This window comes from Haloarcula sp. MBLA0163 (assembly GCF_055632435.1).
Map to the genome: position 1 here is coordinate 1804374 of NZ_CM145745.1, position 214464 is coordinate 2018837.

Sequence of the window (214464 nt, forward strand, 5' to 3'; positions counted from 1 at the left end):
GGCCGTCAGGTGGCCGTCCTCCAGCAGGTTCGCCAGGCGGCCGAGTACCGCACCGAAGTCCGGCGTGTTGAACATCGAGACGTGGTGGACCGACACGTCCTTCGCGCGGCACTGCGGGACGCTCTCGAACGTCGCGTCCGGGTCGGAGTTCCCGATGGCGGCGATGCGGGCGCTTTGTGCGGCGACGTCGACGTCGAACGAGAGGTAGTCGTCGAGGCGGTGGTCCAGAACGACGTCGGGACGACCGGCCGCCACCACGGCGTCTTCCAGGTCGTCACGGCGGTAGTCCAGTACGTCGTCGGCACCCAGTTCCCGGAGGCGGTCGTGGTACGCCGGCGAGGCCGTCGTCGTCACCCGGGCGCCCGTCGCGGCGGCCAACTGGACGGCCACGTGGCCGACGCCGCCGCTCCCGCCGTGTATCAGGGCCCGCTCGCCGGGTTCGAGCGAGCAGGCGTCGACGAGCGTCTGCCACGCGGTGACGCCGACGAGCGTGACGGCCGCGCCCGTCTCGAAGTCGACGCTCTCGGGGAGGTGCGCGAGGTGTGACTCGGGGACGACGGCGTACTCCGCACAGGTCCCCTGGAGCCAGTTCCCCAGCCCCGTGGCGAACACCCGGTCGCCCTCGGCGTACCCCTCGACGTCGGCTCCGACCTCGGCGACCGTCCCGGCACAGTCCGAGCCCGGAATCCAGGGCAGTTCGCCGGGGGCGTACCCGCCCTCGCGGAAGTACGTGTCGACGGGGTTGACCGCGGCGGCGTCGACCGCGACCAGCACCTCGTCGGCGTCGGGTTCCGGACGGGGAATCTCCTCGACTGTGAGTACCTCTGGACCACCGTGTTCGTGGAATCTGACTGCGCGCATGCGCTGACGATGGCCGCCCGCGAGCAAAAGGGTGGGGTTAGAGGCTAGCGAGGTTCTGCCTGAGTTTGATGGTCGCCGTCATCAGCGTCGTCGCGGTCATGATGACGAACACCACCTGGATGTGGAGGACGACGACGCGGTCCAGTCCGGCCAGCACGGCGAGTTCGACGGCGGGGACCAGCGACGCGAACAGGAGGACCGGGAGGAGGTGCCGGAGGAGCGTGTCTACGACGGTCCCCTGCACGCGCGTCTCGGCGGCGCCGCGCCGACCGAAGGAGAAGCCGGCCACGGCGAAGGCCAGCGCGCTCCCGCCCAGCGCCGCCAGCAACGCCGGACGGCGGCCGACGAGGGCGAACCCGACGAAGACGACGGCGACGGCGAGGACCGCCGCCCGCGTCAGCGTGCGTTCGCTACTGGTCCCCCCGTCGGTCGCCGCGGGGACGACGCTCCGGTAGAGGATGCGCATCGTCACCGCGAGCAGGAACACGTGGGCGAGCAGCAGCGCGCTCTTGAACGGCAACACGTACGTCGTCAGTATCTCGACCAACCCGAGGACCGCGAACCCGACGGCGAGGAGGCCGACGAGCGCCAGATAGTCCCAGAGCCTGTGCTCGGCCACGAGGTCGCTCTCCCGGCGGTTGCGGTAGGCGTAGAAACTGAACCGGAACCCCAGCACCACCAGCAGGGTGAGCGCGATGAAGAAGATGAACGTCAGGTTCGGGTTGTTCGGCGCGAACGGCAACCCCACCTCGATGCTACCCACCATCGTCCTCCTCTGGGTCCCTGAGGGCACGTAGCTCTTGCGCAAGGTGCGATGCCGTCTCGTAGCGCGTGAGCTTCTTCCTCGCCATCGCCTTCGCGACGACGTCGTCGAGTTCCTCGGGGACGTCGGCCACCGCGGTCGGGGCCGGTGGCGGCCCGTGGAGCACTGCGTCCCGGACGGCCTCGAACTCGCCCCGATAGGGCGGTCGCCCGGTGAACAGGCGGTAACAGACCGCCCCGAGCTGGTAGACGTCGGTCGCGTGGTCGATGCGGCCGAACCGGCGCTCGTAGTACTCTGGGGCGGCGTAGCGGGGGTCCAGGAACTGCGACGGGTCGGCGTGGCGTCTGTACACCGAGAGGAGGCCGACGTCGTCGAGCAGCGGGGGCTGCCGGTCCTCTTCCCGGAGGACGTTGCCGTAGTAGGCGACGGCGTTCGGGTCGATGCCGGCGTGGACGATCCCTCGCTCGTGGAGCGTGGCGAGTGCACTCGCGAGCTGTTCGGCGTGCCAGACGGCCTCGGCCGGCGGGAGGCGGTCGCGGTCGGTCAGTCGCAGGTCCGTGTACTCGGTCGCCGCCCAGAAGCGCGGGTCCGCGTCCCAGTCGTACAGCGTCACGACGTTGGCCACGTCACCGACCGAGGCCCACTCCGACAGGCAGTCCCTGAGGCCGGCACGGTAGTCCGTGTCAGCGCTGTCGCCGCCACGCAGGAGGCGGAGGGCGACGGCGTACTCCTCGTCGTCGACGACCCCGAGCGTCCGGTACGTGTCCCCGTACTGTCGCCGGTCCCGAGGTGCCAGCACCGTGAGCGAGTCGAACCGGCTCTCGTACTCGACGAGCGAGAGCCACTCGGCATCGTTCGCTCGCGGACGCTGGGCGATGGTCTGTCCCGATTCCTCGGCCTGTTCGTCCGTCTCGTCGACGAGGCCGTCGGTCCCGTCCGCATCCTCCTCGTCGGTGTACACCCGGCGGGGTCCGGGAGCGGGGCCGGCCCCGGCGAGCGTCGTCCGTCCGAGGTCGCGGTTGCCGAGCCCGCCGCGCGTCGGGTTCGACCGCTCGACGTCGTGGGACGATTCCTCTGGCCCGACGAGTGCCTCCAGCTCTCGCTCGACGGTGTCGGGGTGGCGGGCGGTGAGGTAGTCGAGGGCGAGGGCGGCCGCGAGGTCGTCGTCGCTCTCGACTCGGTCGAGCAGGCGGCCGGCGAGGTACGCCACCGTGTCGGGATGCTCCTCAGTGAGGACACAGAGCGCCGTCGCCGCGCCGAGACGGACCTGTCGGTCGCCCACCTCGAGCAACGCCAGCAGCGTCGGCAGACGGTCCCGGTCGACGTCAGCCCCGGTCAGCACCTCCGCTACGACGGTGCTGGGTTCCCCTGTCCCACCTGACTCCGATGTCATCGGCCCGATACGAAGACAATCGAGTGTAGGAACGTATCACTGTTTTGGTGCGACGGGAGGACGGGCTCGGCTTATCACGTGTGAGAATGCCGGAGGAACGCTTTAACCGACGTTTCCTGTAGGTGTCCGGGATGCCAACAGACAGGGATTCGCCGCTACCCAGCGCCGTCGGCGATAGCTACGCTGCGCGACTGGGCGTCGCGCTCGCGTTCGCTATCGTCGTCATCGTCGCGTTCGGCGCCGTCGTCAGTTTGCAGGCCTCTGCGACGCTCGAGGACGACGTCGCCGGCGACATGACGGCGCTGTCGGATACGCAGGCCGGCCAACTGGACGCCTGGCTGGCGACGACACGGCGCGACGTGCGGACGACGTCTCGGTTGTCCGTCTTCACCGACGGTTCACAGACGGCCGTACAGGACAGGCTGACCGGCCTCGTCGAGAACGACGAAGTACCGCCCGACGTGGTCGCGGTCCACTACGTGAACACCGGCACCGGTGAAATCCTCGCCAGTTCGAACGAACAGTTCGTCGGCGTCAACGCCGCCGAACAGGGGGCGCCGTTCGCGACGGACCCGCCCTCGTTCAGCAGCCCGGACGATACCCACGTCACCGAACCGTTCACCGTCTCCGTCGTCGACCACCCGATAATCGCAGTGGTGTCGCCGGTTCCCGGTGCGGAGAACCGCGCCGTCGTCTACATGACGGACCTCGAATCGAAGGCACAGGACATCTCGAACCAGCGGACCGGGTCGTACACCACCGTCGTCAGCACCGACGGGGAGTTCGTCGCCCACCCGAACACGTCGAAGATAGGGACGACGGCGCCCGTCTCACGACTAGACGGTGCCCCGGTCGCCTCGCTGGCACCGGGCAACAGCACGTTCGTCGAGACGGGGGCGATGCTGATGGGACTCACCCGGCTGGACTCCCACGACTGGGTCGTGATGGTCCACGCGAACCCGGAGCAGGCCTACGCGCTGAGCGACCAGATAAACTCCGACCTCGTCGCGCTCATCCTGCTGGCCGTCATCAATCTCGGCCTGGTCGGCGTGACCATCGGCGGGAACACGATAGCCTCGCTCCGCCGCCTCTCCGCGAAGGCCGAGGCGATGGCCGAGGGCGACCTCGACGTGGAACTCAGGACGTCACGGACCGACGAGTTCGGGACGCTGTACGGCGCGTTCGACGACATGCGCGCCAGTCTCCGAGAGCAGATATCCGAGGCGGAGACCGCTCGTGAGGAGGCCGAGCAGGCCAAACAGGAGGCCCAGGCCGCGAAGGAAGACGTCGAACAGGAGCGAAACGAGATGCAGGCGCTCAGCGGCCACCTCGAACTCAAAGCCGACGAGTACAGCGACGCGCTGGAGGCCGCCGCGAACGGCGACCTCACGGCCCGCGTCGACGACGACAGCATGAGCGACGCGATGGCCGACGTCGGGACGGAGATAAACGCCACGCTCGACGCACTGGAAGGGACTATCGCGGACATGAAGACCTTCGCGGCGAACGTCCTCCAGTCGACCGAGCGCGTCGGGTCGAACGCCGAACGGGTCGACCAGGCCAGCCAACAGGTCTCGAAGTCGATTCAGGAAATCTTCGAGGGGACCACGGAACAGAGCGAACGCCTCCAGGAGGCCTCCAGCGAGATGGACAACCTCTCGGCGACGGCCGAGGAAGTCGCCGCCTCCGCCCAACAGGTGGCGGACACCTCACAGTCCGCCGCCGAGGTGGGCGAAGACGGCCGCGAGGCCGCACAGGATGCCATCGCGGAGATGAACGCCATCGAGGCCGAGACCGAGGCGACCGTCGACGAGATCACCGCGCTCGACGAGGAACTCGACGAGATCGGCGAAATCGTCGGCGTCATCACGAACATCGTCGAGCAGACGAACATGCTCGCGCTGAACGCCTCTATCGAGGCCGCACACGCAGACGGCGACGGGGCCGGGTTCGCCGTCGTCGCGGACGAAATCAAGGGCCTCGCCGAGGAGACCAAATCCGCCGCCGGCGACATCGAACAGCGCATCGAGCGCATCCAGACGCAGGCCGGCGACACCGTCGAGACGATGGAGTCGACGAGCGAGCGCATCACCGAGGGCGTCGAGACCGTCGAGGAGACGGTCGACGCACTGGAGACCATCGTCGAGTACACGGCGGAGGTCGACACGGGTATCCAGGAGATAGACCGGGCGACCGAGGAACAGGCCCGGACCGCACAGGAGGTCATGGGCACCATCGACGACCTCTCCACAATCTCACAGCAGACCGCGACCGAGGCCGACACCGTCGCCGGTGCGGCCGAGGACCAGTCCGCCTCCATCGCGGAGGTAGCCGACTCCGCCCGGGAACTCCGCGAGCGCGCGGCCGACCTCGAATCGCTACTCGACCGCTTCGACGTCGACACCACGGAGGCACCCGGTGTCGGCGGTGCGACGGCCACGACGGACGACTGACAATGGAAACGATAACACTCTGGTTCACGCTGGGACTGCTCGGAGAACTGCTCGGGACGGCCGTGCTGGCCTACGGCTACACGCTCGTCCCCGAAGCGACGCGGAAGCGCTACCTCCTGCTCGTGGCGATACCGGGCGTCGCCATCGTCGCGTACGTCCTGTTGACCCTCGGCGTGGGTCGGATACAGGTGGCCGGGCACGCGGTGTACGTCGTCCGCTACGCGGACTGGCTGGTGACGACGCCCATCAACGTCCTCTACCTCGGACTACTCGCACAGGCCGCCCGGGAAGATATCGTCAAACTCGTCGGGTTGCAGGCGCTGACCATCGTCTTCGGGTTCGCCGGGACCCTCGTCCCCGACCCGCTGAACTACGGCCTGTTCGCGCTCGGTGCCGTCTGCTTCGGCGGCGTCGTCTACCTCCTGTACGGCGCCGTCGCCGCCGCTGCCGAGGCGACGCTCTCGGACCTCGAAGCGAACCTCTACCGGACCCTGCGGAACTTCGTCGTCGTCCTCTGGCTCGTGTACCCCGTCGTCTGGTTACTGGGCGTGTCGGGCATCGGCCTGATGGACGTCGAGACGGCGTCGCTGGTCATCGTCTACCTCGACGTGGTGACGAAAGTCGGGTTCGGCGTCATCGCGCTGCAGGCGTGGACGACGATGCGGGAAGTCACCGTCGGCGACAGCGTCGTGACTGCCGACTAGAGGAGTTCGGCTCTCGAAGAAACGGCGACGGTGTGAGCGCGGCGGCGCGGGCGGTCAGTGGATGCCCATCGCTTCGATCTGTTCCTGATACCGGTTGCGGATGGTGACTTCCGTCACCTGTGCCACGTCGGCCACCTCGCGCTGTGTCTTCTTCTCGTTACACAGCAGCGAGGCGGCGTAGATGGCCGCGGCGGCGTAGCCCGTCGGGGACTTGCCCGAGAGCAGACCCTGCTCGGCCGTGGTGTCGATTATCTCGTTGGCCTTCGACTGGACCTCCTCGGAGAGGTCGAGCTCGGAGGCGAACCGGGGGACGTACTGCTTGGGGTCGACCGGTTCCATCTTGAGTTCGAGTTCCTGGGCGACGTAGCGGTACGTCCGCCCGATCTCCTTCTGCTCGACGCGGGAGACGTCGGACACCTCTTCGAGACTCCGCGGGATGCCCTCCTGGCGACAGGCGGCGTACAGACAGGCCGTGGCGACGCCCTCGATGGAGCGCCCGCGGATTAGGTCCTCGTTGAGCGCCCGGCGGTAGATGACCGAGGCCACCTCCCGCACGGAGCGCGGGACGCCGAGTGCGGAGGCCATCCGGTCGATTTCGGAGAGCGCGAACTGGAGGTTCCGCTCGCCGGCGTCCTTCGTCCGGATCCGCTCTTGCCACTTGCGGAGGCGGTGCATCTGGGAGCGCTTCTCCGACGACAGGGACCGACCGTAGGCGTCCTTGTCCTTCCAGTCTATCTGGGTGGTCAGCCCCTTGTCGTGCATCGTCTGTGTCGTCGGCGCTCCGACGCGTGACTTCGACTGGCGTTCCGAGTGGTTGAACGCGCGCCACTCGGGCCCGCGGTCGATGTTCTCGTCCTCGATGACCAGCCCACAGTCCTCGCAGACGAGTTCACCCCCGCCGTCACTGGAGATATTCTCCGACTCACATTCGGGACAGGTTTGCTGACCAGTGTCCTCGGACTCCTGCTCACGCTCCTTCTGGTCCGTATCCCGCTGGCGCGTCGGCCGTTCCATGTGTTCTTTTACGGAGAAAGGCCTATTACGTATAAATGTTTGGGTGGTTGGCACCACTTATCGGGGGTGAAACCCGGGGACCGGCGGTGCGTCGAGGCCGAATAAACGCTTAACCCGTGGGAGTGCGGTAGTCGGTGCATGAACGTGGCCGTACTGGGGGCCGGCCCGCGCGGGCGGGTGCTCACCCGACGATGCGCATGTGCGGGCCACGCGGTCCGTCTGTACGACGAAGACGCGAACACGGTGATGGACAGCGTCGACGCCGTCGCGCAGGCCGCCGACGACGACACCGTCGCGGACGCCGTGGACGGGACCACGGGGCTCCGGCGCGTCGTCGACGGGGCCGACGTGGTCCTCGACGCCACCGACGGCGAGACGGCGTCCCGCCGGGAGTTGCTCGCGGACGTCGAGACGACGGTCGCCGACGACGCCCTCGTCGCGACGGGCGATACGACCGTGTCGGTGACGGCCACCGCGGCGGGGTTACGAGCGCCCAACCGTGCGGTAGGACTCCACTTCCCCGACCCGACGGAGAGCGAGGTCGTCCTCGCGGACCAGACGACTGCGGCGACGCGTGACCGCGCGACGGCGTTCGTCCGCGGACTGGACGGCGTCGCTACCGTTCCCGACGTCGACCGGGCGGCCACGCGCACCTGCGACAGCCGCGGACCGCTCGCGCGCGCCGACGCGACGGGGCTCGACACCGTCCTCGCCGGACTGAGGGACCTGACGGAACGGCTCGGGGTCCGCTTCGAGCCCCCGTCCTTGCTCCGGGACGCCGTCGAGGACGGCCGACTCGGGCGGTCGACCGGGGAGGGGTTCTACGCGTGGACGGACGGTGAACCGACCCGGCCCGACGGACTGAACCCGACCGTCGAGGCCCGCGCAGACGGGGGCGAGGAGCGATGAGCGTCGACGACACGGCCGAGGCCGACGGCGACGGCATCAACGAGCTGTTCGACGAGCTGGAGGAGCTTGAGTCGCTCGTCGACTCGCCGGCCGAGCGCGAGCAGGTCCGGGAGGCGATGCGAGCGGCCACCGAGGCGCAGGACGCTGAGCCGGTCGTCTTCGGTCGGGTCGTCTACGGGTTCGACCGAGAGGACCTCGCGGAGGCCGTCCTCGGGTCGCTGCTGTTCGGGATTCCGATGGCCGTCGAGGGCGGGACCGTCGACGCCGGCCGCTACATCGCCCAGCACCCCCTGTACCTGGCAGGAACGCTCGTCTCGGCCATCGCGATGGTCGTCGGTATCCTCTACGTCGCCGACTTCCAGGACGTCCGGGTCGCCAACCGGATATTCGGCCTCGTCCCGCGCCGACTGGCCGGGGTCACCGTCACGGCGTTCGTCGTCGCCGTCGCCCTGTTGACGGGATGGGGCGTGGTCGAGTGGTCGACGACGGACCTCGCCGCCACGTGGACGGCGCTGTGCGTCTGTAGCGTCGCGTTCGTGCCGATGGCTATCGGGGCCGCGCTGGGCGACATCCTCCCCGGGAGCTGAGCGTGTCACTCTCTGCCGTGACGACGGCGACGTTTGGCAACCGTTAAAAGCCGCGGTCGGATACGGGGTGGTATGAGCGAGAGCCAGCAAAAGCGGACGCAAAAGTGCGTCTCGTGTGGCATCAACATCGCCGGCACGAACGCCGCCGCGTTCAAGTGCCCGGACTGCGGCCAGCAGATCTACCGCTGTTCGACCTGCCGCAAGCAGAGTAACCTCTACAAGTGCCCCGACTGCGGATTCACGGGACCGTAACAATGGGAAAGGTAGCCGCCAAGATCAAGATCATGCCGCAGAGCCCGGAAGTCGACCTCGACGACCTGCAGGAGCGTCTCGAGGGGTCGCTTCCCGAAGGAGCGAAGATCAAGGGCTTCGAGCGTGACGACGTCGCGTTCGGCCTCGTCGCACTCCTCCCGACGGTCATCGTCCCCGACGACGCCGGTGGGACCGAGGCCGTCGAGGAAGCGTTCAGCGGCGTCGACGGCGTCGAGTCCGTCGAGGTCGACAGCGTCGGTCGCCTGTAAGGACTGGCTCCCGTTTTCGCGTTCCCCGAGCGTGTAGCCGCGGCACCGCGAGAACGCGTCACGCCCGCGGCGGCGGAACGCACGTTTTATTAGGGCGACCGGACAAGCGATGAGCAAGAATGCCTAGTTCAAACGGCCCTCTCGAAGGAACTCGGAACAAGCTCAAGAACAAGCCCCGCGACGGCGGTACGTCGCCGCCCCAGCGCGCCGTCGAGCAGTTCGAGAACGGCGAGAAGGTCCACCTCAAGATCGACCCGTCGGTGCCCGACGGTCGCTTCCACCCGCGGTTCGACGGTCAGACCGGCACCGTCGCCGGCCAGCAGGGCCGTGCCTACAAGGTCGAGATCGTCGACGGCGGCAAGGAGAAGACGGTCGTCGTCAAGCCCGCACACCTGCGCCGGCAAGAGAACTGAGCGATGACCATCTTCAAAGAGAAGGTCGACGAGGAGTACCTGACCCTCGCCGAGACGAAAGCGGTCCTCGAAGACCTCGAGATGGAGCGCGCGGCCGACGAGGAGCGCGAGATGCGCTACGAACTCAAGCGTGCCATCGAGCACGTCAACCGCTTCGCCCTGCTCGACCCCGAGGAGTCCCTCGAGTTCGTCGAGCAACTGCAGGAACTGGAGAAGGTCGACGAGGCGACGGCCTACAAGATCGCGAACCTCCGTCCCCTCGACCGGGACGAACTCCGCGCGGTCTTCGCACAGGAGCGGTACACGCTCAGCGGCGACGAACTCGACGAGATTCTCGACATCGTCAAGCAGTACGCCTGAGCGGGTCGGTTTCGACTCACCGGCCGCAGTGTGTCTATCCATCGCCATTAAGTGCGTTCTCGTCGTACCGCAGTACATGAGCAGCACGGAGAGCGGTGGCGACGACATGGTCGCGGCAGTGCTCGACGTCCTCCCGCACGGCCGGAGCGACGACGACAGACCACAGCACCAGAAAGAGCCGCTCGCGTACGCCCTCGGTATCGAGGAGTTCTACATCTACGAACTCACGCTTTCCGACGACGCCGACATCGCGTTCGGGGACCGCATCGACCTGACCGAGTTCGGTCGCGTGCGGGAGCGGGAGTTCGACGACCTCCCCAGCGGCGCCCGCTCGGAGCTGGAGTACGCCGTCGAGGAGATCGTCGAGGCCGACGAGGGGCGGTTCGTCGACTTCTACAACGACGCCCAGCCGATCACGCTGCGACTCCACCAGTTGAACCTCCTGCCTGGCATCGGGAAGAAGCTCCGGAACACGATCCTCGACGAGCGAAAGCGCGAGCCCTTCGAGAGCTTCGAGGACCTCGGTGAGCGGGTCAGCGGCCTCCACAACCCGGAGGAGGTGCTGGTCGAGCGCATCCTCGAGGAACTGCGTGAAGACGACCTGAAGTACCGGCTGTTCGTGCGGCGGAGCGAACAGGGCGAGGGCGGCGAGTAAGCGGAGTGCGGTAGCCGCCCTCGTAGCGACACGGCTCGAGTAGTCGCCCTTTTCAACCGCCGACCGTCTACGGAGTCACGATGACCGACACGCCGACCGGCACCCGTGACCCCGACGCCCTCGTCCGCCGGGCGGGCAAGCGGGCCGACACCCGGCAGGACCAGCACTTCCTCGTCGACGACCGAGTCCTCGACCGCATCCCCGAGTACGCCGTCGAGGCGGAGATGGACCTCGCGCACGTCCTCGAAATCGGTGGCGGCCCCGGCGCGCTGACCGACCGCCTGCTGGCGGTCGCAGACCGCGTCACGGTCGTCGAACGCGACCGCGACTTCGCGGCCCACCTGCGCGAGGAGTTCGCCGACGAGATCGAGGCAGACCGGCTGACTGTCCTCGAAGGGGACGCCCTCGACGTCGACCTACCGGCGTTCACCGCGAGCGTCTCGAACCTGCCGTACGGGGCGTCGTCGGAGATTGCGTTCCGACTCCTGCCACGTGGTCGCCCGATGGTGCTGATGTTCCAAGAAGAGTTCGCCGACCGGATGGCCGCGGCCCCCGGGACGGACGACTACGGCCGGCTCTCCGTCACGGCCGGACACTACGCCGACGTCGATGTGGTCGAGACGGTCCCCAGAGGTGCGTTCGACCCCCAGCCCCGCGTCACGAGCGCGCTCGTTCGGACGACGCCCCGCGAACCCGACTACACCGTCCCCGACGACGAGTTCTTCATGGACTTCCTGAAGGCCGTGTTCACCCAGCGTCGCAAGACGATGCGCAACGCCGTCCGGAACACCGCCCACATCTCGGGACTGGGCGACCCCGACGCGGTGGTCGAAGCGGCCGACGAGGAGCTGCTGAGCGCCCGCGCGGGGAACCTCACCCCGGCCGACTTCGCCGACCTGGCGACGCTGGCCTACGACGTGGGCGACCCGGAGGCCTGACGGATGACCGGTGACGACGGGGACGCCGGGCGGCCGTCGCTCGCGGACCAGCGCGGTGTCGAGTCGGTGTACCAACCGGCAGAGGACTCGGCGCTGCTCGCCCGGGCGGCCAGTGAACGCGTCGGCGACGGCGACCGGACGCTCGACGTGGGGACCGGGTCGGGGTTCGTCGCCGCGGCGATGGCCGACGCCGGCGCCGACGCCGTCGGCGTGGACGTGAACCCGCTCGCCTGCCAGCAGGCCCGAGAGCGCGGCGTGACGGCAGTTCGAGGCGACCTCGTGGACCCGTTCCGCGACGGGGCGTTCGACCTCGTGGCGTTCAACCCGCCCTACCTCCCGACGCCGGCCGAGCAGGAGTGGGACGACTGGATGGAACACGCCCTCTCTGGGGGCGAGGACGGGCGCCGACTCGTCGACCCGTTCCTCGAATCCGTGGGCCGGGTGCTCGCCCCCGACGGCGAGGCGCTGCTGCTGGTCAGCAGTCTCACCGACCCCGACGCGGTCCGCGCGTACGCCGGTCGACACGGGCTCGTCGGGGAGCGGGTCGCGAGCGAGAAGCACCCCTACGAAGAGCTCGTCGTCCTGCGGTTCGTGCGAGGCTAATTACCGCTAAGCATTTTCTCGAATAGGAAATATTAAAGCCCGTCATTTCGTAGCCGCGTGCAATGACACAGATAGTCGCCACGACACCCGGTCTGTTCCCGTTACCGGACTGGGCCAAGGACGAACTGTCCGACCTGAAGGGCCACCAGAAGACGGACCTCATCAGCGGTGACGAAGGGGCGGAGATCGTCGACGCCTACGACCGTGCCCGCGAAGAAGTCGTCTCGCTCCAGCAGGACGCCGGCCTCGACCGCGTCGTCGAGGGGCAACTCCGCTGGGACGACATGCTCGCTCACCCGCTGGCAGTCCACGACAGCGTCGAGACCCGTGGCATCGTCCGCTACTACGACAACAACAACTTCTACCGAGAGCCGGTCGTGCAGGACGACCTGACGGCAGACGGCGACGTCGCCGCCGAACTCGACGCGGCCGCCGAGCTGGTCGACGACGGCCTGCAGGCGGTCCTGCCGGGCCCGTACTCGCTGTCGGACCTCGCGACCGACGAGCACTACGGCGACGAGGCCGCGTTCCTCGACGCCGTCGCCGAGTTCCTCGCCGGCGAGGTCGAGCAGTTCCCCGACGTCGAGACGCTGTTCCTGCTGGAGCCGTCGCTGGTCGAGAACGACCCGGCGGACGGCACCGACGAGCGGGTCAGCGAGGCCATCGACGCCGTCGCGAGCGCCACCGACGCCGACGTCGTCACCCACACCTACTGGGGCGCCATCGAGGAGAAGACCTACGCGCACCTGATGGACGCCGACGTCGACGCCATCGGCTTCGACCTCGTCGCCGACCACGACAGCAACGTCTACAACGTCCAGGAGTACGGGACGAAAGACGACGTCGCGCTGGGCGTCGTGGACGGCCAGAACACCCTGGTCGAGTCCCCCGAGACCATCCGCGACCGCATCGACTGGTTCGAACAGCAGACCAACACGGTGTACGACACCGTCTACGCCACCGCGAACACCGAGCTGTTCTATCTCCCAGTCAACAAGTTCGCGGACAAGCTGGAAGCGCTTGCGAACGCCGCCGACCTCGAAGAGGTGGAAGCATGACAGGCCCACGAGAGCAGTTCCGACCGGAGGATCACCCGAACGACCACTTCCTGCTGACGACCGTCGTCGGCTCCTACCCCAAGCCGAAGTGGCACGACCGCGCCCGCGAGATGTTCGAGGACGAGGACGCCGACTTCGGCGAGGAGGAGTGGGAGGAGTCGAAGGACGACGCCTCTCGCCTCATCACGCACGAGCACGAGCGCTGTGGCCTCGACGTCGTCTGCGACGGCGAGATGCGCCGCAACGAGATGGTCGAGTACTTCGCCCACCGCATCGACGGCTACGAGTTCAACGGCCGCGTGAAGGTGTGGGGCCACAACTACTTCGACAAGCCCAGCGTCGCCGACGAAGTCGAGTACGGCGAGCAGTGGCTGGTCGAGGAGTTCGAGTTCACCGACGAGGTGGCCGAACGCCCCGTGAAGGTCCCCATCACCGGGCCCTACACGCTCGCCAACTGGTCGTTCAACGAGGTGTACGACAGCGAGGAGCAACTGGCCTACGAACTGGCCGACCTCGTCAACGAGGAGATAGAGGCGCTGGTCGACGCCGGCGCGCGCTACATCCAGATAGACGAACCGGCGCTGGCGACGACGCCGGACGACCACGCCATCGTCGGCGAGTGTCTCGAACGCATCGTCGACGAGGTGCCCGAGGACGTCCGCCTCGGCCTGCACGTCTGTTACGGCGACTACTCGCGCATCTACCCCGAGATTCTGGACTACCCGGTCCACGAGTACGACCTGGAACTCGCCAACGGCGACTTCGACCAGCTCGACGTGTTCAAGGAACACGAGTTCACCAAGGACTTCGCGATGGGCGTCCTGGACGCTCACACCGCCGAGGTCGAGTCCGTCGAGGAGATCAAGGACAACATCAAGAAGGGCCTCGAGGTCGTCCCGCCCGAGCGCCTGACCGTCTCGCCGGACTGTGGCGTGAAGCTCCTGCCCCGCGAGGTCGCGCGTGGCAAGATGGAGAACATGGTGCAGGCCGCCCGCGAGATCGAACAGGAACTCGACGCCGGCGAGATAGACGTCGTCGCGAGCGGTGCGGAAGCGAGCGCGGACGACTAAACTCGATTCCAATCCTTCTGGAACCGACGCCCGATGGACCCGTCTCCGAGAGACGCCTGCTCCGGACAGCTACTGGTGTCGACGGTGGGTGCACAGCGGGACAGACGCAGACCGACCAGGCCACTCGAAGGCTCAATCACCGGCTGATACTCACCAGTGATACGACGTGGATTTCTTCGACGTCGGACGAAACGCCCATCGACCACCGCAGAAATGTAGTTATCTTCTATTGTCACTTTACGACAGTCTGAATATCGTCTCAATCGGTGTTTTGTCACTTTTTAGTTCCATATAAACGCAATTCCTTCGTGAATTCATATAGTTATACGAACACGAGAATCTGGGAAAGAGTTTAGTCGTCGTCCGGAGATGATTCGAACGAGAGGGCCATGACAGACGACACACATCTTCGGGCGGAACTGTATCTTCGGGGAGACACCTACGGCACGTTCGACGCCCAGCAGCAGGTGCTCAACAGGGTGAAACGACTCGAGGCCAACGGGGTCTTCACCGACTCGATGGTCGCGGGCGAGTGGCAGCGCATCCGGACGATGGCCGAGGACAAGCGCTCGGGGGCGCTGGCGACCTACGAGGAGTTCCGCGACTGGGCCGAGCGGAACGGCTCGTCGCTCGAACCGGCGTTCGAGCGCCGGACGCGGAGCTACGTCGGACTGGACCGGGTCGACGACGTCGTCGTGTTCCCCGTCGTCTCGCTGGCCGTCTACGACGACAAGCGGTTGCAGGCCGTCTTCCCCTGCACCGACGACGACATGACCTACACGGTGGGCGACGCGCTGGACGCGTTCGAACGCGGGGACGAAAACTGGCTCGTCCAGTTCGACTCGGTGACCGTGGGGCGGACCGAACCGTGGCTCGAACCCGGCGTCGAGACGACCCCCTGACGCCGTCCGGTACGACTGGTCCTTCGTTCTCCGCGCCGGACAGCGGCCGCTACCGTCAGGACGGTACCGAGTCGACGAGGCGTTCGAACTGCTGGCGGTACTGCGCCTCGGCACGGGCCTGTGCAAGGCCCGAGTCGTCGGCGAAGGCGGCCTCGAACCCCGCCATCCGCCACAGCAGCGTCGACAGCTGGTACAGCGGGCGTCGCTCCTCGTACCCGTCCTCGAAGGCCATCGAGCGCTGCGAGCGGTAGCCCTCGTGGAACGCCGACCGGAGGGTCTCGCGTATCTCCGGGTCGCGAAACGAGGAGTCGATGAAGAGGAACTCCGTCTGCGCGAGGTTGTACTCGGGGAGGGCCGCCAGCACGTCCTGCCAGTCGAGGACGGCCGTTATCGGGGCCTCGGCCTCGGGGTCGAACAGGAGGTTCGCGGGGCGGAAGTCGTCGTGGACGAGCCGCGGGACGCCGTCCTCTGGAACGACGTCAAGCGCCGGTTCGATGCGCGACGTCGCACGGTCCGTGACGTCGGCGAACCGTGTCTCGTCGAGCCGCGAGAGGTGCGTCCGGGTGAGTCGTTCGAAGTACTCGCGCCAGCTCCCCATCCAGTCGCGGACGATGAGGCGGCCGTCGTGGAGGTCGAGACGGCCGAACGCCTCGAACCCTATCTCGGAGTGCATGTCGCCCAGCACCTCGCCCGCCTGCCGGAGGACCCGTCGCCGGTGGTCCGTCGAGAGGCCCGCGAACTCCTCGGCGAGGTTCTCGCCGTGGACGCGCTCGGTGACGAAGTACGGCGGGACGTCGACGGCCGGGTCGCGTTCGAACACGAGGATACGCGGGACCGGCACGTCCGTCCGGTTCGCGACGTACTCGTGGAGCTTCGGTTCGACGTCGAACGGCACGTCGCCCGACGGTTTGAACTTCACCACCACCTCGTACTGCTCGCCACCGTGGTCGAGGGTCACCAGATAGACGTCGCTCTGGTGACCGCCGCCCGGCGTCTCGAACGAGAAGCCGTCGTAGTCCGGCCCCGACTCGTCGAGGACGGCCTCGATGTCGCGTTCCGGGGTCGACACACTGACCGGCTAAGCAGGAGGGCTAAATAAAACTGTCAGTCGCCACGTCGCGGCGACGACGGAGCCGAGCGGCAATCAGCGGTAGCCCAGTTGTTCGAGGTGCCGGGCCGTCTCGTCGTCGAGGGACGCCGCCGCGGTCCCCTCCACCGCCCCCCGTTTGGCCGCCTCGATGCCGGTCTCGAACGGCGGGTCGGTGTCCGCGGCCGGGACGCCGTCTCGCCGTCCAGCCTCGGACTGCCAGCTCGGCCGGCCGGTGACGAGGTCGTACCGTCGCGTCTCGCCGCTCGTGTCCCAGACCGTCTTCACGTCGCCGTCGTAGACACACCGCGTCGCCCGGTCCCACCGTGGGTCGTCCGGGGGGTCGTCCCACGTCGGCGTCCGTCCGACGACCTCTGCGGCGGCCCGGTCGGCCGTCACGTCCCGAAGTTCGTCGTGGACGAGACCGTCGACGAACGACCCCAACCGTCTGAGCGGGAGGTGGCGACCGTCGTTCAGCGACGGGACGGCGCCGTCGGTCGGGGGGTTCACCACGGCGAAGGGGACGTGCAACAGCCCCTCGGTGAGGCTGCTGGTGTGGTCCAGCAGCCCCCTGTCGGCCGGGTACGCGAGGTTGTGGCCGTGGTCGCTCGTGACGACGACGGTGGTCTCGCGGGCCGTGGCGGGGACGACCGAGTCGAGGAACGCCGCGACGATGCGGTCGAGATAGCGGACCCGGGCGTCGTAGAGGGCCCGCAGCGAGTCGACGTCGTCGGCGTACGGTCCCATGTCCTCGGCCGTGTTGACCGCCCACGTGTCGAGGCGACGGTCGGACCACCGTCTGGAGACCCCGTGGTCGGCCATCCCGAGCCAGTGCCAGTAGGGCGCGTGGGCGTCCATGAGGTTCGCGAAACAAACGACCGGGTCGTCGCGGTCGACGACCGCCCGGCGGGCCCGCTCGAGGACGGCGGTACCGCCGTTGTCCGTGGGCGCGGGCACCGGCAGCCCCTGGAGTCGTGGATGGTCGAGCATCGCCCCGCGGACCCGGTCGGCGGCGACGTTGGCCAGTGCGCCGAGCGGCCGGTCGCCCGTCAGCGCGTCGCGGACCGCCGACAGCGTCCCGTCGGCCGTCCACGCCGGGTTCGGTGCGTCGGGGACCACACTACCGCCGGGGACGAACGCCGTCTCGTCGAAGAGCCGGTCGATACCGAAGGCGTCGCTGACCCACCGATTCGCGCTGAGACAGGCGGTGTGGTAGGCGTCCGGGAGGTCGCCGAGGAACGTGTCGCTCTGCCCGAGGTCGTCGTAGTGTCGAGCGTGCGTGTGGACGCCGTGCTGGTGGGGTAACTCGCCGGTGAACAGGCTGGCGTGGCTCGGCACGCTCCACGCGCTGGGCGCCCGACAGCCACCGTGGACGAGGGCGGCCCTGTCGCGGATGCCGTCGGCGTGGCGGCGGAAACTGTCGGCACGGACCGTGTCGAGACAGAGGACGACGACGTTGCGCCGGGCCATCGTGAGGGGTGGGTTGCCGTCGGTTAGGACTGCCCACAAAAATACGTATCGAGCACCGCCGGAAGTGGAGGGTCTATGTAGGCGCAGTCCTCAGTGACGGCCATGCGCACGGTCGACATCGACGGCCTCCCGGTGGGGGACGGTCACCCGACACGAGTCATGAGCGTGTTGAACATGAGTTCGAACTCGGGGTACAAGCCGAGCGTCTACCTCGACCCCGCCGAGGCCGCCGACGCCATCGAGAACACCCTCGTCCCCGCGGGGGCCGACATCGTCGACATCGGCCTCCAGTCGGCCAACCCGAAGTACGAGTCCAAACCGGTCGAGAAAGAGCTCGACCGACTCGAGGAGGTCGCGCCGCTGGTCGACGAACTGGACGCCGACGTACCCCTCTCGCTGGAGACCCGCTACGCCGAGGTGGCCGAGGCGGCCATCGGATACGGGTTCGACCTCATCAACGACGTCTGTGGCTTCGCGGACCCGGAGATGAAGTCGGTCGTCGAGGCCCACGACATGCCGGTCGTGAAGATGGCGAGTCCGCCGGACCTCTCGGCGCCCGGGGCGCTGAAGACGATGGACGAGCTGTTCGAGGCCCTCCAGCGCGACGGCTTCACCGACCAGACCATCATCGACCCGGCCTTCGGCGGGTGGTACGACGGCAAGGAGTACGCGGACAACTGGGAGATGTTCCGCCGCCTGCGCGAGTTCCGCGCGTTCGGCCGGCCGATGCTCACCGCGACCAACCGCGAGGACTTCCTCGGCGACCTCGCCGGGCGCCCGGAGACGGAGGACCAGCTGGCCGTCAGCCTCGCCGCGGCGACGATGGAGGCCGAACGCGGCGCCCACATCATCCGCACGCACGACACGAAGGAGACCCACGACGTCGTGAAGGTCGCGGACGCGCTGGGCGACGAGCGGACCGTCCGCCCGGAGACCGAGCCGGGACCGACCGTCGCCGAACTGACCGACGTCACTGTCCGAGAGGTCGAGCGCAACCAGTCGCTGGGCGAGACGCTGTCCGGCGACACCGAGGACGGTGCGACGCTCACCTTCATGCTCGGGGACCTCGCGGAAGACGAGGCGGCGAGCGTCAGGGCCGTCGCGGACGTCGTTGACGTGGTGCTGGTCGAGAAGGCCGGCGGCGCGCTGTATCTGGGCGGGTCGGCGGCCGCCGTGAAGGTGGTCGCCGACAGCCTCGCGGAGGATGGCCACCGAGAACTGGCCGGCGAACTCCGCGAGTCGCTCTCGCGGCGGGTTTGAATCGGTGCGGGCCACCGAGCGTTATTGTATCGGGGGACGCACAGGGACGGTATGGACCGCCCTGCAGCGTGGGGACTGCGGATTCGGATGCTCGTGATACTGCTCGTCCTCGGGTGCGTGGTGCTCGCCCTGCCCGTCCTCGCTCTCCTCGGCGGGTTCTTCGTGACTGTCCCGGTGTTTCTCATGGTCGCGCTCGCCGTCGACACCGTGTCGTCACTCACCGCGATACCGAGCGAACTCTGGGTGGCTGGGTTCGTCCTCGGGACCGTCGTATCGACCGTCGTCATCCTCCGGGACGTGTGGCGACTGTCGGTGCGAGGCGGCGAATCCGTGCTCGCCGACGTCGAGACGGAGCCCGCGAGTCCGGAACTGGTCCGGACCGTCGCGCGACTCGCACAGCAGGTCGACTGCCGGCCCCCGACCGTTCGAGTGACCGACGCCGACATCGGCGGGGCCATGACCGTCGGCACCCGCCCCTCGTCGTCGACACTCGTCCTCTCTGCCAGGGCGGTCGACAGGTTAGGCGACAGGGAACTCCGGGCGGTCGTCGCCCACGAACTCGCGCACCTCTCGAACCGTGACGCCGCCGTGTTGACGCTCGCCTCGAAACCGCTGGTCGTGCAGTCGGCCGACGAGGGCGAGGAGTCGACGCGGCTCTGGGGCGCGACGGTCAGCGAGCTGCTGGTCGCGTGGCTCTCGCGGACCCGCGAACTCGCGGCCGACAGGGGCGCCGTCGCGGCGACCGGTGACCCGGCGGCGCTGGCCAGCGCACTGGAGGCGCTGGAGGGCGGGACCGGGACGCCGAACGAAGACCTGCGGACGACCACCCACGCGGCGTTCGGCATCGTCCCGCCGGACGACGAGCGGACGGTCGGCTACGACCCGTCTTGGCCCCGGGAACCGCTGTTCTGGTCGGTTCGAAAGCCGGTTCGGAAGGCGCGCGCCGCGCTCGGTGCGACCCACCCCCGCACCGAGGACCGCATCGAGCGCCTCCGGGGGATGGCCGCGTCCGCCGAGGCGTAGCCGAGTCCCGACGACGACGCGACGCTATGCCAGTTCGTCCAGGAGGTCGTGGAACGACCCGATGGTCAGGTCGGGGTCGCCGGCGAAGGCGTCCCACGGGCCGTCGTCGCGGTTCACCCACACGCCCTGCATCCCGGCGTGCATCGCGCCGTAGACGTCGAAGTAGCCCGCCGTGACGTGGGCTATCTCGTCGATCGGTGTGCCGGTCCGAGCGGCGGCGTGACGGTACAGTTCGGCGTCGGGCTTGAACGTCTGGACCTCGTCGGCGCTGACCGTGTCCTCGACGAGGCCGCCGATGCCGGCGTGGTCGACCATCGAGTCGAGCATCTCGGGGTTGCCGTTCGAGACCACGTAGAGGTCGTAGCCGGCGTCGTACAGCCGGTTCATCCCGTCGCGGACGTCGTCGAAGACGTCGAGTTCGTGGTAGACCGCCAGGATCTCGTCGCGCTCGTCGGTCGAGATGTCGACGCCGTGGACGTCCAGCGCGTACTGGAGGGCGTCGCGGTTCATCTCGTAGAACGGCTTGTAGGCGTCGACGGCGTTGGCGATGAACGTGTAGGCCAGCGAGCGCGAGCGCCAGAGCCGCGACACCGGCTGTGGGTCCGGGACCCGCTCGCGGAGGGCCTTCTCCGCGGCCTCGACGTCGACGATGGTGCTGTACGAGTCGAACGTTATCGTCGTGACGCGGTCGGGGTCGAACGTCATGGCTCCCCGTTCGTGGCCCGGACGGAAAAGAACAGGCGGGAGATTGAACTCCGTTTGAACACCGCGACCCGGACGCGCCTGTGGGTTTATGCCACACCCGGACGGAGTCGGGGCCATGTCGGACAGGTTCAGCGTCGACGGACCAGCAGTGGTCACCGGCGCCTCGAGGGGTATCGGGCGGGCCGTCGCCGCGACGTTCGCGGCCGATGGGGCGGACGTCGCCATCTGTTCGCGCGACGAGGACGAGATCACCGAGACGGCGGCGACCCTCTCGGCGGCGCATCCCGGCGAGGTCATCGGCGTCGAGTGCGACGTGCGCGACCGGGACAGCGTCGAGGCGCTCGTGGAGGCCGCCGTCGGGGAGTTCGGCGGCCTCGGCGCGCTCGTGAACAACGCCGGCGCCTCGTTCGTGGCCTCGTTCGACGACATCTCGCCGAACGGGTGGCAGTCCGTGGTCGACGTGAACCTCACCGGGACGGTCAACTGCGCGCAGGCGGCCAGCGACCACCTCGCCGGCGGCGGGAGCGTCGTCAACGTCGCCAGCGTCGCCGGTCAGGACGGCGCGCCCTATATGAGCCACTACGCCGCCTCGAAAGCCGCCATCATCAACCTCACGCGCTCGCTGGCCTACGAGTGGGCCGGCGACGACGTGCGCGTGAACTGCGTCGCGCCCGGCTACGTCGCCACGCCCGGCCTCGAATCCCAGATGGGCATCAGTGCAGACGCAATCGACCGCGACGACGTCGACCGCAACGTCGGCGTCAGCGAGGAGATAGCGGACGTGGTCCGGTTCCTCGCCAGCGACGCCGCGTCGTTCGTGACCGGACAGACGCTGACGCCACGCGGTGTGCCGCCGATAGAGGAGACCCCAGACCGATGACAGTCAGAGACATCTACCTGCCAGTCGCCGCACAGCCCTCCGTCGACACGCTCGTCGAGATGAGCCAGCAAGCCGAAGCCGCCGGCTACGAGCGCGTCTGGCTCCCGGAGACGTGGGGCCGTGACGCCGTCACGACGCTCACGAGCATCGCCGAGCGCACCGACGACGTGGGCATCGGGACGTCGGTGATGAACGTCTACTCCCGGTCGCCGGCGCTCATCGGACAGACCGCGGTGACGCTGCAGGAGGTCTCGGGTGGGCGCCTCCGGATGGGCGTCGGCCCGTCGGGCCCGATAGTCATCGAGGGGTGGCACGGCGTCGACTTCGAGCGACCGCTCCGGCGGACTCGCGAGACTATCGACGTCGTCAAGCAGGTGCTGTCCGGCGAGACGGTCGACTACGACGGCGACATCTTCCAGCTGTCGGGGTTCCGCCTGCGCTGTGACCCGCCGGACCCGGTCCCGCCGGTCGACGCCGGCGGCCTCGGCCCGAAGTCCGTCGAGCTCGCCGGCCGGTTCGCCGACGGATGGCACGCCCTCCTGATGACCAGAGCGGGGCTCGAGGACCGACTCGACGACTTCGAGCGGGGCGGCGACCTCGGGGACCGGGACCGCGAGGACCAGCGCGTGACGCTGTCGCTGCCCTGCTGTGCCCTCGAGGACCGGGAGCGGGCCCGCAACCTGACCCGTCAGCACGTCGCCTTCTACGTCGGCGGGATGGGCACCTACTACCGCGACGCGCTGGCGAGACAGGGGTACGAGGACACGGCCTACGAGGTGGCCGAGAAGTGGGCCTCCGGCGAGCAGGACGCGGCCACCGACGCCATCGGCGACGACCTGCTGGACGCCATCGCCGTCGCCGGGACGCCGTCGGAGTGCCGGGACCATATCGAGCGTTTCGAGTCCGTGGACGGCGTCGACGCGCTGAACGTCTCCTTCCCGCGGGCCGCCGAGCGAGCGGACATCGACGCCACCATCGACGTGCTGGCACCCTGACAGCCGCGGGCTCAGGGCGACCGTTAGACCGGTTCGATGCCGTCCCTGCGCCCGTCGAGGACGTCGAAGCGGTCGCCACGTCGGGACTCCAGCCAGAGCAACAGCCGCTCGGCCCACGCCAGTTTCCGCCGTTTCTCCGGGTCGACGTCGGGGTCGTCGAAGTCCCAGCCGACGAACCGCAGGCTCGCCGCGCCGAAGTGGTCCGCGAAGAAGGCCGCCCGGTCGCCGTCTGTGAACCCCCCGAAGTTGTGGACGGTGTCGGTGGGCGCCGCCTGTGTCGTCGGGACGACGAAGGCGGGGTCGTAGGTCGGGACGTACGCTTCGACGGCGGGGACGTTGTCGCCGTGGGCGTGGACGAGCACCGGCGTCCCCGACTCGGTGAGCGCCCGCGCCGTCTCGGGGTTCTTGTCGAGGTCGGTCACCATGCAGTCGACGGCGACGCCCACGTCCCGCAGTCGGTCGACGGCCGTCGAGGCGGCCAGCACCGCGTCGGCGTCGGCCGCCCGGTCGGCCTCGCTCTCCAGCGAGGGGCCCGCACCGGCGATGGCCACCGTCGCCGAGTCGAGGCCGAGGGCCGGCGGACTGTACGTCCCGCTGTCGGCGAGCAGGGCGCCGAGTCTGTCACGCGCCCGTTCGTCGCCGCCACGTCCGTAGCCGAAGTCCTCGAGGATGGCGGCGTACACGGGCTCCCATGTGTCGAACTCCATAGCTGTCGCTGGTAGGTCGGTGCCAGATAAACCGGGTTGAGCCGAAATGGCACGTCCGTGTACCCCTACCCGGGTGCCCTTTCGGCTTTCACCCAGTTCTTCTGACGCCTCCGGTATAAGCTTTCTCTTACTCCCACTTGTCTGACGGCAGCGTACCGGGTGCGTACCACGTCCGCGACAACCTCAAGGGCCGGAGGCACGAACGACACGAGAATGACAGCCTCGAATGCCGAGGCGGGCCACGACTCGCTGGTCGTCGTCTCCAACCGACAGCCCTACAGCCACGAGTGGGTGTCCGGTCCCGTCGAGGGCGACGTCGCGGACGCGGACGTGACCGTCTCGGAGGCGACCGGTGGGGTCACGAGCGCGCTCGACCCCCTGATGCGGGCCCGCGGCGGGACGTGGGTCGCGTGGGCCAGCGGTGGGGCCGACATGGCCGTCGCCGAGGACGGGGTCGTCGAAGTGCCCCCCGGCGAGGAGGCCTACCGCCTGAAACGCGTCCCGCTGTCGGACGAGGCCATCGACGGCTACTACCACGGCTACGCGAACCAGGTCCTCTGGCCGCTCTGCCACGAGGACACCGGCCGGATGTGGGGCGAACCCGCCTTCTGGGAGCAGTACCGGGCGGTCAACGATCGGTTCGCGGACGCCGTCGGGACGGTGACCGACGCCGACGACCTCGTCTGGTTCCAGGACTACCACCTCGCACTCGCTCCCCGGAAGGTGCGTGCCGCCCGCCCCGACGCGACGCTCCACCACTTCTGGCACATCCCGTGGCCCGCGCCGTCGGTGTTCGCCCACTGTCCGCACGCTCGGCAGCTGCTCGACGGCTTGCTGGCCTGCGACGTCGTCGGCTTCCACACGGAGGTGTTCGTCGACCGCTTCCTCCGGTGTGTCGAGTCGACACTCCCGGACGCGACGGTCGACGAGGACGCCGGCGTCGTCCACTACGACGGGACGACGACCCGCGCCGTCGCGAATCCGCTCGGCATCGACGTCGAGGGCGTCCGCCAGCGGGCGATGGCGGCTGACACCGACGCGGTCAGGCGCCGCGTCCTGGGTGAGACGGTCCCGGACCCGTCGATTCCGGTCGTACTGGGAGTCGAGCGCCTCGACTACTCGAAGGGGATTCCCGAACGCATCGCGGCGCTCGACCACCTCTGGGAGCGCCGGCCGGACCTCCGGGGCGAGTTCACGTACGTCCAGAAGGCCAGTCGGACCCGGGAGGGCATCGCCACGTACCGTCGCTACCGGCAGGACGTTGTCGCAGAGGTGCAGCGCGTCAACGACCGCTACGCCACCGACGACTGGCAGCCGATAGCGTACACGGAGCGGAAACTCAGCACGGAGACGCTGGACGGCCTCTACCGGGTCGCCGACGTGGCGCTCGTGACCCCACACCGGGACGGGATGAACCTCGTGGCACACGAGTACCCGACCGCCTGCGTCGACGGCGACGGCGTGCTGGTCCTGAGCGAACTCGCCGGTGCGGCGACCCAGCTCGACGGCGCGCTCACCGTCAACCCCCACGACATCGCCGGCATCGCCGACGCGCTCGAACGGGCGCTGGAACTGGACGGCGACGAACGCCGGGACCGACTCGAACGACTCCAGGAGAGCGTCGCGGCCCTCGACAGCCGGCACTGGGTCGAACGACAGTTCGCCGCCGGGACGGACCGATACGAGACTGGACGGCATCGATAGCGCAGTGATAGCGCGGTAGAGAGCCCCTAATCCGGATTAATCCGGGTATTCGATTCCCAAACTACGAGAATCACCCTATAGATATATCTCGTTTTACAGTCCACTATTAGACATGAGTACCAGACAGACACTCCAATCGGAGATACTCGGGCGGAACGTGACCTTCGACTACTCCGAGACCTGGGTCGGCTACTCGCTGTTCCTCCTCCGCGTCGTGATGGGCTGGACGCTGTTCCAGGGCGGGGTGACGAAACTCGTCACCTACCTCGACGGCAACCCGGAGAACAACTGGACGGCGGCGGGCTTCCTCGCGAACGCCATCCCCGAGGGGAACCCCTTCACCGGGATGTTCGCCGCGATGGCGGGCAACCCCCTCATCGACTGGCTCAACATGCTCGGCCTGACGCTGGCCGGGCTGGCGCTGCTGCTGGGCGTGCTGGTCCGCTTCGCCGCGTTCTGGGGCGCCGTGATGATGCTGTTCTACTGGCTCGCGGCGCTGCAGGGCGGCCTGCTCGCCGGCCTCCCGGTCGCCCACGGCTGGGTCGTCGACGACCACATCGTCTACGCCGCCCTGCTGTTCGGGCTCGGCGCGTTCGGTGCCGGTCGCATCCTCGGGCTGGACAGCTACCTCGAGGGCCTCTCGGTCGTCGAGAACAACCGCTGGCTCCGCCTCCTGCTCGGGTAGGACAGCCACATCGCGCTCTTTTAGTCTCGCTGCCGACTACGGCGGCGTATGGCCAAGGTCAACATCGGACTCCGCGGGTGGCGGTTCGACGAAGACGTACTGAACGACGAGGGGAGAGTGCGGCCCCTGAAGACGCTCGAGCCGGACGTGCGACAGCGCATCCTCGTGTTGGCCGACCGCGTCGTCGACCCCTGTGACGCCTGCTGGCTGATTCACGGCGAGGAGAACGTCGAGGCGTGCAACGTCGCCGAGGTCATCTACGGCGAGCCGCGCGGGTCGGTCGTCCTCTGCTCGGTCCACGAACCCGACTTCCTCTACTGGTTCCGCGAGGCCGGCGGCGACGCCTACGCCGGGGAGCTCGAACTCCGCGACGCCTTCTACGAGTGGTTCGACGACGGGAACCGCGCCCCCGACGACTACGAGGGGCTCGACCACGTCGAGGAGGACCCGACCGCCCTCCCCGAGGCCCCGGACGCGTCGGAGGCCGTCCCGGGCCTGCAGGAGGAGGTCGAGGAACTCGACGACGAGGACCTCGACGCCATCGAGATGGACCTCGGCGACCTGGACGTATGATATCCGTCGCCGTCGTCGACGCGGAGACGCCGGGCAACGTCGGCACCATCGCCCGGTCGATGAAGAACTTCGGCCTCTCGGAGCTGCTGCTCGTCGACCCGCCGGAGCTGGACCCCGACGGCGAGGCCTACGGGTTCGCCGGGCAGGCCCGCGAGGACATCCTCCCGGAGGCCCGCGAGGTGACGTTCGACCACCTCGTCGAGAACTACCACACGGTGGCCTGCACCGCGACGACGAACGAGGACGCCTCCAACCACGTCCGCTACCCCGCCAAGACGCCGGCGGAGCTCGCCGACTCACTGGCCGACGTCGACAGCGACACCTGCGTCGTCTTCGGCCGGGAGCGGGTCGGGCTGACCAACGACGAACTCGCCCGGTTGGACGAACTCTGTTCGATTCCGGCCAGCGCCGACTACCCCGTGTTGAACCTCGGACAGGCCGCCACCATCGTCCTGTACGAACTCCGGTCGGTGACCGTCGAGCGCGACCAGCACCCCGAGGAGCTACACGCTCGCGCCGACGAGCGGGCCGTCGAGGGCCTCCACGGCGAGTTCGAGACGTTCCTCGACGCCATCGGTCACCCGGCGGAGAAGCGAGCGAAGACCCGGCGGATGTTCCGCCGCCTGCTGGGACGGGCCCACCCGACGGGCCGGGAGACACGGACGCTCCGGGGCCTGTTCCGACGGGCCAGACAGCGCATCGACCGGGCCGCCGAGGAGTCCGACCCCGAGAGCGAGTGCTGAGTCAGTCGGTCGCCGGTTCGCGTTCCCGTCCCGCCGTGGCGCCGCCGTACGTCTCCGTGAGGTACGCGTCGACGCGCCCGACGATGTCGCTGTCGTAGGTCCAGAACCCCTCGTACTCCCCGCCAGCGGCCCCCTCGACGGCGACCAGCGCGGCCCGCTGGCTCGGGTCGCCGTCGCCGTCGAAGACGACGAACCACGACTCGGCGAGCTCGGGCGTCTCGCCGCCGTGGACGGTGACGCCGGGGAGCGACGAGTCGGTGTCGTCGGCGCCGTAGACGTGGACGTCGACGCCGGTGTCGGCCAGTCGCTCGTAGATGCGGCTGCTCCGGGGGTCCTCGACCAGCCGTGAGAGCTGCTGGAAGCCGGCGTGGAGCCGCCCGCTCCCGACCCGGTTGGCCAGCAGCTCGATGGTGTGGCTCACGTCGATGAGGAGGTTCTTGTCGGCCGCCGCGGCCCCGAACACCGAACGGTCGAGGTCGCGCAGCAGGTCGCTCGTCTGCCGGTCCGAGAACGCGTCGTCCCCGTCGGTCTGGATGTCGATGGCCGCGGCCAGCGCGGTCACGGACTCGCTGCCCAGCACGTCGTCGCCGTGGTGCAGGAGCGCCACGGAGCGGGGCTGTGCCACGTCGAGTGACGCCTCACGGACGGTGACCCCGTGCCTGTCGAAGTACCGCTCGACGGCGTCGAGGGCGTCCGACGGCCCCTCGTAGTTACAGACCGTCAGCGTCGGCGAGTCCGCCCGGACCGAGTCCAGCACCGACCGGAGCGACTCGGGGAGCGGTCCGTCGGGCTGCTCGGCCCGTGGCGGGCGGTCGGAGGGGTCGGGCGACTCGTCCGTTCGGTCGACCGGGGTCCACGGCGTGGGCTCCGACGCCACGCCGAGCACCCGGAGTTCGGTCCCGCCGTCGCCCTCCCTGACCTCGACGACGCCGTCGACGAACGAGCGGAGCCGCTGGAGGTGTTCGGGGTCCATCGTGTCCGAGTGGGCGACGACGAACCCGACGCCGTCGGCCTCGCTGATGCGGTTCGTGACGACGTGGAGGAACCGGACGACCTGTTCGGGTGACGCGTAGAGCGACATCGTCGTCAGCGAGAAGAGCCCGAACCGGATGCGTCTCGAGTGCTCCGTGTACAGGGCCTCCAGCATCTGCGTCAGTTCCATCCCGATGCCGGTCAGGTCGGCGGGCGACCCGACGCGGCCGTCGAGCGACGCGAGCCCGTTCGCGCCGTGGGAGTCGCTCACGCAGTCGACGACGCCGACGGGGAGCGTGTCGGCTGGTCGGCCGGCGGCGTCGCCGAGCGACTCCCGGACGTCCGCGGCGCTGGCGTCCGTCGAGAGGACGGCGACGGCCTCACCGTGGTCGAATCCGCGTGCGAGTAGTCGGGTTACGAGGGGGCGCTTGCCCGTCATCGGCGGCCCCACGACGAGCAGCGTCGAACCGGGTTCGAGACCCTCGACGGGGAGGTCGTCCCCGAGTGCGTACATACGGCCCGTACGGCCGGGTGGAATAGAAGTGTACCGGCCCAGATATCAACCGAGAAGCACGTCAGGCGCGTTTCTGTATCTCCTCGCGGAGCACGTCACTGACCGTGTCCCCGTCGGCCTTCCCGCGGAGCGCGCCCATGCACTCGCCCATGAGCGCCGAGAACGCGCCCATCCCCTCCTCGGCGACCTGTTCCTCGTGGCGCTCGACGACCTCTGCGACGGCCTCGCGGACCTCGTCCTCCCCGACCCCGCCGAGGTCCTCCTGTTCGACGGCCGCCTCGGCCGTGAGCGATGGGTCCTCGGCCAGCGCCGTCAGCAGGTCCTCGATACCCTCGCGTGGGACCTCGCCGCTGTCGACGAGCAGCAGCGTCTCCCGGAGGTGGTCGTCGGTGAGGCTCCCGACCGGCACGTCGTCGCGCCGGAGTTCGGTCAGCGTCGATTCGAGCGTCCCCGCGGCGAGCGTCGGGTCGACGCCGTCTGCGACGACGGCCTCGAACAGCGGCCAGCGCTGGCCGTAGGCCACCTGCTCGGCGAGGCCCGAGTCGAGGCCGAACTCGTCCTCGTAGCGCGCGACCTTCTCGGTGAGCAGTTCCGGCGTGTCGACCTCGGTAACGTCCGGTTCGACCGGCGGGACGTCCGTCTCGGGGTACATCCGCGCCGCACCGGGGAGCGGTCGCAGGTAGCGGGAGGTCCCGTCCTCGAGGGCGTCGCGCGTCTCCTCGGGGACGCCGTCGAGGGCCGTCTCAGCCCGTTCGACGACGGCCTCGATGGCGAGTTCGGCCGTCTCCGGGTCGTCGGCGACGAGGGCGACGGCGTCGTCGGGACCGGCACCGACCGCCTCGCGGAGCGCCTCGACTTCGGCCTCGGTGACGCCGTAGGCCGGGAGTTCGTCGGTATGGAAGATGCCGCCGGCACCGTGGCGTTTGGCGTGGTCGGAGAACTCCGTCCCGAGGCGGCGGTCCGGCTGAATCTCCCGGCCGACGAGGCCGTCGAAGCCCTCGAGCAGGACCGCCTGGACGCGCCCGCCGCTGTCGAGTGCGCCGCCGATGACCCCCGACTCCGTGCCCTCGAAGACGTCGGTCACGTCCTGCGGGTCGCCGACCGAGGCGTCTCGCTCGGTGAGCGCCGCGGCGATATCGACGAGTTCGACCTGTCGCCGGACCTCGTTCCGCACGAGGTCGTCGATGTCGTCGAGGCTCTGGACGCCCTTGAGTTCGATGCGGGCGCCCTCCTCGATGGAGACGTTCACGTCCTGTCGGATGGTGCCGAGGCCGCGCTTGACCTTCCCCGTCGACCGGAGCAACATCCCGATGCGCTCGGCGGCCTCGCGGGCCTGTTCGGGCGAGCTGATGTCGGGTTTCGTGCCGATCTCGACCAGCGGGATGCCGAGTCGGTCCAGCGAGAACCGGACGCCGTCGTCGGTCTCCGCGACGCGCTGGCAGGACTCCTCCTCCAGCAGCATGTCCTCGATACCGACGGCGCCCTCGCTCGTCTCTATGGCGCCGTCGTTGGCGACCAGCATCGACCGCTGGAACCCGGTGGTGTTCGACCCGTCGACGACGATCTTCCGCATCACGTTCACCTGGTCGACCACGTGCATGTCCATGAGCTGGCCGATCTCCATGGCCGTCTCCATGGCCTCGCGGTCGACGCGGTGTGGCGGTTCGTCGTCCTCCTCGACCAGACAGGTGGAGTCGTAGGCGAGGTACTCGAACTCCCGGTCGACCATGCTCTCCTCTAAGGCCGCGTCGTCTATCTCGCCGAGTTCGCTCTTCGTCGGGTGGAGGTACCGCGTGAACGAGCGGTCGGACGCCGCCGGTTTGCGCAGTTCCGTCGGGCAGTCACAGAACAGTTTCGTGGCCGTGTCGAGTTGCTGGTGGATCTCCAGCCCGGCCACGAGACCGAGGTCCTCGTAGTCGAAGTCGGCAGCAGTCATAGTCGACTGTCCGGAACCGGGGGGCAAAAAACGCACCCTTCCAGCCCTCGTGTTTTTGTCCGTCCCGGCTCTGTACCACGTGTGCGGTGGCGCCCCGTCCTGCTGGCCGGACTGCTCGTGCTGAGCGCGGGGTGTAGCGGTATCGCCGATTTCGGCAGTGAGCCCCCTGAGGCCGTCACGCCGGCACCGGTCCCCGAGGCGACGACCGAGAGCGAGCGGCGGCCGGCGGCCCCGCGGGGCATCGACGACGGTGGTATCGAGCAGGTGGCGACGCTCGCCGCGGGTCACCAGGCGGCGCTCTGGAACCGGTCGTACACCTTCCACGAACGGTACGAGCAGCGGCGGGAGACGCCGAACGGGACGGTGAGGCTCGTGCGGAGCGAGACGACGCTGGTCGCCGACCCCCAGCGGTACCTCCACCGGCTGCGCCGAGAGCGGTCCCGGGCCGGCGAGACGCTCGGCCGGTACGAGCAGACGGAGTTCGCCGACGGGACCCGCTGGTACGAGCGCCGGGACGACGGGACCGTCACCGAGCGGTCGGGGACGCTCCGGTTCAAGCGGGACAAGTTCGCCTCGGAGGCCGCGTTCTACGTGGAGCAGTACGTCACTGTCAGAGAGAGTCGGACCACCCGCACCCGGTGGAACGGCGCTGCGTACCTCCGCGTGACCGGGACGAACGGGACACCGCCGTCCGGCCGAGAGGTGGAGTCCTACAGCGTCTCGCTCCTCGTCGACAGGGACGGCTTGATCCACCGGCTCGACGTCCGGTATCGGACCGAGAGGAGGACGGTGCGGTACAGTTTCTGGTACGAGCGCGTCGGCCGGACCGACGTCCCCACGCCGGTCTGGGTCGGCGAGGACGGGGCGTGAGAACCCCCTCGCTATCGCCCGGTCGCCGCTACTCGTCGCCGAGTATCCCGCGCTCGGTCATCTTCGCCGGGTCCAGCACCTCGTCGACTTCGTCCTCGTCCAGGTACCCCTCTTCGAGGACGACCTCCCGTATCGTCTTGTCCTCGGCGAGGGCCTTCTTCGCGACCTTGCTGGCCTTGTCGTAGCCGATAGCGGGGTTGAGCGCCGTCGCCAGCGCCATGCTCTGCTCGACGCGCTCGGCGCAGTACTCCTCGTCGGCTTCCAGCTTGGCGACGAACTTCTCGGCGAACACCTCGCTCCCGTTGGCGATGAGCCGGGCCGACTGGAGGAAGTTCGAGGCCAGCACCGGCTTGTAGAGGTTGAGGTCTATCTGTCCCTCGGCGGCACCGGCCGAGACGGCCGCGTCGTTGCCGACGACCTGCTTGTGGAGCTGATTGACCGCTTCGGCCACGACGGGGTTGATCTTGCCGGGCATGATGGAGGAGCCGGGCTGGTTCTCCGGCTGGTCGATCTCGCCGAGGCCGTTGCGCGGCCCCGAGGCGAGGAGCCGCAGGTCGTTGGCGATCTTGTTCAGCGACCCCGCGACCGTCCGGAGTGCCCCGTGGGCCTCGCTCATCGCGTCGTGGGCGGCCTGGGCCTCGAAGTGGTTGTCGGCCTCGCGGAAGTCGACGCCGCTCTCCTCGCTGATGTACTCGGCGGCCTTCGCCGGGAACTCGGGGTGGGTGTTGAGGCCGGTGCCGACGGCCGTCCCACCGAGCGCGAGTTCCGAGAGCCGCCCCTCGACGTCCTGCACGCGGGCGATGCCCTTCTCGACCTGCGTGCGGTAGCCCGAGAACTCCTGGCCCAGCATGATGGGCGTCGCGTCCTGCAGGTGGGTTCGGCCGGTCTTGACGACGTGCTCGAACTCGGCCTCCTTCTCGGCGAGGGCGTCACGCAGCGTCTTCAGCGCCGGGAGGACGTCCTTCTCGACGGCCTCCAGCGAGGCGACGTGCATCGCCGTCGGGATGACGTCGTTCGAGGACTGGCCGAAGTTGACGTGGTCGTTCGGGTGAATCTCGCGGGTGCCGATGTCGCCGCCGTACAGCTCCGTCGCGCGGTTCGAGATGACCTCGTTCGCGTTCATGTTCGAGGAGGTCCCCGACCCGGTCTGGAACACGTCGACCGGGAACTGGTCGTCGTGGTCGCCGGCGATGACCTCGTCCGCGGCCTCGACGATGCAGTCGGCCTTGTCCTCGGGGATGGTTCCGAGGTCACGGTTGGCCTGTGCGGCGGCCTTCTTGACGATACCGAGCGCGCGGATGAAGCGGCGCCCGAAGGTGACGTCGCTGATGGGGAAGTTCTGGATCGCGCGCTGTGTCTGTGCGCCCCAGTACGCGTCGGCCGGAACCTCCATCTCACCGAGACTGTCCCGTTCGGTCCTGAACTCGTCACTCATACGTCCGAGGGGTCGACCGCCCACTCGTAAAACCCACCGGTACGCACCCGCACAGCCGTTCGGAGTCGAACTCGGGCCTGAAATGCGATGTACAGATACATAATAAATTTTGAAAACTCCAGTCGAAACAGAGGTCGTTCGGCGGCCGGCTGGAGGGGTGTATCGAGCGAGAGTTAAACTCGAGTTCGAGTAAATTATTCCAGTTAACTAAAACCCTGATATGTCCTCCTTCAGGGCCTGAAAGGCAGAATTCGCCCACCATGACATTCACCCTCATGCCGAAGAAAGTTACAGCCACAGTTCTGCACAATATAACTCCGAGACCGCCGATTTCGGGGGTCTGAGGGGCGAACGACATGCATGAATATTCGGAAGCATTAAGTGTCGCGTGTATCGACTTAGCATGAGTTCGACTCCACGGTGACACCCATGATCGACGACCCCGTCTCACACCCGTCACATTCGCGCTCGGGCGGTTCGAGCGCGTCCTCGGGTGCGTTTCGCGTCGTCGGTCGTGACGGCCGCAACGCCGGCGACCGACGCGGTGGAACGGCGACGGGCGACAGTGGTACACCAGCGGTTTCGACGGCAGGCAGACGCGTTCACTGGTGGGTGAACGCCTCGACAGCAGGCAGCGGCGGTCCCGCGACGGTGGCGTCCCGGCCGGACCGACCCCGGGACACCCGGCCCGCCGCAGTGGTGTACGACGAACTCACGTCCGCGTACGACTGACACAACTATGCGCGAGATACTCAACAGACTCAGAACTGCCGGGGACACACTCCGGTCGGTGGTATCGAGAGACGAATCGGACGAGCGACAGCTCGCGACAGACGGTGGGACCAAGACAGCGGTGGGCGACCGACGGCGCGACACCCTCAGGAACTCGCTGCCGGTCGAGTGGGAACTCATCGAGTCCGCCCCGTTCTGGCTCCCGCCAGTGCTGCTGGCGGCATTCTTCGTGTACGGGGCTATCGCGTGGAACGCCGTCCTCTCGCTGACGGACTTCCAGGGGCTGGGTGAGCCCAGTTACGGCCAACTGGACCTCAGCATGTACGCCCAGATGGCCAGCGACGGGGCGTTCTGGCAGGCCACACAGAACACGCTCGTGCTGCTGGTGGTGTTCACGATATTCTGTCTGGCGCTGGGCCTCCTCGTGGCCATCCTCATCGACCAGAACATCCGCTTCGAGAACACCTTCCGGACCATCTACCTGCTGCCGATGGCCCTGTCGTTCGTCGTGACGGCGACGATGTGGTCGTGGGTGTACAACGCGAAGAACGGCGTGTTCAATCAACTGCTCCGGCTGCTCAACCTCGAAGGGGTCGTCATCACCCTCCTGAAGCCCGCCGGGGTCAACGCCGAAGTGGTGCAGTGGCTGTCGTGGAACACGACGGCGCTGGCCGCCGTCATCTTCGCGCTCATCTGGCAGTTCAGCGGCTACGCGATGGTCGTGTTCCTCGCCGGACTACGTGCCATTCCGACCGAACACTACGAGGCCGCGCGGGTCGACGGCGCCAGTACCGTCCGGATGTACATGCGCGTCATCATCCCGCAGCTCCGGGCGTCGGCCGTCTCGGCGTCGGTCGTGCTGATGGTGTTCGCACTGAAGGCGTTCGACTTCATCTACTCGCTGCGCGGGTCCCAGCCGGGCGCGAACATGGACATCCTGGCGACGATGATGTACCGCGTGGCGTTCGACAGCCTCCGGTGGGCCTACGGGTCGGCCATCGCCATCGTGCTGTTCCTGCTGGCCTTGCTGGTCATCGGACCGTATCTCTACAGCGAATACCGACGAGGTGAACTATGAGTACCGAGCGTCGCAACCCCCTGTCGAGGATACAGGAGATGGAGAACAGTCGCATCGGGCTGTACGCCGTCCTCCTGTTCGGCCTCGTCTTCTACCTCTTCCCGGTGGAGACGGCCGTGATGACGATGTTCAAGACACAGCAGTCGTTCATCGAGACGGTGCCGTTCGCGCCCCCGGGCGCCGACGGGTTCACGCTCGACGCGCTCACGACGGCGTGGAACACGCTCCGTCCCGGCCTCGTCAACTCGATGCTCATGGCCATCCCGGCCACCATCCTCTCGGCGCTGTTCGGGAGCCTCACCGCGTACGGTCTGACGACGATCAGCTGGCGCGGGCAGGTCGGCGTCGTCGTGTTCATCATCGCCGGCATCTTCATCCCGTATCAGGCGGTGCTGGTGCCGCTCGCGCAGTTCTGGTACCAGATACTGCCGGACCTCCTCAACGGGTTCGTCAACACCGTCTTCGGCTTCGTCACGGGTGGCAACTGGACGTATCCGACCCGGAACGGCTACCTCCAGCTGTTCCAGCTCTCGGTGACCCACGCCGCCTACGGGATCCCCATCTGTACGCTGCTGTTCCGGTCGTACTACCAGAGCATCTCCGACGAGATGATAGAGGCCGCGCGCCTCGACGGCGCGACGGCGTTCAGCATCTACAAGAACATCATCCTGCCGCTGTCGCTCCCGATGTTCGCGGTGACGCTCATCTACCAGTTCACGCAGGTGTACAACGACCTGCTGTTCGCGCTGGTGCTGGTCAACGAGCCGTCCTCGCAGGTGGCGACCCAGCGCCTCGCCGCGCTGACCGGCGGCGTCGTCCAGTCGTTCAACACCACGATGGCTGGTGCCATCGTCGCAGCACTCCCGACGCTACTGGTGTACATCGTCTTCGGTGAACAGTTCGCGAAGGGTGTCGCGGGGGAGACCTGACGGAGGCCCAGACAATGGCACAACTCACACTCGACGACGTAACGAAGGTATTCCACGACGACGACGAGGGCGAAATCGTCGCCGTCGACGAGGTATCGGTCGACATCGAGGACGGCGAGTTCCTCTGTGTCGTCGGCCCCTCCGGCTGCGGGAAGTCCACGACGCTCCGGATGATAGCCGGGCTCGAGGACATCACGAGCGGCGAGATCCGGCTCGGCAGCGAGATAATCAACGACCAACCGCCGGCACAGCGAAACGTGGCGATGGTGTTCCAGTCCTACGCCCTCTACCCGCACATGACCGTGCGGGAGAACATGGCGTTCGGCCTGGAGCAGTCCACGGACATGTCCGACGACCAGATAGCACAGCAGGTCGAAGAGGCGACGGACCTGCTGGGTATCGACGACCTCATCGACCGCAAGCCCGGCGAGCTCTCCGGCGGGCAGCAACAGCGTGTCGCGCTGGGGCGGGCCATCGTCCGTGACCCCGAGGTGTTCCTGATGGACGAGCCCCTGGCGAACCTCGACGCCAAACTCCGGGCCGAGATGCGGACCGAGCTCCAGCACCTCCAGGAGCGACTCGGCGTGACCACCGTCTACGTCACCCACGACCAGACCGAGGCGATGACGATGTCCGACCGCATCGCCATCCTCAACGACGGGGAACTCCAGCAGGCCGCGACGCCGCTGGAGTGTTACCACGAGCCGAACAACATGTTCGTCGCGGGGTTCATCGGCGAACCCTCGATGAACTTCTTCGACGTCGACCGGCAGGGCTCGACGCTGGTCGCCGACGACTTCGAGTACGACCTCTCAGAGGAGACGGCCCGCGAACTCGGCGACCGCACCGACCTCACGCTGGGTATCCGCCCCGAGGACGTGGAGGTCGTCGACGGCGGGTCCGGCCCCCACGACTACGCCGCCGTCGTCGACGTCGTCGAACCCCGCGGGAGCGAGAACACCGTCCACATGGCGTTCGATTCGAGCGACAGCGCGACCTTCGTCGCCACCGTCGACGGGATGCGCGACGTCGACTGGGGCGAACACGTCGCCGTCCGGTTCCCGGAGGAGGCCATCCACGTCTTCGACTCGGCGACCGGCGAGGCGGTTCGGAACCGCAAACTCGACTCCGTCGAGAAGGTCGAATCCGTCGTCTGACTCGGCCGCACCTCGCGGTCCGGCCTCAGGTCCAGCGGTCCAGTCCCGTCTGGACGACCGACTCCTCGATGCGTTCGAACCCGCGAGCCACTTCTTCGGCGTCGACCCCCCACTCCTCGGTGACGAACCGGCGTGCAGCGTCGAGGTCGGGGTCGACCTCCGTCGGGATCTCGTACGCGTCGGTGACCGCCGGGTCGAGGAACAGCGAGCGGATACGGTCCGCGTGGTCGATGTGCTCGCCGCGCGCCTCGAGGACGCCGTAGAGGTCACCGTGTTCGTGGAGCTCCTTGACCGCCGTCTTGGGGCCGATGCCAGAGACGCCCTCGTTGAAGTCGGTGCCCATGAGGATGGCGGCGTCGACCAGTTGCTCCCACGTCAGGTCGTGTCTCTCCAGCGTCGCCTCGAAGGCCATCAGTTCCGGGTCGCCGCTTGAGGTGAGCTGTCGGAGCGTGTACGGCGCGCCGAACAGCAGCGCGTCGTAGTCCTCGGTCCCCACGTAGTCGACGTCACCCTGCCGCGCCATGTAGGCGGCCTGTCCCTCGCCCTCGGCCGGCGCGTCGACGACCGGGACGTCCAGTAACGCGAGCAGTTCCCGCGTCGTCTCGACGATGGTGTCGGTGAGCCGCTGGGTGCGGGAGTCGAGTTTCGCGACGCGCGTGGCGTCGCCCGCCTCCCGGGCCGCTTCGAGCTCCTCCTCGTACCGTTCGCGCTGTTCGCGCCGCTTTGCCACCTCGTCGTCTTTCAGGTCGGTGACGGCGCCGTCGAAGACGAACACGGGCGTCAGGTCGTGTTCGAAGAACTTCGGGAGGCCCTGCACGACGCCGATGAGGTTCGCCACCTCCTCGCCGTCGGCGGTCGTGTACTTCGCGTCGCTCGTGAACTTCACCGTCGTCGTCAGGTAGCGATAGAGCCAGTTGTGCGCGTCGACGGCGACGACGCTCCCGTCGAGGTCCTCGAACGACACGTCCTCGATGGCCGCCAGCGAGCGGAGGTCTGCGTTTCCCATTGGCGTGCGTTGGGCGGACAGCGGTTTGAATCTCCCGGGACGAGCAAGATTGAACTGGCCGTGGGACGCCGTCACACGGTATGTCAGTTGTCGACAAGGTCAGGCGGCCGGAGTACACCGGGGCCAACCGCTGTCTCCCGTGTACGGTCGTCAACAGTCTCGTCGCCGTGATCCTCTCGGCGCTCGCGGCCGGTGTCGCCGTCGCGGCCGGGGCGACGACGCTCGCGCCGGCGGCCGCGCTGGCAGTCGCGCTCCCGTCGGCGGCCGCTATCTATCTGCGGGGGTATCTCGTCCCCGGGACGCCGACGCTGACGAGGCGGTACCTCCCCGAGCGGGTCCGTCGGTCGTTCGGGAAAACCGCGACGAGCGGGTCCGGGCGTCGCGACCCGCCGGCCGACCTCGACGTCGAGGCCGTGCTCCTCGAGGTGGGTGCCCTCGAACCCTGTGGCGACGACCTGTGTCTCACCGAGTGGTACGGCGAGGCGTGGCGGGAGGCGCTCGAGAGCCTGGACCCGGACCGGGCGACGTTGCTGGACCACCTGGGCGTCGACGCGTCGGCGGTCGAATTCGAGGACCACGGTGACGCCTTCCGGGCCCACGTCGACGGCCGGTGCGTCGGGACGTGGGAGTCCCCGGCGGCGTTCGAAGCCGACGTCGCCGCCGCGGCGGTCCTGCGTGGAACCTACGACGACTGGGACCGCCTCTCGGTCGGACAGCGCGGCCAGGTCCTGAACGGCCTCCGCCTGTTCGTCGACACCTGCCCGCGCTGTGGCGGGACGCCCACGTTCGACACCGAGACGGTGCAGTCGTGCTGTAGCGAACACGACGTCGCGGTGGTCACCTGCGAGAACTGTGCGGCGCGTCTGTTCGAATCGAACCCGGTCTAGGCGGGGCTGGCGACCACGTCGGGCGGGCCGGCGTCGCGTTTCTCGGCCAGGAACGACACCTCGGCGTCGGAGAGGTCGCGGTCACGGAACACGTCGAGGCCGGCCTGATACCGGGCGACGTCGCGCGTCCCCGGCCATTCCAGCGTGAGTTCGCCGAGGCCGCGTTCCTCGCCAGTGAACGCGAACCCCGCGCGGTACGCCGCCTGATACGAGAACGGGTTGTTGACGCCGATAGTGACCCGGTCGTACCCCCGTTCGACGGCCCGGTCGCGGACGAACCGGAGGAGTCGGGCGCCGAGTCGGTCGCCCTGCCGGTCCCGCCGGACGGTGACGTACCGGATACACAGCGTGTCGGGGTCGGTGCGGTCCGCGTCGAACGCCGCCGCCGCGACGACCCCGTCGTCCCCGACGACGGCCTTCCCCGTCGACGTCATCACGAACTTCCCGGCGTAGGCGAACCGCTCGTGGTCGAGGCGGAGCCGATGCCCGTCCTCGGGCCACCCGAGCAACGCGAACTCCATACCGGACCTGCCGGGTCCCAGCGTGTAGTACCCTGCGACCGGCGGAGCGGTTTAGTGACCGCTAGGTGAACGCCACCGTATGCACGGTGACGTCGGCCCGTTCGACCGGTTCGCACCGGTGTACGACCTCCTGATGCCGCCGGCCCGAGCGAGCAAGTTACGGCGCGGACTCGCGCTGGCGACCCGCGAGGTCGAGCGTGTCGTCGACGTGGGCGGTGGTCCGGGTCGGGCCATCCGACGGCTGGACCTGCCGGAGCGGCTCGTCGTCGACGCGGCCCCCGGGATGCTCCGGCGAGCACGCGGTCACGGGCTCGCCGCCATCGCAGGTGACGCCGGTCGGCTCCCGCTCGCGGCCGAGAGCGTCGACGCGGTGCTGATAGTCGACGCGCTGCACCACATGCCGGAGGTCGACGCGGTGTTCGCGGAGGCCGCGCGGGTCCTCAGACCAGGCGGGGTCCTCGTCGTCCGGGAGTTCGACCCCACGACGCTCCGCGGGCGGGGTCTCGTCGCGGCGGAACGTCTCGTCGGGTTCGACTCGTCGTTCTTCACGCCCGACGAACTGGTGTCGCGACTGACGTCGGCCGGACTGGCCCCGGAAGTAGTCGAACGTGGCTTCGGGTACACGCTCGTCGGTGTCGAGGAAAGCGAGAGAGCAAAGTGACCCGGGGCCGAAGACCGCCCATGAGCGTCTCGACGGTCGGTCGGGGTCGCATCGAACTGTCGGCCGCGTCGGCGACACTGGCGGCCGGCGACGTCGCCGCGATACTCCTGTTCGTCGCCGTCGGCGAGTACACGCACGGCTACAACCCGTTCGTCGACGTGGGTCGCGTCGCGGGGACGCTGGCACCGTTTCTCGTCGGGTGGGTCCTCGTGGCCGGGCTCACAGGGCTGTACGCCAGCGACGCCACCGTTGGCCTCAAGCGGGCTCTGAGCGTCACGCTCGTGAGCTGGGTCCTCGCCGTCGTCGTCGCTCAGGCCCTGCGTGCGACGGCGTACTTCCACGGCGACGCGGCGCTCACCTTCGCCGTCGTCTCCGTCGTCGTCGGCGGCACGCTCCTCTGTCTCTGGCGAGCGGTGGCGACGGTGCTCCTCTCGGAGTGAAAATAGCGTATTAAGTCAAGCGGCGTCGGGTTCTCCCCGCCCTCGGCCGACACACCGTCGGCAAGCCGAGTGTCGGGCCGCGGTTACCTGAGTTGGTCTACGTCGAGCGAGAGTGTGGACTGAATCCACGCCTGATGGTTCTCTCGGTCGTAGATGACGAACTCCTCGTCACCGATGTTCAGCTCGGCGTATCGCCGTGCCGATTCGTCCGTCCCGGCCTCGCTCGTGTTGTCCGTGGCGTTCGTGCTCATGGTCCTGATGGCAGTCGGCGCCGCCCGCCTCACTGCTGTCAAAACGGGATATTTCGTCGTTGTTAATAAGGACTATCCCCCAGTTATCACTCAGTAAAACTAGGCGGCTCGGCGGTTAATCACGGGCAAAACCAGTTCTCAGAGACTGAAAATCGCACGCAGAGGATGGTGTCGAACGAGTCGGTCCGACGAACTCGCTCAGTCTGGCACCGTATCCGCCACACTATGGGGAAGGGTAGTATGCTCGCTAGATGTCACGGTGCGTCCTCGCTGATGTGGCGGAAGTAAATTCTCACCGACACTTCGGCTGACGGCCCACACGGCACCTACTGTGTGAGCCTAAACCCTCGGTAGACAACCTCTAACAGCAAAATTCGTCGGTATGTATTCTCATAAGTTACAAGTGTTATCTCTAAACTTACTGTGCAATCTACCAGATGCCTATATAGAATACTATGCAGTGTTTACGGGAAACACTTATGTACCCATAGCGCAAAGTATAATTCACACTTATGACGGGTTACTACGACGTCGTTCTGGGGCTCATCCCGCTCGCTATGGCTGGAATCACCGGTGTCCTCTCGGTCGCCGGCTTCGCTCTGACGACGGCGATTCCGATGGCATCGGTCGTGGCCGTCGGCCTCATCGGCCACGCGATGTTCGTCCGCGCGCCGGTCGACCCGGTTCCGACCGACGCCCCCGCACAGTCGGACCCCGTCCAGACGGCGGACTGAGACCACGTACCCGTCACCGTTTCTCCTGCTGTCTCCGCGACTCGCCACCGAGGTTAAGGACCGGTCGGCCGAAGACGCACCCATGTCGACCGACGCGACAGCGCTGTTCCTCACGAGCGACGAGATAGCCGACCTCGCGGACCCGGACGCGTACGTCCAGCCCGTCCGGGAGGGGTACAGAGAACGGGGCCACGGCGCCCCGGCGAAACCGCGGACGACGCTGTTCAGCGACGCCCCGGCGGGGATGCTCACGGGGTATCTCGCCATCCTCCCGGAGATCGGTGCCATGGGTGGCTACACCTACGCCGCCGGGTTCGAGGGCCAGGACGCCCACTTCGCACTCCCGCTGTTCGACGCCGCGTCCGGCGAACCGCTGGCACTGCTCGACGGCGCGAGCATGAACCCACTGAAGACCGGCGCGGCGGGTGCCGTCGGTCTGGACGCCCTCGCGCGGGCCGACGCCACCGACCTCGCGGTCATCGGGAGCGGAACGCAGGCCAAGGGACAGGTCAGAGCGGCCGCGTGCGTCCGGGACCTGGAACGCGTCGAGGTCTACTCGCCGACACAGGAACACCGGGAGGCGTTCGCCGCCGAGATGAACGAGACGCTGGACGCCACCGTGGCGGCCGTCGCCTCCTCGGCCGCCGCCGTCGAGGGGGCCGACGTCGTCGTGACGGCGACGAACGCCAGCGAACCGGTGTTCGACGGCGAGGTCCTCGAACCCGGGACACACGTCACTGCGATGGGACAGTACAACCCCGCGAAGCGCGAACTCGACACGACGACGATCGAGCGTGCGACGTACGTGGCCGACCTACGCGCCCGCGTGACTCAGGACGCCGGCTCGTTCATCCACGCGATGGAGGAGGGCGTCGTCGACGAGGACGACGTCCACGCCGAACTGGGCGAGGTGCTCGTCGGCGAGGCGCCGGGCCGAGAGTCCCCGGAGGACATCACCGTCTTCGACTCGGGCGGGACGGCTATCGAGACGGTGGCCGCCGGGAAGATGCTGTACGACCGCGCCCGGGAGGCCGGCGTCGGCGAGGAGATCCCGTTCGCGCCCGCGAGCAGAGCGATGGACTAACCGAGGTACGGCGCGAGACCGAGCGTCTCGACGAGCGTGATGCCCGCGGCGAGCGACCCGATGACGTAGCCGGCGATCGTCCCGCCGTTGAGCAGCGGGAGGCCGGCGTGAGCCCTGCCTTTGAGGACCATCCAGAGGAGCACCACCAGTCCGGCGAACGTGCCGACCATCGCCGTCAGGGCCGGGAGTGGGACCCCCAGCACCGTCTCGACCGTCGCCGGTGCGAAGAAGGCGGCACTCGCCACCAGTACCGTCGGGATGACGGCGTCACCGAGGCCGATGAACAGCGCGTCGCGGTCCAGCGGGCCGGCGTCGGCCGCCCCGTCGGGTTCCTCGGTGTCGTCGCCGCCGGCACCGCCGTCGGCAGCCGCGTCCTCGCCCGTCGGGTCCGGCGTCGTCGCGTCGAGGAACGAGTACGAGAGCGAGAGCGGGATGACGAGGACGACCGGCACCTTGAGGTCCATCACACCGGACGCCAGCGTGAGCATGTGTTCGGTGCCGTAGACGCTGATGGCGTCGTAGACGGCCAGAACCGAGAGCAGGACCAGCGCCGGGAGGATTCCGAAGCTGATGCCGAACAACCCGGCGCCCGCGGCACCCATCACCGCCCCCGCTGCGTCGATGACGTACCACTCGGGGTGGACGAGCAGTCCGAGGCCGAGCAGCGCCGCCAGCCCGACCGCGAGGACGTTGACGCCCCCGGCGACGACGACCGGCGGAATCAGGACCCGGAAGACGTACAGCGAGAGCCAGGCTCCGGAGAACACGATGAGCCCGCGGATCAGGGTGTCGGCGTCGTAGCGAAACGCCAGCAACATCACGGCCGTCGCCACGAGGATACCGGCGATGTAGAGGAGACTGTTCGTCGGGTCGGAGGGGTCCTCGACCGCCTGGTATCCGGCGGACTTGAACGGGTCGACCAGTGCCAGGGCGCCCAACTGGACGAACAGGAAGATGAGTCCGATGAGCCCGCATCCAGCGACGACACGCCAGCGCCTATCCATGCGACAACCTCCGACAGGGCCGGGTTTGAGCGTTACGGAGACGCACGCCGGCCGGCCGGTCAGCGAGCGTACAGCGCCGCGCCGACGAGGGCAGGGAGGTGGACACCGTCTGCGGGCGAGACGGCCATGTAGGGTCTGTCTACGGGGCCGAACACGTCGACCACGTCGCCGACCGTCCGCAGCTCCTCGTCGACGAGCGCCGTCCCGAGGGCGGCGTGGCCGTCGTCGGGCGACCGGACGATGGCCAACCCCTGTGCAGTTCTGACGACGGACCCCACGCGCTTCATTCGCGGAGGGCCTGCATGTACGCGGCCACCGCGCCGAGGAGGTCCGTCTTCGTCGCGTCGTCCGCGTTCTTCACGACCACGCGCCCGCGCTGCTCGTACTCCCGCGGGTACGTCTTGTCGCGCTCTATGACCGCGTCGTAGCCGACCTGCTGGACGGCCTTGGCTATCTCGTCGACCGTGGGGTCCGTGATGGCGAGGTCACGGGGGACCCGACGCCCGTCGCTTCGGGAGCACTCCGCGTCGAACGCTGCCGGCCAGATGACGTTCTCGACCATACCGGGACTGGCCCCCGCGGGCTTATGTGCCTTTCCGACGGCCGCCCCGTGCAACGTCGGGGCGAACACCGCCCGGGAGCGGGACGACGGTGCGTTAGTGGGAAACTTACATTACCAACTGGAGTCTGAATGGATACCATGGTTAATAAATCACTCCTGGGTATCTCGGTCGTGGTGCTCGTCGCCGCGCTCAGCGTCGGCGTCGTCGTCGGGATGCAGATAGGCGGCCCGGCCGCCGCGCCAGAGGACCCCGGGGGGCAGACCGAGACGGCCGACGGGGGCGGTGGCGACGGCGGGGACGGGGACACCGGGACGTCGACGCCGACGACCGAGACGCCCGCGACCGGGACCGCGACGGTGACGGCGACGCCGGTCGAGACGGCCACAGCCCAACCGACCGAGCGCGAACCGTACGTCCCGGCACAGTACTACGACGAGGCGGAGATAGAGCGGTTCGTGGTCGAGTTCGTCAACGAGCGCCGCGCGAACCGGAAGCTCGACCCGATGTCAGCCAGCGGAACGACCGCGACCCAGCTCTCGTCGATGGCCCGCGGACACAGCGTCGCGATGGCACAGGAGGGACAGACGCTCCACGAGATAGACGGCGTCGACAGCGCCGACCGGTATCGCCGGAACGACCTCTACGAGTCCTGTAAGTTCCAGGCGGCGGGGAAGTCCTACATCCGGTATCCGGACGGCGCTAACTTCGAGGCCATCGGGAAGACCGTCGCCGGACACGTCTACACGGAGGACGGTCAGGAACGGTTCAACGGCGGCGAGCGCGAAGTCGCGAAGGCGATCGTCGATAACTGGTTCGAGACGCAACCGTACCGCGACCGCCTGACCTACCAGAACGCCCAGCGGATGGGCGTCGGTATCAACGTCACGGAACAGGGCGACGTCTACGCGACCGCGAACGTCTGCGGATAGTCGGGCGCCGTTCTTCTGCTTCGCCGGTACGTTTAAGTCGCCGGCGCCGATTTTGTGTGCTAGACGTTACCATGCAACAACCAACTGGAGACTCGTCGGCCCAGGTCGACCGGGTGCTGCTACGGACTCTCGAAGCGGTCGGACCGACCGCGCCGACCGTCGCCGCCACCCGGTGTCGGCTCTCGGTCGACGCCCCGCGGACCCGGTTCGAGGAGCTCGCAGAACGGGACCTCGTCGAACGCGTCTCGCCGGAGCCCGTCTACAGGGTCACGGGCGACGGCGAGCGACTGCTCGCCACCGGGAACGGGAGCACACAGTCGGTCACTGGCGACTAGCGGCGACGCCAGAGCACCTGTCCGACCATCGAGAGCACCGTCTCGTCCGCCTGCGTGGTCGTGGTCACCTCGGTTGCGACCCGTCCCCGGTCGTCGTCCAGCGGCTCCTTCTCGACGATCTCGGTCTCGACGGAGAGCGTATCGCCCGGGCGGACCGGCGTCGGCCAGCGCAGCGAGTCGACGCCGAGGGCGCCCATCGCACCGGACCCGGACAGCTGGTGGTCGACGAGGAGCCGCATCGTCATCGCGGCCGTGTGCCACCCGCTGGCGACGAGGCCACCGAACATGGAGTCCGCTGCGGCCGCCGCGTCCGTGTGGAACGGCTGCGGGTCGTACTTGCCGGCGAACGTCGTGATCTCCGCTCGCGTGACCTCGTAGGCGCCAAACTGGTCCGTCTCACCGACGGTCAGGTCCTCGAAGTAATCCATACCGGACACAGTCGCCATCACCGCCTAACAGTTGCGCCGAAGTACCGGCGCCGGGAGAATCAGTTACTGGTCTGGTTCTGCTGCCCGCCCGACTGCTGTTCGGCTATCCACTGGTCGTACTCGTCCTGTGGCATCACCTGCACGGTGCCGAGCATCTTCGAGTGGCCGGAGCCACAGTACTCCGCACAGTAGAGCTGGTAGGTGCCCGGTTCGGTCGGGACGGTCCGCAGGCGGTTGTACTGGCCGGGGAACGCGTCGGCCTTCAGGCCGAGGCTGGGCACGTGGAAGGCGTGGAGCCAGTCGCGCGACGTGACCCGTAACACCACCTCCCTGTCTGCCGGGAGCCGGAGCGTCCCGGTCGACGTCGCCTCCGCGGGCTGGCCGAAGCTCGAACCGTTGTAGTAGAACGACCAGCCGTACCGGTACGCCTGCACCTCGATGCGTTCCGGGTTCTCCTGTTGGAGCGCCGCCTGGTCGCCCGCCTCGGCTGTGACGTACGGGCTCGCCATCACCTGGTACGACGCGACGCCGACGAACAGGAGGATGATGGCCGTCGCGATCGTCCACGTGATCTCGAGGCGACGGTTCTCCATCGTCGGGAGCGGTTCCTCCTGGTTGCGGAACCGCCAGACGGTGTAGATGAGGATCCCCTCGACCAGTACCGTGATCGGGATGGCGACGTAGAGCAGGTTCAGGTTCAGGTCCCAAATCTGTCGTACCGTCGTCGAGGCGGACGGCTGTGCTGCGACCGGTTCGGCGGCGAGCGCGAGGAACGCGGCGCCGAACAGAGCGACCAGACCGGCGCGTCTCCGAGTCATGTGCGCGGCTTAGGATTTCGGGGATAAATAACTGCTGTCTTGCCCTGCCCCCGTCCCCGTCTCCGACTCACGGGTCAGTCGGCGGACGTCGCCGAAGCCGTCCGTCGCCCCTCTATATGTTGGGTCTGGTGGCGTGCGTGCGGGGCCGAAAGCGAGGACTCTAAGTGTCCGCCGCCGAAGGCTACACCAATGGCAGAGAGCAGGACGTTCTCGGGTCTGTTGGCCGCCACGGCCGTCGGCGTCTATCTGCTCGTCATCGCCGGCGCGACGGCCGCCATCACCGACGCGGTGGCCGCGTGTACCACGTGGCCGCTGTGTCAGGGGCCGGTCACGCTCTCGAACCCCGACCTGCTGATCGCCCGCGGCCACAGGCTGACCGCCGCCGTCGTCGGCGTGCTCACGCTGGTGACGGTCGGTCTCGGCCTCAGGACGGCGAAGCGCCGGCGCGTCAAGGCGGCGCTCCTGACGGGCCTCGGGCTCTACCCGGTACAGGTCGCGCTGGGCGCGTTCGTCGCGACGACCGGTGCCGCGGGCCAGCTCCCCAGCGCGCACCTCGCGACCGGGATGGCTATCTTCACCGCCTTCGTCCTCGCGCTCGCGTGGCACCTCGAGGCGGAGACGGGGAGCGACGACGAGGACCCGGTCGACGACCTCTCTCCGGCCCCGATGCCCGAGGACGGTGAGGAGCCGGCCCCGACGCCGGAGCTCTCGGCGCGGGACCGACTGGTCGGCACTGCGTTCGCGTACTTCCGGCTGATGAAACCGCGGCTGATGTGGCTCCTGTGTCTGGTCGCCGCCGCGGGGATGGCACTGGCGGCCGGCCCGTCTCTCACCGTCCGGACGGTGCTGCTGACGCTGGGCGGCGGCGTCCTCGCCATCGGCGCGTCGGGCACCTTCAACCACGTCCTCGAACGCGACATCGACAAGCGGATGGACCGGACCTCCGACCGTCCCATCGCGACCCACCAGATTCCGGTCCGGAACGCGCTGACGTTCGGCGGCGCGCTGACCGTGGCCGCGCTGGCGCTGTTCTGGCAGGTGAACGTCCTCGCGGCGGCGCTCGGTCTGACCGCCATCCTGTTCTACAGCGTCATCTACACGCTCGTCCTGAAGCCCAACACCGTCCAGAACACGGTCATCGGTGGGGCCGCGGGCGCGCTCCCCGCGCTCATCGGCTGGGCCGCCGTCGACGGGACCATCGGACTGCCCGGACTGGCGCTCGCCGGTGTCATCTTCCTGTGGACGCCCGCGCACTTCTACAACCTCGCGCTCGCGTACAAGGACGACTACGAGGCCGGCGGGTTCCCGATGATGCCCGTCGTCCGCGGCGAGACCGAGACGCGCAAGCACATCGTCTACTACCTCGGCGCGACGCTCGTCGCCTCGGGCGTGCTGGCGTCGCTGACCGCGCTCGGGTGGCTGTACGCGCTCACGTCGGCGGCGCTGGGCGCCGTCTTCCTCTGGGCCGTCGTGGCGCTCCACCGCGAACAGACCGAGGCGGCCGCGTTCCGCGCGTTCCACGCCTCGAACGCCTACCTCGGCACGCTCCTGCTGGCCATCGTCGTCGACGCCCTCGTCCTATGAGCACCATCACCCGCCGTCCGGACCTCTCCCTCGACCGCGAGACGATGGTGTACGCGGCGTTGGTCCTCAACACCGAACTCCTACTGGTCGCGCTCCACGTCTTCTTCGGCGGCACGAGCGCGACGTCGTGGCAGGGCGTGTTCCAGTACGTCTACCCGCTGGTCTGGATTAACGTCGCGCTGCTGGCCGTCCTGACGACGACGCCGCCACCGGTGCCGACGAAACAGCGCCGGCGGGCACTCGTCGTCGGCGTCCTGTACTTCCTCGTGCTGGCGGGCATCGGCGGCATCGTCCGGCCGGGGTCCCCCGAGATACAGTCGTACGTCCAGTTCAACCTCCTCTATCTCCCGCCGGGGTGGAACCCGATGGTCGCGTACTTCGGGAACGTCGTCTCGGTGACGCTCATCCCGTACAAACTGGCCGGCTACGGCGCGCTGTCCTATCTCGTCTACGTGATGGTCCTCGACACCGCCGGCATCTCGCTGGGGAGCCTCACGGGGCTGTTCTCCTGTGTCTCCTGTGTCCTCGGGATACTCGTGCCGACGTTGTCCAGCGTCCTCGGCGGGACGGCCGCCGCCGTCGGGCAGTTGATTCCCCAGTCCTACGGCGCGGCGACGGTGGTGTATCTCGTCTCCATCGCGCTGCTGTACTGGCGCCCAATCAGCCGGTAGGTGCCAGCAGTTTTACCCGGCGGGGCACAACCGTCGGGTATGCCAGCAGTCGAAATCGAGTACTGCGTCCCGTGTGGGTTCCGCGAGCGCGCGCTCGACGTGGAGCGAGCCATCCTGAACGGGGTCGAGGGTGAGTTGGACCGGCTGAGTCTCGTCATGGGCGACCACGGCGTGTTCCGCGTCGACGTCGACGGCGAGACGGTGTACGACAAGGACGAGGACGACTACGACGTCGACGACATCGTCCGGCGGGTGCGGGAGCGACTGTAACCGCGGCCAGAGCGGAACGGCTTTCGGCGGGGGTACCCGACGGGGAGACATGGACGAGGTACTGGTCGCCGAGGACGTCCGCCGGGCGTACGGCGACACCGTCGCACTCGACGGCGTGTCGCTCTCGGCGACGGCGGGGGAGGTGCTCGCACTGGTCGGGCCGAACGGCGCGGGGAAGACGACACTGGTCAGGGCGCTGACCGGGACGACGGACGCCGAGGGTCGCGTCGAGTTGTTCGGCGAGCCGCCGACTGCCGTCGAGCGGGACCGCATCGGGCTGTTGCCGCAGTCGTTCGCGCCGCACGAGCGCCTGACCGCCCGCGAGCTCGTCACCTACTACGCGGGCCTCTACGACGAGACGCGCGACGTCGAGCGCGTGCTCGCCGACGTGGGACTGGCGGAGACGGCCGACACCGCCTACGAGAACCTCTCCGGGGGCCAACAGCGCCGCACCTGCGTGGCGACGGCGCTCATCAACGACCCCGACCTGCTGTTCCTGGACGAACCGACGACGGGCATCGACCCCGCCGGCCGGCAGTCGCTGTGGGACCTGCTGGAGGGACTGGCCGACCGCGGCGTGACCATCGTCGTGACGACGCACTACATGGAGGAGGCACGGCGCCTCGCGGACCGGGTCGGCCTGCTCTCGGAGGGGCGACTCGTCGCGCTGGACGACCCGGAGACGCTCATCGCGGACCACGGCGGCGACAGCCAACTCCTCGTCGAGGGGACGTTCGACGAGGGGACGCTGGACGCCATCGACTACCCCGGCCGGACGGCACTCCGGAACGGCACGCTCGTCGTCTACGGCGTGCGCCCGGAGTCTATCGGCAACGTAGTGGACGAACTGGACGCCGCGGGCGTCGGCTACGACAGTCTGACGTGGACGGAGCCGGACCTCGAAGCCGTCTACCTCGAACTGACCGGCACGGGCGTCGGGAGCGGCGGGGAGCCGCGCGCCGACGAGGTAGCGGCGGGGGGTGCCCGATGAGCCGGCTCGGCCGACTCAGGTCGGAGTCCCGCGCGGCGGCGCTGGCGTTCCTGCGCCGGCGGACGGCGGTCTTCTTCACGTTCTTCTTCCCGCTCATCATCGTCGTCATCTTCGGCGTCCTCGTCCAGACGCGGCCCGGCGGCGGGGGCCTGTTCACCGAACCGCCGGCGTACTACGCGCCGGGCTACCTCGCCGTCGTCGTCCTGTTCACGCCGCTCTCGCGGGTGGGGAGCGAGGTCGCGCGACACCGCGACGGCAACCGGTTCGAGAAACTGGCGACGACGCCGCTGACCCGGCCGGAGTGGCTGCTCGCACAGACGCTCGTCAACGTCGTCATCATCGGCCTCGCGGGCATCGTCCTGCTGGGGCTGATGGTGGCGCTGACCGGAGCTCAGATCCGGCCGTCGCCGCTGTTGCTCCCGTTCGTGGTCCTCGGGGTGGCGCTGTTCTGCGGCGTCGGCGCGATGCTCGGGAGCCTGGCCGACTCTCAGGACGGCGTCATCTCGGCGAGCAACGGTATCGCGCTGCCCCTCCTGTTCCTCTCGGAGACGTTCGTCCCGCCGTCGCTGCTCCCCGGGTGGCTCCCGACGGGACTGTCGCCGCTGACGTACTTCTCGCGGGGCGTGCGCGCGGCGACGACCGGCACGGGCGACCCACTGCTCCCGCTGGCCGTCCTGACAGCGTGTGCGGTCGTCGGGTTCCTCGTCGGCGCCCGTCTCCTCCCGCGGACCGACTGAGTGGCCGTACTGGGCCGGCGGTCCAGCTATGGTCTCGTCTGTCGGGGCCGCGGTGACTACTCCGACGTCCCGAAGCGTATCGGCGACGAGTAGTTCGCCGGTGCGGCGACCACGGTAGCCCCGCGACCGCACCGTGGCGCTGGCCCTCCTCGCCGACCAGTTCAACAGGTGGGCCGTTACGGAGTGTTCCGACGTCAGTAGGGCCGCAGTCCTGCCACCAGTGGCGCGGAAACGGTGTCACGAGCATCGCTCTTGGCGTCGCTGGCGGGGTTTATTCGCTGTTTAACGCTGCTCTCGCGGAGGTAAATGGATTATTCAGGGATGTCAGATGGTGAACAGTCGTAGGATTTATGATGTACGTCTTCGCGTATAATTGTGGAATGGTTAGTAGACAATCTCAACAATCGCTTAACAAGCTGGGTCGTCGAGAGTTCCTGGGCGGGGTCGCGTCGCTGGTGGCGGCGGCCGCGTACACGCAGGACGTGCCGGCGGAGGCGGCGGCACAGGTCACGAACGGCGACGACAGCGACACACAGACGGTCACCTCACCCGACGGCAGCATCGGCGTACGGGTCGACGTGTCTGGTGGGACACCGACCTACAGCGTCGCGTTCGACGGGACGACCTACGTCGAACCGTCGGCGCTGGGTTTCGACTTCCAGAACCAGGCGACGTTCGGCGTCGGCGCCGACGGCAGCAGCGGTGCCGGCATCACGGTCACCGGCAGCGAGCGCGGTACCGAGACGGAGTCGTGGACCCCCGAGTGGGACCAGTACGACAGCGTCGCCGAGGAGTACAGCTATCTCCGCCTCGGCCTCGAGGAGACGGCCGACCCGGGCCGGTCGGCGAACCTCGAACTCCGGGTGTTCGACGACGGCCTCGGGTTCCGCGTGGTCTTCGACGAGTCCTTCCGAGCGAACAGCGAGAAACTCGTCCTCGCGTCGGAGAACACGCAGTACAACTTCGCCGACGACTACACGGCGTGGTGGATCCGCAACGAGTTCACCAACCCGCGCTTCGAACAGGAGTACCGGGAGTCGAGTCTGAGCGACGTCGACGCCGGCACGCGGAGCATCCGCCCGAACGGCAACACGGTTCGGACGGGCGCACACACGCCGCTGACCATCAAGGCCGGCGAGAACGCCTACATGAGCGTCCACGAGGCCGACCTGGACGACTACTCGACGGCCTCTATCGTCCCCCAGTCCGACAGTGGCGGGACGGCCTTCACCACGCAGCTGGCGCCGCTCCCGGACAACACCAAGGCGTCGCTGTCGGCGCCCAACGCGACGCCGTGGCGGACCATCCAGTTCGGCCGCAGCCCGGGTGATCTCGTGGAGTCGTCGCTGGTTCCGCTGTTGAACGAGGACCGGAACGACGAGGTACTGCCCAGCGACGGGTCGGGCGGCGTCGACACCAGTTGGCTGACTCCCCGGACGTACATCGGCATCTGGTGGACGATGATCGCGGGCAACGCCAACTGGGAGTACAAGACCGACGACGAAATCGCCAGCAACGGCAACAACCCGGCCGGGTACATCCACGGCGCACGCACCGAGCGGATGAAGCGGTACATGCACTTCGCCAGCCAGAACGGCATCGACAGCGTGCTGGTGGAGGGGTGGAACCAGGGCTGGGACACCTACCCCGGCGACGGGTCCGGACTGGAGATGGGCGTCGGCGACTCCTACCCCGACTTCGACGTGCCGGAGGTGACCGACTACGGCGCGATCCTCTCGTCGTCGGTGGAGATGACCATCCACAACGAGACGGCCGGCAACATCCCGAACTACGAGGACGAGATCCTGAACGAGGACGTCTTCGACGGCTACGAGGGGCAGGGCATCCGCTCTATCAAGAACGGCTACGTCTCCGACCCCGGGCTTGGATTCGAGGGTGACGGGACCACGGCGACGCACAACCAGCACTGCCAGCTGGCGGTCAACCACCACCGCACCGTCATCCGGGAGGCGGCGGGCGAACGCCAACTGCTGGAGATTCACGAGGGCATCAAGCCCACCGGCGAGCGCCGGACCTACCCCAACGTCGCCGCCCGTGAGGTCGTCAAAGCCCAGGAGTACGACGGGTTCGGAGCGCTCGGGTCGAGCGTCGGCCGCGACCATCACGTCACGCTCCCCTACACGCGGATGCTCGCGGGGCCGACCAGTTTCCAGCCCGGCATCTTCGACATCACGTTCAACGACGACACCGGCGGTCAGGTACAGACCACGCGAGCGAAGCAGCTCGCGATGTACCCCACGTACAACGCGGGCATCCAGATGGCCGCCGACCGGGTCGAGGCGTACATCAACGACGAACTCGGGGTCGGCGAGTTCGTCCAGGCGGCCGCCGGCACCCTGAGCGAGGGGGCCATCACGGCCGACGACTGGCGGGACGCGTTCGGGACGAACTACGTGCCGCTGGACCCCAACCGGGAGCCCTCGGGCGCGTCGGTGTCGTTCACTGTCACCGACGTTCCGAGCGCCGGCACCTACACGCTCCACGTCCGGTACGCCAGCGACGGCGAGGAGAACGCCGGGCGCGTCGTCGACAACGGCAACCCGCAGTTCACGCTCGACGTGAACGGGACGACACGGACGGTCGAACCCTCGTTCACGGAGTACTGGGACGACTGGCAGGTACACGCCGTCGACGTCGAGCTCGACGAAGGCGACAACACGGTCGGCCTCGGCATCGAGTACAGCGTCGACTCGGAGGGGAACTTCGAGAGCGGCGACGTCGGCGGGCTGAACGTCAACACCGTCGGCGTCACTGAACAGGGGGCGAGCGCCCCGTTCCCGGCCGAGTACACCGACCTCGACGAGAGCCACGTCGCGAACGAGAACGTCGCCGCCGAGCCCGAGTTCGGGTTCATCGAGGACGTGCCCGCGGGCGGCTGGGACGACACCGTCGCCGTCGACGGCGAGATCGGCGACTACTCCGTGACCGCCCGGCGGAAGGGCGACGTCTGGTACCTCGGCGCGATGTCCGACGAGGGCGGCCGCGCGGTCGACGTTCCCCTCGACTTCCTCAACGAAGGGAGCGGGGAGGGACGCGGGAACGCCGCCGGCAACGGCCCGCAGGGCCGGAAGTACGTCGCCGAGATCTACTCTGACGGAGCCCGTGCGGACGTCGACGCCGACCCGACGTACGTCCGCATCGACGAGGCCGTCGTCGACCCGAGTACGACCCTCCTCGCGTCGATGGCCCGCAGCGGCGGGACGGCGGTCAGGCTCCGCCCCGCCGAAGGGCGAGAGATCAACCGCCTCACCGAGTACGAACGCCCGGAACAGGACCTCACGTTCGCCATCGAGGAGAGCGCGTCGCTCGACGACCCGTTCATCACGGCCACCGGGTCGAACGACAGCGAGTTCGTCGGCGGGCGCACCGTGGAGATACTCGTCGACGGCGACGTGGTCTCGACGGAGAACGTCCGTCTCAGCCCCGGGGCGACCGACGAGACGTTCCGGTTCGGCTACACCATCTCCTCGCGAGGGACCTACGACGTGGCGCTCCGTGACCCCGACGACGGGACGATACTGGCCCGGCAGACCGTGGAGATTCGCCCCGGCGAGCTCGTCGCCACCTTCACCGACCCGAGCGGCGACGACTACGGCCCGGGCGGGTACGTCTACCCGACCAACGGCGCGTTCGAGGACGGCGCGTTCGACCTCCGGTCGTTCAGCGTCTACGAGGACGACTCGGCGTACCTGTTCTCGTTCGAGGTCGCGAACCTCTACGACGCCTTCGGCGGGGACTTCTCGCCGCACTACTTCGTCCTGTACCTCAGCGACCCGTCCCGCGAGGGCGGCCGGACGACCGAACTGGGCGACCTGAACGTCACCGCGAACTTCGGCAGCGAGTGGGACTACCGAGTCGCCGCCAGCGGGTTCGGTGGCGGCGTTGTCGACGCGACCGGCACCCAGACGGGGTCGCCCCGGAAGCTCGTCGACTTCGACCGCAACTCGGTCATCCTCTCGGTCGACAAGAGCGCGCTGGGCGGTATCGACATCTCGTCGGTGTCGGTCGCACCGGTCGTCGGCTCCGAGAACTTCGGTTCCTTCCGCAACGTGCAGGAAGGCGAGCCCGGTGACTACACCTTCGGCGGCGCCAAGAGCGGGGCCGGCGACAACGCGACCCGCATCATCGACTGCCTGACGCCGGCGGGCGTCGACCAGAGCGAGGCGCTCGACTACGACGCGGAGACGCTGGCCACGGTGCCGTTCACGCCGCTGGAGTAAGCGCGCGAACGGCCTGCGAACCGGCTTCGAGAACCCCTTCTTTCGCCTACTCGCGCAGTTCCGGGAGCGTCGGTCCCGCGACGGCCAACAGCAGTGCCGCTTCGCCGCCACGGGGCACCCAGCCGTAGACGTGGTTCAACATCACGTAGGTCACCAGACCGAGGAAGAGGCTCAGGCCCCACGCGGCGACGGCGACGCGACCGACCCGGGCGTGGGCCGACTCGCGCAGCTCGGCGACGGAATGCGAGAGGCCGAGGACGACGGCGTGGACCACGACGGGGACGGAGACGGCCGACAGGAGGATGTGGACGGCCAGCATCACGAGATAGGCCCAGTAGACCGGTCCCTCGACCTGGATCGACTTCTCGAAGCCGCCGCCGACCTTCAGCAGGTACATCGCGAGGAAGGCGAGGATGAGGCCGAAGGCCGTCAGCATCGCGGCCCGGTGCCTGCGAACCTGGTCGGTCTTGATGAAGTAGACGCCGGCGACGATGGCTGTCAACGCGGCGGCGTTGACGACGGCGATGGCGTCCGAGAGGAGGATGACGGTCTGGTCGCTGATACTGGGGAACGGCACCACTCCTCCGAAGGTCCCCAACACGAGCGCGTAGCCGACGACGGAGATGGCGGCGGTGACGCGTCTCGGGGACGTGCGGGCGCGCGACTGGAGTCTGTCTGCGACGGCCATACTGGTACGTGAGGAAGCGAGGGGTTTCTGTGTTCTGAAAGCCCGTGCGAACCGCCGTCTGTGGCCGGCGGGGTCAGGCGAAGGTCCGGGAGACGTCCTCGTCCTCGGTCTCCTCCTGCTGGATCTTCTCCCAGGCGTCGAGGAAGTCGTCCATCGTGACCTCGGTGCGGTCGTCGCGGATGGCGAACATCCCGGCCTCGGTGCAGATGGCCTTCACGTCGGCACCGGAGGCCTCTTCGACGTCCTCGGCGAGGGCCTCGAAGTCGACGTCGTCGGCGACGTTCATGCCGCGGGTGTGGATCTCGAATATCTGCTTGCGCCCCTCGAAGTCGGGCTTGGGCACCTCGATGAGGCGGTCGAACCGGCCGGGCCGGAGGATGGCGCGGTCGAGCATGTCGAAGCGGTTCGTGGCGGCGATGATGCGGATCTCGCCCCGGTCGTCGAACCCGTCCATCTCCGAGAGCAACTGCATCATCGTCCGCTGGACCTCGGCGTCCCCGCTGGTCTTCGACTCGGTCCGTTTGGCCGCGATGGCGTCTATCTCGTCGATGAACACCACGGCGGGCTCCTCCTGGCGGGCGAGTTCGAACAGGTCGCGGACGAGTTTCGCGCCCTCGCCGATGAACTTGTGGACCAGTTCGGAGCCGGCCATCTTGATGAACGTGGCGTCGGTCTCGTTGGCGACGGCCTTCGCCAGCATCGTCTTGCCCGTCCCGGGCGGCCCGTGCAGCAGGACGCCGCTCGGCGGGTCGATGCCCACGTCCTCGAACATCTCGGGACTGACGAGCGGCATCTCGACCGTCTCGCGGACCTCTTCCATCTGTTCCTGGATGCCGCCGATGTCGGCGAAGGTGACGTCGGGCGACTGGTCGACCTGCATCACGCGGGCACGCACGTCGGTCTCGTTGTCGAGCTGCTTGACGATAGAGAGAGAGTTGTTGACCGCGACGCGGTCGTCGGGTTCGAGGTCGTCGCGCATCTCGTCGGTGACCTCGGTGAGCGCCTCCTGGTTGTTGCCGTGCTGTTTGATGATGACGCCGTCGTCGCTGAGTTCCTGCACCGTGGCGACGAACAGTGGCGACTGCTTGAGCTTCTTGTTCTCGTGGGTCAGCCGTTCGAGCTTCTGCTGGTACTTGTTGTTCTCGGCGTTGGCGTCCAGCAGCTTGTCGCGCATCTCCTCGTTCTGTGCTTCGAGCACCTCGAGCCGCTCCTGCAACGCCTCTATCTTCTTCTGCTGTGAGGCGTCCTCGTCGTATGGCAGGTCGACCTCGTCGACGGTGTCGGTCATTACGCCCCCTCTAGTAGGTGAATCATTATGAGGCTTCGGGTAGTGCCAGCATTCGATTCGGGAGATAGAGGGGTCGTAGCGCCGATTTTCGGCACGCGAGCACAGCCACAGCGAACCGGCAGGTTTCTGTTGCGGGCCCGGCAACCGCCGCGTATGTCCGACGAACCTGAGTCCGTCGTCGTGGTCGGCGGCGGCGTCGCCGGCCTCTCGGCGGCGATATACACGGCACGCGCCGGTATCTCGACGCGTATCGTCTCGACGGGCGAGTCCATCCTGAACCGCAACGCCCATCTGGAGAACTACCCCGGCTTCCCGGCGGGCGTCAACCCGCGGCTCCTGCTGGAACTCATCCGCGCACAGACCCGGCGAGCGGGGGCGTGGTTCGTGGACGGGCGCGTCCAGCGCGTCACGGAGACCGACGACGGGTTCGAGACGACCGTCGAGAACGGGGAGACGTTCGAGTCCGACTACGTCGTCGCGGCCTCGTGGGCCGACGCCACGTACCTCGACGGCCTCGACGTCGACCTCGTGGACCGCGGGACCAAGGAGTTCGTCGGCGTCGACGACTGTGGCCGGACCGCCGTCGACGGCCTCTACGCGGCGGGCCGACTGGCCGAGCAACACCACCAGACCATCGTCGCCGCCGGACACGGCGCACAGGTCGGCCTCACCCTCATCGAGGACAGCGACGTGGACTTCTACCACGACTGGACCGCGCCGGAGGGCTACTTCACCGACCGGGACCGCGAGGTGCCACCGGGCTGTGAGGAGATAGACGAGGCGGAGCGCGAGCGCCGGGAACAGGAGTCCCTGGAGATGATGCAGCGGTACTTCGAGGAACCGATGCCCGGCGAACCCACGATGCACCCCAGCGTCGCGGACGACGAGTGAGTCAGCGGTCGCCGAGCAGGTCGCCGAGCCGTTCGATGCGCTCGGCCGTCGGCGGGTGCGAGCGCGTCTCGAGGTGGAACTCGTCGGCACCGGCGTCGTCGAACCCGTACGGGAGGAAACAGAGCCCCCTGACGCCGTCGTAGGCACGGCGCTTGTCCGTCTCGGGGGTCGGCGTCGCGTCGGCGTCGAGGGTCCGGAGTGCGCCGACCAGCGCCGACGGCTTCCCGGTGAGCCTCGCGGCGCTCCGGTCGGCGGTGTACTCTCGCGCACGCGAGAGCGAGCGTGCGAGCACGACCACGGGCGCGGTGAACACACCGAGCAGGATACCCCCGACGACGACCGTCAGACCGAACACGACCAGGAACCCGGCGGTGAAGGAGACGGACCCGAACGGCGCGGAGAGGAAGCGGGCACTGAGGACGTAGGCGAGGGCGACGCCGACCGCCCCGGCGAGGAGTCTGCTCCCCCGTGCCCCCGGCAGCAGGTCGTCGAGCGGGCCGTACTCCCCGTTGGTCAGCGCCGGCAGGAAGTTCGCCAGCGTCATCACGGTCGCGTCGCGGTTCGAGACGTGCATCAGCTCGTGGGCGAGAACGGCGTCGAGTTCGTCGCCGTCGAGGGTCGCGAGCAACCCCTCGCTGACGACGACGGTGGCGCTCCCGAGGGTCCCGACGGCAAAGCTGTTCGGGACGTCGCTGTCGGCCACGGCGAGCGTCGGCATCGTGACGTCGGCCTGCTGACAGAGCCGTTGGACCCGGTCGTGGAGGTCGGGGAACTCTTCGCTTGAGACCTCGCGCGCGTCGGCCGCGGAGAGGGACTGCGCGCGGGTGTACCGCAACTGCGCCCAGACGAACACGACGAGAGCGGGCGCGACGACGGCGACCCACCACGCGAGGTCGGCGCCGACCGGGAGTGCCGCCGCGACGGCGTCACGGACCGGCGAGAGCCACGGCGTCAGGAGGTACGCGCCCGTCGCGACGACGGCGACGTCGACGGCGAGCAGCAGCGCGAGGGTCAGGAGGATTCGGCGGGTGAGTCTCCGCATAGGGCGTGTGTGAGATTGCTGTCAACGCGTCAAAGTCCTTCTGGTGGCTCAAGAATCCGTCTGACCAAGGACAATACTTTAGATTGGTTGGCAAGAAACGAACGGTAGTGCCCTCCAGCCTCATCCGCGCCGCTCTGGCCCTCCTCTGTGCCGGTGCCGTCATCTACGCGACGGCGCTGTTCCCCGCCGCGCTGGACGTGGAACTCCAGCAACAGACCCCCGTCGAGGGGTCGACGCCGGCACCGACGCCGACACCGGCGCCAGACACACCGACGCCGACGCCGACACCCACGCCGACAGCGACGCAGACCGCAGCGCCGCCGCCCGACGCGGACGGCGGCGGGGGCGGCCTGCCGGACCTCTCTTTCCTCCCGACACTGCTCGGACTGCTCGGCGTGCTGGCCGTCGGGTACGTCGGCGTGGTGCTGGTCCGGTCGGGCGACGGCTACGGCGGGACGGACGTCAGGCTCCCGTGGCTGGGACGCGTCCCGCTCCCGTTCGCGGGCGTCGTCCAGCGGATTCCGCAGGTCACGGCCACCGTCCTGCTCACCGGTGGGGCCGCCCTCGCCCGGGTCGCGACCGGAGTCGGGACGGTGGTCCGGGGCGTCGGGAGCGGCGTCACGGCCGGGCTGGGCCCCGTCGGCAGGATAGTCGGGCGGTCGGTCACCGCCCTCCCCGGAGCGCTCGCGCTCCTGGCGACGGCCCCGTTCCGGTCGCTCGCCGGTCTGACCGGCGGCGGCCTGTTCGCGTCGCTCCGTGGCGGGTTCGAGCGCCCGGGGTTCATGGAACCCGACGACCCGACGACGGAGGACGCTCGGACCGCTACGTCGGTCCCGGCGGGTTCGGACTCGACGGCGGACGCCGGCCCACCCTCGATTCGCGAGGCGTGGGCGCGACTGACCGACGCCGTCCCGGTCGACTACCCGGCGGCGACGACTCCCGGCGAGTACGCGCGGGAGGCGATAGCGGCCGGCCTCCCGGCGGGACCGGTCTGGCGGCTGACCGAGGTGTTCCGGGCGGTCACCTACGGCGGCGAGTCGCCGTCGACCGGCCGGGCGGAGGCCGCGCGTGACGCGCTCGGCGACATCTTCGGCGGAGGTGACGACTCGTGAGCGAGGCGGCGACCACGGAGGAGCGAACCGCCGAGGGGGTGACGGTCCCGGTCCGGACCGCCGCGGCAGACCCCGACGAGGCATCCGCCGCGACGCGGTCGGCGCGGGCGAGAGTCGACGGTACGGTCGACCGAGACGACGCCGGTGGGCGGTGGCGACTGTTCGCCGCCGTCGGGGTCGTGTCGCTCGTCGCCGCAGTCGCCGTCGCGACGGCCCCCGGACTCGTCGGCTCGCTCGCCGATGCCGGGACGACGGCGACGCTCCGTGCCGCCGTCCCGGTGGCGGCCGGCCTCGTCGCGCTGCTCGGCCTCTACGGCGTCGTCACGCGCGACCACGTCGCGGACCGCGACGACCGGGCTCCCGTCGAACTCCCGACGGCGAACCCCGAGTCGATGGCGGAGGGGCCACAGACCGTCGTTGGCGCCGACGTCGACGACCTGCTGGACCGCATCGACGGGCGTGTCGACCCCTACGACGGGCTCGAAGCGAGCTACGCGGCCGACGTGCGCCGGCGGCTCCGGGGGACGGTCGAGCGGACGCTCGTCCGCCGCACGGGACTGGACGCCGAGGAGGCCCGCGAGGCCGTCGCGGCGGGGACGTGGACCGACGACCCCCGGGCCGCGTCGTTCCTCGGGGGCGACGGCGTCCCGGAGCCGCCGCTCGGGCGACAGGTCCGCGACTGGGCCAGCGGCGAGGGGTTCGACCGCAAGGTCGAGGCGACGCTGGACGAGCTCCGGCGCCTCCGAGGGGGTGACGCCCGGTGACAGCGCGGCGGCGGGGCCGCCGTGCCGTCGGCCTCTCGGTCGCTCTCGTGACCGGCGCCGCCGGCCTCGCGACCGGGAACGCGGCCATCTTCGTCGCCTCGACGGTGGGCCTCGTGTACGCCGCCTACGAGAGCGCGACCCGCCGCCCCGAACCCGAACTGACCGTCGAGCGGACGCTCGAACCGGCCGCACCGCTCCCCGGCGACGAGGTGACGGTGACCGTCACGGTCCGCAACGAGGGCCGCACGTTCCTCCCCGACGTGCGCGTCGTCGACGGCGTCCCCGACCGGCTCCGCGTCGTCGAAGGGTCGCCGCGGCTGGGGACGACGCTCGACGTCGACGACAGCGCCACCGTCACCTACACGGTGCGGGCCCGACGTGGCGAGCACCCGTTCGGCGAGACGACCGTCGTCTGCCGCGACCTCGCCGGGACCACGGAGTCCCGCGAGTCGGTGCGCGTCGAGACGACCATCGACTGCGGCGCGGACGTGGACTCGGTCCCGCTCTCGGCACGCAGCCTCACCCAGACCGGGCGGGTCCAGACGCGGGCGGGCGGCGACGGCGTCTCGTTCTACGGCATCCGCGAGTACCAGTCGTCGGACCCGATGCGACGCATCGACTGGAACCGCTTCGCCCGGACGAACGAACTGTCGACCGTCCAGTACCGGGAGACGGCCGCGGCGACCGTCGTCCTGCTCGTCGACACGCGGTACCCCATCGCGGCGCGGCCACGGGACCCGGACGCGGTCCAGTTCTGTACGTACGCCGCCGAGCAGCTGGCCGAGGCGCTGCTGGCCGAGAACGACCGGGTGGGCGCCGCCACCTTCGACGACTGCGCGTACCTCCGCCCGGCGGCCGACGGGAACCAGTACCGCCGCCTGCGGGCGTTCCTCGTCGCCGAGACGGGCGGCGAGGTCGTGACGGCGGGTGAGCGGTTCGACGACGGCGCGGCCGGCCGACTGTTCCCGCAGGTGGGCGGAGGGCAACCAGCCCCGCACTCGATGGGGTCGCAGCCGGACGGCGACGAACCGGTCGCGGACGGCGGCGACGCCGTCGCGACGCTCGACCGTCGTCTCCCCGACGAGGCACAGGTCGTCTTCTGTAGCCCGCTACTGGACGACCGGGCGGCCGACGCGGCCGGACGCCTCGCCGCGTACGGCCACTCGGTGACCGTCGTCAGTCCCGACGTGACGGGGTCGCAGACGCCCGGCGGCACCCTCGCCGGGTTCGACCGGGACGAGCGTATCGACGCCCTCCGCGGGACGGTCCGCGTGGCCGACTGGACGCCGACAGACCCGCTGGCGAAGACGCTCGCGCGGGCCACGGAACGGTGGTCGGCGTGACGGGTCTCGATACCCGCCCGGTCGAGTCGACGGCAGCGCTGGCGGGGACGCTGGCCGTCATCGTCGCACTGACGGTCGGCCTCGGCGTCGGGGCCCCGCTGCCCGTCGCGGCGAGCGTCGTCGGGGGGCTGACGGTCGCCGCCGGCGCCTGGGCTCTGGACCGGGAGACGAACGCGCGGACCGCCGCCGGGAGCGTCGCGCTCCTCGCGGGGTCGCTCTCGCTGGGCGCCGCGCTGTACCTCGGCCGCGCGAGCTACGCCCTCCCCGTGTACGCCGGCCTCGGCGTCGCGGTCGCGCTGGTCGCCGTCGACGCCACGACCGGGCTCGTCGAGAGCGAGTCGCTCGGGACGGCGCTGCGCGAGAGCGGGAACGCGCTGCTCGTCGGTATCGTCCTCGCCGTCCTGCTGAACCTCAACGCCGAGTTCGGCGTGGCGACCGCGTTCCTCGGGGCGCTGCTGGCCGCCGCGGTGGCCACCCAGCTGGGCGCGTTCGTGACGCTCCAGCTGGCGGTCCTCGGCGTCCTCGGCCTGCTGTCCCGTGCCGTCCCGGTGCTGACCGACTGGCTGCCGGAGACGGGCACCGACGGCCCGCTGGCGACGCTCGACGACGTGGTCGTCTCGCCGCGAACGCTCCCGAGAGCGGTCTGGGCGGTCGTCGGCCTCGAAGTGCTGGTCGCGCTGAGTCCCGCCGGCCGGTCGCTGTTCGCCCTGCTGCTCGACAGTATCCCCGTCGTGGGACCGCTGCTCGAACTGGCGCTCGGGTGGCCGCTCCACGTCCTCGTCGGACTGGTCGGCGCGGCGCTGTCGGCCGTCCTCGTCGCCGACGTCGTGCGGGTCTGGGTGGTCGACTGGCTCGGTGACGACCCCGCCCGGACCCTCGCGCTGCAGGCCGGCGGGCTGGTGGCCGTCGCCGGCACGCTCGTCGGCACCGCCGTCGCGTCGGCGCTGCGGGTCACGCTCCTGCCGGTGGGCACGGCCGGTCTGGCGCCGCTGGTCGGCCCGGCGGGCGTCGTGCTCGGCGGGGCCGTCTCGCTCCTGTTGGTCGTCGGTATCGTCCTCCAGCTACCGTCCGTGCTCTCGGCGTACGGGTTGCTCCCGGCGTCGACGGCCGGGTTCGCGGCCGGGAGCGCGCTCCTGTTCGTGACGACGCTCGCCGCCGCGGAACTGGGGCTCGCGACACCGCTGGTCGTCCTCGGCGTCGCGGGCACGATACTCGTCTGGGACACCGGCGCTCACGCCCGCAGCATCGGCGACCACCTCGGCCGGGCCGCCGACTCGACGGACGCCCAGTTCGTCCACGTCACGGGGAGCGCGCTGGTCCTGGCCGGCGGCGTCGTGCTTGCCCTCGCCGCACGCTACCTCCTCGTCCCGGCGCTCGCACCGCCCGCCGACCCGGGCGCCGCGGGCAGGTCGGCCGTCGCGCTGGGCCTCGTCGTCGTCGCCGTCCTCGCGTTCGGCGTCGCCATCACCCTCCACGGCGGCCGTCCGGCCGGCGAGTGAGCCGGGCCGAGGACAGACACTTTTAGGCCGTCACGGCGAAGGGCGAGACATGCTGCAGGGAGTCAACGTCGTGTTGGGGGTCTCGGGCTCCATCGCCGCGGTCAAGACGGTGGAGCTGGCCCACGAGTTGCGCCGACAGGGGGCGTCGGTCCGGGCGGTGCTGACCGACGCGGCGACGGGCATCGTCCACCCGTGGGCCGTCGAGTTCGCCACCGAACACGACGTGGTGACGGAACTGACCGGGCAGGTCGAACACGTCGACCTCTGCGGGGTCGACGGGTGGGGGGACGTGCTGCTCCTCGCGCCGGCGACGGCCAACACCGTCGGGAAGGTCGCGGCGGCCATCGACGACTCGCCGGTGACGACGTGTGCCACGACGGCGCTGGGCGCGGGACTGCCCGTCGTCGTCGCGCCGGCCATGCACGAGCCGATGTACGACCACCCGGGCGTCCTCGACGCCATCGAGCGCGTCGAGTCGTGGGGCGTCGCGTTCGTCGACCCCCGCGTCGAGGAGGGGAAGGCGAAGATAGCGACCGAGGAGGCCATCGTCACCGAAGTGGCCCGCGCTGCCGGGGACCGACCGCTCGACGGCCGGCACGTCGTCGTCACGGCGGGCGCGACCACGGAGTCCGTCGACCCCGTGCGGACGCTGTCGAACCGGGCGTCGGGCCGCACCGGGCGTGCGGTCGCGCGGGCCTGCTACGTCCACGGCGCCGCCGTGACGCTCGTCCACGACGGCCCCGACGTCCCGTACGCGACCGTCGAAGCGGTCGAATCGGCGGCGGAGATGACGGCGGCCGTCGCCGACGTGGCGCCCGACGCCGACGCCCTCGTCTCGGCCGCGGCCATCTCCGACTACACGGTCGACACCGCCGCAGAGAAGATACAGAGCGGGCAGGAGGACCTGACGCTGACGCTCGAGCGGACCCCGAAGCTCATCGACACCGTCCGCGAGGACAACCCCGACCTCCCCATCGTCGGGTTCAAGGTCGAGACGGCGGCCGACGACGAGACGCTGGTGCGCAGGGCCCGCGACATCCTCGAGCGGGCCGGCCTCGCGTTCGTCGTCGCCAACGACGCGAGCGTGATGGGCGCGTCCGACACCCGCGCGCTCGTCGTCCGCGCCGACGAGACGAGCGAGTACGTCGGCGACAAGGGGGGTCTCGGGGAGCGAGTGGCCGCGGAACTCGCCGCGGAACTCGGCGAACGATCGTCGGCAATCGAGTGATTGCGAAATAGTTTTGCGTATCCCGTGGTTCGCTTTCGGTAACGACTGTAGCGTGCGTCAACCACCCAAAAACAGGATTCTCAACTACTACAGTGACTGCATCTGACGCCCGCCGTCTACTGGTGCCGGTCGACGACTCGGTGACCCTGCGGAACACCGTCGCGTACGTCGTCGCCGAGGCCGAGGCGGCGGCCACGGACGGGCCGGTCGAACTCCACTTCGTCGACGTCGCCAGCACCCGGTCGGTCGACCCGGACGCCCCGGAGGAACTCTCCGAAGCCTCCGAACTGCTCGAACGCGTCGGCGTGTGGGTCGACGAGGACCTCGGCGAGGACCCGCCGCCGGGTATCAGCGTCGAGACGGCGGTGCTGGGGGCCGACCGCTACCTCTTCAGCCCCGGCGACTACGCCGAGGCGATACTCGACTACGCCGCCGACGTGGGGGCCGGCCGCATCGTCCTCGACCCGGAGTACAGCCCCGGCGGTTCGACGCCGATGTTGCGCCCGCTGAAGCTCGAACTGACACGCGAAGAGCTCTCCGTAGAGGAGGCGCCGGTCGAGCGGCGGAGCGAGGCGACGGTCCTCGGTCGGGCCGCCTCGCTCCCGAAGTACCTCACCGTCTTCGGCGCCTCGTACCTGTTCTACATGCTGTTGAGCGCGTGGAAACCGCTCGACTTCCTCACCGGCTTCTTCACCGCGACCCTCGTCGCCGTCCTGCTGGCACCCGTCGCGTTCAGCCAGCAGCCGTCGGTCGCCCGCGTCGGGAAGCAACTCGCGCGGATGTCGCTGTTCGTCCCCTACCTGCTGAAGGAGATCGCCGTCGCCAACCTCCAGATAGCCTACGTGGTGCTCCACCCGAGTCTGCCCATCGACCCGAAGATCGTCGAGCTGCGGGCGGCGGTCTGGGGGGACGCACCGGTGACGACGCTCGCGAACAGCATCACGCTCACGCCGGGGACCCTGACCGTCAGCGTCTCGGACCGGGCGTTCGACATCCACTCGCTGACCGCCGCGTCCCGCGAGGACCTGTTCGGAGGCGGCCTCGAGCGGGCGGTCAGGTTCGTCTTCTACGGGCGGGAGGCCGCGGCCATCGCGTCGCCCCGCGAGCGCGGGGACGACGGGGAGGGGCAGGATGGTTGAGTTCGCGACGGCGCTGCTGGCCATCGCGGCCGCCTTCGTCGTCTTCGCCGTCGTGGCGCTGTACCGCGTCTTCGTCGGCCCGACCATCCACGACCGGGTCATCGCCGTCAACGTGATGGGGACCAACACCGTCATCGCCATCGCGCTGGTCGCCGCGGCGTTCGAAGAGTCGGTGTTCCTGGACGTGGCGCTGGTCTACGCCCTGTTGAACTTCCTGCTCTCGATAGCGTTCTCGAAGTTCAACGTCGAACACGGAGGTGTGCTATGACGCCGGTCGAGTGGGCTATCGTGGCCCTCGCCCTCGTCGGCGCCTTCTTCGGCGGCGTCGCCGCGCTGGGCATCGTCCGGTTGCCGGACGTGTACACCCGCGCACACGCGGCGTCGAAGAGCGACACGCTGGGTGCCGTCCTCACCGTCGGGGCGGCCGCGCTGGCCCTCCAGTCGGACATCTCGACGGTGAAGGCCGTCTTCCTGCTCACGTTCATGTTCCTCACCAACCCGACGGCCGCCCACGCCATCGCGCGGGCGGCACAGGACCAGGGTATCGAACCGTGGACGCTCGACGACGGGGAGGGAGAGACGTGACGCTGACGCTCCTCGAGGGCGCGCTCCTCCTGTTCGTCGTCGGGTGCGCGCTCGGTGCCGCGCTGCTGCGGGACACGCTCGCGTCGGTGATGTCGTTCGCCGCGTACAGCCTGGGCGTCTCCATCATCTGGCTCATCCTGCAGGCGCCCGACGTCGGCCTGACCGAGGCGGCCGTCGGTGCCGGCATCATGACCATCCTGCTCCTGGTCGCGCTGGCCAACACGGTCACGCCCGACGCCAATCGGCTGCTGGAGCCGGTGAACGTCCGGACGGTACTGCTCGTGAGCACGTTCGTCCTCGTGATGGCGGCCACCGTTCCCGCGCTGCCGGCCATCGGCGACCCGAGTTCGCCCGTCGTCGGCGGCGAGGTGACCCAGTACTACCTCGAGAACGCCTACAAGCAGACCGACGTGAAGAACGCCGTGACCGCAGTGCTCGCGGCCTACCGCGGGTTCGACACGCTCGGCGAGGCCGTCGTGGTGTTCGCGGCCGGCGTCGCCGCGCTGACGGTCCTCCGTCGGGAGGTGTTCGCATGAGCGTCGACGACCAGCCCGGCCTCTACGTCGAGAGCACCATCATCATGACGACGGTCCGGGTCGTCGCGCCGTTCGTCCTCACGTTCGCGCTGTTCATCATGTTCCACGGCGCGGACTCGCCGGGCGGCGGGTTCCAGGGCGGCGTCATCGCCGGGTCCGTCGTGTTGATGCTCGCCTTCGCCTACGGTATCGAGTCGACGCGGCAGTGGCTGGACGTCCGCGTCGTCGTCGCACTCGCGGCCGGGGGCGTCCTCACCTTCGCCAGTATCGGGCTGGGCACCATCCTGCTGGGCGGTCAGTTCCTCCAGTACACCGAGTACGAGGTGGTCCTCTCGCACGCGAGCAAGTACGGTATCGAACTGGTCGAACTGGGCATCGGCGCCATCGTCGCCAGCGTCGCCATCGGTCTGTTCTTCCTGCTCGCGGCCGGGTTCGGGCACGTCGTCGACGAGGAGGGCGAGGCATGACACCGCTACAGCTGGACCTGCTGACGACGCACTACAACTACTACGCCGTCGTCCTGTTGCTGGGCATCGGCCTGTACATGCTGGTGGAGTCGGCGAACCTCGTGAAGAAGGTCATCGGGATGAACGTCTTCCAGACGGGCATCTTCCTGTTCTTCATCACGCTGGCCTACCGCACCGGCGGGAACCCGCCGGTCATCTCCGACGGCGGCGGCCCCTACGTCAGCCCGCTGCCGCACGTCCTCATCCTGACTGCCATCGTCGTCGGGGTGAGCCTGACGGCGGTGGCACTCGCACTCATCGTCCGCATCTACGCGGAGTACGGGACGCTGGACGAAGACACACTGGAGCAACTCTACTATGATTGAACACCTCCCCGTCCTGCTGGTCGTGTTGCCTATCGTCGGCGGGACCGTCCCGCTGGTAGCCAGTCTGTTCACCGACCGCGCCGGGTGGCCCGTCGCGACGGTGACGGTGCTGGTCCACGCGGTGCTGGCCGGCCTGCTCGGCTGGACCGTCTGGACCGAGGGCGTCGTCTCCTACGCCGTCGGCGGGTTCGCCGCGCCGTACGGCATCGAACTCGTCGTCGACGGCCTCTCCGCGTCCGTCGTCCTCCTCGTCGGCGTCGTCGCACTGGGCGTCCTCGCCTACGCGCGACACGCCGGCCCGCACTCGAACGCCTTCTACAGCCAGTACCTCCTGCTGGTCACCGGCCTCACGGGGATGACCGTCACCGGCGACGTGTTCAACCTCTACGTGTTCCTCGAGATTACGGGACTGGCCGCGTACGGTCTCGTCGCCAGCGGCCGCGAGGCCAGTTCGGCCGTGGCGGCGCTGAAGTACCTCATCATCGGGACGGTCGGCGCGTCGCTGTACCTGCTGGGCGTCGGCTACGCGCTGGCGGCGACCGGGACGCTGAACATGACCGACCTCGCGGACAAACTCGCGGCGGTCGGCTACGACTCGACGCTCGTCCTGACCGCGTTCGGCCTGATGGTCGGGGGGCTGACGGTGAAGGTGGCCCTGTTCCCCCTGCACACGTGGCAACCCGACGCGTACGCGAACGCGCCGGACAGCGTCAGCGCGTTCATCTCCGCGCTCGTCTCGACGGTGTCGGCCTACGCCCTCGCCCGACTGCTGTTCTCGGTGTTCACCGTCGACTTCCTCGAGGCGGTGCCCGGTGCCCGCTGGGCACTGCTGACGCTGGCCTCGGTGAGCATCGTCGCCGGCAGCGCGCTCGCCGTCTCGCAGAACAGCGTCCAGCGGATGCTGGCGTACTCGTCGGTCTCGCAGTTCGGCCTCGTCATCGCGGGGTTCACCGTCGCGACGCCAATCGCGGTCGTCGGGGCGACGGTCCACCTGCTCGGCCACGCCGTGATGAAGGGCGGCCTGTTCGCCGCCAGCGGCATCATCGAGCGCGAGACCGGGGCGACCACCGTCGGCGGCTACGCCGGGATGGCCGCTCGGACGCCGGTCGCCGCCGGCGCCTTCGCCGTCCTCGCACTGGCGATGGTCGGCGTCCCGCCGGCCGTCGGGTTCGTCGGCAAGTGGTACATCGTCGTCGGCGCCGTCGAAGCCGGCGTCTGGCCCGTCGTCGCCGTCCTGCTGGCGAGCACGCTCCTGACGCTGGCGTACTTCGCCCGGCTGGTCGAACGGCTCTACTTCGCCGAGCCGACCATCCGTGAGGAGGCCGCCGTCGCCGACGGCGGTGCGGGGACCGACGGGTCCCAGTCCTCGTCTGGCTACCGGCCAGACGGCGGGGCGAGCGTCTCGACGGGGATGATAGCCGTCGTCGTCGTCGCGGCCGTCCTCGCCGTCGCGCTCACCGCCGCCGTCCCCGCGCTCGAACAGTTGCTCGAACAGACGCTGCCACCGCTTCTGAACCAATGACAGACGTCGCATCCATCCGACCGCTACTCGCAGTGCTCGTGTCGGCCGTCGCCATCCCGATCATCCTCTCACTGAAGGGGCGCCCGAACGTCCGGGAGGGCGTCACGCTCACCGTCGCCGCGGCGAAGTTCGCCATCGTGGCGAGCATGGTGCCGGGCGTCCTCACGGGGACGGTGTACGTCTTCTCGTTCGGCCAGTTCGCCACCGGTATCCAACTGGCCCTGCGGGCGGACCCGCTTGGCATCCTCTTCGCCGCGCTGGCGAGTCTGCTGTGGATCGTCACCAGTTTCTACTCCATCGGCTACATGCGGGGGCTGGACGAACACGCCCAGACGCGGTACTTCGCGTCGTTCGCCGCGAGCCTGGCGTCGGCGGTGGGCGTCGCCTTCTCGGCGAACCTCCTGACGCTGTTCGTCTTCTACGAACTGCTGACGGTGTCGACGTACCCGCTGGTCACCCACGACGAGACCGACGAGGCCCGCGCGGCCGGTCGGAAGTACCTCGCGTACACCTTCGGCGGCGGCGTCGCCGTCCTCGGTGGCACGGTCCTCGTCTTCTTCCTCACCGGGACGACGGCGTTCACGCCCGGCGGCATCGAGGCGCTGGCGACCGCCGACCCGACGCTGGCTCGTGCGGCGTTCGCGCTGCTGGCCGCCGGGTTCGGCGTGAAGGCGGCGCTGATGCCCGTCCACTCGTGGCTCCCCGACGCGATGGTCGCGCCGACGCCCGTCTCTGGCCTGCTGCACGCCGTCGCCGTCGTCAAGAGCGGCGTGTTCGGCATCGCCCGTCTCGTGCTGGACGTCTACGGGACGGACCTGATGCGCGACCTCGGCGTCGCCCTGCCGCTGGCCGCCGTCGCCGCGTTCACGCTCCTGACCGCGAGCGTCATCGCGCTCCGACAGGACAACCTCAAGCGACGGCTGGCGTACTCGACCATCAGCCAGCTCTCGTACATCGTGCTGGGGCTGGCCCTGTTGGAGGGGGACGCGCTCGTCGGCGGGCTGCTCCACATCCCCGCCCACGCGTTTATGAAGCTCACCCTGTTCTTCTGTGCCGGCGCAATCCACGTCGAGACCCACACCGACGACATCAGCGACATGGCCGGCATCGGCACGCGGATGCCCCTGACGATGGCCGCCTTCGCCGTCGCGTCGGCGGGGATGGCCGGCATCCCGCTCGTCGCCGGGTTCGTCAGCAAGTGGTACCTCGTCATCGGGGCGCTGGAGGGCGGCGGCCTCCTCTTCGCCGCCGCGCTGCTGGTCTCGGGCGTGCTCAACATCGCGTACTTCTGGCCCATCGTCTACCAGGCCTACTTCGAGTCGCCCGAGAGCCACGACGAGAAACCGCTCGTCGAGGCCGTCCTCGGAGGCCGTTCGGTCCGAGCGGACGGCGGTGACGCCGAGACCGTCGCGGCACCGGCCGACGAGGAGATTCCGGACCCGCAGGAGGTCGACCACCTCGGGAAGCGCCACGAGGACGTCGAACACCACGGCGGGCCGCCGGCCAGTGGGTGGGACCAGCGCAACTGGCGCGGCGCCGAGAGCACGTGGTTCATGCTCGGGCCCATCCTGACGGCGGCAACGCTGTCGCTATTGCTCGGTATTATCCCGCGTGGCGTCGTCTTCCTGCGAATCGTCGAGACGGTCGTCGGGAACCTCCCGGGGGTGGTGCTCTGATGGCGACCGGACCGCTGACGGCGGTGCCGCCGGTCGTCGTCCTGCTGGCCGTCGCCGTCCTCGTCGCGTTCCTCCCACGACGGGCGGGTCACGCCCTCGGCGTCGCCGCGACCGGAGCAGCCACGGTGTGGGCGTGGGTGGTCCCGTCGGGCGCACACCTCCAGACGACGTTCCTCGGCTTCGAGGCCGTGCTCCTGAACGTCGACGAGTTCTCCCGGCTGATGGGGCTCATCTTCGGGTTCATCGGCGCCGCCGCGGTGCTGTACTCCTACGCCAGCGAGGCCGAGAACGTCCAGACAGCGTTCGCGCTCTCGTACGTCGCGACCAGTTTCGGCGCCGTCTTCGCCGGCGACTGGCTGACGATGCTGTTCTTCTGGGAGTTGATGGCCATCACCAGCACCCTGCTGGTGTGGCACTACCGCGGCGCGGCGGTCCGGGCGGGCTTCCGCTACGCGCTGTTCCACGGCATCGGCGGGACGCTCCTGATGGCGGCCATCCTCCAGAACTACGTCGCGAAGGGCACCTTCCTGTTCGCCTCCGTCCCCGGTGGGCCCGAGACGGCCGGCATCACCTCGGGGCTCCCCGCCGCGCTGGCCGCCATCGGCATCGGCGTTAACGTCGGGTTCATCGGTCTGCACGCGTGGCTCCCCGACACCTACCCGCGGCCCCACGTCGCCGCGAGCGTCTTCCTCTGCGTGTTCACGACCAAGACGGGCGTCTACGGGATGTACCGGGCGTTCCCCGACGGCAACGTCGCCATCGCCTACATGGGCGGCGGGATGGCCGTCTTCGGCGCCACGTTCGCGCTGTTCCAGAACGACATGCGACGCCTGCTCTCCTACCACATCCAGTCGCAGGTCGGCTACATGATCGCCGGCGTCGGCATCGGCGGCGCCCTCGCGCAGGCCGGCGCGTTCGCCCACGTGTTCAACCACATCCTCTACAAGGGACTGCTGTTCATGACCGCCGGCGTCGTCGTCTACCGCACCGGCGAGGAGAGCCTGAAGAAACTCGGCGGCCTCTGGCGGGAGATGCCGGTCACGGCGACGGCCTTCACCGTCGCGGCCCTCTCCATCGCCGGGTTCCCCGGCTTCAACGGGTTCGTCAGCAAGGGCATCGTCATCGCCGGGAGCCACTACGACTTCGTCAAGGGGCCGCTGTACGTCGGCGGCCGGACGACGCTCGAGTGGCTGCTCCTCATCGGTGGCGTCGGCACGTTCATGTCGTTCATCAAGTTCGGCTACTACGCGTTCTTCCACGGCGAGTACGACGGGAGCGTGACCGACGCCAACCGCCTGCAGAGCGTCGCGATGGTGACCGTCGCCGCGCTGTGTGTCGGCTTCGGCGTCTTCGACGGCGCGCTGTTCAGCATCCTCCCGTTCGACGTCACCGACGAGGCCGTCGTCTCACACGTCTACCACACCTACACCGTCGACCACCTCATCGAGGGGGTCGCGCTCGCCGCCGCCGGGTTGGTCGGGTTCGCGGTGACGAAGAAACCGCTCTCGAAGTTCGGACGCGTCCCCGACGTCGACTCGCTGTACAACCCGGCGGTGTTCTACGGGACGCGGGCGCTCGTCGTCGGCGTCACCGAGCTGTACGCCGCCGTCGACCGGGCCGTCGTCGGCGCGACCCGAACACTCACTGTCGCCGTCACCGACCCGAACGCACTGTACGACCGCGTCGTCGATGCCGACGACGAGGAACCGGCCTACCCGCTCCGGGCCGGTATCGGGTTCAGTATCCTCGTGCTCGCCATCTTCGTGACAGTCGCGTTACTCTTACTACCCTGATAGCTGAGGGTGTTTTCACAGTCGATAATTGGTGCCGTCCATTTATATACGCACACTCTGTCTGATTGTAGTAAGGACACTGCGAGGCGAGCGGGTACGCTCCGCTATCGGCTCGACTCGAAAGTGTCGGACACAAGACAAACTATAGACATCAAACGATTCTTCGACGACACCGGCTCCCCGTTATTGGCGTTATCTTGATAATCGCCATCACAGTCATCCTCGCAGCGGTAATCGCAACCTTCGTGCTCGGTCTGGGTGGCCAGGTCAGCAACACCGCACCGCAGGCGAGTTTCAGTTTCGACCACACCAACGAAGGCGCAGACATCACCGAATACAACGGTCGCGTCGATGGTGACGGTCCCCTGAACATCACCCACGACATCGATGACAGCATCCTCGCTAGCGACCTCTACGTGAGGGGGTCACAAGACGAGGGAGGGTCCGACACGCTGGCAAAGTCAGCAGGTGCGGGTGACGGTAGCTAGTACAAAGCACATTCGAGCATCCGAGTGGGTAACCGTGTAGCAGCAAACGTCGCCTCCAACGACAACGTCCGCGTCGTCTACGAATCTGCCGAAGGTTGCGGCTCTGCGACACTCGCCGAGTGGAGCGGTCCGGACGCCTAACACCGTGACGAGTTTCTTTCGGCACGAACACCAGACGACTAGCGGACCGCACCGATTATTACGGTCGACTCGCATCACTACGACACATGACGCAGGCCGGACAAGGGGGCGCGACCCGTTCGTGAGTCAACAGGCGCAGGCACCGCCGGCCGACGAAACCGACCTTCTCTCGAAGGGCGAGATTTTCGACGTGCTCCAGAACGAGCGGCGCCGCTACGTCCTCCAGTATCTCCGCGAGAACGGCGGCCCGGTAGAACTGGGTACCCTCGCCTCACACGTCGCGTCCCGGGAGTACGACTGTGAATCCGACGAGGTCTCCAGCGCTCAACGGAAACGCGTCTACACCACGCTCCAGCAGACCCACCTACCGCGAATGGACGAGACCGGTATCGTCGAATACGACGCCGACGCAGGCGTCATCGCGACGACGCCGCAGACGACCGAACTGACGGTGTATCTCGAGATCGTCCCCGGGAGCGAGTTCCCGTGGCGCGAGTACTACCTCTCGTTCGGTGCCATCAGTCTCGCCATCGTCGTCGTCCTCTGGGTGGGTATCTACCCCTTCACGCTGCTCCCGCCGCTCGTGTGGGCGACGGTGATGGCAGTCGTCCTCACCGGGTCTGCGCTGTACCACACCGTGGTGGGCCGAGAGATGACACTCACCGAGTTCGTCGACGACAAGTAAGGTTTTAATTTCAAGGCTGTTGAGAAGCGGGGTTGGAATGTCTTTTTAGGTACTCGGTCGCCACACTAGTTTCTTGAAGTACAGCTCGGTCTCGAAGCGTTTCAGACTTACTTGAACCGCTAAACTGTATTGTGGCAGTAAATTACTGCATCGGGGCAATATAACACACCTTCGCGAGCGATATTCCTGTCGTGTGGTGGAGATAAAAACCGGTTATCGCTAGGGAAACGACACACTGCGGTATGCGTGAAACAAACACATGAATCCGAAGAACTGTTCATGACGCTGTCTTGTCCGTCACCGCGGTCACCTCAATAATTGCCATCACGGCCATCCTCGTGTAGGTCATCCGGAGCGTCGTCCTCGGAATCGTCGACCAGGCACAGCAAACGACACCACAGGCGAGTTTTGCGTTTGATTACGATTTCGCTCTGGCTAACGACATGAAGGGCGAAAATACAATCACCCACGATGGCGGAGATACAATCCAGGGTAAAGACATCTATGTGCGTGGCAGTAGAATACTAGATAACAGCGCATTAGGTGCTGATTATGGCCCATTTGCCGATCCAGATCACAACCAAGACACACGGAACATGACGTGGGAGAGTGCGACTGGGGCAGCGGAATTTACGGCAGGCAACTCTGCAGACGTACTCGTGAGCGAGGATTACACCATCCGCATCTTCTACGAAAGTCCGGAAGGAGACAATTCCGCAATACTCACTCAGGATAGCGGTCCAGAAGCGTAAGTTGCGCTATTCCGCTGTCTCTTTTATTTTCGACTTATTGATCACTTTTCTGTCACACGCCACTCCACAAACCGCTGACGACGAATTTTTGTACGGCCTCGCAGTACCGACAGCATGGACCAGCTAAAGGAGTCGCTCCTCGACGCGCCGATCATCGAAAAGGACGGCTATCACTACTTCGTCCACCCGATCAGCGACGGCGTCCCGATGCTGCGCCCGGAACTCCTCCGGGAGATCGTCATCAAGATCATCAGGAAGGCGGAGCTGGAGAACGTCGACAAGATCGTCACGCCCGCGGCGATGGGCATCCACCTCTCGACGGCCGTCTCCCTGATGACCGACATCCCCCTCGTCGTCGTCCGCAAGCGACAGTACGGGCTCGACGGCGAGGTCGCGCTCTCGCAGGTCACCGGCTACTCCGAGAACGAGATGTACGTCAACGACGTCTACGAGGGCGACCGCGTCCTCGTCCTCGACGACGTGCTCTCGACGGGCGGCACGCTCGCGGCCCTGACCGGCGCGCTCGAGGACATCGGCGCCGACATCCGCGACATCGTCTGTGTCATCAAGAAGGCCGACGGCGAGAACCGCCTCGACGAGGCCGGCTACGACGCGAAGACGCTCATCAACGTGCAGGTCGTCGACGGCGAGGTCGTCATCGTCGACGAGCACGGCGACGGATAGCCCCACGACCGCCTGCCGTTTTGCCGTCCGACGCACGAATACCGGTTCGGTCGCCGGTGGTCGCCCCAGAATCTACGCGGAGGAATCCGTCGCTCAGGGTTTTGCGAGCGACAGAACATAGCGGGAGGTAGATTTGAACTACCGGTCTGCGGGTTATGAGCCCGCCGGAATCTCCTGGCTATCCCATCCCGCTACCTCTTCATACCCGAGGCCCCTCATTAAGGGTTGTGATTCGAGTGCCGTCCGTGAATTAGTGACGCGCTATGGGGCGCCGTCGCGGTGGACCTGCCAGGTGAACAGGCTCTCGAAGACGTAGTTGACGAGCATCGCGACGGCGATGGCGATGGGGCTCGCGGCGATGAACCAGAGGTCGGTCTCGGCGACGACGAGTTCGACGGTGAGGTACTGGGTCAGGAACCAGTAGACGACCAGCTGGACCGTGACCCCGCCCGAGCGGACGACGTGGGACTTCACGAGGCGCTTGAGGAACGGACCACGACCGGTGGCCCCCATCGCCGAGAACGTCCAGTGCTCGTTGACGAGGAACATCACGACGATGGCCGTCTCGATACCGGCCGCCTTCGCCCAGAGGTCCGGGACGCCGAAGACGAGGCCGAGGACCGCCAGCACCGTGTTGTCGCTGACAGCGCCGACGACGCCGACGGAGACGAACTGGCCGAAGCGGACCCCGGAGGCGAGCGACTCGAACCGGTCGGGGAGGACACGCCGGAGGCGGTCGCCCGGGCCGGTCATCGGTCCCGTTCGACGAGCGCCGTCGGGTCCTCCCGCCGGGCGGCGATGGCGGTGTGGAGGCGGTCGTCGCTGAGTTGTTTCGCCCGGTGGCGGGCGGCCAACAGCGCGCGGAAGAGCGCGACGGAGTCCCTGACCGGCGAGACGGTCGACCCCGGCCTGTCCTCCCACGTTATCGGTACCTCCGTGACGCGCAGGTCGAGCGCCCCGGCCATCGCGACCAGTTCGACGTCCCACGCGAACCCGGGTTCGTAGAGGTGCCGGCGGACCTGCGCCCACGCGTCGGCGTCGACGGCCTTCGCGCCGCACTGGTAGTCGTACAGCGAGACCTCGAGCAGGCGACCGGCCAGCCACGCGAACGCGTCGCCGAGGAAGCGGCGGGCGAACGTCTGGTGGCTGGCGACCGCGGCGTCCGGGTGGCGTCGGGACCCCACGGCGAGGTCGGCGTCGCCGTCGACGACCGGCGACACCACGCCGGCGAGCGAGTCGACGGGGGTCGACCCGTCGGCGTCGGCGAAGACGAGGACGTCCGTCGACAGCGCCTCGAACCCGGCGGTGACGGCGGCGCCCTTCCCCCGGCGGTACGGCACCGTCTCGACGCGCACCGGCAGGTCGGCCAGTCGCTCGGGGACGCCGTCTCTCGGCGCGTCGAGCTCGACCACGATGGTCGCCGGGTCGAGGTACTCGTCGATGGCGGTGACGTACGTCCGCAGCTGGGCGACGTCGGGGCGGTAGGCCGGCACGACGATACCGACGGAACGCGACATCGTGCTAGCTTCCTCCGTGGGCGAGTAAAAACAGTTCGAAGACGCGCGACACCGGCGTACAGCGGCCGGTGCAAAAGACGTATAGGCCCGCGTCGCGCTCTCTCGGGTGATGGAGTACGGCCTCGTCGTCCTCTGGCTCGCGCTCTACCTGTCGCTCTGTTACGTCGGCGCGACCGTCGCTGCGGTCCTGTTCCCGCGGTTCGCGAACCGCGGCGTCGCGTTCGGCATCCCCGTGGCGCTGACGATACTGTGGCTCGTCACCTACCTCGTCGGTCGCCTCTCCCTGACCGCGGGCATCTACCTCGGGCTGGTGGTCCTCGTCGCCGCCGCCGGGGTCGCCGCCGTCCGGGGCGTCACCGTCGACGGCCGGGCCTACGCGGAGGTCGCGGCCGTGTTCACGCTCGCATTCGGGTTCCTGGTCGCCGTCCGGGCCCTGGACCCCGCCATCGTCCCCATCGGCGGCGAGAAGTTCCTCGACTACGGCCTGCTGAAGTCGCTGTTGCGGGCCGACACGCTCCCGCCCGAGGACATGTGGTTCGCCGGCGAACCGGTGGCGTACTACTACGGCGGCCACCTGCTGGCGGCCATCCTCACGCGGTTGACGGGGACGGCCGGCCAGTACGCCTACAACCTCGCGCTCGCGGGGTTCTACGCGACGCTGGTGACCGCGGCCTACGGGCTGGCGGGTGCCGTCGCGGCCGACAGAGGCATCCCCCGCCGACTGGCCGCGGGGTTCTCGGCCTTCTTCGTCGGCTTCGCCAGTAACCTCTCGACACCGACGCGCTTTCTCATCTGGCTCCTTCCCGACGGCGTCACACAGTGGGTGGCGAACGCCGCCGGCTACGAGGTCGAGGGGCTCGCCGCCGGACCGGACCGGTTCAGCTACTGGGACGCCAGCCGGGTCATCACCGACGAGGCCGGCGACTTCGTGACCTACGAGCCCAGCGCGGCCTTCGTCATCGACGAGTTCCCCCTGTTCGCGTGGCTCAACGGCGACATGCACGCCCACATGATGAGCACGGGCTTCCTGCTGTTGGCGGCCGCGCTGTGTTTCAGCTACTACCAGACCCCGGCGGTGGAGTGGCGTCGTCGGCTGGCGCTCCTGTTCGGCGTGCTCCCGGCCCTCGCGGGCCTGATGGCCGTGACGAACACCTGGTCGTTCCCCTCCGTCGCCGGCCTCGCGATGCTGACCGTCGTCCTCGCCCCGTCGGACCCGACGACGCTGTTGCCCAACGGCGTCGGTCGGCGGCTCCGGACGACCGGCCTGACACACGAGGCCGTCCGCATCGGCGTGGCGCTCGGCGTCGCCGTCGCCATCGTCCTCGTCGGACTGCTGTGGTCGCTCCCGTTCTGGCTGGGTGCGGCGAGCGGCCGCGAGATAGCCGTCCTGCCCGACCGCGCCTCGCTGCTGGAACTGCTCTCGGTCCACGGCGTGTTCCTCGTCCCGTTCGCGCTCTACCTCTACGCGCAGGCCGGACGGGCGCTCGGGACGGACCGGGCGCGGGCGGTCGGTGTGGCGACGGTGGGCGTCGTCTTCCTCGGCGCGACGGTCGACCTCGCGGCCGTCGGACTGCTCCTCCCGCTCGTCGGCGGGACGTGGCTGTTCGCCCGGTCGCCGTCGCTGAGTCGGTCGCTCGACGCCGTGCCCGCCCTCACCGACGGCGGTGACCGGACCGTCGACTTCGAGGTCGTCTTGATACTGGCCGGTGCCGGCCTCGTCCTGCTCGTCGAGTTCGTCTTCGTGAAGGAGGACATCGGCCGGATGAACACCGTGTTCAAGACCTACATGCAGGTGTGGGTGCTGTGGGCGGCCGCCGTCGGCCCCGTGCTGGCGTGGCTCCTCACACGCTGGCGGCCCGACGCGGCGACGCGGCGGACGGTGACGACCACCGGGATACGGGCGTTCGTCGTCCTGCTCGTCGTCTCGACGTCGGTGTACGGCGCGTTCGCGCTCTCGAACCACGTCGGCGCCGCCGGCGACCCGACGCTGGACGGGACCGCGTATTTAGACCGCGAACACCCGCGAGAGGCCGAGGCCATCCGCTGGCTGGACCGGACCGTGGAGGGGCGACCGACCATCGTCACCGCCGCGCCGGCCGGCTACCGCTGGAACCCGGACGAGGGGAAGGGGTCCAGCGCCCCGGCGAGTCTGACCGGCCTCCCGACCGTCGCCGGCTGGTACCACGAGGCCCAGTACCGCAACGACACGGTGTACCAGACGCGCGTCGAGGACGTCAGGACGATATACACCGGCAGCGCCGGCGACCAGATAGCGCTCCTGCGGCAGTACGACGTGCGGTACGTCTACGTCGGGCCGGCGGAGCGCGCCCGCTACGGCGAGATAACGGTCGACCACGTCTCGGGCGTGACGGCGGTCAAGCGGACCGACGGCGTGGTGGTGTATCGCGTCCACCAGGAACAGCTCTGAGAAACGACGGGGCCGCGTTCAGACTTCCGCGCTCGGTTCGCCGCGTTCGCGGAGGACCGTGACCGCTTCGGCGTCGACGTCCTCTGTGTCGAGGTGAATCGGGATGTAGTCCTGTCGTTTGAACGTCTCCTCCTCGTCTTCCTGACCGATGGTACACCAGAGCTGTGGCCGGTCCGGGCCGTGCCAGTCACCCTGTCGAGCGACGGCGAACACCTCGTACTCGTCGCCGTCGTACTCGATGCGGCCGCCCTTGCGGAGGCCGGGGTCCCCGTGGATGATGAGCTTCTTCATACCGACCACTTCGAAAACGGCGTACTTAGTGACTTCGAAGGCGAGCGAGGGAACGGTCCACATGGCGAGACGGCGGCCCGACTCCGAACCAAACGGGTTTTAAGCGGTCACACCAAATCGCTCTGTAAGGTCGATATCTATGGAGATGCCGCGACGCTTCAATACGTACTGTCCGCACTGTAACGAGCACAACGAACACGAGGTCGAGAAGGTCCGTTCCGGGCGCGAGACCGGGATGAAGTGGATCGACCGCCAGCGCAAGCGCAACTCCGGTATCGGGAACGACGGCAAGTTCTCGAAGGTCCCCGGTGGGGACAAGCCCACCAAGAAGACGGACCTCAAGTACCGCTGTGGCGAGTGTGGCAAGGCCCACCTCCGCGAGGGATGGCGCGCCGGCCGACTGGAGTTCCAGGAGTAACTCATGGCTGGAAGCTTCGTCACCGTCGCCTGTCCGGACTGCGAGAACGAACAGACCCTCTTCGAGAAGGCGTCGACCGAGGTGTCGTGTGCCGTCTGTGGCCACACCCTCGCCCGCCCCACCGGCGGGAAGGCCGCCATCGAAGGCGAAGTGACCGACGTCGTCGAGGCCCGATAGGATGAAATACAGCGGCTGGCCCGAACCGAGCGAACTCGTCGTCGGCAAGGTCGACGAGATCGAGGACTTCGGCGTGTTCGTCGACCTCGAGGAGTACGAGGGCAAGCGTGGCCTCTGTCACATCTCCGAGGTCGCCAGCGGGTGGATCAAGAACGTCCGCGACCACGTCAACGAGGGGCAGACGGTCGTCGCCAAGGTGCTTGACGTCGACGAGAGCGCACAGCAGATAGACCTCTCCATCAAGGACGTCAACGACCACCAGCGCAAGGAGAAGATCCAGGAGTGGAAGAACGAGCAGAAGGCCGACAACTGGATGGAGCTGGCCTTCGGCGAGGACATCGACGACGAGGCGTACGGCGCCGTCGCGAACGCGCTCCTGGCCGAGTTCGGGTCGCTGTACGACGGGTTCGAGGCGGCCGCCATCCACGGCGCCGACGCCCTCGACGAGACCGACCTCGAGGAGGACGAAGTCGAGGCCATCGTCGAGACGGCCCGCAACAACGTCTCGGTGCCCTACGTCAACGTCACCGGCTACGTCGACCTGCAGTGCCCGTCCCCCGACGGCGTCGACGTCATCAAGGAGGCGTTGCAGGCCGCCGAGGGCAACGGCGAGGTACCCGAGGAGATACAGCTCGAGGTCACCTACGTCGGGTCCCCGGAGTACCGCATCCAGGTGCAGGCACCCGACTACAAGACGGCCGAGGGCGAGCTCGAGGAGAGCGCCGCCCGCGCACGGGCCGTCGTCGAGGAACACGGCGGCACCGCCGAGTTCCACCGCGAGCGGACCGAAGACGACGAATAGCGATGCGGTCCGACATCCGGGTGTGTTCGGCCTGGGACACCGAACACGACGCCCCGGTGTACACCCTCTCCGACTCCTGTCCCGAGTGTGGCGCCGAGGCCGTCAACAGCGCCCCGGCGCCGTTCGACCCGACCGACCCTCACGGCGAGTATCGACGTTCACTTAAGCGCCGCAACCGCAGGTAGGCGGTATGGACGAATTCGACATCGAAGTACTCGCCGACCCGGAGCTGGAGGACCCCGTCCTCGTCGAGGGGCTCCCCGGTGTCGGCCACGTCGGAAAACTCGCCGCCGAGCACCTGCTGGAGGAACTGGACAGCGAACTCGTCCGGCGCGTCTACTCGACGCACTTCCCGCCGCAGGTCAGCATCGACGACCGGACGGCGCAGTTGGCGAGCGCCGAGTTCCACGCCGTCACGCCCGCGGAGGGCCGGGACATGCTCGTCCTCTCGGGGGACCACCAGGCACAGGACGGCGAGGGCCACTACGGCCTGACCGACGCGTTCCTCGACGTCGGCGAGACGTTCGGCGTCGAGGAGGTGTTCGCGCTGGGCGGGGTCCCCACCGGCGAACTCATCGAGGAGTACGACGTGCTGGGCGCGACGACCACCGACGCGTTCGCCGACAGGCTCGAAGACGCGGGCGTCGTCTTCCGCGAGGACGAACCCGCCGGCGGCATCGTCGGCGTCTCCGGACTCCTGCTGGGTCTCGGTGAGCGACGCGACATCCCGGCGGCCTGTCTCATGGGCGAGACGTCCGGCTATCTGGTCGACCCCAAGAGCGCGCGGGCCGTCCTCGAGATCCTCCAGGACGTCGTCGGCTTCGACGTCGATTACGAGTCGCTGGAGGAGCGGGCCGACGAGATGGAGGAGGTCGTCCGGAAGATACAGGAGATGGAGCAGCAGAACGCGCCGTCGCCGGCCGACGAGGACCTCCGATACATCGGGTGACAGCGAGAATTTCTTATTTCGCCGGCGCCAACGGGGTCGCGTGCAGGTAGACCCGAGCACGGTACCGGAGTGGTTGCTCCTCGGCGTGGTCCTCGGCGTCGGCGGGAGCGTGCTGGTCGCCGGGTTGTTCGTCCTCGCGGGGCGGCTCTTTCCCGCCGACCAGCAGGCGCGCCAGCTGCGCGACGGCGGCGAGGAGCGCCGGCGCGCGGAGTTGCGGGAGTATCTGCAGGCCATCGACGAGCAGTTCGCGGAGAACCACTTCGTCGAGGGCCAGCACGTCGCCTTCTACCTCCCCAAACGGGACGTCGCCATCACGTTCGACGCGCGGGCGTACTACCGCATCGAGCGGTCGCCGACGCGGCCGGTCCTCGTCGAACACGAGATGCCGGGCGTCCACCTGGGCGCGCGCCTCCCCTTCGAGACGCCGGAGGTGTCGCTCGGGCCGGACCCCGAGCAGTCCGCCGACCCGGCGCTGCAGGCGTTCGCCGAACTCGGGCTGCGGCGGACCGCGACGCTCTCGGAGGTGAAGTCGGCCTACCGCGACCGGGTGAAGGAGGTCCACCCGGACCACGGCGGCGACGAGGACGAGTTCAAGCGGGTGCGTGAGGCCTACACGATGGCGAAACAGCACGCGTCGTAGTCGGGGGCGACCTAGGCGTCTCGCTCGGCCTCGTAGCGGTGGACCATCTCGGCGACGAACCAGAGCTTGAGCGCCATCGACAGCGCCGTCGCGAGCGCCGTCTCCGCGGGGCGCCGGCGGACGGCGGCGTAGAGCGCGTACAGTCCCGCCGCGCCGGTGAGGTAGTTCAGGACTGTCGGGTAGCCGGTCGCGTCGTGGTCATCTTTCGTCCAGAGTCGCTCGCCGTACACCCCCTTCGTCATCCACGCGCTGTCGTCCTCGGGCGGCGGGAACAGGAAGGGGTTGACCGCGACGAACGCGAGCGTCAGCGCGAGGCCGCGCCAGTCCCGCCGGTAGAGACAGGCGATGAGGAGCGGCAGCGTCGGGACGCGGGACCACCCGCTCAGGGGGTTGGCGTGGCGCGCCCAGAAGTAGCGGTCGAGGGCGGAGTCGTCCGAGGGGAGCGGCGACGTGGCCATACCGACCGGTCGGGTCGCTCGGTCAAATCCCTACCGGCGGCTCAGAGCCCCTGGCTCATCAGGTGCGAGCGGAGGAGGTCGGCCTCCTTGCTCCCCGCGACGGGGTTGACGAGGACGACATCCTCGTCCGGCGCGAAGGCGTCCCGGTCGGCGAGTGCCCGGACGCCGGCGACGGCCGTCCCGCCGGTCGCTCCGACCTCCGGCCCCATCTCACAGCCGTCGACGGCGCCCTGCAACACGTCCTCGTCGGGCACCGCGACGGCACCGCCGTCGGTGGCGTGGAGGGCCTCGACGGCGGCGGCCCCGGCGGCCGGGTCGGGAATCTCCAGCGGGCCGACGATGGTGTCGGGGTGGTCGACCGGCGTCGGGTCGGCGTCGCCGTCACGCACCGCGTCGGCGATGGGCGCCGACGACTCCGGCTGGGCCGCGTACAGTCGGGGAACGGCGTCGACGAGGCCGGCCGCCACAGCGAGCGCGAAGCCGCGTTCGAGGCCGACGACCGTCTCGCCGTGGCCGGTCGGATGGACGACGGCGTCGGGCGCGGTCCACGCGCGGTCCGCGAGGAGTTCCAGCGCCAGCACCACGCCGCCGGCGACGCGGAACGGGTGGCCGGGCGCGACGGACGTGAACGTCTCGTCGCTGTCCTCGAACGCGGAGACGGCGTCGGGATAGCGGCCCTCGACGACGTACATGTCGCCGCCGTGGACGTTCACCATCGCCTTGTTGAGGAACGGGCAGCGCGAGGGGACGAACCCCTTCGAGTCGACGTCCCCGCGGGCGGCGTACGCCGCGGCTGCCTGTGCGCCGTTGCCCGGCGAGGGGGTCGCGACGCGGTCGGCGCCCCGCTGGACGGCCGCCGAGACGGCCAGCGCCAGCTTCCGGTCGGCGAGCGACCCGGTCGGGTTGCGGCCCTCGTCTTTGACCGCGGCGCCGGCGACGCCGAGTTCGTCGGCCAGCGTCGGTACCGCGACGAGCGGCGTCGCCCCCTCGTCGATGCTGACGGCCGCGTCCGTCGGGAACGGTCGGGCGTCGTCGGGACCCGCCACCTCGTCGGGGTCGTACTCGGGGGCGAGGACGCCGCCGCAGTCGGGACAGCGCTCTTCGTCGGGGTCGGCTGACGCGCCACACGCGGTACAGGAGAGGCCACGGAACGCCGCTGTCGTCTGCATACCCGGCCGTGAGGACGGCATCCACAAGTGTCGTCCGGTCCACTCCAGCATCCTCTTGAGCCACGAGTCCGAACCACGGACCATGACAGACGTGGTCGTCGCCGGTGGGGGCCTCGCGGGACTGGTCGCGGCCCGCCACCTCGCCGAGTCGGGAGCGGACGTGACGGTGTTCGAAGCGAGCGACGGCGTGGGCGGCCGGGTCCGGACCGCCCGCGAGGACGGCTACACGTTCGACCGGGGGTTCCAGGTGCTGTTCACGGCGTACCCCGCGGTCCAGCGAGAGCTCGACGTCGAGGCGCTCTCGCCGCGGCCCTTCACCCCCGGCGCGACTATCGCCCGGCCGAACCACCGGTCGGTGCTGTCGGACCCGCTCCGGAACCCGACGGCCGCGCCGCAGACGCTGTTCAACACTGACGTCCGGACGGCCGACAAGCTCCGGCTCTTCGCGCTCCAGCGGGAACTGGCGGGGCGGGACCCCGAGACCATCCTCGACGGCCCCGGTGGCGGGCAGACCATCGCCGAGTACCTCGCCGACAGGGGGTTCTCGAAGCGCTTCGTCGAGCGGTTCGCGGCGCCGTTCTACGGCGGCATCACGCTCGATCGCTCGCTGGGCACCGACAGCGCCGTCTTCGAGTACACCTACAAGATGCTGAGCGAGGGCGAGATATTCGTCCCCGCGGCGGGGATGCAGGCGATGCCCGAGCAACTGGCCGACCGGGCGGTCTCGGCGGGCGCGACCATCGAGACGGGCCGCGAGGTGCGGACCGTCGACGGGAGCGACGGCGAGGTGACCGTCGCGGTGGACGGCGAGACCGTGACGGCTGAGGGGGCCGTCGTCGCGACGGACCCCGCGACCGCACGCGACCTCACCGGCGTCGACGCCATCCAGACGGAGACGCTCGGTTGTGTCACCCAGTACTTCTCGCTGCCGACGAGCAAGGCCCCGGACATGGGCAAGCGCATCGTCCTCAACGCGGCCGACGACCGCCCGAACACGGTCGCCCCGATGTCCGCCGTCGCGCCCGAGTACGCCCCCGAGGGGATGGAACTGTACAGCGCGACGTTCCTCGGCGTCCCGGACGAGGACGACGCGGCGCTGGCGGCCGCGGTGCGGGAGACGCTCGGGTCGTGGTACCCGGCGGCCGGGTTCGACGCGCTGGAACACCTGCGAACCGACCGCGTCCCCCTCGCGCAGTTCGCCCAGCAGCCGGGCTTCCGGGCCGACCTGCCGGACCCGGACGCCCCGGAGGGAGCGGTCGTGCTGGCCGGCGACTACACCCGCTGGTCGTCGATTCAGGGTGCGCTGGAGAGCGGGAGAATCGCGGCGGAGAGACTGTCCTGAGACGGTCGTTTCGGTGTCGTCGCGGCGGGCCTACGCTGCCGGGCCGCCGCTACTCGTGTTTCCCTCGTGGCCCTCCTCGTCGTCGATGAGGACCGCCGAGACGTACTTTATCGTCGCGAAGTACAGCAACAACAGGCAGAGCAGCGTTATCGCGATAAGCGCGAGTGCGGCACCAGTCTGAACCATATCCGTGGGTCCACCGCGGTAACCCAAATACCTACCGTTATACGCCGCGTCCCTCGCGCCGCCGGGCCGTCAGCGGTGGTCTGCTGCCGGTCGCCGGCCTCCTACAGCATCCGCCGGAACTCCCCCAGCGGCGGGAACGAGCGGGTCTGTCTGGCGCTCTCGTCCCAGACGACTGGTTCGAGCGCGTCGACGTCGGTGACCAGCGGCGACTGGAAGTCGGCGGCCGACATGTCGTTGACCACGACGCCGGCGTTGAGGCGGTTGAACGAGGGGAGCATCACCACGTCCGCACCGCGGTACTGGTCCGCGCCCACCAGATAGCACGGGCGGCGCTGGCCCTCGATGACGATGGTCGGGTGGTCGTGCCCGACGACGTAGCGGTCGGCGTCGCCGTCGGGGGCCTCGTGGCCGTGCAGGACGACCGTCTCCCCGATTCGGTGCTCGCGTTCGGTGGGGCCGTCCCACACCGCGTCCAGCATCCTGTCGTGGTTCCCCGGCGTGACGACGAGGCGGGTGCCGGCGTCCCGGCAGGCGGCTTTCAGGCCCGCGACGGTGTCCTCGACGGTCCGCGGGACCGTCTGGAAGGAGTGGAGCAGGTCCCCGGCGACGACGGCCGTCCCGGGGTCGTGTCGCTCGACCAGCGACCGGAACCGTTCGACGACGTCGGACCCGGACCCGACCGGGAACTCGAGGTTCCCGCCGGTGCCACGGCCCACGTGGAGGTCGGCGACGACGAGCGTGTCGTCGAGGACCAGCGCCCGGTCGTCGTAACGTGTGTCCATCGGGTCGGTGTCGGGGCTACGCGCACATATCGCTGGCGTCCGCAGGACAGAGGTATTTTTAGCCGTGCCGACTACGGGCCAGTATGGTCGACGTCCTCGAGAACAAACGGGCCGCGACGCGCTTTCGCATCCTCGTGGAGATAGCGGAGCGCCAACCCGCGGTCAGTCAGGGCGAGATAGCTGAGGCCGTCGGTGTGACGAGTCAGGCGGTCAGCGAGTACATCCGCGACCTCGTCGACGAGGGCCTCGTCGAGAAGGAGGGGCGCTCGCGCTACCGGGTCACGAAGGAGGGCGTCGACTGGGTGTTCCAGTCGGCGACCGACATGCGGCGGTTCGTCGACCGCGTGACCGACGACGTCCTCGGGAGCGTCCAGGAGGACGCCGCCATCGCCGAGGCCGACCTGGCGGAGGGCCAGACCGTCTCGCTCTCGCTCTCCGAGGGGCTGCTCCACGCCGCGCCCGGCGACGACGGCGGGGCCACGGGCGTGACGACGACGAGCGCCGAGGCCGGGTCGGTCGTCGGGGTCACCGGATTCGAGGGTGTCATCGACCTCGAACCCGGCCACGTCAGCGTCGTACAGGTCCCGCCGGTCCGGTCGGGGTCGGTCCCGGACACGGAGGACCTCGCCGCGGCCTGTGAGGGCGTCCCCATCGTCACGGCGGCGGGCGTCGAGGCCGTCACCGCCCTCCGCGAGGCCGGCGTCGAACCGACGACGTACTTCGCGGCCGGCGAGGTGGCCGCCGACGCCGCCTCTCGCGGGCTGGACGCCGTCGTCGTCGCGACACAGGACACGGTCGGTCGCGTCACCGACGCCCTGCGGGACGCGAGCGTCGGCTACGACGTCACGCAGTGAAACCTTTTCCTCGCCGCCGGGCGTCGGGTCAGGTATGAGCGACAGCGACGACGCAGACGACGTGACAGAGGCCGTCCAGACGTTCCTCGGCGAGGCCGACGCGGCCTACGACGAGTACGACAAGGGCTACACCGACGCCGACGCCGTCCTGCGGCGTCTGGAGACGGCCATCGAGTCCCTGCGCGAGGCCGCGGGTAACGACGACGAGTAGGGGCCAACAGTATTGTAGTCTCGGCGTCACTTCCGAGTATGACCGACGTGGTCGTGGTCGACGGCGCTCGCACAGCACACGGCAGTCTCCTCGGCGCCCTCTCGGAGAAGTCGGCGACAGACCTCGGGCGGGCGGCCGTCGAGGGCGTCCTGGACCGGACCGGCGTCGACGAGGCCCTCGTCGATTGGGTGTGTCTGGGCAACGCCGTGCAGGCCGGCGTCGGGCAGGTGCCGGCCAGACAGGTCGTGGTCGAGTCGCCGTTGCCCGACAGTTGCCCGGCCACGACCACCAACGAAGCCTCTGGGTCCGGCCTCAGAGCGATCGCGAACGCCGTCGACCGCATCGACGCGGGCCGGGCCTCGGCCTGTCTCGCCGGCGGGATGGAGTCGATGTCGAACGCGCCCTACCTCGTCCGGGAGCTGCGCGGCGGTCGCCGACACGGCGACACGACGCTGGTCGACGCGATGATTCACGACGCCCTGTGGGACGCGAACTACGACGCGCACATGGGGACCCTCACCGACCGTATCGCCGAGCGCTTCGACGTCACCCGCGAGCAACAGGACGAGTACGCCCGTCGGAGCAACCGCCGCGCCGGCGAGGCCATCGCCGAGGGACACTTCGAGAAGGAGCTGGTCCCCGTCGAAGCAGGCGACCATCTCGTCACCGAGGACGAGGGGCCACGCCCCGGGACGACGGTGGAGGACCTCGCCAGGCTCCCGCCGGCGTTCGGTGCGGACGGGACCATCACCGCGGGCAACGCCTCGAAACTCTCGGACGGCGCGGGCGCGGTCTTGGTGGCCGACGCCGAGACGGTCGACGCGGCCGGCCTGGGGCCGATGGCCCACGTCGAGGACTACGCCGTCGCCTACCGCGACCCGGCGGAGTTCTCGCTGGCGGTCTGTGACGCCGTCTCGAAACTGCTCGAGGAGAACGGCCTCTCAATCGAGGACGTCGACCACTTCGAACTCAACGAGGCGTTCGCCGCACAGATGGTGTACGTCGCCGACGAACTCGGGATTCCGCCGGAGAGGCACAACCCGCTGGGCGGCGCGGTGGCGCTGGGCCACCCAATCGGCGCCAGCGGCGGCATCCTCACGACGACGCTCGTCTACGCGATGGAACGCGAGGACCACGACAGGGGCGTGGTGGGGATGAGCGTCGGCGGCGGGGGCGCTATCGCCATGTCGCTGGTGCGGTAGGACCGTCCGGCGACGCGAGGAAGTCGGCGGCGGGGGTGCTATCGCGATGTCACTGGTGCGGTAGCGCGAGCGAGACGCTCAAACGCCGTTCGAAGCGACCACTGGTTCTTCAGGCCCATGTCGAGTACCCCCGTCTACCGATGTCCGTCCTGGCCACTCGGACGCTCCGCTACGCCGTCGTGCTCGTGGTACTCGTCGCCGCTCTCCCCGCCATCGGTGCGACGACCGCCGAGCGGCGCGCCCTGGCCGCCGAGTCAGCGTACGTCGACCAGCGCCTCGAACAGCAGGCGGCCTGCCTCTCCGACTGGGGTGTCGACGAGGGCGCGGGCCCGTCCCGCGACGCCGCGATACGACGGGTGACGCTCGGCGGTGTCTACGTCGACGTGACGGTCCCGTACGCCTACACCGTCGGCACGGGCGACGACAGGGTGTTCGCCGACACCGCCTCCCGAGCCACCTACGTCGTGACGCCCACGACGACCACCCGCGCCGGCGGCGACGACGTGAGGGTGTGTTGACCGGCGCCGGCCCGACGGAATCGGGAAGAATTATCGGCCCGCCTCCCCCAGCACCGAGCATGACTCACTTCTCCAGTCGCGTCGAGCAGGTGTCGATATCAGGTATCCGCGAGGTGTTCGAGGCCGCGGGCGAGGACGCCATCAACCTCGGCCTCGGACAGCCGGACTTCCCGACGCCGGACCACGCCCGCGAGGCCGCCGTCGAGGCCATCCAGTCCGGGAAGGTCGACGCCTACACGTCGAACAAGGGGACGCGTGAACTCCGCGAGGCCATCGCCGCCAAACACGACCGTGACAACGACCTCGACGTCGACCCGGAGGACATAATCGCGACCTCCGGCGGGAGCGAGGCCCTGCACATCGCTCTGGAGGCACACGTCGACGCGGGCGAGGAGGTAATCTTCCCCGACCCCGGGTTCGTCTCCTACGACGCACTGACCCACCTCGCCGGCGGGACGCCCAAACCGGTTGGCCTGCGCGAGGACCTGACGATGGACCCGGCGACCGTCGAGGACGCCATCACCGACGACACCGCGGCGTTCGTCGTCAACTCGCCGGCCAACCCGACCGGCGCCGTCCAGTCGCCCGAGGACATGCGCAAGTTCGCCCGCATCGCGAGCGAGCACGACGTGCTCTGCGTCTCCGACGAGGTGTACGAGCACCAGGTGTTCGAGGGCGAGCACCGCTCGCCGGCGGAATTCGACGAGACGGGCAACGTCGTCGTCGTCAACGCCTGCTCGAAGGCCTACTCTATGACCGGGTGGCGCCTCGGGTGGGTCACCGGGTCCACCGAGCGCATCGAGCGGATGCTCCGGGTCCACCAGTACGCGCAGGCCTGTGCCTCCGCGCCGGCCCAGTACGCCGCCGAGGCGGCGCTCACCGGCCCGCAGGAGCCGGTCGCGGAGATGCGCGAGGCCTTCGAGGAGCGCCGCGACGTCCTGCTAGAGGGCTTCGAGGAGATGGGTCTGGAGTGTCCCACGCCGAAGGGCGCGTTCTACGCGATGCCGAAGGTGCCCGACGGCTGGGTCGACGAGGTCATCGACCGCGGCGTCGTCGTCGTCCCCGGCGACGCCTTCGGCGAGAACGGCGACGGGTACGCCCGCATCTCGTACGCGACGGACGTAGAGACGCTGCGGGCAGCCATCGACATCATGGCCGAGGCGACGGCGGCGGTTCGGGAGTAGTCCCGAAATTGGTACAGTCTCGGGGGAGAGTTGCAAGAACGGTTTTCAGCGTCGCTGTCGTCGGTTCGAGCGAACTCGCCGTGGGCCACGTACACGACAGCGACCGGCGGGACGCCGGCGAGCGGGCCGCCGAGAGACAGACCTTTGAGACAGGCACGACCAGTCAGGATACGAGAGGGATGGAGAAAGCGCTCTGGTACCTGCTGACGGCGACGCGCGGCGGTGCCAACAGGGCGCGCATCATCGACGCCCTCACGGAGCGACCGATGAACGCCAACGAACTCGCCGACGAACTGGACGTGGGCTACAAGACGATACGCCACCACATGGAGCAACTCGAAGAGCACGACGTCGTCGAGTCCGGCGACGAGGACTACGCGAAACTGTACTTCCTCACGGACCGGTTCGACCAGTACCGGGACACCTTCGAGGATATCGTGGAGCAGATGGACACATGAGCGACAGCACCAGCGGACGACAGGAGGGCGAGAACTGATGGCGATGGGGACGCTCATCACCGCCGCAGCGGTGCTCGCGGGCCTGAACGTGCTCCTGCTGTTGCCGCTGCTCGGGGTCTGGGTGCGCAACTACGCCACCTTCCGGACCGGACTGGTCGCCGGGCTGGTGGCCTTCGCCGTCGCGATGCTCGTCGAGAACGCCGTCGCGCTGTACTTCTTCTTCTCGATGCAGAGCTTCTACGCCGGCGACCCGCACGTCCAGCAGGCCGTCCTGGTGTTGCGGGCCCTCCAGTTCGTCGCCATCGCCGGCCTGAGTTACACGACGCTCAGATAGCTGTCGTCGATATTGCAGTAGCCGAAGGGTCGATAGTGGTCCACCCCGTACGGGAGTCCGATGGACCACCTCGCCCCGTCGAACGTCCCGGTCTACGCGACGCCAGACGAGCAACAGGCAATCTGGGAACGCTGTGCGAACCGCGGCCACCCCGTCGTCGCCGTCCGGGCGGCGGCACGCGGGTACATCGTCCGCTACGACCTCCAACACCTGGACGAACAGCTCTCGGCGACCACGCTCCAGCGGCTGCGCGACCGTATCCGCTCCCGTCGCCCGTACCCGACGGGGACCGACCCAATCTCCGAGACAGAGGGCGTCGGCGGAGAGGCCGGCCCCGTCTCGGGCGAACTACACACGTCGAGCGAGGACGACGGCCGGGACCTCGCGTCACACATCTCCCAGTTCGTGCTGGACCGCGACAACTGGCGGTAGGACCCGCCGAGACGGACCCGCACGAGACTTTTTGACACGTCGGTCCCTCTGTCGCCGTATGGCAGTCGCCCGACACGACTCCGGCCCCGTCGCCGCGGGCCGCGCCCTCGCCTCACAGGTACACCCGGTGTTCATGCTCCCACCGCTGGCGACGTCGCTGTTCGGCGCGTTGCTCGCGGGTGACGTCACCGTCGCCGTCGCCGCGCTCCACGCGGCGGCGATGTTCTTCGCCGTCTACACCGCCCACGTCAAGGACGGCTACGTCGACTTCCACGTCCGCGGGGAGGACGACGACCACCCGCTGACCGTCGGCGGGTGTCGCGGCGCGCTCGTCGCCGCCGGCCTCGGGTTCGGGACCTGCACGGTCGGCCTCTGGCTGCTCGTCGGCCCGGGCGCCGCCCTCCTGACGCTCCCGACGTGGGTCATCGGCTACACGCACGCGCCACAGCTCGACCTCAACCCCGTCGGGGCGACGATGGGCTACCCCGCCGGCATCGCGCTGGCGCTCCTCGGCGGCTACTACGCGCAGGCGTCGGGTCTCAGCCCGCGGGTGCTGGGGCTGGCCGCCGTCTTCCTCGCGTTGCTGACCGGCATCAAGGTGATCGACGACGAGAAGGACTACGACTACGACCGCTCCATCGACAAGCGGACCGTCGCGGTGGTGCTGGGACCGCGGCGCGCGCGGCAACTGGCCCGTACCCTGCTCGTCGCGGCGATGGTCGGCGTCGTCGGCCTCGCTGTTACGCTGCCCGGCATCCCACCGACCGCTGCCGGTGCAGCCGTCGCGTTCGGCGTCGTCGCCGCCGTCGCTCACCGCGCTGAGTCGGAACTCGCGACGAAGTTACTGATTCGGGGGTCGTACCTGTTTCTGGCGGTGCTCGTGGCGGCGGTGTGGTTCCGGCCGCTCGGGTGAGTCGAGCGCGGTCGTCGGTCGTATCTCTGTCGTTCCTTTCCCCTGCTTCGAGCGTCTCTCACTGCCAGTAAACCGACGCTCGCGTCGGTGGGAGGTCTAGGAATCGTCTGTCTCGCTGTCGTCTGCCGTTTCTGCCTCGGTCGGTGTCTCTGTCTCGGTAGGTGTCGGTGTCTCTGTCTCGGTAGGTGTCGGTGTCTCGGTTTCCGTCTCAGTCGGCGTTTCTGTTTCTGTCTCGGTTGGTGTCGGCGTCTCAGTTTCCGTCTCTGTCTCAGTCGGCGTCTCAGTTTCCGTCTCTGTCTCAGTCGGCGTCTCTGTTTCTGTCTCGGTTAGTGTCGGCGTCTTAGTCTCTGTCGGCGTCCCGGTCTCCGTCCCCTGTTCTATCTGAGCCGTCGAATCAGTCTCTGAAGGTGTCGGGGTTCCCGTCTCGGTCGGAGCGGAAGCATCTGTCCCGGTCGGCGTTTCGGTCCCTGACTCGGTTTCGGTCGGTTTCGACGTCGGTGCAGGTGTCGCCGTCGACGAGTCGGATGCTGACTCTCCCGCGTCCGGGGTTGGCGTTTGGGCGGGTGTCGGCGCGTCGGGCACCGGCGTCGGCGTGTCAGTTCGGCTCGGCGTCTCAGACGCGGATTCCGTCGCCGTCGTTGTCGGCGTCCGAGTCTCCGTCGACGACTCCGAAGGAGTGTTAGTCCGCGTCTCGGTCGGGACCACCGTCGCAGTCGAGGTCCCCGACGGGGTCGCCGTGGTCTCCGGGGTCTGTGTGTCGGTCGAACGCTCTGTCAGTGTTTCGCTCGGCGTTTGCGTCTGGGTCGCAGTGGGGAACCCGGGTACGGGTTCGGTGGGTGTCGCGTCCGGGGTCGGCGTCGCCGTCGGGGTCGATTCGGCGGTCGGAGAGTCGGCCCCCGCGTCGGTCGACGTCGGTGCATCGGTCGCTGTGGGTCCGGTCTGCGTCGCGGATGCATCTCCGTCCCCACTCTCGCTCTCCGACGTCGGCTGTTCTGTCGCCGTCGATTCGGCCGGCGTAGCGGTTGCCGGTGCGGTCGACGTGGCGTCCGCCCTCTCGGTCGAGGTCTCGGTTCGAGTCCCGCTCTGGGTGGGTGACTGAGAGCCGGTCGCGGTCCGGTTCGGTGACCCCGTCGGTGCTGGGGTCGACGTGACGTCAGCGTCGTCGACCGCCTCTGCAGGGCTCGAGCTGCCAGTCTGGGTCTGTGACTCCGTGAGCGTCGAATCGTCTGTCGGTGCTGCCGTCGGCGTCTCGGTCGGCGTCGGCGCCGACACTGCTGGTGGTGGGTCCGAAGACGAGTCGGTCTGGTCCGTCGACCGCGTCTCCGACGAGGTCGTCTCGGCGGACGACGTCGTGACCGGCGACCCCTCCGACGGAGGCTCCGTCGAGGAGTCTGGCTGTCGCTCGGCGGACGCAGTGGCCGTGTCGACGAGAGTCGTCGGCGATTCTTCCGGGGTCGGAGAGTCGGTCTCGGTCGGCGACGCCGTCTCGGTCTGTGTCGAGGTCGGCGTGACGTCCCCCTCCGGCGTCGGCTCTCTGGAGACCGCGTCGAGGAGACTCGGAGTCGACTCGGAGTCGGGTGTGCGCGTCTCGCCTCGCTGCGTCGTGTCGATTCCCTGGGACGCCGCGCGTTCGGTGCTGCTGTCGGTTCGAGTGGGCGTCTGCCGCTCGGTAGTCCCTCCCGAGTTTCGTGTGTCGGCACCGCTGTCGCCGCCGTCCGACGCGGAGTCGTCGCCGCTGGTCTGAGTCGCCGTCGCGGTCGTCTCGGACTGGTTCGTGCCCCCGAAGCTGTCGCCGAAGTCCTGCACGCGCTCGATGGAGCCCTGGATGGTATCGGCGAGGGTGTCCTGAAGGCTGCCCCCGCTGCACTCGACGTCGACGGTCCTGTCGAGCGACACCTCGACGCCGCTCCCGGTCGCGCGTATCTCGACCGTGACCGTCTCCGTAGCACCGCGCTCGCTACAGCTCACGTCGGCGACGAGCGCGCCGGTCTCGCCGCTGTCGAGCGAATCCGGTTTCTCGACGTTCGTCAATTCGACGCCGCCGTCGGCCCCTTCCGAAACGGTCAGATCGAGTTCGAGAGCTCTCCCGAACCGGTTCGTGAACGCCGCGAGCGTCACGTCGGAACTGTCGTTCCCGTCGACGGTGACCCGGTCGTGCTCGATGCCCAGATACGCGTTCTCGTCCTCGACGACGGCCGCGGTCAGTCCCCGCCCGGCTGTCACGCTACTGAACGCGCCGCTCTGTGCCAGCAGCGAGGCGAACACGACCAGCCCGCCGACGGCGAGGACCAGTCGGCGGCGGCTCATCGCTCGCGCACCTCTGGCGGGTCGGCCGTACTCCCGAGGCGTAGCTGTGAGTGGTTTAGGTACGTGTGCACGACCGCGGAGACGAAGACGGCGACGACGAGGAACAGCGCACAGGAGAGGTCCGGTATCCGCCCGAGCGGGCCGAGGTCGGCCCACGCGCCCGCGACGACGACCAGCCCGAGCGTGGAGAGCGAGAGGTAGTACCGGCTCCACGGCACGTCCACACCGGGGACGACGTCGAGATACACCTCCAGGTCGACGACGGCATCGGCGAGTTCGACGGTCTCCCTGCGGTTGTCGTACTCGACGAAGCCGCAGGCGTCCATCTTCGGCAGGTGATGCTGATGGAGGGCGGTCTTGACACGCTTCGTCTCGGCCGAGGTGAGTTTTCCGACCGGCTTCTCGTTCTCCCACGCCGCGACGTGCTCCGCGAGTTCGCGGAGGTAGACGCGCCGCGCCTGTTGCTTGAGGTAGTGAAAGACGAACCGTCTGCGTTCGTTGCTCAGTATCTCGAATACGGTGTTCTCGGAGGGTGGCTGGTCCGCACTGCCCCGCTGTGGCCCGGATGATTCGACATCGACTTCGCTCATGATTGGGTCCGTTGACCCCGCGTCAACGCTGCCGAATCTCACCACAGGGAGGACAATTAGTTAGCTGTGTGATATATGGGGGTATCCCGAGGTTGTACCAATCTAATAGTGAGTACACTGATAACGGCCGAATATACGGTCGGATTACCGATTCGAAAAGACGGTTTGCAGGCCGCAGTACCCCATTTCACAGCTGCAATCGGCGTCTGCATGCTGCGTCCCGTATATACCAAAGGTGTGATACGATGATGGTAGAAGTGAGCACACTGGAAGCGAATGTTGGTGACGTGATTGGTCGCACGGGTGTGCACAAGGAGAACGAAACAATGCAACGACGCAAATTCCTAGTCGGACTCGGTTCGCTTGCGGTTGGTGCTGGTACCGCGATGGGTACTGGTGCACTGTCAGCCATGAACGCAAGCAGAGGTCTTACCGGGGTTGTGGAGCAAGAAACTAGTACCGCTTACGTGAGACTTGGAGAAGGAAATCAGAATCCACATTTCGTTGAGACTTTAGGAAATGGTGAGATGCGGGTCAATTTCGATGCCTCCGGCGGTGGGCAAGGTCTCAACCCAGACTCTGAAAATTGGTTCGATGGTGTCTTCGAGATCGAAATCCTGAACGTGGACGCTGATAATACCTCAGACGATTATAAAGCATGGATCACTAAGAACACCAATGCAGATGGTAGAATTGGCTTCTACCTTGATCAACAACGTTCCACTTCTATTGTTGGCGAGTCTAATGCAGATGTTATGGGTGGAAATGCAACCACGCCTGTGGGCATCTATTTAGACCTAAGAGGGTCAGGGTTGTCCGACGGTCAAAATATTAATAATCTCTTCGGTGGTCCAGATAATAGATTTACCGTCCACGTGGACAATAGCGACGCGAATTAAATAAGGTTTCCTATTATTATTTGAATTATCATAACACTTCTATGAATATTGCCAAATACAGCGGAGAAATAATAGAAACGGCCATAATAATAATGATTGTCTTACTATTTTTTGGACAAGCAATCGGGCAACCCATTCTGTTGGGATTTGTTGAAACGGGAAGCATGGAACCAACCTTAGAGTCAGGTGATGGATTTATCGCCGTCCCGAGGCCCTTAGCGGGGGATATTGAAAGAGGTGATATAGTTGTCTTTCGAGCAAGGGAACTACACGGGGGAGGATTGACAACCCATAGGATAGTCGATATAACATCTCAGGGGTACATCACTCAAGGAGACGCAAATCCGTTTCGGGATCAGGACAGTGGTGAACCACCAGTCAAAGAACAACAAATCGTTGCCGAGGCGGTTCAAGTCGGCGGACAGGCTGTTGTCATCCCACACATGGGGGACTTTGTGAATCGGGCACGAAGTTTGGTTGGGTACACTCAAAACCGACTCGCAGACCTCCTCGGAATGCGTACTTTCCTCGGAACAGCAGGTCTCCTTTACTTGCTGACAGGAGTATTGGCGTTGGCATACGGCTTTGATGTGTTCAAAGAACGCCGTAGCAGGTCATCACAGGGACGGAGGCGAAGACGCGACCGTTCATGTGGAAAAAACCCTCATCTGATTATTGTAGCGATGATACTTTTCTTAATCGCTGCTACGACGATGAGCATGGTGGTGCCGAGTGGGACACAGGAATTCGATATGGAAAATGGTGACTCTACGACGGGGACGGTCACCATGTCAAACAGCGGCGTTCTACCAATTATAGTAATCCTTGATCCGGGCAGAGGAATTGACGTAGAGTCCCACGAGCTATACGTGAGCGGACAATCCGCAGCAGATTCCACTATTACTCTCGCCCCTCGGTCAAAAGTCGATACCTCGCGCCGCTCTCTCACCCATCATCACTATCTCGCCATCCTCCCAGCCTCGGTCATTCGCCCACTCTATCAACTCCACCCATGGACGCCAATCCTTGTTATCAATGCTCTCATCGGCGTCCCGTTCTACCTCGTCGGCCTCAGACTGGTCGGCACCGGACGGATACGGAACCGCTCGCGGGACGTGGAACGGTCAGTCGGTGCTCGTCTGCACCGGTGGGTCAGGCGTCTGTACTGAGTGCCGACGCCGTGAACCCTGTCGAAAGTTCACCTTGCGGCGCGCGAGCGAGACGGCAGCCACGGTATCCTGACAATAGCAATCACCGAGGCCGTGCTGTCCCGGTGTAGCGTGACCACCATCACCAACCTTCCACGACGCCCGCTTGCGGCACCGGACATCGCCGAACTCGACAGCGACGACCGTATCGACGTCGCACCGTATGGAGGGATACGTGACGGCGACGGCGTCCGAATCTACGCGGTCAAGTTGGCCGTCGACGACACCGCGTACGCACTCGGGTTCGACGACGCGACCGAGCAGTGGGAGCACCTCTTGACGGTGGACGCGGCGGACCTGTCGGCCGCGGACGGCCAGCTCGACGCGGTGCTCGACGAGTGGGCCGTCGAGACATACGGCGGGAGTTTCGACGTGGTGAAGTCCGTCCGTTAGACGGCCGAGTGACAGAGAGACAGTAGGCCGAGATAGGTAGCGTCGGCAGTCCAGCGAGCCGCGTCGGTAGCGGTCTTGGCGTCCGTTACCCCGCGCCTCTGGCAACGAAAGCGGTCCGTACTCGCCGACCGAAAGTTCGACTGAACGAGTATATCAGTATCATAACAAACAGGTCCGGTGAACCGTGGGGACTCATGAATAGACGTTGGTTGCGCGTGCGGGCGCTGTTGGAGTCGCAGTTCGAACTGCTCGTCGTCGTCCTCCTCGTGCTCGCAGTCGCCGGCGGGTGGGTGACCTACGGCGCGTACGTCGACCCCGGGACGACCACGGAGGAACGGGTCGTCTCGTCGTGGGGGACGACCGGCGACTACGACCACGCCGCGACGGTCGCCGAACCGAACCCCATCTACGACGTCGGCACGACGCTGGAGAACCAGTCGCTCTACGTGGCCGCCGTCGCGCCCGAACTTAACGGGACCTTCAGGTTCGGCTACAACGCGAGCGACGACGGGAGCCTCGACGTGACCGTCGCGGAGCACCTGATCGTCCACTCCGTGGCCGAGGAGGAAGACGAGACCGTCGAGGTCTGGCGGCAGGTCCGGTCACTCGACGAGCGGTCGGTCGACTCGGTGCGGCCGAACACGACCGTTCGCGTGCCGTTCACCGTCGACGTCAACGAGACGATGAACCGCACGGAGCGCATCGAAGAGCGGCTCGGGAACCCGCCCGGGAACCCGCAGATGGCGGTCGTCGCGACCGTCCGACTGAACGGGACCGTCAACGGGGACGAGGTCGACCGCACGATGGAGTACGTCCTCCCGGTCGCGTTCGACCGGGGCGCGTACCGGGTGAACGCGACGGCGGCGACACAGCGGTTCGAGTCGACCGAGACGGTCGTGGTGCCGCGGGACCCGAGCCGACTCGAAACGGTCGGCGGGCCAGCCGCACTCGCCTTCGGACTGCTCGGCCTCGCCGCACTCGGGGCCGCGTACCGGCGGAACGACCTCGCGCTCACCGACGCCGAGCGCGAACGCCTCGCGTTCGAGGACGACCGAGAGGAGTTCGACGAGTGGATCAACGCCATCGAACTCCCGTCGGACGCCGAGTCGCTGCCCCGCGCGGAGGCGTCGTCGCTCGGCGACCTCGTCGACTTCGCCATCGACACGGACAACAGCGTCGTCGAGCGACCCGAGGACGGGGCGTACTACGTGATTCACGACGGCTACGCCTACAGCTACACCCCGCCGGAGGCAGACGGGTCGTCGGCGGACGCTCACTCGACGCCGACAGCGGCATCCACGACGGAGGCGGCCGAGTCCGAGGCGTCCACCGCCGAGACGGACGGGGACGACGAGTCGGAGTGAAGGCCCCTCAGTTCTCGCTGATTATCTTGACGACCGCACCCTCCTCGAGTTCCGTCTCGTCGCTGATGCGCCGGTTCGCCCGGGCGTCGACGGCGTGGGTGTAGCCGTCGCCGATGTCGGAGTGGACGGCGTAGGCGAGGTCCTTCGGCGTCGACCCGCGCGGCAGGAGGTGCGCGTCGGGGAGGACGTTGCCCTGACCGTCGGTCCACTTCGTGTCGTTCTGGACGGGGTAGGCCGTGATGTGGTCGAGCAGGTCGTAGACGGCGGCATCCATCGCCTGCTGGACCCCGGTACCGCCGTACTCGGCCATCACGTCGCGGATGCGGTCGAGGCCCTGTCGCTGCTGGTCGCTCACGTCGGCGACGATGTCGAAGTCCGGGTCGCCGGGGTCGTAGTCGACGGCCCCCGCCTCCGCGGCCTTCCGCAGGGCCAGTTCGCCGTCGGCCGTCGCCGGGACGACCACCTCGGCGGCCGCCCGCAGGCGCTCGACGTTGCCCTCGGGCGCGACGTCGGCCTTGTTCGCGACGACGACGATGGGTTTCGTCCGCTGGCGTATCTCCCGGGCCAGCGCCTCGCGGTGGTCGTCGGTCCACGCGATGGGGTCCTCGGGGTAGTCGAGTTCCCGGAGGGTGCGGGCCACGTCGAGCTCGCTCGCGCCGACGCCGGCCAGCAGGTCGAGCAGCGCCTCGTCGAGGTCGAAGTCCGGCGAGCGAGACTGGCGCTCGACCGACTCCCAGTTGCGGTCGACGATGCTCGCCAGCCAGAGGTCCATCTCCGTCTCGACGAAGTCGACGTCCTCGACGGGGTCGTGTTCGCCCACTTCGACCGGTTCGCCCTCCTCGTTCGTGCCGCCGGAGGCGTCGACGACGTTGAGGATGACGTCGGCGTTCGTGAGTTCGTCGAGGAACTGGTTCCCGAGGCCACGGCCCTCGTGTGCGCCGGGGACGAGGCCGGCCACGTCGATGAGTTCGACGGGGACATAGCGCTTGCCGTCCCGACAGTCGTCGTCGCCACAGCGCTCCTCGCGGTCCAGACAGGGACACTCGGTGCGGACGTGGCTCACGCCGCGGTTGGCGTCGATGGTCGTGAACGGGTAGTTCCCCACGTCCACGTCGGCCATCGTCGCCGCCTTGTAGAAGGTAGACTTCCCGGCGTTGGGCTTGCCAGCGAGTGCGATAGAGAGCATGCTACCCCCTACCAGTGAGTGCGGAAAGGGGGTTTCGGTTCGGGCGGTCGAACCGACGGGCACGGACGGGGACCGCGTGGTGCGGTTTCAGTCCGAGGCTTCGGCGGTGTCCTCTCGGTCGCCGGCGTCGGCCGCCGCTTCTGTCTCGTCGGCGGCGTCGCCGGCCGCCTCGTCGTCCACGCTCTCGGGCTCGTCGGTCGCGTCGCTATCGGTCTCCAGTTCCTCGGCCATCTCCGCCATCGCGGCGGCGGACTCGTCGGGCCGGTCGAGCACCTCGTCGGTGTGCATCCGCGTCCCGTCGCGGGCCCGGATCTTCCCGTCGACGGTCGCGTTCTCGTGGATCTCGACCGTCCCGCCGGAGATGTCCCCCCAGATCTTCGCGCCGGGGCCGACCCGAACGTCGCCGTTGCGGGTCGTCACGTCGCCCTTTATCTCCGTCCCCTTCCCGACCACCACGTCCTCGCGGGCACGCAGGCTCCCGAAGACGACGTTGTCGCGACCCACTTCGAGCGACTCGGCGCGGATGTTGCCGTGGAGACGGCAGTCGTCGCCGATGGTCGCCGGCGTCGAGACGCGCCAGGCGTCGTCGGAGACGCTGGCGCCGCGCGGGACGAGTATCGGGTCGTGGTCGTCGGCGTCGTCGCCGAGCATCTCCTCGACGAGGTCCTGAGCGGCCTCGTCCTCGCCGATGCGGAGGAGCTGCGAGAGGTAGACGAACAGGAAGACGATGGTCGGCATCGGGTTCCGGATGACTATCCAGCCGTTGGCCTCGAACCCATCCTCGATATCGACGTCGTCGCCGATGTCCAGGTCGCCGGCGACCCGCAACTCGCCGCCGATGTGGACGCGTTCGCCGATGTAGGCGTCCTCGCCCACCAGCACGTTGTCCTCGACGTCGCACCACATGTCGAGGCGACAGTCGCCCTCGGCCTCGATGTGCCCGCCGAAGCGGACCCGCTCGTCGGCGATGACGGAGCGGCCGCGGACGCCGAACTCGACCGTGCTCTGCCCGCCGATGATGACGTCGCCGTCGGTGACGAGGTCGTGTTCCTCGACGGTGGTACCGTCGGGAATCGCGAGTTCGGAGAGCGGGTCAGAGCCGATTGGCACAGCCCATATAGCGTTTTCGACGGTCTTAAAGCCTGAGGACGTGCACGACGGGCGTCAGACGTGCGTCAGACGTGCGTGTGTGAACCACTGTCTGATACCCCGCGAGAGACTACACTTTTATCCGGAACGGCCCTAGCTGGCGGCATGACTGTTCTCTCGTTCGACGAACACGGCGTCGACGTCGTCTACGACGGCACGGAGTTCCGGCTGGAGAAGACCCTCATCGAAGACGCCACGCAGAAGTCCTACCCCGACGTGACCGACCACGAGGTCCTCCAGCTGGTCGAACCCGACCCGTCGCTCTCCGGTGAGCCACAGCGGATCGCCGAGATCGTCGACTGAGTACCTCGCCATAGGGCGATTCTCACGAAGGTAGCATAGCCTTCGAGGGCACATTCACGCCACCCAACATAAGCTCCGCAGTCTTGCGTTCTCGGGCGGGCGAAATCGTGGCAAAACCACACATAGTCGGCAGGCATTTAAGAGCGCGTGACCCACTGTGTGGTAATGTCAGACCCACGAGTCGCAGGGGCCGGCGTCACGAAGTTCGGGAAGCACCCCGAACGGACCGGCCGCGACCTCTTCGCCGAGGCGGGCCTGGAGGCGCTCGACGCCTCGGGCGTCGCCCCGGGGGACGTCGACGCGCTCTACTACGGCAACTTCATGGGTGAGCTCGCAGAGCACCAGGGCCATCAGGGGCCGCTGATGGCCGAGGCCATCGGGGTCGACGCACCGGCCACACGGTTCGAGGCCGCCTGTGCGTCCGCCGGTGCCGCGGTCCGGGCCGCGGTCAGGGACCTCCGCAACGGCGAGGCCGAAGTGGTCGTGGTCGGCGGCGCCGAGCGGATGACCAACATCGGCACCGCCGCGGCGACCGACGCTCTCGCCATCGCCGCCGACGACCTCTACGAGGTCCGGGCAGGGATGACCTTCCCAGGCGCGTACGCGCTGATGGCGCGGTCGTACTTCGACCAGTACGGCGGCTCTCGGGAGGACCTGGCCCACATCGCGGTCAAGAACCACGAACACGCGCTGGTCAACGACCACGCCCAGATACAGAAGGAGATCACCCTCGAGGACGCCATCGAGGCACCGACCATCGCCAGTCCGCTCGGCCTGTACGACTCCTGTCCCATCACGGACGGGGCCGCCGCGGCCGTCTTGACCACGGCCGAGTACGCGGCCGACCACGGCCTCGACGCCCCGGTCGCCGTCACCGGCACCGGTCAGGGCGGCGACAACCTCGCGTTGCAGGACCGGCCACACCTCGCACAGACGCCCGCGGCCGACAAGGCCGCCGAGGAGGCCTACGCGGACGCCGGCGTCGGCCCCGAGGACGTCGACGTCGCCGAGGTCCACGACTGTTTCACCATCGCCGAGGTGCTGGCCATCGAGTCGCTGGGCCTCTACGAGCACGGCGAGGGCATCCACGCGGCGACGAACGGCGAGACGGACCGCCACGGCGAGATGCCGGTGAACCTCTCGGGCGGCCTGAAGGCGAAGGGCCACCCGGTCGGCGCTACGGGCGTCGCCCAGCTGGCGACCGTCGCGTGGGTGCTGGACGGGTCGCACCCGCGGGCGGACGCCGTCCCGGACGGCACCGTCGGCGTCGCCCACAACGCCGGTGGCACCGTCGCGTCGACCACGGTCCACGTCCTGGAGGTGCGAGAATGACCGAACCAGCGCCGGACGGCGAGTACGACGAGTGGCTGGATGCCATCGAGGCCGGCGAGGGGTACTACGTCGAGTGTGCGAACGGGCACGGCTGGCTCCCGCCCCGTCGGGTCTGTCCCGAGTGCGGGTCCAGAGACCTGAGCGCGGAACCGCTACCGGACAGCGGGGAGATCGTGACGCACTCGACCATCACCGTCGCCACGCCGCAGTTCGAGGACGACGCGCCCTACGTCACCGCCATCGCCGACTTCGGGCCGGTGTCGGTGACGGGGCTCGTCCGCGGTGTCGACCCCGAAGACGTGGAGATGGGAGCGGTCGTCGGGGTCGAGGTCGGCGAGCGGGCGACCACCGGCGACCGTGCGGTCGTGTTCCGACCCCGCTAACCCTCGTTCTCGACGCGAATCTCCGCCGTGCGGCCCTGCACCACGTCGACGAACTCGTGGGGGTGTTCGACGTGCGGGAGCAGCAGCGAGTCGCCGAAGACGACCAGCGTCGCGTCGGCCCGGTCGGCGAGGTCGCGACCGTCCGACAGCGGCGTGATGTCGGCGTCTTCGCCCCAGACGAGCGTTATCGGGACGTCGAGGTCCGCCAGCACGTCGCCGAGATTCTCTTCGGGGTCCAGGAACCCGGAGAGGAACGACGCCGGCGCGAACCGGGCGCCCTGCTGGTGCCCGCTCCGCCACTCGTAGTCGACTACCTCGTCGGTGAGGTTGGCCATGTCGTAGTAGCCGTGGTCGTCGTGGAAGTGGCGGATGGAGGCCTTCGAGACGACGAGGTTGAACAGCGCCTGGCCGAGGACGGGCGACCGGAACAGCGACCGGACCCAGACGTTCCGGTTGCCCATCGAGGAGTCGGTCGGGCAGACGAGGACGAGTTCCGCCACGTCGACGTCGCGGGCGGCCAGCGCGGCGTAGGAGGCGGTGAGCGACGAGGCGACGACGGTGGCGTCCGCCGTCTCGTCCTCGAGGAAGTCCCTGACGAACGTCGTCAGCAGCGACGCCGAGTAGAGGAGCGGCGGCCGGTCGGAGTGACCGTACCCCGGCAGGTCGGGCGCGAGGACGTGGTACTCCTCGGCCAGCTGCTCGAAGACGGTGTGGAACTCGTGGCTCGATGCCGCCGCGTTGATGCCGTGGAGGAGCACGAGGTCCGGGTCGTCCGGGTCGCCGGCCTCGGTGTACGCGACGTCGAAGCCGCGCCAGCGGTAGGTCCGGTGGTCGCCCGGTAGCAACGGTTCGAACCCGTCGGCACGCGACTGGAGGACGCGGTTGACGAGCGCCGTCGTCCCGACCGCACCGACGGCGGCACCCAGCGCCTTTCGAAGCTTCATACACCCGTCTACGGGCCGGACCCTGTTTATACGTGGTGGGGAGGGGCCGAAACCGACGGGTCGAGCGGTGGGATGGTCGAGAATCGCCGCGGAGAACGCACGGCCGACGCGCGCCACCGCGGAGTCGTGGTCCGCGTGGTCGCCCGTCGCCTCACCGGACGTCCTCGGCGTCGAGACACTCCCGGAGCGGCGCGAGCACCTCGTCGACGACGGTGTAGGGGTCCGTCTCGCGGGCCAGCACGGCGTCGACGGCCGACTCGATGCCGCCGTGGCGGTCCAGTTCGCCGGCCACCAGTTCGTTGGCGTCCTCGCGCAACAGCGTCCGTATCTCCGCGGCGAAGCGGTCGCGGGCCTGTCGCTCTCGCTTTCCCGTCCGGTCGAGGAACTCGGCGTGGTCCTCCAGCACCGAGATGAACGCCTCGACGCCCTCGCTCCGGTTGGCCACCGTCTCCACGATGGGCGGGTCCCACGTCCCGTCGGTGTCGCCCGTGTCGTCGGTGCCGGCCCCGTCCCGGTCCGTGCCGGCCACCGCGCCGTGGTGGCCCGCCTTCCCGCCGCTCCGTCCCTGCAGCATCTCCCGCAGCTGCTGGACGGTGCGGTCGGCCCCGTCGAGGTCGGCCTTGTTCACGACGAACACGTCGCCGATCTCGAGGATGCCCGCCTTGAGCATCTGGACGTCGTCGCCGCTCCCCGGCGGTACGAGGACGGCCACCGTGTCGGCGGTCCGCACGATGTCGACCTCGTTCTGTCCGGCGCCGACCGTCTCGACGATTATCACGTCCTTCCCGAAGGCGTCCAGGGCGGTGACGGCGTCCGTCGTCGCCGTCGACAGGCCGCCCAGCGACCCGCGGGCGGACATCGACCGGAAGAACACGTCCATGTCGCCGGCGTTCGACGCCATTCGGATGCGGTCGCCCAGCACCGCTCCGCCGGAGTACGGCGATGACGGGTCGATGGCGATGACGCCGACCGTCAGCCCCCGGTCGCGGTACTCGGCGGCCACCTTGTCGACGAGCGTTGACTTCCCCGCGCCGGGACTGCCGGTGACGCCGACGACGTCGGCGTGGCCGGTGTGCTGGTGTAGCTCCGAGACTATCTCGCGGTAGCCCGGCGCGCGGTTCTCTATCTTCGTGATGACCCGCGCCAGCGCGCTGTGTTTGCCCGCCAGCAGGTCGTCGACGAGGTCGGTCATCGCTCGGGCGCGTGTTCGCGGATGTACGAGATCATCTCCTCCATCGACGCGCCGGGACCGAATATCTCGTCGACGCCCCGGTCCCGCAGCTCGGCCTTGTCGTCGTCGGGGACGATGCCGCCGACGAGGATCAGCCGGTCGTCGAACGCGTCGTACTCCTGCAGGCCGTCGAGGATCTTCGGGACGAGCGTGTTGTGCGCCCCCGAGAGGATGGAGATGCCGACGACGTCGACGTCCTCCTGGACGGCCGCCTGCACGACCTCGTCCGGGGACCGGTGGAGGCCGGAGTAGATGACTTCGAACCCGGCGTCACGGAGCGCCCGCGCGATGACGTGGGCGCCGCGGTCGTGGCCGTCGAGGCCGACTTTCGCGACCAGACACCGGATGGTGCGCTCGCCCTGCTCCTGCTCGACACTCATGCCACCAGCTACCACGGCGTGTGGTTTGACTCTTGCCCCGGTTCCGAGCGCCAGACGGCAGTGGCCGCCTACGCCGGAAACACGAGGTACGGCACGACGAACAGCAACAGGAACAGGAACAGCAACACGAGGCCGTAGCCGGCGAGCGTCCCGGCGGCGGTCAGCCACGCGGGGTGGTCGAACTGGTCGAGCGCCGTCATGACGTCTGAGTCGACCGCGAGCGGTAAAGAAGTTCGGGCGAACGCGGACTACTGCCGGTCCAGTCCGCGCTCCCGGACGCCGTCCCGTATCGTCTCCGCCCGCTTCCGGACGCGGCCGGCGTAGCGCTGGACCTTCTCGGGTTTCTCCCCGTAGAAGGAGGCCACCCAGTGGACGTCGACGCCGGACTGGGTGAGGAAGTACGCGACCAGCGTGTCGCGGCCGGCCTGGATTATCGCCGGCGGGACGCCGCGCTCGCCGGTGCCGGCCTCCTCGAAGCCGTTCACGTCGAAGTAGACGGCGGCGTACAGCGTCGCCGTCTCGGCGTCCTCGAACGCGATACCGCAGTGCTCTGGCGCCTCGAACCGGTACCGCCGCTCGTCGGCCGCGGCGTCGCGCTCGACGATTCGCACGCCGAGGACGTACTCCCGGTAGACGGACTCCGTAGCGGTCGTCGGGTCGTCGGTGGTTTTCGACATCGGATTGTGAGTGGTGGGCGCTGGGGCCCGATAGTCACCGCGTCAGTTCCCCTTGCTCTCGCCGTTCCCGCTGTCCTGTCCGGGGCTGCCGCCGGCCGCCGCCGGGGTGGTGCCGGAGGGCGGCGTCGAGGTGACCTGCCCGCTCCGACCCTCGACGTCGACGGCGTCGTGGTCGTCGTCCGTCAGCGAGTCGACCGTGACGTCGAGTTCGGTCTGGCCGGCGCTCTGCCCCGTGAGTTCCAGCGTCGCCAACGTGACGTCCATCTGGCCGGCCCAGACGGTGTCGACGGGGTCGGCCACGCTGACGGTCGCCGACGTGCCGTCGTCCGCGATGGCGACGTCGCCGTCGAGGCCCTCGGGCACCGAGACCCCGGTGATGTCGGCCACGCGTCCGTCCTCGACGGTGACGGTCATCTCCGCGGCGGTGAAGCCGTCCGGGAGCGACGAGGCGGTTAGTGTCGACTCTGCAGTCCCGCCGATTGCCGTCTCCACGGTGGCCGCGTCCACGACGAGGTTCGGTTCGTAGACGTACAGACAGTCGTTGGGGTACGAGCGGGCGGGGCCGCCGAAACCGTCCTCACAGCACAGCACTCGGCCGTCGTCCATCACGTAGAGGTTGTCGATGTTCCGGAGAGCGTCGTCGGCGTCCTCGGGCGGGTCCGTGAAGTCCGGGCCGACGATGACCGGTTCGAGCGTCGAGACGTTGTAATCGGGTTCCAGTTCCGCCCGGTAGACGACGCCGCCGTCGACGCGGTCGAGCTGGACGTCACCCGTCTCGTTCGCGAGGTCGTCGTTGAACTCCGAGATGCCGAAGTAGACGAAGTCGCCGGGGCCGGCGCCGTCGACGCTGTCGACGCCCTCGGCCTTGTTGAACTCGATGGAGGCGCCGATTTCCTTCGCGGCGGCACGGGTTTCGAGGAAGGGGACCTTCCGCAGGTCCTCGTCGACCTTGCCGGGGCCTCTCGACTCGTACTGTTTGGCCCACGCTAGAATCTCCTCGTCGGTGACGTAGTTCTGGTTGCCGTTCGCGACGACCTCGCGGTCGGCCTCCTCCAGTGCGGCGTCGAGGTCGGACTCCCAGTCGGTCTCGGCGTGCGTTTCGAGGTAGTCGACCTGCGTGACGTCGTCGTACGCGGCTATCCACGACTCGACCTCGGCGTTGCTGGCGTGACCGAGTTCGAGCCACTCGACGTCGAGCGGCGCGTCGGCCGGGGAGTTCCGGGTCCCGGCCTCCGCGGCGTTGGCGGCGTCGTTCGTAATCTTCGGCGCGTACAGCGTCCCGGCGACGTCCATCGGGTCGTCGTAGGACGGAATCGGCTCGTCGGCGACGAACTTGTAGATGCCCTTGCTGTCGCCGTCGGAACAGCCGTAGACGGTCCGCTCGTCGGCCTGGATGTTCGGAGCCTCCCACGCGGCCCGTCCCATCACGTAGTACTTGACCGGCTGGGGCGTCTCGGCCGTCGGTTCGCGGACGTCGACGTGGTAGCCGTAGCGGTAGGGGTTCGGGTAGGCGTCGCCGATTGGCTCCGTCGTGTTCGCGTCCTCGGCCTGGTCGACCCGGTCGGCGCCCAGGTAGTACGCGAGGAACTCGACCCCCTCCATCGCCCAGTAGCCCTGGACGTACCAGCTCTCGTCGCCGTAGTACTCGTCGACGGCGCTCTGGATGCCGGCCGGGTTCGGGCGGTTCCAGAACTGACACGCCCCGAGGAGGCCCTTGCCGGTGCCGGCCTCGGCGACGTCGCCGACCGTCGCCGTCAGGGAGACGCGCGGGTGGGCGTAGTTCTCCTCGGAGGAGAGCATCGTCTCCCACGGGCTCAGGTCGCCGTAACAGTTGATGCGCGTCCCGCCCAGTTCGCGGAGCGGGTCGGTGTTCGCGAGGTTGATGGCGTTCTCCAGGTCGGCCTCCCACTCGCCGTCGGCGGTCTGGCTGAGCGGAATCCGCGAGACGTTGCCGGGACTGTTCTCCCAGTTGGTGAACAGGTACCCCTCGGTCCCGTCCTCGTTGGACGGGACGAACTGGTTGCAGTCCGGGTTCGTCGCTGCGGCCCCGTACTGGGTGCCATCGAAGTTGTCCATCGAGATGTCGGTACCGTCCGGCGTCTGCGTGACGCCCAACCGCTCCGTGCCGCCGTTGATCTCGTCACGGCCCCGTGCGAACAGCGTGTACTCCCCGTCGGCGCCGCGGACCTGCCGTTGCTCGGCGTCGGTCTGTGGCGTCGACAGCTCCTCGAAGTCGTCGTTGTCGCCGTCGAGTTCGAACTGGAACCCGCTGAAGTATCCCACGCCGGCCGTGTCGAACGGCGGTCGGTTGTTCTCCTCCGGGTGCTGGAGGCTGTACAGCAGCGACCCGTCCTCAAAGACGAACGGGCCGGTGACCTCGGCACCGAACGCCGTCGTCGAGAACCGCTTGAGCGACCCCTTCACGCTCGGTGCGCCGGGCGTGTTCGCCTCGGCCACCTCGTCACCGCTCGCGACCCCGGCGACGCTCGCGCCCAGCGCCGCGGCGACCGTACTAGAGATCAGTGTGCGTCGAGTCAAGTCGACCATGCAGGAGTCCGCTCACAGGAGTAGGTAACAATCGTTTATATGAACAGGACGTATCGGTAGTGCTGATACATAGCGAGACGTACCTGAATAGTCAACCGATAGCAAGCGGAACCGGCGGACGCGAGGCTGGTTCGAGCGCCACGTGGCGCCGACGCTGTCCATCGCCGGCGCGTTCGTATCAGTATCCCGACGACAGAAGGCGAGCGTCGTATCGCCGGCCTACATCCCCATGTCGGCGGCCGCCTCGGGGACCGGGAGCGCGTTCGGCGAGGTGCCGAGCAACTCCGCGGCGTGGTCCAGCGCCATGTCGAACCCGTAGTAGCGCTCGAGTTCGTCCCCGTCGGCACTCGGCCGGACCTTCAGCATCGCGTACCCCTCCACGTTCTGGGCGATGGCGGCGGTGCGTCCGTCCGCCTCGAAGGTGAGCAGTCGCTCCGTCTCGGTCTCTCGATATCGGGCGGTGATGCCGTCGGCCGTCGCCTCCGTCGGGTCCTCGGTGTCTGCCATCGACCGGTCGTTGGGACCGGACCCCATGAAAGCTGTCGGTTACGGAGGTGGAAGACTTATGTCCGCGACCGCGCTGTCAGTGGACACCGTGACGTCGACAGTTCGCGAGGCGCTCGGTCGTCGGGTCGCCCTGGACCGGCGGGGCCTCGCCGCCTTCCGTATCTCGCTGGCGGTCGTGCTCCTCGTGGACCTCCTGCGGCGCGCGCCGGACCTCGTCGTTTTCTACACCGACGCCGGCGCCCTCCCCCGGTCGGTGCTTGCGGCGCTGTACCCCGGCTGGAACGACCTCTCGCTGCACGCGCTCTCCGGCGCTGCGTGGGTACAGGTGCTCCTGTTCGTCGCCGCCGGACTCGCCGCCCTCTCCCTCCTCGTCGGCTACCGGACGCGGCTCGCGGCGGTCGTCTCGCTCGTCCTCCTCGTCTCCGTACAGGTGCGGAACCCGTTCGTCCTCAACAGCGGCGACGTGCTCCTGCGTCGGCTGCTGTTCTGGGGCCTCTTCCTCCCGCTCGGGAGCCGGTGGGCCGTCGACGCCACCGAGGGCGCGACCGACGACCACGGCGTCGTCGGCCCCGCCACGGCCGGGCTACTGGCACAGGTGGTCGTCGTCTACGCGACCAACGCCGCCGTGAAACTGCGGGCCGACGTGTGGCTCCGGGGCGACGCGGTCCGGTACGTCTTCCAACTGGACCAGTTCACCGTCCTGCTCGGCGACGTCGTCGCCGGGTGGACGCCCCTCCTGACGCTCGTCGACTGGCTCTGGGTCGGGATGCTGCTGACCTCGCCGCTGCTGGTCGTCCTGACCGGGTGGCGCCGGGCGGCGCTGGCCGGCGCGTTCGTCGCCGCCCACCTCGGGATGGTGCTGACGCTCGCCATCGGCGTGTTCCCGCTGGTCTCGGTGACCGGACTGCTCGCGCTGTTCCCGGGCGTCGTCTGGGACCGGGTCGAGGGGCGGCTCCGACCGCTCGCGTCGCTCTCGACGGTCGGCGAGGGCCGAACGCCGCTCGCCGGGCGCGTGCCGGCGCTCTCTCACGTCGCCCGCGCGGTCGCGGTCTGCTGTCTGGCCGTGATTCTGGTGACGAACGCCGTCGGCCTCGGCGTCGTCGCCGCGCCGGCGGGCACGCCGGACCGACTGACGGACCGCTCGTGGGACATGTTCGCGCCGTCGCCGCCGCTGGCGACGTGGTGGTACGAGGCCCCGGCGAACCTGACCAGCGGTGAGCGCGTCGACGCGCTCACCGGGGAGCCCTACGAGCGCACACGTCCTACCGACGCCGCCGCCCAGTACCCCAACGAACGCTGGCGGAAGTTCCTCGACGACGCCCGGACCGAGCCCCGACTCCTCCGCTCGCTGGCGGGGTTCCTCTGCGAGCGGTGGAACCGGACCCACGCGGACGGGATGACGGCGGTGAGCCTGTGGGTAGCGACGGAGCGGACGGACCTCGACGGCCCCGAGACCGTCGAGCGAGAGCGGTTGGGACGCTACCGCTGTGGCGACGTCCGGACCGGTCGGTGACGGCGGCGCCCGGCGCGAAGTCGAAACACCCGAAGGGGTGCCCGACGTGGGTCCGTCCATGGCGAAGTGGTTCCAGAGCGGTCGGCGGCGGGACATGTGCGTCATCCTCGCCGGGGCCGAGGACGGCGAGCTGACGGGCCAACGGCTCAAGACGCGTCTCGAGCGGCGCTACGACGCGCGCATCGAACCGAAGAGCTTCTACGGGGCGCTGGACGCGATGGCGGACGCCGGGTTCGTCGAACACCGGACCGAGGGCATCGCGGACAAGTACTCGCTGACCGAGGGCGGCGAGCGCCGCCTGCGCGAGCACTACGCGTGGATGGGCGAGCACCTCGGCGAGGCCGACGGCGACCGGTGACTCAGTCCAGCAGCTCGTCGGCGATGGTGTTGCGCAGCACCTCGCTGGTCCCCTCGTATATCTCGTTGAGTTTGGCGTCCCGGTAGAACCGCTCGACGGGGAAGTCCTTCGTGTAGCCGTAGCCGCCGTGGATCTGGATGCCCTCGTTGGCCACCTCGCGGGACACCTCCGAGGCGTACAGTTTGGCCTGTGCGGCCTCCTTGACGAAGTTCTCGCCGCGCATCTTCAGGTCTGCGGCCTGATGCATCAGCAGGCGGGCGGCCTGTGTCTTCGTGTCCATGTCGGCGAGCTTGTGCTGGATGGCCTGGAAGTCCGAGATGGGCTGGTCGAACTGCTCGCGGTCCTGCGCGTACGAGAGGGCCTCGTCCAGCGCGGCCTGTGCGATGCCGACGCCGCGGGCGGCGATAGTGATGCGCCCGCCGTTGAGCGTCTTCAGCGCGTGGACGAACCCGCGGCCCGCCTCGCCGAGGCGGCGCTCCTCGGGGAGGTACATCTCGTCGAACCGCAGTTCCGCCGTCGGACAGCCCTTGTCGCCGAGCTTGTGTTCGGTCCCCTCGACGACGAACCCGTCGTCCTCCTCGGGCCGGACGACGAACGAGGAGATGCCCTTGTTGCCCGCGTCGGGGTCGGTCTTCGCGAACAGGACGACGGTGTCGGCGACCGAGCCGTTGGATATCCACAGTTTCCCGCCGTTCACGACGTAGCCGTCGCCGTCCGGTTCGGCCGTGGTCGTCATCGCGGGCACGTCGCTCCCGGCGCCGGGTTCCGAGAGCGCGAACGCGCCGACGTCCTCGCCCTCGGCCATCGGCGTGAGGTACGTCTCCTTCTGGGCCTCGTCGCCGAACTCGTACACCATGTTGCAGGCCAGCGAGATGTGGGCGGCGACGATGGTGCCGAGGCCGCCGCTCCCGCGGGATATCTCCTCCAGCGCCATCGCGTAGCTGTGGTAGTCGAGGCCGGCACCGCCGTACGCCTCGGGGATGGGCATCCCCATCAGCCCCAACTCGGCCATCTCGTCGACGAGGTCCCACGGGAACTCGTCCGTCTCGTCTATCTCGGCGGCGCGGGGGACGACCTCCTCGTCGACGAACTCCGCGACCATCTCCCGGATCTGGCGCTGCTCCGCTGTGGGACTGAAGTCCATGTGACAGGGTATCGAGGCCCGCGCCTTTACTGTTCGGCAACTGACGGTCCGTTGTCGGGGTTCGTACTCGCGGTCACCCGGTGACGGCGCCGCTCTCTCCGTGGCCCGCGCCCACCGCGTCGTCGACGAGCGTCTGTAGCCGTCTGACCGTCCGCTCGTCGTGTGCCGCCGGGTCGAGGTGGTAGTGTGCGGTGCCGTCGACCGACCGGAACGTGCTCGTGACCGCGTGGAGGAACCGGAACGCGCGCTCGAACGCGACGTGCTGCAGCAGGACCGAGAGGGACTGGAAACACAGCGTCGTCGGACGGTCGGAGCGCCGGCAGTACTCCAGGGCGCTGGTCACGGCCATCCCCAGTCCGGTGAGGTCGTCGGCGTGTTCGACCGCCTCGAACCCGCTGACCGACCCGACGTCGGCGACGGCGTCCTCGTGTCCCGCCACCGTCGCGCTCGGGACGCCGCCGACGACGAGGGCGAACGACCCCGCACGCTCGTCGATGTACGCCGCCCAGTTGTCAAGCCAGCGTCTGTAGGTGGGGCCGAAGGCGACGGCGACGACGTTCCGGCCGCCGGGGTCGGTCCGGGTGAGGAAGTCCGCACAGTGGTGTTCGACGTCGGTGCTGAACGGCGGGCCCATCAGCAACACGTTCGAAGGGTCGGCCGACGGGGGAGGGTCGGGGTCGGTCATCGAGGGGATACTGTACAGCAGATGTCCGCTCGTAAAATAGCTATCCCCGGGGTCGGCGGGTCAGTCGTACTCGTAGAACCCCGCGCCGGTCTTCTTCCCGAGGTCGCCGGCGGCGACCTTCCGCTTCAGGAGGTACGCCGGCTTGTACCGGTCCCCGAGTTCCTCGTGGAGCGTCTCGCTCGCGTCGAGGACGACGTCGAGGCCGATGTGGTCGGCCAGTTCCAGCGGCCCCATCGGGACGTTCGTCCCGAGGGTCAGCCCGCGGTCGATGTCCGCCATCTCCGCGACGCCCTCGTCGTAGGCGCGGATGCCCTCGTTTATCCACGGCATGAGGATGCGGTTGACGACGAAGCCGGGCTTGTCGTCGGCCTCCCACGTCTCTTTCCCGAGGTCTTCGGCGAAGGCGTGGCCCAGGGCGAGGGTGTCGTCGCTCGTCTTCTCGCCGACGACCACCTCGACGCCCTTCATGACGGGGACGGGGTTCATGAAGTGCAGGCCGAGGACGCGCTCCGGTCGGTCGACGACGCTGGCGATGGTCGTGATGGAGAGCGTGCTCGTGTTCGTCGCGAGCACCGTCTCCGGGCCACAGGTCGCGGCGAGGTCCTCGAAGACGGCCTGCTTGACGTCCATGTCCTCGGTGACCGCCTCGACCACGAGGTCACAGTCGGACAGGTCGACGAGGTCGGTCGTTCCCTCGATGCGGTCCCGGGCGCGGTCGGCCTCCAAGCGGGTCAGTTCGTCCCGGGCGACGAGTCGGGTGAGGCTCTCGTCGATGTCCTCGAACCCCGCGGAGACGAACTGTTGTTCGACGTCGCGCATCACGACGTCGTGGCCCGCGGTGGCGGCGACCTGCGCGATGCCGTTGCCCATCGTGCCGGCACCCACGACGCCGACGCGGTCGATGTCGTCGAGTTGCATACCCGGCGGTTCGCTCGCCGCTCGTGTAAGTCTGCCGACCTTAGGAGAACGATAACTAACCTTACCATTGCATAAGCGTGTGGCTAAGTGTCATGCCCAAACCCAGAGATGGCGGCGGCCCCGAATAATTGACTCGCTCCGTAGTAAATGTCAGCAACAAGATACTTATGGTGTGGGCCAGAAGCACTGAGTGACGAGACACACTGGGAACCACCCCCGGCCGACCCCACACCCGACTCGGCCGGCACGCCCCAGCCCCACCATAGATGAGTAAATCACTCGACGCCTCGGCCGCCCAGGCCGACCGGACGGTCGCACAGGTCATCGACACAATCGCGGACGCGGCGAGCGACGTTCGAACAGCCATCGCGACGGAACGCGAACACAGCGGCACGGTCAACCCCAGCGGCGACGAGCAGCTGGCCGCCGACCTCCGGGCGGACGAGCTGTTCGAGGACCGCATCCTCGGCATCGACGGCGTCGCCACCTACGCCAGCGAGGAACGCGAGGAGGTCGCGACCAGCGACGGGCGCCTCCACGTCGCGATGGACCCGCTGGACGGCTCGTCCAATCTGGAACCGAACAGCGGCATGGGCACCATCTTCGGCGTCTACAGCGAGCGCCCGCCCACGACTGGCCGGAACCTGCTGGCCGCCGGGTTCGTCATCTACGGCCCGGTCACGTCGATGGTCGTCGCCCGCGACGGCCGCGTGAAGGAGTACGTCCTCGGCGACGAGCGGCGACTCGTCGACGACGACGTGACCGTCCCCGAGGACCCGACCGTGTTCGGGTTCGGCGGCGGCGTCGACTCGTGGACCGACGAGTTCCAGACGTTCGCCGAGGGGATTCGCCACGAACTCAAGCTCCGCTACGGCGGCGCGATGATAGCCGACATCAACCAGGTGCTCACCTACGGCGGCATCTTCGCCTACCCAGCACTGGAGTCCCGCCCCGAGGGGAAGCTCCGCCTCCAGTTCGAGGGCCAGCCGATGGCCTACATCGTCGAGGCGGCCGGCGGCCGGTCCTCGGACGGCGAGCAGTCGCTCCTCGACCTGGACCCCGACGAACTCCACGAGCGCACGCCCCTCCACCTCGGTAACGCCGGCCTCGTCGACCGCCTCGAGTCCGAGGTCGGTCAGTAGCCGAGGTATATCGCCAGCGCCTTCAGGACACCGTAGACAACCACGACCAGTCCCACGAGGACCCCCAGTACCGTCCCGACGATGCCGCCGGGCCAGAGGGCGAGCGGGTTCGGGACGGGCGGGAGCGACGGCAGGCCCGGCAGTGCCAACCCGCCACCGGCGTCACTGACGTTCGTGACTCGCTGACTCCCGACTTCGAGAGGGCCCGCCTCGCCCACGTCCCTGGCGAACTCCGTGGTCCGCGTCTCGCCGGCGGGCACCGTCATCTCGCGGGTGGCGAGCGTCGAGTCGTTCAGGAAGACAGTGACGAGGTAGTCGCCCGTCGCGGTCCCCCGGTTCGTCAGCGTCACCGTGAGCACGGCCCGGTCGCCGACCGAGAGGTTGGCGGGGTCCACGGTGACGTTCGTGACCCGAACGTCCGGAGTACCCTGCCGTTCGGCCGGTTCGCTCGGCGTCGCTGTGGCCCGCTCGGTCGGTGTCTCGGTCGCCGCCACGGCGGGGTCGTCGGACGGGGACTCGCCGAGGCCCACGGCGAACCGCGAGAGGCCCGGCGCCGTCGCCCGGTAGACGACGCGGGTGTCGCCGCGTTCGACGACCGCCGTCTCGAGCGCCGTCCACCCGCCGTCGTCGCGGTACAGCGTCACCGCCTCGGGGCCGACCTCGTGACGGTCCAGCGCCGCCCGGTCGACGGCGAACCGCATCGTCACGCCCTCCGCGGGCACGTCGCCGTGGTCTATCTCGAACAGCGCGAGGCCCGCGTCACCCGTCGCCGTCGCGAGCGAAGGGGGCGTCCGGTTGCGCGCCCTGAACGCGACCGGCACGGTCCCGTCGTCCGGTAGCGAGGCCGTCAGGCGCAGCAGCGATGCGTTCGCTCCCGAGACGAGCGGCCCGTCCGGCGCGTCGACGGTCTGTGCGAACCCCGTCCCGTCGACCGTCGCCGTGGCGTGCGTGGCGTTGTGCCGGGTGAGGTCGACCGCGCCGGTGCTCCCGTTGGCCGTCCTGACGGTCACGGTCCGCGTGGCGACGGCGGCGTTGCCGAAGGGGTCGGTCACTTCCACGGAAATCTCGTGGGTGCCCGGCGTCGCGAACGCCACGCGAATCGACTCGCCCGGGATGATGGTGCCGCCGTCGACGCGCCAGCGGTAGTCCTCGATCCGCTGGTCGTCGGTGGAGCCGGCCGCGGTGAAGTTCACCGGGTCGCCGACGGTGGCGTTCTCGGGGCCGTCGAGCGAGACGTTCGGGGCGGACCCGTCGTAGCGGAACTGCTCCAGCCGACTGAAATCGATGCTGTTGTTGTAGCGGTCGGTGGCCGACATCCAGAGGACCGCGTACTTCCCCTCCTCCGGGAACGTGTAGCGGGTCGTGTACACCGCCGTGGCGTCGACCGACTCGTCGAAGTCCGAGCGGTTCAGCTCGTCCGTCGTCGGGCCACCGATACTGACGCGGAGGCCGTCGAGCGGTTCGTTCGTCTCCGCCCGTATCTCGACGGTCGACTCGTTCACCCGGCGCAACTCGTAGGACCGATAGCGTGGCGTCACGGTGTCCATCCCGGAGACGGTGACGGTACCCTCGGAGAGGGCGTTGCCCGCCTCGTCCTCGATGGTGGCGCCGCTCCGGAGCCCGACAGTGACCTCGTTCACGTCGAGCCGGCCGTCGAGAGACAGCGTGACCCGGGCACCGGTTCGGTTCTCGCCGCCGACGTCCAGCGACGTGACGGAGACGTTCTCGACGGTCCCCTCGGTCAGCACGAAGTCGTCGGCCGAGATGCTCCCCGTGTCGAGGGTCCCGTCGTCGTAGACGGTCACCTCGATAGCGGTCGCGTTCCCCTTCGTCGCGTTCCCCCACTCCGGGGGCGTCGTATCGGCGGCCGCGACGGGACCGCCCGCGACGACGGCGAGGGCACCGAGGAGGAGCACGGCGACGAGGGTGCGCGAAATCCCCCGAGAAGCGGGACTGCTCCGCGTTCCCTCGGTGCTGGCGACGCTCATTACGTGCCAGTTGCCTACCACCGGTTATCAATCGCCCGGCGACGTTACGAGCGATGATAATCGAACCGCGAGCGGGGTAAGGACTGTGACCCCCGGGGCCGTGGGACACGGTATGAAGGTTCGCATCGCCGCAGACGCCAGCCGCGACGAGGCGTCGGCCATCGCCGCCGCCGTCGCCGAACACGTCGGAGAGCGGGTCGAGGTGTACGTCGGCGACGGCGACGCCCCCACGTTCGTCGAGGAGATAGCCGAGGCCGACGCGGACGAGGGCGGGACCGTCGACGGTGGCGACGTCGACGAGGCGGGCCCCACCGACCGGGAGCGACGGCTCCGCGAGGAGATAGCCGACATCGAGCGCGGCGGGCCCGAGAAGTACCGCGAGCGCCTCGCCGAACAGGGCAAGCTGTTCGTCCGCGACCGGCTCGAACTCTGGTTCGGCGAGGATGGACTGGACTTCGAGGACGGTCGCTTCGCGAACTTCGACGCGTGGCACGCCGACAGTCCCGAGGTCGAGGAGTACGACGAGGGGACCCGTCTCCCCGCCGACGGGATGCTCACCGGCGCGGCGACGCTCGACGGTCGGAAGCTCCACGTCGCCGCGAACGACTTCACCGTCAAGGCCGGGTCGATGGCCGAGCGGGGCGTCGAGAAGTTCCTCCGCCTCCAGCAGCGCGCCCTGAAGACCGGGCGGCCCGCCCTCTACCTCGTGGACTCCTCTGGCGGCCGCATCGACCAGCAGACCGGCTTCTTCGCCAACCGCGAGGGCATCGGGAAGTTCTACTTCAACCACTCGCGGCTCTCGGGGGCCGTCCCGCAGATATGCGTGCTGTACGGGCCCTGTATCGCCGGCGCGGCCTACACGCCGGTGTTCTCGGACTTCACCGTGATGGTCCGCGGGATGAGCGCGCTGGCCATCGCCTCGCCGCGGATGGTCGAGATGGTCACCGGCGAGGACATCGACCTCGAGACGCTGGGCGGCCCGGACGTCCACGCGCGTCACTCCGGGAGCGCGGACCTCGTGGCCGACGACGAGGAACACGCCCGCGAACTCGTCGCGGACCTGATAACGTACCTGCCGGACAACGCCGACGAGAAACCGCCGCGGGCCGAGACCGTCGCCCCGTCGAAGTCTCCCGCCGGGCTCGACGGCGTCGTCCCCGAGGAACCGAACAAGGGGTACGACATGCACCGCGTGATAGAGCGCGTCGTCGACGGGGACTCCTTCTTCGAGCTCCAGCCGGAGTACGGCAAGGAGATACTCACCGGGTTCGCCCGGGTCGACGGCCGCTCGGTCGGCGTCGTCGCCAACCAACCCGCACAGCGGGCCGGCGCCATCTTCCCCGACGCGGCCCGCAAGGCCGCCGAGTTCGTCTGGAAGTGCGACGCCTACAACGTCCCGCTGCTGTACCTCTGTGACACGCCGGGGTTCATGGCCGGGTCCGGCGTCGAGAAGGAGGGCATCCTCGAGGCGGGCAAGAAGATGATCTACGCCACCTCCTCGGCCACCGTCCCGAAGCAGTGCGTCGTCGTCCGCAAGGCGTACGGCGCGGGCATCTACGCGATGTCGGGGCCAGCCTACGACCCGGAGGCGACGCTGGCGCTCCCGAGCGGCGAGATCGCCATCATGGGGCCGGAGGCGGCCATCAACGCCGTCTACGCGAACAAGCTCGACGCCATCGACGACCCCGAGGAACGGGCCGAACGCGAGCAGGAGCTCCGCGAGGAGTACCGCCGCGACATCGACGCCCACCGGATGGCGAGCGAGGTCGTCATCGACGAGATCGTCCCGCCGGGCGACCTGCGGGCGGAACTGGCCGCCCGCTTCGAGATGTACGAGACCGTCGAGAAGGACCGTCCGGACAAGAAACACGGGACGGTCATCTGAGTCAGTCGGCGTCCACCATCACGTCGCTGGCCTTCACGACCGCGCTGACCTCGTCGCCGGGGACGAGGTCGAGGCGTTCGGCCGAGGAGCGCGTGATGGTCGAGGTCACTGTCTGTCCGCCGTCGAGTTCGACCACGACCTCTGCCATCAGGCCGTCCATCTCGACGGCCGTCACGGTGCCGTGCAGGCTGTTTCTGGCACTGAGTACCATGTACTCGTTACGCACCTCTGACACATATATCGTGCTGGTCGGTCGTGCCGGTACGTCGTGCTTACTCCAGCGAGCGGACCAGTACCGCCGTGGCCAGCGCCGTCAGGCCCACGTCGCGCACCATCACGTCCAGAAAGAGGCCGCTCTGGGAGAGACCGACGACGGCGAGATACAGCGTCGTGGCGGCCAGCGAGACGGCCGCCACCGCGGACGCGGCCGTCGTGTAGCGGTCCGCGACCAGGACACCACCGAACCCCAGTTCCAACACCCCGTTGAGGAGCATGAACTGGACCGGCGTGACGACGAGCCACGGCGCCAGCCACCCGACGACGTACGCCGCCCACGCGGCGGGCGCGACGAGCTTGTGGACGCCGGCGAGCAGGAGCATCGCGCCGAGGCCGACGCGAGCGACGGCGTCCGGGTCCACCCGACGGGCCGTCTCACGGGCGCGTGTCGCGCCCATCCTCACTCCTCGGCGCGCTGGACCAGCGCAGTTCGCTCGAACGAACAGACGAGCGTGTCGTCCTGCTTGTAGACGTCGACCCGCATCGTGACCACGCCCCGGTCCCCGTCGCTGGTCGGGCGCTTGTCCGTGACGGTGGACTCCGCGCGGATGGTGTCCCCGTGGAACACCGGCGCGGGATGCTCCACGTCGTCGTACGAGAGGTTCGCGACGATGGTGCCGTCCGTCGTGTCGGGGATGGTCAGGCCGACGGCGAGCGACATCGTGTAGAGGCCGTTGACGAGGCGTTCGCCGAACTGCGTCTCGCCCGCGAACTCCGCGTCGAGGTGGAGCGGTTGCTGGTTCATCGTGAGGTCGCAGAACCGCTGGTTGTCGCTCTCGCTCACCGTCCGGCGCTTCCCGTGCTCGATGGTCTCCCCCTCGGTGAACTCCTCGTAGTACAGGCCGGTCATACCGGGAGGTGGTCCGCCGCGGCCTTATCGGTGCGGGACGGGTGCGGCCGAGCGCCGACACTTACGGGCCGGGGCGACGAACGGGGGCGTATGCCCCGCAGAAGCGTCCTGTTCTCCCCCGGCGACGAACCCGAGAAGCTCCGGAAGGCACCGCGGAGCGACGCCGACGTGGTCGTCTTCGACCTCGAAGACGCCGTCGTCCCCGACGCCAAACCGGCCGCCCGCGAGGCCGTCCGGGACGCGCTCGCGGCGGTGCTGCCGGCCGACTGCGAGGTCTGTGTCCGCGTCAACCCGGTCGGCGCCGGCGCGGCCGAGGACCTCGCCGTCGTGGCCGACGCCCCGGCGCCCGACAGCGTGATGCTCCCGAAGACCGGCGGCGGCGAGGACGTGCGACGGCTCGCCGAGTTGCTCGACCAAGCGGGCCTCGACTGTCCGGTCCTGGCGCTCGTCGAGTCCGCCGCGGGCGTGCTCCACGCCGAGGCCATCGCGGCCGTCGAGGCGACGGACGCCCTCGTGTTCGGGGCCGAGGACCTCGCCGGCGACATCGGCGCGACCCGGAGCGAGGACCGGAGCGAGGTCGCCCACGCCCGCCAGCACGTCGTCCTCGCGGCCCGAGCGGCGGGGGTGACCCCAATCGACACGCACTTCCCGAACTTCACCGACGACGCCGGCCTCCGCCGGGACGCCCGCCGCGCGCTGCAGTTGGGCTACGACGGGAAACTCGCCATCCACCCGGCCCAGGCGACGGTCTGCAACGACGTGTTCACGCCCGACGCGGAGCGGGTCGAGTGGGCCGAGCGAATCCTCTCGGCCCGCGACGAGGCCGACGGCGGCGTCTTCGTCGTCGACGGCGAGATGATAGACGCCCCGCAGATTCGACAGGCGGAGCGGGTCCTCGAACGGGCCGGCGTCGACGACGCCTGAGCGCCGGATACCTACGACGGCACCACGGAACTGCGGCCGGCGGCACCCTTTTGTCTCCGGTCGGCTACTGAGTACGTATGTCTGACGAGGTGAACCCGTTCGAGAGCTTGCAGGAGCAGATCGACGACGCCGCCGCCTACCTCGAGTACTCCACGGACGTTCTCGAACGCCTCAAACACCCCGAACGCGTCCTCGAGACGACCCTCTCCGTCGAGATGGACGACGGCTCCGTCGAGGTGTTCAGGGCCTTCCGCTCGCAGTTCAACGGCGACCGCGGGCCGTACAAGGGCGGCATCCGCTACCACCCGCAGGTCTCCCGCGACGAGGTCAAGGCCCTCTCCGGGTGGATGGTGTACAAGTGCGCCGCCGTCAACATCCCCTACGGCGGCGGCAAGGGGGGTATCAAGTTCGACCCGCGCCAGTACTCCGCCAGCGAAGTCGAGCGCATCACCCGCTCGTTCGCGAAGGAGCTCCGGCCCATCATCGGCGAGGACCGGGACATCCCCGCGCCGGACGTCAACACCGGCCAGCGGGAGATGAACTGGATAAAGGACACCTACGAGACGCTGGAGAACACGACCGAACCGGGCGTCATCACCGGCAAGGCGCCCGAGTCCGGCGGGAGCGCCGGCCGGGTCGAGGCGACCGGACGGTCGGTGATGCTCACCACCCGCGAGGCCTTCGACTATCTCGACAAGGACATCGAGGGCGCGACCGTCGCCGTGCAGGGGTACGGCAACGCCGGCTCGGTCGCCGCGAAGCTCATCGACGACCTGGGCGCGAACGTCGTCGCCGTCTCGGACTCCTCCGGAGCCGTCTACAACCCCGACGGCTTCGACGCACGCGCCGCGAAGGACCACAAGAACGAGACCGGGTCGCTCGCCGGGTTCGAGGGCGCCACGGAGGAACTCACGAACGAAGACCTGCTGACGATGGACGTCGACCTGCTCATCCCGGCGGCGCTGGAGAACGCCATCGACGGCGACATCGCCAACGACGTGCAGGCCGACATCATCGTGGAGGCGGCCAACGGGCCGCTGACGCCGCGCGCCGACGACGTGCTCTCGGAGCGCGACGTGGCCGTCTTCCCCGACATCCTCGCGAACGCCGGCGGCGTGACGGTGTCGTACTTCGAGTGGGTCCAGAACCGCCAGCGGTTCTACTGGGACGAACAGCGCGTCAACGACGAACTCGAACGGGTCATCACGACGGCCTTCGAGGACCTCGTCGAGACCTACGAGCGCACCGACGCCGAGGACTTCCGCACCGCGATGTACGTCGTCGCCATCGAACGCGTCGTCGACGCCGCGGAAGAGGGCGGCATCTGGCCCTGAACGCCTGCCTGCGGCCGGCTCGGTGACACCGTCGGGGTTTTCCCCCTGTCCCCCCAAGTCCGGGGTATGCCCGTCTTCGAGCGAGAGGTCCGTGTGTCGGCGCCGCTGTCCGAGGTCTGGGAGTTCCACTCGACGGCCGACGGTCTCGTCGCTCTCACACCCGACTGGATGCACCTGCGAGTCGAGGAGACGCGCGGTCCCGACGGGGAGCCGGACCCCGAGGTGCTGGAACCGGGGTCGGTCGTCGTCTCCTCGGTCAAGCCGTTCGGCGTCGCGCCGCGCCAGCGCTGGGTCTCGGAGATCGTCGCCCGCGAGGAGAGCGAGACGGAGGCGATGTTCTGCGACGTGATGACCGAGGGGCCGTTCCCCGAGTGGGAACACACCCACCGGTTCCGGGCCGACGGCGACGACGCCACCATCGTCCACGACCGGGTGGAGTACGAACTCCCCGGGGGTCCGCTCGGCCGGGCGGTCGGTCCCATCGGGTTCCTCGGCATGGAACCGATGTTCCGCTACCGCCACCGCGAGACGAGGGCGCTACTCGAGGCCTAGCCGTCCAGATACTGGGCCTCGGTCTCCTCGACGGCGACCGGGACCTCGCGGACCGCCGACCGACCGTCGAGCTCGACGGTCACGGTCACCGTCCGTGGCGCCACCGACACCACCCGGTCGAGCGGGACGCTCGGTTCGCTCACGACCTCGCCGTCGCGGTTCCGGGTGATAGCGTAGTCGACCGTGACGACGAGGCCGAACGCGAGGCTCCGTATCCCCCGACCGAGGCCGGGGTCCGGTTCGTCAAGTCGGTCCTCGACGACGGCGAGGACCGTCTCGGCGGCGTGTTCGAACGCCGTCCAGCGGACCCACTCGCCGAACGGCCGCGTCTCGCCGTCTTCGCGCACGGCGTCGCGTTCCGGGAGGTACGTCACCGCGTCGCCGGAGACGGTCGCCGTCGTCTCGACCGGGGCACCGCTGGGCCGGTGGAGGGCGCCGTCGGCGACGATGTCCGCTCTGGTCGAGTCCGCGACGGCGGTGGCACCGACCAGCGCCGCCACGCCACCGCCGAGGCCGGCGAGGTACTGTCGTCGGTTCACACTCGTACAGTGGGCGAATCGGGGAATAAGCGTTCAGATAGGTCAAACGGCGCTTGTAGCGCCCGCGTCTCGGGCCGACCATCAACGGGCGTACATTTATCCACCACTGCGACCCATTGGCACCCATGACGGACGTACTGGTCGTCGGCGGGGGCCCCGCCGGTCTGAGCGCCGCACTGTTCACAGCGAAGAACGGTCTCGACACGGTGGTCTACGACACCGACGAGACGTGGCTCCACAGCGCGCACCTGTTCAACTACCTCGGCATCGAGTCCCGGGACGGGACCGAGTTCCTCGAGGACGCTCGCGACCAGGTCGAGGGGTTCGGCGTCGACCTTCGCGAGGGGGAGGTCAGCGCCGTCGAGCAGTCCGACGACGAGTTCGTCGCCACCACCGAGGACGGCGAGACGGCGGCGACGTACCTCGTCCTCGCGACCGGTACCGACCGCTCGCTGGCCGAGGACCTGGGCTGTGAGTTCGACGGCGACGTTGTGGACGTGACCGTCTCGATGGAGACCAGCGTCGAGGACGCCTACGCAACCGGGGCGATGGTACGGGACCAGGAGTGGCAGGCCATCATCTCGGCCGGCGACGGCGGCGCGGCCGCACTCGACGTCCTCTCGAAGGAGGAGGGCGAGCACTTCCACGACTTCGACACCCCGGACGACGCCGAGTGAGCGACGCGGAGCTAGACCCCCGAATCGCCCTCGTCGTCGCGGTTCTCGCGGTCAGTACCAGCGCGATTCTGGTCCGGGCCAGCGACGCGCCCGCCAGCGTCGCGGCGCTCCACCGGGTCGTCGCGACGACGCTCGTCGTCGCGCCGCTGGCACTGGGCCACGACCCCGGTGCGTTCGGGCGACTCGCGCCGCGTGACATCGTCGCAGCGGCGGCGACGGGCGTGGCGCTGGCCGTCCACTTCGCGACGTGGTTCGAGAGCCTCGCGTGGACGAGCGTGGCGGCCTCGGTGACGCTCGTCCAGTCACAGCCGCTGTTCGTGGCGCTCGGGGCGTGGGCGCTACTGGACGAGCGCGTCACGCGGGGGACGACGGCCGGAATCCTGGTGGCCGTCGTCGGCATCGTGGTGATGTCGCTCGGCGAACTGCTCGGCGGCGGCGTCGGCCCGAACCCGCTGTACGGCAACGCGCTGGCGCTCGTCGGCGGGGTGATGGCCGCCGCCTACGTGCTCGCCGGGCGGTCGCTCCGCCAGCGGTTCCCGCTGCTCCCGTACGTCACTATCGTCTACGCCGTCGCCGGTGCCTGCTTGCTCGTCTTCGTCGTCGGGAGCGGTCACCCCGTCCTCGACTATCCGCCGCGCGAGTGGCTCCTGTTCTTCCTGATGGCCGTCGGCCCGGGGCTGTTCGGCCACACGGTGCTGAACTGGGCGCTGGGCCACCTCGACTCGAGCCTGGTGAGCGTCTCGCTGCTGGGCGAACCCGTCGGGAGCGCGCTGCTGGCCCTGTTCCTCCTCGCCGAGGTGCCCGGCCCGTGGACGCTCGCGGGCGGCGTCGTCGTCCTCGCCGGCATCGGCGTCACGGCCCGGTCGCGGAACGCGGTCAGTTAGCCCGCTGTTCGACGGCGCCGCGGATGGCCGCGGCGTCGAAGTCGTGGTCCGGCCGGATGTTGACGAAGTCGAGGAACTCCTCGGCGGCCAGCAGTTCGTCGGTGGTGTAGTACCGCGCCGCGGCCGCGACGGCCCGGCGGGCGCCGACCAGCGGCTCCAGCGCTCCCAGCGCGCAGGCGAGGTCGTACGCCCGCGCGTCGTCGATGGCGTCCTCGCGGACGCTGGTCGCGTCGATGAAGTACACCGCGTCGTCGGCGACGAGGACGTTCTCACACCGGAAGTCGCCGTGGGCGAGGCCGGCCTCGTGCATCCGGTGGAGGTAGTCGAACACCGTCTCCACGTGCCGGTCGACGGCCCCGGCCGGCAGCTCGTCGAGCGTCCGGAAGTCCCGCAGGTACTCGAAGACGAGGACGCCCATGCCCTCGTACTCGAAGGCCTCGATGGGCTCCGGCGCGTTGACGCCCAGTTCGCGCATCCGCTCGGTCGCCTCGAGTTCGTGGGCGGCCATCTGGGCCGGCGTCCCGAAGTGCTCGAAGAACCCCTCGGTGCCCGAGGAGAACGCCCCGAGGTTCCGGCCGGTCGTCAGGAGCGCGTGGACCAGCGAGTTCTGCTGGGTGATGACCTTCACGAACCAGCGGTCGGAGACGACGAACGGCGTCGAGAGCCAGTTGTCGGCGTCCAGGAACACCACGCGGCCCGAGGGCTCGTCGTACCGCTCCAGCACCGCGCGGGCGACCCCCTCCAGTCGGTCCCACGGGACCGTCCCCCGGAGGAGCCGTCGAAACGCCATCGTCCGGACGGAGGCGGGGCGGGCGGATAGGGTTTGTGTCCCCCATGGTATTTGTTGACAGGACGCGTAGCCGGAGGCATGGACTTCACCCTCCCAGCGGAGCACCGCATGATACGGGACTCGGTCCGGGAGTTCTGTGACGAGGAGATAGCGCCCATCGCACAGGACATCGAGGACGAACACCGGTTCCCCGCCGAGGTGTTCGACGAACTCGCCGAACTGGACGTGATGGGCGTCCCCATCTCCGAGGCGTGGGGCGGCCTCGGCGGCGACCAGTTGATGTACGCGCTGGTCTGTGAGGAGCTGGGCCGTGTCTCCGGCTCCGTGGGCCTCTCGTACGCCGCCCACGTCTCGCTGGGGTCGAAGCCCATCGAACTGTTCGGCACGGACGCCCAGAAGGAGCGCTGGCTCGAACCGCTGGCGACCGGCGCCCACCTCGGGTCGTGGGCGCTGACCGAACCCGGGAGCGGGAGCGACGCCAGCGACATGGACACGACCGCGGAGCGAGACGGCGACGAGTGGGTGCTGAACGGCACCAAGCAGTTCATCACCAACGCCTCCGTCGCCGGGTCCGTCCTCGTCAAAGCCGTCACAGACCCCGAGGCCGGCTACGACGGCATCTCGACGTTCGTCGTCGGCCCCGATGACGACGGCTGGGAGGTCACGACCGAGTGGGACAAGATGGGGCTGAACGCCTCGCCGACCTGCGAACTGCTGTTCGACGACTGCCGGATTCCCGCGGACCGACTGCTCGGCGAGGAGGGCGAGGGCTGGAAGCAGACGCTCAAGACGCTCAACGGCGGACGCATCTCCATCGCCGCGCTCTCGGTCGGACTGGCACAGGGCGCGTTCGAGGCCGCGAAGTCCTACGCGACCGAACGCGAGCAGTTCGACCGGCCCATCTCGAAGTTCGACGCCGTCCGGGACAAGATAGTCGAGATGGACCGCAAGATAGAGCGCGCGCGACTGCTGACGCACAAGGCCGCGACGATGTACGACGCCGGGGAGGACACGACGCGCATCTCGTCGCTCGCGAAGCTCGACGCGAGCGAGATATGCCGGGAGGTCGCCGAAGACGCCGTCCAGGTGCTCGGCGGCTACGGCTACACCACCGACTTCGCGCCACAGCGGTTCTACCGCGACGCGAAGCTGATGGAGATAGGCGAGGGGACCAGCGAGATACAGCGACTGGTCCTCGGTCGCGAGTTGGGCCTGTAGTACGTACCAACTGCGTCCCGGTACCCTCCGCTTTCCCACGGTCGGTTCTCGGTAAGTTCCCACAAGAGGAACGCCTATGGCGCAAGGCGTGGCCTACCACGCCATGGACCTGCCGGACATCCCGCGACCGAGCGCAGACACCCTCGACCAACTCGCAGGCGTCACCGGACTGGGGTGGACGACGTCACTACTGGGCGTCCTCACCTCGCTCGTCGGCTACGGAAACAGCGTACTCAGCCGATTCGCCGCGGACCCGCAGACGCTCCTGTTCGTCGGCGCCGCGTTCTTCCTGGCGACGCTTGGCCTCGACAGACTCGCCGCGTCGATGCGGGAGCGGGGGGCGACAGAGTAGCCTCGGGCCGCCGCGGTGACGGCCGCCTCAGGCGTTCGTCTTCGGGACGATGGTGACCGGGACGGACGCGGCGTCGACCACGGAGAAGGCGGCGTCGCCCGACGCCAGTCTGCCTCTGAGTCCCTTCGGTTCGTGGCCCATGACGATGTGGGTGATGTCGACGTCGGCGGCGACCTCCAGCAGCTCGTGCCCGATACGGGTGCCTTCACGCGTGCCCGACCGGCCGACGTGTTCCAGCGCCACCGTGGCGACCACCGTCTCGTCTGCGAGGCGGTCTCTGAGCATGTCTCGGACCTGTTTCGCCTCGGCGTCGGCGAGCTGGTCGTCGAGCAGGTGGACCACGTACAGCTCCTCGTCGAGAGCCTCGGCGAGTCTGACGGCGGTGTCGACGACCCCGTCGGACACCGCGTCGTTGGCGACGGCCGCGAGGATAGTCATGTGGGAGGACACGGGTCGAGACGGCATAGTAGTTTTCGGCTGGCCAACACGACGCCGTCACGAGGTGGCTTTCAGGTTGTGGACGGCGTCCAGCCACTCGACGACCTCGGCGGTGGGTTCGAGCGCCGCGACGATCCGCTCGGCGTCCTTGTAGGCCATCGGCGCCTCGTCGCGGACGCTCTCGACGACGGACTCGGAGTAGACGTCCGCCATCGCGTCGGCGAACGCGTCCATGTCGACCACGTCGTGGGCCTCGCTCCGGCTCATCACCCGGCCGGCGCCGTGCGGGGCGGTCCGGTGGTACGCTTCGTTGCCCTTCCCGCGGGCGATGACCGACCCCTCCGCCATGTTGAACGGGACGACAAGTCGCTGGCCCTCGCGAGCCGGGGTCGCGCCCTTCCGTATCGTCAGGTCCCGGAAGTCGACGTAGTTGTGGACGCTCTGGAACCGGTCGACCGGGTCGACGCCCAGCGCCTCGCAGACGGCGTCGCTCATCAGCTCGCGGTTCCAGCGGGCGTACTGCTGGGCGAACAGCATGTCGACGTAGTAGCCGTGGGCCTCCCGCCCCGCCAGCCAGTCGAGGTCGGTGTCGCGGTCGCCGTCGTCGCCCACGTGCGGGCCGAGCGACCCCAGTGCGTCGAAGGCGTCCTCGATGTCGCTGCCGTCGAGCTCCCGCCGGAGGCTGTCCTTGCGGATGTGGGACTCGCCTTTCCCGCCGGTCACCCACTCGTAGAGGTCGGCGTCGCTCACCGTCTCGGGGTCGAACTTCAGGAACTCGGCGTACTGCTCGGGAATCGCCTCGTGGATGGCGCCGATGGCCCGGCGGTCCGTGGCCTTCGACTGCCAGTACTCCGCGACGGACTTGCCCAGATAGCGCGAGCCGCTGTGGACGACCAGCCAGTAGTCGCCGCTCTCGCGTGCGCGTGCGAACTCCACGAAGTGGTTCCCGCCGCCCAGCGTCCCCGCGCTCCGGATGACGTGACCCATGCCCTGTCGCTGGTCGGCGAGGACGCGGTCACAGAGGGCCTCGAAGTAGTCGCCGTCGTAGCCGTCGAAGTCGAACTCGATGGGGTCGACACGCTCGCCGAACCGCTCGGCGACGGCGTCGTCGAACTGCTCGAACACGCGGTTGGCTCGCTCGAACGGGAACTCGTCGACGAGGTGCGGGGCGTCGTCGTAGTCGTGGACCGACCGGCCCATCGGGACGGCCGCGCGCACCCGACGCTCTCGCTCGGCGTCCGAGAGCGGGAGTTCGGGGCCGAGGTTCGTCGCGGCCATCCCGCAGCCGACGTCGACGCCGACGACGTTGGGGACGATGCGGTCGCCCAGCGGCATCGTGAAGCCGATAGGTGCACCGGCGCCCCAGTGCGTGTCGGGCATCACGCGGACCGGTTCCGTGAACGCGGGGTGATCGACGAGGCGCTGAATCTGGTCCCGACACCCGGCCTCGACCAGCGACTCGTCCTCGACCATCACGCGTGCCGTCGTGTACGCCCCGTCCAGCTCCAGTACCATCTCGATGCTGGGTAGTCGGGTCGGTGTGTTGAACCTCACGGTGGGGTGGCGACCGGGCGCGTCCGCGTTCGACATAAAAACCCACAACCGAACGGGACCGTCTCACCGAACCTGCACAATTCCGCATTCTCAGGCCTTCAGAACCGTTTTCACGGATTGGGAACGCACTTCTGTTTATATGGGGTTGGCCCGCACACATCCACATGTGAGGTAACGACGATGTCCTACCAAGCAACCAACCCCCTGGCCGACGAGTTCGAGCTCGCGCTGGACGGGCCGTTGACGGCGTACTGGCTGGCGTTCCTGCGAGTGGTCACCGGATGGTGGTTCTTCCACGCCGGTGTCACCAAGCTCATCGAGGACGGACTGGCCTTCGGCTACGGGCCGGCCTACCTCCAGCAGATGACCGGCACCGCGCTGGGTCCCATCCCGGTCTGGATGGGGAACAACCTCGCGTGGCTCATCAAGCCGGGCGTCCCGCTGTTCGAGACGCTCATCGGGCTGGCCCTGATGGTCGGCGTCCTGACCCGACTGGCGGCCTTCGGCGGGGTCATCTTCATGACCCTGTTCTGGGTCGGCAACGCGGGCTTCGGGCACGGCCTGGTCAACGGCGACCTGATGGGCCTGCTCCTGTTCGCCACGATGATGGTCGTCGGCGCCGGTCGGTACTACGGCATCGACGCCATCATCGAGAAGTTGGAGTTCGTCCAGAAGCGGCCGAAGCTCCGGTACATACTCGGCTAACGAGGTGACAAAGAACATGACCGACATCATCGACAAGGCGGCAATGGCACTGAGCGGCGGACTGATGCTGCTGGGCATCGTCGGCCTCGGAATCGTGGAGATACTCGCCGGCGCGCCCTACGGGGCGGCCCCGGTGACGAACGACGCGGGCGAGATCGTGGCCACGCCGGCGGTCGACCCGACCATCCGGACCGGCCTCGTCATCGCCGGACTGGTCGTACTGGGCCTGTACGCGGCCTACAAGCTGGCGACCCCGGTCGAAGAGGCCGACGCGGCGAAGGGCCACGAGACGATGGCCGACTGAGGACCACACGCATCCCGATTCTCCCCCGTTGTCCCGACGGCGACGAGCGACCGCTGTCGGCCGACCACTCGCCCGTAGACTTTTCTCCGCGTCGCCCGTCCGACCGGTATGCTCGACGCTGGCGCCGCGGCACCCGACTTCGACCTCGACGGCACCGCCGGTGCCGGGGTCGGTTCCTACCGCCTCTCGGCCGCGAGCGAGCAGGTCCCCGTGGTCGTCGCGTTCTACACGGAAGACTTCGGGCCGGCCTGCAGCACCTACCTCGAGGCGCTCCGCGACACCGAGTGGGGGTCGCTGACCGACGCCGTCGCCGTCTTCGGCGTCGCGCCCGGCACGCTGGACGACCACCGGGCGTTCGCCGCGGACCTCGACCTCCCGTTCCCGCTGCTCGTCGACCACGCGGGCGTCGACGCACAGTTCGGCGTCCAGCGACCGGACGGCACGACCCGGCGCTCGGCGTTCCTCGTCGACGAGCGCTGTCGCGTCCGGTGCTCGTGGGCTGACGACCCGGAGCGGTCGCCGGACGCACCGCCGGACATCGACCCGATACTGGACGCCGTCGCGTCGCTCTAGCCGTCCCACTCGCCTTCGAGCAGGCCGTACAGGTGGACGTCCGCGTGGTCGCCGCGACGGTACCAGTGCTCGCGCAGGACGCCCTCGTGCTCGAACCCGACCTTCTCCAGCACCCGCCGGGACCCCTCGTTGTCCGCGAACGCTCTCGCGTGGACCCGGTGCAGGCGCAGTTCCGCGAAGGCGTACTCGACGAGGGTGCGTGCCGCGTCCGTGGCGTAGCCGCTGCCCCACGCCTCGGGGCGGAGGTAGTAGCCGAGTTCGGCGGTGCCGGCCCGACCGTCGACGCCGCGGAGGCCGACGGTGCCGACCGGGGCACCGTCGACGCATATCAGGAAGTGCACGTCGTCGGCGTCCGGGTCGGTGACGGACTCGACCCACTCGCGCTCTTCGCGCTCGGTCTTCGGGCGGGCGAAGGCGAGTCCCGCGCGGACGTCGGGGTCGTTGATGGTCTCGTAGAGGAACGCGACGTCGTCGTCCTCGACGATGTGGAGCGTCACCTGTTCGCCGTGGAGGAAGGCTGGACCGACCATACGCGCCACGTCGGCGCAGTCGGAGAACAACGTTTCGCCGGGGTGACACGGAGCCACACACCCGCTGCCGGGAGCGATAGCGCAAAGTCGCCCCCGGCCCGTCCTACAGCCATGGGAACACCGCTGGCGAGTCGCGAGGCACAGGCCGAGGAAGTCGTCGAGCGCCTCCACGAGGAGTACCCCGACTCGACCATCTCGCTGAACTACTCGAACCGGCTGGAACTGCTCGTCGCCGTCGTCCTCTCGGCGCAGTGCACCGACGAGCGCGTCAACGAGGTCACGGCGGACCTCTTCGAGAAGTACCGGACGCCGGAGGACTACGCCGCGGCCAGCGAGGAGGAGCTCGCCGACGACATCTACGGCATCACCTTCCACAACAACAAGGGCGGCTACCTGAAGGGTATCGGCGAGACCATCGTCGCCGAACACGACGGCGAGGTCCCCGACACGATGTCGGCGCTGACGGACCTGCCGGGCGTGGGGCGGAAGACCGCCAACGTCGTCCTCCAGCACGGGCACGACGTCGTCGAGGGCATCGTCGTCGACACGCACGTCCAGCGGCTCTCGCGCCGCCTCGGTCTCACAGAGCAAGAGCGGCCCGAGGCCATCGAGCAGGACCTGCTCGACGTGGTACCCGAGACCGAGTGGCAGCAGTTCACTCACCTGCTCATCGACCACGGCCGCGCCGTGTGTGGCGCCCGCTCGGCCGAGTGCGGTGCGTGCGTGCTGGCCGACATCTGCCCCTCGGAGAAGGGCGACAGCGACGTCGACCTCGCCTCCGGCGAGCCCTGGAACTAGCGCTGGCGGTCACGACTCCGTCTCGTCCGCGTGCAGACGGACGGTCAGGACCGGGACGTCGGCGCTCCGGACGACCTTCTCCGTGACGCTCCCCAGCAGGAACCGGTCGATACCGCGCCGCCCGTGGGTGGGCATCACGACGAGGTCGACGTCTGCGTCCTCGGTGTAGTCGAGGATGGCCCGGTACGGGTTCCCGCGGCGGACCGCCGTGACCGTCTCGACGCCGTGGTCCGCGAACGCGTCGGTCGCCGCTGCGACCAGTCTCGTCCCGGCCTCCTCGAGTTCGTCCATCCTGCCGCTGCCCTTCTCGGTCATCCCGGACTCGCGCTCGATGTCGTCGGGTTTGACCATGCCGGAGAAGCCGGCGTCGTCGTCGCGCATCACCAGATGCGACACCTCGTTCTCGCTGTCCGCGACGTAGAGGACGTGCACCGTCGCATCGCACAGCGACGCGAGGTCGATGGTCTGCTCCATGGCCGCCTCGGCACCCGGGCTCCCGTCCGTCGGGAAGAGGATTCGGTCGTACATGTTGTCTCACGAGACAGTTCGCCGGGCGTTGTTGTCAATCTACCGTCGTTTCCGGAGCGCTCCGACGAATCGGGCGGTGGAGAGCGAACCTCACAGGAACACCACGAGTCGCCCGGCGATGGAGAGGACCGAGAGCAACACGAGTGCGACGCCGTCGCGCCGTCCGAGCGAGCCGTGGGTCAGGTAGCGGACGTAGCCCAGCAGGCCGAGGCCGACCACGAGTTTGCACGGCAGGTTCCACGCTACCACGGCGTCGTGGCGGCGCGCGCAGTCGAGGACGCCGGCGGCCGCCGACGCACCGACCATACCGCGTTCTCGTTCGGCGTCGGTAAAGACGGGTGGCGGGGGCGCCGGTCACACGACGTACCGGAGCACGTAGCGGGCCGCGCCGACGACGTACGCCAGCATCCAGAAGACGACGTAGCCGAACACGCCGATACGGAGGCGCGAGCGCCAGTGGCTCATCTGGTCGCCGCCGATCTCGTCCAGCAGCAGGTCCTCGTCGTAGTCGTTGTACAGGTCGTGCTCCCGTTTGGCCCGGAAGATGCGGACGATACCGGTGCCGCCGAACAGGAGGAGCGCGTACGCCTGCAGGCCGAGGTAGGCGTGGACCGCCGACAGCCCGCCCAGCTGTTCGGGCAGCCGGGGCGCCATCCAGACCAGCATCGGCACCGTCGTCAGGACGAGTCCGGTGACGACGAACTTCAGGTGGTGCAGCAGGACGTCCCACGTGACCGGTTCCGTCTCGATGATGTAGTACGCGCCGTAGACGAAACAGGGGAAGCTCAGGGTCACCGACACGAGTACGACAGAGGCCACGACGCCGTCCGACACCATATCGCGGCGTTAGGACAGGACGCGCTAAAACGTGCCGGATACGGAAGGTCAGAAGGCGTAAGTCGGAGGAAACCCTACGCTCGGCAATGGCAGACTCCGACTCGACGTCGCCCGAGGCGGACGCTGACACGGACAGCGACGCCGACCGGTCGCGGCCCGCGCAGGCGGCGAGCGAGGGGCAGGAGACGGACGACCTCGACACCGAGGCGCTCCGGAAACAGGTCGAGGAGAAGTACGACTTCGACAACTTCGGCCCGGCCGACATGGCCGACATGACCGCCGAAGAGTGGGACGTCGCCTTCGACGAGGACTCCTGGATCACCGGCGACGAACTGCTCGACCGGGTGACCCGTGACCTCCGGAACCGCGTCTCCACCCGCGACGTGTTCGCCCGCGTGGAGCGCCACCAGAACCCGCCGCGGGTGCTGGCGTACTCCGACGAGGGGTACGCCATCGTCTATCCGGACGGCAGCGTCGAGGGCGAGGGGACGGTCCTCCGCGACGTGAAACCGACCGTCGCGCTGTCGTCGATGGACTCCTACGACGTGCCCGAGACGGTCCCCGACAACCCGCTCCCCGACCCCGAAGCCGTCCCGGAGGGCGGCGGCGAACTGGGCAACCGGATGTTGCAGGTCATCGCCGGGGCGCAACTGCTGGCCGGCCTCGGTCTCCTCGCCGGCGGCGTCCTCTCCGTGGCCGGCGTCGTCGGCGGCCCGGGCACGAACGTGGTCGCCCTGTTCGTCGCCGGCCTCGCGTTCGTCGGCATCGCGCTCGTGCTCTTCTTCACCGTGGCGAACGCGCGACTGTCCGACAAGTTCCGCGCCGAGGAGTATCGCGACCGGCTCAGGGCGGTCGGTCTCGAAGACGGCGAGCGACCCGACTTCGTTCCCGAGCTGACCCCCCAGAACGGAGGGGACGAGACGGAGCGCGACGAACCCGACGAAGCCGGGGCGTGACGGTGCCTGCGGGCGGTATCCGGTGGGTTTATACAAACACAGTCCTGACTTCGGGACGTACATGAACAGGCGGGAGTTCGTCCGGACTGCAGGGGGTGCCGCAGGCGCTGCGGCCACCCTCGGTGCCGCCGGCACAGCCGCTGCCCAGGAAGAGGGCGGCGGTGGCGGCGGCCAGACAGCCCCGGACTACGGCGGCTACCTCGATCAGGTCGGTAACTTCTCCGGCCCCACGAGCACTGTCGACGCGACTGGACAGGACACTGCCACAGTCGAGGTCGGTGTCAACGCGAACGGCGGGGCCTACGGGTTCGGCCCGCCGGCCATCCACGTCGACAACGGCGCGACCGTCCAGTTCGAGTGGACCGGCAACGGCGGCGGACACAACGTCGTCTCGGACGGCGACGGTCCGCTGGACTCCGGGTCGCCAGTGGCCTCCTCCGGCGTCAACTACGAGCACACGTTCGAGAGCGACGGCATCTACCCGTACTACTGCGCCCCACACGAGGGGCTCCAGATGAAGGGCGCCATCGTCGTCGGCGAGGAGTACCCGACCCAGACGATCGGTGGCGGCGGGCCGCAGGAGGTCAACCCGCACGAGGCCGGAGTGCCGATTCAGCCCCACTACGTCGGCTTCGGTGCCGGGCTGGCGGTCGTCATCCCGCTCGTGTTCACCTTCTTCCAGCTGAAGTACGGTGAATCGCCCCACACCAGCGGAGGGAACAACTGATGGCGTCCGAGGGCTCCACCTACGGCGACATCCACCGCTACGAACCGCCGCGGGAGAGCACCGCGGCCGCAGTCGGTATCGTCCTGCTGACGGTCATCCAGGTCGTCCTCGTCGGCCTGTTCACCTACGGGATGCTCACCGGCTGGGCGTCCGGTATCGGGACGTCGCTGACGGTCCGACTCATCGAGGCCAACATGTTCCTCGGCGGCGTCCTGACCGCCATCTTCCTCGATCTGGCGTTCATCATGCTCCTGTACCGCAAGGAGTTCCTCCCGGACGTGATGATCGTCAAGAAGCGCCGTCGCAAGTGGGAGGACCTCTACATCCGACAGGAGGACGTCGACGGGACGACCCTCGCGGACGAGGACCAGCTAGTCGAGACCATCAAACGCGCAGTCTACCCCTACTACAAGAAGTAATATGCCACTAGACGAAGACAAGTATCCAGCCGAGACTGGTCGACGTCGCTTCGTGAAGGGCGTCGTCGGCAGCGCGGCCCTCTCCAGCGTCGGTGTCGGCGGGGCCGCCGCCGTCGACGCGACGACCGACGCCGCCGGCGAAGGTGGCGGGACGACGACGTTCGTCGGCGTCGAGAACATCGACGGCCCAGCACCGCGCGGGATGCCCATCATCCCCATCGAGATCAACGGCGGCGAGATATCGGGCATCTGGCCCGAGTTCGACCCCGACGCCGGGGTCGCCATCGCACGGGACTTCGGCGGCAGCGGCATCGACTACTCCTCGGCCTGGTTCCAGTACTGCGGCATCCAGAGCTCCGAGGGTATCTACCCGCAGGCCGAGCGCAACAACACCTTCCTCAACAGCCCCGGGTCGTTCGCCTGGCAGGGCGAGGTCGAGCAGGGCACGCCCCTCACCGTCGACATGTTCGAGGACTACAAGGAGTGGGGCAACGGCATCGGGAAGGCCGGCCTCGGGAAACCGGCGAGCGCCAACTGGCGCGCCGGCGACGAGGGCGGCGGCGTGCCGGTCCAGATCCTCCGCTCCGTCGAGATAGAGAAGATGGCCAACGGCGAGGGGAAGTACGCCGAGCTGCCGAACAGCATCAAGAACTTCGTCTCCGAGGCCACGCAGGACGGGTTCATCGCCTGGCTCAACAAGTGTACGCACTTCTGCTGTGTCCCCGGCTTCAAGACACAGGAGGGGAGCGCGAACTTCGGCGCCGAGGACCGGATCTACTGCCAGTGCCACCAGTCGGTGTACAACCCGTTCAGCCCGGTGCAAAAGCAGTTCGTGGCGCTCCCACGCCCGCCACAGGAGGGGTAACCCATGAGCCTAGAACGCAAGGACGAACACGATCACAAAGGCTGGATGGAATCGCGCGAGCTGTCGCCACTCGAATCGATATACCTCACCACGCTCATCTGGCTCGACAAGCGTCTGCGTGTCGTCGACTACCTCGAGATACTCGAGGACCTGTACTACAAGGTCAACATGCAGATGCCGAAGAGCCACACCGAGCAGTACAACCTCGACAACAAGTTCTGGTACTGGTACCCGCTGTACGCGCTCGGGTCGTTCTCGACCATCGCGTACGTCGTGGCCGCCATCTCCGGCGCGTTGCTCGGGTTCTACTACGCCCCGGCCGCCGCGGCCGCCGACGGCTCCCCGACCGTGGCGTACGACTCGGTGATGCTAATCATGGGGCAGTTGAACCTCGGCTACTTCCTGCGCTCGGTCCACCGCTGGGCCGCACAGGTGATGGTCGCCGCGGTGTTCCTCCACATGCTCCGCGTCTACTTCACGGGCGCGTACAAGGAACCCCGCGAACTCAACTGGCTCATCGGCATCATCCTCATCTCCCTGACGCTGGTGTTCGGGTACACGGGGTACCTGCTCCCGTGGAGCCAGCTGTCGTTCTGGGCCGGCCAGATCGGCGTCGAGATGTCGCTGTCCATCCCGCTCATCGGCGAGTGGGTCGCACAGCTGATGTTCGGGGGGTTCACCCTCTCACAGTCCACGTTGCAACGGATGTACATCCTGCACGTGTTCTTCCTCCCGTTCATCACGACGGCGCTCATCGCCGTCCACATCGGCATCGTCTGGATGCAGGGCATCGCGGAACCACACTGATACAATGAGCGACAACGACTCCACCGACGACGAGGTTCGCACAGACGGCTCGGGCGGCGGCGGTATCGTCGCACCGGACGACGAGACGCCGACGTGGTCCGAGCGCAAGCAGCGCTCCCAGGGCCTCTCGCGGCTCACCTACGAGTACTTCGAACGGGCGCGCCGCGAGGACCAGGACCTGCGCCAGCAGTCCGACTACGTCGAGCGCGACGTGCTTGCGTTCCCGGCGTGGCCCCACGAGATGATCCGGAACCTGGCCCTGACGAGCTTCTTCGTCGGGATGATCCTGTTCCTCTCGGCGACGCTCCCGCCGGAGATGCCGAACCCGGCGAACTCCGCCGTGACGCCGGCCATCATCCTGCCGGACTGGTACCTCTACTGGTCGTTCGGCCTGCTCAAGCTCGGTCCGCTGAACCCCAACCTCGCCATCCTCGGCGGGGCGAAGCTGATGGCCGACCGGACCTACGGTGTGCTCGCGAACGTCGTCGTCGTCGGCTTCGTCGCCATCGTCCCGTTCATCAACAAGGGGTCGGCGCGCCGTCCCGTCGAGCAGCCGTTCTGGGCCGCCGTCGGCATGGCCGGCGTCATCTTCAGCCTGACCATCGCCGCGCTGTCCATCAAGAACCTCATCCCGATGGACTCGCACCTGCTGTTCGACCTGACGTTCCTCCTCCCCATCGTCGCCGGGACCATCACCTACGCGGTGCTGAAGACGATGCGCGAGGGCTACATGTTCGACCTCAACCGCCGGTACTACCGGCTCCGGCCGCCGAAGTAGGCCGCCGTCTTTCTCCCGCCTTCGTCGTCGTATCGCCGGTTCCCCCCGGTCGCCGTCCATTCTTCTGACCGAGCCCACGGGACCCGACACGCACCCGTCTCGCCGCAGTAAAGTACCTTGCGCCCCTAGCCTGCGTGATGACCGAGGACCAGTCGGGCGTGCCGAGGGAGACCGAGGGCGCGGAGGAGGCGGGCGTGCCCGACGCCGGCCACTCCCGGGACGTCGTGGTCCCGCTCCGCGTCTACAAGACCGTCACGGTGTTCTCGACGCTCATCGCCGTGTTCAGCGTCGTGGGCGGGTTCATCCTCGTCGACGTCGCGACCAACAGGGCGTCGGCGCCGGCCTCGGAGATAGACGTCCCGGTGGCCATCGCCGGCGTCGGCCTCATCCTCCTGGGAGCCGTCGTGTACGCCTTCTCGACGCGCTTTCGCACCGAGGAGATGGGAAAGTCTAAAGACGACGCTGACGAACTATCCGATAATGGCTGACGAGTTCATCAAAGGGTTCGGCGCGCTGATGGTCGGCGGACTCGGTTGGATGACCATCGCCGGATGGTACCGGACACCGAGCTTCGAGGGCGCACAGCTCATCGGCGAACTGCCTCCGGCCGAGTCGCGGACCGTCTTCGACAGCATGGCCATCGCGATGATGGACGTGTTCTTCTGGTTCGCCGTCTTCGGCGCGCTCACGTTCTGGGTGCTCATCCCCCTCATCGGTGAGCTCCGCGAGTACCTCGACGAGCGGTCCGCCTGAGTCGGCGGTCGGTCTCCTTTCTGCTCCGAATCGCGCTACGTGTCGTCAGTGAGGGGTACGGCTCGACCTGTGACCACTGTAGGAGGAGCCGTGGCTACCCGGATACGAGCGATGACGGCCGGCACAGGAGAGCGACGGCGAAAACTGGAGCGGCGACGACGGCCCGCTCAGACGATGGCGGACCAGGGGCCCTTGATGACCCAGAAGAGGCTCTGGTAGCCCGCGTACATGAAGACGACCACTGCAGCGACCAGTGCGCCCTTCGGTCGTTCGAGGGCAAGGTCGCGGCGCGCTTCGACCTTCCGGGACTCGAACTCGAAGAAGTCGGTGATGACCATCCCGAGGACGAGCACCGAGAGGACCATCCCGCCGTGGTGGGCGAGGGTCATGTAGTAGAACGACGTGACGACCAGCAGGACGTTGCTCGCGACGTGGACCGGGTGCCGGCTGATGGCTTCGGCCCCCCCGTCGTCGTACTGGGTAGTGTAGCGTCTGTGTGCCACCATACGCGTCAGGAAGTTGCCAACCACCAGCGCCAGGAGGATGTACTCGACGACGAGCACGTCCCCCGGACCGGTGGCCCCCATGATGGTGTCCAGTGGCCCGAAGAGGGTTACGGATGGCTGCATACGCAAACCTCTGTCCGAGGGCCATTAGTGTCTTTCCAATCTCGGCAGGAATCAGGCGAAGCGAGAGCGACTCTCGTCGACGACGGCGACGCGCATCGCCCCGCTCCGCGAGAGGGTGACGGTCTGTCCGCAGGCGACGGTGCCCTCGTGGACGCCGTCCACGTACAGCGCGACGGTGGCCTCGTCCCGCTCGACGGAGACGGTGAGGTCGTCGAGCGGCAGCACCCAGTGGTCGGGGTTGGTCGCGAACGGGGCGATGGGCGCGGCGACGCCGGCCCCGGCGACGGGGGCCACCACCGGGCCACCGACGCGGCGGGCGTACTCCGGCGACCCGGCGGGCGTCGCGACGGTGACGCCGTCGGCGCGGAACTGCCCGACCGAGTCGGTCGGCGTCTCGACGGCGTACTCCGAGATGCGAGCGGCGTCTGCGGTGACGGCGGTCACGTCCCACACCGCCCGCCCGACGACGTGGCCGTCGGTCGTGACTGTCACCACTGGATGGCGGTCGACGTGGCCGTCGTCCATCCCTCGCACGGCCGCCGGCACGGCGTCCCGCGTCACCGACCGGACGCCGCGACCGGCGTCGACGGGGAGCACGAGCGGGTCGTGGTCGCTGGTGCCGACCCCGGCGACGGCCGTCTGACCGACGGCGACGACCCGCTCGGTCGCCGGCGGGTCGGCCGGTGACCCGGTCTCGACGGAGACGCCGGCGTCGCGGAGTCGATCGGCCACGCTCTCGTCGCCGACGACACCGAGCGCGCTGTCGCTCATTGTCGGACGGTTCGGGCGGCCGGAGAAAAAGTTGCCGCACTGGGCCACGGCGTGGCGAGAGCCGGTCAGTTCGACAGTCGCCGTCGGGCGTACTTCGCGAGGAGCGGGACGTCCGAGAGGTGCGCGAGTTTCGTGATGGCCCGCCGGTCGCCGTTGTTTATCTGTGTGAGCGTGTCCTCGTCGGTGCTGCGGAGGTCGGCCATCAGCTGGTCGTACCGCTCGTTCGGCGCGAGATACAGCAGCTCCGTCATCATCAGGCGAGCGCGGTGTTTCGGGGCGACCTGGCTGTGCCAGAGCTGGTCGTAGACGGAGAGCGACTCCGCCGAAGTGTCCGGCGTCTCCGGGGTGAGCGCCGCGTCCACCGTCGCGGCGGCGGCCCGGGCGGACTTCATGCCCTTGTGGATGCCCTCGCCCCAGAGGGGGTCGATGGACGGGACGGTGTCGCCGATGGCCATGAAGTTGTCCGTGCTGAGCGACTTCGGCGGCTGGATGTGGGCCGACCCGCGGTGGGCCTGAGTCCCCTCGATCCGCTCGGCGTCCTCGAAGCGCGGGTCCGTGTCGAGCCAGTAGTCCAGATAGTCGTCGATGCCCATCCCGTCTTTGGCGTACTCGTGGTGGGAGGCGTTCTGGATGTAACAGAGGCCGACCTTCGCGGTGTCCTCGCCGGTGTGGAAGATCCACGAGTAGCCGCCGGGGGCGAGGTCGTGGTCCAGGCGGAGCATCATCGTGTCGCGCAGGTCGGCGTAGCCGTCGTGGTTCATGTCGACGTTCTCGAACTCGTACTCGATACCGATGGCCTGCTTCTCCCGCTTGAGGTCACAGACGCCGAGTTTCTTCGCCAGGGGCGCCGCGGGCCCGGTGGCGTCGATGATTACGTCGGCGTACACCTCCTCGTCGCCGTCGTAGCGGACGCCGACGATGTCGCCGTCCTCCATGATGGGCGCGGACACCCGCGAGTCGAAGCGGTAGGTCGCGCCCTTCTCGCGGCTGTCGCGCACGAGGAACCGCTTGAACTCCGCGAACTCCAGCACGGCCCCGGTCTGGGTGCGGACGTAGTGGTCGTTCGGCGATTCGAGGACCACCTCGTCGGTGTACTGCATGACGACATCGTCCGGGATGGCGAAGGAGGTCATCGCGGAGGGGAAGGTCCCGGCGGTCGACTTGTTGCTCTGACGTGGGAACTCCGATTCCTGCTCCGTCTCGAGTACCAGCACGTCGTAGTTCCGCTCGGCAAGGTCCCGGGCGCACTGCCCACCCGCGGGCCCCGCCCCGGCTATCACCACGTCAAAGCGGTCGCGCATGGTTGTGGGTTACTCGTGTGCGTAATCAGTCTTGCTTTATCCACTGCCCGCGAGGCCGGCGGCGTCTCTCGAAAGCGTAAAGGAGCCACCCGTCACACCAGTTGCCAGACGCGGGGAGACGATACATGGTTCTCAAAACAGGTGCCGGTGTGCTGGCCGATAGGCCGAGGTTACCGACCGCCGTCCGGTCGGTGTTGGGGTACTACGCCGACTCCGGCGTGTTCGACTACGCCAGCCTCGCCCTCAAGTCCGAGATCGACGACCGAACCGAGCGGATGATGGCCGACGTCTACGACCGGGTCGAGGCCGCGCTCGAGGCGGAGTTCGGTCGGCCGGTGTCGTTCAGCTACGACACCAAACTCATCCTGCCCGCACAGTTGACGCTGGGGTACGTCTACCGCGAGGCCCGCCGCGAGGCCGACGACGACCCGGTCACCGAGGAGATAGCCACCGGCGTCCCGCCAGTCGAACGCGGCGCGCTGGACGGCGACACGCCGGCCCTCTCGCCGCGCGAGATGGTCGTCCGGGCCGAGCAGATGACCCGCCTCTCCATCGAGGCGCTCGTCGACGGCGACATGCGCGACGCCATCAACGACGACGAGTTCGAGGACTTCGAGACGGACGTCGACGTCGACCCCCGCCGGGTGGCCGAGACGGCACAGGCGGCCCTCCAGTCCCACCTCGACGGCCTCTTAGACGAGATGCCGTCCATCGTCGCCGACGCCTACCAGTGGGCCGTCGACTACTCCGAGGCCCACCAGGACCGGGACGAGTACTTCAGGGAGCTGCTGGAAGCGGCCGAGGCCGGCGACGAGAGCGCACGCGAGGCCATCCGCGAGGAGTACAAGTTCGCCGACTACGACGAGGACCCGGCGACGCTCACCGGCGCCGAGAAGGACCTGCCGTACAGCAAGACACAGTACGCCCGCGTGGGCGTCATCTACGACGGGATGTTGGACCTCTACCGGCTGGCGGGACTGGACGTCGACGACGACTTCGCGAAGGCCATCGTCCTCGCCATCATCGGCGCGCAGGTGTGGCTGGACGACGTCGACGACTACGCCGACGACCGGGCGGAGGGCCAGTTGACGCCCGTCACCGCCGAGTACGTCCTCGCGCCGGACGACCGGGCGGCGTACAACCGCGTCGTCGACGTCACCGAACAGTACCTCGACCTCGCGAAGGAGTACGCGACGGCGGCCGACTCGCCGCTGACCGGCATCGCCGTCGAGTACATCTACCGCTCCGGCGACCCGGGCGTGTTGCCCGGCCACCACTGACCGCCCGGCCTGACTACCGCTTGCCGAGCGCTCGCTCGAACACCCGCTGGGCGCGCTCGTAGGCCGCGTCCCGGTCGACGATGGGGTGTGGGTAGTCCGGGGCCAGGTCCTCGCGCTCGGCGTCCGAGAGCGTCGGCCAGTCGACGATCTTCGAGGCCGGCACCCCGCGGAGTTCGGGGACGTACTCGGTGACGTAGTCGGCGCCGCCGTCGTACTTCGCCATCTGGGCGACCGGGTCGAAGATGCGCACGTCGACGGAGTCGGTCCCCGTCGAGGCCGTCCACTGCCAACTGGCGTAGTTCGATGCCGGGTCGTGGTCGACCAGTTGCTTCGTGAAGTAGCGCGCCCCCTTCCGCCAGTCGACGAGGAGGTGCTTGGTGAGGAAGGAGGCGACGTTCTGCCGGGGCCGGTTGTGGACGTACCCCTCTCGCTCGAGCTGGCGCATCCCAGCGTCGACGAGCGGATACCCCGTCTCGCCGCGTCGCCACGCCGCGAGGTGCTCGGGGTCGTTCTCCCACTCGATGGGGTTGGGGAACGACGTGTAGTTCTCCGTCAGCAGCGTCGGCGTGTGGTACAGCAGGTGGTAGCTCTGCTCGCGCCACGAGAGCTCGTAGCGGTACTTCTGGACCTGTCGCTTCTGGTCGGGCCCGACGTCGGCGTGGCGTTCGCTGGCATCGCGCCACAGTTCGCGGATGCCTATCATCCCGGCGGCGATGTACGGCGACATCCGGGAGACGGCCCCCACCGGTCGCTCGACGGCCGCTCGCATGTCGTCACGGCTGTCGCTGTAGGTCTCGATGCCGTCGGCGAGGAACTGCTCCCAGCGTTCGCGTGCGCCCTCGTAGCCCGCGGGCGGGAGGTCGAGGTCGGCCTCGATGGCGGGCGCCGTCCTGGAATCGGAGACCTCTGCAAGCGAGTCGCCGTCGGGCGGCTCGGCCGGCGGCCGCTTGTGGTGGGCCTGCCAGTCGTCGTAGAACCGACTGTGGTTCTCGTAGCGGTCGTCGAGGGCGGCGGGGTCGACCAGCAGGAGGTCCGTCAGCGACGTCGTCGGCACGGCGTCGTCGACCCGGCGCTGGCGGTTCCGACGTGCCGGGCGGTAGTGGTCGTTGTAGAACACCCGGTCGGCGTCGAACTCGTCGACCACGTCGGCGAGGACGTCGGCGGCCGGACCGACCCGGACCAGCAGGTCGCCTCCGCGCGCTCGATAGGCGCGCTTCAGCGCCCGAACGCCCTGCATGAAGAACGCTCGCTGGCGCTTGCCGACCGTGTTCAGGACGTCCGTGTCGACGACGTACACCGGGAGGACGGAGTCCCCCTCCGCGGCGGCCGTCAGCCCCCGGTTGTCCGGGATTCGCAGGTCCCGTTGATGCCAGAAGACGTGCATACCAGTATGTGGGGCCGCGTGCATATGGGTCCGGACCCAATCCAGTTGTGTGTGCGACGGCGTGGCAGTGAGAACGACGGGGTAGCTGGGAGACTGTGCGGTCGCGGATACCGTGCCCAACTCACCGCGTCGCCGCGGGTTCGGCCGTTTTCGCCCGGGGTCGAGCGCTCACCCGTGGCGAGGGAGAGTCCCCGGGGCGTAGATATGGGGTCTAGTAGAACTCGCGGACGAGGTCCATCGCACCCTCGGGGGCGCCGTCGGGAATCTCGGCCATGGAGTCCTCGATGCCCTCCCGCTGTTCGAACGGCACGGAGTCCTCGTCCTGGTAGAGCACGCCCATGTACTCCTTCTCGCTCTCCAGGATCTTGTCCTTCGCCTGGTCGCGGTCGCCCGCGTCGTGGTCCGTCTCGTCCAGATCCACGATGGTGTCACGGAAGTAGTCGTACGTGTCGACGTCGTTGAACGTGACACACGGCGAGTAGACGTTGACGAAGCCGAACCCGTCGTGCTCGATGGCCTGCTGGACGATCTCGGCGTGTCGCTGGGAGTTCGAACTGAACGACTGGGCGATGAACGTCGCGCCGGAGGCCAGCGCCAGCGCCTTCGGGTTGACCGGGGGCTGTTTCGGGCCCTCCGGGGTCGTCCCGGTCTCGAAGTCCTCGCGCGAGGTCGGCGAGGCCTGCCCCTTGGTCAGCCCGTAGATGCGGTTGTCCATCACGACGTAGCTCATGTCGACGTTCCGGCGCACCGCGTGGATGAAGTGGCCCGCACCGATGGAGTAGCCGTCGCCGTCGCCGCCGGCGACCATCACTTCGAGGTTCGGGTTGGCCATCTTCACGCCGATACCGACCGGCAGTGCGCGGCCGTGGACGCCGTGCAGCGCGTAGCTGTGCATGTACGTCCCTATCTTCCCGGAACAGCCGATGCCGGCGACCACGAACGTGTTGTCGGGGTCGTTGCCCGTCTCGGCCAGGGCCTTCATCATGCCGTTCATCGTCCCGAAGTCGCCGCAGCCGGGACACCACGTCGGTTGCTTGTCGGACTTGAAGTCTGTGAATCGAACGTCTGAGCTCATTCTGCTTCGACCTCCGTTGTCGTGCCCGCGTCGCCAGCGAGCGTCTGTTTGATCTCCTCAGCCAGTTCGTCGGCCTTGAACCGCACGCCGGTGTACTTGTTGATGCGGTCGACCCGTTCGAGGACGTCGTGTTCGACGACGTCGGCGAACTGGCCGGTGGCGTTACACTCGACGACGATGACGTCGTCGGCCGCCTCGACCTCCTCGGTGAGGTCCGGCCGCGGGAAGATGTACGGCACCGAGATGAACCGGATGTCGTAGCCCTCCTCTTCGAGGAACGTCAGGCCTTCACGCATCGCGCCCTCGTTCGAGCCCCAGGAGATGACCAGCGTGTCCGCGTCGGGGTCGCCGTACTCGCGGTAGTCGAACTCCTCCTGTTCGCGGGCGGTCTCGACCTTCCGGTTGCGCTTGTCGACCTGCTCGACGCGGACCTCGGTGTCCTCGGTCCGGCGGCCGAGTTCGTCGTGTTCGAGGCCCGTGGTCATGTGTGCGCCGTCGGTGGTGCCGGGGAACGCCCGCGGCGAGACGCCGTCGGCGGCGGGGAAGTGCGCCTGGAAGCGGCCCTTCTCGTCGAGCCACGCGTCGATGTCGTTCTCGTCGACGACCTTGCCGCGGTCGACCTCGACCTCGTCCATGTCGAAGGTCTCCGGGGAGAACGTCTGCTCGGTGACCGCCATCGCGAGGTCGGAGACGAGGAACACCGGCGTCTGGTACTTCTCGGCGAGGTTGAACGCCTCGACGGTCTTCCAGAAGCACTCGGAGATGTTCGTCGGCGCGACGACGAAGCGGGGAATCTCGCCGTGGCCGCCGTACAGCGTCATGTTGAGGTCGCCCTGTTCCTGTTTCGTGGGCATCCCCGTCGAGGGGCCGCTCCGCATCACGTCACAGATGACCAGCGGCGTCTCGCTGGTCGCGACGAGCCCGAAGGTCTCGGTCATCAGGTCGATGCCGGGTCCGGAGGTGGCGGTCATCGACCGCGCGCCGGCGCGGGCCGCGCCCAGCGCCATGTTGATGGCCGACAGCTCGTCTTCGGCCTGGACGACCTTCCCGCCGAACTGGTCGATGCGGCCGGTGAGGTACTCCATCACGTCCGTGGCCGGTGTGATGGGGTACCCGGCGTAGAACCGACAGCCGGCGGCGATGGCGCCCATACCGATGGCCTCGTCGCCGTTCAGGAGGACGTAGTCCTGGTCGGTGGTTTCGAGGTCGTAGCCGAACTCGTGGTCGAACTCCTCCTGGACGTACTCCTGGCCCATCCGCGCGGCCTGCTTGTTGTTCTCGACGATGGCCTCGCCCTTGTCGCCGAAGCGCTTCTGGAGGCTCTCGTCTAAGTTCTCGATGGGGAAGTTCGTCACCTCGCAGGCCGCGCCGAGCGCGACGACGTTGAGCATGATGGCGCCGCCGGCGTCCTCGGCGAGGCGCTTCAGGGGGACTTCCAGCGCGGTGGCGTCGCCGGGCACCTCGACGTCCTGCATGGTGGTGCGCTCGCCGTCGTAGATGATGACGGAGTCGTCGTGCAGTTCGTCCTCGTTCTCGTGGATGGTGCGCTCGGTCAGCGCGATGAGGATGTCGAGGCGGTCGACGACGCTCTCGACGCGGTCCACCGCGGTCCGGACCTTGTAGGCGGTGTATCCGCCGCGGATACGTGAGGCGAAGTCCTTCGACGTGAAGACGTGTCGACCGGCCCGGGAGAGCGCCTGTGCGAAGATCTTCCCGGTCGAGTCGATTCCATCGCCGGCCTCCCCGCCGATGGCCCAGTTGAGGTCGTCTGGCATACTACCGCATGGGTAGCAAACCGGGGGTGAAAAGGCTTCTGTGTGCGCCCGCGCGCGTGACTGCCCGATTCCGTACCGACGGGGGCTTCTTCCGGCAGAATCAACCGAAATCCCCTTGTCGAGCCCCGACTTCGACCGTGATATGGACGAACGTTCACTCCCCGTCACAGCGGTCAGGTCCGTCGGCCCAGACGCCATCGCCATCGACATCGAGACGCCGTCGGCGTTCGACGCTCGACCCGGCCAGTTCGTCAAACTGACCCTCACCGTCGACGGGGAGGACGAGTCGCGCTTCTACACCATCTCCTCGCCCGACGTCGAGGGCGAGTTCGAGATCACCGTCGGTATCGACCCGGAGGGAGCGGTCGCGCCCCTGCTCGCGGACCTCGAAGCCGGCGACTCGGTCCGCATCGCCGGCCCCTTCGGGTCGGACTACTACGAGGGCGAGGAGCGAGCGGTGCTGCTGGCGGGCGGCCCCGGTATCGGGCCGGCCGTCGGCATCGCCGAGCGCGCGCTGGCCGACGGCAACGAGGCCGCCGTCGTCTACCGGGACGCGTCGCCCATCCACGAGGACCGGTTGGCGGCGCTCGAGGCGGCCGGTGCCGTCGTCCACGTCCTCGACGCCGACGCGGCCCTGACCGACGCCGTCGCGGACGCCGTCGCCGACGGCGGACAGGTGTTCGTCTACGGGTTCGCCGACTTCCTGGACGACGCGATGGCCGCACTGGAGGCCGCCGACGTCGACACCGACGACGCGAAGGTCGAGAACTTCGGCTGAGGCGCTTTCGGTCACGTCCGTCCCGCCTCGGCAGTGGTCATCACCTCGGAGCGACCGGACTCCGTACGGCGGGCGGTATCACTCGCTCGCGTTCGCCGAGAGCACACGTCTCGTCGTCTCCGGGTCGTCGAACAGGTCGCTGTAGTCCCCGCCGACGGAGGTGCCCCCACCGTTCGGCGTCCGTGACTCGAGCAGCGGGTACTCGTCGCAGTCGATGGCCGGGCCGTAGCTGTACGCGTTCGTGTTCCGTTGCTCGTAGATGTACCAGACGTGGGTGTCGGCCCGACAGCCACGGAGGTTCACCCAGAGCGTCGTCCCCGGGCCGACGGAGTAGTTCTCACGAGCCAGCGTCTCGGTGACCGGTTCGATTCGCGTCGCAATCGCCGGGATAGCGTACTGCTGGACCGTTCTGGTCGTCCCGTTACTGAAGGTCACCTCGAACTCGTCGGAGGGCCCGTCGAGGAGGTACAGCGAGACGTCCCACGTCTCCGTCCCGTTGTTGGCGAACGCGAAGTACGGCGGTTCGGCCGACGGACCGGTGGCGTCGGGCGTCGGCGTCTCGCTCCCCGGCAGTCCCGCACACCCCGCGAGAACGACGAGCAGGACGAGGAGTGGCACTCGCGGCCCAACAGCAGTCATACCCGTCTGTCGGCACGGCGTTAGTTATACCTGTCCCCCGATGACGCTCGCCACAGAACAAAGCCTATTGTCGACGCCTGCCAAGGTGTCCCATGCGCGAGGCAAGTCGCACGACGCGCCAGCGCATCGCCGACCGGTTACGCGACGAGGCGATGGCCGCGGGGACGATAGCGAACACGTTCGAGATACAGACCAGCACCGCGCTCACACACGTCGAGCACATCGCGAAGTCGCTCGACGCGACGGACGAGCAACTGCTCGTGGCGCCGCCGGAGTGCGAACGCTGTGGCTTCACGGACTTCGACGACCTGACGAACCGCCCGAGCCGGTGCCCGGAGTGCAAGTCCGAGAGCGTCGCCGAACCTGCCTATCGAATCGGGTAGGCGGACCGCGGCGTTTCGGGGCCGTCTACTGGCCCGAGAAGCCGATGCGCCCCCGCGAGGAGCGGTCGTGGTCGCCGGAGGGGCCCTGCTGGTCGAACTCGTAGCGGTCGTCGGTGAGGTACACCGCGCCGTCCTCGACGGCGACGGCGATCTCCTCGAGGACCGCCCCCTCGCACGGCCCGAACGTACAGGTGCCGGTGTCGGACGCGAACGTCGCACCGTGTTTCTCACAGACCAGTTCGTCCTCCCGCATCGTCGCCCCGCTGCCCTTGTCGAGGCGGATGTCGCGCCAGTGGGGGCAGTAGTTCTCGAAGGCGACGACGCCGTCGGTGAGCCGTACCAGAATCGCCTCTTCGGTGTCGAACCCGTCCCGGACGGTGAAGAGGAAACTGCCGTCCTCGGGGACGTCGCTGACCGCCGCGATTCGACTGTCCTCGTCCATGCTGGGTCAGGGTAGGCGGCTCCTCGGTTTCAATTCCCCGGTCGGACAACTGACCACACCGCCAACGTTTATCCGAACCTCCGCCGAACACCGCGGGCATGGGCGAGGTCGTCATCTACGGGTCCTACGGGTACACCGGGTCGCTCCTCGCGAGCGCGGCCGTCGACCGTGGGCTCGACCCGGTACTGGTCGGGCGCGACCGCGAGAAGGTCGACGGACAGGCCGCCGAACTCGGGTGTGACTTCGAGGTGGTCGGACTGGACGAACCGAAGGTCCTCGACATGGTGCTCGAAGACGCGACCGCGGTGGTACACTGTGCGGGGCCCTTCAGCCGGACGTGGGAACCGATGGTCGACGCGTGTCTCCGGACCGGCACTCACTACCTCGACATCACCGGCGAACTCGACGTGTTCGAGGCCATCCACGCGCGGGACGGCGACGCCGAGGCCGCGGACGTGATGCTCATGCCGGGCGTCGGGTTCGACGTCGTCCCGACCGACTGCATCGCCGCCCACCTGTCGACGCGACTGCCAGACGCCGACACGCTCGAACTCGCCTTCCACGCCGAGGTCGGCCTCTCCCGGGGGACGCTGAAGACCGTCGTCGAACACCTCGACGCCGGCGGTGCGGTCCGCCGCGACGGCCGCGTCGAACGGGTCGGCCCGGCCCACGAGTCGCGGACCGTCGACTTCGGGTGGGGCAACGACGGCCTGCACGCCGCCGCGGTGCCGTGGGGCGACGTCGCGACGGCCTACTACACCACCGGCATCCCGAACGTCACGGTGTACATGTCGATGCCGGAGAGCGCGGCGCGGGTGCAGCGACTCACCGGCACGCTCTCGCCGCTCCTCGGCCTCCCACCGGTGAAGGCCGCCCTGAAGTGGTACGTCGAGCGGACCACCGACGGGCCCGATGCCGAGGAGCGGGCGAGCGAGCGGAGCTACGTCTGGGGAGAGGCGACGACGCCGGAGGGGGACAGGGCGGTCAGCCGGCTCCGCGGCCCACACACCTACGACCTCACCGTCGAGACGGCGCTGGCCACGCTGGACCGCGTCCTCGACGGCGACGCACCGACCGGGTTCCAGACGCCAGCGGGAGCCTACGGCGCCGACCTGATTCTGGACGTCGACGGCGTGGAGCGGGAAGACGTTGTCTGAGAGAGCAGCGAACATCCCCGAATCTCCCCGAGCCCCAACAATAAATTATCGACGACTCGGAGAACCGGCAGTCGAGGGACTCTCGCAGACAGCCACAGACGCCTCGAGCACCTCCCGTACCCTCCGACAGCCGATATATTACGTTTCGAGAACATCCTCATCTTTAATGTTATGTAGTAATTCATCATAGTTCGTGGTTCGTGCGAGCGGACCACACTCGACTGGCGACACAGGGTAACCACGCAGATGACACGACAGTTCACCAGGGGGAGCGAGAGCGTCTCCCGACGCGACGTACTCAGAGGCATGGGCGCACTCGGCGCGGCGGCGACGGGTGCCTCGGTAGCGACCGGCGGCGCCGAAGCGGTCGGTTCCAGCGCGGTGTACCAGTACTACCACACCGACTGGACCCAGGTCAAGAGCGACCTCTCGACCATCGCGGACCAGGGGTACGACACGATTCAGGTCCCGCCGGCGCAGTACAGCCGTCTGGACCGGAGCCACCAGGAGGGGGTCACCGACCCGCCGCTGGGGTATCAGCCGATAGACCTCAAGAACTTCAACAGCGTGTTCGGCACCGAGGCCGAGTACCAGGACATGGTGGCCGAGGCCCACGCACAGGGGCTGGACGTCGTCGCCGACGCCGTCGTCAACCACATGGCGGCCGCCGACGACTTCCGCGGGGCCGAGCCGGTCTCCTACAGCGACCTGCCGTACTTCAGCGAACGCGACTTCCACCCCAAGGACTGCATCGACTACAGCGACCCCAGCTCCGTCGAGAACGACTGGCTGACGTGCGAGCTCAAAGACCTCAAGCAGGAGTCCTCGTACGTCCGCGGGCAACTGTACGATTACGTGAAGAAGTACGCCGACATGGACGTCGACGGCATCCGGTGGGACGCCGTCAAACACGTGCCCGAGTGGTTCTTCAGCGACTACGCTAACCAGTGGGCCGACGACCTCGGCCTCTGGACGGTGGGGGAGTGCCTGCAGGGGAGCGTCGACTACTGTCAGGGCTACGCGGACACCGGGATGTCCGTCACGGACTACCCGCTGTACTACAAACTGAAGGAGGCGTGCAAGCCCTACGGCGACCTTCGGAAGCTGGACGGCGCCGGCCTCGTCGACCAGTCGCCGTTCCAGGCGCTGACCTTCGTCTCCAACCACGACAGCGGCCCGCCGGAACTGGAGAAACTGGCCTACGCGTACATCCTCACCTACGAGGGGTACCCGCGCGTGTACAGCAACCGCATCGGCATCGCCGACGACGACATCCGGAACCTGCTGTGGATCCGGAACAACCTCGCGGGCGGCGCGGCGTACACGCGGTACTCGTCGAGCCCGCTGTACGTCTTCGAGCGGTACAACAACCTGCTCGTGGGACTGAACCGCACCGGTAGCTGGCGGTCCGCGGACGTCTACACGTCGTGGTCGAACACGACGCTCAACGACTACAGCGGCAACGCCGGCGACATCTCCACCGGCGGAGGCGGCTACACCACCATCTCCGTCCCGCCCGAGAGCTGGGTCTGTTACGCCCCGTACTGAACCGACGACCACGGTTGCACCGACCGTCCCGTGCGACCGCCCCACCTGCCGGCGGTCGCCTTCTCAGTAGTGTTCGGCCTCGACGCGCTCGTCGTAGAGCCGCTGGAGCAGCTTCGTCATCGGGCCGGCACCCACCTCGATGCCGTCGATCGTCGCTATCGGGCGAATCTCCCACGTCGAGTTCGTGAGGAACGCCTCGTCGGCGTCGCGCACGGCGTCCAACGAGTAGTGTCCGGTCTCGACGGGGAACTCCTCCTCGCGAGCCAGTTCCATCACGACGTCGCGGGTCACGCCGGGGAGGAGGTCCAGGTCCTCGCTGGGCGTCCGCAGGCCGTTGTCGGTCACGAAGAAGAGGTTGCTCGTCGCCCCCTCGGCGACGTGTCCCGCCGTCGTTCGCATCAGGCACTCGTCGGCCGCCTCGCCGTCGACGGCCGCCCGCCGGAGTTCGAGCTTGCCGAGGATGCCGTTGAGGTAGTTGTGGGTCTTCACGTCCGCCGGAACCGCCTCACTCGGGACGCGGCGGGTCCGCACGGTCTGGACGTCGGCCGGCCCGTTCCAGACGCGTTCGCCGTCGCGCCCGCCGCGGGGCAGCTCCTTCACGACGACGACCACCGTCGGGTCCACATCGGGGTCCGGCGTGAGTTTCCCGGGCTGGACCCCCCGGGTCACCGAGACCTTGACGTACGCCTCCGTGAGGTCGTTCGCGTCGAGGGTCTCGTCGACTCGGTCGCGCAGGTCGTCGGGGACGGCGTCGGCGAACCCCAGCGTCTCGGCGGTGTGCTGGAGTCGCTCGCGGTGTGCGTCCCACGCGAACGGGTCGCCGCCGTACGCCCGGAGCGTCTCGAACCCCGCGTCGCCGTACATGAACCCGCGGTCGAGTACCGATACCGTGGCCTCGTCGGCCGGAACCAGCTCGCCGTCTACGTGATAGTGCATGTGAGACAGAAGTTCTCGACCATCGTCTTCCCGTGGTCGGTCAGGATGCTCTCGGGGTGGAACTGGACGCCGACGTGGGGGTGGTCCCGGTGGCGGACGCCCATCACGATGCTCGCCTCGTCCTCGGTGTAGGCCGTCTCCTCGAGGGCGTCGGGCAGGTCCTCTCGCCGCACCGCCAGCGAGTGGTAGCGGCCCACTTTCACCGGGTCCGGGACGCCCTCGAAGATGCCGTCGCCGTCGTGGGTCACGAGCGAGGACTTCCCGTGGACGACCTCCTCGGCGTGACCCACGGTCGAGCCGTTGGCCGCACACAGCGCCTGGTGGCCCAGACAGACGCCCAGCGTCGGGTACCGGAGCTCGGCGAAGGTCGGCATCGAGACGCCGGCCTCGTCGGGGGTGCCCGGGCCGGGGGAGACGACGATACCGTCCGGGTCGATATCGTGTATCTCCTCGACGGTGACCGCGTCGTTGCGCCGGACGACGACGTCGTCCTCGTCGCCGCCCAACCGGAGGACCACCTCGCCGACGTACTGGACGAGGTTGTACGCGAACGAGTCGTAGTTGTCGACGACGAGGACGGTCGGTGCCGGCGAGTCGCTGGGCGGCGGGCCGCGGCCGCGTCGGTCGGTCCCGCCTCCGGTCCCGGTCATCGGGACCCCTCCACGGAGAGGTCCGCCCGCCGACCCAGCGCCTCGTCGACGGCCGTGACGAGCGCCCGGCCCTTGTCGAGCGTCTCGTCGTACTCGCTGTCGGGGTCCGAGTCGTGGACGATGCCCGCGCCGACCCGGAGGTGGTACTCCTCGGCGTACCGCACCAGCGTCCTGATGACGATGTTCAGCGTCGCCCGCCCGTCGAACCCGAAGACGCCGATAGAGCCGGTGTACGGGCCGCGGCGGGTCCGTTCGACCTCGTCGATTATCTCCATCGTCCGGGGTTTCGGCGCGCCGGTGATGGTGCCGCCGGGGAACACCGCCGCGACGGCGTCCTCGAGGGTCGCACGCCCCCGGAGCTCGCCGGTGACCTCCGAGACGAGGTGCATCACCTCGGAGTAGCGGTCGACGCGGCGGTAGTCGGTCACCTCGACGGTGCCGAACCGGCTCACCTTCCCGAGGTCGTTCCGTTCCAGGTCGACCAGCATCGCGTGTTCGGCCCGTTCCTTCTCGTCGTCGAGCAGGTCGGCCTCGAGTCGCTCGTCGGCCGCGGCCGTCTCGCCGCGGGGTCGCGTCCCGGCGATCGGTTCCGTGACGAGGCGGTCGCCGTCGCGGTGGAGGAGGAGTTCGGGACTCGCGCTGACGAGGTCCACGCCCGGGAACTCCACGAGGGCGGAGTAGGGGGCGGGGTTGACGGTTCGGAGGGCGTCGAACGCCTCGACCGGGTGGACCGCCGCCGGCGCGCTCAGGCGCTGGGAGACGTTCGCCTGGAACGTGTCGCCGTCGCGGATGTACTGTTTGACCGTCCGCACGCGGTCGGCGAAGGCCTCGCGGGTGCAGTCGCTCTCGAACTGTGCGGTGTCCGCCTCGACCGGTGGGTCGTCGACCGACGGGTCGCCCTCGGTGGCCGCGCGAGCGAGGTCCAGCGCGTGCTGCTTGCCGAACTCGTAGGCCAGTCCGGCGTCGTCGTGGTCGTCGAGTCGGGGGCACGCGGTCACGGTGAGCGTGACGGGGCCGTCCCCGCGTGGTTCTTCCCACGCCGCGACGCGGTCGTAGGTCGCCAGCTGCATCCGCGGGAGGGCGCGGTCCGCGACGGCGCTGTCCGGGAGCGACTCCAGTTCCCGGGCCACGTCGTACGAGAGCCAGCCGACGGCGCCACAGGGGTACGGGACCTCGCAGTCCCCTCGAACGAGCGTCTTCCCGTCGAGCAGGTCGGCCAGCGTCCCGAGCGTGTCGCCCTCGTCGGGGGCCACCTCGGTGAACTCGGCGGGGGCCGTCGCGAAGTACCCCCAGCCGGACTGCCCGCCCGTGGTCGCCAGATAGACGCCGCCGGTGGGGTCACGGGCCCGCCGGTAGGCCGCGAACGGGTCGTCGACGGTGACCCGGACCGCGACGGGAATCCGAGCGTCCGGCGGGGCGTCGGCTGCCAGTCGCTCGAAGGCGGTCCGGTCGGTCTCGACCGTTGCCATTACCGGGAGAGAACAGGCGGGGGAGTAATTCGCTTGCGGTTCGGGCAGTCAGTACGCCTCGGCGCGCTCTATCCAGCCCTCGACGCGGCTCTCCGAGAGGTCCGTCTCGGCCGCTATCTCGGCGGCGTCGGCCACCGCGAGCTCGCCGACCGTCTCGATGCCGAGCCCCGAGAGGCGCTTCGCGTACGCCGGGCCGATGCCCTTGATCTCGGTGACCGGGTCGTCGCTCCCCTCGGCCACCTCGGGCTCAGGCGTCGGGTCCGGCTCCGACTCGCCCTCGTCGTCCGTCTCTTCCGCTTCCGATTCGTCCTCGGCGTCGTCCGCCGTGTCGGGTTCTGCTTCGGGAACCGTGGCGTCGACGTCGTCCTCGACCGCTTCGCCCGTCTCGGCGTCGTCCTCGGCGGGTTCGGGCGCCGCCCCGGCGTCGGTGTCGGACGTGTCCGCTTCGGCCTCGGTCGCCGCCGTCGCGGTCCCTTTGACCGCGTCTTCGCTCTCTGTAGATGGCTCGCGCTCGACGGTGACGTCGACGTCACCGGACGACCCCGACCCAGACGTAGATTCTGCCCCGTTGAGCCCGAGCGCAGATTTCAGTTTCTGAAGGAGACCCATAGCTGTGGATACTGCCCCCCGACACTAATCTCTTGCTGGTACGCTATCGGTTACAGGCCGCTTCGTAACGCCTCGTTCATTGGATCGACCGGGGCGTCTTCGCCGGTCCACCGCTCGAACGCCTCGACACCTTGATACAGCAACATCCACGCGCCGTCGACGGTCGTCGCGCCCACGCTGGCGGCGTCGCGCAACAGGCGCGTCTCGACGGGTGAGTACACCGCGTCGAGGACCGCGAGGTCGGGGGTGAGCGCCGCCTTCGGTACCGGCGTCTCGTCCTCGTCCATCCCGACGCTCGTGCAGTTGACGAGGACGTCGGCGTCCGCCAGCAGCGCGTCGAAGTCGCCGAGGCCGTGGCCGGTGGCGTTGGGCACCTCGTCGGCCAGCGCGTGGGCCTTCGACGCCGTGCGGTTGGCGATACGGACCGACATCCCCTCGTCGGCGAGGCCGAACGCGACGGCCCGGCCCGCCCCGCCCGCACCGACGACGACGGCCGTCCCCGACAGCTCGACGCCGTGGTGTGTGAGCGCCCGGACGGCGCCGACTGCGTCCGTGTTGTACCCCCGCGGCGTCTCCCCGGCGAAGTCGACGGTGTTGACCGCGCCGATGCGGTCGGCCAGCGGGTCCGGGTCGACGGCGTCGAGGACGTCCTGTTTGAACGGGATGGTGACGTTCAGTCCGGCGACGCCCAGCCTGTCGGCGGCTTCGACGGCGGCGGCCCCCTCGTCCGCCGGCGGTTCGAACGTGACGTACTTCGCGTCCAGCCCGAGCGCCTCGTACCCCGCCTCGTGCATCGGCGGCGACAGCGAGTGCCCGACCGGGTTGCCGATGAGACCGTAGACGTCCATACACCTGCCAGCGCGCGCCTCGGATATGAACGCCACGCTCCCGATGCGACACGCCTGGGACACCGCCCCCGGCTTTCGCAAGTTTTTCACGCTGACCTGTGCTGTCCCCACCTAGTGAGTCGTCTACGTCACCCCCTGGTACAGGTCGCCCTCGCGGTGTCGCTGACCGCCGGATGGGTCGGTGCCGGCCTCCTCGGCGTCGGCCTCGGCACCGTCGCCACCGTCGCTGTGAGTGGACTGGCCGTGCTCGGTGCCTCCTTCCTGCTGGCCTGGGGTGCGGAGACGGCAGAGAAAGACGTCCCCCGTGCGTTCGCCATCGCCGTCCTCGCGGTCCTGGCCGTCGCGCCGGAGTACGCCGTCGACGCACTGTTCGCGTGGAACGCGGGGGCCGGCGGAGCGACGACGGAGGCGTGTGCCAGACTCTCGGCGGCCGCCATCGAGGCCGGCGAGACGCCCCTCGCGCGGGCCTGTCACGACGCCAACCTCGCCATCGCGAACATGACCGGCGCCAACCGCATCCTCATCGGTATCGGGTGGGCCGGCATCGCCGTGTTCACCATCCTCCGCTCCACGTCGACGCAGGACCCCGCCGTCCAGGAGCGCGACGGCTTCATGGCCGACGTGGTCCAGCTCGACACGGACATCGCGACCGAGATCACGTTCCTGCTGGTGGCCACCGCGTGGGCGTTCGCCGTGCCGCTGGGCGGCGGCATCGGTGCGCTCGACACCCTGTTCCTCGTGGGGCTGTACGTGGCCTACATCGGCCTCGTCCTCAAGTCCGACATCGAGGCACACGACCACACCGTCGGCGTCCCGCAGTACTTCCAGGGATGGTCGCTGCCGTGGCGGCCGCTCGTCGTCCTCGCGCTCTTCGGCTACTCCGGGGCGATGATTTTCACCGCCGTCGAGCCGTTCGCCCACGGACTGGAGGAGATTGGCCTGCAAATTGGCGTCCCCTCCTTCTTCATGATTCAGTGGATAGCGCCGCTGGCGAGCGAGTCCCCGGAGCTCATCGTCGTCGCCGTCCTCGTCAACAAGGCCCGGTCGACGGCGGGGTTCAACGCGCTCATCTCCTCGAAGCTCAACCAGTGGACGCTGCTCATCGGGACCATCGCCGTCATCTACTCCATCGCGCTGGGTCGGTACGGCGTCCTTCCGTTCGACGCTCGACAGGCCGCCGAGATATGGATTACGGCGGGCCAGTCGTTCTTCGCGCTGGCGCTGCTCTGTAACTTCGAGATATCCGTCCGCGAGGCCGTGTTGCTGTTCGTGCTGTTCATCAGCCAGGTGCTCGTCGAGTTCGCGCTCATCCAGGACTACCTGGTCCTGCCGATAACGAGCCACGACCTCCTGCTGGGGTACACGGCGCTGTACATCGTCGCCGGCGTCGTCCTGTTCGCCCTGCGGTGGCGGTCGCTGAAACGCCTCCTCGGACTGGCCGGCGACGCCTTCCGGACGGCGCTGGGCAACGACCCGGTCCACATGGACAGGGCCGACTGATGCTGGCGATCGTCGTCTCCCGGGCCGACGAAGCGTCGACCCACGTCGGCGAGCACCTCCTCGAACTCGAAGCGTGGTCGGAGACGACCGACGACAGCCGACCGGACGCCGAGGGCGGCGGGACCGTCTACCGGACCGACGGCGCCGAACTCCGCGAGTTCGACGCGCTCCACCTCGAACTCGACGGCGTCGCCGACGCGTTCGACGACCCGGACTGGCTCGCGTTCGCCTCGCGGCACGCCGGCGAGACCGGCGAGTTGCTCACCGCCCACCACACGGGCAACTTCGGCGCGGCGGAGTTCGGCGGCGAGGCGGAGCGGTTCGCCCGCGCCTGTCCGAACGCCCACCGCGCCGTCGTCCACGCCCTGAGAGAGCACGCGCCGGACGACTACGAGGTCGGGATGGAGTGTACGCACCACGGCCCGACGGACGTCGGCGTGCCCTCGACGTTCGTCGAAGTCGGGAGCGCCGAGGCGCAGTGGCGCGACCCCGACGCCGCCCGCGCCGTGGCACGGGCCATCCTCGACGTCCGCGCCGTCGCGGCCGACGCCCCGCGGGAGAACGGCACGCGTCGACACCTCGTGGGCTTCGGCGGCGGCCACTACGCGCCGCGGTTCGAACGGGTCGTCCGCGAGACGGACTGGTCGGTCGGCCACGTGGCCGCGGACTGGTCGCTGGACGCGCTCGACGAGTGGGCCGACGGCGAGGCGGCGCGGAGAGCGGTCCTCGAGCGCGCCTTCGACGCCAGCGCCGCCGACTACGCGCTCCTGGAAGACGACCGCCCCAACCTCGTCGCGACGCTGGAGTCGCTCGGCTACCGCGTGGTCGACGAGACGTTCGTCCGCGAGACCAGCGGCGTCCCCCTCGGGCTCGTCGAGACGCTGGAGGAGGAAGTGACGACAGTCGAGGACGGCCTCCGGTTCGGCGACCCGGCGACGAGCGGCGCGGACGGGTGGGCTGTCGCCGACCTGCCAGACGGCTTGCTCTCGGAGGCCACCGGCATCGACGAGGCGACGGTCCGGTCCTGGCTCGAGGCAAACGCGCTCGCGTTCGACACGGACCAGAACGGCACCGTCGTCACCGGTCCCGTGGTGTTGCCGGCCGGTCGCTCGCGCGACGACGTCGTCGAGGCGTTGGCCGAGGTCCTCCGGCAACGCTACGACAGCGTCGAACGCGAGGACGGTGTCCTCGTCGCCCGCGAGGAGCGGTTCGACCCGGCCCTCGCACGCACCGCAGGCGTGCCCGAAGGACCGAAGTTCGGAAAGCTCTCCGCGGGCCAATCTGTCGAGGTCGATGGTGAGGAAATCGGGCCAGAGCGCTTCCAACGGGAACGTATACGCCGATTTACGTTGTAGGAAACGGCCCGCAGAACGCCCGAAGGCGGCGACCAACTCGTCAGACGAGTGTCAGACACAGGGGGAAAACTAATGAGTGTTCGTCTGCAACGGGGATTTAAATATGGACTCGATTATCGACGACGCCATCGACGAGGCCGAGGAGGAACAGGACGCGGCCTCAGACGGCGAGACGGCAACCGAGACGACGCCGACCAGAGAGGACATGTCGACGTCGGGGACGATGACCGACGACGAACTCGCGAGCGTCGTCAAGGACCTCGAGACGAAGATCACCGTCGTCGGCGCCGGTGGGGCGGGCGGCAACACCGTCACCCGGATGATGGAGGAGGGCATCCACGGGGCGAAACTCGTGGCCGCCAACACGGACGCCCAGCACCTCGCCGACGAGGTGAAGGCCGACACGAAGATCCTCATCGGCCGCAAGCGCACCGGCGGTCGCGGCGCCGGCTCGGTCCCGAAGATCGGCGAGGAGGCCGCACAGGAGGACATCGAGGACATCCAGCAGTCCATCGACGGCTCCGACATGGTGTTCGTGACCGCCGGTCTCGGCGGCGGCACCGGCACGGGGTCGGCCCCCGTCATCGCGCAGGCCGCACAGGAGGCCGGCGCTCTCACTATCTCTATCGTCACTATCCCGTTCACCGCGGAGGGCGAGCGCCGCCGGGCCAACGCCGACGCCGGCCTCGAGCGCCTCCGCGCGGTTTCGGACACGGTCATCGTCGTCCCGAACGACCGACTGCTCGACTACGCGCCGTCGATGCCCCTGCAGGACGCGTTCAAGATCTGCGACCGCGTCCTGATGCGCTCGGTCAAGGGGATGACCGAGCTCATCACGAAGCCCGGCCTCGTCAACGTGGACTTCGCCGACGTCCGCACCATCATGGAGAACGGCGGCGTCGCGATGATCGGCCTGGGCGAGTCCGACTCCGAGAACAAGGCCCAGGACTCCATCCGTTCGGCGCTCCGCTCGCCGCTGCTCGACGTGGAGTTCGACGGCGCGAACTCCGCGTTGGTCAACGTCGTCGGCGGCCCCGACATGAGCATCGAGGAGGCGGAGGGCGTCGTCGAGGAGATCTACGACCGCATCGACCCGGACGCCCGCATCATCTGGGGCGCGTCCATCAACAACGACTTCGAGGGGAAGATGGAGACCATGATAGTCGTCACCGGCGTCGAGTCCCCCCAGATATACGGCCAGAGCGAGGCCGAACAGGAGAAGGCCGCCCAGCAGCTGGGCGACGACATCGACTACGTCGACTGAGCGGCCCCGTCACGGGCGGCGCTGTGTTCGGCGTCGCCGGTCCGTCGTCGGACGACCCGTTCTGAAACCTGTTACCGAATAGAGATAAGTATTATACGATTAGATTCGGCTTTGTTCAGGTATATGGGAACAGGTCGGTCGGCATCTCACGAACAATCTGACGCGGAGGTCGAGACAGAGGAGACACGAATCGGTGGCGGCACGGGAGGCGGCGGTCCGTTGGACTACCGGGTCATCCTGGACCACATCGACACGCCGATCTTCGTGCTCGATGCCGACGGCGACATCATGCACTGGAACAGTTCGCTCGCGGCGCTCACGGGCGAGTCACAGGCCGGCGCCATCGAACTCGCGGAGGAACACGGCGTCGTCGGACCGGCGTTCTACCACGACGGCCGCCGGTCGATGACCCTCGCCGAGAAGGTCATCGAGGAGCCCGAGTCCGCCGACGAGGAGTACGGCGTCCCGCGGGTCGAGGACGTCGACTACACGCTCTACGCCGACCAGAGCGTGATGAAGGACGCCCGCGGTGAGGACCGCCACATCCGGTTCAGCGCGGCCCCGATGTACGACGAGGACGGGACGCTCACCGGCGTCGTCGAGATGATACAGGACCGGAGCGAGGACGCGCGTCGGCAGGAGCAGCTCCGGGGGATGGTCGCGGAACTGCAGGGGACGATGGCCGACATCGAGGCCGGGAACCTGCAGGCCCGCGCGTCCGTCACGGAGACCGACTACGTCGACGACGAACTGCTCGACGTCGTCGACTCGCTCAACCAGATGGCCGAGCGACTGGACGACATCGTCACCGACGTCGCCGGGCGGACCGACAGCCTCCACGACTCCGTCGAGTCGGTCGCGGACAGCAGCGAGCGGGTCTCAGAACTGTCGACGGAGCAGTCGGAGACGCTGGCCACCGTCAGTCAGGAGGTCGAATCGCTCTCGGCCACCATAGAGGAGATCGCCTCGACGAGCGACGAGGTGGCCTCCACGGCACGGAACGCGGACGACGCCGCCACGGAGGTCCAGGAGACCGCGGAGGAGACGGAACGGGTCATGCAGGACGTCGGCGAGTCCACGGAGCGAGTCGCCGACGACGTGTCCGCACTCCGTGACCGCGTCGACGAGATAGACGAGATCGTCGCCGTCATCGACGACATCGCCGACGAGACGAACATGCTGGCGCTCAACGCCTCCATCGAGGCCGCGCGGGCGGGCGAGGCCGGCGAGGGGTTCGCCGTCGTCGCCGACGAGGTCAAGAACCTCGCAGAGGAGTCACAGGAGCGCGCGTCCGAGATCGAGGCGATGGTCGGTCGGATCAAGTCGGACACGCAGGACACCGTCGAGAACCTCGAGGAGACGAACGAACAGGTCAGGCGCGGTATCGAACAGGTCGAGGACTCGACCGAGGCGCTGACCGACATCGTCGCCGCCATCGAGGAGACGGCGAGGGGCATCGAACAGGTCTCGGAGGCCACCGACGACCAGGCCGCGAGCACCGAGGAGATCGCGACAATGCTGGACGAGGTCGTGCGCCGCGCCGAGGAGGTCTCGACCGAGATGCAGGACGCCGCGGCCAACACGCGCGAACAGACCCGGCAGGTCGAGGAGATCAACGAGACCGTCAGTCGCCTGTCCGGCGGCCAGTCGACGACGCGCTGACCTGTCGGCCGCCGTATTCCTAACCTGTTAGGCATCCAAGCGAGGTCCCACGAGCCGTTAGTACCGTACATGACCAAGACAGGCACACGAGGCGACACCAACGTAGGCGACGCGCTGTCGGCACTCGGCGACTCGATGCAGCGACTCAGCACGAACACCAGCGGCCTCGGGGCCGCCGTCGAGCAACTGCAGGCCTCCACGCAGCGGCTGAGCGACCAGCAGTCCGCCGTCGCCGAGCGGATGACCGAGACGGCCGACACCCTCGGCCGGGACGACGCGGCCCGACGGCGCTCGTCGATGCGTCCGTCCAGTCGGTCGCCGGTCGCGGACGACTGACATCCGCCGGTCGTCGCGCACCACAATATAGAAAAGCCACCAGTGGGTACGCGTCGGTATGGACGTCCCGTACGACCTCACCTCCTACGTTCGCGTACTCAAACTGGCGAGTACGCCGTCGTGGGAGGAGTTCTCGCAGATCGCAAAGATCGCCGGTGCCGGCATCATGCTCGTCGGTCTCGTCGGCTTCATCATCTTCGCCATAATGACCTTCGTCCCCGGCAGCAAACCGGTGTAAACAGATGGGTATCTACGCAGTCAAGACGACGGCGAGCCAGGAGCGCACCGTCGCGGACATGATCATCAACCGCGAGGAACCGGGCATCCACGCGGCGCTGGCGCCGGACTCGCTGACGAGCTACGTGATGGTCGAGGCCGACGACCACGCCGTCTTCGACCGTATCCTGGACGAGATTCCCCACGCCAACGGCGTGGTACAGGGCGAGTCCTCCATCGCGGAGGTCGAGCACTTCCTCTCGCCGAAACCCGACGTGGAGGGTATCGCCGAGGGGGACATCGTCGAGCTCATCGCCGGACCGTTCAAGGGCGAGAAGGCGCAGGTCCAGCGCATCGACGAGGGGAAAGACCAGGTCACCGTCGAGCTGTACGAGGCGACGGTCCCGATTCCGGTCACCGTCCGCGGCGACCAGATTCGCGTGCTGGACAGCGAGGAACGCTGAGCGCCGCGCGACGGCCCCGAGACAGTCGAACGGTGACCCGAGCGTCGGACCGTGTCGCCGAGTTTCTCCGAGTGAGTCGCTCCGCAGCGTCCCACCGTCGAGCAGCGCCGCTCAGCCTTCGAGCCGGTCGATGACCTCGCTCATGTCGGCCGTGGCCTCGACGGACTCCTTGATGTTCTCGCGGCGCCGGACCTCCGCGGCGGAGGCGTCGTAGGCGCGGACGTACTCCGCGCGCGAGTGTTCGTCGAAGGCGTGTTTGATGGCGAAGTAGCCGTCGGGGACGACGGTCCCACACACCTTACACGAGACGCGGTCGTGTTCGGTCGACTGGTGGACGATGAGGTCCTCGACGCGGTCGAACTGGCTGTCGTCGCCCTCGATGGCACACTCCCAGCGTGGCATTGCTGAGAGGCAGGCCGTGTGGCACCAAAAGCGTTCGCCACGGCGCCCGGCGACTCCCGGAAATGGAAACCTCTAATTGTGACACCGGGATAGCGAAAGCCGTGACGAGTGAGGGGTTCCACGTCGACCTACACGTCAAGATTCTGGACGAGCGTGTCGTCCAGCGAGCGAAGGCACGGGGGCTCGACGCGCTCGTGTACGCCCCGCACTTCACGCGGTTGCCGGACATCCGTGCGAAGGCCGAACGGTTCTCCGACGACGAGTTGACCGTCTTCCCGGGCCGGGAGCTGTTCACGGGGACGTGGCAGCGGCGCCGGCACGTCCTCGCCGTCGGTCTGGACGAACAGGTGCCGGACTTCCTGACCCTCGACGGGACGATGGCCGAGCTACAGCGACAGGAGGCGGCGGTCCTCGTCCCGCACCCCGGGTTCCTGAGCGTGAGCCTCGGCATCGAGGCCCTGCGGACGTACAGCAGCACCATCGACGCCGTGGAGGTGTACAACCCGAAGCACCTCCCGCACCACAACCGGCGGGCCCGGCGGTTCGCCCGGGAGACGGGGCTGTCGACGTTCGCCTCGTCGTACGCCCACCTCACCGGCAGCATCGGCGAGGCGTGGACGGCGTTCGACGAGGCGTTCGAGACAGCCGACGAACTGGCGCAGGCGCTGCGAGACGAGGTCCCCCGGCGAATCGTCCACCGGAACGGCCTGCGCCACACGCTCCGCCGCGGGCTGGAGTTCGCGCATCTGGGCTACGAGAACAGCTGGGAGAAGTTCGACCGGGTGATGCTCCAGGGGACGGCGCCCACGCACCCGGACCACGTCGCCTACGACGGGCAGTTCGACGACGTGAAGGTGTACTAGGCGATCAGCGCCGTGTTCTCGGCGAGCAGCTGCGTGACCTCCGGGGGGAGGTACTGGGGCAGGACGTGGACCAGCGCCGCGATGGCGGCCAGTTCGAAGATGGTGACGGCTACCGTGACGATCTCCGCCCTGTCGCTGGACGTGGTGACGCCCGAGGGGAACCCGTACTCGGTGTCCGAGAGCGGGTAGAACAGCGCGATGCCCCGCTTCGACCCGAGGTAGTCGAGGACGTAGTGGGTCAGGACCCCGAGCCACACCCACTGGAGGTTGCCGCCGTGGTAGATCGGGTGGGCGAGGAAGACGAGAAGAACCGGGAGATTGTGCAGCGTCTTCCGGTGTTTCCCGAAGGCCGTGTCGACGTCGGGGAACAGCGCCCCCAGCACCACCGGGAGGAACACCTCCGCGATGGTCGCGAACGTCGAGACGTCCCCGGAGGGGTCGAGGACGTACCCCAGCCCGATGCTCAGCAGGACCGCGTTCAGAACGTGACCGCGTTTGTCCATCCACGCGGTTCGACGGCCGGCCGCCCGATAGGTTTTGCTACTCCTCCTGTGTGGCGGCTAACAGGTCCGTGAGCGCCTGTCTGGCGATGCGCGTCTTGACCGCCGTCCGGGACCCGTCGAACTCGTAGTGGGTGACCGTGCAGTCCGACTCGCCCGTCTCCCACGGCGCGGCGTGGGCGACGGCGACGTAGACGGTGCCGACCGGCGTCTCTGGAGAGCCACCGGTCGGGCCGGCGACGCCCGTGGTCGCGACGCCCCAGTCGGTCCCCGCGGTGTCTCGGACCGCCCGCGCCATCTCGCGGGCGACCGGCTCCGAGACGGCCCCGTGAGCGTCCAGCGCCTCGCGGGAGACGGCCAGCAGTTCCTGCTTCGCGCGGTAGGAGTACGAGACGACGGACCGGTCGAAGTAGTCGCTGGCGCCCGGGACGTCGGTCAGCAGCGACCCGACGAGGCCGCCGGTACAGGACTCGGCGACGGCGACTGTCTCCCCCCGCTCGCGGAGTTCGTCGCCGACGCGTTCCTCGATAGGTGTCTCGTCGTCGGTCATGGCCGGTCGTTGCACGCGGGCGTGGATAAGCGTTCAGTCGCCGGGCTCGGACCTTTCCGTCTGGGCCACCAACACGTCGTATGGCCTACCAGACCACGCTCGGCTGGTCGCTCGTCTCCTCGGGTATCGTCACGCTCGTCCTCGGGTTCCTGCCCGGGTCGGACCTCCTGTGGGGGCTGTTGCTCCTCGCGCTCGGTGTCCTGACCCTCTACGTCAGGCAGTAACGGAAAGAAAGACGGCCGCGGAGCGCCGAGCGACGGTATGGACTACGAGACGCCGCAGTTCTTCCGGGTGATGCAGTACGCGGCCCGGGCCGACCGGGACGTGGTCGACATGGTCTCGGGCAACCCCGACTGGGACCCGCCCGAGGGGCTCCGGGACGGCCTGAGAGACTACGCCGAGGCCGACGCCGACGAGTACCAGTACGCACCGAGTCGTGGCCTCGAGGGGCTTCGCGAGGAGAGCGCCGCCCGACGCGACGTCGCCGTCGACCGCGTCGTCGTCACGAACGGGGCCGGCGAGGCCAACCACCTCGCGATGACCGGCGGTCTGGACCACTTCCCCGGCGACGAGGTCCTGCTGACCGACCCGGTCTACCCCTACTACGCCGGCCGGGCGAACTTCCTCGACGCCGAGACGACGTTCGTCCCCGTCGCCGGGGACGGCCACCTCGAACCGGACGCCGTCCGGGCCGCCGCCAGCGAGGCGACGAGCGTCCTCGTCGTGAACTCGCCGAACAACCCGACCGGCGCGGTGTACGGCGCCGACGCGATGGCCGAGTTCGTCGCCATCGCCGAGGAGTACGACGCCCTGCTCGTCAGCGACGAGGTGTACGACCACTTCGACTACGCCGGCCGGTTCGCGTCGGCGCTGGACCACGACTCGCCCAACGTCGTCGCGACCAACGCCTTCTCGAAGTCGATGGCGATAACCGGACTGCGGGTGGGGTACGCCGTGTTCCCGTCGCCCGACGGCCCGACCGGCGAACTGGTCGACCGGGCCGGGACGCGGCACATGCTGACGAACGTCAGCGGGAGTCGCCCCGCCCAGTACGCCGTCGAGCGAGCGCTGCAGACCACCTCGCCGGACTACTACCGGCGGTGTCGGCGGCGACTCGAACGTCGCATCGACACGTTCTGTGCGGCGCTGGACGACGCTGGCGCCGAGTACAACAGACCAGAGGGCGGATTCTACGTGATGGCGCGCTTCCCCGACTTCGCCGGCAGCTTCGAGAACGTCTACGAGCTCGTCGACGAGGCCGGCGTCGCCGGGATGCCCGGCGAGGCGTTCGGCGAGTCGCGGTCGGACTGGATACGGTTCGCGCTGGTGACCCCGCGCGTCGAGGAGGCGGCCGAGCGACTCGCGGCGTTCTTCGAGTGACTCAGACGGCCTCGACGCGGCGGAACAGCGCCGCGCCGAGCGCCACCGTCAGGACGGCGGCGACGACCATCGCGCCGAGGTCGACGACGAGCGCCCGCTCCGAGTAGCCCACCAGCGCCCCCCGGAGGCCGTCGACGCCGTAGGTGAGCGGGTTGAGGTAGCCGACTACGCGGACCGGCAGGGGCAGGTTCGAGAGCGGGTAGAACGCCCCCGAGAGGAAGGCCAGCGGGAACAGCGCGAAGTTGATGATGAGGTTGTACCCCTGCGTGTCCTTGAACTGCGAGGCCATCGCGAGTCCGAGGCCGATGAACGTCGCGGCGACGAGGACGAGGAAGACGACGGCGACGCCGACGCCGACGAGCGACACCGGTCGGAACCCCAGTGGCACCGCGAGGACGAGGATGAGCAGCGCCTGCAGCATCGTGGTCGTGGCGCCGCCGGCGATGCGTCCGACGACGACGGCGGTGCGGCTCACCGGCGCGACCAGTATCTCCTTCAGGAAGCCGACCTCGCGGTCCGAGAGCACCGCCAGCCCGGTGAACGACGCCGAGAACAGCATCGTGAACCCGAGGATGCCGGGGACGAGGTACTCCAGATACGACAGCGACGGCGGAATCGAGCCGAAGCGGGCGTCGCTGAAGCCGAAGCCGAAGAACACGAGGATGAAGAACGGGCCCAGCAGGAGGCCGACGACGCGGCTCTTGGCGCGCCAGAACCGCACGAGGTCCCGTTTCCAGAGGCCGTAGACGGCGACGGCCTCGCGGCCCAGCCGGCCGGCGTCGTCAGTCATCGTCGGCCCCCGTCTCCGCCGCCACGGCGGCGTCGGGACCGGCCCGCTCGTCGGCCTCTTCGACGGTGCGGCCCGTCAGCGAGAGGAACACGCGTTCGAGCGTCGGGCGGTCGACGGAGACCGTCGAGACGCCGGCGACCTCGCTGGCGGCGGTGACGAGCGCCGCGACCCGGCGTTCGCCGTCGTCGACGCCCACGTCGAGGCCGTCACCGGTCCGGGTCACCGACCGGACCCACGGTGCGTCGCCGACCGCTCGCTCGACGGCCGCCGGGTCGTCGGTCCCGATTCGTATCACGTCTCCGCCGAGCGCGTCCTTCAGCGCGTCGGGCGCGTCGAGTGCGACGACCTGCCCGTCGTCGACGATGGCGACGCGGTCACAGAGCGCGTCGGCCTCCTCCATGTAGTGGGTCGTCAGCACGACGGTGACGCCGGCCTCGCGGTTCAGGCGGGCGACGTACTCCCGGACGGTCTTGCGCGTCCCCGCGTCCAGTCCCACGGTCGGTTCGTCCAGAAAGAGGACCGCCGGTTCGTGGAGCAGGCCGCGGGCGAGTTCGAGCCGGCGGGCCATCCCGCCGGAGTACTCGCCGACCGGCTTGTCGGCGTCGTCGGCGAGGTCCACCAGTTCGAGCACCGTCGCCAGCCGCTCGCGGCGCCGTTGCTCGCGGATGCCGTACAGACGCGCGTGGAAGCGGAGGTTCTCGACCCCCGTCAGCTCCTCGTCCAGCGCGGGTTCCTGGAACACGACGCCGATGCTCGACCTGACGCCGCCGGGATCGGCGACCACGTCGTGGCCGGCGACGCGAGCGGTCCCCTCGCTGGGTCGCAGCAGCGTACAGAGCGTGTTGACGAGCGTCGACTTCCCGGCGCCGTTCGGGCCGAGCAGGCCGAGAATCTCGCCCTCGGCGACCGAGAAGGAGACGTCGTCGACGGCGACGAGGTCGCCGTAGCGCCGCGTCAGTCCGTCCACCTCGATGGCGTTCATCGACGGCTAGAAGGGCCGGACGGGCTTGAGCGTTGGTCCGTCGCGGTCAGTTGAACACGAGGTCCACGTCGAGCGCTCGCGCGAGCAGGCTGTCGTCGTAGTACTCGCCGGTCTGGTCGGGGTGGGCCTCGTCGATGGCCCGCACGGTCAGGACCGTGTTGGCGAAGTTCTTGTACGTCGCCTCGTCGACCATCTGCCCGTCGACGACGACGGCGCCGGTGCCCTCGCGCTTGGCCTCGTTGAACGACTCGATTTTGGTGAGGTCCCGGTCCAGTTCCTCGCTGCTGGGCATGTGGATGCGGTTGGCCTGCGCGGTCTGTTTGGGGTGGAGCGACCACGACCCGTCGATGCCGATGGTCGCTTCGTGTTCGACCTGGTCGGCATACCCCTCGGCATTGTAGTAGGTGACGCCGGCGCGTTCGTGGAACAGCTGGTCGAACGGGCCGCCGATGGAGACGATGCCCGCGGCGCTCGTCTCGTTGGACATCGCCTCGAGCAGGCCGTCCCAGCGCGGCCGCTCGCCGTGGAGCGCCCGGCCGCCCAGTTCCGCCGTGTAGTCGACGGGGCCGAAGACGATGCCCGAGAGTCTGGAGTCGGTGGCGAACTGGCAGATCTCCCGGAGGTCCGAGCGCGCGGCCGCCGTCTCCAGAATGATGGCCATCTCCAGCGACCCGTCGTCCAGACCGGCGTCGCGTTCGGCGTCGGCCAGCACCCCGGCGGCCTCGCGCACGTCGTCGAGGCGGCCGACCTTCGGGAAGACGACGCCGTCGAGGTGTTCGCCCACCTCGTCGGCCAGCCGTCGGACCTGCTCGGTCCCGTGCTCGCGGAACTGCGCGCCGTCGTAGGCCCACTCGACCCGCGGGAGAATCTGCCCGGCGAAGTCGGGGGCGTGGTCGGGCACCCGGTCGACGATGTTGTCGACGGCCTCCTCCTTCATCGACGGCGCGGTGCCGTCCTCGATGTCCGGCACCAGCCAGTCGGGGGTCTGGAACCCCTCGCTGGTGAGGCCGGAGTCTAAGAACTTCGCGCTGTCGTCACGCGGGACGGCAGCGGGCGCGGTCTGGAACGTGCGGCAGAGTCGTGTGTCTGTCATTGTCGCTGAACGAGTGCGGTTCGCCGGCCGCTGTAGACCGGGGTGTTGTCCTGATTGAACGCGACGTGCTCGAAGGTGACCGCCCCGGCCGTCTCGGGGCCCGCGTCGCCGTCGCAGTCGAGGACGCGCGTGAAGCCGTAGATGGTGTCGCCGAGCGTGACGAAGGTGTGGAACCGCTCGTCCGCGAAGCGCCGCTCGCGGTAGGTGGCTTCGTCCGAGCGGGCGTGGGCCAGTGCGATGGACCGGGTAACGTCGCCGTAGGCGACGATGTCGCCCGACGGCGAGTCGGCCATCTCGTCGCGGTTGTGGTGCTGGCGGGCGGTGTTGAGCGTCGCCAGCGGCAGGCCCGCGACCAACTGGTCGTCCATCGTCCGGCCGCGTTCGTGGCGGTAGGCGACGGCGGCCTGTTCCTCGCGGGCGCGTTCGAGCGCCGCCCGGAAGTCATCGAAGTGCGTGCCGTCCGGCGCGAGGAGCGTGTCGGGGAGGTCGGCCGCTTCGGGGTCCGCTTCGCCGTCGGCCATCGACCCGCTGCCGTCGGTCGCCGCCGGTTCCCGGCGCGGAATCATGTTCGTCCGCTCGTAGGAGACGAGCGGCGCGCCCGTCTCGCGGTCGCGGCCGACCGTCTCCCACGTCACGATGCCGTAGGCCGGCCGGGACGAGGAGGTCCGCGTGTCGACGACGCGGGAGGTGACGGCGAGTTCGGTCCCGGGGAACGCGGGCCGGTGGAACTCGACGTCGGTGCGCCCGAGGAAGTAGCCGCCCTTCTCCGAGAGGTCCTCGACGGTGATGCCCATCACGCAGGCCAGCAGGTAGTCCGGGTGGACGGGCACGCCGTCGAACCCGCGCTCGCGAGCCGTGTCGGAGCGCCAGTACGCCGGGTCGTGGTTCAGCGTCTGCCCCATCCACTGCTCGCTGCCGTGCCGGGAGAGCCGCAGGCCGGGGTCGTGAGAGAGTTCGTCGCCCTCCGCGAAGAACTCGAAGTAGTGGCCCTTCTCGCGCGTGTCGGCCCGGTCGAGGAGCGCGTCGAAGGTATCCTCGTCCGAACAGTCGAGCGCGCCGGGGTCGCTCCAGTCAGTCATCGGCCTGCACCTCCTGCCGGCCGCCCCGTCGACGGCTGAGCGCGCGGCGCATCTCGTTGGTGACGACCATGAACCCCTCGTCGAAGCCCATCCCGGGCTTGGCGAGCACCTGCGCGGCGTCCGTCGCCAGCGCGACGTGAGCACAGGCCCGCGCGGAGGTGACCGTCTCGTTGCAGGTCCCCCCCAGGTACGCGCGGGTGTCCGTGCCGTCGCAGTACAGCACCGCTTCCGCGGAGCGCTGGACGCCGCCGAGATCCGGCGTCTTCACCTGCACCACGTCGGCCGCGCCCGCGTCGACGAACGCCTGCACGTCCTCGAAGGTGTTGCACCACTCGTCGGCGACGATGTCCACCTCGACGCCCGCACTCGCGAGGCCGTCGCGGAGCTCGGCCATCTGCGCTATCTGCGCGGGGCGGCCGCCGGCGTCCATCGGCCCCTCGACCTGGAGCGGGTACGGCGCGGCGGCCTCCCGGAGCGTCTCGAAGTAGTCGGTGACCTCGCTTCGGTCGTACGGCGGGCCGAACACCTTCCCGAGGATGCCGTAGACGTCGACGTGGAAGCGCGGCGCGTAGTTCTCCGGCCCGAGGTCGCCGGCCCGGTCCGAGAGCCACGCGAGGTACTCACGCAGACCCTCGCCGTCCTCGCCGACCTTCTCGACGCTGTTGAACAGGCCGTGCGGGAGGACGGGGACGCCCTTGATGAGCATCTTCTCGGCGTTCGTGCGGCGCTCGTCGCCCGACTGGCCGAACACCGGGACCGGCGACGTCGCCGGGTCGGTGTCGTAGGCCGCCGCGAGCACCGCTGTGGGCGTCTGGCCGCGGGCACGAGCGGCGGCGTTCAGGAGCGCCTGCGAGACGCCGTAGCGGACCGCCGTGTGCAGGCGCTCGCCGCCCGAGCGTTCGGGGTCGATGGCCTCCAGGGCCTCGGCGTTCTCCCGGAACAGGGTCGCGTCCCGGCCCCGGAGCGTGTCGGCGACGCGCCCCTCGACGACCGGGCGGTACTCGTCGGCGCGGAAGAGCGGGTCCCGCCCGCCGGCCCCGGAGTACTGGACGGCGGCGCAGTCGCCCGTGACGACCGAGCCGTCGGCGAGTTCGAGTTCGACGATGAGGCACTCGCCGGCCTCGCGGACTCGCTCGAACCCCTCGGTCTTCGGCTGGCCGTCGTAGGCGAACCCCCGCTGGGTGGCCCCGTCCTTGATGGCCTGCTGGTCGTCGAAGAAGAACCCGGAGAGGCCGGGCACTGCACGGACGTCCTCAATCCGCATCGCTGGCACCTCCCGGCTTGCCGGTCGGCCGACCGATGAGCTTCCCGTCGCTGATGGCGTCGACGTCGTCGGCGACCATCCGGAACGACTGGTCGCGGCCCTCCGTCCGGGCGCGCTCGCCCAGTCTGGCCTTGTGGGTCTCCTTGATGTCGTCGGGGAGTGCGAGGTCCGCGAACTCGAAGATGCGCACCCGCCCGTCGTCGTCTCGGGCCGGAAGCACCGCGCCGGCGGCGGCGTCGCTCGGCGCGAACGGCACGTCCATCGCCCCGGAGTCGAACGCTCGAATGACGCCCTGGGCGACGTCGCCGTCGCCGGCCTCGTAGATTGCGTCCATCAGTGCGCGGGTCGCACGCTCGATGAGGCGCTGCTCGTCGTCGATGCCGTTCAGGTCGATGTCTTGCTCTATCATCATGTCGATGAGCTGTCTCGTCGTGCGCAACCCGGAGGCGTTGGCTTCCTTGGTCGGAACGCCCTGGAACTCCTGCGGGGACTTCGTAATGACCTTGTCGGGTTTGGCGACGGCCGCCGTGGCGCCGCCGAGGCTGATGACGCCGTTGGCGCGGGCCTCGTCGGGCGGGAACCCGCCCATCCACTCGTGGAAGACGGTGGTGACGGTCACCTCGTCGGGGAGGAACTCCTCGCCGAGGCTGCGGAGCGCGCGCAGGGCGGCGACGTCCTGGACGACGTTGCCGACCTGTCCGTAGCCGAGCGTGAGCGAGCGGACGCCCTGCGTGGCCGCGAGCTGCCCCTCGACCAGCATCACCGCGATGGCGATACACGGGGGCACGAGCGTCCCGGTCAGCGGGCCGAACGGTTCGCGGTTGATGGTGACGCCGCGTTCGGTGTAGGCACCGCAGAGACGGTCGACGAACTGCCAGTGCTCGATGGTCGTCTCGAGGTCGTGGCGCTTCGTGTACGGGATGTTGTACGAGATGGGGCCCCCCTCGAAGGACTGGAAGCCGCCGGCGAGGGTGACCATCGCCAGCAGGCGCGCGTCGGGCGTCCCGTGGCGCACCTCGATGGGGGCGTCGAGCGCGCGCACGAGGCGGCGACAGTCCTCGACACCGTGGTTGACGGCCGGGAAGCCGTTGAGTTCGTCGGCGTCGCCGTTGCGCGAGGCCGCGAGGCCCTCCTCGGCCTTCTCGTACTCGTTGTCGCGCGTGTAGGAGTCGATGGTGGTGGGCAGGAGGTCCGCGCCGCCCTCGTCCTGCAGGTACCGGAGTAGGTCTATCTGGTCTTCGAGCAGGGGAACGCCGGCGCGGGGCTGTAGCAGGGGCTGGTCTGCGGATTCGAGGACGGGCGCGAACTGCTTGCTAGCGGGCAGGGACTCGTGGAAGGCGATGGCCTCCTCGAAGTCGACCTGCCGGCCCGTGTGCCAGTTGTCCCGCAGGTCGTTCGCGATGTGCTGTAGCTCGTCGGCGGCGAGCTTCGTGTCCGTGAGCATGGTCAGCTGTCGACCCTGACCTGCTCGCCCTCGGTGGCCGTGAGTTCGAGGTCACGACGGAGGTCCGCGATGGCGTCTTCGGGGTCGGTCTCCGCGTCGAAGACCCGGTCGAAGCCCATCTCGCGGAACGTCTCGCGGGTGGACTCGAAGTCGTCCTGCCCGACGGCGAGGTTGCCGCCGACGTAGGTCAGGACGTCGAGCCCCTCGGACTCCAGGAGGTCGTGGAACCCCTCACAGTCCTGCCGGGCGTGCCCGTACAGCGAGGAGACCAGTACAGCCTCGGCGCCGTGAGCTTTCGCAGCGTCGGCGAACTCGGCCTGTGAAGTCTGGACACCGAGGTTGACGACCTCGAAGCCAGCGGCCGAGAGCGCCTGCTCGAGAATCGTGATACCGACGACGTGAGCGTCGGAACCAATCACGCCGAGAATGACGGTCCGGGGCATGTACTACACGGTGCTCGCGGCGGCAGTATAAACTTAATGGTCTTTCATGATAATATGCCCCTAGAGAATATATAATGATTTATCACCAAGATTTATGCCGTCGCCGTCGGTCCGTCTCGGCATGGGTGCGCTTGCCGACCTGCGGGTGCTCGACCTGACGCAGGTCCTGTCCGGACCGTACTGCACGATGTTGCTCGCGGACATGGGCGCGGACGTGGTAAAGGTCGAGCGACCCGGCGGCGACATGATCCGCTCGAACCCGCCGTTCGTCGACGACCCCGAGGCGGAGGCCTACGGCGGCTACTTCCAGAGCGTCAACCGCGGCAAGCGCTCGCTGGAGCTCGACCTGCGGACCGACGAGGACCGCGAGGCGTTCCTCTCGCTGGTCGACCGGGCCGACGTCGTCGTCGAGAACTTCAAGGCCGGGACGATGGAGAAGTTCGACCTCGGCTACGAGACGCTGCGGGAGCGGAACCCCCAGCTCATCTACTCCTCGATTCGGGGGTTCGGCGACCCGCGGACCGGCGAGACCCACCGGCAGGGTCAGCCCTCGTTCGACCTCATCGCGCAGGCGCTGGGCGGCGTCATGGAGATCACCGGCCCCGAGGACGGCCCGCCGACGAAGGTGGGGCCGGGCGTCGGCGACATCTTCACCGCGGCGCTGAACGCCGTGGGCGTCCTCGCGGCCGTCCACCACCGCGAGCGGACCGGTGAGGGCCAGTACGTCGACACGGCGATGTACGACGCGATGGTGTCGCTGGCCGAGCGGACCGTCTACCAGTACTCCTGTGACGGGGACCCGCCGACCCGGCAGGGCAACTCCCACCCGACGCTGTTCCCCTACGACGCCTTCGAGACGGCCGACGGCTACGCCGTCGTCGCGGCGTTCAACGACCGCCACTGGCAGACGCTGTGTGAGGCGATGGACCGGCCCGACCTCGCGGCCGAGTACCCGGAGACGCCGGACCGCCTCCGTAACCGCGAGCAGCTGCGCGCCGAGATAGCCGACTGGACGGGCCAGCAGACGACCGACGAGCTCGTGGACCGACTCGACGGGCGCGTCCCGGCGGCGCCCGTCCAGGACGCGAGTGACGTCTTCGCGGACCCACACGTCCGCGACCGGGAGATGCTCGCCGACGTCTCCCAACCGGGCGTCGACGGCGAGATGACGGTCGCCGGCAGTCCCATCAAGATGACCGAGACGAACCCCCGGCCGCGCGGCCGTGCTCCCCTGCTGGACGAACACCGCGAGGAGCTGCTCGGCGACGAGGAGCCGACGAGCGACCGCCGAACCGCCGAAAGCGACGACTAACCGCGTTCGGACTCCATACTTTACTGTCCGCCGCGAGTGCCGACGGACGATGCTCGTCGAGGCCGTCCTGTTTCTCGCCGGACTCGCGGGACTCGTCGTCGGCGCCGACCGCGCCGTCACCGCCGCCGGCGACCTCGCCCTGTACTACGGGGTCTCGCCGTTCTTCATCGGCGTGACGGTCATCTCCGTGGGGACGTCGGTGCCGGAGATGGTCACCTCCGTCTACGCGGCCTTCTACGGCGCGGGCGACCTCGTCGTCGGCAACATCGTCGGGTCCGAGACGGCCCAGATAACGCTCGCCATCGCCGTCGTCGCGTTCGTCGCGCCGTTCGTCGTGGAGCGCCGGAGCGTCCTCGTCTACGGCACGGCGATGATTCTGGCGATGATAATCATGATTCTGACGCTGGACGACGGCGTCATCGGGCGCTCGGAGGGCCTCCTGATGATGCTCGCGTACGTCCAGTTCGTCTACACCCTCTACACCAACGAGGGCGGCGAGGAGATAACCGAGGAGGTCATCGAGGAACCGCGCCCGCCCGGCGAGACGCTCCCGTGGATTCTGGGCGGGTTGCTCCTCGTCGTCGTCGGCGGGCAACTGATGGTGACGAACGGGGTCGCCATCGCGAGACTGGTCGGCCTCTCGGAGTTCCTCGTGGGCCTGCTCACCGGCCTCGGGACGACGCTCCCCGAAATCGTCATCGCCGGCATCGCCGCGTACGAGGGGCGGAGCGGCATCTCGGTCGGCTCCATCCTCGGGAGCAACATCACCGACCCCGTCTTCTCGCTGGGCATCGGCGCCGTCTTCTTCGACGTCGTCGTCGACGACCCCGCCGCCATCATGCCCTCGCTGGTCTACATGCTCGGCGTCTCCATCGCCGTCCTCGCGCTGTTCTACTGGCGACGAGGTATCGACCGGCGTGCGGCGGTCGTCTGTCTGGCGCTGTACCTCCCGAGTTTCGCCCTCGTGTGAGCGTCGGTACCGAGGGCCGCCCGTCGATTACAACGTTTGATACTGTGGGCCGAGCGCTTTTCAGCCGGTAGGTTTCATAGTTGGTATGGCTGACGCGAACGTGAGTTCCGGCGACACACTCGCCCGGGGTTCCAACTGGGAGCAGATGCTCCGGGACTTTGTCAAGTACACGCCGAGCGGCGATTCGATTCCCGAGGAGACGTGGCGGGGCCGCCACCGGAAGATCACCCTTCTGGTGCTCGCCCACGTCCCGTTCCTCTTCGCTCTCGGCATGTTCGAGGGGACCGAGTCGCTCGTCACGGGGGCGACGGTCCCGTCGATTCCGCTGGGGACCGTCCTGTTGGAACTGGGTATCGTGGTCGCGCTCGTCGCCGCCGCCAACGTGTCACAGCTACCGCTCCGGGTCCGGACGGCGCTCGCGACGACGGGACTCCTGTCGTGTTCGGTCGTCCTCGTCCACTTCTCTGGCGGGTTCATCGAGGCGCACTTCCACTTCTTCGTCGGGATGGCCGTCGTCGCCGTCTACGAGGACTGGGTCCCGTTCGCGCTGGGCATCGGCTACGTCGTGCTCACCCACGGCGTCTTCGGGATGATAAACCCCAGCCGCGTCTACAACCACACGGCCGCCATCAACAACCCGTGGGTCTGGGGGCTCATCCACGGCGTGTTCGTCCTCGCGCTCGCCATGGCGCTGATGGCACACTGGTACTCGACCGAACGGTCGCGCGAGGAAGCGGCCGAACAGCTGGCACAGGCACGGGCGAAGAGCGAGGAGATCGCCGACCTCGAGGCCAAGCAGGCCGAGATAGAGGCGGCCAAAGCCGAGGCCGAGGAGCTCAAGGCCGAGGCCGAGGCGAAACAGCGAGCGGTCGAGGAGGCCAACCAGCACCTCGAAGCGACGGCCGACGCCTACAGCGCCGCGATGGCGCGGGCCGCCGAGGGGGACCTCAGCGTCAGGCTGGATACCGACAGCGAGAGCGACGCCATGGTCCAGATCGCCGAGTCGTTCAACGAGATGATGGACGAGACGGAGTCGGCGATGGGGGAGATCCAGGACTTCGCGGAGGAGGTCACGGCCACGACGACGGAGGCCAGCGCCGGCACCGGCGAAGCGAAGCAGGCCAGCGAGGAGGTGAGCCGGGCGATACAGGAGATAGCCAGCGGTGCGAGCGACCAGCGGGAGATGCTCGAGACCGTCTCGGGCGAGATGACCGACCTCTCGGCGACCGTCGAGGAGGTCGCGGCGTCCGCCGAGACCGTCGCCGAGCGGTCCCGCGAGACGACCGATATCGCGGCGTCGGGCGAGTCGACGGCCCGACGGGCCATCGAGGACTCGCGAGAGGTGCAGTCGGCCATCGACGCGACGGTCGAGAGCGTCGAGGTGCTGGACGAGCAGATGGCCGAGATAGGCGACATCGTGGAGCTCATCGGCGACATCGCCGAGCAGACGAACATGCTGGCGCTGAACGCGAACATCGAGGCCGCCCGCGCCGGCGGCGAGGGCGGCGCGAGCGGCGACGGGTTCGCCGTCGTCGCGAACGAGGTGAAGCAACTGGCCGAGGAGACCCAGGCGTCGGCCAACGAGATCGAACAGCTCATCGCGGAGACGCAGGCCCAGACCGACAGGACGGTCGAGGAGGCCCGAGCCGCCGAGGAGAACATGCAAGAGGGCGTCGAGGCGGTCCAGGAGGTCCTCGACGCGTTCACGACGGTCAAAGAGAACGCCACGGAGACCGACAACGGCATCCAGGAGATAAGCGACACGACCGACGACCAGGCCGCGAGCACGGAGGAGGCCGTCTCGATGGTCGAGGAGGTGGCCGACATCAGCCGGTCGACGGCCGACGAGACGGAGAGCGCGTCGGCGGCCGCTGAGGAACAGGCCGCGTCGATGTCAGAGGTGGACGGCAACGTCCAGTCGCTCAACCAGCAGGCGGAGCGCCTGCAGTCCCTGCTGGCGAAGTTCGACGTGAGCGAGAGTCGGACCGCCGTCGGGCCCGGGGCCGGGGCCGGTAGCGGGGCGTAACCGACACCGCCATCGCGGGCCTCGGCCTCGTCCGGTATTCTACATTGGAGCTCCTGACACGGGCGTGCCCTGACCTGCACCAGCCCCGTGCCGGCGAACCCGGCGGTTCAAATACCGGGCCGCCCAACCCTGTGCCGATGCGGGACACGGCCTCGACAGGCGGCGAGTCATGGCGGCAGTACTTCGGCTTCGAGGCGCCGTACGAGAACCAGGCCGACGCCGTAGAGCGCGCCATCGAGGCCGGGAAGTCGCGCGGCTTCCTGGCGATGGAGGGCCCCTGCGGGACCGGCAAGACGATGGCCGCCCTGACCGCCGCGGCCCACCTCGTCCGGGACACCGACCTCTACGAGCGCGTGGTCGTCGTCACGCCGGTCAAACAGCAGTTACAGCAGTTCGTCGACGACCTGCGGACGCTGAACACGGGGGTCGACGAGCCGTTCGACGGCATCGCGCTAGTCGGGAAGACGGACCTCTGTCCGTACGGGCGCGAGGGGCAGTTCCCCGAGGACGTCGGGACCCACGACCGGTGCGAGGACCTCCGCGAGGCGACCGCCAGACTCGTCGAGGACGACGGGCGCTCGGACGGGGCCGCCGTCGCCGAGACGGCCATTCGGACCGAGGTAGACGACGAGGACCAGTGGTGGGACCCGAGGAAGGGGCAGGACCTCGCCGCCGCGGCGCGACCGGACGCCACCTCGCAGACGCGACTCGGCGAGGACACGCTCTCGACGGCGGGTGCGGCCTCGCCCTATCGCCCCGAGCAACCCACCGCCCCGGAGTCGATGGCCGAGAGCGACGACCCGCCGCTGTACTGCCCGTTCGAGGCCGACTGGTACGCCCGGAACAAGGGGTCGCCGGTGGACTTCTCGGCCGGGCCGAACAACGTCGTGACGCTGGAGGACTACCTCCCGGCGGCCGTCGAACGGGGGACCTGCCCCCACCGAGTGATGAGCGTGATGCTGGAGCAGGCCGACGTCGTCGTCGGCAACTACAACCACCTGTTCGACCCGACCGCGCGACCGCTGCTCTCGTCGGTGCTCGACGACCAGACGTTCGTCGTCGTCGACGAGGCCCATCGCCTCGAGGAACGGGTCCGGGACCTGCTGTCGGACAGACTCGGCAGACAGACCATCGCGCAGGCGCGCAACGACTGCAACCTGCTGGTCCAGCGCGCCCAGCAGAGCGCCGACCACAAGGAACAGGTCCGGGAACTGCTCTCGGCCCGCGAGGTGCCACTGGAGGCGGTCAACCACGCCCGGAAGTTCTACGACGACCTCGGACGGTGGCTGGACGACCGCGTGGCGTCGTTCCTCGATGCCGAGCACGAGGGGTGGCGGGCGAACCCGGAGCGACTGCCGGAACACGACCGCGAGATTCCGCTCCGGGACCCTGACACCGTCGAGCGGGACGAGCTCACCGAGTGGGCCGAGGCGAAGGGGTACGACGGGCAACTGTGGCGCTCGCTGTCGAAGATCGGGGCGGCCGTCGAGGACGCCATCGACCAGCTGGGCCTGACCCGTCAGCCGGTGTGTGCGGCCGTCGGCGTCCTCGCGGGCCAGTGGTGGGAGCGCGACCACTCGACGTTCCTCCGGGAGATAGAGCTCGAGCACTCACCGAAGGAGTCCCGGAGCACCGACGCCGACTACGAGGCCGTCTACACGGCGGGCCTGCTCTGTTACAACTGCATGCCGGCGACGGCGCTCCGGGACGCCTTCGACGAACTGGGCGGCGGCGTGCTGATGAGCGCGACGCTCGAGCCGCTCGACGTGTTCACCCGCGTCTCGGGACTGGACGCGCTGGCCGAGACGGACGACGGCGACGACGCAGACGACCTGACGCGGCCGGTCCGGACGACGACCTACGACCTCCCGTTCCCGCCCGAGAACCGCGCGTCGTACCTCGTCGACGCGCGGCCGTTCACCGCTCGCAACCGGGGCGACCCCGAGGAGATGGAACCGCTGGGCGAGAACTGGAACCCGACCCGCGACGAGTACGCGCAGGCGCTTCGGGCCCTCGCTCGCTCGCCGGGCAACGTCATGGTGGCGATGCCGAACTACCGGGAGGCGCGCTGGGCGGGCGCGTATCTGCAGGAGGCCGTCGAGAAACCGGTCGTCGTCGACGAGTCCTCCAGCAACGAGGAGACCGAGCGACGCAAACAGGCGTTCTTCCGCGGCGACGGGAAGGTGCTGGTCACCTCGACCCGGGGGACGCTGACCGAGGGCGTCGACTACGACGGGGCGAAGCTGTCGACCTGTGCCGTGGTCGGCGTCCCGCTGGTCAACATCGGGTCGCCACGGGTCCGGGCGGTCCAGCGCGCGTACGGCGACGCGTTCGGCGACGAGAACGCCTTCGAGTACGCGCTGACCGTGCCGGCCGTCCGACGCGCGCGACAGGCCATCGGGCGCGTCATCCGCGGGAGCGAGGAAGTCGGTGTCCGGGCGTTCGTCGGCCGGCGGTACACCCCCGACGCTCGCCACTCCGTCTACCCGTTCCTCCCGGCCGGCGAGCGCGAGGAGTTCACGCGGATGACCCCGGAGTTCCTGGCCAGCCAACTGGACGGGTTCTGGCGAAAGCACGAGTAACCCACGCCAGTTCGGCTGAAAGCAGTTATTAACCGGAACATTTCGTTGGCAACAAAAAGCCTATACAGAATCATTCTAGTGTTACAAGAGATGCCCGAGTGTCAAAACTGCGGTGAGTTCGTAACCGAGCAGTACGTGCGGGTGTTTACACCAGAAGCCTCCGAAGCACACGGGCCGAGGGTCTGCCCGAACTGCGAGGACAAACTACGTGACGGTGCGGAAGTCCGCGAAGCGCGGTCCTCTCGCCAGTAGCGCTGCTCGGTCCCCGTGAGTGGTCCCCGTCGGACTCGTCGCACCCGACGCCGGGACGCCCACCGGACCCGTCGCGCCGTTTTCGGGAAGTACTCAAGGCCGGAGGCGCAGCCTCGGGTATGAGCAATCTCGACGTCGAGGCAGTCGACGACATCGACACGCCGACCGGTGTCGACGCACCGGACTACGTGCTGTACGGCGGCAAGGGCGGCGTCGGCAAGACGACGTGTGCGGCCGCCACCGCGCTGGCCTCCGCCCGCGACGGGACGGCGACGCTCGTCGTCTCGACGGACCCCGCCCACTCGCTGTCGGACACGCTGGAGACGCGGATACCGGCCGAACCGACGCGTATCCGCGAGGACGTGCCGCTGTTCGCCGCCGAGATCGACCCCGAGGCCGCCGTGGGCGAGGGACCGCTCGGGATGGAGGACGACGCGCTGGGCGGCCTCGGTGGCATGCTGGGCGGGGAGGGCGGCCCCCTGGGGGGCGGGGCCGGCGACGACCCGGTCGGCGGCGACGACGGCCTCCTCGGTGGGTCCATGCCAGGGGCCGACGAGGCCGCCGCGATGCGGCTCCTGCTGGATTACATCGACGACGACCGGTTCGACCGGGTGGTCGTCGACACCGCCCCGACCGGGCACACGCTCCGACTGCTGGAGCTACCCGAGACGATGGACTCGATGGTCGGGAAGATACTCCAACTCCGCGAGCGCTTCTCCGGGATGATGGGGAACCTCACGGGGATGTTCGGCGGCGACGGCGAGGACGTCGACCCCGAGGAGGGTATCGAGGACCTGCGCGAACTCAGCGACCGCATCGAGCACCTGCGGGCGATTCTGCGGGACCCGACGAAGACGGACTTCCGGGTCGTGATGGTCCCCGAGGAGCTCTCCGTGGTCGAATCGGAGCGCCTCCTCGGGCAGTTGCGGGAGTTCGACATCCCCGTGGGCACCGTCGTCGTCAACCGCGTGATGCAGGACCCCAGCGAGGTGCTCGGCCGCGACGTCGACATCGCGGGCCCGAACCACGACGACTGCGAGTTCTGTGCGCGCCGCTGGCAGGTCCAGCAGGACGCGCTGACACGGGCACAGGACCTGTTCCGGGGCCACGAGGTCCGCCGGGTCCCGCTCTTCGCGGAGGAGGTCCACGGCGAGCGACTGCTCGCCGTCGTGGCGGCCTGTCTCGACTGAGTCAGTCCAGCAGCTTCCGGACGACCGAGAAGGCGGCGTCGCGCCACCGGGCAGGGACGTGCCGTGCGAGCAGGAGGAGTTTCGCACCCTCGCCCACGGGGTAGCGAGGGGCGGGGTCGCTGGCGTTGGCGGCGTCGCGGACGGTCAGCGCGACGGCCCCCGGGGTCACCGAGACGGCGTCCCTGACGCCCGCGAGCCGCGAGTCCTCCTGTGCCTGGTAGAGCCAGTCGTACGCCCCGGTCCGGTCGGCGTTCGCTTCCCGTTCCGCTTCGTCGCCCGCCGTCTGAACGGGGCCGGGTTCGACGACGACCACGTCGACGTCGAACTCCGCGGCCTCGACCCGGAGCGCGTCGCTCAGTCCCTCGACGGCGAACTGCGAGGCCGCGTAGCCGCCCTGTCCAGGGAGCGAGAGGCGCCCCGCCACGCTGGAGACGGAGACGACGGTCCCGTTCTCCCGAGCGCGCATGTGCGGCAGGACCGCCCGGACCATCCGGTGGGTCCCGAGAAGGTTGCGGTCGAACTGCGCCTCCAACTCGGCCGTCGAGACGTCCTCGACGGCCCCGAACCGCGCCGTCCCCGCGGCGTTCACCAGACAGTCGATGCGCCCCGTCTCGTCGACCACGTTCTCGACGACGCGCTCGCACTCGCGTGCGTTCGTCACGTCGAGTTCGGCCGTCTCACAGCCGTCCTCGGCGAGGGCGTTCAGGTCGGCCTCGTCGGGGGCCGTCGCCCACACGCGCCAATCGTCGTCCAGAAACGCCTCGGCGGTCGCGCGTCCGACGCCGCCGTCCGCGCCCGTAATCAGCACCGTCTTGGCCATGGCAGGCCCGACACGCCCCGGGCAATTAAGCCCACCCGGTCCCGGTCGGCCTACACGTCGCGCTTGACCTCGTCGGCGTAGCTGTCCGCCAACCGCGTCGGTTCCGGGAGCTTGTAGCCGGCGGCCGTCGCCAGCACGATGTCCGCGGCCGTCTCCGCCCCGACGCGGTGACCGGGGCTGACGAGGAGCGGGTTGACGTACTGCGTCTCCGACTCGTACTGCCGGGTCTGGACGGCGTAGCCGATGCAGGTGCCGTCCTCTGCGGTCTCGACGTCGCCGTCGGCGTCGATGGGGATTCGTGTGCCCTCCGGGAGCTTCCGGTCCAGCGACTCGCGAGGGGTCCCACAGAGGAGGTTCTTCGCGACGCCGACCGTCGGGACGTCGAGGGTGACGCCGACATGCGTCGCGAGGCCCGCCTCGCGGTAGTGGATCCGCCCGCTCCCGTCGACGAACAGGAGGTCGGGATCGGTGTCGAGTGCCGCCATCGCCGAGAGGATGGCCCCGCCCTCGCGGAAGGAGAGGAGGCCGGGGACGTACGGAATCTCCGTCGGTTCGACCGCGTACGCCCGCTCGACGACTTCCCGGCCGCGCAGGACGACGACTGCCGAGACGGCCCGGTCGCCGACGAACGCCTGGTCGACCCCCGCGACGAGTGGTCGGTCTGCATCCGGTTCGGCCGTTCCCCGGTCGCCGGCCTCGCCGAGCGTGGACTGTCCGACCGGCCCGTCGATGGCGACGGCGGCCGGGTCGACGCCGTGGTCGTCCGCGAAGACCGCTACGTCGGCGATGTCCCGCTGGAGCGCTTCCATCTCGGCCGTCGACAGCGAAGGGTCCGGGACGAACTCTGGGCGGACGACGGCCATCTCAGAAGGGACCGCGGCCACCCGGTCCGCCGGGGCCACCACCGCCGCCCCGTCCGAACTGGAGTTGGCTGGGCACGCGCATCTCGCTCTTGAACTTCCGGCCGTACCAGAGGCCGATGGCGAGGCCGATGAGGTGTGCGGTGTGGGCGATGTTGCCGCCGAGGAGGCCCACGGACCCGGGTGACAGCGATCCGAGGATGCTGAACAGCACGTAGAACCCGGTGATGGCCCAGATGGGCACGGGAATCAGGAAGTAGAGGTACACGCGGAGGCCGGGGTTGAGCACCGTCAGGAACGCCAGGATGGCGAGTGCGGCGCCACTGGCACCGAGGACGCCGTACGCGCCGGCCCCCTGCACGACCTGCAGGGCAATCTGGCCGAGGCCGGCGAGCATCCCCGAGGCGAGGAAGAACACCGTGAACCGCTTCGACCCCATCTGCTGCTCGACGATGCGGCCGAAGAAGTAGATGATGATGCCGTTCCCGAGGATGTGGTAGAACCCACGGGGGGAGTGTGCGAAGATAGACGTGACCCACGTCCAGACGTACTCAGGGTTGTCGGGGTGGAGGACGAACAGCGTCTGGAACAGCTCCTGACTGCCGACGACCCGCAGGACGACGATCTCGAGGAGGAAGGTGATGGCCATCGCCGCGAGGAACACGTAGGTCATGTTCCCGCGGAAGTACGCCATCGGGCCGCCGGGACCGGTGTCGAGACCGAGTCTGCCGGCGACCCCGCCCGAGCTCGACGACCCGCCGGTGTCGACGCTGTCGTCGAACCCGCTGTCGAACACGCCTTGCGGGTCGTTCCAGTTGTCTAACCCCGGACAGTCGTGGGACTCCGGCAACCGATGCTCGGCACAGTAGGTACCACCGCAGTGCCCGCACTGGTAGGGCATGTTTTCTTGCTTGCCACAGACGTCACACTCCGACATTGTCCACACTTCGGGTGGGCCGTGCAAAGGGGTTGTGCTTGTGCGATACCGTGGCAAGAACGGGCGTCCGGGCCGGCTACTCGTCCGTCTCGGACGGGTCGTCGGTCGCCCGGAGGACGCCGATCCACGCCGGCGCGTCGTCGTAGTCGATGGCGCCGCCGGAGACCTCGACGGGAATCTGTTCACCGTCGGCGCGGACGCCGGTGAACGTCGCGTCGAACGACTCCAGGTCGCCGTGGCCCTCAGACTGGACCTCCTCGAAGAAGGAACTGTCGCCGGCGGCGGTGATACGGGTCGGCGACGCACCGACGAGTTCGCTCTGTGTGTAGCCGAACGTCTCGGCCAGCTTCTTGTTCACGTAGACGAACTCGCGGTTCTGGACGATGCAGACGCCGGCTATCTCCTGTTCGACGAGCCGCTGGTACCACGACAGCGCGTTCCAGAACTGCTGTTCGGTGCGGTGTTTCTCGACGGCGTTCTGGACGCGGTTGGCCAGCACCTCGTACTGGTCCGTCCCGGTCCCCTTCTGCATGTAGTCGGTGACGCCGGCCTGGATCGCCTCGCTCGCTATCTCCTCGCTCCCGCGCCCGGTGAAGAGGATGAACGGCATGTCCGGATACTGCTCGCGGACGATCTCGAGCAACTCCAGCCCGTCCGTGTTGGGCATCTGGTAGTCGCTGACGACGCAGTCGACGGTGCCCTCGCGGAGGTGGTCGAGTGCGGCGACGGCGCTGGTCTCGCTGACCACGGTGAACTCGTCGTTTATCTGCTCGAGGAACGTCTCTATCAGGTCGCCGATCTGGGGGTTGTCGTCGACGTGGAGGACGCGTATCTGCTGGCTCGTCTCGACTTTCGCCAGCGGAATCGGGACCTCCGACTGCAGCCCCTCGACCGAGTCGGACGACTCCGTCCGGATGAGGGGTGCGCTCCGGTTCGACGCGCGCTGACTCCCGCGAAGGACCGCACGGGACAGTTCCACCGTCCCGCCACCCGTTCCGTCTGCCGTCATGCCGCGCCACCCGTCGACGGCCCGCGTTCGTCGTCGGTCGTCACCCGGCCACCGCTAACGGGGCCGCGGATGCGAGCCAGTCCGACCCCGCGAAGAGTGGCACTCGGCGACTCTGACGGGGCGACGTTCGTATGCTCGTGGTTTGCCATCGGTACGTATCTCTACCCACCTATTTAGTGGCCGGTCACAAAACGATACTGATAGTGATGGTAGTCACCGATTACCAATACACACGGACTCCCACGACGGTATGAACGCCAGCAAGGACGGAGACAGACCGTGAGTATCCGTGCTGTCGTAGAGAGTATCCCCTTTCGACCGGCTCAGGCGTAGTACGCAGCGATTGTGCCGCTTATTTCTACTTAATACAACTTTAAATATGTGTGAACACTTCAAATATATTTAATATAAACCCCGGTGATGGTTTGGGTGTACTATGTCCGACAACACGATGCGAGACTACCTCGCAGAGCACCCACGTATGGCCGGCGCACTGTTTACGATTCTCCTCCTGCTCACGCAGGCTGGGAGCGCAGTAGCAGGGAATGGTGCGACTATTTCTGGACCCTAACCATCCGTTTCTCGTATTGATCGATTTATAAAATCGTCATTGCTGGATCTCACTTCCCAAAAGTGAGTCACTCCAGACAGATTGCGTATCAAATTCAACTGGGACATTCTCCAAATTGAGGTAGTCATATAGCTCTGATTCGGTAACGCTAAACACACCGATTGTTCCAGATGCTAAATAATAACACCCATTTTTACCAATGAATGGCAGATGGATGCTTCCAAGTCCTCTTTCATCAGTCGGATAGGTGGTTATCTTTACATTATATCCGTTTCCCACCTCCTCTATTTCGAGCTTATTTGGTGATCCACCAGAAGGCTGCGTCACCGTGATTCCCCCGTCGCCGACGACGATGTACTGACCGCCGAGGATGCTCTCCTCGCGGGCGATGGTGAGTGCGGCCCGGAGCGGGAACCCGCTGTTGAGCAGGCGCGCGACGGACTCGCCGATACGGACGGCGCCGTCGTTGAGCACCTCGTTGAGCGTGACGATGCCGCCGATGGCGCCCTTCTCGACCAGTTTGAGCCCCTGGTGGTAGGAGTTGCAGGCGTTCAGCAGGAAGGTGTCGACGCCGACGTCGTCCAGCGTCGCGGCGTCGAGCGTCCCGTCCTCGCAGGTGAACCCCTCGCGTTCGGTGTGGCCGATGTAGTGGAAGAAGTCGGCGTCGGTCGTGAGGACCGTCGCGAGTTCGTCGGTCGTCAGGTTCTCGTGGACGGTGATCTCGAAGGGCAGGTCCGAGCGGTTGCCGTACACCTCGTCGGCGATCTCGCGTTCCGCCTCCATCCGGGCGTCGTTCTGGACCACCCGGATAGTGATGTCGCCCTCGGTCGTCTCGCGGTCCAGTCTGTTCTGGAACGCCTCGGGGACGAGTTTGGTCGCGCCGATGGGGACGCCGTCGCCGAGCCAGGCCTGTTCGAGTGCGTCGTCGGCCTGCGGTTCGACGTAGGTCGGCTCGCTGGATTCCGCGTCGTCCTCTGTGCCGGTGGATCTGTTCATGGTCCCGCTGCTGGCAGAGCGCGTGAAGTCGTCGGAGCGGGTGAGCGTCTCCTCGTATCCCGCTGGGTCGCTGGTGCCACCGCTCCCGGTCGGCTGGTGCGTGCGGACGACGGCGAGGTCGTCGACGACGAAGGGCAGCTGCGCGGCGTTGGCCGCGACGGGGTCGACGTGGGTCGTCAGCCGCCACTCCGGGACGTGGTCCGCGACGACCTCGTAGGGCACGTCGAGGTAGGCCGCCACCTGTTCGGACAGCGGGCGGTCGTACAGCGCCGCGAAGTCGAGGTCGAGGTGCGGTTCGACCGCGTCGCGTTCGTGGAGGTCGATCTGGTAGAGCCCCTCCGTCCGGGTGACGCAGTCGAGGAAGAACAGTTGCTTCAGGGTCCGTTCGACCGTGCGCTCGTACCCCATCGGCCCCGACAGCGAGTGCTCGAAGCCGTCGTCGGTCGTCAGGCGCGGTGCCGGCCCGGGACCGACAGAGGCGCCGAGGTAGTACGCGAGGGGGGCGGCGACGAAGACGGACCCGAGGTCGGGCGGGAGTTCGAGGTGGACGCCGGTCTCTGGGCGCTCGACAGCGGCGGGCACGTCCAGACTGTCGCCGAGTTCGAGCGCCGGCGGGTGGCCGCGGAGCGTCGGGTACGAGCGCTCGGGGTCGGTCGTCTTCAGCGCCGACCCGAACGTCTCGACGGCGGCCATCACGTCCACCGGGTCCGCCGTGGTCGTGACCGTCGCCGCGGGCCGCTCGTGGCGCGAGCGAGCACCGACACGAATCTCGGTCGGCTCGCCGAAGTCGATGCGGGTCTGGTCCATGTCGACGCTGACCTCGAAGCCGGCGTCGGCCCGGACGTAGGTCTTGATGCGGGTACAGAGGTCGATGCTGTACGACCCCTCCGGAAGCGTCTCGGCCTCGAACTGCTTGACCTCCGCGACCGCCTCGCCGGCCGTGTCGCGGACGTACACCGGCACGACGGTCGGGAGGACGACACTGCTCGTTCGGATGCTGACGGCCGACCCGACCGGGAACCGGAAGCCGTCGGTCGAGACCGGCGACGGGGAGACGGGCGCGGACGTGTACAGTCGGTAGCGCTGGCGCTCCACCGGGTCGATGATTTCGACCCCGGGCTCGTCCGATGTGGGCTCGAACGTTAGGGACATCTTATCGGGAGCCGCCGAACGACCGACGTTCGTTACGTACTGTATTAGGAACAGAGAGAACGAAAAAGATACCGACCCCACGGGTGGCCCGAGCGAAGCGGGTAAGACCCCGTGGCTCGAAAGCCGAGGTAGTGCAAGAGTTCGAGCGCAAACAGCTGTTGGAGCGCATCGAACGGGAGGGTTCGACCGTCGGTGCGGCGATTCCCGACGAGATAACCGTCCAGGGGGAGGACGTCGACCTGCAGTCGTTCGTCTTCGAGATAAAGCGCCGGGACACGATACCGCGCGGCGAGCGCGAACGGGTCGACCGGGCGAAGAAGAACCTCCGACGCGAGCGCATCGAGCGCAAGGAACTGATAGAGGCGGGCGAGGTGAGCTACGAGCGCGGCGAGGAGCTCGCCGAGGCCATCATCGGCATCGACCGCGCGCTGAACGCGCTCGAACAGCTCGGCCCGGCAGACCTCGAGGCGGAGGCGAAGGCACAGGAGACGGCCGACACCAAACGCTGGATGAAGTTCCTGCGGAAGGCGCTGGGCCACGAGGACGCCGATTCCGGCACGGGTCGTGCCGGGCGAGGGAGATAACATGAGCCGGAACGACGAGATCGCGACGCGACTGGAGGAGTTCGCCGACCTGCTCGACGCGAAGGGCGTCGAGTACAAACCGCGCGCCTACCGACGCGCGGCCGAGAACATCCGGGACCATCCGGCGGCCATCGAGGGACTGGCCGCCGAGGGCGCGGACGCCGTCGGCGAGATAGAGGGCGTCGGCGACGCCATCTCCTCGAAGGTCGTCGAGTACTTCGAGACGGGCGACATCGAGGAGCTGGCCGAGCTCCGCGCGGAGCTCCCCGTCGACATGGCGGCCCTGACCGCCGTCGAGGGCGTCGGCCCGAAGACGGTCGGGACTCTCTACGAGGAACTGGGCATCACGACGCTGGACGAACTCGAGGCGGCCGCCGAGGCCGGCGAGATTCGGGCGGTCAAGGGGTTCGGCGCGAAGACCGAACAGAACATCCTCGACAACCTCGACTTCGCGCGCGAGGCCCACGAGCGGACGCTGTTGGGCGAGGCCCGACCCTACGGCGAACGGGTCGAGTCGTACATGGCCGACGTCGACGGCGTCGAGAAGTGCGCGCTCGGCGGCTCGCTCCGTCGCTGGAAGCCGACCATCGGCGACGTGGACGTCCTCGTCGGGAGCGCGGCCGAGGAGGCCGTCGTCGAGGCGTTCACCGACTGGCCGGACGTCGACCGCGTCATCGAGGCCGGCGAGACGAAGGCCAGCGTGATGGCCGGCGGCGTCCGCGTCGACCTGCGCGTGGTCGTCCCCGAGGAGTTCGGCGCGGCCCTCCAGTACTTCACGGGCAGCAAGGACCACAACGTCGCGGTGCGGAACCGCGCCATCGAGCGGGGCCTGAAGGTCAACGAGTACGGGGTCTTCGACGTCTCGGGCGTCGAGGACGACGACCAGCGGGCTGGCGAGCGCGTCGCCGGCGAGACCGAGGAAGGTGTCTACGAAGCGCTCGACATGGCGTGGATGCCGCCGGAACTGCGCGAGAACCGAGGGGAGGTGGAGGCGGCGGCCGACCACGACCTCCCAGACCTCGTCGCCGAGGGCGACGTCCGGGGCGACCTGCACACGCACACGGAGTGGTCCGACGGCGGCAACACCGTCACGGAGATGGTCGAGGGCGCCGCCGCGTTCGGCCACGACTACCTCGCCATCACCGACCACGCGACGGGGCCGGGGATGGTCGGCGGTGTCGGCGTCCCCGACGAGGAGTTGCGCGAGCAGCTGTCCGAGGTCGAGGCGGTCGCCGAGGACGCCGACATCGACGTGTTCACCGGCGTCGAGGCGAACGTCGGTGAGGACGGCAGCCTCTCGGTGGCCGACGACCTGCTGGCCGAGCTGGACGTCGTCGTCGCCTCGCCCCACGCGTCGCTGGACGGCGACGGTACCGAACGGTTGGTCGCGGCCGCCGAGCACCCGGACGTGAACGTCATCGGCCACCCGACGGGGCGGTACCTCAACCGGCGGGCCGGGCTGGACGTCGACGTCGAGCGACTGGCCGAGGTGGCCGCGGACAACGGGACCGCACTGGAGGTCAACGCCAGCCCGGCGCGACTGGACCTCGGCGGGAGCGCCGTCAAGCAGGCCATCGAGGCCGGCGCGACAATCGTCGTCAACACCGACGCACACAGCCCCGGGAACTTCGAACAGGTGCGCTACGGCGTCCACACGGCCCGTCGGGGGTGGGCCGAGCCCGCCGACGTGCTGAACACGCGCGACGCCGACGGCGTCCGGGAGTTCGTCGATGAGTGAGCCGGACCGGCGAGACCCGCTGTTGCTCGACGCGATGCTGGGGAAACTGGCGTCGTATCTCCGGATGTGCGGGTACGACGCCGCCTACGCACTGGACCGGGGCGCCGAGAGCGACGCGGACGTCCTCGCGCTCGCCCGGACGGAGGGACGCCGCCTCGTGACGCGGGACGAGGGGCTGGCTCGGGAGATGGACGACGCGCTGTTGCTCACCAGACGGGACGTCGAGGACCAGCTCCGCGAGCTGTCCGGAGCCGGGTTCGAACTGGACCTCTCGGACGAGCCGGTCCACTGTGGCACCTGTAACGCCCCGGTCGAACGCGTCGACAGGACCGAGCCGACGCCGGACTACGCCCCGGACCCCGCGGAGGAACCGGTCTGGCGGTGTCGGGACTGCGGTCAGCACTTCTGGCGCGGGAGCCACTGGGACGACGTCGCCGACACCCTCGCGGAGCTATAACCGACGGAAGTCGACGCCGTACCGCAGCTCCTCGGCGACGGTCTCGAGGAGGGCGACCACTCGCTCGTAGTCCTCGGCCGGGGGGTCCAGCCGCTCGGGCGGCGTCTCCCGAACCCGCTCGACCGCAGCCCAGAACACCCGGCCGAGCGACGAGTCGGCCGTCGACCGTGGCGTCGCCCAGTCCAGATGGACGCGCCCGGTCGCCGAGTCCGCCGCCGCGGTCTGCAGCTGCCAGTACGGGAAGAACATCGTGTCCCGCTCGGGGTGGGTACTGCGGAGGCCGCCCCCGGTGAGCATGGCCCGGGCCTCGCCGGCCGCGGGGACCCGAACCGGCGGCGACGGGGCGACGCCCGCGGCCGGGACCGCGTCGAGGGCGGCGTCGAGCGACCGCCGCAACGGAGCGGGCGGGTCCGCGACGGCCCGCGTCGTCCGTCGCCCCGGCGCCGAGTAGTACCGCCAGTCGTCGCCGACGGCGGCGAGTTCGGCGACGCCGTCGGTCCGCCACCCGCTGTCGGTCGGTCGGGGGCTGTCGGCGGGCCGGTTCGAGAGGTCCGCGACCGAGAGGGCACCGAGTAGCGTCTCGGCGTCGTCGGCCGTGGCACGGAACGCGGCCAGGTCGGTGTCGAGCACGTCGGACCCGGCGGGGAGCGACCGGAGCCTCGCCAGCGTCTCCGGGACGTGGTCCTCGAGCAGCGCCTCGTCGACGGCGAGGTGGACGGCGTGGCCGTGGTCGAGACAGGCCGCAACCACGGCGCGTTCGGCACGCACCCACCCGGCCGCCGGCACGTCGGCTGCGGCGCCGTTCCAGAGGAGGGCGTGGCTCGCCGACTCGGGGGGCGGGTCGGGGACCAACACGGCCGTCGGTTGTGCGACCACGCACATAACTCCGCGCCACTGCCGCGACCCGGGGCCGGCCCGAAGTGGACAGCCGTCCGACAAAACGGTCCGGTCAGCCGCGGAGGGCTTCGACCGGCGGTTCCCACGCCGCTCGGTAGGCAGGGTAGAGGCCCCCGACCAGGGCGACGACGACGCCGAAGGCGAACGCGCCCAGCGGGACGAGGGCGTTCCCCGGCAGGAGGACGGCCCACAGCGGGAGTTCCGTCTGTGTGGCCGTCACGACGACGGTGACGACGCCCAGCACCGCACCCACGGCGCCACCGACGACGCCCAGGAGCGTCGCCTCGACGAGCAGGGTCCGCAGGACCTGTCTGCGATGGATACCGACCGCGCGGAGGACGCCTATCTCGCCCCGGCGCTCGGAGACGGTCATCAGCATCACGTTGAAGATGCTGACGCCGGCGACGACCAGCGAGACGCCCGCGACCGCGAGCAGGAACCCGTTCAGCAGGTCGAAAAAGTCCGCGATGCGGTCGAGCACGCTCGTCAGGGAGAAGACGCTGACCCGCTCCTGTCTGGCGTTCAACCGCCGGTCAACCTCGTCGGCGACCGCGCGGGCGTCGCCGGCCGAGTTCGCCCGGACGACCACCTGGGAGTACCCCGACGTGGCGAACTCGTCGGGCGGGAGGACCACGGCCGAATCGGGCTGGAGCGGGGAGATGCTCTGGACCTCCGGCAGGACGCTGACGACGCGGTACTCGTTGCCCTCGACGGTGATGCTGCTGCCGGGGCGCAGGGACAGGTCCTCGGCGACGTCGGCGCCGACGATGGCGCCCTGCCGGTGGAAGGCAGGTACCACGCCGCTCCCGTTGCCGAACAGCGCCCGCGGGCTGTCGGTGCCGTACACCTGTGCGACGGTGCGGCCGCCGCTCGCACGCACCGTCCCGCCGGTCGTCTTCAGGGGGATGACGGTCCCCCGCCCGTCGGCGGCGCGCTGGACGGCCGCGAGGTCGCGCGAGTCCAGCGAGTCGGCGTCGCTGCCCTCGGCCGGACTGACGATGACCTGGTCGCCGAGGCCGCCCAGTTCCTCCGTGGCGGCGGCGCTCAGCGCGTTGCCGAGCAGTCCGAGCGTGACGACGGCGAACACGCCGATGACGATGCCCAGCGCTGCCAGCGCCGCCCGGAGTCGCTGTCGCGAGAGGTTCCGGGTCGCCAGCGACAGCGCCGGGAACCGGTGCCCGCTCTCAGTCACGCTGAATCACCCCGTCGACGAGCTCGACGGTCCTGTCGGCGTACTCGGTCACCAGGTCGTCGTGCGTGACGGCGACGACGCCCACGTCCGCCTCGTCGGTGATGCGCCGTATCTCCTCTAAGATGCTCGTCCCGGTCTCGCGGTCCAGATTCCCGGTCGGTTCGTCGGCCAGCAACACGTCGGGTTCGTTTATCAGGGCACGCGCGATGGCGACGCGCTGTTTCTGGCCGCCGGACAGTTCGTCCGGCGTATGGTCCAGTCGGTCGCCGAGGCCCACCCGCTCCAGCAGGTCCCGCGCCCGGTCGGTCGCGTCGCCGGGCAGGAACGCCGTCGGGAGCCTGACGTTCTCCAGCGCCGTCAGCGTCGGCAGGAGGTGGAAGTCCTGGAAGACGAAGCCCAGCGACTCCCGCCGGGCGTCCGTCCGCTGGCCCTCGGTCAGTCCGGCGGTCGGTTGCCCGCGCAGTTCGACGCGGCCGCTCGTCGGTTCGTCCAGCAGACCCAGGACGTTCAGCATCGTGCTCTTGCCGCTGCCGCTCGGCCCGATGACGGCGACGACCTCCCCGCGAGCGACGGCGAAGTCGACGTGGGAGAGCGCGACCACCTCGCCGCCCGCGCCGCTGTCGTACCGCTTGCTCACGTCCACGAGGCGGAGCGGCGGGGCCAGTTCCACCGGACTGGTCTGGACCGTGCTCATCGGTTCCGTGAGCGGCGGGCGAACAGTGTCACGGCGACGGTCACCACCAGCCCGACGGTCAGTGCGATGGCGGCACCGAGCGACTGCTGGCCGCTCCCCCTGTTCGTGCCGTCCTCGGCCGGGAGCGGGACCGCGGTCGTCTCGCTGACCCGCTGGCCGTCGACGGTGTAGTCGACCCGGACGGTCAGCGCCGTCGCGTTCTCGGTGTCGGCCTGCGCGGTGAGTTCGAACGGCGCGAACTCGCTGCTGGCGACGCTCCCAACGAAGTAGTTGCGCTGGGGGTACGCCGGGTCGACGTACCGGGTGGGCTGGACGGCGACGACGGCGCTGGTCACCTCGCCGTCCCCGACGTTTGCGAGGTTGCCGTCGACCCTCACGCGCCCGTCATCGGAGACGGTGACGTCGAGGCCGGTGACGGTGGCCGCGCCCCGCTCAGCGGCGTAGTCGTAGCCGACGGCGCTCTCGGTCCGGCCCCTCGGCGCGTCGTAGTGCGCGACGAACCGCACGCCGTCGGTGGTCCGGACGCCCGAGAGGTCGACCGTCACCGTCGTCGACTCGCCCGGCGCGAGTTCGTCGGTCAGCGCGTACCGGCCGACCGAGGAGAGGACGGTCCCGTCGGGCGTCTCGCCGGTGAGGACGACGCGCTCGACGGCCGCGTTGCCGAAGTTGGTCACGGTCACGTCGACCCGCGACTCGCTGGCCGCGTCGTCGCTCCCCGACTGTTGCTGGAGCGCCCCGCCACCGCCGCCACCGCCGAGGATGCCGGTCAGGCCACCGGGGACCTGCTGTGTGTCGTCTCCCTGTGCCCGCTGTGCGCGGACGCCGACGTCCGTGGACAGCGGCGCGACGGTCACCGGCTTCGAGAACGTCGCGGTAGCGCGGGCGCCGTTCGGCGTCGTGAACGTCGTCGTCACCTCGAGGGGGCGCTCGCCCGGCGCCGGGGCTCTGACCGAGAGGTTCACGGTCTGTGACGCCCCGGCGGCCACCGTCGGAATCACGCGCCGGGTCCGCTCGCCCGTCGCCGGGTCGGTCACCCGGACCTCGATGTCGCGGAGGGCCGCAGTCGTCGGGTTCGAGACGACGGCCGTCACGGGCGTGTCGGCGCGAGCGACGAGGCCGTCGGTCCGGAGTTCCACCTGTGGCCGGCCGCGTTCGACGCCGACCGTCAGCGGGCGGGTCGCGCGCACCGTGTCGCCGGCCTCGTCGGTCCCGACGGCCACGAGCCGCAGGTCGTACGAGCGCGGTCGGTCCACGGTGAACGTCACGGGGACCGTCAGCGTCTCGCCGGGCGAGAGCCGGCCGAGGGCCGTCGCGTTCCCGAGCACCACGTCGTCACCGATGTCGGGCGAGCGGACGACGCGGACGCTGTCGAGTGCGAGCGACGTGTTGCTACCGCCGGAGAGCCGGACGGTCGTCTCGGCGGTTATCGGTGCCCCAGCGGTCGGCGTCGCCGGCGTGACCGTCGTGTCGGTGAGGGTCAGGCGGGCGTCGGCGCCGGCGGCCGGCCCGACGACTGCCAGCGGCCCTGCGGCGACGAGGACGACCAGTGCGACGGCGAGCAGGCGGAGACGAGCACGCACCATCTACGGTCGTAAGGGGCCGAGCGTGCAAATATCCCTCGCCGGCCGGGGCCGCCCGACTCCAGAACGCTTGTAACCTCGGTCGCGCTACACTCGGGCAATGACCCTCTCGGAGGCGGCCCGCGAGCGACTCGCCGACATCGTCGCCAACCAGCCGACGAAGAACGGCGAACTGCAGGACCTGTGGGGCATGGACAGCGGCAGCGAGGTCCACCAGTACCTCGAATCCGAACTGAAGGAGTACTACTACCGGAACGAGGACAGTCTCATCTGTGCGACGCCGGAGGCGACGGCCCTGATAGACGGTGCGGACTCCGACCGGGTCCAGACGATGACGGTCACGCCGCTCCAGCGGGCCATCGTCGACGTCATCGCCGGCCCGGACGAGGAGAGCCAGAGCGTCGTCTCGGTGCTCCACGCCCTCCGCGACGCCGGCGAGGACCCCGACGTCGACGCCGTCCGCTCGGCCCTGCGCGGTCTCGCCGACAAGGGCCTCGTCGAGACGGTCCAGAAGACGGTGCCGACGTTCCGGCTGGCCGTCGACCGCGAGGACGTCGACGTCGAGGTCAGCGACGGGTAGCTACTCCTCCGGCAGTCCGGGGCGCGTCCGACGACGGCGCCGGTCCAGCAGCCGCTTGATTCCCTGTCCGGGTCCGCCCTCGATAGGCCACCCCTTCGCGCGCCACGCGGGCGGTTCCGGTTCGAACTCGGGACACGAGCCACGGCACTCGCTCTGGGTCGGGACACGCTCTTTGGCCGCGCAATACGGGACGACGCCGCCCTCCTCGGCCCGCAACTGGAAGTGCCGGCAGTCCGGCCGCATCGTCGCCGCGTAGGCGCGCCAGCCGCGCTCGTAGGCCCGCTCGGCGATGACCTGTCGCTTCTCGGCTTTCCACTCGGGGTCGGCGTACTCGAAGCGGGCGGCGCTGGCGTCGTCTGCGGGCCGTTCGAGGATTCTGGTCCCCGGCGAGCCGGCGTCGAGCGACCACGGTTCCCAGACCGCCTCGGCCGCACCCGAGTCGGCGTCGACTGTCAGCACGCCGACCGCCGCGGGGAAGTCCGCGAGCAGGATGGGTTCGACCGCCTCTTCGGTCGCCGCCGTCGCGACCCACACCTCGTCGGCCAACCCCAGCGCCACGTCGCGCTCTACCTGCCCCGCGAGGTCGCGCGCCGCGCTCGCCGAGAGGTCCGGTTTGTTCTCGATGGCGACGATTCGGCGCACCCAGTCGGGGTACGCTCGCCGACGGCGGATCTCGATGCGGTTCCCGCGCTTGCGCGTCTCGACGGCGTCCCGGTCGGCGGCCGCGTGGACCGCCTCGCGGACGTACCGCCACGGGTAGCCCGGGTCCGGCAGGGCGTCGCGGTAGAACGTCCACTCCGCTGGCGCGTGCTCGAGGACGTGCAGGAGGTCCGAGTCGAACGCGTCGGCGCCGAACGCCGCCCGCTGTCGCAGGCCCTCCGGGTCGCATTCGAGGACGACGGTGTCCCACCGGCGGTACTTCGTCCCGAGTTGACGGGCGACCAGGACGGCCGAGTCCGCGCGCCGCGGCGACCACTCCCGTTCGGCCCACTGACAGACGCGCAGTTCGAAGGCGAACTCGGAGTCGACTGACACGGTCGACGGTTCGGCACGCGGACGCTAAACACCCACTGCTTCCGCGGCCGTCCAGAGCGGACGAGGTCGGGGCTACCGCGTTGGGTTCCGACACGTAACTTTTTGTAACAAGGTGCGGAACCCGCTAGTTGTTCTGTGATGAGCTGCCAAACTAACGACGCGGTGATCGACTGGCACGGTTCCGGCGTAGCGCGGGCTTCGGACACGAGACGGCACAGGGCGGGTGAACGGCGATGAGCCAGAGCGGCCTCTTCGACGAGTACACCACCATCCAGTGGGTGGCCGCCTTCGTCGTCGCCCTCCTGACGTTCCCCATCGGGGTTCTCGTCCCGATATACTTCTACATCAAGACGAAGAACGGGACGGCCAGCGAACAGGGGGCGTGGGAGGCGTGGGCCGTCATCCTCGTGGGCGTCATCGGCATCGTCGCCGTCGAGCTCGGCGGCGAGACGGGCGCGAAGATAGCGCTCGCGCTGCTCCTCGTGATCCCGATACTGATCATCGTCGCCGCCGTCCTGGGGACGTTCGTCCTCGGCGTGGGCAGCTCCGCACAGGCGGCGCTCCTGCTCACCGGCGCGCCGGTAGGGCTCGCGGCCTGACGCCGACTGGACGCCTCACTCCTCGGTGTCTTCGTCCTCGAACTCCTCGTCGAGGAACTCGTGGGCGTCCTCCAGTATCTCGCGCGGGCCGTCCTGCGTGACGGTGTTTATCGCCTGTTCGTAGTCGCGCCACTGCAGGTCCCGGTGTTCGGTGGATAGCTCTGCGGACGCCTCGAAGGACTTCGCGACGAACAGGTGGACCGTCTTGTGGATGGTGTTCCCGTTCGCCTCGAACACGTAGTCGTAGTCTTTGCGGAAACCGTCCAAGAGCCGGAAATCGCCGATTCCGGCCTCCTCTTTCACTTCGCGTATGGCGGTCTGCTGGAGTTCCTCGTCGCCCTCGACGCCGCCCTTGGGGAATTCCCAGTCTCCGGGGCGGCTCTTGAGCAGGAGGTACTCCCGCCGGCCACGCGTATCGCGAAAGAGGATGGCTCCCGCGCTCGTGGCCTCTATCATTGCGATGATTTAGTACACCGGTACTTAAGAGAATATCGGAGGCGCGATAGCTCTCGGTTCGGAGGTCGGAACGGCAGTTTTCACCTCGCAGCGTCCGGCAGGAAACCGGTTTCCGCCGACGGAGGACCGACACCGCCGTTCGTCTCGACGCCGTCGCCCGGCGCGTGAAACGGAGGGCCTTTTACACCTCGCCGGCGAGAGTCAGGGCAGAGATGCCCTTCGTCACGACCCTGACGCTCACGAGTGGGGACCGCCACCGTCTCGACGACGTCGTGGCGGACATCAAGGACCGCGCCGCACGGAAAGGCGTCGAACTGAAGGGGCCACACCCGAAGTCCCCCGAGGAACTCCGCATCCCGCAGTCGAAGACGCTGGGGCCGGACGGCGGCCGCTTCGAATCGTGGCACCACACCGTCTACACTCGCACCATCGAGATCGTCGGCTACGAGACGTTCGCCCGGTCGGTGACCGAGGAAGAGTTCCCCGACGGCGTCCACGTGTCGGTCGGCGTCGAGCAGCGAACCCAGCTCGGGAGCGGGTCATAAGTCCCTCCGGGGCCTTTGGCCCCCATGGACGACGACAGACACGAGCGACTCGTCGCGCTGCGGCGTGACCTCCACCGACACCCCGAACCGGCGTGGCGCGAGTTCTACACCACCAGCCGGATCGTCGACGAACTGGAGCGCATCGGCGTCGACGACCTGCGTCTCGGCCCGGAGATACTCGACGGCGACGCCCGCATGGCCGTCCCCGACGACGACAAACTCGCCGAGTGGCACGAGCGCGCCCGCGAGGCGGGCGCCCGCGAGGACGTCCTCGAACGGACGGCCGGCGGGTTCACTGGCGCACTCGCCACGCTCGACCGCGGCGACGGGCCGACCGTCGCGCTGCGGGTCGACATCGACGGCCTCCCCATCACCGAGTCCGCCGCGACGACCCACGTACCGGCGGACGGCGGCTTCCGCTCGACCAACGAGGGGTACATGCACGCGTGCGGGCACGACGCCCACGTCGCCTTCGGCGTCGGCGTCCTCGAAGCCATCGCCGAGAGCGAGTTCGAGGGGACCTTCCACGTCCTCTTCCAGCCGGCAGAGGAGGTCATCGGCGGCGGGAAGGCCGTCGCCGAGAGCGGCGTCCTCGACGACGTGGACCGGCTGCTGGCCGTCCACGTGGGCCTCGACCACCCGACGGGCGAGGTCGTCGCCGGCGTCGACGGGTTCCTTGCGGTCCGCCAGTTCGAGGTGACGTTCACCGGGGAGTCGGCCCACGCCGGCGCGAGTCCGGGGTCCGGGCGAGACGCGGTACAGGCCCTCGCGACGGCGGTCCAGAACCTCCACGCCATCCGCCGGCACGAGGACGGGGCGACCCGGGTCAACACCGGCGTCGTCGAGGGCGGCACCGCGACGAACATCGTCCCCGAGAGCGCCCGCATTGAGGGCGAGGTCCGGGGCGAGACCACCGAACTCAAGGAGTACATGAGCGACCGGGCCGACACCGTCGTCGAGAACGCCGCCGCGATGCACGACTGCGAGTGCGACGTCCGGACGACGGCGGAGGCCCCCAGCGCCGTGAGCGACGCCGAACTGGCGGACGTGGTGGCCGAGGTCGCCGGCGGCGTGGCCGGCGTCGACTCGATCCTCCATAGCGACGACCTCGGCGGGAGCGAGGACGCCACGTACCTGATGGACCGCGTGCAGGACCGGGGCGGCCTCGCCTGCTACGTCGGTATCGGCACCGACCACCCCGGCGGCCACCACACGCCGACCTTCGACGTCGAGGAGCAGTCGCTCGCCATCGGCGTCGACGTGCTGGCGGGCGCTATCGACCGCTGTTGGTAGCGCAGGAAACGGCGGCGCGGGCGGCAGTCAGTACTTCGGGTCGGCGCCGGTGACCTCGTAGATGTCGTCCATGATGGCGTCGCGTTCGCGCTGCCACGCGGCGAACCCGCTGGGGTGGTCGGGGTAGTCCTCGTAGTGGTCCAGCAGGCGGTCGGCGGCCTTCTTGGTCTGGTAGAGGTCCCGGATGGTGCCCCAGTGGCCGAAGCTCTTGACGGCCATCTTGAGCTTCAGCCCCAGCCCCACGCTCGTCGACCCACCGTACAGCGCCTCGGCGAGCTTCTCGCCCGGGAGCGCCGCGAGGAGGCCCATCAGGTCGTCCACGTCGTAGGCCGTCGTGAAGATGTTGTACACGTCCAGCGCCGCGTAGCGGGCGCCGAAGTGGTCCATGACGTTGACGTTGTACTCCCAGAGGGCCGCCTCGTCGTCGGTGCGGCCGTCCTCGATGGCCTCGATGGCCTGTTCGGCGGCGTACTTGCCGGCGTAGGCGGCACCGGCGATGCCGCCGCCGGTGGTCGGGTTGACGTGCCCGGCCGCGTCGCCGACGGCCATGTAGCCCGGCGCGACGGCCGAGTCGTAGGGCCGGCGGGTCGGGAGCGCCGCGCCGAGCTTGTCCTGCACCTCGGCGCCACGGAACTCCTCGCGCCCGCGCAGGTCGCGTTTCAGGTCCTCGACCAGCTCCATCGGTTCCTCGTTCATCTGGAAGCCGAGGCCGACGTTGATCTCGGTGTCCGTCCGCGGGAAGTACCAGAGGTAGCCCGCGGACCGCTCGGTGGGCTTGAACACCAGCGCGTCGTCCCACTCGACCGGTTCGTCGACCTCGACGATCTCCCGGTAGGCCGAGCAGAACTGCGAGTAGCGGACGTTCGTGTCGAAGGTGGCGTCCTCGAAGTCCGTCTTGTCCTGCAACAGCGAGAGCGCGCCGGCGGCGTCGACGACGACGTCGGCCTCGTAGGTGACGGGGTCGCCCTTCCGGATGGCCTCGAAGCCGGTGACTTCGCCGGCGTCGTCCTGCAGGACGTCCTGGACGACGGTGTCGTAGTGGAACTCGGCGCCCGACTCGTCGGCCCCTTCGATGAGACAGCGGCCGTACTCCCAGCGGTCGATGACGGCGAGTTCGCCGGGGACCGGGATCTCCAGCACCGTGTCCTCCTGTGGGATCTCGAACCGGCCGTGGTCCACGTCCGTGTTCGTGAAGGCGGGTTCGAGTTGCGACTTCGGGATGGCCTCGGGGAAGTCGCTCGCCCCCTTCAGCGCGTCCCCACAGGCGATGTGGCCCGCTTCGTCTGCGTCCTTCCGTTCGACGACGACGGCGTCGTAGCCCGCGTCGGCGACCGTCGCGGCGGCGTAACAGCCCGACGTGCCCGCCCCGACGACGGCCACGTCGTACTGGTGAGTGGTCATGCACCCTCGTCCTAACCGGAGGGAGAAAATCGTTCCGACTGTCGTCGTGACGGGGATAAAGAGTTTTGACCGGGGCCGCGAAAGCCGGAATATGACCGAGTACACCGTGGAGTTCGTGGGGACGGGCGAGGCGATTACCGTCTCCGAGAAGGAGACCATCCTCTCGCGCTGTATCGAGGAGGGCATCGCGCAGGAGTACTCCTGTCGCGTGGGGATGTGTCTCGCGTGTTCGGCCGAGATCGTCGAGGGCGAGGTGACCCAACCGGCCGCCCGTGGCCTCACAGAGCAGGAGCGGGAGAACTACGCCCTGACCTGCATGGCCCGGCCGGCCTCCGACCTCCGACTGGACCGCGGGGAGTACCCCCCGAGCATCGAGGCCGACGCCGCCGGCGACGCCGCGGCCGCCGACGACTGACCACTGCCCGCCGACGCTGGCGCGCGCGGCGTGTTACCACGCCCCGCGTGCGGTATTCTCACGCACACAAACGTCTGCCACGGGCAGAATGAAGGGCAGGTCATATAAGCACGTGGGTCCTACGTGGTAGTGACACCAGCGTCAGCGGACGGCCGTCGACGATTGACACACGCTCCCAACCATGACCAGCCGCGTATACAGACTTCATTCGACGCTCGAACTGCCACTGGAAGACGCCTACGACTTCTTCGAGGACCCCGACCTTCCACCCGAAATCGCTGACGTAGAGATCACCCGTCGGAACAACACGCTCATCGTGAGCGCCGTCGCCAAGGACGACACGATGAGCAAGTACACACCGACGGCCCAGCTCAAGGCCAGCGTCACAGAGAACCGGGTCTACGAGGAGGACCCCGACGAGATGGGGCCGCCCGGGGCCGCCAGCACCGGTTCGACAGGTGGCGGGCCGCAGTGGGGCGCGCTCGAGGAGGAAGAGGAGGAGATAGAGTCGGAGCTCGTCGAGTACGCCTGCTTCAAGGGCGACCGCGAGACCGTGCTCCAGAACACCGCCCTGCAGTACGCGATGTTCGAGGTCCTCTGTGAGGTCGCGAAGGTCGCCGAGAAGGGCACGCTGACCGCCATCGCGGCCGTGGACGAGGAACTCGAAGCCATCCGCATCGTCGACGGCGAGGAACACCCCGCCTCGATCAACGTCGTGGAGGACCCCACCGACGAGGACGAGGAGGACGGGGTCAACTGGCGCGACAACGAGTTCATCAGCTGATTCTGCGGGCCGTTCTCAGACGCTTCCGAGTTGCCGACCAGCCACCCGCTCGGCTATCTCGAGCGTGAGCGTCGCCTCGACGTACGCCGCGACCAGAATCATGACGACGGCGGCGGCGACCAACCAGCCCGCCTCGCGGAGGTCCCGCTCGGTCACCAGTTCGTCCTCGAGACCCCGGAGGTAGCGGACCGTGAGCCGAGCGAACCGGAGGCCGACGGCCGCGACGATGAGCAGCGCCGGAATCTCGACGACGCCGTGGGGCAGGAGGAGCGCCACGACCACGATAGGGTCCACCTGCTGGACGGCGATGCCGACGACGGCGCCGATGAGGAGGCCGTTGAGGACGAGGCCGGCCACGGTGACGATGCCCAGCGACACCGCACCGAGCAACAGTACGAACATCGCGACGAGGTTGTTGACCGCGATGGAGTAGGTGGTCAGTTCGTCCGGGAAGAACGGATTCGACCCGCCCTCTGGCGCGGTCGGGAGCGACTCTATCGGGACCGCGCTCCCGAGGAGGAAACCGACGGCGGCGCTCACCCCGAGCAACAGCGCGGCGACGGGCACGTAGAGGACGAGCCACCGTCGGCAGACGGCCCGCGCTCTCGCGTAGCGAGACGACATGAACGGGTGTGTGCACGCACTGTGCCGTGAAAAAAGGTGCAGGCCACCGTCTCGGCACGGGTGGTGTGCTACCCGTTTTCACCCGGCAGCGGCATCCCAAAAAGTACTTACAGCGGCTAATTATATGTCATTACACGATGTCCGAGACAGCCGAGTTCCCCGACTACCTCGACGTCGACTACACCGACGGCGAGGGCGAATCGCCCGAGGAGTACCCGACGATCAACCACAAGATAGAGAAGGCCGTCGAGGTCACGAAGACCGGTCTGGAGGAGTACGAGAACCCGGTCGTCATGTGGACCGGCGGGAAGGACTCGACGCTCACGCTGTACTTCGTCAAGGAGGTCGCCGAGCGCTTCGACCTCGAAGTGCCGCCGGTCGTCTTCATCGACCACTACCAGCACTTCGACGAGCTCATCGACTTCGTCGAGCACTGGGCCGAGGAGTGGGACCTCGACGTCATCTGGGCGCGCAACGAGGACGTCGGCGACTACGTCGACGAGAACGGCCTCGAACCGGGCGACGACATCCCGGTCGACGCGCTCTCGGAGCACAACCAGCACCACATCCGCAACATACTCGAGTACGAGGAGGACACGTTCCCGTTCCTGCTGGACACCTACGTCGGCAACCACCTGCTGAAGACGGTGGCACTCAACGACACCATCGAGGAGCACGACGTCGACGGTATCATCTCCGGCATCCGCTGGGACGAACAGGAGTCCCGCGCGGACGAGACGTTCTTCTCGCCGCGTCACGACCCCGACATCTACCCGCCCCACGACCGCATCCAGACCATCCTCCAGTTCGCCGAGGCCGACGTCTGGGAGGCCTTCTGGAACTTCGTCGTGCCGGACACGGTCGAAGGGTTCCCGGAAGAGGGCTACGTCCCGCAGGGGCAGGACGACCTGCCCGAGGGCATCGAGAAGGAGGACGTCCCCGTCTCGCCGAAGTACTTCGCCGGGTTCCGCTCGCTGGGTAGCGAGGTCTCGACGGACAAGTCCGCCGAGGAGCCCGCCTGGCTGCAGGACATGGAGAACACGACCGAGCGCGCCGGCCGCGCCCAGGACAAGGAAGACCTGATGGAGCGCCTGCGCGACCTCGGCTACATGTAAGCGGGCGACGCGCCCGCCCCCGAATCGGCTCGCACCCGCGGTCGCCGTCCGACTGCCACCGTGGTGCGAGTGCGGAGTAATTCTCTCTGCAGTAACACTTCGACGGCAGTCGATGACTGTCGGGGCCTGCCCTATCGCCCGTCGGCGGGGGAGTCTCGACCGCCCGCGCAGGTTCTTCGACGCGCACGCCGACGTGGACGTGTAGGCGATATGAGGACTCCATACCGCCGTCGAGGGGCCCGCAGTCACAGAAACCACGGGTAGCTGATAGCAGGTCTCGAGGAGGTCGGCAGTACGACAGATGTCGTATAAAACTTTAGATAGCGTCGAATGCTATGAAACGGCGATGGCCGCGAGCCAGTACAACTGCCCCCAGTGCGGCGAGGAGATGAGCTACGAGACGACGAAACACACGGGCTGTGCCAACTGCGGGTTCGTCCCGCCCCACGGCGCCGAGTGACGGCACGGACCGAGCAGCGCAGCGACGCGCGTCGGCGAGAGCAGAGCGCCGCGCTCGACGGGGCCGAGCCCATCGGACAGACTTTTCATTCGGCTCTGCGGACCCGAACGTATGAGTGCCGACTACGACTGGCTCACGCTCGACGACGACGAGGAGGTCGTCTGGGCCGGTCAGCCCTCCACCGAATCGCTCTACGGCGCGTACATCGTCGGCGTCCCGTTGATACTCCTGCTGGGGCTGGGGCTCGTCGTCATCGCCTCGGCGTACCTGCGCCAGCAGAACACCGACTACGTCATCACGAGCAAGGGCGTCTACAAGAAGACGGGCGTCTTCAGCCGCGCCGTCACTGAGATCGAGTTCGACAAGGTGCAGAACACCTCCTTCTCGGTCGGCGCTATCGGCCGGTACTTCGGCTACGGCGACGTGATGATCAGCACCGCCGGCGGCTCCGGCGTCGAGATGACGCTGCAGGGCGTCGAGGACCCACAGGCGGTGCAGAAACAGCTCTCCCGCCGGGTCAAGCGGGCACAGGGCGAGGCGGGGGACGCGGCCGACGAGGAGTCGAAGGCAGACGTCCTCGAGGACATCCTGGCCGAACTGCGCGCGATACGCCGGTCGCTGGACGCCGAGACGGCAGAAAGCAGCGCCACGGGTGCGGACGACCGGGGCCGATGAGCGCCGTCGACCGGGTCGCGCTGGACGACGCGGAGAGCGTCCTCTGGCAGGGCCAACCGCGACGCCGCGTCGTCCTCCAGGGCGTCGCGACGGGACTGGTCGGGGCGCTCGTCGTCGGCGCCGTCGTCTGGACGGCGCTCTCCGCCACCGTCTCGGTACCGCTCAGGGTCGCCGTGACGGTCCCGCTGGCGGCCGTCGCGCTGGCCGTCCCGACAGTCGCCGTCTGGCTCTGGCGGCGGACCACCCGCTACCTGCTGACCGAGCGTGCGCTGTACCACCGCACCGGCGTCCTCTCGGTGACGGTGACGGAGCTACCGCTCCGGAAGGTCCAGAACACGGCCTACGAGCAGGGCGTCCTCGGCGCCGTCTTCGGCCACGGGACGGTGACCGTCGACACCGCCGGCAGCGAGGGCGCCGAACTGACGCTTCGCGCCATGGACGACCCCGGTGCCGTCCAGCAGCGCATCGCTGAGCAGGCCGCGCGGGTTCGCGGCGACGACGCCGACGACGTGCCCGGGTCGGTCGAGCAGTGGCGAGCGGTGCGCTCGGAGGTGCGCGCGATTCGGGCGGTACTGGGCGAGCGATAGGCTACCGGTCGCCGGTCGGTCGGTACTGGTCCCCGTCTCTCTCCAGCCGTCCCTCGGCGACGGCGCGCTTCAGCGCCCGGTCGACCTCCCGCTTGTCGATGGTGGTCGCCCTCATCAGCGAGTCGACCTGCGCGCGCGAGCACCACCCGTCCTCGCCGGTCACGTCCCGTATCGTCTCGACGACGCGCGTCGTGATGTCCGTCGGCATCGGTCGAGTGAGCGGCCCGGTCGGTGTTGAACCTGCCGCCGAGAACCGACCAAACGTTTACAGTTGTACGGTGCACCCGTGGCGTATGGACCGCAGTCGCAGGGCCGTCCTCGCGGCCGTGCTGTCGGGTGGCGTCGGTGGGGCGCTCCTCTCCCCGGCGAAGGGGTACCTCGACCGGTTCGCGCCGCTCTCGGGAGACTACTGGGACGCCGCCACCTCGCGCGACCGGTCGGCGGTGCGGAGTCCACACGGGGCGGCGACAGTCCGGTACGACGACGCCCACGTTCCGACCGTCGAGGGGGACTCGGAGGCCGCGCTCGCCTACGCCGTGGGCAACGTCCACGGGACGGACCGGCGCTTCCAGATGGACCTGTTCGTCCGCCGGATGCGCGGCGAACTCGCTGCCGCCGTCGGCGAACAGGGCGTCGAGTCGGACCGGTTCCACCGCCAGATGGACTTCACCGCCGCCGCCGAGGCCAACTGGGACGCCCTCGAAGACACCGAGACGGGCGCGGCGCTGTCGGCGTTCGCCGACGGGGTTCGTGACGCCACCGCCGACGGGTCGCGGGCCGCGGAGTTCCAGCTGCTCGACTACGAACCGCGGGAGTGGTCGCCGGTCGACACGCTCCTGATACAGAAGCAGATAGGGTGGGGGCTGACCGGGAGTTTCCGCACGCTCCGGAACGCCGCGGCGGCGGACGCGCTGGGGCCGGAGGCGGCCGCTGACCTGTACCCCGACAGACTGGACCACGAGAGTCCGATTCTCCGGCCCTCGGCGACCTTCGGCGGTCGGGGTGCAGGGACGACGCCGGAGCGGACGGTCGACCCCGAGTTCGCTCGCTGGGCCTCGACGTTCGAGTCCCCGGACGGCGTCGGGTCGAACTCGTGGGTCGTCTCGGGCGAGCACACCGACAGCGGGCGACCCCTGCTGGCGAACGACCCCCACCTCTCGCTGCTGGCGCCGCCGCTGTGGTACCGCCAGCACCTCCGGGCCCCGGACCTGCGGGTCGGCGGCGTCGCCTTTCCGGGGGTCCCGTTCGTCGTCATCGGCGAGAACGACGCGGGCGCGTGGGGCTTCACCAACGCCGGGGCGGACTCCCTCGACTGCTACCGGTACGACACCGACGGCGAGACGTACCGCTACGGCGACGAGACGCGCGAGTTCGACGTCGAAACCCAGACCATCGCGGTCAGCGGGGGCGAGGACCGCGAGGTGACGGTCCGGAAGTCCGTCCACGGACCCGTCCTCGAACGGTTCGGCCAGCGAGTCGGCGTCGCGTGGGTCGGCCTGCAGGCCAACCGCACCGCCGCGGCCATCCGGGCGTTGAACTACAGCGGCGGGCGCGACGAGGCGATGGCCGCGCTCAGAGCGTTCGACCACCCGACGCAGAACGCCGTCTACGCCGACCGCGAGGGCAACACCCAGTACTACATGACGGGGCTGGTCCCCCGCCGGGTGACCGACGGCGAGGCGGTGCCCGGCAACCGTGTCTTCGACGGGAGCGCGAAGGAGGGCGAGTGGCCCGGCTACGCACCGTACGGCGTGCCCGACCGCGGCGCGTTCGTCCCGAGCGAGGCCAAACCGCAGTCTCGGGACCCGGACTACCTCGCCACCGCGAACCAGCGCATCGTCGCCGACGACGAACTCGACTACTACCTCGCGGAGGCGTACAGCGCGCCGTGGCGGGGCAAGCGCATCTACGACCTGCTGGACGAGCGCGCGGCGAGCGACGACCCGATGGACTTCGCGTTCATGCGCCGGGTCCAGCGTGACGTCCGGGACGAACGCGCGGCGCTGTTCGTGCCCGTGATTCTGGACGCCCGGGCGGAGATGGACGGGCGAGCGCGCGAGGCGGCCGACGAACTCGCCGACTGGGACTACCGGATGGACCGGGACTCGCGGGCCGCGCTCGTCTTCGCGTTCTTCGTCGACGCCTACCGCTCGCAGGTGTTCGACGCGGCCTTCGAGGCGGACGGGCTGGACGACCGCTTCCACCCGAACGACTGGGTCCTGCTCAATCTGCCGCCCGATAGCAGGTGGTTCGAGGACCCGCCGGCTGGCGACCCGCGAACCAGAGCGGCGACGGTTGCGGCCGCGATGGCCGACGCGGTCGACGCCATCGAGGAGGCCGGCCACGAGGTGTACGGCGACTACAACCGGACCGCCATCGACCACCCGTTCGACCAGTCGTTCCTCAACTACCCGCGCTACCCGACCGACGGGTCGCCGGCGACGGTCCGGAACGTCCGCAAGGCGTCGGCGGTCGGCAGTAGCTACCGGCTGCTCGCCCGGTTCGACGGCGCGGCGTCGGAGTCCGTCATCCCCGGCGGCAACGCCGGCAGTCCGTTCTCCGAGCACTACGACGACCAGTTGCGCGACTGGGCCGACGGGGAGTACCGACCGCAGACCCCGACCACGGAGGGCGACCCCGACGTCGCGTTCGTCCCAGAGGAGGGCGGCGATGCGTAGCCCGCTGGCCACGCTGCGCGCGGTCCAGCACTCCCCCCGGCAGCGCCGGGCCGCGACGGTCGGCGCCGTCCTCGTGGGCCTGGGCCTCGGGTCGGTCCACTGGCTGGGGTTCGTCGCGGGCGGTGCTCTGGTCGGCGTCTGCTGGCCGTCGCTCCGGTCGGCCGTCGCCGCGGGGTTCGGGTTCGGCCTGGTCGCCGTCGCCGTCTTCCTCGCCCGGTTCGCGCTCGCCGGGACGCTCTCGGGGGCGCTCGGGATGGGGCCGCTCCTCGCCATCGCCGTCGCGACGCCGCCGGTCGCCGGGTCGCTCGGCGCGGCGGCGCGCGGGCTCCTGCCCGGGGGCGGGTCGGAGTGAGGTGTTCGACACGTATTTTCGTCCGTCAGTCCAACCGACGCCTGTGAGCGCACGCCGAGAGCGCGTGGTCCTCGCCGGCGTCGTCTTCGCCGTCCTGCTCGCGCAGGTGCTGCTGTACCCGGGGGTCGACACCCTCGTCGGGGCGCTGGGGGCCACGACGGACTTGGACGCCAGCATGTGGTTTCTGGCCGTCGAGTTCGCCGCCTTCGTCGCCTTCGCCGGCGTCTGGGGCGTGGTGAGCGACGCGACCGGACGGCGGGTGCCGTTCATCGTGGTCGGCGCGCTCGGCGGCGCCGTGTTCTACGTCGCGCTGGCCTGGCTCCCGACGCAGGTCGCTATCTCCTTCGACGGCATCCTCGTGCTCCGGGCGCTGCAGGGCGCGATGACCATCGCCGCGTTCTCGCTGGCGATGACGATGCTGATGGACCTCACGGGCGGGCACGGCAAGAACATGGGCGCGGCGGGCATCGCCATCGGCGCGGGGACGGCGCTCGGGGCACCGCTGGGGGGCCAGCTGTACGGCGTCTCCCCGACGCTTCCGCTGTACGTCGCCAGCGCCCTCCTCTTTGCCGTCGCCGCGCTCGCGACGCTGGTGACTGACCGCGCGCCCTCGACCACCGACGGCCGGCTGGCGGCCGTGACGGCGCGACTCCGCGAGACGCCGGCGCTGGGTATCCCCTACGCCTTCGGCTTCATCGACCGCTTCACCGCCGGCTTCTTCGCCCTCGTCGGGACGCTGTACTTCCGGGAGGTGTTCGCGCTGACCCCCGGCGAGACGGGGCTGATGCTCGCGCTCTTCTTCGCGCCGTTCGCGCTGCTCCAGTACCCCTTCGGCGTCCTCTCGGACAGCATCGGCCGGACCCTCCCCATCGTCGCCGGGTCGTCGCTGTACGGCCTCGCCGTCGTCGGCGTCGGCCTCGCCCCGACCGTCCCGACGGCCGGCGCCGGCATGGTGGTCGTCGGCGTCATCGGGGCGCTGATGGCCCCGGCGACGATGGCGCTCGTGACCGACCTCGCCGGGGAGAGCGGCCGCGGGACGGCGATGGCCGGCTTCAACGCCTTCGGGAGCGTCGGCTTCCTCGCCGGCATCCTCGTCGGCGGGTTCGTCGCCGGCGAGTTCGGCTACCTCGCCGCCTTCCTCGTCGCCGGCGGGGCGGAGCTGGCGCTGGCGGCGGTGTCGCTGCCCCGTCTGCTCGCGCTCGACGTGTCGACGGTCGACCGGGCCGCCGACTGAGCCGGGTCAGCGGGCGTCGGCCACGGCGTCCAGCGCCGCCGGGTTCTCGATGCTGGACATGTCGCCCAGGTCCTCGTCCCGATAGACGGCGCCGATGGCCCGGCGGAGAATCTTCCCGCTCTGGGTCTTCGGGAACGCGTCGACGAACAGCACCTCCCGCGGGCGGAACGGCTTGCCGAGTTCGTCGCCCACCGTCGACCGGATGTCCTCCCGGAGCGAGTCGGTCGGGTCGTGACCGGGTTCGAGGACGGCGTAGAGGACGACGGCCGTCCCCGTGGTGTCGTCGGGCGCGCCGACGGCGGCGGCCTGGTTCACGGCGGGGTGCTCCATCGCCGCCCCCTCGACCTCCGCGGGGCCGACCTTCCGCCCGGCGACGTTCAGCGCGTCGTCGGTCCGGCCGTGGAGGAACCAGAGGCCGTCGTCGTCCTTCTGGGCCCAGTCGCCGTGGTCCCAGAGGTCGGGCCACGTCGACCAGTACTCCTCGAGGTAGCGCTCGTCGCCGCTCCAGAGCGACTTCGTCATCGAGGGACAGGAGTCACGGGCGACGAGGAACCCGCGTTCGTGCGTGTCCGCGACGGACTCGCCGCTCTCGTCGACGATGTCGACGTCCATCCCGAGGCCGGGGCCGCCCAGCGTACAGGGCTTCAGCGACTGGATGGGCATCGGCATCAGGAAACAGCCCATTATCTCGGTGCCGCCGGAGATGTTGATGATGGGACACTCGCCGCCGCCCACCTCGTCGTAGAACCACTGCCAGCTCTCCGGGTCCCACGGTTCGCCCGTCGACCCCAGCAGTCGGAGCGAGGAGAGGTCGTGGCCCTCCAGCCACTCGTCGCCCCGCTTGCGCAGGGCCCGAACCGCCGTCGGCGAGACGCCGAAGACGGTCAGGTCGTGGCGGTCTATCATCGCCCAGAAGCGGTCCGGGTCGGGATGGTCCGGGGCACCCTCGTACACGAAGACGGTGCCGCCGAGCGCGTGGTTGCCCAGGAGCGTCCACGGCCCCATCATCCACCCGATGTCGCTGACCCAGAAGAAGCGGTCGCCGGGCTTGTGGTCGAAGCCGAAGTATATCTCCTTGGTCGCCTGCAGGAGCGCCCCCGCGTGCGTGTGGACGATGCCCTTCGGTTCGCCCGTCGTCCCGGAGGAGTACAGCAGCATCGACTCGGCGTCGCTCGGGAGCGACTTCGTCTCGTAGCCGTCGGACCGCGTCTCGATGGCCTCGTCCCACCACTGGTCGCGCCGGGTCCACGTCATTCGGTCCGTGGGGTCCTCGGCGGTGCCGATGCGGTCGTAGACGACGACGTGTTCGACCGTCGCGTCGCCGTCCTCGGTCAGGTCCGCGGCCTCACTGATGGCCTCGTCGGCCGTGTCTTTGAGGTGCACCTTCGACCCGCGGCGGTAGAAGCCGTCGCCGGTGAACAGCACCGAACACCCGGCGTCTGCGATGCGCGTCGCCGTCGCGTCGACGCCGAACCCCGAGAAGATGGGCACCGCGATGGCGCCGACCTTGAGACAGCCGTAGAGGATGCTCGCCACCTCGGGCACCATCGGCATGTAGAGACCGACGGTGTCGCCGGTCCCGACGCCGACCGAGTCGAGGTAGTTCGCGACGCGGTTGCTCTGCTGGTGGAGGTCGTGGTAGGTCACCTGTCGGACGTCGCCGGGTTCCCCCTCCCAGACGAGCGCGACGTGGTTCCGGGCGCCGTTGTCGCGGGCGGCGTGCCGGTCGACGGCGTTGTGGGCGGCGTTCAGTTCGCCGCCGGGGTACCAGTCCGTGAACTGCGGGCCGTCGGTGTCGTCGCGAACGCTGTCGTAGTCCTCGAAGAACTCGATGCCCAGGTAGTCGACCAGTTCGTCCCAGAACCAGTCGACGCCGCTCTCCTCGACGCCCTCGAGGTCGGTCGTCGTCCGCTCGACGAGCGCGTCGTAGTCCTCGACGTCGTAGGTCTCCATGAACTGCCAGACGTTGGTGGATTCGACGAACTCGCGCGAGGGCTCGTGGACGACGTGGTCCAGTTCTTCGAGTGACTCGGGAGCCATACCGTGTGGTTCGCTGACAACGCACTAAGTAGTTGCGCGGCGGCACGCCGCCCGTACCCGCCCGGCGTGGGGGCGTCAGTGTCCGTGTCCGGCAAACCCTTTTTACCGGGGCCGGCGAACTTCCACGCATGTACGTCCGGGACGCGAAAAACCGCGAAGAGGTCTGGTTGCTGGACCGAATCGAGGAGATGGGGCTGGACGACACCGCCTTCCGCTCCCGCGACTACGTGGTCGCCATCGACGAGCACGACCACCAGAAGGCCGGGTTCGGCCGCATCCGCATCCACAAACCGGAGGACGCCGAGCGCATCTGCGAGCTGACGAGCATCGGCGTCCTCCCCGAGTGGCGCAACCAGGGCGTCGGCGCCCACATCATCGAGCGACTCGTCGAGTACGCCAGCGACGAGGGGTTCGACGTGGTGTACTCGCTGACCAGCGCCGACAGCTACCTCGCGCAGTTCGGCTTCGAGCGCATCGAAACCGAGCAGCTGCCCGACCGGTTACAGGAGCGACTGGAGACCAAGCGGGAGAACATCCAGCCGGAGGCCGTCCCGTTGCGCCTCCAGATAGACCGGTTCCGGATGCCCGAGCGCCTGCGCGAGCAGTTCAAGAACGCCTCGGCCCACGAGCCGGTCGACTCCGAACCGGAGGACACCGCCGAGGACTTCGGTATCGACCCCGACGAGGCGACCTACAAGTACGACACCGGGCGGTAGCTACCTGACGTCGACGACTTCGACCTC

Annotated in this window: 237 protein-coding genes and 1 tRNA gene (2 of these 238 running past the window's edge); 143 read left to right on the forward strand and 95 right to left on the reverse strand. The window is 68.7% G+C overall.

Going from position 1 to position 214464, the window contains the following annotated elements:
• The 3 genes in view from ACV7GQ_RS09555 to ACV7GQ_RS09565 are tightly spaced (at most 37 nt apart) and all read right to left on the reverse strand, a layout consistent with a single transcriptional unit that may run on beyond the window.
• Positions 1 to 861, reverse strand: the 5' portion of a protein-coding gene (locus ACV7GQ_RS09555) for an NADPH:quinone reductase (RefSeq protein ID WP_470310020.1). The gene continues 96 nt to the left of window position 1, outside the view; the window shows 861 of its 957 coding nt (coding positions 1-861); its start codon is at positions 859 to 861; its stop codon lies off the left edge, out of view.
• A 37-nt stretch (positions 862 to 898) separates the two neighbouring features.
• A complete protein-coding gene (locus ACV7GQ_RS09560) occupies positions 899 to 1627 on the reverse strand; it encodes a hypothetical protein (protein WP_470310021.1) in 729 nt (242 codons plus the stop codon).
• The gene (locus ACV7GQ_RS09565) at positions 1617 to 3017 is read right to left on the reverse strand and encodes a protein kinase domain-containing protein (RefSeq protein WP_470310022.1); all 1401 of its coding nucleotides are present in this window, start codon (positions 3015 to 3017) and stop codon (positions 1617 to 1619) included. Before ACV7GQ_RS09565 ends, ACV7GQ_RS09560 begins: the two co-directional genes overlap by 11 nt.
• 131 nt (positions 3018 to 3148) lie before the next feature.
• On the opposite strand from ACV7GQ_RS09565, the gene ACV7GQ_RS09570 reads away from it, so the two are divergent.
• Both ACV7GQ_RS09570 and ACV7GQ_RS09575 read left to right on the forward strand, forming a co-directional pair.
• Complete coding sequence (locus ACV7GQ_RS09570) at positions 3149 to 5470, forward strand: methyl-accepting chemotaxis protein (RefSeq protein ID WP_470310023.1); 2322 nt, start codon at positions 3149 to 3151, stop codon at positions 5468 to 5470.
• Between the two features lie 2 nt (positions 5471 to 5472).
• Complete coding sequence (locus ACV7GQ_RS09575) at positions 5473 to 6174, forward strand: bacteriorhodopsin (protein ID WP_470310024.1); 702 nt, start codon at positions 5473 to 5475, stop codon at positions 6172 to 6174.
• 54 nt (positions 6175 to 6228) lie between these two features.
• Here ACV7GQ_RS09575 and ACV7GQ_RS09580 read toward each other — a convergent pair whose 3' ends face one another.
• Complete coding sequence (locus tag ACV7GQ_RS09580) at positions 6229 to 7188, reverse strand: transcription initiation factor IIB (protein ID WP_470310025.1); 960 nt, start codon at positions 7186 to 7188, stop codon at positions 6229 to 6231.
• A 138-nt stretch (positions 7189 to 7326) separates the two neighbouring features.
• Between ACV7GQ_RS09580 and ACV7GQ_RS09585 the strand changes: the two genes are divergently transcribed.
• The 12 genes from ACV7GQ_RS09585 to ACV7GQ_RS09640 all read left to right on the forward strand — a co-directional run bounded on the left by ACV7GQ_RS09585 (position 7327) and on the right by ACV7GQ_RS09640 (position 15204).
• Positions 7327 to 8097, forward strand: a complete 771-nt coding sequence (locus tag ACV7GQ_RS09585; protein ID WP_470310026.1) for a 3-hydroxyacyl-CoA dehydrogenase family protein — start codon at positions 7327 to 7329, stop codon at positions 8095 to 8097.
• The gene (locus ACV7GQ_RS09590) at positions 8094 to 8684 is read left to right on the forward strand and encodes a DUF2391 domain-containing protein (protein ID WP_470310027.1); all 591 of its coding nucleotides are present in this window, start codon (positions 8094 to 8096) and stop codon (positions 8682 to 8684) included. The genes ACV7GQ_RS09585 and ACV7GQ_RS09590 overlap by 4 nt, the downstream gene beginning before the upstream one ends.
• 72 nt (positions 8685 to 8756) lie before the next feature.
• Complete coding sequence (locus ACV7GQ_RS09595) at positions 8757 to 8936, forward strand: HVO_2753 family zinc finger protein (protein ID WP_166969363.1); 180 nt, start codon at positions 8757 to 8759, stop codon at positions 8934 to 8936.
• A gap of 2 nt (positions 8937 to 8938) precedes the next feature.
• Positions 8939 to 9205 (forward strand): elongation factor 1-beta, encoded by a 267-nt coding sequence (locus ACV7GQ_RS09600; protein WP_220616509.1) that lies wholly within the window; start codon positions 8939 to 8941, stop codon positions 9203 to 9205.
• A gap of 119 nt (positions 9206 to 9324) precedes the next feature.
• On the forward strand, positions 9325 to 9618 hold the full coding sequence (locus tag ACV7GQ_RS09605) for a 50S ribosomal protein L21e (protein ID WP_470310028.1): 294 nt from the start codon (positions 9325 to 9327) through the stop codon (positions 9616 to 9618).
• Between the two features lie 3 nt (positions 9619 to 9621).
• Positions 9622 to 9978 (forward strand): RNA polymerase Rpb4 family protein, encoded by a 357-nt coding sequence (locus ACV7GQ_RS09610; RefSeq protein WP_470310029.1) that lies wholly within the window; start codon positions 9622 to 9624, stop codon positions 9976 to 9978.
• Between the two features lie 76 nt (positions 9979 to 10054).
• The gene (locus ACV7GQ_RS09615; RefSeq protein WP_470310030.1) at positions 10055 to 10633 is read left to right on the forward strand and encodes a DUF655 domain-containing protein; all 579 of its coding nucleotides are present in this window, start codon (positions 10055 to 10057) and stop codon (positions 10631 to 10633) included.
• 80 nt (positions 10634 to 10713) lie between these two features.
• Entirely contained in the window at positions 10714 to 11571 is an 858-nt protein-coding gene (locus tag ACV7GQ_RS09620) for a 16S ribosomal RNA methyltransferase A (protein ID WP_470310031.1), read from the forward strand.
• Between the two features lie 3 nt (positions 11572 to 11574).
• Entirely contained in the window at positions 11575 to 12174 is a 600-nt protein-coding gene (locus ACV7GQ_RS09625; RefSeq protein WP_470310032.1) for a HemK2/MTQ2 family protein methyltransferase, read from the forward strand.
• Between the two features lie 62 nt (positions 12175 to 12236).
• Positions 12237 to 13232, forward strand: coding sequence for a 5-methyltetrahydropteroyltriglutamate--homocysteine methyltransferase (locus ACV7GQ_RS09630; RefSeq protein ID WP_470310033.1), 996 nt, complete (start codon positions 12237 to 12239; stop codon positions 13230 to 13232).
• On the forward strand, positions 13229 to 14302 hold the full coding sequence (locus tag ACV7GQ_RS09635; RefSeq protein ID WP_470310034.1) for a methionine synthase: 1074 nt from the start codon (positions 13229 to 13231) through the stop codon (positions 14300 to 14302). The genes ACV7GQ_RS09630 and ACV7GQ_RS09635 overlap by 4 nt, the downstream gene beginning before the upstream one ends.
• A 389-nt stretch (positions 14303 to 14691) precedes the next feature.
• On the forward strand, positions 14692 to 15204 hold the full coding sequence (locus ACV7GQ_RS09640) for an HTH domain-containing protein (protein ID WP_470310035.1): 513 nt from the start codon (positions 14692 to 14694) through the stop codon (positions 15202 to 15204).
• 55 nt (positions 15205 to 15259) lie between these two features.
• On the opposite strand, the gene ACV7GQ_RS09645 is transcribed toward ACV7GQ_RS09640, so the two are convergent.
• Positions 15260 to 16273 carry a phosphotransferase family protein gene (locus ACV7GQ_RS09645; RefSeq protein WP_470310036.1) on the reverse strand — a complete coding sequence of 338 codons (1014 nt, stop codon included), beginning with the start codon at positions 16271 to 16273 and terminating at the stop codon, positions 15260 to 15262.
• Positions 16274 to 16348: 75 nt separating this feature from the next.
• Complete coding sequence (locus ACV7GQ_RS09650; protein ID WP_470310037.1) at positions 16349 to 17761, reverse strand: sulfatase-like hydrolase/transferase; 1413 nt, start codon at positions 17759 to 17761, stop codon at positions 16349 to 16351.
• 102 nt (positions 17762 to 17863) lie between these two features.
• On the opposite strand from ACV7GQ_RS09650, the gene ACV7GQ_RS09655 reads away from it, so the two are divergent.
• Positions 17864 to 19021: a dihydropteroate synthase gene (locus tag ACV7GQ_RS09655; RefSeq protein ID WP_470310038.1), complete on the forward strand. Its 1158-nt coding sequence runs from the start codon at positions 17864 to 17866 to the stop codon at positions 19019 to 19021.
• Between the two features lie 51 nt (positions 19022 to 19072).
• Entirely contained in the window at positions 19073 to 20044 is a 972-nt protein-coding gene (locus ACV7GQ_RS09660; RefSeq protein ID WP_470310039.1) for a M48 family metallopeptidase, read from the forward strand.
• A gap of 24 nt (positions 20045 to 20068) precedes the next feature.
• Here the strand turns inward: ACV7GQ_RS09660 and ACV7GQ_RS09665 are convergent, their stop codons facing one another.
• Complete coding sequence (locus ACV7GQ_RS09665) at positions 20069 to 20749, reverse strand: haloacid dehalogenase type II (protein ID WP_470310040.1); 681 nt, start codon at positions 20747 to 20749, stop codon at positions 20069 to 20071.
• Positions 20750 to 20864: 115 nt separating this feature from the next.
• On the opposite strand from ACV7GQ_RS09665, the gene ACV7GQ_RS09670 reads away from it, so the two are divergent.
• Both ACV7GQ_RS09670 and ACV7GQ_RS09675 read left to right on the forward strand, forming a co-directional pair.
• On the forward strand, positions 20865 to 21629 hold the full coding sequence (locus tag ACV7GQ_RS09670; RefSeq protein WP_470310041.1) for an SDR family NAD(P)-dependent oxidoreductase: 765 nt from the start codon (positions 20865 to 20867) through the stop codon (positions 21627 to 21629).
• On the forward strand, positions 21626 to 22624 hold the full coding sequence (locus ACV7GQ_RS09675; RefSeq protein ID WP_470310042.1) for a TIGR04024 family LLM class F420-dependent oxidoreductase: 999 nt from the start codon (positions 21626 to 21628) through the stop codon (positions 22622 to 22624). Before ACV7GQ_RS09670 ends, ACV7GQ_RS09675 begins: the two co-directional genes overlap by 4 nt.
• A gap of 23 nt (positions 22625 to 22647) precedes the next feature.
• Here the strand turns inward: ACV7GQ_RS09675 and ACV7GQ_RS09680 are convergent, their stop codons facing one another.
• Positions 22648 to 23331: a 6-hydroxymethylpterin diphosphokinase MptE-like protein gene (locus ACV7GQ_RS09680; RefSeq protein ID WP_470310043.1), complete on the reverse strand. Its 684-nt coding sequence runs from the start codon at positions 23329 to 23331 to the stop codon at positions 22648 to 22650.
• Between the two features lie 213 nt (positions 23332 to 23544).
• Between ACV7GQ_RS09680 and ACV7GQ_RS09685 the strand changes: the two genes are divergently transcribed.
• From ACV7GQ_RS09685 to ACV7GQ_RS09700, 4 genes are all read left to right on the forward strand, one after another.
• A complete protein-coding gene (locus ACV7GQ_RS09685) occupies positions 23545 to 25035 on the forward strand; it encodes an alpha,alpha-trehalose-phosphate synthase (UDP-forming) (protein WP_470310044.1) in 1491 nt (496 codons plus the stop codon).
• A gap of 112 nt (positions 25036 to 25147) precedes the next feature.
• On the forward strand, positions 25148 to 25720 hold the full coding sequence (locus tag ACV7GQ_RS09690; RefSeq protein ID WP_470310045.1) for a DoxX family membrane protein: 573 nt from the start codon (positions 25148 to 25150) through the stop codon (positions 25718 to 25720).
• Positions 25721 to 25768: 48 nt separating this feature from the next.
• Positions 25769 to 26293 carry a DUF8114 family protein gene (locus ACV7GQ_RS09695; protein ID WP_470310046.1) on the forward strand — a complete coding sequence of 175 codons (525 nt, stop codon included), beginning with the start codon at positions 25769 to 25771 and terminating at the stop codon, positions 26291 to 26293.
• Positions 26290 to 27036 (forward strand): RNA methyltransferase, encoded by a 747-nt coding sequence (locus tag ACV7GQ_RS09700; RefSeq protein ID WP_470310047.1) that lies wholly within the window; start codon positions 26290 to 26292, stop codon positions 27034 to 27036. Before ACV7GQ_RS09695 ends, ACV7GQ_RS09700 begins: the two co-directional genes overlap by 4 nt.
• A gap of 1 nt (position 27037) precedes the next feature.
• On the opposite strand, the gene ACV7GQ_RS09705 is transcribed toward ACV7GQ_RS09700, so the two are convergent.
• Together ACV7GQ_RS09705 and gatE are read right to left on the reverse strand one after the other, a co-directional pair.
• Complete coding sequence (locus ACV7GQ_RS09705; RefSeq protein WP_470310048.1) at positions 27038 to 28522, reverse strand: DUF7504 family protein; 1485 nt, start codon at positions 28520 to 28522, stop codon at positions 27038 to 27040.
• 61 nt (positions 28523 to 28583) lie between these two features.
• Positions 28584 to 30458, reverse strand: a complete 1875-nt coding sequence (gene gatE, locus ACV7GQ_RS09710) for a Glu-tRNA(Gln) amidotransferase subunit GatE (RefSeq protein ID WP_470310049.1) — start codon at positions 30456 to 30458, stop codon at positions 28584 to 28586.
• 81 nt (positions 30459 to 30539) lie between these two features.
• On the opposite strand from gatE, the gene ACV7GQ_RS09715 reads away from it, so the two are divergent.
• A complete protein-coding gene (locus tag ACV7GQ_RS09715) occupies positions 30540 to 31328 on the forward strand; it encodes a DUF7537 family lipoprotein (RefSeq protein WP_470310050.1) in 789 nt (262 codons plus the stop codon).
• 28 nt (positions 31329 to 31356) lie between these two features.
• Here ACV7GQ_RS09715 and ACV7GQ_RS09720 read toward each other — a convergent pair whose 3' ends face one another.
• Positions 31357 to 32763 carry a class II fumarate hydratase gene (locus ACV7GQ_RS09720; RefSeq protein WP_470310051.1) on the reverse strand — a complete coding sequence of 469 codons (1407 nt, stop codon included), beginning with the start codon at positions 32761 to 32763 and terminating at the stop codon, positions 31357 to 31359.
• A 739-nt stretch (positions 32764 to 33502) separates the two neighbouring features.
• On the opposite strand from ACV7GQ_RS09720, the gene ACV7GQ_RS09725 reads away from it, so the two are divergent.
• The 3 genes from ACV7GQ_RS09725 to ACV7GQ_RS09735 are packed head-to-tail and all read left to right on the forward strand — an operon-like array spanning position 33503 to position 36659.
• Complete coding sequence (locus ACV7GQ_RS09725; protein ID WP_470310052.1) at positions 33503 to 34573, forward strand: carbohydrate ABC transporter permease; 1071 nt, start codon at positions 33503 to 33505, stop codon at positions 34571 to 34573.
• On the forward strand, positions 34570 to 35502 hold the full coding sequence (locus ACV7GQ_RS09730; protein ID WP_470310053.1) for a carbohydrate ABC transporter permease: 933 nt from the start codon (positions 34570 to 34572) through the stop codon (positions 35500 to 35502). Before ACV7GQ_RS09725 ends, ACV7GQ_RS09730 begins: the two co-directional genes overlap by 4 nt.
• Before the next feature lie 14 nt (positions 35503 to 35516).
• Complete coding sequence (locus tag ACV7GQ_RS09735; RefSeq protein WP_470310054.1) at positions 35517 to 36659, forward strand: ABC transporter ATP-binding protein; 1143 nt, start codon at positions 35517 to 35519, stop codon at positions 36657 to 36659.
• Positions 36660 to 36684: 25 nt separating this feature from the next.
• On the opposite strand, the gene fen is transcribed toward ACV7GQ_RS09735, so the two are convergent.
• Positions 36685 to 37665 carry a flap endonuclease-1 gene (gene fen, locus ACV7GQ_RS09740; protein WP_470310055.1) on the reverse strand — a complete coding sequence of 327 codons (981 nt, stop codon included), beginning with the start codon at positions 37663 to 37665 and terminating at the stop codon, positions 36685 to 36687.
• An 80-nt stretch (positions 37666 to 37745) separates the two neighbouring features.
• On the opposite strand from fen, the gene ACV7GQ_RS09745 reads away from it, so the two are divergent.
• A complete protein-coding gene (locus ACV7GQ_RS09745) occupies positions 37746 to 38552 on the forward strand; it encodes a DUF8054 domain-containing protein (RefSeq protein ID WP_470310056.1) in 807 nt (268 codons plus the stop codon).
• Here ACV7GQ_RS09745 and ACV7GQ_RS09750 read toward each other — a convergent pair.
• Complete coding sequence (locus ACV7GQ_RS09750) at positions 38549 to 39073, reverse strand: GNAT family N-acetyltransferase (RefSeq protein ID WP_470310057.1); 525 nt, start codon at positions 39071 to 39073, stop codon at positions 38549 to 38551. The two genes, ACV7GQ_RS09745 and ACV7GQ_RS09750, sit on opposite strands and share 4 nt — an antisense overlap.
• Positions 39074 to 39152: 79 nt before the next feature.
• Here ACV7GQ_RS09750 and ACV7GQ_RS09755 point away from each other — a divergent pair, with 79 nt between their 5' ends.
• Positions 39153 to 39734, forward strand: a complete 582-nt coding sequence (locus ACV7GQ_RS09755) for a class I SAM-dependent methyltransferase (protein ID WP_470310058.1) — start codon at positions 39153 to 39155, stop codon at positions 39732 to 39734.
• Positions 39735 to 39754: 20 nt separating this feature from the next.
• A complete protein-coding gene (locus ACV7GQ_RS09760) occupies positions 39755 to 40174 on the forward strand; it encodes a DUF3054 domain-containing protein (RefSeq protein WP_470310059.1) in 420 nt (139 codons plus the stop codon).
• 83 nt (positions 40175 to 40257) lie between these two features.
• On the opposite strand, the gene ACV7GQ_RS09765 is transcribed toward ACV7GQ_RS09760, so the two are convergent.
• Positions 40258 to 40425, reverse strand: a complete 168-nt coding sequence (locus tag ACV7GQ_RS09765) for a DUF7331 family protein (RefSeq protein WP_470310060.1) — start codon at positions 40423 to 40425, stop codon at positions 40258 to 40260.
• A 512-nt stretch (positions 40426 to 40937) separates the two neighbouring features.
• Between ACV7GQ_RS09765 and ACV7GQ_RS09770 the strand changes: the two genes are divergently transcribed.
• Both ACV7GQ_RS09770 and ACV7GQ_RS09775 read left to right on the forward strand, forming a co-directional pair.
• Positions 40938 to 41159, forward strand: coding sequence for a DUF8015 family protein (locus ACV7GQ_RS09770; RefSeq protein ID WP_470310061.1), 222 nt, complete (start codon positions 40938 to 40940; stop codon positions 41157 to 41159).
• An 82-nt stretch (positions 41160 to 41241) separates the two neighbouring features.
• The gene (locus ACV7GQ_RS09775; protein WP_470310062.1) at positions 41242 to 42243 is read left to right on the forward strand and encodes an ornithine cyclodeaminase family protein; all 1002 of its coding nucleotides are present in this window, start codon (positions 41242 to 41244) and stop codon (positions 42241 to 42243) included.
• On the opposite strand, the gene ACV7GQ_RS09780 is transcribed toward ACV7GQ_RS09775, so the two are convergent.
• Genes ACV7GQ_RS09780 through srp19 form a run of 3 tightly spaced genes read right to left on the reverse strand, consistent with a single transcriptional unit; the run spans position 42240 to position 43809 of the window.
• Entirely contained in the window at positions 42240 to 43247 is a 1008-nt protein-coding gene (locus ACV7GQ_RS09780) for a presenilin family intramembrane aspartyl protease PSH (RefSeq protein ID WP_470310063.1), read from the reverse strand. The two genes, ACV7GQ_RS09775 and ACV7GQ_RS09780, sit on opposite strands and share 4 nt — an antisense overlap.
• 59 nt (positions 43248 to 43306) lie before the next feature.
• On the reverse strand, positions 43307 to 43534 hold the full coding sequence (locus ACV7GQ_RS09785) for an H/ACA ribonucleoprotein complex subunit GAR1 (RefSeq protein ID WP_470310064.1): 228 nt from the start codon (positions 43532 to 43534) through the stop codon (positions 43307 to 43309).
• Positions 43531 to 43809 (reverse strand): signal recognition particle subunit SRP19, encoded by a 279-nt coding sequence (gene srp19, locus ACV7GQ_RS09790; protein WP_220616545.1) that lies wholly within the window; start codon positions 43807 to 43809, stop codon positions 43531 to 43533. The genes ACV7GQ_RS09785 and srp19 overlap by 4 nt, the downstream gene beginning before the upstream one ends.
• 138 nt (positions 43810 to 43947) lie before the next feature.
• On the opposite strand from srp19, the gene ACV7GQ_RS09795 reads away from it, so the two are divergent.
• Both ACV7GQ_RS09795 and ACV7GQ_RS09800 read left to right on the forward strand, forming a co-directional pair.
• Positions 43948 to 44739 carry a CAP domain-containing protein gene (locus tag ACV7GQ_RS09795; RefSeq protein ID WP_470310065.1) on the forward strand — a complete coding sequence of 264 codons (792 nt, stop codon included), beginning with the start codon at positions 43948 to 43950 and terminating at the stop codon, positions 44737 to 44739.
• A gap of 71 nt (positions 44740 to 44810) precedes the next feature.
• On the forward strand, positions 44811 to 45074 hold the full coding sequence (locus ACV7GQ_RS09800) for a hypothetical protein (RefSeq protein WP_470310066.1): 264 nt from the start codon (positions 44811 to 44813) through the stop codon (positions 45072 to 45074).
• Here the strand turns inward: ACV7GQ_RS09800 and ACV7GQ_RS09805 are convergent.
• Together ACV7GQ_RS09805 and coxB are read right to left on the reverse strand one after the other, a co-directional pair.
• Positions 45071 to 45502 (reverse strand): MaoC family dehydratase, encoded by a 432-nt coding sequence (locus ACV7GQ_RS09805; protein WP_470310067.1) that lies wholly within the window; start codon positions 45500 to 45502, stop codon positions 45071 to 45073. The genes ACV7GQ_RS09800 and ACV7GQ_RS09805 overlap by 4 nt on opposite strands.
• A 59-nt stretch (positions 45503 to 45561) precedes the next feature.
• A complete protein-coding gene (gene coxB, locus ACV7GQ_RS09810) occupies positions 45562 to 46320 on the reverse strand; it encodes a cytochrome c oxidase subunit II (protein ID WP_470310068.1) in 759 nt (252 codons plus the stop codon).
• Between the two features lie 114 nt (positions 46321 to 46434).
• Between coxB and ACV7GQ_RS09815 the strand changes: the two genes are divergently transcribed.
• From ACV7GQ_RS09815 to ACV7GQ_RS09840, 6 genes are all read left to right on the forward strand, one after another.
• The gene (locus ACV7GQ_RS09815; protein ID WP_470313152.1) at positions 46435 to 47904 is read left to right on the forward strand and encodes a heme o synthase; all 1470 of its coding nucleotides are present in this window, start codon (positions 46435 to 46437) and stop codon (positions 47902 to 47904) included.
• Positions 47901 to 48575 carry a DUF7546 family protein gene (locus ACV7GQ_RS09820; protein WP_470310069.1) on the forward strand — a complete coding sequence of 225 codons (675 nt, stop codon included), beginning with the start codon at positions 47901 to 47903 and terminating at the stop codon, positions 48573 to 48575. Before ACV7GQ_RS09815 ends, ACV7GQ_RS09820 begins: the two co-directional genes overlap by 4 nt.
• Before the next feature lie 39 nt (positions 48576 to 48614).
• The gene (locus ACV7GQ_RS09825) at positions 48615 to 48845 is read left to right on the forward strand and encodes a SelT/SelW/SelH family protein (RefSeq protein WP_470310070.1); all 231 of its coding nucleotides are present in this window, start codon (positions 48615 to 48617) and stop codon (positions 48843 to 48845) included.
• Positions 48846 to 48894: 49 nt separating this feature from the next.
• The gene (locus ACV7GQ_RS09830; RefSeq protein WP_470310071.1) at positions 48895 to 49836 is read left to right on the forward strand and encodes an ABC transporter ATP-binding protein; all 942 of its coding nucleotides are present in this window, start codon (positions 48895 to 48897) and stop codon (positions 49834 to 49836) included.
• Complete coding sequence (locus ACV7GQ_RS09835) at positions 49833 to 50573, forward strand: ABC transporter permease (protein ID WP_470310072.1); 741 nt, start codon at positions 49833 to 49835, stop codon at positions 50571 to 50573. Before ACV7GQ_RS09830 ends, ACV7GQ_RS09835 begins: the two co-directional genes overlap by 4 nt.
• A 380-nt stretch (positions 50574 to 50953) precedes the next feature.
• Positions 50954 to 54814 carry a glycoside hydrolase family 97 N-terminal domain-containing protein gene (locus ACV7GQ_RS09840; protein ID WP_470310073.1) on the forward strand — a complete coding sequence of 1287 codons (3861 nt, stop codon included), beginning with the start codon at positions 50954 to 50956 and terminating at the stop codon, positions 54812 to 54814.
• Positions 54815 to 54860: 46 nt separating this feature from the next.
• Here ACV7GQ_RS09840 and ACV7GQ_RS09845 read toward each other — a convergent pair whose 3' ends face one another.
• Entirely contained in the window at positions 54861 to 55502 is a 642-nt protein-coding gene (locus tag ACV7GQ_RS09845; protein ID WP_470310074.1) for a DUF420 domain-containing protein, read from the reverse strand.
• Between the two features lie 73 nt (positions 55503 to 55575).
• Positions 55576 to 56790 carry a proteasome-activating nucleotidase Pan1 gene (gene pan1, locus ACV7GQ_RS09850; RefSeq protein WP_470310075.1) on the reverse strand — a complete coding sequence of 405 codons (1215 nt, stop codon included), beginning with the start codon at positions 56788 to 56790 and terminating at the stop codon, positions 55576 to 55578.
• Between the two features lie 153 nt (positions 56791 to 56943).
• Between pan1 and ACV7GQ_RS09855 the strand changes: the two genes are divergently transcribed.
• Positions 56944 to 57681 carry an NAD(P)/FAD-dependent oxidoreductase gene (locus ACV7GQ_RS09855; RefSeq protein WP_470310076.1) on the forward strand — a complete coding sequence of 246 codons (738 nt, stop codon included), beginning with the start codon at positions 56944 to 56946 and terminating at the stop codon, positions 57679 to 57681.
• Between the two features lies 1 nt (position 57682).
• On the opposite strand, the gene ACV7GQ_RS09860 is transcribed toward ACV7GQ_RS09855, so the two are convergent.
• Entirely contained in the window at positions 57683 to 58723 is a 1041-nt protein-coding gene (locus tag ACV7GQ_RS09860; RefSeq protein WP_470310077.1) for a M48 family metalloprotease, read from the reverse strand.
• 107 nt (positions 58724 to 58830) lie between these two features.
• Between ACV7GQ_RS09860 and ACV7GQ_RS09865 the strand changes: the two genes are divergently transcribed.
• The 18 genes from ACV7GQ_RS09865 to hpt all read left to right on the forward strand — a co-directional run bounded on the left by ACV7GQ_RS09865 (position 58831) and on the right by hpt (position 75502).
• Positions 58831 to 59835, forward strand: coding sequence for a DUF4129 domain-containing protein (locus ACV7GQ_RS09865; protein WP_470310078.1), 1005 nt, complete (start codon positions 58831 to 58833; stop codon positions 59833 to 59835).
• Complete coding sequence (locus tag ACV7GQ_RS09870) at positions 59832 to 60599, forward strand: DUF7269 family protein (protein WP_470310079.1); 768 nt, start codon at positions 59832 to 59834, stop codon at positions 60597 to 60599. The genes ACV7GQ_RS09865 and ACV7GQ_RS09870 overlap by 4 nt, the downstream gene beginning before the upstream one ends.
• The gene (locus tag ACV7GQ_RS09875) at positions 60596 to 61942 is read left to right on the forward strand and encodes a DUF58 domain-containing protein (RefSeq protein WP_470310080.1); all 1347 of its coding nucleotides are present in this window, start codon (positions 60596 to 60598) and stop codon (positions 61940 to 61942) included. The genes ACV7GQ_RS09870 and ACV7GQ_RS09875 overlap by 4 nt, the downstream gene beginning before the upstream one ends.
• Positions 61939 to 63441 carry a DUF7519 family protein gene (locus ACV7GQ_RS09880; protein WP_470310081.1) on the forward strand — a complete coding sequence of 501 codons (1503 nt, stop codon included), beginning with the start codon at positions 61939 to 61941 and terminating at the stop codon, positions 63439 to 63441. Before ACV7GQ_RS09875 ends, ACV7GQ_RS09880 begins: the two co-directional genes overlap by 4 nt.
• 49 nt (positions 63442 to 63490) lie before the next feature.
• Positions 63491 to 64669, forward strand: a complete 1179-nt coding sequence (gene coaBC / locus ACV7GQ_RS09885; RefSeq protein WP_470310082.1) for a bifunctional phosphopantothenoylcysteine decarboxylase/phosphopantothenate--cysteine ligase CoaBC — start codon at positions 63491 to 63493, stop codon at positions 64667 to 64669.
• A 140-nt stretch (positions 64670 to 64809) separates the two neighbouring features.
• Positions 64810 to 65808 (forward strand): monovalent cation/H+ antiporter subunit E, encoded by a 999-nt coding sequence (locus tag ACV7GQ_RS09890; RefSeq protein WP_470313153.1) that lies wholly within the window; start codon positions 64810 to 64812, stop codon positions 65806 to 65808.
• The gene (locus ACV7GQ_RS09895; RefSeq protein ID WP_470310083.1) at positions 65801 to 66076 is read left to right on the forward strand and encodes a cation:proton antiporter; all 276 of its coding nucleotides are present in this window, start codon (positions 65801 to 65803) and stop codon (positions 66074 to 66076) included. Before ACV7GQ_RS09890 ends, ACV7GQ_RS09895 begins: the two co-directional genes overlap by 8 nt.
• A complete protein-coding gene (gene mnhG, locus ACV7GQ_RS09900; protein WP_470310084.1) occupies positions 66073 to 66393 on the forward strand; it encodes a monovalent cation/H(+) antiporter subunit G in 321 nt (106 codons plus the stop codon). The genes ACV7GQ_RS09895 and mnhG overlap by 4 nt, the downstream gene beginning before the upstream one ends.
• Positions 66390 to 66929, forward strand: a complete 540-nt coding sequence (locus ACV7GQ_RS09905) for a DUF4040 domain-containing protein (protein WP_470310085.1) — start codon at positions 66390 to 66392, stop codon at positions 66927 to 66929. Before mnhG ends, ACV7GQ_RS09905 begins: the two co-directional genes overlap by 4 nt.
• Positions 66926 to 67396 (forward strand): Na(+)/H(+) antiporter subunit B, encoded by a 471-nt coding sequence (locus tag ACV7GQ_RS09910; protein WP_470310086.1) that lies wholly within the window; start codon positions 66926 to 66928, stop codon positions 67394 to 67396. The genes ACV7GQ_RS09905 and ACV7GQ_RS09910 overlap by 4 nt, the downstream gene beginning before the upstream one ends.
• A complete protein-coding gene (locus tag ACV7GQ_RS09915; protein WP_470310087.1) occupies positions 67393 to 67761 on the forward strand; it encodes a cation:proton antiporter subunit C in 369 nt (122 codons plus the stop codon). The genes ACV7GQ_RS09910 and ACV7GQ_RS09915 overlap by 4 nt, the downstream gene beginning before the upstream one ends.
• Entirely contained in the window at positions 67754 to 69283 is a 1530-nt protein-coding gene (locus ACV7GQ_RS09920) for a monovalent cation/H+ antiporter subunit D family protein (RefSeq protein ID WP_470310088.1), read from the forward strand. Before ACV7GQ_RS09915 ends, ACV7GQ_RS09920 begins: the two co-directional genes overlap by 8 nt.
• On the forward strand, positions 69280 to 70959 hold the full coding sequence (locus ACV7GQ_RS09925) for a cation:proton antiporter (RefSeq protein ID WP_470310089.1): 1680 nt from the start codon (positions 69280 to 69282) through the stop codon (positions 70957 to 70959). The genes ACV7GQ_RS09920 and ACV7GQ_RS09925 overlap by 4 nt, the downstream gene beginning before the upstream one ends.
• Positions 70959 to 72752 carry a Na(+)/H(+) antiporter subunit D gene (locus tag ACV7GQ_RS09930; RefSeq protein WP_470310090.1) on the forward strand — a complete coding sequence of 598 codons (1794 nt, stop codon included), beginning with the start codon at positions 70959 to 70961 and terminating at the stop codon, positions 72750 to 72752. Before ACV7GQ_RS09925 ends, ACV7GQ_RS09930 begins: the two co-directional genes overlap by 1 nt.
• Before the next feature lie 197 nt (positions 72753 to 72949).
• Positions 72950 to 73240: a type IV pilin domain-containing protein gene (locus tag ACV7GQ_RS09935; RefSeq protein ID WP_470310091.1), complete on the forward strand. Its 291-nt coding sequence runs from the start codon at positions 72950 to 72952 to the stop codon at positions 73238 to 73240.
• 262 nt (positions 73241 to 73502) lie between these two features.
• Complete coding sequence (locus tag ACV7GQ_RS09940; RefSeq protein ID WP_470310092.1) at positions 73503 to 74066, forward strand: DUF7344 domain-containing protein; 564 nt, start codon at positions 73503 to 73505, stop codon at positions 74064 to 74066.
• A 347-nt stretch (positions 74067 to 74413) separates the two neighbouring features.
• The gene (locus ACV7GQ_RS09945) at positions 74414 to 74818 is read left to right on the forward strand and encodes a type IV pilin N-terminal domain-containing protein (RefSeq protein ID WP_470313154.1); all 405 of its coding nucleotides are present in this window, start codon (positions 74414 to 74416) and stop codon (positions 74816 to 74818) included.
• Positions 74819 to 74932: 114 nt separating this feature from the next.
• On the forward strand, positions 74933 to 75502 hold the full coding sequence (hpt, locus tag ACV7GQ_RS09950; protein WP_470310093.1) for a hypoxanthine/guanine phosphoribosyltransferase: 570 nt from the start codon (positions 74933 to 74935) through the stop codon (positions 75500 to 75502).
• 118 nt (positions 75503 to 75620) lie between these two features.
• On the opposite strand, the gene ACV7GQ_RS09955 is transcribed toward hpt, so the two are convergent.
• The 3 genes from ACV7GQ_RS09955 to ACV7GQ_RS09965 form a co-directional block, all read right to left on the reverse strand.
• Positions 75621 to 75695 (reverse strand) — tRNA-Met (locus ACV7GQ_RS09955).
• 68 nt (positions 75696 to 75763) lie between these two features.
• Positions 75764 to 76255: a GtrA family protein gene (locus ACV7GQ_RS09960; RefSeq protein WP_470310094.1), complete on the reverse strand. Its 492-nt coding sequence runs from the start codon at positions 76253 to 76255 to the stop codon at positions 75764 to 75766.
• Entirely contained in the window at positions 76252 to 77019 is a 768-nt protein-coding gene (locus ACV7GQ_RS09965) for a glycosyltransferase (RefSeq protein ID WP_470310095.1), read from the reverse strand. The genes ACV7GQ_RS09960 and ACV7GQ_RS09965 overlap by 4 nt, the downstream gene beginning before the upstream one ends.
• A 109-nt stretch (positions 77020 to 77128) precedes the next feature.
• Here ACV7GQ_RS09965 and ACV7GQ_RS09970 point away from each other — a divergent pair, with 109 nt between their 5' ends.
• Positions 77129 to 79447 carry a DUF2298 domain-containing protein gene (locus ACV7GQ_RS09970; protein WP_470310096.1) on the forward strand — a complete coding sequence of 773 codons (2319 nt, stop codon included), beginning with the start codon at positions 77129 to 77131 and terminating at the stop codon, positions 79445 to 79447.
• 18 nt (positions 79448 to 79465) lie between these two features.
• Here the strand turns inward: ACV7GQ_RS09970 and ACV7GQ_RS09975 are convergent, their stop codons facing one another.
• Positions 79466 to 79738, reverse strand: a complete 273-nt coding sequence (locus tag ACV7GQ_RS09975) for an HAH_0734 family protein (protein WP_470310097.1) — start codon at positions 79736 to 79738, stop codon at positions 79466 to 79468.
• A gap of 139 nt (positions 79739 to 79877) precedes the next feature.
• Here ACV7GQ_RS09975 and ACV7GQ_RS09980 point away from each other — a divergent pair, with 139 nt between their 5' ends.
• The 6 genes from ACV7GQ_RS09980 to ACV7GQ_RS10005 are packed head-to-tail and all read left to right on the forward strand — an operon-like array spanning position 79878 to position 82724.
• Positions 79878 to 80156, forward strand: coding sequence for a 50S ribosomal protein L44e (locus ACV7GQ_RS09980; RefSeq protein WP_166969205.1), 279 nt, complete (start codon positions 79878 to 79880; stop codon positions 80154 to 80156).
• A 3-nt stretch (positions 80157 to 80159) separates the two neighbouring features.
• Complete coding sequence (locus tag ACV7GQ_RS09985) at positions 80160 to 80333, forward strand: 30S ribosomal protein S27e (RefSeq protein ID WP_220616585.1); 174 nt, start codon at positions 80160 to 80162, stop codon at positions 80331 to 80333.
• A gap of 1 nt (position 80334) precedes the next feature.
• The gene (locus ACV7GQ_RS09990; protein ID WP_470310098.1) at positions 80335 to 81135 is read left to right on the forward strand and encodes a translation initiation factor IF-2 subunit alpha; all 801 of its coding nucleotides are present in this window, start codon (positions 80335 to 80337) and stop codon (positions 81133 to 81135) included.
• A 2-nt stretch (positions 81136 to 81137) separates the two neighbouring features.
• Positions 81138 to 81320 (forward strand): RNA-protein complex protein Nop10, encoded by a 183-nt coding sequence (locus ACV7GQ_RS09995; RefSeq protein ID WP_470310099.1) that lies wholly within the window; start codon positions 81138 to 81140, stop codon positions 81318 to 81320.
• Positions 81321 to 81325: 5 nt separating this feature from the next.
• Complete coding sequence (locus ACV7GQ_RS10000) at positions 81326 to 82084, forward strand: proteasome assembly chaperone family protein (RefSeq protein ID WP_470310100.1); 759 nt, start codon at positions 81326 to 81328, stop codon at positions 82082 to 82084.
• 40 nt (positions 82085 to 82124) lie between these two features.
• Positions 82125 to 82724 (forward strand): J domain-containing protein, encoded by a 600-nt coding sequence (locus ACV7GQ_RS10005; RefSeq protein WP_470310101.1) that lies wholly within the window; start codon positions 82125 to 82127, stop codon positions 82722 to 82724.
• A gap of 11 nt (positions 82725 to 82735) precedes the next feature.
• On the opposite strand, the gene ACV7GQ_RS10010 is transcribed toward ACV7GQ_RS10005, so the two are convergent.
• Together ACV7GQ_RS10010 and ACV7GQ_RS10015 are read right to left on the reverse strand one after the other, a co-directional pair.
• Positions 82736 to 83182: a DUF6653 family protein gene (locus tag ACV7GQ_RS10010; protein WP_470310102.1), complete on the reverse strand. Its 447-nt coding sequence runs from the start codon at positions 83180 to 83182 to the stop codon at positions 82736 to 82738.
• A 41-nt stretch (positions 83183 to 83223) separates the two neighbouring features.
• Positions 83224 to 84351: a threonine synthase gene (locus ACV7GQ_RS10015; RefSeq protein WP_470310103.1), complete on the reverse strand. Its 1128-nt coding sequence runs from the start codon at positions 84349 to 84351 to the stop codon at positions 83224 to 83226.
• 82 nt (positions 84352 to 84433) lie between these two features.
• Here ACV7GQ_RS10015 and ACV7GQ_RS10020 point away from each other — a divergent pair, with 82 nt between their 5' ends.
• Positions 84434 to 85693, forward strand: coding sequence for an NAD(P)/FAD-dependent oxidoreductase (locus ACV7GQ_RS10020; protein ID WP_470310104.1), 1260 nt, complete (start codon positions 84434 to 84436; stop codon positions 85691 to 85693).
• Positions 85694 to 85723: 30 nt separating this feature from the next.
• Here ACV7GQ_RS10020 and ACV7GQ_RS10025 read toward each other — a convergent pair whose 3' ends face one another.
• Together ACV7GQ_RS10025 and ACV7GQ_RS10030 are read right to left on the reverse strand one after the other, a co-directional pair.
• Positions 85724 to 85879: a hypothetical protein gene (locus tag ACV7GQ_RS10025; RefSeq protein WP_470310105.1), complete on the reverse strand. Its 156-nt coding sequence runs from the start codon at positions 85877 to 85879 to the stop codon at positions 85724 to 85726.
• 101 nt (positions 85880 to 85980) lie between these two features.
• The gene (locus ACV7GQ_RS10030) at positions 85981 to 86661 is read right to left on the reverse strand and encodes a metallophosphoesterase (protein WP_470310106.1); all 681 of its coding nucleotides are present in this window, start codon (positions 86659 to 86661) and stop codon (positions 85981 to 85983) included.
• Between the two features lie 83 nt (positions 86662 to 86744).
• On the opposite strand from ACV7GQ_RS10030, the gene ACV7GQ_RS10035 reads away from it, so the two are divergent.
• From ACV7GQ_RS10035 to ACV7GQ_RS10075, 9 genes are all read left to right on the forward strand, one after another.
• A complete protein-coding gene (locus ACV7GQ_RS10035) occupies positions 86745 to 87515 on the forward strand; it encodes a DUF7839 domain-containing protein (RefSeq protein ID WP_470310107.1) in 771 nt (256 codons plus the stop codon).
• 34 nt (positions 87516 to 87549) lie between these two features.
• A complete protein-coding gene (locus ACV7GQ_RS10040; protein WP_470310108.1) occupies positions 87550 to 87726 on the forward strand; it encodes a hypothetical protein in 177 nt (58 codons plus the stop codon).
• Positions 87727 to 87764: 38 nt separating this feature from the next.
• Positions 87765 to 88928, forward strand: a complete 1164-nt coding sequence (locus tag ACV7GQ_RS10045; RefSeq protein ID WP_470310109.1) for a thiolase family protein — start codon at positions 87765 to 87767, stop codon at positions 88926 to 88928.
• A gap of 140 nt (positions 88929 to 89068) precedes the next feature.
• Positions 89069 to 89446 carry a hypothetical protein gene (locus tag ACV7GQ_RS10050; RefSeq protein WP_470310110.1) on the forward strand — a complete coding sequence of 126 codons (378 nt, stop codon included), beginning with the start codon at positions 89069 to 89071 and terminating at the stop codon, positions 89444 to 89446.
• A gap of 59 nt (positions 89447 to 89505) precedes the next feature.
• Complete coding sequence (locus tag ACV7GQ_RS10055; RefSeq protein ID WP_470310111.1) at positions 89506 to 90630, forward strand: pyridoxal phosphate-dependent aminotransferase; 1125 nt, start codon at positions 89506 to 89508, stop codon at positions 90628 to 90630.
• A 179-nt stretch (positions 90631 to 90809) separates the two neighbouring features.
• Positions 90810 to 91088 (forward strand): ArsR/SmtB family transcription factor, encoded by a 279-nt coding sequence (locus ACV7GQ_RS10060; protein ID WP_220617279.1) that lies wholly within the window; start codon positions 90810 to 90812, stop codon positions 91086 to 91088.
• A gap of 37 nt (positions 91089 to 91125) precedes the next feature.
• The gene (locus ACV7GQ_RS10065) at positions 91126 to 91422 is read left to right on the forward strand and encodes a DUF8036 family membrane protein (RefSeq protein WP_470310112.1); all 297 of its coding nucleotides are present in this window, start codon (positions 91126 to 91128) and stop codon (positions 91420 to 91422) included.
• A gap of 60 nt (positions 91423 to 91482) precedes the next feature.
• Positions 91483 to 91854, forward strand: a complete 372-nt coding sequence (locus ACV7GQ_RS10070; protein ID WP_470310113.1) for a hypothetical protein — start codon at positions 91483 to 91485, stop codon at positions 91852 to 91854.
• Positions 91855 to 91912: 58 nt separating this feature from the next.
• Positions 91913 to 92767: a UbiA family prenyltransferase gene (locus ACV7GQ_RS10075; RefSeq protein WP_470310114.1), complete on the forward strand. Its 855-nt coding sequence runs from the start codon at positions 91913 to 91915 to the stop codon at positions 92765 to 92767.
• A gap of 96 nt (positions 92768 to 92863) precedes the next feature.
• Here the strand turns inward: ACV7GQ_RS10075 and ACV7GQ_RS10080 are convergent, their stop codons facing one another.
• A complete protein-coding gene (locus ACV7GQ_RS10080; protein WP_470310115.1) occupies positions 92864 to 95074 on the reverse strand; it encodes a hypothetical protein in 2211 nt (736 codons plus the stop codon).
• Complete coding sequence (locus tag ACV7GQ_RS10085; RefSeq protein ID WP_470310116.1) at positions 95071 to 95664, reverse strand: DUF7344 domain-containing protein; 594 nt, start codon at positions 95662 to 95664, stop codon at positions 95071 to 95073. Before ACV7GQ_RS10085 ends, ACV7GQ_RS10080 begins: the two co-directional genes overlap by 4 nt.
• 248 nt (positions 95665 to 95912) lie before the next feature.
• On the opposite strand from ACV7GQ_RS10085, the gene ACV7GQ_RS10090 reads away from it, so the two are divergent.
• The 4 genes from ACV7GQ_RS10090 to ACV7GQ_RS10105 all read left to right on the forward strand — a co-directional run bounded on the left by ACV7GQ_RS10090 (position 95913) and on the right by ACV7GQ_RS10105 (position 99528).
• Positions 95913 to 96563, forward strand: coding sequence for a hypothetical protein (locus ACV7GQ_RS10090; protein ID WP_470310117.1), 651 nt, complete (start codon positions 95913 to 95915; stop codon positions 96561 to 96563).
• Positions 96564 to 96604: 41 nt separating this feature from the next.
• Entirely contained in the window at positions 96605 to 97732 is a 1128-nt protein-coding gene (locus ACV7GQ_RS10095; RefSeq protein ID WP_470310118.1) for a signal peptidase I, read from the forward strand.
• Positions 97733 to 97843: 111 nt separating this feature from the next.
• Entirely contained in the window at positions 97844 to 98164 is a 321-nt protein-coding gene (locus ACV7GQ_RS10100; RefSeq protein WP_470310119.1) for a DUF7964 domain-containing protein, read from the forward strand.
• Positions 98165 to 98358: 194 nt separating this feature from the next.
• On the forward strand, positions 98359 to 99528 hold the full coding sequence (locus tag ACV7GQ_RS10105) for a DUF5305 domain-containing protein (RefSeq protein ID WP_470310120.1): 1170 nt from the start codon (positions 98359 to 98361) through the stop codon (positions 99526 to 99528).
• Between the two features lie 7 nt (positions 99529 to 99535).
• Here ACV7GQ_RS10105 and ACV7GQ_RS10110 read toward each other — a convergent pair whose 3' ends face one another.
• Together ACV7GQ_RS10110 and ACV7GQ_RS10115 are read right to left on the reverse strand one after the other, a co-directional pair.
• Complete coding sequence (locus tag ACV7GQ_RS10110; RefSeq protein ID WP_470310121.1) at positions 99536 to 100714, reverse strand: redox-regulated ATPase YchF; 1179 nt, start codon at positions 100712 to 100714, stop codon at positions 99536 to 99538.
• Positions 100715 to 100801: 87 nt separating this feature from the next.
• A complete protein-coding gene (locus ACV7GQ_RS10115) occupies positions 100802 to 101824 on the reverse strand; it encodes a polymer-forming cytoskeletal protein (protein ID WP_470310122.1) in 1023 nt (340 codons plus the stop codon).
• A 144-nt stretch (positions 101825 to 101968) separates the two neighbouring features.
• On the opposite strand from ACV7GQ_RS10115, the gene ACV7GQ_RS10120 reads away from it, so the two are divergent.
• From ACV7GQ_RS10120 to ACV7GQ_RS10130, 3 genes are all read left to right on the forward strand, one after another.
• Positions 101969 to 102166: a DUF5800 family protein gene (locus tag ACV7GQ_RS10120; RefSeq protein WP_470310123.1), complete on the forward strand. Its 198-nt coding sequence runs from the start codon at positions 101969 to 101971 to the stop codon at positions 102164 to 102166.
• A gap of 165 nt (positions 102167 to 102331) precedes the next feature.
• On the forward strand, positions 102332 to 103498 hold the full coding sequence (locus tag ACV7GQ_RS10125) for a thiolase C-terminal domain-containing protein (RefSeq protein ID WP_470310124.1): 1167 nt from the start codon (positions 102332 to 102334) through the stop codon (positions 103496 to 103498).
• Positions 103495 to 103881 carry a Zn-ribbon domain-containing OB-fold protein gene (locus tag ACV7GQ_RS10130; RefSeq protein ID WP_470310125.1) on the forward strand — a complete coding sequence of 129 codons (387 nt, stop codon included), beginning with the start codon at positions 103495 to 103497 and terminating at the stop codon, positions 103879 to 103881. The genes ACV7GQ_RS10125 and ACV7GQ_RS10130 overlap by 4 nt, the downstream gene beginning before the upstream one ends.
• Here ACV7GQ_RS10130 and ACV7GQ_RS10135 read toward each other — a convergent pair.
• From ACV7GQ_RS10135 to ACV7GQ_RS10165, 7 genes are all read right to left on the reverse strand, one after another.
• Positions 103878 to 104825, reverse strand: coding sequence for an alpha/beta fold hydrolase (locus tag ACV7GQ_RS10135; protein WP_470310126.1), 948 nt, complete (start codon positions 104823 to 104825; stop codon positions 103878 to 103880). The two genes, ACV7GQ_RS10130 and ACV7GQ_RS10135, sit on opposite strands and share 4 nt — an antisense overlap.
• A 151-nt stretch (positions 104826 to 104976) precedes the next feature.
• Entirely contained in the window at positions 104977 to 106017 is a 1041-nt protein-coding gene (gene meaB / locus ACV7GQ_RS10140; protein ID WP_470310127.1) for a methylmalonyl Co-A mutase-associated GTPase MeaB, read from the reverse strand.
• Entirely contained in the window at positions 106014 to 106436 is a 423-nt protein-coding gene (locus tag ACV7GQ_RS10145; RefSeq protein WP_220616616.1) for a cobalamin B12-binding domain-containing protein, read from the reverse strand. Before ACV7GQ_RS10145 ends, meaB begins: the two co-directional genes overlap by 4 nt.
• 68 nt (positions 106437 to 106504) lie before the next feature.
• Positions 106505 to 106636 carry a hypothetical protein gene (locus tag ACV7GQ_RS10150; protein WP_470310128.1) on the reverse strand — a complete coding sequence of 44 codons (132 nt, stop codon included), beginning with the start codon at positions 106634 to 106636 and terminating at the stop codon, positions 106505 to 106507.
• A gap of 48 nt (positions 106637 to 106684) precedes the next feature.
• Positions 106685 to 107113, reverse strand: coding sequence for a hypothetical protein (locus ACV7GQ_RS10155; protein WP_470310129.1), 429 nt, complete (start codon positions 107111 to 107113; stop codon positions 106685 to 106687).
• A 42-nt stretch (positions 107114 to 107155) separates the two neighbouring features.
• Positions 107156 to 109660: an alkaline phosphatase PhoX gene (locus ACV7GQ_RS10160; protein ID WP_470310130.1), complete on the reverse strand. Its 2505-nt coding sequence runs from the start codon at positions 109658 to 109660 to the stop codon at positions 107156 to 107158.
• 219 nt (positions 109661 to 109879) lie between these two features.
• A complete protein-coding gene (locus tag ACV7GQ_RS10165; protein ID WP_470310131.1) occupies positions 109880 to 110167 on the reverse strand; it encodes a DUF7111 family protein in 288 nt (95 codons plus the stop codon).
• An 88-nt stretch (positions 110168 to 110255) separates the two neighbouring features.
• Between ACV7GQ_RS10165 and ACV7GQ_RS10170 the strand changes: the two genes are divergently transcribed.
• The gene (locus ACV7GQ_RS10170; RefSeq protein ID WP_470310132.1) at positions 110256 to 111680 is read left to right on the forward strand and encodes an HTTM domain-containing protein; all 1425 of its coding nucleotides are present in this window, start codon (positions 110256 to 110258) and stop codon (positions 111678 to 111680) included.
• 58 nt (positions 111681 to 111738) lie between these two features.
• A complete protein-coding gene (locus tag ACV7GQ_RS10175) occupies positions 111739 to 112038 on the forward strand; it encodes a PadR family transcriptional regulator (RefSeq protein ID WP_470310133.1) in 300 nt (99 codons plus the stop codon).
• 1 nt (position 112039) lies between these two features.
• Here the strand turns inward: ACV7GQ_RS10175 and ACV7GQ_RS10180 are convergent, their stop codons facing one another.
• From ACV7GQ_RS10180 to ACV7GQ_RS10190, 3 genes are all read right to left on the reverse strand, one after another.
• Entirely contained in the window at positions 112040 to 113182 is a 1143-nt protein-coding gene (locus ACV7GQ_RS10180; protein ID WP_470310134.1) for an acyl-CoA dehydrogenase, read from the reverse strand.
• 73 nt (positions 113183 to 113255) lie between these two features.
• Positions 113256 to 113867 (reverse strand): DUF7504 family protein, encoded by a 612-nt coding sequence (locus ACV7GQ_RS10185; protein ID WP_470310135.1) that lies wholly within the window; start codon positions 113865 to 113867, stop codon positions 113256 to 113258.
• Positions 113868 to 113927: 60 nt separating this feature from the next.
• On the reverse strand, positions 113928 to 114785 hold the full coding sequence (locus ACV7GQ_RS10190; RefSeq protein ID WP_470310136.1) for a 3-hydroxyacyl-CoA dehydrogenase family protein: 858 nt from the start codon (positions 114783 to 114785) through the stop codon (positions 113928 to 113930).
• A gap of 266 nt (positions 114786 to 115051) precedes the next feature.
• On the opposite strand from ACV7GQ_RS10190, the gene ACV7GQ_RS10195 reads away from it, so the two are divergent.
• Positions 115052 to 115927, forward strand: coding sequence for a class 1 fructose-bisphosphatase (locus tag ACV7GQ_RS10195; protein WP_470310137.1), 876 nt, complete (start codon positions 115052 to 115054; stop codon positions 115925 to 115927).
• Here ACV7GQ_RS10195 and ACV7GQ_RS10200 read toward each other — a convergent pair.
• On the reverse strand, positions 115921 to 117915 hold the full coding sequence (locus ACV7GQ_RS10200) for a PKD domain-containing protein (protein ID WP_470310138.1): 1995 nt from the start codon (positions 117913 to 117915) through the stop codon (positions 115921 to 115923). The two genes, ACV7GQ_RS10195 and ACV7GQ_RS10200, sit on opposite strands and share 7 nt — an antisense overlap.
• A 112-nt stretch (positions 117916 to 118027) precedes the next feature.
• Here ACV7GQ_RS10200 and ACV7GQ_RS10205 point away from each other — a divergent pair, with 112 nt between their 5' ends.
• Positions 118028 to 119800 carry an acyl-CoA carboxylase subunit beta gene (locus ACV7GQ_RS10205; protein ID WP_470310139.1) on the forward strand — a complete coding sequence of 591 codons (1773 nt, stop codon included), beginning with the start codon at positions 118028 to 118030 and terminating at the stop codon, positions 119798 to 119800.
• A 1-nt stretch (position 119801) separates the two neighbouring features.
• On the opposite strand, the gene ACV7GQ_RS10210 is transcribed toward ACV7GQ_RS10205, so the two are convergent.
• From ACV7GQ_RS10210 to ACV7GQ_RS10220, 3 genes are read right to left on the reverse strand one after another with little or no spacing between them, the layout of a single operon-like run.
• Entirely contained in the window at positions 119802 to 120035 is a 234-nt protein-coding gene (locus ACV7GQ_RS10210; RefSeq protein ID WP_470310140.1) for a TOBE domain-containing protein, read from the reverse strand.
• Between the two features lie 37 nt (positions 120036 to 120072).
• Positions 120073 to 120474, reverse strand: a complete 402-nt coding sequence (locus tag ACV7GQ_RS10215) for a DoxX family membrane protein (RefSeq protein ID WP_470310141.1) — start codon at positions 120472 to 120474, stop codon at positions 120073 to 120075.
• A 2-nt stretch (positions 120475 to 120476) separates the two neighbouring features.
• Positions 120477 to 120926 carry a MaoC family dehydratase gene (locus tag ACV7GQ_RS10220; RefSeq protein ID WP_470310142.1) on the reverse strand — a complete coding sequence of 150 codons (450 nt, stop codon included), beginning with the start codon at positions 120924 to 120926 and terminating at the stop codon, positions 120477 to 120479.
• 90 nt (positions 120927 to 121016) lie between these two features.
• Here ACV7GQ_RS10220 and ACV7GQ_RS10225 point away from each other — a divergent pair, with 90 nt between their 5' ends.
• The 3 genes from ACV7GQ_RS10225 (at position 121017) to ACV7GQ_RS10235 (ending at position 123736) form a co-directional block, all read left to right on the forward strand.
• The gene (locus ACV7GQ_RS10225; RefSeq protein ID WP_470310143.1) at positions 121017 to 121850 is read left to right on the forward strand and encodes an HpcH/HpaI aldolase/citrate lyase family protein; all 834 of its coding nucleotides are present in this window, start codon (positions 121017 to 121019) and stop codon (positions 121848 to 121850) included.
• A 77-nt stretch (positions 121851 to 121927) separates the two neighbouring features.
• On the forward strand, positions 121928 to 123184 hold the full coding sequence (locus tag ACV7GQ_RS10230; RefSeq protein ID WP_470310144.1) for a Glu/Leu/Phe/Val family dehydrogenase: 1257 nt from the start codon (positions 121928 to 121930) through the stop codon (positions 123182 to 123184).
• A 66-nt stretch (positions 123185 to 123250) separates the two neighbouring features.
• Positions 123251 to 123736 (forward strand): SRPBCC family protein, encoded by a 486-nt coding sequence (locus ACV7GQ_RS10235; RefSeq protein ID WP_470310145.1) that lies wholly within the window; start codon positions 123251 to 123253, stop codon positions 123734 to 123736.
• Here ACV7GQ_RS10235 and ACV7GQ_RS10240 read toward each other — a convergent pair.
• The gene (locus tag ACV7GQ_RS10240) at positions 123733 to 124275 is read right to left on the reverse strand and encodes a hypothetical protein (RefSeq protein WP_470310146.1); all 543 of its coding nucleotides are present in this window, start codon (positions 124273 to 124275) and stop codon (positions 123733 to 123735) included. The two genes, ACV7GQ_RS10235 and ACV7GQ_RS10240, sit on opposite strands and share 4 nt — an antisense overlap.
• A 125-nt stretch (positions 124276 to 124400) precedes the next feature.
• On the opposite strand from ACV7GQ_RS10240, the gene ACV7GQ_RS10245 reads away from it, so the two are divergent.
• The gene (locus ACV7GQ_RS10245; protein WP_470310147.1) at positions 124401 to 124952 is read left to right on the forward strand and encodes an NAD(P)/FAD-dependent oxidoreductase; all 552 of its coding nucleotides are present in this window, start codon (positions 124401 to 124403) and stop codon (positions 124950 to 124952) included.
• Positions 124949 to 125836, forward strand: a complete 888-nt coding sequence (locus ACV7GQ_RS10250; protein ID WP_470310148.1) for a DMT family transporter — start codon at positions 124949 to 124951, stop codon at positions 125834 to 125836. Before ACV7GQ_RS10245 ends, ACV7GQ_RS10250 begins: the two co-directional genes overlap by 4 nt.
• On the opposite strand, the gene ACV7GQ_RS10255 is transcribed toward ACV7GQ_RS10250, so the two are convergent.
• Positions 125829 to 126626, reverse strand: a complete 798-nt coding sequence (locus ACV7GQ_RS10255; RefSeq protein ID WP_470310149.1) for an RIO1 family regulatory kinase/ATPase domain-containing protein — start codon at positions 126624 to 126626, stop codon at positions 125829 to 125831. The genes ACV7GQ_RS10250 and ACV7GQ_RS10255 overlap by 8 nt on opposite strands.
• A gap of 78 nt (positions 126627 to 126704) precedes the next feature.
• Between ACV7GQ_RS10255 and ACV7GQ_RS10260 the strand changes: the two genes are divergently transcribed.
• Together ACV7GQ_RS10260 and ACV7GQ_RS10265 are read left to right on the forward strand one after the other, a co-directional pair.
• Positions 126705 to 127844, forward strand: coding sequence for an acyl-CoA dehydrogenase family protein (locus ACV7GQ_RS10260; RefSeq protein ID WP_470310150.1), 1140 nt, complete (start codon positions 126705 to 126707; stop codon positions 127842 to 127844).
• A gap of 76 nt (positions 127845 to 127920) precedes the next feature.
• Positions 127921 to 128196: a hypothetical protein gene (locus ACV7GQ_RS10265; RefSeq protein WP_470310151.1), complete on the forward strand. Its 276-nt coding sequence runs from the start codon at positions 127921 to 127923 to the stop codon at positions 128194 to 128196.
• A gap of 27 nt (positions 128197 to 128223) precedes the next feature.
• Here the strand turns inward: ACV7GQ_RS10265 and ACV7GQ_RS10270 are convergent, their stop codons facing one another.
• A complete protein-coding gene (locus ACV7GQ_RS10270; RefSeq protein WP_470310152.1) occupies positions 128224 to 128634 on the reverse strand; it encodes a universal stress protein in 411 nt (136 codons plus the stop codon).
• Between the two features lie 57 nt (positions 128635 to 128691).
• Positions 128692 to 130149 (reverse strand): RtcB family protein, encoded by a 1458-nt coding sequence (locus ACV7GQ_RS10275; protein WP_470310153.1) that lies wholly within the window; start codon positions 130147 to 130149, stop codon positions 128692 to 128694.
• Positions 130150 to 130368: 219 nt separating this feature from the next.
• On the opposite strand from ACV7GQ_RS10275, the gene ACV7GQ_RS10280 reads away from it, so the two are divergent.
• The 3 genes from ACV7GQ_RS10280 to ACV7GQ_RS10290 all read left to right on the forward strand — a co-directional run bounded on the left by ACV7GQ_RS10280 (position 130369) and on the right by ACV7GQ_RS10290 (position 131770).
• On the forward strand, positions 130369 to 130893 hold the full coding sequence (locus tag ACV7GQ_RS10280; RefSeq protein ID WP_470310154.1) for a DoxX family protein: 525 nt from the start codon (positions 130369 to 130371) through the stop codon (positions 130891 to 130893).
• 16 nt (positions 130894 to 130909) lie between these two features.
• Positions 130910 to 131197: a hypothetical protein gene (locus tag ACV7GQ_RS10285; RefSeq protein ID WP_470310155.1), complete on the forward strand. Its 288-nt coding sequence runs from the start codon at positions 130910 to 130912 to the stop codon at positions 131195 to 131197.
• A 108-nt stretch (positions 131198 to 131305) separates the two neighbouring features.
• Positions 131306 to 131770: a redoxin domain-containing protein gene (locus tag ACV7GQ_RS10290; RefSeq protein ID WP_470310156.1), complete on the forward strand. Its 465-nt coding sequence runs from the start codon at positions 131306 to 131308 to the stop codon at positions 131768 to 131770.
• Here ACV7GQ_RS10290 and ACV7GQ_RS10295 read toward each other — a convergent pair.
• The gene (locus tag ACV7GQ_RS10295; RefSeq protein WP_470310157.1) at positions 131767 to 132300 is read right to left on the reverse strand and encodes a GNAT family N-acetyltransferase; all 534 of its coding nucleotides are present in this window, start codon (positions 132298 to 132300) and stop codon (positions 131767 to 131769) included. The two genes, ACV7GQ_RS10290 and ACV7GQ_RS10295, sit on opposite strands and share 4 nt — an antisense overlap.
• 111 nt (positions 132301 to 132411) lie before the next feature.
• Here ACV7GQ_RS10295 and nth point away from each other — a divergent pair, with 111 nt between their 5' ends.
• A complete protein-coding gene (gene nth, locus ACV7GQ_RS10300) occupies positions 132412 to 133098 on the forward strand; it encodes an endonuclease III (protein WP_470310158.1) in 687 nt (228 codons plus the stop codon).
• A 9-nt stretch (positions 133099 to 133107) separates the two neighbouring features.
• Here nth and ACV7GQ_RS10305 read toward each other — a convergent pair whose 3' ends face one another.
• The 3 genes from ACV7GQ_RS10305 to ACV7GQ_RS10315 form a co-directional block, all read right to left on the reverse strand.
• On the reverse strand, positions 133108 to 133626 hold the full coding sequence (locus ACV7GQ_RS10305) for a universal stress protein (RefSeq protein ID WP_470310159.1): 519 nt from the start codon (positions 133624 to 133626) through the stop codon (positions 133108 to 133110).
• Positions 133627 to 133716: 90 nt separating this feature from the next.
• Complete coding sequence (locus ACV7GQ_RS10310; protein WP_470310160.1) at positions 133717 to 133932, reverse strand: hypothetical protein; 216 nt, start codon at positions 133930 to 133932, stop codon at positions 133717 to 133719.
• Between the two features lie 48 nt (positions 133933 to 133980).
• On the reverse strand, positions 133981 to 134463 hold the full coding sequence (locus tag ACV7GQ_RS10315) for a DUF7321 family protein (RefSeq protein WP_470310161.1): 483 nt from the start codon (positions 134461 to 134463) through the stop codon (positions 133981 to 133983).
• A gap of 86 nt (positions 134464 to 134549) precedes the next feature.
• Between ACV7GQ_RS10315 and ACV7GQ_RS10320 the strand changes: the two genes are divergently transcribed.
• The 8 genes from ACV7GQ_RS10320 (at position 134550) to ACV7GQ_RS10355 (ending at position 139768) form a co-directional block, all read left to right on the forward strand.
• Positions 134550 to 135419 carry a DUF7319 domain-containing protein gene (locus ACV7GQ_RS10320; RefSeq protein ID WP_470310162.1) on the forward strand — a complete coding sequence of 290 codons (870 nt, stop codon included), beginning with the start codon at positions 134550 to 134552 and terminating at the stop codon, positions 135417 to 135419.
• Between the two features lie 61 nt (positions 135420 to 135480).
• Positions 135481 to 136146, forward strand: coding sequence for a halocyanin domain-containing protein (locus ACV7GQ_RS10325; RefSeq protein WP_470310163.1), 666 nt, complete (start codon positions 135481 to 135483; stop codon positions 136144 to 136146).
• On the forward strand, positions 136146 to 136565 hold the full coding sequence (locus tag ACV7GQ_RS10330) for a DUF7318 family protein (RefSeq protein ID WP_470310164.1): 420 nt from the start codon (positions 136146 to 136148) through the stop codon (positions 136563 to 136565). Before ACV7GQ_RS10325 ends, ACV7GQ_RS10330 begins: the two co-directional genes overlap by 1 nt.
• A 1-nt stretch (position 136566) precedes the next feature.
• The gene (locus ACV7GQ_RS10335) at positions 136567 to 137430 is read left to right on the forward strand and encodes a ubiquinol-cytochrome c reductase iron-sulfur subunit (RefSeq protein ID WP_470310165.1); all 864 of its coding nucleotides are present in this window, start codon (positions 136567 to 136569) and stop codon (positions 137428 to 137430) included.
• Positions 137431 to 137433: 3 nt separating this feature from the next.
• Positions 137434 to 138237: a cytochrome b gene (locus ACV7GQ_RS10340; protein ID WP_220616649.1), complete on the forward strand. Its 804-nt coding sequence runs from the start codon at positions 137434 to 137436 to the stop codon at positions 138235 to 138237.
• A 4-nt stretch (positions 138238 to 138241) separates the two neighbouring features.
• A complete protein-coding gene (locus ACV7GQ_RS10345; RefSeq protein ID WP_470310166.1) occupies positions 138242 to 139015 on the forward strand; it encodes a cytochrome b family protein in 774 nt (257 codons plus the stop codon).
• A 137-nt stretch (positions 139016 to 139152) separates the two neighbouring features.
• Positions 139153 to 139503 carry a DUF7315 family membrane protein gene (locus tag ACV7GQ_RS10350; RefSeq protein ID WP_470310167.1) on the forward strand — a complete coding sequence of 117 codons (351 nt, stop codon included), beginning with the start codon at positions 139153 to 139155 and terminating at the stop codon, positions 139501 to 139503.
• On the forward strand, positions 139496 to 139768 hold the full coding sequence (locus ACV7GQ_RS10355; protein ID WP_470310168.1) for a DUF7314 family protein: 273 nt from the start codon (positions 139496 to 139498) through the stop codon (positions 139766 to 139768). Before ACV7GQ_RS10350 ends, ACV7GQ_RS10355 begins: the two co-directional genes overlap by 8 nt.
• Before the next feature lie 167 nt (positions 139769 to 139935).
• Here ACV7GQ_RS10355 and ACV7GQ_RS10360 read toward each other — a convergent pair whose 3' ends face one another.
• The 3 genes from ACV7GQ_RS10360 to ACV7GQ_RS10370 form a co-directional block, all read right to left on the reverse strand.
• Positions 139936 to 140397: a DUF7313 family protein gene (locus ACV7GQ_RS10360; protein WP_470310169.1), complete on the reverse strand. Its 462-nt coding sequence runs from the start codon at positions 140395 to 140397 to the stop codon at positions 139936 to 139938.
• A gap of 51 nt (positions 140398 to 140448) precedes the next feature.
• Positions 140449 to 141168, reverse strand: coding sequence for a diacylglycerol kinase catalytic domain-containing protein (locus tag ACV7GQ_RS10365; protein WP_470310170.1), 720 nt, complete (start codon positions 141166 to 141168; stop codon positions 140449 to 140451).
• Positions 141169 to 141233: 65 nt separating this feature from the next.
• Positions 141234 to 142469 (reverse strand): digeranylgeranylglycerophospholipid reductase, encoded by a 1236-nt coding sequence (locus ACV7GQ_RS10370; RefSeq protein ID WP_470310171.1) that lies wholly within the window; start codon positions 142467 to 142469, stop codon positions 141234 to 141236.
• A 125-nt stretch (positions 142470 to 142594) separates the two neighbouring features.
• On the opposite strand from ACV7GQ_RS10370, the gene ACV7GQ_RS10375 reads away from it, so the two are divergent.
• The gene (locus ACV7GQ_RS10375; protein ID WP_470310172.1) at positions 142595 to 143749 is read left to right on the forward strand and encodes a hypothetical protein; all 1155 of its coding nucleotides are present in this window, start codon (positions 142595 to 142597) and stop codon (positions 143747 to 143749) included.
• Positions 143750 to 143762: 13 nt separating this feature from the next.
• Here ACV7GQ_RS10375 and ACV7GQ_RS10380 read toward each other — a convergent pair whose 3' ends face one another.
• The 3 genes from ACV7GQ_RS10380 to ACV7GQ_RS10390 all read right to left on the reverse strand — a co-directional run bounded on the left by ACV7GQ_RS10380 (position 143763) and on the right by ACV7GQ_RS10390 (position 147983).
• Entirely contained in the window at positions 143763 to 145133 is a 1371-nt protein-coding gene (locus ACV7GQ_RS10380; protein ID WP_470310173.1) for a cryptochrome/photolyase family protein, read from the reverse strand.
• Positions 145134 to 145344: 211 nt separating this feature from the next.
• On the reverse strand, positions 145345 to 146208 hold the full coding sequence (locus ACV7GQ_RS10385; protein ID WP_470310174.1) for a 2-oxoacid:ferredoxin oxidoreductase subunit beta: 864 nt from the start codon (positions 146206 to 146208) through the stop codon (positions 145345 to 145347).
• Positions 146205 to 147983 (reverse strand): 2-oxoacid:acceptor oxidoreductase subunit alpha, encoded by a 1779-nt coding sequence (locus ACV7GQ_RS10390; RefSeq protein ID WP_470310175.1) that lies wholly within the window; start codon positions 147981 to 147983, stop codon positions 146205 to 146207. Before ACV7GQ_RS10390 ends, ACV7GQ_RS10385 begins: the two co-directional genes overlap by 4 nt.
• Positions 147984 to 148125: 142 nt before the next feature.
• Between ACV7GQ_RS10390 and ACV7GQ_RS10395 the strand changes: the two genes are divergently transcribed.
• Complete coding sequence (locus ACV7GQ_RS10395) at positions 148126 to 148761, forward strand: FAD-dependent oxidoreductase (RefSeq protein ID WP_470310176.1); 636 nt, start codon at positions 148126 to 148128, stop codon at positions 148759 to 148761.
• Between the two features lie 78 nt (positions 148762 to 148839).
• Here the strand turns inward: ACV7GQ_RS10395 and ACV7GQ_RS10400 are convergent, their stop codons facing one another.
• Positions 148840 to 149400, reverse strand: coding sequence for a hypothetical protein (locus ACV7GQ_RS10400; RefSeq protein ID WP_470310177.1), 561 nt, complete (start codon positions 149398 to 149400; stop codon positions 148840 to 148842).
• A gap of 92 nt (positions 149401 to 149492) precedes the next feature.
• Between ACV7GQ_RS10400 and ACV7GQ_RS10405 the strand changes: the two genes are divergently transcribed.
• Complete coding sequence (locus tag ACV7GQ_RS10405; RefSeq protein WP_166969058.1) at positions 149493 to 149783, forward strand: transcriptional regulator; 291 nt, start codon at positions 149493 to 149495, stop codon at positions 149781 to 149783.
• Between the two features lie 25 nt (positions 149784 to 149808).
• Here the strand turns inward: ACV7GQ_RS10405 and ACV7GQ_RS10410 are convergent, their stop codons facing one another.
• Positions 149809 to 150225, reverse strand: a complete 417-nt coding sequence (locus tag ACV7GQ_RS10410) for a Rieske (2Fe-2S) protein (RefSeq protein ID WP_470310178.1) — start codon at positions 150223 to 150225, stop codon at positions 149809 to 149811.
• Positions 150226 to 150323: 98 nt separating this feature from the next.
• Here ACV7GQ_RS10410 and ACV7GQ_RS10415 point away from each other — a divergent pair, with 98 nt between their 5' ends.
• Together ACV7GQ_RS10415 and ACV7GQ_RS10420 are read left to right on the forward strand one after the other, a co-directional pair.
• Positions 150324 to 151382, forward strand: coding sequence for a saccharopine dehydrogenase family protein (locus ACV7GQ_RS10415; RefSeq protein ID WP_470310179.1), 1059 nt, complete (start codon positions 150324 to 150326; stop codon positions 151380 to 151382).
• Between the two features lie 246 nt (positions 151383 to 151628).
• Positions 151629 to 152930, forward strand: a complete 1302-nt coding sequence (locus tag ACV7GQ_RS10420) for an alpha-amylase domain-containing protein (RefSeq protein ID WP_470310180.1) — start codon at positions 151629 to 151631, stop codon at positions 152928 to 152930.
• A 63-nt stretch (positions 152931 to 152993) separates the two neighbouring features.
• Here the strand turns inward: ACV7GQ_RS10420 and ACV7GQ_RS10425 are convergent, their stop codons facing one another.
• Genes ACV7GQ_RS10425 through ACV7GQ_RS10445 form a run of 5 tightly spaced genes read right to left on the reverse strand, consistent with a single transcriptional unit; the run spans position 152994 to position 157442 of the window.
• Complete coding sequence (locus ACV7GQ_RS10425; protein ID WP_470310181.1) at positions 152994 to 153866, reverse strand: aminotransferase class IV; 873 nt, start codon at positions 153864 to 153866, stop codon at positions 152994 to 152996.
• Complete coding sequence (locus ACV7GQ_RS10430) at positions 153851 to 154516, reverse strand: anthranilate synthase component II (RefSeq protein ID WP_470310182.1); 666 nt, start codon at positions 154514 to 154516, stop codon at positions 153851 to 153853. The genes ACV7GQ_RS10425 and ACV7GQ_RS10430 overlap by 16 nt, the downstream gene beginning before the upstream one ends.
• Positions 154513 to 155985, reverse strand: coding sequence for an aminodeoxychorismate synthase, component I (gene pabB / locus ACV7GQ_RS10435; RefSeq protein ID WP_470310183.1), 1473 nt, complete (start codon positions 155983 to 155985; stop codon positions 154513 to 154515). The genes ACV7GQ_RS10430 and pabB overlap by 4 nt, the downstream gene beginning before the upstream one ends.
• 48 nt (positions 155986 to 156033) lie before the next feature.
• Complete coding sequence (locus ACV7GQ_RS10440) at positions 156034 to 156594, reverse strand: helix-hairpin-helix domain-containing protein (RefSeq protein ID WP_470310184.1); 561 nt, start codon at positions 156592 to 156594, stop codon at positions 156034 to 156036.
• 50 nt (positions 156595 to 156644) lie between these two features.
• Complete coding sequence (locus ACV7GQ_RS10445) at positions 156645 to 157442, reverse strand: shikimate dehydrogenase (protein WP_470310185.1); 798 nt, start codon at positions 157440 to 157442, stop codon at positions 156645 to 156647.
• Positions 157443 to 157556: 114 nt separating this feature from the next.
• Here ACV7GQ_RS10445 and ACV7GQ_RS10450 point away from each other — a divergent pair, with 114 nt between their 5' ends.
• The 7 genes from ACV7GQ_RS10450 (at position 157557) to ACV7GQ_RS10480 (ending at position 164239) form a co-directional block, all read left to right on the forward strand.
• Complete coding sequence (locus ACV7GQ_RS10450; protein WP_470310186.1) at positions 157557 to 158942, forward strand: sodium:calcium antiporter; 1386 nt, start codon at positions 157557 to 157559, stop codon at positions 158940 to 158942.
• A complete protein-coding gene (locus tag ACV7GQ_RS10455) occupies positions 158942 to 160297 on the forward strand; it encodes a D-aminoacyl-tRNA deacylase (RefSeq protein ID WP_470310187.1) in 1356 nt (451 codons plus the stop codon). The genes ACV7GQ_RS10450 and ACV7GQ_RS10455 overlap by 1 nt, the downstream gene beginning before the upstream one ends.
• A gap of 103 nt (positions 160298 to 160400) precedes the next feature.
• Entirely contained in the window at positions 160401 to 161561 is a 1161-nt protein-coding gene (gene ftsZ, locus ACV7GQ_RS10460; protein WP_470310188.1) for a cell division protein FtsZ, read from the forward strand.
• A 123-nt stretch (positions 161562 to 161684) separates the two neighbouring features.
• Positions 161685 to 163223 carry a methyl-accepting chemotaxis protein gene (locus ACV7GQ_RS10465; protein WP_470310189.1) on the forward strand — a complete coding sequence of 513 codons (1539 nt, stop codon included), beginning with the start codon at positions 161685 to 161687 and terminating at the stop codon, positions 163221 to 163223.
• Between the two features lie 69 nt (positions 163224 to 163292).
• The gene (locus ACV7GQ_RS10470) at positions 163293 to 163559 is read left to right on the forward strand and encodes a hypothetical protein (protein WP_470310190.1); all 267 of its coding nucleotides are present in this window, start codon (positions 163293 to 163295) and stop codon (positions 163557 to 163559) included.
• Between the two features lie 58 nt (positions 163560 to 163617).
• On the forward strand, positions 163618 to 163797 hold the full coding sequence (locus ACV7GQ_RS10475; protein WP_166969032.1) for a protein translocase SEC61 complex subunit gamma: 180 nt from the start codon (positions 163618 to 163620) through the stop codon (positions 163795 to 163797).
• Positions 163798 to 163801: 4 nt separating this feature from the next.
• A complete protein-coding gene (locus tag ACV7GQ_RS10480; RefSeq protein WP_470310191.1) occupies positions 163802 to 164239 on the forward strand; it encodes a transcription elongation factor Spt5 in 438 nt (145 codons plus the stop codon).
• 111 nt (positions 164240 to 164350) lie between these two features.
• On the opposite strand, the gene ACV7GQ_RS10485 is transcribed toward ACV7GQ_RS10480, so the two are convergent.
• The gene (locus ACV7GQ_RS10485) at positions 164351 to 164641 is read right to left on the reverse strand and encodes a DUF7565 family protein (protein ID WP_166969028.1); all 291 of its coding nucleotides are present in this window, start codon (positions 164639 to 164641) and stop codon (positions 164351 to 164353) included.
• Positions 164642 to 164703: 62 nt separating this feature from the next.
• On the opposite strand from ACV7GQ_RS10485, the gene ACV7GQ_RS10490 reads away from it, so the two are divergent.
• Complete coding sequence (locus ACV7GQ_RS10490; RefSeq protein ID WP_470310192.1) at positions 164704 to 165504, forward strand: PHP-associated domain-containing protein; 801 nt, start codon at positions 164704 to 164706, stop codon at positions 165502 to 165504.
• Here ACV7GQ_RS10490 and ACV7GQ_RS10495 read toward each other — a convergent pair.
• On the reverse strand, positions 165501 to 166007 hold the full coding sequence (locus tag ACV7GQ_RS10495; protein ID WP_470310193.1) for a metal-dependent hydrolase: 507 nt from the start codon (positions 166005 to 166007) through the stop codon (positions 165501 to 165503). The two genes, ACV7GQ_RS10490 and ACV7GQ_RS10495, sit on opposite strands and share 4 nt — an antisense overlap.
• Positions 166008 to 166044: 37 nt before the next feature.
• Positions 166045 to 166554: a CinA family protein gene (locus ACV7GQ_RS10500; protein ID WP_470310194.1), complete on the reverse strand. Its 510-nt coding sequence runs from the start codon at positions 166552 to 166554 to the stop codon at positions 166045 to 166047.
• Between the two features lie 80 nt (positions 166555 to 166634).
• Here ACV7GQ_RS10500 and ACV7GQ_RS10505 point away from each other — a divergent pair, with 80 nt between their 5' ends.
• Together ACV7GQ_RS10505 and ACV7GQ_RS10510 are read left to right on the forward strand one after the other, a co-directional pair.
• Positions 166635 to 166778: a hypothetical protein gene (locus ACV7GQ_RS10505; RefSeq protein WP_188994002.1), complete on the forward strand. Its 144-nt coding sequence runs from the start codon at positions 166635 to 166637 to the stop codon at positions 166776 to 166778.
• Between the two features lie 37 nt (positions 166779 to 166815).
• Positions 166816 to 167934 carry a pyridoxal phosphate-dependent aminotransferase gene (locus tag ACV7GQ_RS10510; protein ID WP_470310195.1) on the forward strand — a complete coding sequence of 373 codons (1119 nt, stop codon included), beginning with the start codon at positions 166816 to 166818 and terminating at the stop codon, positions 167932 to 167934.
• 1 nt (position 167935) lies between these two features.
• Here the strand turns inward: ACV7GQ_RS10510 and ACV7GQ_RS10515 are convergent, their stop codons facing one another.
• The 7 genes from ACV7GQ_RS10515 to glmS are packed head-to-tail and all read right to left on the reverse strand — an operon-like array spanning position 167936 to position 175029.
• Positions 167936 to 168724: an ABC transporter permease gene (locus ACV7GQ_RS10515; RefSeq protein ID WP_470310196.1), complete on the reverse strand. Its 789-nt coding sequence runs from the start codon at positions 168722 to 168724 to the stop codon at positions 167936 to 167938.
• On the reverse strand, positions 168717 to 169706 hold the full coding sequence (locus ACV7GQ_RS10520; protein WP_470310197.1) for an ATP-binding cassette domain-containing protein: 990 nt from the start codon (positions 169704 to 169706) through the stop codon (positions 168717 to 168719). Before ACV7GQ_RS10520 ends, ACV7GQ_RS10515 begins: the two co-directional genes overlap by 8 nt.
• 46 nt (positions 169707 to 169752) lie before the next feature.
• Positions 169753 to 170799 carry an L-malyl-CoA/beta-methylmalyl-CoA lyase gene (gene citE / locus ACV7GQ_RS10525; RefSeq protein WP_470310198.1) on the reverse strand — a complete coding sequence of 349 codons (1047 nt, stop codon included), beginning with the start codon at positions 170797 to 170799 and terminating at the stop codon, positions 169753 to 169755.
• A complete protein-coding gene (gene mch, locus ACV7GQ_RS10530) occupies positions 170796 to 171878 on the reverse strand; it encodes a 2-methylfumaryl-CoA hydratase (RefSeq protein WP_470310199.1) in 1083 nt (360 codons plus the stop codon). The genes citE and mch overlap by 4 nt, the downstream gene beginning before the upstream one ends.
• The gene (locus tag ACV7GQ_RS10535; protein ID WP_470310200.1) at positions 171871 to 173142 is read right to left on the reverse strand and encodes a methylaspartate ammonia-lyase; all 1272 of its coding nucleotides are present in this window, start codon (positions 173140 to 173142) and stop codon (positions 171871 to 171873) included. Before ACV7GQ_RS10535 ends, mch begins: the two co-directional genes overlap by 8 nt.
• A complete protein-coding gene (locus ACV7GQ_RS10540; RefSeq protein ID WP_470310201.1) occupies positions 173132 to 174586 on the reverse strand; it encodes a methylaspartate mutase subunit E in 1455 nt (484 codons plus the stop codon). Before ACV7GQ_RS10540 ends, ACV7GQ_RS10535 begins: the two co-directional genes overlap by 11 nt.
• 2 nt (positions 174587 to 174588) lie before the next feature.
• Positions 174589 to 175029 (reverse strand): methylaspartate mutase subunit S, encoded by a 441-nt coding sequence (gene glmS / locus ACV7GQ_RS10545; RefSeq protein WP_470310202.1) that lies wholly within the window; start codon positions 175027 to 175029, stop codon positions 174589 to 174591.
• Between the two features lie 121 nt (positions 175030 to 175150).
• On the opposite strand from glmS, the gene mct reads away from it, so the two are divergent.
• From mct to ACV7GQ_RS10575, 6 genes are all read left to right on the forward strand, one after another.
• Positions 175151 to 176341, forward strand: a complete 1191-nt coding sequence (gene mct / locus ACV7GQ_RS10550) for a succinyl-CoA:mesaconate CoA-transferase (RefSeq protein ID WP_470310203.1) — start codon at positions 175151 to 175153, stop codon at positions 176339 to 176341.
• Positions 176342 to 176390: 49 nt separating this feature from the next.
• Positions 176391 to 177311, forward strand: a complete 921-nt coding sequence (locus ACV7GQ_RS10555; protein WP_470310204.1) for a sodium:calcium antiporter — start codon at positions 176391 to 176393, stop codon at positions 177309 to 177311.
• An 85-nt stretch (positions 177312 to 177396) separates the two neighbouring features.
• On the forward strand, positions 177397 to 179337 hold the full coding sequence (locus ACV7GQ_RS10560; protein ID WP_470310205.1) for a methyl-accepting chemotaxis protein: 1941 nt from the start codon (positions 177397 to 177399) through the stop codon (positions 179335 to 179337).
• Positions 179338 to 179474: 137 nt separating this feature from the next.
• Positions 179475 to 181919, forward strand: coding sequence for an ATP-dependent DNA helicase (locus ACV7GQ_RS10565; protein WP_470310206.1), 2445 nt, complete (start codon positions 179475 to 179477; stop codon positions 181917 to 181919).
• 90 nt (positions 181920 to 182009) lie between these two features.
• Complete coding sequence (locus tag ACV7GQ_RS10570) at positions 182010 to 182171, forward strand: DUF7563 family protein (RefSeq protein ID WP_262176004.1); 162 nt, start codon at positions 182010 to 182012, stop codon at positions 182169 to 182171.
• A gap of 119 nt (positions 182172 to 182290) precedes the next feature.
• Positions 182291 to 183361: an ArsA family ATPase gene (locus ACV7GQ_RS10575; RefSeq protein ID WP_470310207.1), complete on the forward strand. Its 1071-nt coding sequence runs from the start codon at positions 182291 to 182293 to the stop codon at positions 183359 to 183361.
• A gap of 1 nt (position 183362) precedes the next feature.
• Here the strand turns inward: ACV7GQ_RS10575 and ACV7GQ_RS10580 are convergent, their stop codons facing one another.
• From ACV7GQ_RS10580 to ACV7GQ_RS10595, 4 genes are all read right to left on the reverse strand, one after another.
• Complete coding sequence (locus ACV7GQ_RS10580; protein ID WP_470310208.1) at positions 183363 to 184181, reverse strand: SDR family NAD(P)-dependent oxidoreductase; 819 nt, start codon at positions 184179 to 184181, stop codon at positions 183363 to 183365.
• A gap of 50 nt (positions 184182 to 184231) precedes the next feature.
• Positions 184232 to 185044 (reverse strand): endonuclease V, encoded by an 813-nt coding sequence (locus ACV7GQ_RS10585; RefSeq protein WP_470313155.1) that lies wholly within the window; start codon positions 185042 to 185044, stop codon positions 184232 to 184234.
• 1 nt (position 185045) lies between these two features.
• A complete protein-coding gene (locus tag ACV7GQ_RS10590; protein ID WP_470310209.1) occupies positions 185046 to 185978 on the reverse strand; it encodes a rhomboid family intramembrane serine protease in 933 nt (310 codons plus the stop codon).
• Positions 185979 to 186054: 76 nt separating this feature from the next.
• Positions 186055 to 186987, reverse strand: coding sequence for a response regulator (locus ACV7GQ_RS10595; RefSeq protein WP_470310210.1), 933 nt, complete (start codon positions 186985 to 186987; stop codon positions 186055 to 186057).
• Positions 186988 to 187438: 451 nt separating this feature from the next.
• Between ACV7GQ_RS10595 and ACV7GQ_RS10600 the strand changes: the two genes are divergently transcribed.
• Positions 187439 to 187558: a DUF7503 family protein gene (locus ACV7GQ_RS10600; protein WP_470313156.1), complete on the forward strand. Its 120-nt coding sequence runs from the start codon at positions 187439 to 187441 to the stop codon at positions 187556 to 187558.
• A 36-nt stretch (positions 187559 to 187594) separates the two neighbouring features.
• On the opposite strand, the gene ACV7GQ_RS10605 is transcribed toward ACV7GQ_RS10600, so the two are convergent.
• Entirely contained in the window at positions 187595 to 189706 is a 2112-nt protein-coding gene (locus tag ACV7GQ_RS10605) for a hypothetical protein (RefSeq protein WP_470310211.1), read from the reverse strand.
• Positions 189707 to 189837: 131 nt separating this feature from the next.
• Between ACV7GQ_RS10605 and ACV7GQ_RS10610 the strand changes: the two genes are divergently transcribed.
• From ACV7GQ_RS10610 to ACV7GQ_RS10620, 3 genes are read left to right on the forward strand one after another with little or no spacing between them, the layout of a single operon-like run.
• Entirely contained in the window at positions 189838 to 190290 is a 453-nt protein-coding gene (locus ACV7GQ_RS10610; protein WP_470310212.1) for a DUF5788 family protein, read from the forward strand.
• 1 nt (position 190291) lies between these two features.
• The gene (gene polX / locus ACV7GQ_RS10615; RefSeq protein WP_470310213.1) at positions 190292 to 192028 is read left to right on the forward strand and encodes a DNA polymerase/3'-5' exonuclease PolX; all 1737 of its coding nucleotides are present in this window, start codon (positions 190292 to 190294) and stop codon (positions 192026 to 192028) included.
• On the forward strand, positions 192021 to 192485 hold the full coding sequence (locus tag ACV7GQ_RS10620; RefSeq protein WP_470310214.1) for a Mut7-C RNAse domain-containing protein: 465 nt from the start codon (positions 192021 to 192023) through the stop codon (positions 192483 to 192485). Before polX ends, ACV7GQ_RS10620 begins: the two co-directional genes overlap by 8 nt.
• On the opposite strand, the gene ACV7GQ_RS10625 is transcribed toward ACV7GQ_RS10620, so the two are convergent.
• The 4 genes from ACV7GQ_RS10625 to ACV7GQ_RS10640 form a co-directional block, all read right to left on the reverse strand.
• Positions 192480 to 193361, reverse strand: a complete 882-nt coding sequence (locus ACV7GQ_RS10625) for a hypothetical protein (RefSeq protein ID WP_470310215.1) — start codon at positions 193359 to 193361, stop codon at positions 192480 to 192482. The two genes, ACV7GQ_RS10620 and ACV7GQ_RS10625, sit on opposite strands and share 6 nt — an antisense overlap.
• A gap of 73 nt (positions 193362 to 193434) precedes the next feature.
• Positions 193435 to 194574, reverse strand: a complete 1140-nt coding sequence (locus ACV7GQ_RS10630) for an ABC transporter permease (protein ID WP_470310216.1) — start codon at positions 194572 to 194574, stop codon at positions 193435 to 193437.
• Positions 194567 to 195268, reverse strand: coding sequence for an ABC transporter ATP-binding protein (locus ACV7GQ_RS10635; RefSeq protein WP_470310217.1), 702 nt, complete (start codon positions 195266 to 195268; stop codon positions 194567 to 194569). The genes ACV7GQ_RS10630 and ACV7GQ_RS10635 overlap by 8 nt, the downstream gene beginning before the upstream one ends.
• Entirely contained in the window at positions 195265 to 196851 is a 1587-nt protein-coding gene (locus ACV7GQ_RS10640; protein WP_470310218.1) for a COG1361 family protein, read from the reverse strand. The genes ACV7GQ_RS10635 and ACV7GQ_RS10640 overlap by 4 nt, the downstream gene beginning before the upstream one ends.
• Positions 196852 to 196948: 97 nt before the next feature.
• Between ACV7GQ_RS10640 and ACV7GQ_RS10645 the strand changes: the two genes are divergently transcribed.
• The gene (locus ACV7GQ_RS10645) at positions 196949 to 197428 is read left to right on the forward strand and encodes a DUF5797 family protein (protein ID WP_470310219.1); all 480 of its coding nucleotides are present in this window, start codon (positions 196949 to 196951) and stop codon (positions 197426 to 197428) included.
• Here ACV7GQ_RS10645 and ACV7GQ_RS10650 read toward each other — a convergent pair whose 3' ends face one another.
• The gene (locus ACV7GQ_RS10650; protein WP_470310220.1) at positions 197429 to 198463 is read right to left on the reverse strand and encodes a DUF5787 family protein; all 1035 of its coding nucleotides are present in this window, start codon (positions 198461 to 198463) and stop codon (positions 197429 to 197431) included.
• Positions 198464 to 198696: 233 nt separating this feature from the next.
• Here ACV7GQ_RS10650 and ACV7GQ_RS10655 point away from each other — a divergent pair, with 233 nt between their 5' ends.
• Positions 198697 to 199062 (forward strand): hypothetical protein, encoded by a 366-nt coding sequence (locus ACV7GQ_RS10655; RefSeq protein WP_470310221.1) that lies wholly within the window; start codon positions 198697 to 198699, stop codon positions 199060 to 199062.
• 15 nt (positions 199063 to 199077) lie between these two features.
• On the opposite strand, the gene ACV7GQ_RS10660 is transcribed toward ACV7GQ_RS10655, so the two are convergent.
• On the reverse strand, positions 199078 to 199518 hold the full coding sequence (locus ACV7GQ_RS10660; protein ID WP_470310222.1) for a bis(5'-nucleosyl)-tetraphosphatase: 441 nt from the start codon (positions 199516 to 199518) through the stop codon (positions 199078 to 199080).
• 212 nt (positions 199519 to 199730) lie between these two features.
• Here ACV7GQ_RS10660 and ACV7GQ_RS10665 point away from each other — a divergent pair, with 212 nt between their 5' ends.
• Positions 199731 to 200063 (forward strand): 30S ribosomal protein S10, encoded by a 333-nt coding sequence (locus ACV7GQ_RS10665; RefSeq protein ID WP_470310223.1) that lies wholly within the window; start codon positions 199731 to 199733, stop codon positions 200061 to 200063.
• Positions 200064 to 200087: 24 nt separating this feature from the next.
• Entirely contained in the window at positions 200088 to 201356 is a 1269-nt protein-coding gene (locus tag ACV7GQ_RS10670) for an amidohydrolase (protein ID WP_470310224.1), read from the forward strand.
• A gap of 27 nt (positions 201357 to 201383) precedes the next feature.
• Here the strand turns inward: ACV7GQ_RS10670 and ACV7GQ_RS10675 are convergent, their stop codons facing one another.
• On the reverse strand, positions 201384 to 202757 hold the full coding sequence (locus ACV7GQ_RS10675; RefSeq protein ID WP_470310225.1) for a geranylgeranyl reductase family protein: 1374 nt from the start codon (positions 202755 to 202757) through the stop codon (positions 201384 to 201386).
• Positions 202758 to 202848: 91 nt separating this feature from the next.
• Here ACV7GQ_RS10675 and ACV7GQ_RS10680 point away from each other — a divergent pair, with 91 nt between their 5' ends.
• Both ACV7GQ_RS10680 and ACV7GQ_RS10685 read left to right on the forward strand, forming a co-directional pair.
• Complete coding sequence (locus ACV7GQ_RS10680) at positions 202849 to 203172, forward strand: 2Fe-2S iron-sulfur cluster-binding protein (RefSeq protein WP_470310226.1); 324 nt, start codon at positions 202849 to 202851, stop codon at positions 203170 to 203172.
• Between the two features lie 181 nt (positions 203173 to 203353).
• Complete coding sequence (locus ACV7GQ_RS10685; RefSeq protein ID WP_220616707.1) at positions 203354 to 203956, forward strand: DUF7110 family protein; 603 nt, start codon at positions 203354 to 203356, stop codon at positions 203954 to 203956.
• 15 nt (positions 203957 to 203971) lie between these two features.
• Here the strand turns inward: ACV7GQ_RS10685 and ACV7GQ_RS10690 are convergent, their stop codons facing one another.
• Positions 203972 to 204580: a stage II sporulation protein M gene (locus tag ACV7GQ_RS10690; RefSeq protein ID WP_470310227.1), complete on the reverse strand. Its 609-nt coding sequence runs from the start codon at positions 204578 to 204580 to the stop codon at positions 203972 to 203974.
• 137 nt (positions 204581 to 204717) lie between these two features.
• On the opposite strand from ACV7GQ_RS10690, the gene ACV7GQ_RS10695 reads away from it, so the two are divergent.
• From ACV7GQ_RS10695 to ACV7GQ_RS10705, 3 genes are all read left to right on the forward strand, one after another.
• Complete coding sequence (locus tag ACV7GQ_RS10695; RefSeq protein WP_470310228.1) at positions 204718 to 205695, forward strand: phosphoadenosine phosphosulfate reductase family protein; 978 nt, start codon at positions 204718 to 204720, stop codon at positions 205693 to 205695.
• A 571-nt stretch (positions 205696 to 206266) separates the two neighbouring features.
• On the forward strand, positions 206267 to 206830 hold the full coding sequence (locus tag ACV7GQ_RS10700; protein WP_470310229.1) for a PH domain-containing protein: 564 nt from the start codon (positions 206267 to 206269) through the stop codon (positions 206828 to 206830).
• Entirely contained in the window at positions 206827 to 207417 is a 591-nt protein-coding gene (locus tag ACV7GQ_RS10705; protein ID WP_470310230.1) for a PH domain-containing protein, read from the forward strand. The genes ACV7GQ_RS10700 and ACV7GQ_RS10705 overlap by 4 nt, the downstream gene beginning before the upstream one ends.
• A gap of 1 nt (position 207418) precedes the next feature.
• Here the strand turns inward: ACV7GQ_RS10705 and ACV7GQ_RS10710 are convergent, their stop codons facing one another.
• The gene (locus tag ACV7GQ_RS10710) at positions 207419 to 207625 is read right to left on the reverse strand and encodes a hypothetical protein (protein WP_470310231.1); all 207 of its coding nucleotides are present in this window, start codon (positions 207623 to 207625) and stop codon (positions 207419 to 207421) included.
• 85 nt (positions 207626 to 207710) lie between these two features.
• On the opposite strand from ACV7GQ_RS10710, the gene ACV7GQ_RS10715 reads away from it, so the two are divergent.
• Genes ACV7GQ_RS10715 through ACV7GQ_RS10725 form a run of 3 tightly spaced genes read left to right on the forward strand, consistent with a single transcriptional unit; the run spans position 207711 to position 211681 of the window.
• Entirely contained in the window at positions 207711 to 210095 is a 2385-nt protein-coding gene (locus ACV7GQ_RS10715; RefSeq protein WP_470310232.1) for a penicillin acylase family protein, read from the forward strand.
• Positions 210088 to 210447, forward strand: a complete 360-nt coding sequence (locus ACV7GQ_RS10720; RefSeq protein WP_470310233.1) for a hypothetical protein — start codon at positions 210088 to 210090, stop codon at positions 210445 to 210447. The genes ACV7GQ_RS10715 and ACV7GQ_RS10720 overlap by 8 nt, the downstream gene beginning before the upstream one ends.
• A gap of 43 nt (positions 210448 to 210490) precedes the next feature.
• On the forward strand, positions 210491 to 211681 hold the full coding sequence (locus ACV7GQ_RS10725) for an MFS transporter (RefSeq protein ID WP_470310234.1): 1191 nt from the start codon (positions 210491 to 210493) through the stop codon (positions 211679 to 211681).
• A 6-nt stretch (positions 211682 to 211687) separates the two neighbouring features.
• On the opposite strand, the gene ACV7GQ_RS10730 is transcribed toward ACV7GQ_RS10725, so the two are convergent.
• A complete protein-coding gene (locus tag ACV7GQ_RS10730; protein ID WP_470310235.1) occupies positions 211688 to 213721 on the reverse strand; it encodes an AMP-binding protein in 2034 nt (677 codons plus the stop codon).
• Between the two features lie 128 nt (positions 213722 to 213849).
• Between ACV7GQ_RS10730 and ACV7GQ_RS10735 the strand changes: the two genes are divergently transcribed.
• A complete protein-coding gene (locus ACV7GQ_RS10735; RefSeq protein ID WP_470310236.1) occupies positions 213850 to 214437 on the forward strand; it encodes a GNAT family N-acetyltransferase in 588 nt (195 codons plus the stop codon).
• Here the strand turns inward: ACV7GQ_RS10735 and ACV7GQ_RS10740 are convergent, their stop codons facing one another.
• Positions 214438 to 214464 carry the 3' end of an FKBP-type peptidyl-prolyl cis-trans isomerase gene (locus ACV7GQ_RS10740; protein ID WP_470310237.1) on the reverse strand. It continues 447 nt past the right edge of the window, so 27 of the gene's 474 nt are visible here — the last part of the coding sequence; its start codon lies off the right edge, out of view; the stop codon is at positions 214438 to 214440. It lies immediately after the preceding gene.

Coding starts and splice junctions, on each gene's coding strand:
- ACV7GQ_RS09560 (WP_470310021.1), bottom strand. CDS start 1,627: ATGGTGGGTAGCATCGAGGTGGGGTTGCCGTTCGCGCCGAACAACCCG.
- ACV7GQ_RS09565 (WP_470310022.1), bottom strand. CDS start 3,017: ATGACATCGGAGTCAGGTGGGACAGGGGAACCCAGCACCGTCGTAGCG.
- ACV7GQ_RS09570 (WP_470310023.1), top strand. CDS start 3,149: ATGCCAACAGACAGGGATTCGCCGCTACCCAGCGCCGTCGGCGATAGC.
- ACV7GQ_RS09575 (WP_470310024.1), top strand. CDS start 5,473: ATGGAAACGATAACACTCTGGTTCACGCTGGGACTGCTCGGAGAACTG.
- ACV7GQ_RS09580 (WP_470310025.1), bottom strand. CDS start 7,188: ATGGAACGGCCGACGCGCCAGCGGGATACGGACCAGAAGGAGCGTGAG.
- ACV7GQ_RS09585 (WP_470310026.1), top strand. CDS start 7,327: ATGAACGTGGCCGTACTGGGGGCCGGCCCGCGCGGGCGGGTGCTCACC.
- ACV7GQ_RS09590 (WP_470310027.1), top strand. CDS start 8,094: ATGAGCGTCGACGACACGGCCGAGGCCGACGGCGACGGCATCAACGAG.
- ACV7GQ_RS09595 (WP_166969363.1), top strand. CDS start 8,757: ATGAGCGAGAGCCAGCAAAAGCGGACGCAAAAGTGCGTCTCGTGTGGC.
- ACV7GQ_RS09600 (WP_220616509.1), top strand. CDS start 8,939: ATGGGAAAGGTAGCCGCCAAGATCAAGATCATGCCGCAGAGCCCGGAA.
- ACV7GQ_RS09605 (WP_470310028.1), top strand. CDS start 9,325: ATGCCTAGTTCAAACGGCCCTCTCGAAGGAACTCGGAACAAGCTCAAG.
- ACV7GQ_RS09610 (WP_470310029.1), top strand. CDS start 9,622: ATGACCATCTTCAAAGAGAAGGTCGACGAGGAGTACCTGACCCTCGCC.
- ACV7GQ_RS09615 (WP_470310030.1), top strand. CDS start 10,055: ATGAGCAGCACGGAGAGCGGTGGCGACGACATGGTCGCGGCAGTGCTC.
- ACV7GQ_RS09620 (WP_470310031.1), top strand. CDS start 10,714: ATGACCGACACGCCGACCGGCACCCGTGACCCCGACGCCCTCGTCCGC.
- ACV7GQ_RS09625 (WP_470310032.1), top strand. CDS start 11,575: ATGACCGGTGACGACGGGGACGCCGGGCGGCCGTCGCTCGCGGACCAG.
- ACV7GQ_RS09630 (WP_470310033.1), top strand. CDS start 12,237: ATGACACAGATAGTCGCCACGACACCCGGTCTGTTCCCGTTACCGGAC.
- ACV7GQ_RS09635 (WP_470310034.1), top strand. CDS start 13,229: ATGACAGGCCCACGAGAGCAGTTCCGACCGGAGGATCACCCGAACGAC.
- ACV7GQ_RS09640 (WP_470310035.1), top strand. CDS start 14,692: ATGACAGACGACACACATCTTCGGGCGGAACTGTATCTTCGGGGAGAC.
- ACV7GQ_RS09650 (WP_470310037.1), bottom strand. CDS start 17,761: ATGGCCCGGCGCAACGTCGTCGTCCTCTGTCTCGACACGGTCCGTGCC.
- ACV7GQ_RS09655 (WP_470310038.1), top strand. CDS start 17,864: ATGCGCACGGTCGACATCGACGGCCTCCCGGTGGGGGACGGTCACCCG.
- ACV7GQ_RS09660 (WP_470310039.1), top strand. CDS start 19,073: ATGGACCGCCCTGCAGCGTGGGGACTGCGGATTCGGATGCTCGTGATA.
- ACV7GQ_RS09665 (WP_470310040.1), bottom strand. CDS start 20,749: ATGACGTTCGACCCCGACCGCGTCACGACGATAACGTTCGACTCGTAC.
- ACV7GQ_RS09670 (WP_470310041.1), top strand. CDS start 20,865: ATGTCGGACAGGTTCAGCGTCGACGGACCAGCAGTGGTCACCGGCGCC.
- ACV7GQ_RS09675 (WP_470310042.1), top strand. CDS start 21,626: ATGACAGTCAGAGACATCTACCTGCCAGTCGCCGCACAGCCCTCCGTC.
- ACV7GQ_RS09680 (WP_470310043.1), bottom strand. CDS start 23,331: ATGGAGTTCGACACATGGGAGCCCGTGTACGCCGCCATCCTCGAGGAC.
- ACV7GQ_RS09685 (WP_470310044.1), top strand. CDS start 23,545: ATGACAGCCTCGAATGCCGAGGCGGGCCACGACTCGCTGGTCGTCGTC.
- ACV7GQ_RS09690 (WP_470310045.1), top strand. CDS start 25,148: ATGAGTACCAGACAGACACTCCAATCGGAGATACTCGGGCGGAACGTG.
- ACV7GQ_RS09695 (WP_470310046.1), top strand. CDS start 25,769: ATGGCCAAGGTCAACATCGGACTCCGCGGGTGGCGGTTCGACGAAGAC.
- ACV7GQ_RS09700 (WP_470310047.1), top strand. CDS start 26,290: ATGATATCCGTCGCCGTCGTCGACGCGGAGACGCCGGGCAACGTCGGC.
- ACV7GQ_RS09705 (WP_470310048.1), bottom strand. CDS start 28,522: ATGTACGCACTCGGGGACGACCTCCCCGTCGAGGGTCTCGAACCCGGT.
- gatE (WP_470310049.1), bottom strand. CDS start 30,458: ATGACTGCTGCCGACTTCGACTACGAGGACCTCGGTCTCGTGGCCGGG.
- ACV7GQ_RS09720 (WP_470310051.1), bottom strand. CDS start 32,763: ATGAGTGACGAGTTCAGGACCGAACGGGACAGTCTCGGTGAGATGGAG.
- ACV7GQ_RS09725 (WP_470310052.1), top strand. CDS start 33,503: ATGCGCGAGATACTCAACAGACTCAGAACTGCCGGGGACACACTCCGG.
- ACV7GQ_RS09730 (WP_470310053.1), top strand. CDS start 34,570: ATGAGTACCGAGCGTCGCAACCCCCTGTCGAGGATACAGGAGATGGAG.
- ACV7GQ_RS09735 (WP_470310054.1), top strand. CDS start 35,517: ATGGCACAACTCACACTCGACGACGTAACGAAGGTATTCCACGACGAC.
- fen (WP_470310055.1), bottom strand. CDS start 37,665: ATGGGAAACGCAGACCTCCGCTCGCTGGCGGCCATCGAGGACGTGTCG.
- ACV7GQ_RS09745 (WP_470310056.1), top strand. CDS start 37,746: ATGTCAGTTGTCGACAAGGTCAGGCGGCCGGAGTACACCGGGGCCAAC.
- ACV7GQ_RS09750 (WP_470310057.1), bottom strand. CDS start 39,073: ATGGAGTTCGCGTTGCTCGGGTGGCCCGAGGACGGGCATCGGCTCCGC.
- ACV7GQ_RS09755 (WP_470310058.1), top strand. CDS start 39,153: ATGCACGGTGACGTCGGCCCGTTCGACCGGTTCGCACCGGTGTACGAC.
- ACV7GQ_RS09760 (WP_470310059.1), top strand. CDS start 39,755: ATGAGCGTCTCGACGGTCGGTCGGGGTCGCATCGAACTGTCGGCCGCG.
- ACV7GQ_RS09765 (WP_470310060.1), bottom strand. CDS start 40,425: ATGAGCACGAACGCCACGGACAACACGAGCGAGGCCGGGACGGACGAA.
- ACV7GQ_RS09770 (WP_470310061.1), top strand. CDS start 40,938: ATGACGGGTTACTACGACGTCGTTCTGGGGCTCATCCCGCTCGCTATG.
- ACV7GQ_RS09775 (WP_470310062.1), top strand. CDS start 41,242: ATGTCGACCGACGCGACAGCGCTGTTCCTCACGAGCGACGAGATAGCC.
- ACV7GQ_RS09780 (WP_470310063.1), bottom strand. CDS start 43,247: ATGGATAGGCGCTGGCGTGTCGTCGCTGGATGCGGGCTCATCGGACTC.
- ACV7GQ_RS09785 (WP_470310064.1), bottom strand. CDS start 43,534: ATGAAGCGCGTGGGGTCCGTCGTCAGAACTGCACAGGGGTTGGCCATC.
- srp19 (WP_220616545.1), bottom strand. CDS start 43,809: ATGGTCGAGAACGTCATCTGGCCGGCAGCGTTCGACGCGGAGTGCTCC.
- ACV7GQ_RS09795 (WP_470310065.1), top strand. CDS start 43,948: ATGGTTAATAAATCACTCCTGGGTATCTCGGTCGTGGTGCTCGTCGCC.
- ACV7GQ_RS09800 (WP_470310066.1), top strand. CDS start 44,811: ATGCAACAACCAACTGGAGACTCGTCGGCCCAGGTCGACCGGGTGCTG.
- ACV7GQ_RS09805 (WP_470310067.1), bottom strand. CDS start 45,502: ATGGATTACTTCGAGGACCTGACCGTCGGTGAGACGGACCAGTTTGGC.
- coxB (WP_470310068.1), bottom strand. CDS start 46,320: ATGACTCGGAGACGCGCCGGTCTGGTCGCTCTGTTCGGCGCCGCGTTC.
- ACV7GQ_RS09820 (WP_470310069.1), top strand. CDS start 47,901: ATGAGCACCATCACCCGCCGTCCGGACCTCTCCCTCGACCGCGAGACG.
- ACV7GQ_RS09825 (WP_470310070.1), top strand. CDS start 48,615: ATGCCAGCAGTCGAAATCGAGTACTGCGTCCCGTGTGGGTTCCGCGAG.
- ACV7GQ_RS09830 (WP_470310071.1), top strand. CDS start 48,895: ATGGACGAGGTACTGGTCGCCGAGGACGTCCGCCGGGCGTACGGCGAC.
- ACV7GQ_RS09835 (WP_470310072.1), top strand. CDS start 49,833: ATGAGCCGGCTCGGCCGACTCAGGTCGGAGTCCCGCGCGGCGGCGCTG.
- ACV7GQ_RS09840 (WP_470310073.1), top strand. CDS start 50,954: ATGGTTAGTAGACAATCTCAACAATCGCTTAACAAGCTGGGTCGTCGA.
- ACV7GQ_RS09845 (WP_470310074.1), bottom strand. CDS start 55,502: ATGGCCGTCGCAGACAGACTCCAGTCGCGCGCCCGCACGTCCCCGAGA.
- pan1 (WP_470310075.1), bottom strand. CDS start 56,790: ATGACCGACACCGTCGACGAGGTCGACCTGCCATACGACGAGGACGCC.
- ACV7GQ_RS09855 (WP_470310076.1), top strand. CDS start 56,944: ATGTCCGACGAACCTGAGTCCGTCGTCGTGGTCGGCGGCGGCGTCGCC.
- ACV7GQ_RS09860 (WP_470310077.1), bottom strand. CDS start 58,723: ATGCGGAGACTCACCCGCCGAATCCTCCTGACCCTCGCGCTGCTGCTC.
- coaBC (WP_470310082.1), top strand. CDS start 63,491: ATGCTGCAGGGAGTCAACGTCGTGTTGGGGGTCTCGGGCTCCATCGCC.
- ACV7GQ_RS09895 (WP_470310083.1), top strand. CDS start 65,801: ATGGTTGAGTTCGCGACGGCGCTGCTGGCCATCGCGGCCGCCTTCGTC.
- mnhG (WP_470310084.1), top strand. CDS start 66,073: ATGACGCCGGTCGAGTGGGCTATCGTGGCCCTCGCCCTCGTCGGCGCC.
- ACV7GQ_RS09910 (WP_470310086.1), top strand. CDS start 66,926: ATGAGCGTCGACGACCAGCCCGGCCTCTACGTCGAGAGCACCATCATC.
- ACV7GQ_RS09915 (WP_470310087.1), top strand. CDS start 67,393: ATGACACCGCTACAGCTGGACCTGCTGACGACGCACTACAACTACTAC.
- ACV7GQ_RS09920 (WP_470310088.1), top strand. CDS start 67,754: ATGATTGAACACCTCCCCGTCCTGCTGGTCGTGTTGCCTATCGTCGGC.
- ACV7GQ_RS09925 (WP_470310089.1), top strand. CDS start 69,280: ATGACAGACGTCGCATCCATCCGACCGCTACTCGCAGTGCTCGTGTCG.
- ACV7GQ_RS09930 (WP_470310090.1), top strand. CDS start 70,959: ATGGCGACCGGACCGCTGACGGCGGTGCCGCCGGTCGTCGTCCTGCTG.
- hpt (WP_470310093.1), top strand. CDS start 74,933: ATGGACCAGCTAAAGGAGTCGCTCCTCGACGCGCCGATCATCGAAAAG.
- ACV7GQ_RS09960 (WP_470310094.1), bottom strand. CDS start 76,255: ATGACCGGCCCGGGCGACCGCCTCCGGCGTGTCCTCCCCGACCGGTTC.
- ACV7GQ_RS09965 (WP_470310095.1), bottom strand. CDS start 77,019: ATGTCGCGTTCCGTCGGTATCGTCGTGCCGGCCTACCGCCCCGACGTC.
- ACV7GQ_RS09970 (WP_470310096.1), top strand. CDS start 77,129: ATGGAGTACGGCCTCGTCGTCCTCTGGCTCGCGCTCTACCTGTCGCTC.
- ACV7GQ_RS09975 (WP_470310097.1), bottom strand. CDS start 79,738: ATGAAGAAGCTCATCATCCACGGGGACCCCGGCCTCCGCAAGGGCGGC.
- ACV7GQ_RS09980 (WP_166969205.1), top strand. CDS start 79,878: ATGGAGATGCCGCGACGCTTCAATACGTACTGTCCGCACTGTAACGAG.
- ACV7GQ_RS09985 (WP_220616585.1), top strand. CDS start 80,160: ATGGCTGGAAGCTTCGTCACCGTCGCCTGTCCGGACTGCGAGAACGAA.
- ACV7GQ_RS09990 (WP_470310098.1), top strand. CDS start 80,335: ATGAAATACAGCGGCTGGCCCGAACCGAGCGAACTCGTCGTCGGCAAG.
- ACV7GQ_RS09995 (WP_470310099.1), top strand. CDS start 81,138: ATGCGGTCCGACATCCGGGTGTGTTCGGCCTGGGACACCGAACACGAC.
- ACV7GQ_RS10000 (WP_470310100.1), top strand. CDS start 81,326: ATGGACGAATTCGACATCGAAGTACTCGCCGACCCGGAGCTGGAGGAC.
- ACV7GQ_RS10010 (WP_470310102.1), bottom strand. CDS start 83,182: ATGGCCACGTCGCCGCTCCCCTCGGACGACTCCGCCCTCGACCGCTAC.
- ACV7GQ_RS10015 (WP_470310103.1), bottom strand. CDS start 84,351: ATGCAGACGACAGCGGCGTTCCGTGGCCTCTCCTGTACCGCGTGTGGC.
- ACV7GQ_RS10020 (WP_470310104.1), top strand. CDS start 84,434: ATGACAGACGTGGTCGTCGCCGGTGGGGGCCTCGCGGGACTGGTCGCG.
- ACV7GQ_RS10025 (WP_470310105.1), bottom strand. CDS start 85,879: ATGGTTCAGACTGGTGCCGCACTCGCGCTTATCGCGATAACGCTGCTC.
- ACV7GQ_RS10030 (WP_470310106.1), bottom strand. CDS start 86,661: ATGGACACACGTTACGACGACCGGGCGCTGGTCCTCGACGACACGCTC.
- ACV7GQ_RS10035 (WP_470310107.1), top strand. CDS start 86,745: ATGGTCGACGTCCTCGAGAACAAACGGGCCGCGACGCGCTTTCGCATC.
- ACV7GQ_RS10040 (WP_470310108.1), top strand. CDS start 87,550: ATGAGCGACAGCGACGACGCAGACGACGTGACAGAGGCCGTCCAGACG.
- ACV7GQ_RS10045 (WP_470310109.1), top strand. CDS start 87,765: ATGACCGACGTGGTCGTGGTCGACGGCGCTCGCACAGCACACGGCAGT.
- ACV7GQ_RS10050 (WP_470310110.1), top strand. CDS start 89,069: ATGTCCGTCCTGGCCACTCGGACGCTCCGCTACGCCGTCGTGCTCGTG.
- ACV7GQ_RS10055 (WP_470310111.1), top strand. CDS start 89,506: ATGACTCACTTCTCCAGTCGCGTCGAGCAGGTGTCGATATCAGGTATC.
- ACV7GQ_RS10060 (WP_220617279.1), top strand. CDS start 90,810: ATGGAGAAAGCGCTCTGGTACCTGCTGACGGCGACGCGCGGCGGTGCC.
- ACV7GQ_RS10065 (WP_470310112.1), top strand. CDS start 91,126: ATGGCGATGGGGACGCTCATCACCGCCGCAGCGGTGCTCGCGGGCCTG.
- ACV7GQ_RS10070 (WP_470310113.1), top strand. CDS start 91,483: ATGGACCACCTCGCCCCGTCGAACGTCCCGGTCTACGCGACGCCAGAC.
- ACV7GQ_RS10075 (WP_470310114.1), top strand. CDS start 91,913: ATGGCAGTCGCCCGACACGACTCCGGCCCCGTCGCCGCGGGCCGCGCC.
- ACV7GQ_RS10080 (WP_470310115.1), bottom strand. CDS start 95,074: ATGAGCCGCCGCCGACTGGTCCTCGCCGTCGGCGGGCTGGTCGTGTTC.
- ACV7GQ_RS10085 (WP_470310116.1), bottom strand. CDS start 95,664: ATGAGCGAAGTCGATGTCGAATCATCCGGGCCACAGCGGGGCAGTGCG.
- ACV7GQ_RS10090 (WP_470310117.1), top strand. CDS start 95,913: ATGGTAGAAGTGAGCACACTGGAAGCGAATGTTGGTGACGTGATTGGT.
- ACV7GQ_RS10095 (WP_470310118.1), top strand. CDS start 96,605: ATGAATATTGCCAAATACAGCGGAGAAATAATAGAAACGGCCATAATA.
- ACV7GQ_RS10105 (WP_470310120.1), top strand. CDS start 98,359: ATGAATAGACGTTGGTTGCGCGTGCGGGCGCTGTTGGAGTCGCAGTTC.
- ACV7GQ_RS10110 (WP_470310121.1), bottom strand. CDS start 100,714: ATGCTCTCTATCGCACTCGCTGGCAAGCCCAACGCCGGGAAGTCTACC.
- ACV7GQ_RS10120 (WP_470310123.1), top strand. CDS start 101,969: ATGACTGTTCTCTCGTTCGACGAACACGGCGTCGACGTCGTCTACGAC.
- ACV7GQ_RS10125 (WP_470310124.1), top strand. CDS start 102,332: ATGTCAGACCCACGAGTCGCAGGGGCCGGCGTCACGAAGTTCGGGAAG.
- ACV7GQ_RS10130 (WP_470310125.1), top strand. CDS start 103,495: ATGACCGAACCAGCGCCGGACGGCGAGTACGACGAGTGGCTGGATGCC.
- ACV7GQ_RS10135 (WP_470310126.1), bottom strand. CDS start 104,825: ATGAAGCTTCGAAAGGCGCTGGGTGCCGCCGTCGGTGCGGTCGGGACG.
- meaB (WP_470310127.1), bottom strand. CDS start 106,017: ATGACCGACCTCGTCGACGACCTGCTGGCGGGCAAACACAGCGCGCTG.
- ACV7GQ_RS10145 (WP_220616616.1), bottom strand. CDS start 106,436: ATGAGTGTCGAGCAGGAGCAGGGCGAGCGCACCATCCGGTGTCTGGTC.
- ACV7GQ_RS10150 (WP_470310128.1), bottom strand. CDS start 106,636: ATGACGGCGCTCGACCAGTTCGACCACCCCGCGTGGCTGACCGCCGCC.
- ACV7GQ_RS10155 (WP_470310129.1), bottom strand. CDS start 107,113: ATGTCGAAAACCACCGACGACCCGACGACCGCTACGGAGTCCGTCTAC.
- ACV7GQ_RS10160 (WP_470310130.1), bottom strand. CDS start 109,660: ATGGTCGACTTGACTCGACGCACACTGATCTCTAGTACGGTCGCCGCG.
- ACV7GQ_RS10165 (WP_470310131.1), bottom strand. CDS start 110,167: ATGGCAGACACCGAGGACCCGACGGAGGCGACGGCCGACGGCATCACC.
- ACV7GQ_RS10175 (WP_470310133.1), top strand. CDS start 111,739: ATGGCGAAGTGGTTCCAGAGCGGTCGGCGGCGGGACATGTGCGTCATC.
- ACV7GQ_RS10180 (WP_470310134.1), bottom strand. CDS start 113,182: ATGGACTTCAGTCCCACAGCGGAGCAGCGCCAGATCCGGGAGATGGTC.
- ACV7GQ_RS10185 (WP_470310135.1), bottom strand. CDS start 113,867: ATGACCGACCCCGACCCTCCCCCGTCGGCCGACCCTTCGAACGTGTTG.
- ACV7GQ_RS10190 (WP_470310136.1), bottom strand. CDS start 114,785: ATGCAACTCGACGACATCGACCGCGTCGGCGTCGTGGGTGCCGGCACG.
- ACV7GQ_RS10195 (WP_470310137.1), top strand. CDS start 115,052: ATGAGTAAATCACTCGACGCCTCGGCCGCCCAGGCCGACCGGACGGTC.
- ACV7GQ_RS10200 (WP_470310138.1), bottom strand. CDS start 117,915: ATGAGCGTCGCCAGCACCGAGGGAACGCGGAGCAGTCCCGCTTCTCGG.
- ACV7GQ_RS10205 (WP_470310139.1), top strand. CDS start 118,028: ATGAAGGTTCGCATCGCCGCAGACGCCAGCCGCGACGAGGCGTCGGCC.
- ACV7GQ_RS10215 (WP_470310141.1), bottom strand. CDS start 120,474: ATGGGCGCGACACGCGCCCGTGAGACGGCCCGTCGGGTGGACCCGGAC.
- ACV7GQ_RS10220 (WP_470310142.1), bottom strand. CDS start 120,926: ATGACCGGCCTGTACTACGAGGAGTTCACCGAGGGGGAGACCATCGAG.
- ACV7GQ_RS10225 (WP_470310143.1), top strand. CDS start 121,017: ATGCCCCGCAGAAGCGTCCTGTTCTCCCCCGGCGACGAACCCGAGAAG.
- ACV7GQ_RS10230 (WP_470310144.1), top strand. CDS start 121,928: ATGTCTGACGAGGTGAACCCGTTCGAGAGCTTGCAGGAGCAGATCGAC.
- ACV7GQ_RS10235 (WP_470310145.1), top strand. CDS start 123,251: ATGCCCGTCTTCGAGCGAGAGGTCCGTGTGTCGGCGCCGCTGTCCGAG.
- ACV7GQ_RS10245 (WP_470310147.1), top strand. CDS start 124,401: ATGACGGACGTACTGGTCGTCGGCGGGGGCCCCGCCGGTCTGAGCGCC.
- ACV7GQ_RS10255 (WP_470310149.1), bottom strand. CDS start 126,626: ATGGCGTTTCGACGGCTCCTCCGGGGGACGGTCCCGTGGGACCGACTG.
- ACV7GQ_RS10260 (WP_470310150.1), top strand. CDS start 126,705: ATGGACTTCACCCTCCCAGCGGAGCACCGCATGATACGGGACTCGGTC.
- ACV7GQ_RS10265 (WP_470310151.1), top strand. CDS start 127,921: ATGGCGCAAGGCGTGGCCTACCACGCCATGGACCTGCCGGACATCCCG.
- ACV7GQ_RS10270 (WP_470310152.1), bottom strand. CDS start 128,634: ATGACTATCCTCGCGGCCGTCGCCAACGACGCGGTGTCCGACGGGGTC.
- ACV7GQ_RS10275 (WP_470310153.1), bottom strand. CDS start 130,149: ATGGTACTGGAGCTGGACGGGGCGTACACGACGGCACGCGTGATGGTC.
- ACV7GQ_RS10280 (WP_470310154.1), top strand. CDS start 130,369: ATGTCCTACCAAGCAACCAACCCCCTGGCCGACGAGTTCGAGCTCGCG.
- ACV7GQ_RS10285 (WP_470310155.1), top strand. CDS start 130,910: ATGACCGACATCATCGACAAGGCGGCAATGGCACTGAGCGGCGGACTG.
- ACV7GQ_RS10290 (WP_470310156.1), top strand. CDS start 131,306: ATGCTCGACGCTGGCGCCGCGGCACCCGACTTCGACCTCGACGGCACC.
- ACV7GQ_RS10295 (WP_470310157.1), bottom strand. CDS start 132,300: ATGGTCGGTCCAGCCTTCCTCCACGGCGAACAGGTGACGCTCCACATC.
- nth (WP_470310158.1), top strand. CDS start 132,412: ATGGGAACACCGCTGGCGAGTCGCGAGGCACAGGCCGAGGAAGTCGTC.
- ACV7GQ_RS10305 (WP_470310159.1), bottom strand. CDS start 133,626: ATGTACGACCGAATCCTCTTCCCGACGGACGGGAGCCCGGGTGCCGAG.
- ACV7GQ_RS10310 (WP_470310160.1), bottom strand. CDS start 133,932: ATGGTCGGTGCGTCGGCGGCCGCCGGCGTCCTCGACTGCGCGCGCCGC.
- ACV7GQ_RS10315 (WP_470310161.1), bottom strand. CDS start 134,463: ATGGTGTCGGACGGCGTCGTGGCCTCTGTCGTACTCGTGTCGGTGACC.
- ACV7GQ_RS10320 (WP_470310162.1), top strand. CDS start 134,550: ATGGCAGACTCCGACTCGACGTCGCCCGAGGCGGACGCTGACACGGAC.
- ACV7GQ_RS10325 (WP_470310163.1), top strand. CDS start 135,481: ATGAACAGGCGGGAGTTCGTCCGGACTGCAGGGGGTGCCGCAGGCGCT.
- ACV7GQ_RS10330 (WP_470310164.1), top strand. CDS start 136,146: ATGGCGTCCGAGGGCTCCACCTACGGCGACATCCACCGCTACGAACCG.
- ACV7GQ_RS10335 (WP_470310165.1), top strand. CDS start 136,567: ATGCCACTAGACGAAGACAAGTATCCAGCCGAGACTGGTCGACGTCGC.
- ACV7GQ_RS10340 (WP_220616649.1), top strand. CDS start 137,434: ATGAGCCTAGAACGCAAGGACGAACACGATCACAAAGGCTGGATGGAA.
- ACV7GQ_RS10345 (WP_470310166.1), top strand. CDS start 138,242: ATGAGCGACAACGACTCCACCGACGACGAGGTTCGCACAGACGGCTCG.
- ACV7GQ_RS10350 (WP_470310167.1), top strand. CDS start 139,153: ATGACCGAGGACCAGTCGGGCGTGCCGAGGGAGACCGAGGGCGCGGAG.
- ACV7GQ_RS10355 (WP_470310168.1), top strand. CDS start 139,496: ATGGCTGACGAGTTCATCAAAGGGTTCGGCGCGCTGATGGTCGGCGGA.
- ACV7GQ_RS10360 (WP_470310169.1), bottom strand. CDS start 140,397: ATGCAGCCATCCGTAACCCTCTTCGGGCCACTGGACACCATCATGGGG.
- ACV7GQ_RS10365 (WP_470310170.1), bottom strand. CDS start 141,168: ATGAGCGACAGCGCGCTCGGTGTCGTCGGCGACGAGAGCGTGGCCGAT.
- ACV7GQ_RS10370 (WP_470310171.1), bottom strand. CDS start 142,469: ATGCGCGACCGCTTTGACGTGGTGATAGCCGGGGCGGGGCCCGCGGGT.
- ACV7GQ_RS10375 (WP_470310172.1), top strand. CDS start 142,595: ATGGTTCTCAAAACAGGTGCCGGTGTGCTGGCCGATAGGCCGAGGTTA.
- ACV7GQ_RS10380 (WP_470310173.1), bottom strand. CDS start 145,133: ATGCACGTCTTCTGGCATCAACGGGACCTGCGAATCCCGGACAACCGG.
- ACV7GQ_RS10385 (WP_470310174.1), bottom strand. CDS start 146,208: ATGAGCTCAGACGTTCGATTCACAGACTTCAAGTCCGACAAGCAACCG.
- ACV7GQ_RS10390 (WP_470310175.1), bottom strand. CDS start 147,983: ATGCCAGACGACCTCAACTGGGCCATCGGCGGGGAGGCCGGCGATGGA.
- ACV7GQ_RS10395 (WP_470310176.1), top strand. CDS start 148,126: ATGGACGAACGTTCACTCCCCGTCACAGCGGTCAGGTCCGTCGGCCCA.
- ACV7GQ_RS10400 (WP_470310177.1), bottom strand. CDS start 149,400: ATGACTGCTGTTGGGCCGCGAGTGCCACTCCTCGTCCTGCTCGTCGTT.
- ACV7GQ_RS10405 (WP_166969058.1), top strand. CDS start 149,493: ATGCGCGAGGCAAGTCGCACGACGCGCCAGCGCATCGCCGACCGGTTA.
- ACV7GQ_RS10410 (WP_470310178.1), bottom strand. CDS start 150,225: ATGGACGAGGACAGTCGAATCGCGGCGGTCAGCGACGTCCCCGAGGAC.
- ACV7GQ_RS10415 (WP_470310179.1), top strand. CDS start 150,324: ATGGGCGAGGTCGTCATCTACGGGTCCTACGGGTACACCGGGTCGCTC.
- ACV7GQ_RS10420 (WP_470310180.1), top strand. CDS start 151,629: ATGACACGACAGTTCACCAGGGGGAGCGAGAGCGTCTCCCGACGCGAC.
- ACV7GQ_RS10425 (WP_470310181.1), bottom strand. CDS start 153,866: ATGCACTATCACGTAGACGGCGAGCTGGTTCCGGCCGACGAGGCCACG.
- ACV7GQ_RS10430 (WP_470310182.1), bottom strand. CDS start 154,516: ATGACCGGGACCGGAGGCGGGACCGACCGACGCGGCCGCGGCCCGCCG.
- pabB (WP_470310183.1), bottom strand. CDS start 155,985: ATGGCAACGGTCGAGACCGACCGGACCGCCTTCGAGCGACTGGCAGCC.
- ACV7GQ_RS10440 (WP_470310184.1), bottom strand. CDS start 156,594: ATGGGTCTCCTTCAGAAACTGAAATCTGCGCTCGGGCTCAACGGGGCA.
- ACV7GQ_RS10445 (WP_470310185.1), bottom strand. CDS start 157,442: ATGGACGTCTACGGTCTCATCGGCAACCCGGTCGGGCACTCGCTGTCG.
- ACV7GQ_RS10455 (WP_470310187.1), top strand. CDS start 158,942: ATGCTGGCGATCGTCGTCTCCCGGGCCGACGAAGCGTCGACCCACGTC.
- ftsZ (WP_470310188.1), top strand. CDS start 160,401: ATGGACTCGATTATCGACGACGCCATCGACGAGGCCGAGGAGGAACAG.
- ACV7GQ_RS10465 (WP_470310189.1), top strand. CDS start 161,685: ATGGGAACAGGTCGGTCGGCATCTCACGAACAATCTGACGCGGAGGTC.
- ACV7GQ_RS10470 (WP_470310190.1), top strand. CDS start 163,293: ATGACCAAGACAGGCACACGAGGCGACACCAACGTAGGCGACGCGCTG.
- ACV7GQ_RS10475 (WP_166969032.1), top strand. CDS start 163,618: ATGGACGTCCCGTACGACCTCACCTCCTACGTTCGCGTACTCAAACTG.
- ACV7GQ_RS10480 (WP_470310191.1), top strand. CDS start 163,802: ATGGGTATCTACGCAGTCAAGACGACGGCGAGCCAGGAGCGCACCGTC.
- ACV7GQ_RS10485 (WP_166969028.1), bottom strand. CDS start 164,641: ATGCCACGCTGGGAGTGTGCCATCGAGGGCGACGACAGCCAGTTCGAC.
- ACV7GQ_RS10490 (WP_470310192.1), top strand. CDS start 164,704: ATGGAAACCTCTAATTGTGACACCGGGATAGCGAAAGCCGTGACGAGT.
- ACV7GQ_RS10495 (WP_470310193.1), bottom strand. CDS start 166,007: ATGGACAAACGCGGTCACGTTCTGAACGCGGTCCTGCTGAGCATCGGG.
- ACV7GQ_RS10500 (WP_470310194.1), bottom strand. CDS start 166,554: ATGACCGACGACGAGACACCTATCGAGGAACGCGTCGGCGACGAACTC.
- ACV7GQ_RS10505 (WP_188994002.1), top strand. CDS start 166,635: ATGGCCTACCAGACCACGCTCGGCTGGTCGCTCGTCTCCTCGGGTATC.
- ACV7GQ_RS10510 (WP_470310195.1), top strand. CDS start 166,816: ATGGACTACGAGACGCCGCAGTTCTTCCGGGTGATGCAGTACGCGGCC.
- ACV7GQ_RS10515 (WP_470310196.1), bottom strand. CDS start 168,724: ATGACTGACGACGCCGGCCGGCTGGGCCGCGAGGCCGTCGCCGTCTAC.
- ACV7GQ_RS10520 (WP_470310197.1), bottom strand. CDS start 169,706: ATGAACGCCATCGAGGTGGACGGACTGACGCGGCGCTACGGCGACCTC.
- citE (WP_470310198.1), bottom strand. CDS start 170,799: ATGACAGACACACGACTCTGCCGCACGTTCCAGACCGCGCCCGCTGCC.
- mch (WP_470310199.1), bottom strand. CDS start 171,878: ATGACTGACTGGAGCGACCCCGGCGCGCTCGACTGTTCGGACGAGGAT.
- ACV7GQ_RS10535 (WP_470310200.1), bottom strand. CDS start 173,142: ATGCGGATTGAGGACGTCCGTGCAGTGCCCGGCCTCTCCGGGTTCTTC.
- ACV7GQ_RS10540 (WP_470310201.1), bottom strand. CDS start 174,586: ATGCTCACGGACACGAAGCTCGCCGCCGACGAGCTACAGCACATCGCG.
- glmS (WP_470310202.1), bottom strand. CDS start 175,029: ATGCCCCGGACCGTCATTCTCGGCGTGATTGGTTCCGACGCTCACGTC.
- mct (WP_470310203.1), top strand. CDS start 175,151: ATGGGTGCGCTTGCCGACCTGCGGGTGCTCGACCTGACGCAGGTCCTG.
- ACV7GQ_RS10555 (WP_470310204.1), top strand. CDS start 176,391: ATGCTCGTCGAGGCCGTCCTGTTTCTCGCCGGACTCGCGGGACTCGTC.
- ACV7GQ_RS10560 (WP_470310205.1), top strand. CDS start 177,397: ATGGCTGACGCGAACGTGAGTTCCGGCGACACACTCGCCCGGGGTTCC.
- ACV7GQ_RS10565 (WP_470310206.1), top strand. CDS start 179,475: ATGCGGGACACGGCCTCGACAGGCGGCGAGTCATGGCGGCAGTACTTC.
- ACV7GQ_RS10570 (WP_262176004.1), top strand. CDS start 182,010: ATGCCCGAGTGTCAAAACTGCGGTGAGTTCGTAACCGAGCAGTACGTG.
- ACV7GQ_RS10575 (WP_470310207.1), top strand. CDS start 182,291: ATGAGCAATCTCGACGTCGAGGCAGTCGACGACATCGACACGCCGACC.
- ACV7GQ_RS10580 (WP_470310208.1), bottom strand. CDS start 184,181: ATGGCCAAGACGGTGCTGATTACGGGCGCGGACGGCGGCGTCGGACGC.
- ACV7GQ_RS10585 (WP_470313155.1), bottom strand. CDS start 185,044: ATGGCCGTCGTCCGCCCAGAGTTCGTCCCGGACCCTTCGCTGTCGACG.
- ACV7GQ_RS10590 (WP_470310209.1), bottom strand. CDS start 185,978: ATGTCGGAGTGTGACGTCTGTGGCAAGCAAGAAAACATGCCCTACCAG.
- ACV7GQ_RS10595 (WP_470310210.1), bottom strand. CDS start 186,987: ATGACGGCAGACGGAACGGGTGGCGGGACGGTGGAACTGTCCCGTGCG.
- ACV7GQ_RS10600 (WP_470313156.1), top strand. CDS start 187,439: ATGCGAGACTACCTCGCAGAGCACCCACGTATGGCCGGCGCACTGTTT.
- ACV7GQ_RS10605 (WP_470310211.1), bottom strand. CDS start 189,706: ATGTCCCTAACGTTCGAGCCCACATCGGACGAGCCCGGGGTCGAAATC.
- polX (WP_470310213.1), top strand. CDS start 190,292: ATGAGCCGGAACGACGAGATCGCGACGCGACTGGAGGAGTTCGCCGAC.
- ACV7GQ_RS10620 (WP_470310214.1), top strand. CDS start 192,021: ATGAGTGAGCCGGACCGGCGAGACCCGCTGTTGCTCGACGCGATGCTG.
- ACV7GQ_RS10635 (WP_470310217.1), bottom strand. CDS start 195,268: ATGAGCACGGTCCAGACCAGTCCGGTGGAACTGGCCCCGCCGCTCCGC.
- ACV7GQ_RS10640 (WP_470310218.1), bottom strand. CDS start 196,851: ATGGTGCGTGCTCGTCTCCGCCTGCTCGCCGTCGCACTGGTCGTCCTC.
- ACV7GQ_RS10645 (WP_470310219.1), top strand. CDS start 196,949: ATGACCCTCTCGGAGGCGGCCCGCGAGCGACTCGCCGACATCGTCGCC.
- ACV7GQ_RS10655 (WP_470310221.1), top strand. CDS start 198,697: ATGAGCCAGAGCGGCCTCTTCGACGAGTACACCACCATCCAGTGGGTG.
- ACV7GQ_RS10660 (WP_470310222.1), bottom strand. CDS start 199,518: ATGATAGAGGCCACGAGCGCGGGAGCCATCCTCTTTCGCGATACGCGT.
- ACV7GQ_RS10665 (WP_470310223.1), top strand. CDS start 199,731: ATGCCCTTCGTCACGACCCTGACGCTCACGAGTGGGGACCGCCACCGT.
- ACV7GQ_RS10670 (WP_470310224.1), top strand. CDS start 200,088: ATGGACGACGACAGACACGAGCGACTCGTCGCGCTGCGGCGTGACCTC.
- ACV7GQ_RS10675 (WP_470310225.1), bottom strand. CDS start 202,757: ATGACCACTCACCAGTACGACGTGGCCGTCGTCGGGGCGGGCACGTCG.
- ACV7GQ_RS10680 (WP_470310226.1), top strand. CDS start 202,849: ATGACCGAGTACACCGTGGAGTTCGTGGGGACGGGCGAGGCGATTACC.
- ACV7GQ_RS10685 (WP_220616707.1), top strand. CDS start 203,354: ATGACCAGCCGCGTATACAGACTTCATTCGACGCTCGAACTGCCACTG.
- ACV7GQ_RS10690 (WP_470310227.1), bottom strand. CDS start 204,580: ATGTCGTCTCGCTACGCGAGAGCGCGGGCCGTCTGCCGACGGTGGCTC.
- ACV7GQ_RS10695 (WP_470310228.1), top strand. CDS start 204,718: ATGTCCGAGACAGCCGAGTTCCCCGACTACCTCGACGTCGACTACACC.
- ACV7GQ_RS10700 (WP_470310229.1), top strand. CDS start 206,267: ATGAGTGCCGACTACGACTGGCTCACGCTCGACGACGACGAGGAGGTC.
- ACV7GQ_RS10705 (WP_470310230.1), top strand. CDS start 206,827: ATGAGCGCCGTCGACCGGGTCGCGCTGGACGACGCGGAGAGCGTCCTC.
- ACV7GQ_RS10710 (WP_470310231.1), bottom strand. CDS start 207,625: ATGCCGACGGACATCACGACGCGCGTCGTCGAGACGATACGGGACGTG.
- ACV7GQ_RS10715 (WP_470310232.1), top strand. CDS start 207,711: ATGGACCGCAGTCGCAGGGCCGTCCTCGCGGCCGTGCTGTCGGGTGGC.
- ACV7GQ_RS10720 (WP_470310233.1), top strand. CDS start 210,088: ATGCGTAGCCCGCTGGCCACGCTGCGCGCGGTCCAGCACTCCCCCCGG.
- ACV7GQ_RS10730 (WP_470310235.1), bottom strand. CDS start 213,721: ATGGCTCCCGAGTCACTCGAAGAACTGGACCACGTCGTCCACGAGCCC.
- ACV7GQ_RS10735 (WP_470310236.1), top strand. CDS start 213,850: ATGTACGTCCGGGACGCGAAAAACCGCGAAGAGGTCTGGTTGCTGGAC.